Below are 230686 nucleotides of genomic sequence, written 5' to 3'. Positions count from 1 at the left end.
CTTAGCGGAGAACTGCCCGCTTTCGGCGAACTTGTAAATGATGAAGGCAAGCACGGCGGCAATCACCACAATGGTGACCACGCCGAGGATTCGATTGCGCCGAATGGCTTTGACCCCGGGGGCGTCGAAGAGCACGGAACTCATCGTGCACCACCTACTTTCCACTTCTTCTCAAGTGTTCTTTGTACAAAGCTCAGAATCAGTACCAGCAGGATGAAACCGAGTGCCACCCAGAGCAGGCTCTGCATGGCGGGGTAATTACGTTCGGAGAGGTAAGCGCGGATGGCTCCGGCCTCCAGCACGGAGAAACCGGCGGCAACCGTGGTGTTCTTCAACAGTGCTATAAAAACGCTCATCAACGGCGGGAGTACGGCTCGGAAGGCTTGGGGCAGAATCACCAGGCTCATGGTGGGTCCGAAGGGCAAGCCAATCGCCCGGGCCGCCTCCGCTTGGCCAACCGGTACCGTGTTGATGCCAGCCCTGATCGCTTCCGAAACATAGGTCGCGGTGTAGAGCGAAAGCGCCACAATTGCCAGAACCACGAAGCCCGGATTAGGGAAGCCAAGGCGAGGATAGCCGAAGACGAAGAAGACGAAGATCAGGGTGAGCGGGGTATTCCTGATGACATTCACATAGAGGGTGCCGAGGGCACGCATCGGGGTCACCGGGGAAACCCGCAGGGCAGCGACAATGGTGCCCAGGACTAGGGCGAAAATCGCCGAGAAGAAGAAAAGGATCAGGGTGTTCTTGAAACCCTCGGCGAAAATGTCGAGGTTATCGGTCAGAGTGTTCACTGAATGATTCGCTTTCGCTTAAAAGAGTGGTGGCACCCGGTGCCGGGTGCCACCACAAACCGTCAGTAGTTGTCGACGGCGGGTTGCTCCAGCTTGAGACCAGACTTGCCGAGGTTGCTGTCGTACAGCTTGGACCAGATGTCCTTGCCGTTGGTCAGCACATTGTTGAGGTACTTGCGCAGTGCGCTATCGCCCTTCTTCAAGCCGATGCCGTACTTCTCAGTGGTGAACGGCTCGCCGACCACCTTGAGGTTGTCCGGATCTTGTGCCGCGTAGCCGGCGAGGATCGGCTGATCCGTGGTAACAGCATCCACTTGGCCGTTCTTTAAGGCGTCAACGCACTTGGAGTAGACATCGAATTCGACGGTCTTGGTGTCCTTGTACTTGTCCTTGATGTTCTGGATCGGGGTGGAGCCGGTCGCGGAACATACCGTCTTCCCGGCCAGGTCCTTATCCGAGTTGATCGTGGTGTTATCCTTCTTGACCAAAAGTGCCTGACCGGTCTGCAGGTAAGGACCGGCGAAGTCAATCTGGGTCTTGCGCTTATCGGTGATCGAGTAGGTACCGACATACAGATCGATCTGACCATTGACCAGAGCCTGTTCGCGGTTCGCGGAGGCAACAGCTTGGAAGGTGATCTTATCTGTCGAGATGCCGAGCGAGGCGGCCATCCAGCGGGCGATATCGATATCGAAGCCCGAGTATTCCCCGGTTGCCGGGTCCTTGAAGCCAAGGTTTGGCTGATCTTCCTTTACGCCAATGGTGATCTTGCCGTCAGCCTTGATCTTGTCGAAGGTGGTGCTCCCGGTCAGCGAAACGTTTTCCGCGACCTTATAAGGGGCATCCGCGCTAGCGCTGGAGCCGTTGTCGGTGGAGGTTCCGCCGCCGCAGGCGCTCAATGCCAAGGCCGCGATAACTGCGGTTGCGCCAAAGACGCCAGCTTTTTTAGTGAGTCTCATTATTACCTTTCAATAGTGCGAGAGTGAGTTGATCAGTGGGTGAGAATCTTGGACAGGAAATCCTTGGCGCGATCGCTCTTCGGCTGGGTGAAGAAGGTCTCCGGATCGGCATCTTCGACAATCTGACCATCAGCCATGAAAACCACCCGATCGGCGGCTTTCCGTGCAAAGCCCATCTCGTGAGTGACCACAATCATGGTCATTCCCTCGTGTGCCAACCCAACCATGACATCGAGAACCTCATTGATCATTTCCGGATCCAAGGCAGAGGTGGGCTCATCGAAGAGCATGACCTTGGGTTTCATGGCCAAAGCACGCGCAATGGCCACGCGTTGCTGCTGACCACCGGAGAGCTGCGCGGGCAGCTTCCCGGCTTGCGCTCCCACGCCCACGCGTTCCAGCAAAGCCATGGCGTCCTTTTCGGCCTCGGCCTTCGAAACTCCTTTTACTTTGATGGGACCCAGCGTGACGTTTTCCAGAATGGTCTTATGCGCAAAAAGATTGAATGATTGGAAAACCATTCCGACTTCTGCCCGCAACTTCGCGAGTTCCTTGCCTTCTTGCGGCAATACCTTGCCATCGATCTGGATTTCTCCGTCGTCGATGGTTTCCAGACGATTGATTGTCCGGCAAAGGGTGGACTTCCCGGAACCCGAAGGTCCGATGACCACAACAACTTCGCCTTTGGCGACGCTCAAATTGATCTCCTGCAGCACGTGCAGGGCACCATAATGCTTATTGACTGCCTTCAAATCCACCAGGGGCGCAGCATTTTGACTACTCATCACAGAACCAACTCCTTACCATGTATCGAACTTACCTGTTGTTTTCCTGTAATTCAGCAAGTATTCAAAAATGAAGATGATCGTGACCAAGGTGTGACCGCGCTCATACTTTGCCGCTGGCAGCCTAACACCGAGTTGTCGCATAGCCTTGGCCTATGAGTTCTCCGACTGAGAAAAATAACCCTGCACCCTCCAGACACCGCGGCCCGGTTGAATTGCGTCGTGGCCTAGCTAAGGGTTCAACGGCGGATCAACACCTCCTGGACACTCGCTCACCGGGGGACTTCACCAGCACGGATCCCTGGCGCGTATTACGCATTCAAGCGGAGTTTGTCGAAGGCTTCGGAGCGCTGGCCAATATTGGTCCGGCAGTCAGTGTCTTCGGTTCGGCGCGGACCACGCCCGGCAGTGCCTTCTATGAGACGGGCGTTGAAGTAGGACGGCGGCTGGCTGAGGCAGGTTTCGCGGTGATCACCGGAGGCGGTCCCGGCTCGATGGAAGCGGCCAATAAGGGAGCAGTTGACGGCAAGGGGCTCTCGGTTGGTTTGGGCATTGAGCTTCCCTTTGAGCAGGGAATGAACCAATGGGTGGATCTCGGCGTGAATTTCCGCTACTTCTTTGCTCGCAAGACCATGTTCGTCAAATATGCCCAAGGATTCATCGTGCTCCCCGGCGGCTTAGGCACCCTCGATGAGCTCTTCGAGGCCATGGTCCTGGTTCAAACTCATAAGGTGACGTCCTTCCCGATTGTGCTCATCGGTACCGAGTTCTGGGGTCCGATGGTCAATTGGATTCGGGAAACCCTGGTGGCCGACGGCCTGGTCTCGGCGGGCGATCTGGACATCATCTCTGTTGTGGACAGCGCCGAGGAAGCCGTACAGAAACTGGTAGCAGGAGTCTGAAGCTGCCGCGGTGCGGGAGTGATGCAGAATCCGAAAGGATCTAGACAGATCTGGGATGATGGGGCTGTGACGTATTTTCTGGTTTTCCTTGCGGTGCTGGTGGCTGGCGGGGTAGCAATGTTTCTGGTCGGACAAAGGCGCCGGGAGACCCGCCCTCAGGCGGAACCGTCCTCGGATCCCTCGCTTTCCAGTGTGCTGCTCGACGACGGGCTGAGCGCTCCGGTGCCCAACCTGCCTCCTGTACTGCTACCCGAACAAGCCACTGCGGAGGATGTGGACCGGGTGAGATTCTCCCTGGGCTTGCGTGGTTACCGGATGGATCAGGTGGATCAGGTGCTGGACCGGCTGAGCTATGAACTGGACGCTCGAGATGAGCGGATCGCGGCTCTGGAAGCCCAGCTCATCACCGAGGCCCCTGGCTCTCGATATGCCGAGGCTTCCGACTCTCGCCAAGATGACTCTCAACAGGACCTCTCTCAACAGGACTTCCTTCCACAGCCCGGTTCCGACGATGAACAAGGTGATGTGCATCCGGAGCCGGAACAGATGCCCGAGCCGGCGGAGGAGCACCGGCCATGAGCGAAGCAATTGCAGGGTCGGATGGCAAAGTCCGTTGTAACTGGCCTGGTCTGAATGGCAGCGAGCTGTATCAGCGTTACCACGATGAAGAATGGGGCCGGGAGGTCTCCGGCGAGGCCAAGCTTTTTGAGCGATTGAGCTTGGAGGCGTTTCAATCCGGACTCAGCTGGCTGACCATCCTAAGGAAGCGGGAGTCCTTCCGTGCTGCATTCTCAAACTTTGACCCCGAAAAGGTCTCTCGGTTCGACGAGTCCGATATTGAGCGGCTGATGAACGACTCAGGGATTGTGCGCAATACCTTGAAGATCAATGCGACGATCAATAATGCGCAAGCTATTCTGGCGCTTCCGACTGGAGTGACCTTGGGATCCCTCCTAGAAGACCATCGCCCCGCCGCCCGAAAAGTGGGTGATCCGGTGCCAGCTTCCACCGTGGAATCGGCTGCACTGGCTAAGAGCCTGAAAAAACATGGCTTCCGTTTCGTCGGTCCGACCACCGCTTATGCAATGATGCAAGCCGTTGGTTTGGTGAACGATCACCAGGATGATTGCTGGGTCCGTGCCGAGCGTTGACACCAGCCGCACCGACCGAGCTCATCAGGCCAACCGGGTTGGTCGTGGAATGAACTCGCAACTGTGGCAAGGCGTGTTACGAGTGCTGAAACCGCTCCGCCATTCGCCCTGGTGGTTACGAATTACCGTGCTCTACCTGGCCACCAGATTACTGACCTTTCTGATCTTTTCGGCCACGGCTCTACATCAAGGGGCGAATCCCTGGTTCCAGGCGTCGCCCAGTTACCTAGATTTCATCAATATCTGGGATAGCGAGTGGTACCACCGTATTTTCACCGATCTTTACCCGCAGCAGTTGCCCCTGGCTGCCGATGGCTCGGTTCAAGAGAACAATTGGGCCTTCTACCCGCTTTTTCCTTTGCTGGTCAGGGGGTTAGCTGGACTAACCGGCGCCGGTTGGAGCGTACTGGCTCCCATCGTGGCAACGCTCGCGGCTTTGGCCGCAAGCTTGGTGATCTATCGGCTGTTCAGGCTCTTCGCCAGCACTGTCACCTCCACCTGGGGAATCGCTTTTTTGCTGACCTTCCCGATTTCGCCGGTACTCCAGGTGCCGTATGCCGAGTCGCTAAATCTTTTCCTGCTCTCCTCCGCGCTCTACCTGGTGATCAAGCACCGCTATTTCTTGGCCATGCCGGTGGTGGTATTGAGTGCCTTGTCCAGGCCGGTGGGCGTGGCTTTTGCGCTGTTTTTCTTCCTACATTTACTCTTCAGATTATTGCCTAATCGCAGCCAGGACTTCGGCCAGCGGCTCGCCGCATTCACGCCCGTCCAGCGTTGGGGTGCGCCTTCGCTACTTGTAGTTTCCGGCATCGCGGCCTTTGCCTGGCCGCTGATTGCCTGGGCAGTGACCGGAGACTTTGCGGCTTACACAAACACTGAGGCAGTGTGGCGAGGTGGGGGTTCGCTCGTTCTGTTCCAGCCCTGGTTCGACTCCGCCACTAGCTTGCTGGGCTGGTGGGGGATCCTGGTTCTGCTGCTCTTAATGGCGGCCTTTGTGCTCTACCTGAATTCGGCAGCCGTGCGCCGGATCGGCCTGGACTTGCGCCTCTGGTGCGTGGCTTATGCGGTTTATCTTTTCGCCGTGCTGCATCCCCAGACCAGCACCTTCCGATTACTTTTGCCGCTTTTCCCACTTGCTCTGGCAACCGCTTTTATTTCTCGTTCAAAAGCCTTTAGGACTGCCGTGCTGGTCTTCTTCGTCCTGCTGCAAATCGTCTGGGTGGTCTGGCTCTGGGCCTGGGCGTCACTGCCAGGAGGAGGAGACTACCCACCCTGATCGAGGTAACCAAGGCTTCGCGGTGGAGCCTCAATTGGCCCCGGAGTGTGATCTACGAGATAATAAACTCAGCGATCATTCGCTTGAGCAACTGTAAAGGGGTTTACCTGATGGCGGCCATGAAGCCCAGAACCGGTGACGGTCCAATGGAGGTCACAAAGGAGGGGCGTAGCCTCATCATGCGGGTTCCTCTGGAAGGTGGCGGGCGCCTCGTGGTGGAGTTGAACGCCGATGAAGCCTCCCGTTTGAAGGAATGCCTGGTAGGCGTTACCGAATAGCCCGAAGGGCTCGCCCCGATCCCGACCCGTAGCGAAGAGCTTACTCATTACTACGGGCCGGGAGTTTCTTAAGGCAGGAATCTCTTAAGGGGTGCTGAGCCGGGCCAGCAGTTTGGCCCCATCTGGCACACCTAAGCCCGTGCAGGCATCCCAACCTGGGTTGGCACTAAAGGCTCCGTTGTTGCCGGAGACAATATCTCGAAAACCTGGTGGAACCTTGCCTGCGCCGTTCTGTGCGTAAATCGCGGGTTGAATCAGGCCCAGTCCACGTCCCCGGGCTTGAGCAAGACGAGCCAGCAGCGCCGCCCACAGTGGAGCCACCGCGCTGGTTCCGCCAATCACCGTGTTCTGACCGTCTACCCTGATCAAATATCCTGTCTCCGGATCAGCGACCGCCGAGACATCCGGAACTCCACGACCTGCTTTGCCCGCTGGTACCGGTACTCCCGCGGTGCCCTGCCAGCCGGGGAGCGCGAAGGCCCGGCTCACCCCGCCTCCGGTGGCCCCATTGCCCGGGCCGTTATTCCACACGGTCTCCGCGCGGACCTTCCCGCTGCTGGGATCGGCATCCAGACGAGTCCCACCGCAAGCCAGAGCGTGCGGGCTCGAGGCGGGAAAATCGACATGGGATTTGCCGTCCGGGGCTCGGTCCGTTGAACCATCGTCCCCGGCTGCCGCCGTCACCGTCACGCCGAGCAGCGCCGCATCGGCCAAAGCCGCATCAAAGGCATTTCGAGCCTGCTCGGTCCAACCGTCTTCGTTCTGTCCCCAAGAGATACTGATGGCTGCCGGAGCCGGGGTGGCATGCGCCGCAGCACTCACCGCATCGACAAATCCGGCATCGGTATTGGGCGCAAAATACACCAGGATTTCAGCACCGGGAGCCAGAGCTCCAGCCACCTCGATGTCCAGCATCACCTCACCATCCGGACCGTGGGGGTTGCCGTCCGGTTGGTTGGCTCCGCCGTCGACTCCGATAGCTTTGACCGTGGGAGTTTTCAAGCTCAGATCGTGGAAATAGCTATCCAGATCGGCTTGGACAAAGCCACCGCCGAGTTCGATAATAGCGATCCGTTGGCCAGTGCCATCCAGTTCGCTCGGGAAATTGTAGATCGTGCCCAGCTGCACCGGGGTGTAGCTGGTGCTGCGCGCTGCGGCAGGCACGAAACGGAAAAGGGTATGAGATTGCGGGCGGTCATCGAGACCGAGCACAGCGGTAACTACACCGTCCAAAGCCGCCGGAATGCTCAGGCCGCCACTGCGGTGCCGGTAGCTGAAATCGCTCCCGGAAGCATCGAGGGCATTATGGCTCTGCAGTTCGGTGCCGAAAACCCTTGCCATTAGTGCGGCTGATCCGCTCACCCGGACTCGACGGGTGCCTGCGTCCGAGGACATTACGGTAAGCCCCAGACCGGTCAAAGTGGTGCGAGTCAGAGTCAGATCAGCGCTAGCCGCGCCATACTTTTCCGCCAGCTCTGCAGCCGAATGAATTTCTGCGAAAGAGTCTTGATCGGGATCCGCCTTACGGCGGAGGATCAGGGTGACCTCAATATTTGCTTCCGCCGCGAGCGGTTTGGCGGCTGCCGGGGCAAAGCCGGGAGCCGGAGGCTTCTCGCTTCCGGGCAGAGGCACCAGCTCTAAGCTGGAAAGCTTGTTCTGTGATTCGTCCGTTTCATCTGAGTGCTTCATGCCTCAGGTCTACCATCGGGTACCGACAACTACGAGAGCTAGGGTGATCTACTAGGAGAAAATGACGAAAACAGTCGGACTAACGCTTAACGGCGAGTAGCACTCCCGCGCCGGTGGGAAGCAGCGCCGATACCAAGCGGTCATTTTCCCGAATAGCCTTGCCTACCTGACGCAAAACCACCGTGCTGGGCTCACGAACCGCGGGCTCAGCTACCCGATCCTGGTCGAGGGCATCGTTAACGATCAGCAATCCACCGCTTTTGAGCAAGCGCACAGCTTGTTCAACATAGAGCGGATAGGAGGGCTTATCGGCGTTGATAAAGACCACATCGTAGGCCGCATCGGTGAGCCGGGGGAGTACCTCCGCAGCTCGGCCACTAATGGTCCGGGTCCGATTCGCCGGGAAGCCCGCCTCGGTGAAGGATTCGCGGGCGGCCCGGAGGTGCTCCACATCGCCATCGATACTGGTTAGCACCCCGTGACCGGAGAGGCCGCGCAACAGGTAGACACCGGATACTCCTGCTCCGGCCCCGATCTCCACCGCGGTCTGTGCCTTGGAACTGGCGGCTAGAACACTCAGCAGGGCGCCGGTGGCAGCTCCAATGGCGGAAACTCCGAGTTCATGCGAACGCTCACGGGCGCGTAGTAGGGTCTCGTCCTCAACAGGTAGTCCCTCGGTGTACGACCAGCTGATAGATTTGTCCGCATTCATGCCTTCAAGCCTACTGTGAAACGGGAGCTAAGCCGTGCTCGAGCTTATGCTCTGCGCTAAATACCCCTTTAGCACAGCAAACGCCCAGTCAAATCTGCCATGATAGATGCTTAGCTCATGGAAGGGGTGTTGGTGGTGACTACCGAGGTGGACACTGCAACGGTCGATTGGGTGATGCCCAGCTGGGAAGAAGTGGTGCGCAACCACTCGGCTAAGGTCTTCCGGCTCGCTTACCGGCTGACCGGCAATAAATACGACGCCGAGGATCTCACCCAGGAAGTCTTCGTCCGGGTTTTCCGCTCGCTGGCAACCTTTACTCCAGGAACCCTTGATGGTTGGCTGCACCGCATCACCACCAACTTGTTCCTAGATCAGGCCCGTCGTAAATCCCGGATCCGCTTCGACGCACTAGCCGAGGACGCCGAATCCAGGCTCCCCGGTCGGGATCCCGGCCCGGAACGCAGCTTCGAATTCAATAATCTGGACCTAGATATTCAGCAGGCTCTGGATGCCTTGCCACCGGACTTCCGTGCCGCCGTCGTGCTGTGCGATCTTGAGGGCTTGTCCTATGATGAGGTGGCTGAAGCGCTAGGCATCAAGCTTGGCACCGTGCGCTCGCGCATCCACCGCGGCCGGACCATGTTGCGCGAATCGCTGGCACACCGGGCACCGCGCTCCTTTGCGCAGAAACTGCCCAAACTCAAGCTTCCGCGGATTGCCGGCCTGCACTAGGCCAAGTGGATTCCGTGTCTGATTCTTCCTCGGCCGAGCGGCAAGACCTGAGCAACAGGATATTGCAGCGCACCGAAGGTCTACAGAGCGATGGCACCGAAACCCTGTGTTTGCCCCATCGACCCGGCCGGGTGCCGCGATCGGTATTGGCAGTTGCGGCTCTGCTGCTGGTTACCTGTCTGTTGAGCACCGGGGTGTATCTGGTGGGCTTGCCGGATGAGCACGCGGCCCGTGCCGAGTATTTACCCTCGGTGGCGGCGCAGCGACATGCAGTGGGGAATCCCTTGGACAATGCTGATCTAGCCGCGCATTTCTTGCGCGGATTGCACCGAATTTTCAATTTGGGCTAGTCAGCGGCAAAAGAACAGGTACCCTTTCCTTAGATATGTTTAACATCAACGGCTACGAGTTCCTGATCCTGGGCGTCCTTGCGGTGCTGGTGATCGGTCCCAAGCGGCTGCCCGAATACGCGCAGAAATTCCGCAATTTCGTCCGCGAGGCTCGCCGGATGGCTAGCGGTGCCCGGGAGCAACTCAAAGAAGAATCTGGCGTCGATCTGAGCGAGATCGACTGGCAGAAACTCGATCCCCGGCAATACGATCCACGACGGATCATCCGTGAGGCCTTGCTTGACGATGAGCCGAAGCAGATCTCCGCCGGTGCGCCGCTGCCAGTTCCAGAAACGCTGCAAACAGTTTCCCCGGCACGGGAAGTGGTACGTCTCAGCCACGGTGAAAAAGCTCCCTGGGACAACGAAGCTACCTAAGATTTCCGAGCCAGAGGTGTTAAACCGGCTCCACGCCTAGCCGGAGCCCCGCCAAGCCGCGTGGCCTTTTCAGTAGCCCATCTGCTATTGCCGAAAGCGCCAGCGCGGCCGGTGAGTCTGGATGGGAGAGCACAATCGGAGTGCCAACATCCCCACCCTCGCGCAAGGTGATGTCCAGCGGAACCTGACCCAATAGCGGTACCGGAGTGCCAACGGTTTGACTGAGCCGCGCGGCTAGACGTTCGCCCCCACCGCTGCCGAAAAGCTCTAGTCTGCTGCCATCGGGCTGCACCAGCCAGGACATGTTCTCTACCACCCCAACCACTTTCTGCTGCGTCTGCAAGGCAATCGCACCGGCGCGCTCGGCAACGTCGGCGGCGGCCGACTGCGGAGTGGTGACCACCAGGATCTCCGCCTTGGGCAGCAACTGAGCTACCGAGATGGCAATATCCCCGGTACCTGGGGGCAGATCCAGGAACAAAGCGTCCAGATCCCCGAAATAGACATCCGTAAGGAACTGCTCCAGCGCTCGGTGCAGCATGGGGCCGCGCCAAGCCACCGGCTGGTTCCCGGCCACAAACATACCAATCGAGATCACCTTCACCCCGAAAGCTACCGGCGGCAGGATCATCTCGTCCACCCGGGTGGGCTGTTGCTTAATGCCTAATAGCCCGGGCACCGAGAAGCCATAGATATCGGCGTCAATAATGCCCACTTTGAGTCCGCGGGCGGCCAAGGCGCTGGCAAGATTGACGGTAACGCTCGATTTTCCCACCCCACCCTTGCCGCTGGCCACGGCATAAATCTTGGTGAGTGAATCGGCGCGGTTAAAGGGGATCCCGGCCTGAGGGCGCAGCCGTGCCTTCAACTCGGCTCGCTGCTCCGGGCTCATCACTCCGAGTTCCACCGTGACGCCCTTCACCCCGGGCACCCGGTTCAGCGCCTCGGTGGCATCGGCAATGATGGTGTCTCGAAGCGGGCAGCCCGCTATGGTGAGCAGCACGCGCACGGTGACCTGGCCGACGTCGTCCGCTTGAATTTCCTGCACCATGCCCAGTTCGGTGATCGGCTGCCGCAATTCCGGGTCAATGACGGTGGCAAGAGCCTGGCGCAGGGTCTGGGGATCGAGGCTCATAATGACGACGACGGCGGCTGGCCGACCGGCTTGCGCACCTTCACCTTAGGAATGGCTTGGGTTTTGGGGGAGCCCTTGGAATCCCGAGACCTCCCGCGTGGCTCGGCGTCCTCGGACTCGCCGGCCACGATCAAGTCCTCCAAAAGAGACTTCAATTCGGAACGCACGAAATCGCGGGTGGCAACCTCCCGCAGGGCAATCCTCAGGGCAGCGAGTTCACGGGTCAGATACTCCGTATCGGCGAGGTTCCGGGCCGCGGTTTGCCGATCCTGCTCGATGGCCACCCGGTCTCGGTCATCCTGCCGGTTCTGCGCCAGCAGCAGCAGCGGAGCGGCGTAAGAGGCCTGCAGCGAGAGGATCAGGGTGAGCAAGGTGAAGTTGAGTGCCCGGGGGTCGAATTGCCAGGCCTCGGGAGCGAGCGTGTTCCAGCCCAGCCAGGCGGCACAGAACAGCGTCATGTACAACAGGAAGCGGGGGGTGCCCATGAAACGCGCGAAGCCTTCGGTCAGTCTGCCGAAGGAATCTGGATCCGGCGAATACCGAGGGAAGAACCGGGAGCGTAGTTCCAGTGGGGTGTCTAGCCCGCTGTTCTGATTACGTTGCCGCTCAACGAATTTCTCAGCCAACTCTGCCTCCTAGTTTTTTCAAGGGCTCACCATCTTCGTGAGCACGCCAATCGTCAGGTAACAAATGGTCAAGGAGGTCATCGACTGTCACCGCCCCGACCAGCCGGCCGGTGTCGTTGACCACCGGCAACGATACCAAGTTATAGGAGGCCATTACATGCGAAACTTCGCCAACGCCAGCCTGATCGGAAACCGGTTCGAGGTTCTTATCAACTAGTGTTCCTAGCTGTTCCGGCGGCGCGCTTCGCAACAACTGTTGAATGTGTACCACACCGAGGAACCTGCCGGTCGGAGTCTCCAGGGGTGGGCGGCAGACGAAAATCGCGGAGGCCAGGGCGGGGGAGAGCTCTTCGCTGCGGACATGAGCCAGGGCTTCCGCTACGGTAGCCTCCGGAGGCAGGATTACCGGAACCGGTGTCATCAAGCCACCAGCGGTATCCTCGTCGTACTGCAATAGCCGCCGGACGTCGTCGGCCTCCTCCGGTTCCATCAGTAGCAGCAACTCTTCGGCTTTTGCGCTGGGCAGGTCGGCGAGCAGATCGGCGGCGTCGTCCGGATCCATTTCCTCCAGCACATCGGCTGCACGCTCGTTGTCAAGAGCGGAAAGCAACTGGACCTGATCGTCCTCAGGGAGTTCCTGGAGGACATCCGCAAGCCGTTCATCCTGCAGCTCCGAGGCCACCTCGAAGCGGCGCTTATCACTCATCTCCTGTAGCGCATCGGCGAAGTCGGCGGGCTTGAGGTCCTCATAGCTGGCCACCAATTGGCTGGCGCCCTGCGGTTCGTGCTGGGAGTCATGCACTGCCTCGTCCCAGTCGATCAGCACGGTGTGGCCGCGCCGCAATCGACGCAGCCGGGAGGTAGAGTCCCCACGCCGGACGAAGAGTTTGCTGACCAGCCAGTCACCGCTGCGCTGCTGATCCAGCGCCACATCCTCGACAATCGCGGTTCCGGAACCGTCGGTCAGGCTGACCTTGCGATCGAAGAGTTCTCCGACCACTAGTTGTTCGGCACCACGCTGCTCAAAGCGGCGCAAATTGACCAGGCCGGTGGAGATGATCTGAGTCTGATCCATCGAGGTCAGCCGGGTCATCGGCACAAACACGCGACGCTTTCCGGTGACTTCGACCACTATGCCGACGGCGTGCGGAGCGTTGTTTCTGCGTGAGTGCACCACAACGTCGCGCAATCGACCGAGGCGATCGCCGAAGGGGTCGAAAACGTCTAGCCCGATCAGGCGCGCTACGAAGACGCGGGTTGGATTTGTGCTCACACCTCAAGGCTACTGTTTAGGCGGCTCTGCGTGAAACAGTGAGTCGATGGAACCTCCGTCGGGCGATGCCCTGGGCGCTCCGTGCAGGCAGCACAGCGGGCTCATGGGTTCACCCGGAGCGATACCTTGGCGCCTTTGCGCCGAGGATGCGGGAGAATGGGGGTATGTCGAACCTCTTTGGATCAGCCCGTGCTCTGGTGGACCCCCGTAGTGTCCCGGACGGTGACACGGTGGGAAGCTATATTTCCTACCTGGATGCCCAGAAAGCGGTGGACTACCTGGCGGATCAGCAATTCCCGGTCCAGCTGGTCTCCATTGTGGGTAATGATCTGAAAATGGTTGAACGGGTTACCGGGAAGCTCAGCTACCCCCGAGTTGCGCTCAACGGAGCCATGACGGGCGCCTGGTTCGGTCTTTTCGTGGGCCTCTTGCTGTCCTTCATAGGTTCGAGCCCGGGAGGAGCGTTATTGTCCATTCCGATTGCCATGTTGCTCGGTGCCGCTTTCTGGATGCTCTTCGGCATTGTGACCTATGCTGCGCAGCGGGGGAAGCGAGATTTCACCTCGACCTCCCAGGTACTCGCCTCCAATTACGATGTGATCGTGGCTCGTGAGGCTTCCGCTGATGCCCGCCGTCTGCTGCAGAATTTGCCGATGGCTCAGCAGCCCCAGGCACGGCCGGCTCAGGTGCCTTATCAGGCGCCGAACCAGAACCAGCAGCCCCCGGCACCGCCCCGGCCCGAGGGCTGGACGGATCCTTATGCTGCCCCATCCACCCCGACCAACGCGTCCGCCCCATCTGCCCCATCCGCTCCATCCAACGCGACGGGGAATCCTGCGGAACCGCAGGTTCCCAAGCTGGAAGGCGTAAGCAACACCCCGCCCGGGTCCTATTCGGATCTGCCGGATGGTCGCCCGCAATACGGTATTCGAGTGCAACCGGATGCAGCCCCAAGCCCAGACGCGACGCCGTCGGAGACTCCGACCCAGCCTCAGGCTGAGCAGGAGCCGAAGCAGAACTAAGCGCGAGTTCGTGTGCTAGTCGCGGATTCGCCCGTAAAACCAAGCGAATCCGCGACTCAAAAGCGAACTCGCGCCTAGCTGAGGCTGGACATCCAGGACTCGACGTCCTCGGGACTACGCGGCAGCGCGGCACTCAGGTTGCGGTTGCCCTCGGCGGTCACCAGCACATCGTCCTCAATCCGAACGCCGATGCCCCGGTATTCCTCCGGAACGGCCAGATCGTCAGCCTTGAAGTAGAGGCCGGGCTCAATGGTGAAAACCATGCCCTCCTCTAGCACGCCGTCTAGGTAAAGCTCGGCACGGGCCTGGGCGCAGTCATGCACATCGAGGCCCAGGTGATGGCTGGTGCCATGCGGCATCCAGCGACGATGTTGCTGCCCCTCGGGGGACAGCGCCACCTCGGCCGAAACCGGCAGCAAACCCCAGAGCACCAGTCGGTCGACCAGGACCTCCATGGCGGCACCATGCAGATCACGGAACTTCACACCCGGCTTAGCTACCTTGAAGGCAGCATCTGCGGCATCCAAAACGGCCTGATAGACCTTGCGCTGAACCTCGCTAAAGGTCCCGTTCACCGGCAAGGTGCGAGTGATGTCCGCGGTATAGAGCGAATCCGCCTCCACCCCGGCATCGAGCAGAATCAGTTCACCGCTCTTCACCTGACCGTTATTGGTGATCCAATGCAGCGTGGTGGCATGGTCGCCGGCGGCCGCAATGGTCTCATAACCGAGGCCATTGCCCTCTTCGCGAGCCCGGGCGGCAAAAGCCCCCTCGACCACGCGCTCGCCGCGGCGATGGCCAATGGCGCGAGGCAGCGCACGAACCACCTCAGAGAATCCTTCGATGGTCGCGGCCACCGCCACTTCCAATTGCTCCACTTCCCAGTCATCCTTGACCAGCCGGAGCTCGGATAGCGCCTCGACGAGCTTGCCGTCCTGAAGATCAGCCTGGCTCAGATCCGCCGTTTCCGGGTTGAGCGCGGTATTGATCCGGGCGGTATCGACCAGCGCATCGATCTGCGGATCAACATCACGGACCAGCCGGACCTGAACCCCGCCGATTTCGGCAGCACCCAGGTTCTTAGTCAGCGCCACCTCCAACTCGGCCAGATCTGCGGTCTCCAGGGCGAGCTCGGCGCGTAATTCGGCCAGGGTTGGGCGCTTGCCAATCCAGAACTCGCCGGCCCGGGCATCAGCGTAGAACTCCTTGGTGTCCCGGCCAGCCAGCGGCCGGAAGTACAGTGTGGCGCGGTGATTGCCGCCGTCGTCACCCGTTCCTTCATCCGCCGGTTCCAGCACCAGCACGGCATCCGGCTCGTGATCCACGCCCAAGCCGGTCAGATGAGCGAAAGCGGAATGCGGCCGGAACATGTAGTCGGTGTCATTGGAGCGGACCTTCAGCGGTCCGGCCGGTAGTACCAGCCGCTCACCCTTGAACTGGTCACTAATGGCACGACGGCGGCGGGCAGCATGTTCGGCGACCGCGGCTTGATCCGGGAGCTGCTGACTGGCCGGAGCCCAGCTGGAACTCATAAAGGACCGGAAAGCTTCCGAGTCGGGACGTTGCGAACGGTTGTTCACGCGATCTTCGATGGGCTGTTCTGAATTTTCTGCTGGAGTCTGGGTCACGCCCTCAATCCTGCCACTGCACTCGGCATGCCGCCAGTTCAGGACAGCTGCTGAATCTTCTTTGGGATGCTCACGGGCATAGGCTGAGTAGGTGAGGATAGACCTGCATGCCCATTCGAATGTCTCCGATGGCACGGAGCCGCCCGCCCAGCTCATCGATGCTGCCAAACTAGCAGGGCTCGATGTGGTGGCCATTACCGACCACGATTCAACCGGCGGCTGGTTGGAAGCCTCCGAGCGGGCGCGGCTATTGGGAATAGCCCTGGTGCCCGGAATGGAGATCTCCTGCCGTACTGCGGCGGGGGTGACAGTGCATTTGCTCAGCTATCTACATGATCCTGAGCACCCCGGGCTACTGGAGGAAATCAGTAAGTCACGGGATGCCCGGCTCAGCAGGGCAGAACGGATGGTTGATCGGCTCTCCGAGGATTACCCGCTGAACTGGGACGACGTCAGCCAACACGTGGCTCCCGGGGCTACCGTGGGGCGGCCACATATAGCGGATGCTTTGGTGGCCGCGGGCGTGGTGGCCGATCGTTCCGAAGCTTTCACTTCGATCTTGACCACTCGCAGCAAATACTGGGTTTCGCACTATGCTCCGGATCCGGTGCTGGCGGTCTCGCTGGTCCGGGCTGCCGGGGGAGTTCCGGTCTTCGCTCATCCGGTGGCTTCGTCCAGGGGGCGCATTGTGGGCGAGCAGACCTTCGAGGAAATGATCGAGGCAGGCCTGGCCGGAGTCGAAATAGAACATCGGGATAACCCCGAGGAGGGCAAGCTTTTCTTACGTGAATTGGCCCGTCGAAATGGTCTGATCGTGACCGGATCATCGGACTACCACGGTACCGGCAAACCCAATCGCTTGGGTGAGAACCTGACCAGCCCCGAAGCCCTACTGGAGATTGAGGCGCAAGCCAGCGGGACCGCCGTCGTCCGCTAACTCAACTGGTTTCTTGCACCAGTTCGGCTACCTCACCCAAGCGCTTGGCCATAATGCCAATGGCTTCCGGGTTCTGATCGATGCAGACAAAGCGCCGATCCAGGGCCGCCGCAACCGCCCCGAAGGTACCGGAGCCTGCAAAGAAGTCCAGCACCCAGTCGCCGGGCTTCGAGGAGGCGGCCACTACGCGGCGCAGCAAACCCTCGGGTTTCTGCGTGGGGTAGCCGGTTTTCTCCTTGCCGGTGGGGGAGACAATGGTGTGCCACCAAACATCGGTGGGGAGCTTGCCGCGAGCGGCCTTTTCGGCCGTCACCAGCCCCGGCGCCATATAGGGCTCTCGATCCACCGCGACGCTGTCGAAATGGTACTTCGAGGGGTCCTTAACGTAGACCAGAATATTGTCGTGTTTGGTTGGCCAACGGCTCTTCGCCCGAGCACCGTAGTCATAGGCCCAGATGATCTCATTCAAGAAGCATTCGCGGCCAAAAATGGAATCCAGCATCACCTTGGCGTAGTGCACCTCACGATAATCCAGGTGCAAATACAGGGTGCCATCCTCGGCGAGCAGCCGCCAGGCCTCCAGGAGCCGGGGCTCCAAGAACGCCCAGTAATCCGTGAAGGCATCGTCGTAGCTGTGCAGCGAGCCCTTGATGGTCTCGTAGCTATGCCCGGCAAAGCCCTGCCTGCTGCCGTTACTGCTGCGCACCATGACGGTGTTCTGCCGAGACTGGACCCGCCCGGTATTGAACGGCGGGTCCAGGTAAATCAAGGAGAAGGCAGCGTCCGGCAAGCTTCCTAGAAAGCTCGAGTTCTCTGCTTGCACCACCAGATTGGGGCCCTCGGGGCTCCAGAGTTTGCTGGTCATTGAGTTCGGATTAGGCGTCCGACGACGGCTGGTTGTCATTGTTGACTACCTCGCCGTTGCGCCGCCGGGTGCGAGAGCGCCGGTTCCGGCTGGGCTGTGTGGCCCCATCCTTGGCCGGGGCAGCTTCCTTCTTAGCCGAGCCAGCCTCGGCGTTCTCGGTCCTCGGCCCACGACGACGATCATTTCGGTTGCCTTGGCGCTCGTCCTTGCCGCCACGGTCATCCCGGCTGCGATCATTCCGGCCGCGCTGGCCGTCCCGGCCGCCGCGCTCGGTGTTGCCGGAACCGTGCCGCTTACCGGTCTCGCCCAGATCCTCGATCACTTCGGCGTTCAAACCAGCGTGCGTGCGCTTATTGCGCGGCAAGCGGCCCTTGGTGCCTTCCGGGATGTCCAGGTCGGTGTAGAGGTGCGGAGAGGAGGAGTAGGTTTCCACCGGCTCCGGGAAGGGCAGTCCCAGGGTCTTGTTGATCAGGCCCCAGCGAGGCATATCGTCCCAGTCCACAAAGGTCACCGCGGTGCCCTTATTTCCGGCGCGGCCGGTACGACCAACCCGGTGCAGATAGATCTTTTCGTCCTCGACGCACTGGTAGTTGATCACATGGGTTACGTCGTCCACATCGATGCCACGGGCCGCGACGTCGGTGGCCACCAGAACGTCCACCTTATTGTTCCGGAAGGCACGCAGCGCTTGCTCCCGAGCTCCCTGACCCAGATCGCCGTGAATGGCGGCGGCCGCGAAGCCGCGATCCATCAGTTCCTCAGCGACCTTGGCTGCGGTGCGCTTGGTCTTGGTGAAGATAATGGTCCGGCCGCGGCCACGAGCCTGCAGGATACGAGCCACTACCTCGGCCTTATCCAGGCTGTGTGCTCGGTAAACCAACTGGCGAATATCGCGCTTGGTCAGGCCCTCATCATCCGGATCAGCGGCCCGAATATGCGTCGGCTGAGTCATGTAGCGGCGAGCCATCGCAATGATCGGCCCCGGCATGGTGGCCGAGAACAACATGGTCTGGCGTACCGGCGGGGTCGCGGCCATGAGGGTCTCGACGTCGGGCAGGAAGCCGAGGTCTAGCATCTCGTCGGCCTCGTCGAGCACGATCATCCGGACGTTTTTCAGGTTCAGGTGACGCTGCTTGAAGAGGTCGATCAAACGACCCGGCGTGCCGACGACTACTTCGACGCCCTTGCCCAGTGATTCGATCTGCGGTTCGAAGGCGCGACCGCCGTAGATGGTGGTGATCCTAGCGCCGCGCTTGCGGGCCGCGGTTTGCAGGTCATTGGCCACCTGCACGGCGAGTTCGCGGGTTGGCACCACGATCAGAGCTTGCGGTGCGCCCGGAGCGGGCAAGGCATCGTAGCCCTCGTCCTTGGGGGCAACCACACGCTGCAAGACCGGAACGCCGAAGCCAAGGGTCTTGCCCGTTCCGGTTTTGGCTTGACCGATAATGTCGTGACCGGAGAGCGCCACCGGCAAGGTCATCGACTGGATGGGGAAGGGGTGCACAATGCCTGCATCGGCCAGCGATTCGACGATGTCTGCACGGACATTGAAGTCGGCGAAGGTCTCCTTCGCTTCGTGATGCGGATCGTCGGTGCTGGTCAGCGAGGCGTCAACGGTGATTTCGTCTCCGCCGTCTTCGGCAAGCAGGTGGTGGTTGTTATCAATGGTCAAGAGTGCGTACTCCCTTTAAGGTGCTGCCCGAGGGCTCGACGTCGGTCGCGTTCCTGAAAGGCACGGCGGACGGAGCCCGCTAAGGCGGCACAGCTGGCGGAAGCCGATCGCGTAAGTTGCGCGCGGGTCGAATAGCTCGAGACCGCTGGAGTGATCGCCGTCGTTCTCGGCAATCTGAGATAGTCGTTGCAGGTACGACCGGGCATCCAGTTCTACCTCGTCAGTCTAGCTGATCGAGCCACTATTCATCCCATTGCTAGAGATAGTGACTCAGAGATAGCCATCCACAATAGCGGCGGCGATCTCCTTGTAGGCCCGCCTAGTAGCCGGACGGAGGGTGCCCAGGGAAATCTGGTCCCCATCGGCCACGCCACGATCATGCGGCACCGTGATGAGCTGCTTGCACTGACCGGACAGCTCGGCGTCGATGGCACGCTTATCCACCCGACCGGAGACCTCGTCCTTGTCAGTGATCACCACGACGGCGTTGCGCGCCAAGTCCTGGTAGCCATGCCCGGCCAGCCACTCGAGGGTGCTGCGGGCCCGCTTAGCCCCGGAGACGGCGTAGCCCGCCGCGATCACCACATTGCTGGCGGTGGAGAGAATGCCAGACATTGCCGGATGCGAGACCCCGGTGCCGCAGTCAGTCAGCACCACAGAGTAGTACTGCGAGATAAGTGCCTGAATGCGTAGATATTCCTGCGCGGTCAGCGCATCGGAGAGCGCTGGGTCTTGTTCACCGGCAATCAGATGCAGGCGATTGGCGTGGTGCATGTAATGGGAGAGTTCGGTGAGGGTGCCGATCGAATCGATGTTCCGCAACACCTCGCTGATGGTGTGCGAACCCTCGGGTTGATACCGGTGTTCGCCCAATGCTCGCTCGGCCAGGTCGCCGGAGTCGGGGTTGGCATCGATGGCGCAGGGCGGATCACCGCGATATTCGGCCAACATCATGCCCACCCCAACCGTGGTGGAGGTTTTGCCGATGCCACCCTTGAGGGAGAGCACCGCGGTGGTGTGGCTGCCGTGCAGTTGGCGGGAAATCCGTTGCTCCAGGGCGGCTTCCTCGCGCTCGCGGGCGCTCATTCCTAGGTTTACGGTGCCGCCGCTGGCGGAGTAGACAGCCCGGCGCAGACCCTGGGTGGGCCGTTCCTTGGGTGGTCGGACGAATTGCCGATTGGCTGCCCGGCTCTCCGGTGCCGCGCCTGAGGCAGCTGGTACTGCCTGGGCCTGCGGTTGCACTGCTAGTTGCTGACTTGGTGCGTGCACAGGTGCCGGTGCTTGCGGTGCGGTTTGTGAGGGGGCCTGCGGTGCTTCCGGCCAGCCGGGGGCTTGCGCGGGGTCTGGGTAAATCGCCGCGGCTGGCGGGACCTCGCTAATGGGTGCTTGTGGCGCGGTCTCGGAAGACGGCAAGACAGAGCTCTGCGGAGCTGCGGAAGTGGGTAGATCGGGCAGATAGGGTTCAAAACTTGGGGCTGGGGTGAAATCCCGGTCCCTCGGCCGCTGCCGGGTGGCTTCCAACTCGGACTCGATATCGAGGATGCTCGGCTCTGGTTGACTTGCCTTCGGCTGAATTACCGGGGTTTGGACGGTGTCCGGCTGATCTTGTGGACCGCTCGGTTGACCGCTCGGTTGCCCCTGGGCACCAAAGGCGTCATAGGCTTCGCCTCGCTCGTTGACATAGAACCAGCTCACGTCGCCGTTGCTGTGATCGAAGCCCTTCGCTAACACCCGATTGCCGCGCTGGGCAGCATGGGTGCCTAGCAAGGAAATGGCGGCGCTATAGGCGTCCGGATGTCCTTCGACCGCAACTGGTTGCCCAGAGACCGCGAGGCGACCATCGTGGAAAACTTCGACCAGAACGAATTCGTCCATCTCAGACATGCTTTACTCCCCTTGGTGGATTGATTACCTAGTTTACCCGGCAACCGTGTCTTGACCAGCCACCATTTCGAAAAGTACCGTCCGGCTCTGGATGTCAGCCTGGGTCAGTTTGACCCGGATGGTGCTGCCAACCAGCAACTCACCATGGAAGGTGCAGGGCGCGGAGACTGCGGGCTCCTTAATCTGAATGGTGCATCGTTGCTCGGCGGTTGGCGTGGACCCTGGGTGTTCCAGCTTCTCGGTTTTCGCGGGGCGCGGCCCAGCCACCACAACGGCATCGAATTCGGTGCCCAGATGCGAGCTGAGCAGGGCCGCTTCCACGGTATCGAGGGCGGCTCGTTCGATCTGCCCGGTCAGCTGATCGGAGGCGGTCATGAGCTCGGGTAGCAGCGGCAGCGCTTCCCTGGCCCAGGAGGGAACCTCTTCACCGGCGCTCAACGCCGCGCAGATGGTCAGCACGAACCGGTCGACCAGACGACGCAAGGGTGCGGTGGTGTGCGCATAGGGTGCAGCCACCGCAGCCTGGGTGGTTTGCGCTGGCAGCTCACCGTCGAAGGGCGTGTACCCAGCCCCCCGGAAGAGGGCGGTTGCGGCGTGCATTAGGGCGAGCTGGTGAGGGTCCGCCACGTCCAGGGAACGCAAGAATTCACCGTAAGCGAGCCCCCTCGGCCAGGGTTTACCCAGAGCCGATGCGCGTTGCCGGAAGGTCTCCAAGGCGGCGGGATCCGGTGCTGGCATGGTCCGCAATAAGCCGATCTTGCCTTCCAGCATGATCTGCGCGGCAGCCATCCCGGTAAGTAGGGAAATCTGAGCGTTCCAGTCCTCCAGCGCTAAGGCGGGGCGGAAAACCAGGCGGTAGCCGCCGTCGTCGTGCTCAACTTCCTGTTGTGGGGTGTTCAGGCTTGCGCCGCCGCGCTGACGTTCCAGTTCGATCCGTTTGAGCCCGATTTCCTTGAGTAGCTGCAAGGTGGGCAAATAGGCCGAGGACGTTCCGGCGTCGAGCTCGGTTTGCGCTTGACCATAACCTAGTTTGGCGATCGACCTGACCTGAGCCCGGGAGACCTTGGCCGAGCGGAGCTCTGCCGAGGAATCCAGCGAAAACTCCCAAACGAAGGCGCTCCTGAGTTGATTGGCCAGCAAGCTTGCGGCTGCTTCGCTCATCTCCGCCGGATGTAACGGGATCCGCCCATCCGGGGCGTACACGGTCTGACCACGACGGCGAGTCTCCGCATCCAGGGCACCGCCCGGCGGCACAAAAGAGGGAACATCCGCAATGGCATAGCGGACTAGGTAACCGTCGGAGGAACGTTCAAGCTGCATGGCCTGGTCTAAGTCCATGGATTCGGGAGGATCGATGGTGATGAAGGGGAGCGAGCCTAGATCCTGCTCCGGTAGGACGTGGTGCTGCAGGGTGTCAGCGAGTTCCGCCAGCACCTCCGGGCTGAACCCATCCTGAAGTTTGAATTCCGTTCGCAGTGCGGCGAGCGCCTCGCGCAGCTGACGGTCATTATCCGGCACAACGATAAGAGAGTGGGGCATCGTCACAGCGTAACTCGCCGCTCGCCCGTTAAGCATGCGGGCGGTCGCCGAAACGTGAGTTTCCTGTGATCAGCTACCGACAAGAAAAGAAAGCCTTGTCAGAATCCTGCTGGTGGTGTCTGCTGGGAGCAGAGACGTTCATAGTAACGATGAACGCACCCCTAAACCGCAGGAGATGAGCTGATATGCAGTACCTAGTTTCCGTGATCACCGACCAAGTTGACCTTGAGGACCCGGATGAGCAGGCCGCTATTGATGTTTTTAACGACAAACTTCAGGCCGAAGGGCATTGGGTTTTCGCCGGCGGCCTAGCAGCACCTAGCTCGGCCACCGTGATCGATAACCGGGGCGAGGCACCGGTGGTCACCGATGGACCGATCGTGGAATCAAAGGAATTCGTGATTGGCTTCTGGATTGTCGAGGCCGCTGACCTCGACACGGCGCTCAAGCTGGCCACCGAGGGGTCCAAAGCCTGTAACCGGAAGATCGAGGTGCGAGCCTTCCTTTAGGCGATTGACAGCCGAGGCGAGCCCCAGCAGCCGGGATGATGCATCGACCGGTTCGTGGCGGTTAGTGGCGGGATTCCTACACGCCCTGATTTCTGTCCTGCGCACAAACGGGACGCTCCGGGTGCGATTCACCAGGGTCAGCCTACCGATGCAGTGGGTGGGACTGGGCACCGCGAAGGCTGGCCTGCATACCCCTCGTTATCTCACGACCCTGGTCACTCACGTTCTTCCCGGCCTAGTCGCTGGGATAGCGTTCCTGATCATTACGCCAGCCAATACCTCCAGCGGCGACGATGACCTGTCGATATATTAGGTGTTCCTTCTTTTTGCCCTGCTAGCCATTGCGGCCCGACTGAGCGGTCGGATCGTCTACGCTGTCACGGTCATGCCCGTGGGGATGACCGTTGGTGGCATCCTCGAACTGCGGGAGGGGCCTAAAGCTGTGACCCTAGATCAGGCAATGGGATCGGAATTCACCACGGTCTCCAAAATCGTCGGCGGGATTCTCATTCCAACCACGACTCAGCTGGTCCCGGTATGCCTCCTCTGGTGGAACTTGCAATTGAGATGGCTCGCCGTCGCCTGGTTCTTAGGCAGCGTAGCGCTGATCGCGGTGTTGGTCGTGGTCAACAAAAGATCCGTCTCCAGGGCGAGGCGAGAGTATTTCGCCGCTGAGACCAATGCTCTCGGCGAACGATAGTCTTGCAGGATGACTGATCGTTTTGTCTTCGACTTGCTGGGCGTGATGGCCTACGGCGAACTCTCCGCTTTCGAGCGGCTCTCCTCCGACGCCAGGTTCTCGCCGACTCTGCATGACCGCGCAGTACTGGGCCGGATGGCTGTGATTGAGTTCGAGCACTTCGAATTGGTCTCCGGGCGCCTGGCCGATCTGGGCGAGGATCCGGAATTGGCCATGCGGCCCTTCCAGGCATCGATCGACTCTTTCCACGATCGGACCAGGCCAGCGGACTGGTATGAATCGATTATGAAGGCGTATGTCATCGACACGATTTCCGCAGATTTCTACTCCGCGGTGAGCCAGCTACTGGACACTCCGACGCGGGATCTGGTGCGGGAGATTCAGTCCCCGGAGGACTCATCCGTATTGCAGGAACGGCTGCGTAGCATGCTCAAAAATGATCCGCGTCTGGCCTCCAGGCTGGCCCTCTGGGGTAGGCGTTTGGTGGGGGAGGCCCTTACCCAAGCACAACGAGTCAGCATTGATAGCGGGTTCCTGCCAGGCGGGGAAGCCCCGTTTCGCGAACTGGTAATGGCGGAACTGACCAGGAACCATTCGCGCCGAATGAGTCAGCTAGGCCTCACCGCTTAGTTATCGGCAGCCTTTGATGCTTCGTCCAGAACTGCTTTGAGTTCGGCGGCGGCACGCCTCGGATCCGCTGCCTCGGTAATCGCCCGAACCACGACGACGCGGCGGGCTCCTGCCGCGAGGACCTGAGGCAGATTGCCCAGATCAATACCGCCGATCGCGAACCATGGCTTCTCAGTGGCCATACTCGCGGCATACTCAACCAAGCCGAGTCCGACGGCGGCCCTGCCAGGTTTGGTCGGAGTGGCCCAGAGTGGGCCAACACAGAAGTAGTCCACAGCCGCGTGAAGAGCTGCCTGCACCTGATCGCTGTTGTGGCAGGAGAGGCCGGCCTGAACATCGGGGAGTAACTGACGCAGCCCGGGGATCTGCAGATCTCTTTGACCAACGTGGAAGACCGGAGAATCACTGAGCTGAGCGAGATCGGCGCGGTCATTGACCGCCCAGAGCTTCCCCTGCCGTTCGGCGGCGCTACGCAGGATTTCCAGCAGCTCTAGCTCCTCGGCGGCTTCTAGATTCTTGTCTCGGAGCTGGATGATGTCCACTCCGCCCGCGAAGGCCTGATCGAGGAAACTTTCGAAGTCTCCGCGATCCTTTCGAGCATCGGTGCAAAGGTAAAGGCGGGCATCAGCGAGGGTGATCACGATGACCAGCCTAGCTTCCACGGCTGAAATTCCGGCCGAGCTCTGGGTAGACGGCCGAGCTCTGGGTAGACTGGGAGAACCGCGGGAGCCCGGCGTTCATGGGCTGAGAGGGTGTGGCTAACGACCACACCGACCGTCAAATACCTGATCCGGGTTGTGCCGGCGTAGGGAAGGGCTTTTCAATGGTTCATACCGTTTCTCCCCGGGTACTGCCCGGGCACTCCGCCGATGTTGCCGTAATTGGTGCCGGGGTCATCGGTCTCAGCATCGCCTGGGAACTCCAGCGAGCCGGGCATTCGGTGCTGGTAGTGGACCCGGAACCAGCGAGCGGAGCGAGTTTCGCGGCTGCCGGAATGCTGGCACCGGTGACCGAGTTCCACTTCCAAGAAGAGGCACTACAACGCTTCATGCTGGAATCCTCGGGACTCTGGCCGGACTTTGCCGCCCGGATCGGTCAGGACCTGGGATACCGATCTCAAGGTGCCCTGCTACTCGGCGCAGATCACGCCGATCGCGCTGGCATAGACGATCTGATGACCGCGCAGTCCCGGACTGGGTTGCCGGTTAAGCCGCTCAACTCAAAAGAAATCCGAGCGCTGGAACCTTTTCTCGCCGCGAATTCCGGGGGATATCTTGTCGAAGCGGACCATCAGGTCGATCCGAGGAAACTCTGTGCAGTTCTGCTGGCCGAGCTGTCCGTGATCCGGGCTCGGGCGATTTCGGTCGAGCCGGGAGCCGTCATACTAGAGGACGGCTCGAAGCTGAGGGCGGCTCAGATAGTGGTAGCCAATGGCTTAGCAGCCTCCCAGCTAGGCGGACTACCGCTGCAAGCAAAGCTCCGACCGGTACACGGTGACATCATGCGCCTGACCGTACCGCCTCAGCTGCGGCCGTTCCTAAGTCACACCATCCGAGGCGTGGTCCGCGGTAAGCCGGTCTACCTGCTGCCGCGCCAGGACGGGACGGTAGTGCTCGGTGCCACCCAACGGGAAGACGAACAGAACGCGCCCTCCGCGGGTGCGATCTACCAATTGCTGCGCGACGCACAAACCCTTATTCCGGCGGTGAGCGAGCTGGCTCTGAGCGAAGTGCTGGCGCGGGCGCGGCCCGCAACCCCGGACAATGCTCCGCTGCTTGGACGGATTGCGGATCATCTTGTCATGGCCACCGGCTTCTTTAGGCATGGGGTGTTGCTCGCTCCTGCCGCCGCCCGGAGTTGCCTCAGACTGCTGACAGGCCAGCCAGATCCAATGGCTTCAGCTTTCGCCCCGGAACGCTTCAACCGCACACCCCTCGCCCCGCTAGGAGCAGCCAGATGGAAGTAACAGTCAATCTGATCACCACCGCGCTGGCTCCTGGTGCCACCGTTCTCGAACTGATTTCGCAGCACACCGGACGCGAAATAATGCCCTCCGGCCAGGCAGCCGACGGCGGCAGGCTGGGTCTTGCGGTGGCGCGCAATGGTGAGGTGGTAGCGCGTAGCCAATGGGCCGCCGTCGCGCTTCAAGAAGCAGATCATATCGATATCGTGACCGCGGTACAGGGAGGTTGAGCCATGAACGATCCACTCATCATTGACGGGGTTTCGCTCAGTTCGAGGCTGATTATGGGCACCGGCGGGGCACCGAGCCTGGCCGGGCTGGGAGAGGCGCTGATTGCCTCCGGCACAGAACTGACCACGGTGGCCATGCGCCGTCACCATTCCGGGGCGGACTATTCGCTCTTTCAGTTATTGACGGATCACTCGATCCGAATTCTGCCCAATACCGCTGGCTGTTTCACCGCTCGGGAAGCTGTCCATACCGCCGAACTGGCCCGCGAGGCCGTGGAGACCAACTGGCTGAAACTCGAGGTGGTAGCGGATGAAGACACCTTGCTCCCGGATGCCCCAGAGCTGCTGGACGCTACCGAAGAATTAGTGCGCCGTGGCTTTGTCGTCTTCGCCTATAGCAATGACGATCCGGTTCTGGCGAAGCGACTAGAGGATCTGGGGGCAGCCGTGGTGATGCCGCTCGGTGCGCCTATTGGCACCGGTCTGGGCATTCTCAATCCACACAATATTGAGCTCATTGCCTCGCGGGCTGCCGTGCCTGTGGTGTTGGATGCAGGCATCGGTACAGCCTCGGATGCAGCGCTAGCCATGGAATTAGGCTGTGATGGCGTGCTGCTGGCAAGCGCCGTGACCCGGGCACAGCACCCGACTCAAATGGCTTCTGCATTCCGCCATGCCGTGACAGCCGGACGCTTAGCCTCCCAAGCCGGGCGGATTCCACGCCGGATGCACGCTCAGGCGTCCTCGGCGATGGACGGCAGGGTCGGTTACTAGTGCTTGAGGATCGCGGTTAGACGAGCGGTATCGAAGGTGCTACGGCTGCGACCCAGAACAATCGAAACCACGGTGGCAAACACCACACCCACCACCAGGGAAGCGACCCAAGGAACCCAGGTCCAGCCCGGGTTATAGCTCAGCCCGGCGGCCACGGTGATAATCCAGGTCAGCATGGCCGCCACCACGGCAACGGCCGAAGGAAGCAGCACACCATACTTATGGTGCTTCTTATCTGCGGCCCAGACAATGGCTCCCAGACCCGCTGCAATCAGCGCGATAACCACCAGATCAATCATCAGAGGGTTCCAAAACCGACCCGACGGGTCTCTTCAGCGCCGAGCTCCACATAGCCAATCGAAGCGCCGGGCACGATTACCGTGCGGCCCTTCTCATCGCTGAGCCGCAATTCGCTGCCGGAGCTGATCGCGGTGGAAACAAGCTGCGAAACAGTTTCGGCGTCCTGAGTGGACTCCAAGACGATTTCCCGGACGACATTCTGAATACCGATCTTTACTTCCACCGCGGATGCTCCTTTTGAGATTCTTGGGTCAAACTTATCTGCTCTGGCTTCAGCTTAGGACTCTTCGGCCGTCGACTGCATCGGGAAATTGCTAATTCCGCGCCAAGCTAAACGATAGATTACTTCTTCGGCCACTTCGCGTTCGATCTCCCCACCGCTTTCCAGCCAATACCGGGCGCTGACCTGGGACATTCCCGCCAGAGCCCGACCCAAGAGGGTCGATTCACCCTCACTGAGCGTGGTGTTTCGGGTGATGGTACCCGCGATGGCATTGGCGTAGGTGGCGTTGAAGGCTTCGATTTTGGCAGCCACTTCGGGATCGTTGACCAGATCGTTTTCGAAGATCAGCCGATGCGCCTGGTCCTCTTTGGAGATGAACTCGAAATAGGCGCTGATGGTGGCTTGGACCCGTTCCCGGTTGTCATCGGTCGAGGCCAGGGCGGCGAGCATCCGTTCGGTCAGCTCAACGAGTTGTAAGTCCAACAGGGCGATGTACAGCTCGCGTTTGGACGGAAAGTGCTGATAGAGCACCGGCTTGGATACCGAGGCCGCCTCCGCGATTTCGTCCATCGCGGCGGCATGATAGCCATTGGCGACGAACACCTCAGTTGCCGCTGCAAGTAATTGCGTGCGGCGTTCGTCTCGTGGCAGCCGGACGGGCCGGGTGCGGGTGTCCTCAGTCATTGCGTCTCCAAGTTGGGCTTTCTAGCTGTGTTTATCTTACGGGTTTTAGCTCCTCGGGCCGTGCTCATCACTTAGATTGGAGTATGAGTTCGTTACGTGATCCGCTTGTTGAAATAGGGCCAGAGCTCAGCGCCGAGGAGCTACAAAGATACTCAAGGCACCTGCTACTGCCCGAAGTAGGGGTGCCTGGGCAGCGCAGGCTAAAGAATGCCCGGGTGCTGGTGATCGGCGCGGGCGGGCTGGGTTCTCCGGTAATCTCCTATCTCGCCGCGGCCGGAGTGGGCAGCCTGGCCGTGATTGACGACGACGTAGTGGATGTTTCGAACCTGCAACGTCAGGTGCTGCACGGGGTCGCTTCGGTGGGTGCTGCCAAGGTCGATTCGGCAGCCGGGGCGGTGCGAGACCTCAACCCGCTGGTTTCCTTCGAGGCGATTGAGGATCGGCTGACCTCCTCGAACGCCCTGGAATTGTTCTCCCGCTTTGATCTGGTGATCGATGGCTCGGATAATTTTGCCACCCGTTATTTGGTTTCGGATGCCTGCGAGATCCTCCGGAAACCGCTGGTCTGGGGCTCAATTCTGCGCTTCGACGGGCAGGTTTCCTTGTTCTGGGCTGGGCACGGCCCGAGCTATCGTGATGTCTTCCCAGAGCCGCCGCCCGCGGACGCCGTGCCGTCTTGCTCGGAAGCAGGAGTCTTTGGCATGCTCTGCGGGGTGATTGGTTCGGCGATGGCAGGGGAGGCGATCAAACTGATTACCGGTGTCGGTTCGCTGCTGCTCGGACGCCTACAGGTTTACGATGCGCTGGAGAGTTCTTGGCGAACAGTGCGGGTCTCTCCGGATCCGGAACGCCAGCCGGTGACGTCACTGATCGATTATCAAGAATTCTGCGGGATTCAGCCGCCCGCCTCGGTAGCCATCGATGCCTCGTCTCTGGCACCTGGTTTCCAGTGGATCGATGTGCGCTCGCCTTCGGAAACTGCGCTGGGGACTATGCCCAGGGCGATTCTGCTGCCCAAGGCACAGATTGACGCGGGGGAGTATTCCTCGTTGCCTCGCGACGTTGATTTGCTGCTGTTCTGCCGTACCGGGATGCGCTCCGCTGCCGCGGTGCTGGCGCTCCGGGCGGCCGGGTTCGAACGGGTCTGGAGTGTTGCGGGCGGGGTCGATCCAGAGGATTGGGCTTGAACCGTTCGCGATAGCCCAATGACTTCGGGATAGTTCACTGACCGGCCATTGGGCTATCCCGAGTGCAGAGAGCTATCCCGAGGGCCGAACCGACGAGGCTCGGTGGTAAAGCAAGTGGCAGTGAAGCGGGTGTTAGGCGCTGCGTTCGCGATCCACGGGGCAGGAGGCCGGATCTTTGGCAGCTTCCGGGGCGGCGGCTTCGATTCCATAAAGTGCCTGTAGTCCGGCGAAGTATTGATCCTGTTGACCGGCCGCGGCCAGCTCCCGGGCCCGAACCGTAGGTATATGCAGCAACTGCTTGACCATCCGGCGCAGCGCGAACTCGACTTCCTCGGCGGCCGCAGTACAACCGTGCTGTGCACGCACCCGCTCCATTTCGGCGTCCAGTACGGAGAGGGTGTGCTTGCGCAGCGCAACAATGGCTGAATCAACGCCGCGGGCTGCGGATTCGGCCGCGAAATCGGCTGCCGCGGCGTCTACAATCTGCCGAGCCTGAGCCAAAGCGGAACCCTGTTCCTCGGGGGCGGCTAACCGAACCGATTCCAGACTGAGCAGTTCAACTTGGTCCAGTTCCACCACGGCCGGGTCAAAGTCTCGGGTCAGTGCCAAGTCAATAATGGTGAGCTGCTTCGCCTCACTGCCGGGCCGCCGTCGTACCTCAGCGAGGAAATCCGCGGAGACCCGATGATCCGAACCGCTACAGGCAATCACCAAATCGGCCTGAGCTAGCGCGGAATCCAGCGCAGTTACTGCGGTGCCGCCGCGACTGGCGACGAACTCCGCAGCCCGACCGGAGGAGGAGTAGACCGAGACATTATGTGCGCCGCGCTCGCGCAGTAGCGCCATGGTGACGCCCGCATAGGCGCCGGTGCCGAAGACCAGCACGGAAGATTCCTGCCAAGACAGTGCCGAAGAGTCAGCCGCCAGGTCCAGAGCTACCGAGACAACGGAACGGCCTTGGCTGCCCAGCGCGGTCTGCGATCCAACGTTCTTGGCGGTTTTAGAAGCTTTCTGGAAAAGCCTGACCAGGGCTCCGGATACCGAGAAACTGGCCTGGGCATCGATCAACGCGCGGCGCACCTGACCGGCGATTTCGCGCTCGCCGACGACGGCCGAATCCAGTCCGGAGGCCACTGCGAAGAGATGTTCGGCTACTTCGGGTCCGGTGAGTTGTTTGAAAGCCGAGGAGATGAGTGTGGCGGAAAGTTCGGAAGCTGCCTGCACCCGGGATTCGAGTTCGGCGCGCACTGCGGGGATTTCGGCTTCGGAGGGAGCTGCCGAGTAGATTTCGAAGCGATTGCAAGTGGCCAGCACGATGGCGGAATTGGAAACGGCGGAAGCGCCGACGCTCAGCCGGGCGACGGTTTCCAGATCAAGATCTGTATGAGTTGCAATCAAGGAAAAGAGAATCACAGCGACCTCATCTTATGACTTCTATGCTCTGTAGAATAGGAAGGCATACCTCAGTAAAAAATTGACAGGGTGTCGCTATCCGAAGCCCTGATTCCCCGGCAGAATCGACTATATGACGCTGCAATCCAGCCATCCGCTGATCGATGGACGCACCTCGGACTCCCCGCTCATCACTGCCTACCGGGGTGGCAAGCCGAGTCGCAAGCCAATCTGGTTTATGCGCCAAGCGGGCCGCTCCTTGCCGGAATACCGCAAGCTGCGGGAGGGGATTTCCATGTTGGACTCCTGCCTGCAGCCCGAGTTAGCCAGTGAGATCACCTTGCAGCCGGTTCGGCGGCATGATGTGGATGCCGCGATCTTCTTCTCCGATATTGTCATCCCGCTCAAACTGGCCGGAGTTGGCGTGGATATTGTGCCCGGCGTTGGTCCGGTGCTGGAGAAGCCAATTCGCAGCCTGGAAGATGTCAAGGCTTTGCCGGTGCTCACCGAGGAAGCGCTGCAGCCGATTAGGGATGCGGTGGGGCTCACCGTTGCCGAGCTCGGTAATACCCCGCTGATTGGGTTTGCCGGGGCGCCCTTCACTCTGGCCGCTTATATGGTCGAGGGCAAGCCCTCCCGGGACCACCTCGGCCCGCGCTCAATGATGCATGGTGATCCGGAGACTTGGCAGGCCTTGGCCAATTGGGCCGCAGATGCCTCGGGTAAGTTCCTGAAAGCGCAGCTTGAGGCAGGTGCCAGCGCCGGACAGCTCTTCGATTCTTGGGCGGGCTCGCTCGGCCTGGCAGATTATCAGCAACATGTTGCACCGGCGTCCCGGCGTGCTCTGGATCAGGTTCGCGGCCTAGGTGCGCCGCTGGTGCACTTCGGTACCGGGACCTCCGAGCTATTACTGGCGATGCGCGAGGTGGGTGTCGATGTGATCGGAGTGGATTACCGGCTACCCCTGGATGAGGCCAATCGGCGGCTTGGCGGAACAACGCCTTTGCAAGGAAACATTGATCCAGCCCTGTTAACCGCGCCCTGGCCGATCCTGGAAGCGCATGTCCTGGACGTGATTGAACGAGGCGCCAGCGCCCCCGGTCACGTGTTGAACTTGGGCCACGGCGTGCCGCCGGAGACCGATCCGTCGGTGCTGAGCCGTATCGTTGAATTGGTACACAGCGAGCAGCCCGACGGAGATTTTGGCGCTGAAGTTTCGGGCCACCGGGTTTCAGAGGAGTAGCGATGACTGAAGAACAAGGTTCGACGGCGGTAGTAATCGGAGCCGGCATGGCTGGCCTGGTTGCCGCCCGGGAGCTGGCGCATGCCGGTGTCTCGGTCACCGTGCTGGAAGCTACCACTCAGGTGGGCGGCTCGGTGGCTGCTCACGAGGTTGGCGGTCTGGTACTAGATGCGGGTGCGGACAGCTACGCCAAGCGAAGCAAAGCCTTCGAAGAACTGGCCAGGCAATTGGGCTTGGCCGAGCAGCTGGTAGAGCCGAACGAGGTTGGCGCCTGGTTGGAGTACGCGGATAGCCGTGGACATGCCAAGCACGCCCCGCTGCCGAAGGGTGTGTTGGGGATCCCGCTCGATCTGGACGCGCCGGAGCTGCGGGAAATCTTGGGCCGCAGCGGACTGCTCCGAGCCAAATTAGATGTCAATCTGCCCAAGGGCGTCGGGGTGAAGTCCCGCAGCCTGGCGGATATGGTGCGCGCCCGGATGGGACAGCGGGTGGTGGACCGGCTGCTAGCCCCGGTGGTGGGTGGGGTCTATTCGGTCACCCCGGAAGAGCTTGATCCGGACCTCGCCATTCCCGGTTTGCGTGCGGCTCTGCAAGAGCACGGTTCACTTTCGGCCGCGGTAACCGCGATCAAAGCCAAGAACTCCGGTAAGAAATCCAAAAAACCGGGATCGGCCGTTGGCGGTCTGCGCGGTGGGGTCTATCAAATCGCTCAGGCGCTGCGGACCGAACTCGATGAGCTGGGCGTCGTCCTCAAACTGGAGACCCCGGTAGAGAGTCTCAAACGCACCGGCACGGCCTGGCATGTCAGCGCAGCCGGTGAACTCTTCGAAGTAGACAAGGTGGTGCTGGCCACCGAGGCGAGTGCCGCCGTCGAGCTTCTGCGGGAGCTTTTTGTGGAGGCCGGGGAGTTCGCTACCGAGGATGCAAGCAGCGTGCAGGGCCGCCAGATCGCCCTGTTGACCATTGTGGTGGATTTGCCCGAGCTTGACGCCGTGCCGCGGGGCACCGGCGTTTTAGTAGCTCCTCAAGTCCCGGGTATTAAGGCCAAGGCGCTCACCCACGCCACCGCGAAGTGGCCGTGGCTGGCGGATGAAGAGGGGCCGGGAACGCATGTGCTCAGGCTTTCTTATCCGGAGCAGGTGCTTGCGGAAGGTGATCCCGAGCTGCAGGATGCGCTGCGCGATGCGAGTGCGCTCCTCGGAATGGAAATTCGTGAGGACGATGTGCTGGATTGGGATCTGGTCCGCTGGCGCAGCGCTGTTTCCAATGCCAGTCTTGGCCAGCAGGAGCGGATCGATGCGCTGCGCGAGGCTGCCGCGAAGATCGATGGGCTGGCTGTTACCGGCGCCTGGTTGGCCGGGAATGGGCTGGTCTCGGTCATTTCTGATGCGCAAACCCAGGCGCAGAGTATTTTGTGATTTCAGTAACTTCTACGTCCCGTAGAAGTATTATATTTTGGCAATAATGTCTCGAAGGAGCAGACTGTTAGCTATGAGCGACACTTTGGCTGAATCTGTCAGTAAAACTGCGGAGCTTGAGCCTTCGCAAACCCCCTTTACCCTCTGGACCGTGGTCAAGCGCGTCGGTCTGCCTACCGTGGGAAGCAGTAAGGTCGCAGCCTTCGATGAGCTCATCGGACGCTTGGCGGCTCAGGGCGTGACTCTGCGCGGTGCATACGATGTTTCCGCGATGCGCAACGACGCCGACGTGATGCTCTGGCTGGTTGGTGCCAAGGCAGAGGAACTGCAACAGGCCATTCGCGATATTCGCCGCAGCGAACTCTTCGCCAATACCGAAATCGCTTGGTCCGGGATGGGGGTGCACCGAGAGGCCGAATTCGCCAAAAGCCACATCCCTACTTATATGCGAGCCGGTATTGAGCCAAAGCAATGGCTCTGCGTCTACCCCTTCGTGCGCTCCTACGAGTGGTACATCCTGCCGGACGAAGAGCGCGGTCGGATGCTGCGCGAGCACGGTCTGATGGGCCGCGAATTCCCCGGTGTGCTGGCCAACACGGTCTCCTCCTTCGCGCTGGGGGACTGGGAATGGCTGCTCGGGCTGGAAGCCGACGATGTTCTGGAACTGGTGGATTTGATGCGCCATTTGCGAGCCACCGATGCCCGGATGCACGTTCGTGAAGAAGTGCCCTTTTACACCGGGCGGCGGATCAACGCTGCCGAGATCGCCGAGGTGCTGCGATGAGTCCTTTTACCGGGGGAACCACCGAAAGCAACCTGATCACTGAACGCGGGCGGATGGCACCGAAAGAATACGATGCCATCCTGCTGGCTTCCTTCGGCGGTCCGGAGGGGCAGGACGATGTCATTCCCTTCCTGCGCAATGTCACCCGCGGCCGAGGGATTCCGGATGAGCGCCTCGAAGAGGTTTCGCACCACTACCGAGCCTTTGGCGGGATTAGCCCGATCAACGAGCAGAATCGTGCCCTGAAGGCTGCGCTGGAAGCCGAACTCGCTTCTCGAAATATTGAGTTGCCGGTGCTCTGGGGCAATCGGAACTGGGCCCCCTATCTCCCAGAGGTGCTCCAGGGAGCTTACGACGCCGGTCACCGCCGGATTCTGACCGTCACCACGAGTGCCTACTCCTGCTACTCCTCCTGCCGCCAGTACCGAGAGGATCTAGGCATGGCGCTAGTCGAGTCCGGGCTGGACGGCAAGCTTGAAGTGGACAAGATTCGGCAGTACTTCGATCACCCAGGCTTCGTGGAGCCCTTTATCGAAGGCACCACTGCCGGCCTGGCCAAGGTCCGCAGCCAATTGCAGCCCGAAGACAAGGTGCACATCCTCTTCGCCACCCACTCCATTCCCACCCGGGATGCCGAGGCCGCCGGAGCCTCGGCGGAAGAACCTCGCGAATTTGCCGAGGGCTCGGCCTATGTGGCGCAGCATCTGGCCGCAGCTTCCGCCGTGATGGAGCGGGTTGACCCCGCCGCCGAATGGTCTTTGGTCTACCAATCGCGTTCCGGCGCGCCGCATATCCCTTGGCTTGAGCCGGATATTAGCGATGCCATGGAAGAGCTCGCCGCTCAGGGCGTGCGCGGCGTGGTGGTGGTGCCGCTCGGTTTTGTCAGCGACCATATGGAAGTGGTTTGGGATCTGGACACCGAAGCCAAGGAAACCGCCGAGCGGCTATCGATGGCTTTTGATCGGGTGCCGACGCCGGGGACCCATCATAAGTTTGTCGAGGGTCTGGTCGATCTGATCTCTGAGCGGACCGTTGCGAACAACATTGCGGACCGACCAGCCATGACCCCGCTGGGTCCCTGGTACGACATTTGCCGTCCGGGCTGCTGCGCCAATTTCCGTGGCGAAAAGCCCACCATCGCCGGAGCGGATACCACGGTTGGTACGGTGGCCGCCGGTGCCTGAGATTTTCAAACTCGGCACCCGGGGTTCAACCCTGGCCCGTACGCAGTCTCAGCAGGTGGCCGATCAGCTTGCAGCAATAGGTGGATTCGCCGTCGAACTGGTGGAAATCCGCACCGACGGGGACGTGCTGACCGGGCCGCTATCCCAGATGGGAGGCACCGGGGTCTTCGTCACGGCGCTGCGCGAAGCCTTGCTGAACGGCAGCATTGACCTGGCCGTGCATTCGCTCAAGGACCTGCCCACCGCGCCGGCTCCTGGACTGACGACGGCGGCCATCCCGCTCCGTGCGGAGGCTCGGGACGCGCTGTGCTCGCGCTCGAACCGGACCCTGTCCGAGCTACCGCCCGGTGCAAAGGTCGGGACCGGCTCGCCGCGTCGGGCCGCACAACTGAGAGCGGCCCGTGGTGATCTTGAGGTGGTGGATATTCGGGGCAATGTGGATACCCGCTTGGGTCGTTTGGAAAAGGACCTGGACGCCGTGGTGCTGGCAGCCGCCGGTTTGGGCCGGATTGGTCGTTCGGCCGCAATCTCCGAACTCTTTGATGACACGGTGATGTTACCGGCGCCCGGACAGGGGGCGCTCGCGGTGGAAACCGCGCAGGGGGCTCCCGAATCCTTGCGAGCGGCTTTGGTGGCTTTGGATGAGGCCGATAGCAGACTTGCGGTTACCGCCGAGCGTGCGTTGCTAGCTCGGTTGGAAGCCGGTTGCAGTGCGCCCGTCGGTGCGCTGGCGCAGCGGCGGGGCAGCATGCTCCGTTTAGAAGCTTGGGTTGGCGCCGTTGATGGTAGCCGGGTAATTCGGCAGGCCAGGGCTACCGATGGCTTGACCGAGGTAGCGGCTACTCTCTTGGGTATCGAATTGGCGGAAGCCTTGCTCGCCGATGGTGCCGCCGAGCTGATCTAGATGGCTACCGAGGAAGCTGCGGAGCGCGGAGCATTGGCCGGGAAGTCGGTGCTGATCACTCGAAGTCCCGACCGCGCCGGGGCTTTTCTGAGCGCTCTGCAGGAGGCGGGGGCAGTGCCCTACTTGCTCCCGCTGATCGATTTCGAGACCGTTGAATTCTCGGTGGAAGCCTTGGGAGCAGGGGAGTACGGCTGGCTTGTCGTCTCCTCGATCACCACGGTGCGAGCCTTGAAGTATCAGGCCTCAAAGTCGGGAATCTCGCTCTCCGAGTTGATTCCCTCGGGTACTAAGATCGCGACCATCGGTCCGTCCTCGCGGAGGGTGCTGGAGCGTGAAGGACTTCGGGTGGACTTGGCTCCGGAGGATATCCAATCGGCGGAAGGACTGATCGCGGTGCTACCGGACCTTTCCGGCTTAAGGGCTTGGCTACCGCAGTCCGACCTGGCCACGCCTCGACTAGCCGAAGGCCTGCTGGCAGCGGGGGCAAGCGTCGATGCCGTAGTGGTGTATCGAACCGTGGATTATCCAGCCGCCGAGGGGTCCAGGCTAACCACTCCGCTGGAAATCGGGGTTGAGCCGCAGGAGCATTTTGAGGCGCAACTGCTTGAGCCGGAACAAGCTCGAAGGCTGATCGCCGAAGGAGCGCTGGATGCGGTGGTGGCAGCCTCACCCAGTGCCGCCAGCAGAATCAAAGCAACCCTAGCTCCTTTGGGCGGCATGAAATTTATCGCGATCGGCAAACCCACCGCCCAGCAGGCCTCGGTTGAAGGCCTCAAGGTCGCGGCGGTAGCAGCAACTCCAAGTCCTGAGGGCATCGTCGAGGCCCTGTGCAGCAGCTTTAACCCCGATATTCCCACTGTTCCACTTGGTCCCTCCGGGGGCTCTTCTGGGGCCCTTCTGGAAGGACCGAATCATGAGCTTTTCTAGCTTTCCGCAGCGCAGACCGCGTCGCTTGCGGACCACTCCGGCGATGCGCAGGCTCGTCGCCGAGACACGTTTGCACCGCTCCGATCTGATTCTGCCGGTCTTCGTCAAGGAGTCGCTTGACGAGCCGCAGCCAATTCTGTCCATGCCAGGAGTGGTGCAGCACAGCTCCGATTCACTGCGCCGGGCTGCCGCGCAGGCCGCCGAACTGGGGCTGGGCGGCATTATGCTCTTCGGTATCCCGGCGGTGCGAGATGCCCAGGGCTCTGCTTCGCTTGATCCGGAAGGCATCCTGAATCGCTCAATCCGCGAGGTCCGTGCCGAAGTGGGTGATGAACTCGTGGTGATGAGCGATCTCTGCCTGGACGAATTCACCGACCACGGCCATTGCGGGGTGCTGGACGAACAGGGCCGGGTGGATAACGACGCGAGCCTGGAAATCTACGCCCAAATGGCGGTGGCACAGGCGGAAGCCGGAGCACATTTGCTCGGCCCCTCCGGCATGATGGACGGCCAGGTGGCGGTGATCCGGCAAGCGTTGGACGGGGCAGGATTCACCGAGACCGGGGTGCTGGCCTATGCGGCTAAGTACGCCTCAGCCTTCTACGGCCCCTTCCGTGATGCCGTGGATTCGCAGCTCAAAGGCGATCGCCGAACCTACCAGATGGACGGTGCCAATCGGCGGGAAGCCTTGATCGAGGTAGAGCTGGACCTTGAAGAGGGCGCGGATATGGTGATGGTCAAACCCGCCATGAGTTACCTGGATATCCTGGCCGATGTGGCCGCGATGTCCCCGGTGCCGGTGGCCGCCTACCAAATCTCCGGCGAATACGCGATGATCGAAGCCGCCGCAGCGAATGGCTGGATAGATCGCCGAGCAGCCATCCAAGAATCGGTACTCAGCATTAAGCGAGCGGGGGCAGACAATATCTTGACGTACTGGGCTGTTGAACTGGCTGAATGGTTGGCCGAATGAGTGCCTTGACTGATCCCATCAGCGGGCCCGCCGATCCGGTGGGCCTCCCCGATTCGGTAGGCCCCACCGCCCCGGTGGGCCCGGAGCGGATTCTGCTGGGCCTAAACAGCTTCGGCGACATTGGCTTGGGCGAAAACGGCGAGCCGCTCGCTCCCGCCGTGGTGCTCCGCCAGTTGCTGGAACAAGCCGAGCTGGCGGATCAAAGTGGCCTGCACGCCTTTGGCGTAGGGGAGCATCACCGAGCAGATTTCGCGGTTTCCGCCCCGGAGGTGTTCCTGGCTGCCGCGGCCGCGAGGACCGAAAACATCCGGCTGGGATCGGCTGTCACGGTACTCAGTTCGGATGATCCGATTCGGGTCTTCCAGCGCTTCGCCACCGTCGACGCGCTTTCCCAGGGTAGGGCCGAAGTGATGCTGGGCCGTGGTTCCTTTATCGAGTCCTTCCCGCTTTTCGGTCTTGATCTGGCTGATTACGAGCTGCTTTTCGAAGAGAAGCTTGAGCTTTTCGATCAAGCCCGATCGCAAAAACCAATGCACTGGGAGGGCCAGAGCAGGCCGAACATTAGTGGGCTGCGTGCTTTCCCCACCCTGGAGAATCATCTGCTGCCCGCCTGGATCGGGGTTGGCGGCACCGCGCAATCGGTGATCCGTTGCGCGCACTATGGCTATCCGATCATCTTCGCGATCATTGGCGGCGAGCCACGCGCCTTCGCACCGCTGCTGAAGCTCTATCGCGAGGCGATGAGCAAATACGGGCACCCGATGCAACAGATCGCCACCCACTCGCCCGGCCACATTGCCGAGACCGACCAGCAGGCGCGGGACGAGCTCTTCCCACACTGGATCGTGAGCCGGAACAAGATCGGTGCCGAACGAGGCTGGGGACCGGGTAGCCGTGAGGATTTCGATCAGATGTGCGAGCCCGAAGGAGCGCTCTACGTCGGCTCCCCGGAGACCGTGGCACAAAAGGTTGCGCTGCTCAAAAAGAACCTGGGCGTGGACCGTTTTGATTTGAAGTACAGCAATGGCACCTTGCCGCACGCCGCGATGATGCGGTCCATTGAACTTTTCGGCACCGCAGTCGCCCCAAGGGTCGCAGAACTACTGAAGGAACAAGCATGAGCAGCTCAGAAGAACTTTTCGCCCGCGCCCAGACCCTGATGCCGGGAGGGGTGAACTCCCCGGTCCGGGCTTTTGGCTCGGTCGGCGGCACTCCGCGTTACATCACCTCTGCTCAGGGCGCTTATTTGCATGATGCCGATGGCCGAGATTACGTTGATTTGGTCTGTTCCTGGGGCCCGGCGTTACTCGGCCATGCTCATCCGGAGGTGCTCAAGGCGGTGCACGCCGCCGTTGATCGTGGCCTGTCCTTTGGGGCTTCGACCCCGGATGAGGCGGAACTTGCCGCTCTGGTGCAGGGCCGGGTGCCCGCCGTCGAACGTTTGCGGATGGTCTCTACCGGCACCGAGGCGACTATGACGGCGGTCCGGCTGGCTCGCGGGTTCACCGGTCGCGAGCTGGTGGTGAAATTTGCTGGCTGCTATCACGGGCATGTGGACGGCTTGCTGGCTGCGGCTGGCTCCGGACTGGCCACCCTGGCAATGCCCGGTTCGGCCGGGGTGACCGAGGCCACGGCAGCCGAGACCTTGGTACTGCCGTACAACGATCTGGACGCGGTCCGCGAGGTGTTCGCCGTGCATGGCGCGCGGATTGCCGCCGTGATCACCGAAGCCGCACCCGCCAATATGGGTGTGGTGACCCCGGCTGAAGGATTCAATGAGGGCCTCTCCGCGATCACTCGCGAGCACGGTGCCTTGCTGATCCTGGACGAGGTACTGACCGGCTTTCGGGTTGGTCCGGCGGGTTACTGGGGTCTGACAGGTGCTCGCGCCGAAGCAGGCTGGGCGCCGGATCTATTCACTTTCGGCAAGGTGATTGGCGGCGGACTTCCGACGGCGGCACTCGGCGGGCGCGCCGAGGTGATGGAGTATTTGGCCCCCCTAGGCCCGGTCTATCAGGCAGGCACTTTGAGCGGTAACCCGGTGGCGATGGCTGCCGGGCTGGCCACCTTGCGGGCGGCTACCGAGCAGGTTTACGCTACCGTGGACGCCAGGTCAGTAGAGCTCTCCACTGCGCTTTCCGAGGCGTTAGCAGCCGAAGGGGTGCAACACTCGATCCAGCGGGCCGGGAACCTCTTCTCGGTGGCTTTCGGGGTCTCCGAGGTGCACAATTATGAGCAGGCGCAGGCTCAAGAAGTGTTCCGCTACGCTCCGTTCTTCCACTCCATGCTAGATTCCGGAGTGTATTTGCCGCCCTCGGTCTTTGAGGCCTGGTTCCTCTCGGCGGCTCATGACGACGCTGCTATGAACCGGATCTTCCAGGCGCTCCCGGTGGCGGCTAAGGCAGCCGCTGCGGCAGCCGTTTCCTGAGCTTTTAGACCGGCACTTCGTAGATGATTTCCAGACCGTCTTCCTCGTCCCACTGCTCGCCAACTTTGACCAGGCCGTATTGCCGGACCAGGTTGTAGGAAGCCTCGTTCTGCGGTGAGATGGTGGCGCGCAGAACCCGCACCTCGGGTTCCGCGGCGGCGCGTTGCAAAAGAGTTTCGAAGGCGGCCCGGGCGTAGCCCTGACGACGCAGGCTGGGATCTATCTCGTAGCCGACCTCCACCATGCCTCGTTCGTCCGGGGCACCGTGGTAACCCGCTCGGCCCGCCGGAAGCTGGCGCCTCTCGTCCCACACCACCCCGGTGATCCAGGCGGCGGATTCCGGTTCCTCAACGACCTGCACGCTACGTCGCCGCCAGACCGCATCCTGACGAGCGGAGACGAAGAATTCCGTGAGTGGTACGGGGGAGTGCCGATTGGCTTCCTCAAGATCACCGGCTGCTAAAGCGGCGAGAGTTTCTGCGTTCAACTGGATGATTCGGACGTTCTTCGGCTCAGAAGACATCTGAAGATCCTTTCTGTCTCTCGGCAAACAGCTTTAGCATAAGGCCCAGGGAGACCTTACCGAGATTACAAGGAGCGATAAGTGCTGATTGCGGTGGAGAAGCCCGGTCGAAGTGATGTCCGGGAGTTGTTGAAGCAGCATTTGGAGGATATGCACGCCATCTCCCCTGCCGAGAGCGTGCACGCCTTGGATCTAGAAGCTTTAGCAGGCCCGGAAGTGACCTTCTGGACGGCACGCGAGGGCGGGACATTACTCGGTTGTGGCGCGCTCAAGGAGCTTCCCGGACTGGTTGATGAGATCGGTTCGGATGGCGAGATCAAGTCGATGCGAACCTCAGCAGCCGCTCGGCGAAGGGGAGTGGCGGTCGCGCTTTTGGGTGAGCTAATAGCGGAGGCCAGACGGCGTGGTTACCGAAGGCTGTATCTGGAGACCGGGTCCCAGGAATTCTTCGCACCGGCGCGGCAGCTCTACCGCAGGCACGGGTTCGAGGTCACGGAGCCCTTCGGTTCCTATCGCCTTGATCCGAATAGCGTTTTTATGATGCTCCTGCTTAACGAAGTCGCACCGGATCAGCCCTCCGTGGGCTGATCCGGTGCGACTCTTCGTGCTGAGGCCGAGAAAACGGCGTTTAGAACGCCGGGGTGACGTCTCCATTGGGCCAGGTGTCCTCGATGAACTTCTTCACCTCGGGGGAGTGCAGCAGTTCTTCCAGCTTCGCGATCCGAGGATCACCGTCGGAATCACTGCGCCAGGCCAGGAAGTTGGCATAAGGGTTGTCCTTGACCGACTCCACGGCTAGCGCATTCTTGGTGGACAGGCCCGCAGCCAGGATGAAGTTGCCATTGATCAGCGCTAGATCCACGGAGGGATCCTTGAGGTCATTGACCAGCAGCTCCGGCTGATTCTCCGAAAAGGTCAGTTTCTTCGGGTTTTGCGCGTCGGTAAGGGTTAACGCCGTCGACTTATCATCGATGTTCTTCAACAGACCGGCTACCTCGAGCACCTTCAAGGCGCGTACCTGGTTGGAGGGGTCCGAGGTGATGGCGATCTTGCCGCCGTCGGGAATCTCCGAAATAGACTTGTGCTTATTGGAGAAAGCCGCATAGGGCTCAATGTGCACTCCCGCACCGTGATCGAACTTATAGCCCTTGGTCTGCACCTGATCGTTGAACCAGGGCAGGTGCTGATAGAAGTTCGCGTCTAATGAGCCGTCATTGAGCGCGGTATTGGGAGTCTGGTAGTCCTCGATTTCGGTGATTTCGAGCTTCAGGCCCGCCGCCGGAGCGAGCTTTTGGTTCACGAACTCCAGAATTTTGGCGTGCGGAGTCGGGCTGGCGCCCACCTTCAGGGTGGCCGGATTGCTCGGGTCGAGGCTGCTGGGGCTGGAGGCCGAAGAGCCACCGCCACAGGCTGAGAGCGCCAGGACCGCAACGAGGCCGGTGACGGCCAGGGTGAATTTCTTACGCATGAGATGCGTCCTTTCTTTTGCGTCTTTAGCGGTGGTCTACTCGGCGAGCAAGATAATCGCCGATGAGTTGAATGGCTTGAACCAGAACGATGATGAGAACGAGGACCACGATCATCACATTCGGCATAAATCGTTGGAAGCCGTAGTTGTAGGCAAGCTTGCCGAGACCGCCACCGCCAACCAGACCGGCCATCGCCGAATAGCCAACCAGGGTGACGGTTGTGGTGGTGATTGCCGCGACGATGCCAGGCAAAGCCTCACGAACCAGCACCTTGGAGATCACCTGGAAATTGGTGGAACCCATCACCAGAGCGGCATCGACCTTGCCCGTGCTGATATCGCGTAATGAGCTCTCCACCAACCGGGCGAAAAACGGAATGGTTGCGATGGAAAGTGAAACCGAGGCTGCTACCGGGCCCAAGGAAGTACCGGTCAGTGCGCGGGCTAACGGGATCAGGGTGACCATCAGAATGGCAAAGGGAATGGATCGAGTGATATTGACGATCACATCCGAGACAATCCGATGGAAGAGCGGTTTCGGCGTCAAGCCGCCCGGTGCGGTGGAATGCAGCAGAATGCCCAGCGGCAGTCCGATCAGCACCGTGACCAGGGCGGAGATGCCAACCATGGTGAGGGTTTCGACGATCGCTTCGGGCAGAGCCTTCTGCAGAATCGGGTCGTTGAAGAAATCGTTCACGCCTGCGCACCCTTTTCACTGGAGTCCTGTTCGGAGTTCGGCACGGGACGGTTCACCGAGACGCCGGATTCCTCCAGGTAACGCACGACGGCGGCACGATCGGTCCCGGGACCCAGGGCTACCCGAAGTCTGCCGAACTGCTCGGAACCGAGGGATTCGACGCTTCCGGAAATCACGTTTACATCGATATCGAAGTGTCTAGCCAGGCCTGAGAGCACCGGCCGATTGGCATTGCCCGGACCAAAGGTGAGATCAAGTACGGTCTCTTCTTGTCCGTCCTCGAACCCCTGATTCTCGGCGGACAATTGGGGGAGCGGAAGCAGTGCCTGAGCTAGCCTTGAATCAGCGTGTTCGGCGATTTCGGCAAGCGAGCCATGCTCCACAATCCGGCCGCTTTCCAAAAGGGACACCGCGTCACAGACCCGCTTCACCACATTCATCTCGTGCGTGATGATCAATACGGTGAGCTGCAACCGCACGGTGAGGTCCTTGATGAGATCTAGGATTTCATCGGTGGTAGCGGGGTCCAGGGCAGAGGTCGGCTCATCGCAGAGCAATACATCGGGATCACCGGCCAGCGCTCGGGCGATGCCCACTCGCTGGCGCTGACCACCGGAAAGCTGGGAAGGGTAGGCCGTGCCAAGCTCCGCTAAGCCAACCAATCCGAGAAGCCGGTTAACGGTTTCCTCGATCTGTGCTTTGGGGGTGCCGACAATCTCCAAGGGGTGCGCGATGTTTCCGGCTGCCGTGCGGGAATCAAGCAGATTGGCGTGCTGGAAAACCATCCCGATGTGGCGCCGGGCCTGACGAATCTCTCGCTGCCCCACCGAGCTGAGTTCGACGTCGTTCACGGCAACCGAACCCGAGGTGGGGCGGTCCAGCAAGCTCAGGCAGCGAACTAGGGTGGATTTCCCGGCCCCTGAGTGACCGATGATGCCGTGAATGGACCCCTTGGGTACCTGGAGGGAAACGCCGTCCAGCGCGATAATCTCGCGCTGGCCTTGGTGATAGACCTTGCGCAAGTCTTTGATGGTGATCATGGAACCCCTGGTGGTGAGTGAAAAGCGAACTTAAGTATTCCATGTCAAAGAACTGTGACGTTCCAGTGAACTTAGAGCGTCATATTTCTGAAATAGCAGAATATTATTCGATCACCAAGCGGTTTCCGTGGCTGAGTGGAGAGGACTTATGCTTTGTTCGGAATATTTAGTCGATATTGTCCCTCTCGGTAGCGAATGTGATCTTCGGCTAGTTCCCGGCGGCCGGCCAGCTGCCATTCACCACAGCATCAGGTCGGGAACGCCGCAAATACTCTTGAAAGCTTGCGGCTTGATCGGCGGCCCAGCGGATTTGAGCCTGATGTAACTCGGCCGCCGGGATCTGCAACTCCGGATAGCTAGCTGCCATCGATACCGCCAGCTGGAGGGTAGCCATGGCATCCGCAGCAGAAGTGTGGGCATCTAGCAGGGTGATTCCATAGTGTTCACACATCGCTACCAGGGTGCGTTTACCCTTGCGGAAGCGATCCACCTGCTTATCCAATATGAGGGGGTCAATCACCGGACGTTCTCGCAAGGCTGGAACGCCATGACGACGAGATTCGCTGCGCAGTACGGTGAAATCATAGGGCGCGTTGAAGGCCATCACCGGGATGCCTCGAGCAAAATAACCTCTCAGTACCGCCGCCGTTGCCGCCACTACCTGCTCCACCGGAGCACCTTCGGACCGAGCCCGTTCGGTGCTGATGCCGTGAATTTGTGCGGCCTCGGCCGGAATATCCACTCCTGGATCGGCCAACCACTCATGCTCCTCAAGGAAATTCCCGGAAGCGTCGAGCAGCACAATGGAGGCGGTGACCAGTCGTGCCTGCTGCGGATCGCGGCCGGTGGTCTCGACGTCGAAAGCTGCGCGCGGCCCATCCAGCCAATTGCTGATCGGGGTAGCGCTACCGTTTGCGCTGTGATCATTTACCTCGCGACCGAGTATTTCCGAGCTGTCCATAGTGCAACGCTATCGTCTTGCGCTGACAGTCTCACTGATCTCAATGATTTACCGACTAGTCTGATCGGCAGCTTGGACCGCGCTCGGAACGGAGCAGGACTTTAGTAGATTGGAACTATGCGGACGGACTACATCGATGCGGTACGGGACCTGGTGACGCTGATCCCACCGGGGCGGGTGCTTGCCTATGGCGATGTGGCTGAACTGCTAGGGCTGGGCGGCCCACGACAGGTGGGAAGCGTGATGTCTCACCACGGCGATAACCTTCCCTGGTGGCGAGTGCTGCGGGCCAGTGGGCAGCCGCCGGAAGGTCATGATGAGCGAGCCCTGGCCGAATATCGTAAGGAACAGACTCCGCTACGAGGCAAGACCTCGGGGCAGGACGCTTCCTGGAAGGTCGATATGCGCCGAGCACGTTGGCAACCGGCGGAGCAGGAATGGCTGAGTTTGGATGCTCTAGCGGAGAGGTTCGAGCCCCGGGACCGTATTTTGTCGGAGCCCGATGATGAGATGGTCCCATGAGTGATCAGGCCCCCGTGCTTCGCCTGGTACCTCCGGCGATCAGCAGCCCGGAGGCGCCGGAGCTCAGTAGCGATCAGGCCGCGGTGGTCGATCTTCCCCAGGGCAGCGGACCGCAGCTCATCTGGGGGGCTCCGGGAACGGGCAAGACCATGGTCTTAGTCGAGGCAGCTGTACGTAGAGTGCAGCGCGACGGCGTGGATCCGGCCAGGGTGCTATTGCTGACGCCTAGTAGGCTCGCGGCGAGCAGAATCCGCGATGCGCTCAGTGCCCGACTGCAGATGACCATGAGCACTTCCCCCGCCCGCACCTGGGCTTCCTATGCCTTCGATTTGCTGCGCCGAGTCAGGCTGGAGGGTGCTGCGATGGCATTTACCGCCACCGCAGCACCGCGGCTGATCAGTGGACCGGAACAGGACTTGTTCATTAGGGAGTTACTGGAAGGGCATCGGCTCGGCCTGGTACCTGGCCCTCGGTGGCCGACCGACCTAGCCGAAGCCCTCAATACCCGAGGATTCCGTCAAGAGGTCAGGCAGCTCTTCGATCGAGTGATCGATAGCGGTCTTTCCCCGGAACAGCTGACCGAACTTGGCGAACGCGCTGCCCGCCCCGATTGGCAAGCCGCGGCTCAGCTTTTCGGTGAATACCGGGATTTGATTGAGTTACAGGATCAAGGAAGTTTTGATCCAGCAGGCATCATTAGGGCGGCCGGTGAGTCCTTAGCCGTTTCACCGCAGTGGCTAGACCGGGAGCGGGAACGCTATCAGCTCATCCTGATCGATGATCTGCAGGAAGTGGGCAGGGCCGCGCATGACTTGCTGGCTCAATTGGGTGGCGGTAAGGACGTGCTGATGACCGCATGCCCCGATGTGGTGGTACAGGGCTTTCGCGGGGCCCGGCCCGATCTAGTCGGCACAGTTCGTGAGTCGTTAGCAGCACAGGAGTTGGTTCTCAGCACCTCGCACCGGCTAGGCGGAACGCTAACGAATGCTTGGCAGCGGGTAGCCGAGCGGATCGCACAGCGCGAGGGTGGGCATAAGGCGCGTTCCCTGGTGCCCGCTGTGTCTCCGATATCCCCCGTGTCGGGGACCGAAGCGGATGAAGTTTCGGTAAGCAGCGCCCTGCTCGGTTCAGAGGTTCAGCAACGCCGGTATATCGCGGAGCGAATCCTGCACCTCTTTATCGATGAGGAACGGCCTTTGACGGATATCGCCGTCATCGTTCGTACCGGCGCTCAGGTGGCCGCGGTGCAACGGTATCTGTCCGCACATGGCATCCCGGTCCGAGTGCCAGCTGCGGAGACCCCGGTGCGGGAGGAGCCCGCCGTGCGGCCGCTTTTGGAGGCTTACGAGCTGGCGCTAGAACCGGAGAAACTCGATGCCGAAAGGGCTGTCCAGCTACTCAGTTCGCGGATAGGAGGTCTCTCTGCGGTGCAGATCCGGCGGCTTCGGCAGGCTCTGCGTGGCGAGGAAATTGCCTCCGGCGGTGGGCGGGGCAGCGATGAACTACTGATTGAGGCAATGAACCGCCCCGCCCAGTTGACGGCTTTAGGCATCGACGGACGAGCCGCGGCGCGCACCGCGCGGGTGTTGCAAGCGGGACGGGAAGCGCTTGCCGAGCCCGGCGCGAACCCACAGACAGTTTTGTGGGCGCTATGGAGTGCTACCGGGCTGAGCGAGGAGTGGGCCGCCGCCGCGCTCCGTGAGGACACCGCCGGGCCCCGCGCGGACCGAGACCTGGACGCCATGATGGCGTTGTTCCAGGCAGCCGAGCGCTATGTGGAACGAGCTCCCGCCGCGGGCCCTCAGGTTTTTCTGGAATATTTGCTCAATCAGGAACTGCCGATGGATACCCTGGCAGCCCGAGCCCAGACCGGGGACGCCGTAGAGGTCTTGACTCCGGCCAGCGCCGCAGGCAGGGAATGGCCGGTGGTGATCGTCGCGGGCCTTCAGGAAGGCGTCTGGCCCAATAATCGGTTGCGTGGAGAACTGCTAGGCAGCCAGTACCTGGTTGAGGTGCTTGAGCTCGGCGTGGAGCAGGCTCAGCAACTTACCGCGACGCATCGGATGCGGGACATTCGGTACGACGAACTGCGCAGCTTCTCTGCCGCCATTTCCCGGGCCTCGCAACGATTGATCTGCCTTGGCGTCTCCTCCGAGGATGAGCAGCCCTCCAGCTTTCTCGAGCTGATAGATCCTTGGCAGCCTTCGGACGGGCAGCAGTCCAGACCACTTACCGAAGTGCGGAGACCGAAGAACCTGCGCTCCTTAGTCGCCGAGATCAGGCAATTTAACGAAAGCAATCGGGACCAGGAGGAAGCCGCCCAGGTGCTAGCCGCCTTGGCTCGGCAGGGAGTCCAAGGAGCCGCACCGGAATCCTGGTGGGGGTTAGCACCGCTCAGCTCAACGGCCCCTATTCTGCCGGCGGACGCGGTGGTACCAGTCTCTCCGTCCAAGATCGAGGCCGTGATGAATTCGCCATTGAACTGGTTCATCCAAGCCGCCGGAGGTGAGGCAGAGCAGGACTTCGCCAGGAATTTGGGTACCTTGATCCACGCGATTGCCCAGGACCTACCGGCGGCAAACCAACAAGAGTATCTGGCTGAATTGCAAAGACGCTGGCCCAGCCTGGGATTGCGGAACAACTGGCAGGAGAAGCTGGACCGGAAAAAGGCCGAGAAGATGCTTGGCAAGCTCACCGGGTACCTCTCGGTAATGAGCTCAGAAGGCCGCCGGCTGCTGGCAGTCGAAGAGGGATTCGGCGTCGAGATCCCTGGCCCGCGCACCGCTGCGTTGAAGGGCATTGTGGACCGCTTGGAAATCGATGCCAGGGGCCGCTTGGTGATTATTGACCTGAAAACTGGCAGCCGAAAGCCCCGCGCGCAGGACTTGGCTGAGCATCCGCAATTGGGCGCTTATCAAGTGGCTGCCGCGGCGGGTGCCTTCAGCTCGCAGGCGGAGGATGCCGAGCCCGGCGGAGCCGCGCTGGTGCAGCTAGGTGGCAGCACGGTGAGTGTATCGGTACAGGAGCAGGAGGCACTGAACTCCGAGCAGGACTGGGCCACTCCGTTGGTGCAAGGAGCTGCCGAATTGATGTCGGCAGCAGAATTCGCCGCGGTGCACGATCCGCAGCGTGACGGTGGTCGTTCCTGTCCATTTCCCGAAGTCTGCCCGCTATGCCGAGGAAAGCAGGTGACCGAGTGACGGATTCAGCTACTCGCCAACCCACCGAAGAGCAGCGAAGGATTATCGAAGCGCCGCTGGAGCCCATGCTGGTGATTGCCGGTGCAGGTTCCGGGAAGACCACCACCATGGCAGACCGGGTGGTCCATCTGGTGGCGCAGGGATCGGCCCGTCCGGAGGAGATCCTGGGGGTCACCTTTACGCGGAAAGCCGCGGGCGAGCTCGCCGCCAAGGTGCGGCTGCAATTGGGCGCCCTGGCCCGAACTGAGAAGCTCGACCTCGACCTGGAACCGCAGATCTCTACCTATCATTCCTACGCAAATGGCATTGTTGGTGATTACGGGCTGCGCCTAGGCGTGGAAAAGGATGCAGTGGTGCTGGGGCAGGCCCAGTGCTGGCAGTTGGCTAGCCAGGTAGTGGAGGCTTACGACGGCGATCTGGCCAGTTTCGATGGAGCGTCCTCCACCCTGGTCCAAGCTGTGATGGCACTAGCCGGGGAGTGTTCCGAGCATTTACGGGAACCCGCCGAGGCGGAAGCCCTGCTAGCAGGGCTGGCAGACCGTTTCGCGGCCTTGCCGTACCTGGAAGGCAGCGCGAAACAGAGCTCTCAGGAAGCGCGCAAGCTGGAAGCGATGTTCCGCACTCGTGGCAGGGTGGCCGAGCTAGTGGAGCATTACCAAGCCGCAAAAAAGCGTCGGAACGCCCTGGACTACGGAGACCTGGTGGCTCTGGCGGCGAGAGTTGCGCAGGAAATGCCCAGTGCCGTGGAGCAGGAACGGCAGAAACACACCGTGGTGTTACTCGATGAATTCCAGGACACCTCGCATGCCCAGTTGAGTCTTTTCGCGGCCCTCTATGGCGAAGGGCATCCAGTGACCGCTGTAGGCGACCCACATCAATCGATCTACGGGTTCCGCGGTGCTTCCGCGGGGCAGCTCTTCAGATTCCCGCAGGTATTCCGCCGCGCTGATGGCAGACCAGCCCATGCTGCGGCCCTTACGGTGGCTTGGCGCAACTCGCTTGCCGTCTTGGAAACAGCGAATGTCATGTCGGCCGAACTGAACCGGCGAGCTGCTCAGCAGCATGCTCTCTCGAGTGTTCCGTTATCCCCGCTGCGGCCTCGACCTGCCGCGCCACAGGGGGAAGTCGAACTTGCGGGCTTCGGTACCGAAGCCGAAGAGGCGGAGGCGATCGCCGAACATATTCTGGAACGTCGAACAGCCGCCACCTCCGAATCGAGCGTCGCGGTGTTGTGCCGGCGTCGCGCGCAATTCCTTGACCTACAGGCCGCACTGGAAGCTCGCGGCATCGACGTGGAAATCGTTGGCTTGGGCGGGCTGTTGGCCACCCCAGAGGTCATTGACGTGGTGGCAACCTTGCATGTTCTGGTCGATCCAGGACGTTCGGACGCGCTCATGCGTTTGCTCACCGGGGCTCGCTGGCGGATTGGGCCGAGCGATCTGATGGCGCTCGCAGATTGGTCTAAGTACTTAGCCCAGCGGCACCGCCGCGGCGGGCAAACCGATCAAGTGATCACCCAGGACAGCGCCGATTCCGCCAGCTTAGTGGAAGCCCTTGATGCGCTGGAGCCAAGCTTTTGGCCGGAATCTGCCCGTGAGCTCAGTGAGACAGGTCGCAGCAGGATGCTGGCGCTAAGGGATGAGTTGCGGGTACTGAGGGCGCTGGTGGGGGAGGATCTGCTGAGCCTAATCGGCGAAGTGGAGCGGGCCATGTTGCTCGATATCGAATTGGCGGCTCGGCCGGGGACCGGTTATCACCGGGCGAGGCACCATCTGGACGCTTTTGCGGATGCCGCCGCCAGCTTTGTGCAGAGCGCGGAGGACGTCGATGTGCTGGCTTTCCTTTCCTGGCTCAAAACGGCTGAAGAAGAAGAGCGTGGCTTGGATGTGCAGCCGCTTGACCTTGATCCCGGAGCGGTGCAATTGCTCACCGTACATGCGGCTAAGGGCTTGGAATGGGACGAGGTCTATGTTCCCGGCCTCGCTCAAGGAATCTTCCCCAGTGCCCGAGTGGATCGTTGGAGTAAGCGCACACATTCACTGCCCTGGCCACTGCGCGGGGATGTCGCGGATCTACCGGAATGGAATCTGGACGGCTCGGATCAGAAGTCCTGGCTGGAAGCCGAGGAAATCTTCGGTGACGAGGTCCGAGTGCATAGCGAGGACGAGGAACGGCGGCTGGCTTACGTGGCTTTCACTCGGGCTCGTAACTTTCTGATGCTGAGTACCTCCCGCTGGACGGGGACCGCAAGCAAGCCAAGGGAAGCCTCACCGTTCATTAGGGAAGTGCTCGAAGCGGAATTCTTCGGTGAGCGGGCTGGGAAGTTGCTGAGTTGGCCAAGCGCGGAGGAACTGCCAGAGGAAAATCCGGGGCTGGCCGCAAAAACCGTAGCGCAATGGCCTTATGACCCCTTGGAAGGTCCGCAGATCAGCATGGGTGAGGAGCTTCAGAGGTCAATGACCGGCCGTAGAGCCGCTGCGGAAGCTGCCGCCGAGCGGGTGCGGCATGCACTCGCCGAGCCGGTTCCGGACATTTGGGATCGCAGCACGCGATGGGGCGCTGAAGCCCGGAGACTGCTGGAACGGCGCAAGGCTGTTAAAGACCTACTTGAAGTGCAATTACCCGAGCACCTTTCGGCTTCCACCCTGGTTGACCTGCGGGCCGATCCCGAGGCAGTCATCCGGCAAATCCGCCGCCCGGTTCCGCGCAAGCCGGGATCTGCGGCTCGCAAGGGCACAGCCTTTCACACCTGGATTGAACAGTTCTATGGTCGGGCCGGACAACTCGACCTCGGCGAATTCTCAGGTGCGGCCGATGATTTTGTCGAGGACAGCTACCAACTGGCCGAGCTTAAGCAGAATTTTGAGGCTTCTGAGTGGGCCGGGCGACTACCGGCTTTTGTTGAGGTGCCGATCGAAACTAGGGTGGCCGACGTCGTCGTGCGTGGCCGGATTGACGCGGTCTTCCGGCGCGGCGCGGATTCCGAAGAAGATGCTGAGTGGGATTTGGTGGATTGGAAGACCGGCCGGGTGCCAACCGCCAAGGAGCTAGAAGTGCGAGCGGTTCAGTTGGCGGTCTATCGGCTGGCCTGGTCGAGGCTGAAACAACTGCCGCTAGAGCGGGTGCATGCGGCCTTCTACTACGTTGGCGCAGATCGAACCGTCCGGCTCAATGAACTGGCCGGGGAAAAGGAATTAGAGAGTATCGTCACCCAGGCTTACCAACTGTAGAGAAGAAGACTCCTCGCTCGGGCGACGCTAAGACCGTTCCGAGACCTCCTGGCAAAGCCGATTCTCGCTTGAGAACACATTTCAGCGATAATTCACTAAAGTAGATAATTCGACTGGAATAGATGAGTTGTTGAACTAGATCGGTTCTTGGGTCAGGAGTGGAATGCGTACGCAGTTGACCGTGGTGAACGGACACCACATGCAGGACGTCGTGGTGGATGCGAGCGATGATGCCTCGGTGGCAGAGGTGCTTGGTTCGATCAACGCCGCCCTGGGTGCTAATCCCTCGGGGGCGGATCCGGCGGCAGTAGGCTCCGGGACAAAGCCGGATACGACAAAGCCGGATACGACAAAGCTGGATACGACAAAGCCGGAGCCGCTCCCCGCTGACTCCAGCTGGGATACGGTCGGAGTGCTCGAAGGAAGCGTGTTGCAGCTGGACGGTCAAGCCGCTCTGGTCCCGCCTGCCAGGCTCAACGATGGCTCGAACAGCGCCGGTATCGTGCAGCTCCGGGCGACCGGTGGTCCGCTCTCCGGCCAGGTGTACCGAGTGGGCTCGGGCAAGGTCAGCATTGGCGCCGATCCGGCCTGCGCACTGCGTCTCGACGAGACCGACATCCCCGCCGTGGCCATGGTGATTACCGTGGCCGAGGATGGCTTGGTGAGTATCACCAGAGCCGACGGAGAGGTTGAGCTGACGCTCAATGAGGAGTCGGTGCTGGGCACGAGATCCTGGTTTAGCGGTGATGTGGTCCGATTGGGTAAGTCCCGGTTTGAGCTCGTTGCTCAGGATGAGGTGGTGGCCTCGCTGACACCCTCTGAGGAATTGGGGCGGCTGGATTACAACCGCCCACCACGACTACTGCCGCCGCTGCGTACCACCGGCTTTAAGCTGCCCACTCCGCCCGGTGAGGAACAGCGGCGCTCGCTGCCGATCCTGGCCGCGTTGGCACCCCTGGCGCTCTCGGTGGGCGCGGCCCTGATCATGCAACGTCCCGCCTATCTGTTGTTCGGCTTGCTGTCGCCGGTGATGATGATTGCCGGGTTCTATAGCAATAAGAAGTCCGGGAAACTCAGCCATTCGGATCGGATGCGGAAGTACAAACAGGCCAAGAAGGTCATCGAGTCGGAGGCGAGAGCTGCGGTTTCGGCCTTCGAGCTCGAACGTCAATTCTTCAATCCGGACCCCGCTACCGCCGGCATCATCGCCACCACACCCTTGCCCAGGCTTTGGGAACGCCGTCGTAAGGACCCGGATCATCTTTCCCTTCGTTTAGGCACCTGTACGATGCCCTCCGATGTGGTGTTGGAGGACCCGGAGCAACTGGAGCACAAGCGCAAGGTGAGCTGGCCTGCTAATGGCATTCCGGTCCGGGTCTCACTGCCCGAACGTGGTGTGCTGGGCATCTGTGGCGACGGTGAGCAGGTGGCGAATCTTGCGGCCTGGGTGGTCGGTCAGCTCGCGGTGGCACAGAGTCCCCGCGATGTGCAGTTCTATGTTCTGACCTCCCAGGATCGGCAGCAGACCTGGGAATGGTTGCGCTGGCTTCCACACGCGCGTTCAGAACATGCCTCGGGACCGGCAGCGCTCCTGGGGACGGATACGGCCAGCCTTTCGGCACGGGTGAGCGAACTTTCGGCCACTATTAATAGGCGCATCCAAGCCAAAGAGAACAATCGCGAGGCAGTTATTGATGAGCCGGATATCGTGGTGGTTTTGGACGGTGCTCGACGGCTGCGAGCCTTGCCCGGCATCGCTCAGATCTTGGCAGCGGGCGCCGCGGTGGGAATTTACGCTGTCTGCTTGGATGCTGAGGAGCGGCTGCTGCCCGAGGAATGCAATGCGGTGTTCAGTCAGTCCCGCCTGCCGGGAAAGGAAGGCAGCGAATGGACCCTCGCTCAGCAGCGGGAGCAGCCAATTCAGGGCATCAGACGGGATACTGCACCCGCGGAATGGTTTGCCTGGGTGGGTAGGGCGCTGGCTCCGGTGCGGGATGCTTCCGACGACGGCGACTCCGTGCTGCCGAACTCGGCCCGCCTTCTGGAGGTGCTCGGTTTAGAGCCGCCGAGTGCTGATGCCCTGGTGCCGCGCTGGCTAGCTTCGGGCCGGACCACGGAGGCAATTATCGGCGTCTCCTTGGACGGCCCCTTCGGCATCGACCTGCGGAAGGACGGACCGCACGGTTTGATTGCCGGTACCACTGGCTCGGGAAAATCCGAGTTACTGCAAACCTTGGTTGCTTCGCTGGCGGCCGCCAATCGGCCCGATGAAATGACCTTCGTGCTCATCGACTATAAGGGTGGTGCGGCCTTCAAGGACTGCGCCAATCTGCCACATACGGTCGGCATGGTGACCGATCTTGACACCCACCTAGTGGAACGGGCAATGGCTTCGCTCTCCGCCGAGTTGCGCCGTCGCGAGCACCAACTCTCCGCTGTGGGAGCCAAGGACATTGAGGACTACACGGTATTGGCGGATCGGGATCGCGGGATGCCCCGGATGCCACGGCTAATGATCGTGATCGATGAGTTCGCCGCGATGAAGGCCGAGCTCCCCGACTTCATCGAAGGCCTGGTGAATATCGCTCAGCGTGGGCGTTCCCTAGGCATCCATTTGATTCTGGCCACCCAGCGGCCCAGCGGTGCCGTCTCCGCAGATATTAGGGCTAACTCGAATCTGCGGATTGCACTCCGGGTGACCGATGCGGGGGATAGCTCTGATGTGCTGAACTCGCCGGAGGCAGCCAAGATCTCCCCGAACGCGCCCGGTCGAGGATATGTGCGTTCCGGCGCGGCCTCGCTGGTGCCATTCCAAGCGGCCAGGGTGGGCGGCCGGAGGCCGGGTGTAGGAGAGACCGAGCGGCAGGTTCCGAAAGCTTCCCTCATGCCCTGGGAGAAGTTGGGTAGCCCGGCTGATGGTCCGCTGAGTCAAACGAGCTCAACCGAGGAAGAACTGACCGATCTGGCAGTGCTGGTCTCCGCTATTAATGAGGCTTCCACCCAGTTGAGGATGGGTAAACAACACAGTCCATGGCTCCCCGCCCTGCCAACTCAGCTCGTGCTGGAAGATCTTCCCCTTCCGGAGGCTTCGGCAGGAACCATTCCGCCGGTGGCCTTCGGATTGGAGGACTTGCCTGCCCTGCAAGATCAGCGGGCGAATTGCCTAGACTTCCAGACCTTCAACCATCTCTACATTGTTGGCTCCGCCCGATCCGGGCGCTCGCAGGCTTTGCGCACCATCGCAGGTTCGATTGCCGCCAGCACTTCGGTCAACGATATTCACCTCTATGGCTTGGATTTTGGGAACGGTGCACTGCTGCCGGTCTCAAAATTGCCGCATACTGGCGCGGTGGCGACCAGATTGCAGACAGAACGGGTGGAGCGTCTGGTGGAATGGCTGGGTGAGGAGCTGGCTCGACGCCAGCAGGTCATGTCTCAGCACGGCTTTGCCGGGATCGTCGAACAGCGGGCCAATAGTTTTGCCGGTGAGCGTTTGCCACATCTGGTGGTACTTTTCGATCAATGGGAAGGCTTCATGTCCACCCTCGGTGATTCTGGGGCGGGGGTGTTGGTGGATCGATTGATCAACCTGCTCCGCGAAGGCGCACAGGCCGGTATTCACTTCGTGATCACGGGTGATAAGCAACTGCTTAACACCAGAATGTCCTCCCTCGTGGAGAGCAAGCTGGTGCTGCGCTTCTCCGATAAGGCCGATTACTCCTTGGCGGGACTCCAGCCGAGGAAGATGCCCGATAACATTCCGGCCGGTCGCGCCTATGCGGTGGAGGGAATCGTGGAAACCCAGATCGCGCTGCTCAGCGACGAGCCCTCCGGCCAAGCCCAAGCCGAGGCCCTGCGTAGCATCGGGCAGCGAGTAGAGGCCGCGCAGTTGGGATCGGGGCAAGAAATCTGGCATCGACCGTTTCGGCTTGAGGCGCTTCCTCAGAGCATTGGTTTCGATGAGGCGTGGGCCACTCGCACCCCCAACGCGTCGCCACTCTGGGCAATGCTCGGGGTGGGTGGCGACAATACGGCTGCCATCGGAGTGGATTTGGCCGATGGGGCACCGACCTTCCTGGTGGCTGGTCCACCGCGCAGCGGGCGGAGTACCGCCTTGGTGTCCCTCGCGTGCTCTCTGCTGAGGCAAGGGTCGGAACTGGTGATCCTCACCCCGCGGTCCTCTCCTTTGCGCGCTCTCGCGGAGCGGCCGGGGGTTCGGGCGGTGCTGGAGTCCGCCGACGTCGCGCCTTCACAACTCGAAGAGCTTACGGCTAATCAGGGTCGCCCTGTGGTGCTGGTGCTGGACGATGCCGAGTTGGTGGGAGAGCCGGGTCTGAAGGAGTGGCTCCGACAGTACGTCCGGAGCTGTTCAGCGACGAGTCGGGCACTACTCGTGGCCGGTCATATCGATGACTTCGGCAGTGGGTTCAGCGGCTGGCAGGTTGATGTTCGCAATAATCGCAATGGTGCCTTATTGGCACCGTCCTCCACCCTCAGTGGCGCGCTGATCGGCGCTTCGCTGAGTAAGTCGATGGTCGGCCAGAACAACGCGGTAATGGGGCGGGCACTGCTCAATAGTGGCAGCGGTCAGTTGCTGACCGTGCAGGTAGCGCAAGCCTGAGCCCGGGCCTGGCCTGCTGAGTGGGGCCTTTGGTAGACAGAATCCAAGGACACAAAAGTGGGGCTGGCGAACCGAATCATTCGGTTCGCCAGCCCTCTTTTGTGGAGTGTGAAGGACTGAGCGCCTAGTGCGCCGCCTGCCTGTTCCTACGGGTTCCGGCTAGGGCGATGATATAGCCCAGGATAAGACCGATCAGGATAAAGATCAGGCCCACCCAGATCAGCGGCCAAATGTCCTGACTGGACTGGACGATCTGGGTTCCGCTGAGCGGTGCGCCCTGAGCAGTGCTGCTGCCGCCACTCTGCTCTGGGGAGGGTTTCTGGGGGGTGGGGTCGGCTGAGACGCTGCCTGCGCCCGGTTTGACCGTGGGGCTGCTGCTGTTGAGGTTCGGCAGTTGTTTGGCCGCAGCATCCGCCTTCAGGCCGAAGGGGTCATCGCTGAGCGTGGTTGTAGCCTGATGGATCAAGGCAGGCAGCGGAGCCGGAGCTGCTGCCTGGACCTTGATAACCGGAGCAATCGGCAGCGGTGCAGGAGCCGGAGCGGCTGGCACCGTCACGTAGACCGGTTTCTCAATGATTTGCGGGGGAGCAGCCACGGTCTTCGTTTTCGGGAAGACCGCTAGCCAAGTAGCGGCCAATCGGATGACTTGGCCGCTATCCGGATCGGTGGTGGTTGCCGAGACTTGGTAAAGGCCCTCAGCGGCCGTTGCTGGGACGCTGACCGGAGTCGCCGAGAAGGCATTATTGGAGATCTGAACGCCGCTGGCAAGATCGGCAACGACTGTTGCGCCGTCCGAAGAATAAAGCTTCAGATCGACCTGGTAGCTACCGTCGGAGAAGCTATCTCCAGTCACATTGGTCGAATAGCCCCCTTCAACACCGGTATTGACGCTGAGCTGAAGATTTCCACTGGCTCGCAGAACATAGATGGTGGCTTCTCGCGTAACCCCCGTGGTCTGGTCAACTACCGTTACCGTGTGCGCGCCCTCCTGAGTGAAGGGGCCGGGCTGGAGGGTGAAGCTGAAGTTTCCGCTGGCGTCGATGGTTGCGGTGCCGCCCGGAATCCGGACCGCGTCCGTGCTGATTTTGACCTGGCTACCCGGGCTGTAGCCGGTGCCGGTCAAGGTGCCGGTGGAACCAGGGACAATCGGCAAACTGGGAGCAGCGATTTGCGGATTGTAAGTATCCACATTCAGCACATAGAGATCCTCGGAGCTGCCGCTCTGGGGGACTCCCAGGGCATCGGGCTGAGTGACCACCACGTGGTAGGTGCCCTCGGGCTGATCGACCGGTAGGACGCAATTGATGTTCGGTGCGGCACCGGCTGGGATCGGATCGCAGACAAAATCGCTGGGCTGCGGTCCCGCTGTTTGCTGAGCCACTAAGGTCACGGTGGCCGGATCCGTTGCGGTCAGTCCACCGACGGTTCCTACCACGGTTTGGCCGGGCTTGGTGGTGTTCTTGCTGAGCGTGACCGTGATAGTTGAAGAGGTCAAGGCTTGAGGCGTAGCACTCTGCTGTGGAGCCTTAGCCGCAAGGGGTGCTTTCGCTGTGGGGGTGGCCGCAAGGGGTGCTGCCGGCGTCTGCTGAGAAATGGTGGGCGACGGCGTGGCGGCCACTTGTTGAACCGCTGACGGCTGAGTGGTCGCAGGCTGCGGAACACTGGAATCCGGGGTAGTAGAAGCCTGAGCACCAGAAGCCTGAGCACCAGAGCCAGGGGTAGTAGAAGCCGGCGGCACGGACGGACTATTGGCGTTGCTGACCGGGGCACCCGCAGCTGCAGCGGTTTCCGGGGCAGCGGCCTGGCTGGGCCGGGCCGGATTATTTGCCTGGGCCACTACCGCAGGGGTTAGCAGCAGAGCTCCGGCAATCAATCCGGACAAAGTAGCCCTGATGATCTTTGTTTCCTTATTCATTCTCGCTCCGGTGTCTCGATGATGCGCTTCGAGACTGCTGCGACTAGCCGGTGCTGGTAAATCGCTGCAGCTCATTGTCCTTAGTGCGGACAATGACACCGCCCCCGGTGATGGCCAGAGGAGTCACTGCCGCGTAGATCCAAGAATTGTCTTGCTGTAGGAACACCGGCCCTTGCTCTTTTTCGCCCGCGATGCCGTCGGCGAAAATACCTGAAAGGTCGATTCCCTGCGCTTTCACATCTAATATAGGCCATCCAGTAGATAAATCATAAATATAATTTGCATAACTTGCCCAGGCGAAACCCTGCCCCCTCAACCAAGTGGGACTTTCATCGATCCTGGCTCGGGTGGTTGGCAGAGTGGAGAGTAGTTCTCCGGTGGCCTCGCGGTAGACAGCCACGGTGATCGGGTTCGCTGGTTCCTTGCTCTCCGGCAGCTCTGACCAGGTCAGGATGGCGAGTCCATGCCCCACGGTGACCCAGTCAACGATCTGCTGCCCCTCCTGAGGGGCTTTCAGGGTTACCGTGGCATGTTCCTTGCCATTCGGGCTACTGATGGCCAGCGGGCCGGAGAACTTGGCGCTGAGCAATTTGTTGCCGTCCACGCCGATGGCTTCCTCGTCGGCAGGAACCGTTAGCTGTAGGAGGCCCGTTTTGGTCAGGGTGTAGATTTTTCCATTCGGGAATTGGATCATCAGATTTGAACCGGCTGCGCTGATTTTTGACTCGGCAGGGATGGACACCTTTAGCGCGGGCTTGGTTCCCATCTTCGGAGTCCAGGCGCGCAGCGTGTTGCCAATCTTCCACATCAGCCCGCGTTCGCCGTCGAACTCGGTTTCTTGAGCCACATCGACTTTGCCATCGAGTACCTGGGTGGAGAGTTTCTTGCCGGTGGCATTGTTCAAGATGCTCAGGGTTCGGTTATCGAAAATGAAGGTGCCGGCTTGCACCGAGATGGTGACGGCATTTGGCGAGACCTTCTGGTGCCAGGCTGGTCCTTGGGCGTAACCGGGGAAGCCTGGACCGGAATAATTCGAGAGCGGGACGACCTTTTGAGCCAATACAGCAGCACTAAACTCGGTTGAATCTCCCTGCACCGGAGGGCGGGGTTGAAGCGCAGATGCTCCCCAAGCCACGCCGGAAGAGAGCAGGCCGAGAACAGCGATCATCGCTACCGCTTGTCCCAGCGGCACAGCCCAGCGAGCGGCCCCAGCCTTCTTAGGCTGCGAGGCCGCGTTCTCGGTTTGACCACGATCCGGCACCGCTGGCGCTGCCAAATGGGTGGAGGCATAGGGGGCGGCGGGAGGGAAGACGGCGATGGGAGCCAATTCGGCAGGGCTCGCCCACTGCTCCGGATAAGGAGGGTAATACGCCGGTTCCTGATTCAGTGGGTCAACTCCGGCGCGGATATCGAGCACCCGGCTTCCGGCCAGGCGGTGATAGCTCAACTCGGCGTCGGGCCGCTTTTTGATCAGCGCAATCGCAGTAATGATGGGCAGAATGCCTAGGGCTAAGATGCCGGCGAAGAACACCGCCCCCCGCAACACCGTGGAGCCCAGATCCGCGGCTTGCCCGGTGCTGCTCGAAAGGACTCTGAGCCCGGTGAGGCGCTTGCCAACGGACTGGCCTTCGCGGCTCAGCATCGAGGCGAGGAAGAGACCGTAGAGAGCGGCCAGAAAAATCAAGGCTCCCAGACCTACTAGCCCCAATTCTAAGGATGGGGCGAAGCCCGTTGAGGCGAGTAGCCAGACTCCGGCGAGTAGGGGAATGAGCAGGATCGCCAGGTCGATCAGATACGCGGACGAACGGCGCAATAGCGACGCTTGGACAACTCCTTCAGGCACCTTTAGGAACTTTCTCTCGACGGATCCCCGCTAAGTTAAACGGATTTTCTGCTCGATATGCCGTCGAAGAGGGGCTAGGCCGTCTCAACGGAGGGGGATATTTAAAGAGCAGATGGCCTTATTTTAGTCTATTCAGACGGCTAATGTTGCGCGTCTTAAGCCGGGCGGCTGAGTAGGAGTTCTGGGACTTAAAGAGCAATATCGGCACTGTTGAGGTCAACATGCCTACTGGGGCTCACGAAAATGTCGCCGTCCGGAAGCGAGTCTCGGGGTTCGCTAGCGAGGGAGGGGTAAACCTAGGCGCTTTGCCTGGGAACCACCTTGAGCGCGGTGGTGTCGGTGTCCTCGCCAGCGGCTGAAGTTTCGCCCTCCGCCGAAGCATCGTCGGAGGCGGACACTGGCTCAGACTCAGCGCCGGATTCGGAGGAAGCCGGAATGGACTCAACCGTTACCCGAGCCTCTTCGGACGTTTCCGAGGCAGTTACAGGCGGTTCTTCCGCGCTGATCGGCTGGCCACCGTAGGCGGCGATATCCGCTTCCAGGGTGCTCAGCATCTCCTCAGCCTCGGCAATCATCTGCGCATCCTCGGCGGCGACGCCGCGGACCAGCCACTGGGCTAGGGCAAATTCGGCGGAAAGGGCCGCCCGGCGATTGAGATGCGGGTCCGGAGTTTCGCCCCGAGCTTCCGCATAGCTCTCCTGCACTGCGTTGACGAAGTTTTGATCTTCCACCGCGGTCAGCCAGGCGAAATCATCCGCCGGATCGCCCACCCGTAGATCGGTCCAACCGGTGACAGCGATCAAACGCTGGCCTTGCATCAGAATGTTGTCCTCATGCAGATCCCCGTGCACCACACTGGGGTTGAAGCGCCACAGCGTCACGTCTTCCAGGGCATGCTCCCAACGGCGCAGGAGCGAGGCCGGAATTTTCCCGGTAGTCGCGGCTTGATCAAGCTCATTCAGCCGGCGCTGCCGGAATTCATTGGCGGTGTACACCGGGAGATCCGCGGAACCCACCAGTTCGATCGGCAGATCATGGATAGCGGCCATGGTGGCACCGATTTCCTTCGCCACCGCAGCGCCACCAGCAGCCAAGGTCTCAACGGCTTCGGTTCGACCGGCCAAATGTGAGTAGACGAAAGTGGTCAGTTCACCAATCCGTACCGTTCCAGCCACGGTGGGGAGCAGGAAAGGCAACTCCGCGCGCACGGCGGGGCTGAAGGCGCGCAGCACCTGCAGCTCAGTCTCCAACCGAGTGCTGGCCTCTAAATGTCGTGGCGCACGGACCCGCCAGCGCTTCCGCTCGGCGTCGAGCAGCACCGCCGAATCGAAGTCGGCAGCGTCATCAGGCTCGTAGGCGGCAGCCGTCGGAGTCAGGCCAGGCACAGCAGCGCTGGCGACGGCGGCAAGTTCCATCGGTGTACGTCTCACCTTTCTACCGTAAGGCGATGCATCCCAATCACCGAGTGCCCCAGCGGCGAGTCGCCCGAACTGGGCCGATTCATAGTTCCGGCCGAAATCGTTGTGGCTGCTTCGCGAATGTGATTTGTCGGTGCGAATCAGTACGGTAGGACTATGACCCTCACCGAGGCTTTGTCCTGGCAACAATCTCTGATCGACCGGGGCAATGAGCGTCGCCAGCAAGCCGACTTCCTTGCTTCGCTCAGCGCCGACCCGGCCAGCAAGGTTCTGCCTATCTCTCATGGCAAAACCTTGATGTACCAGGGCAAGCCCTATTATCTCGACGCCGCAACGAGCCACGGTCGGCTGACCGTCTATTTGGGCCTGACGACCCAAGAGGCAACGCTGCCCGCCGGAACCGAACTGCTCGCCGTCGAACTTGAGGAAGAGGTTGCCCCAGAAAAGTTGGGCGCTCCTGCGGAGGCTCGCTGGCTTGGCTTCCGGCAGATTGCGGCCGAGTTGAGCCCGGCGGATTCGCAGTACCTGATCGAGGCGAACGCCATTGTGAACTGGCATCGGGTGCATACCCATTGCCCGCGTTGCGGTGCGGCCACCAAGATCGAGGCTTCTGGCTGGGTTCGCCGTTGCCCGGAAGACAATTCCGAGCACTTCCCGCGTACCGATCCCGCAATCATTGTCGCCGTGGTGGGGCAGGACGACAGACTGCTGTTAGGCGGTGGCGCGGGCTGGGAGGAGCATCGTTACTCCACTCTGGCAGGTTTCGTGGAGCCCGGTGAATCCCTTGAACAGGCGGTTGTCCGGGAAATCTCCGAGGAGGTGGGGGTACATATCCATCGGGTGAACTATCTCGGTTCGCAGTCCTGGCCGTTCCCGGCTTCGCTGATGCTCGGTTTTATCGCTTATACCGACGATCGGGAAGCTAAGCCCGACGGCGTCGAAGTCACCAGGGCCCGTTGGTTCGACAGGGCCGAGTTGCTCAGCGCCGTCACCACCGGCGAGGTGGCAATCTCGCCCCGGATATCGATCGCCCGATCCCTTATCGAGCATTGGTACGGCGAACGAATTGAGGATGTTCCCTGAGTACCATGATCCCTGAAGAAGCAACGCTCGAAGAGCGGATACTGGCTGGCCTGGATGATGAACAGCGCTTAGTGGCCACCACCTTGAATGGACCGGTCTGCGTGCTGGCCGGTGCCGGTACCGGTAAGACGCGAGCCATTACCCACCGCATCGCTTACGGCGTGCACAGTGGGGTTTACAACCCGCAACGTCTACTTGCGGTCACGTTTACAGCCCGGGCTGCCGCCGAAATGCGAACCCGACTGCGAGATCTGGGCGTCGGCTCGGTGCAGGCTCGGACCTTTCACGCCGCCGCCCTGCGTCAGCTTCAGTTCTTTTGGCCGCAGGCCGTGGGCGGAGAGCTGCCCAATCTCCTGGAGCACAAAGCCGCAACCATTACCGAGGCCGCCCGTAGGCTCCGGCTGAACACCGACCGAGCCACGGTTCGGGATTTGGCGGCCGAGATTGAGTGGGCCAAGGTCTCCATGCTCACTCCGGAGAACTACGCCCAGCAGGCACAACATCGTGGCAGTCCTGCGGGCTTCGATTTGGTGACCATGGCCAGGGTTTTTCAATCCTACGAAGACCTCAAAACCGATCGAAACTTCATCGATTTTGAGGACGTCCTGTTGATCACGGTGGGCATCCTGCAAGAAGATCCGCGGGTGGCCGCCGCCGTCCGTGAGCAGTACCGGCACTTTGTGGTGGACGAATACCAGGATGTTTCACCCTTGCAGCAGCGCTTGCTCGATCTCTGGCTGGGCGGCCGGGATGAACTCTGCGTGGTGGGCGATGCCAGCCAGACGATTTACTCCTTCACCGGTGCCAGTTCCCGGCATCTGCTCGATTTTGGTCGCCGCTATCCGCAGGCCGAACTGATCAAGCTGGTCCGCGATTATCGGTCCACGCCACAGGTGGTGCAACTGGCTAATAAGCTGCTGGCTGCCCGTCGGCCAGCAGGGGCGGGAGCAGATGCTGCCTGGTCGCAACCGCTGCAATTGATCGCTCAGCGCAGCGAAGGGCCGGCGCCGTCGTTCGTGGAATGCGCTGATGACGAGGCTGAGGCCGCCACGGTAGCTGCTCGAATCCGAGAGTTGATCGATTCCGGTGTGCAGCCCGCCGAAATGGCCGTGCTGTTCCGCACCAATGGCCAATCCGAAGCCTACGAGCAAGCGCTCAGCGCTGCGGGTATTGGCTATCAGCTTCGCGGTGGTGAGCGGTTCTTTGCCCGCAAGGAAGTGCGCGACGCGATCCTCTCGCTGCGGGCAGCGTCCCGCGTGGACAATACTTACCACGAGGGCCAGTCGCCAACGCTGCCCCAGCAGGTTCGCGATGTGCTGGCTAGCCTGGGTTATTCGGAGCAAGCGCCGAACGGCGGGGGAGCGGTGCGGGAGCGATGGGAATCGCTCGCAGCCTTGGTCGCCCTGGCCGATGAGTTGAGCGGTTCCCGCGGAGCGGCCTTTGCGCTTCCGGACTTTGTCTCCGAACTGCAGGAGCGCGCGGCTGCTCAACATGCGCCCACCGTTCAAGGCGTCACCTTGGCTTCGCTGCATTCGGCCAAGGGCTTGGAGTGGGATGCGGTGTTCCTGGTCGGGCTGAGCGAGGGGCTAATGCCGATCAGCTTCGCGGACGATGCCGAGGGCGTGGATGAGGAACGCCGACTGCTCTACGTCGGCATTACCCGGGCTCGCGAGTATCTTTCCTTGAGCTGGTCGCTATCCCGGACTCCCGGGGGCAGGGCAAACCGGAAACCCTCACGATTCCTGGATGGCTTACGTCCGGGTTCCACCGAAACCGGCAGATCTTCCGCGACGCGTTCCGCCGCGGCCAGGGCTACCCGCAAACCACCCGCAGTTTGCCGGGTGTGCGGCAGCGCGTTGAGCACCGGTGCGGAACGGAAAATTGGCCGTTGCTCAAACTGCCCGGCGAGCTATGAAGAAGCCACCTTTGAGGCGTTGCGGGAATGGCGGCTCGAGGAAGCCCGTTCCGCTCAATTGCCGGCTTTTATGATCTTTACCGACGCCACTCTGATTGCGGTGGCCGAAACCAAGCCGGCTTCTCTTGAGGAGTTGGCCTCTGTGGCAGGGGTTGGCCCTTCCAAATTGGAGCGCTACGGCGAGGCCGTGCTCCAGGTTCTCCAGGAGGATTGAGGATGCCCCGCGATGTACTCACGGAGTTGACCACTTTGGAAGGCCTGCCGGTAGTGGTCCGCCGTTCGGCCCGGCGCAGGCGCACGGTGAGCGCATTTTGGGAGGACGGCCGTGCCGTGGTGGCGGTTCCCGCACATTTTTCGGCGCGCGAGGAGCGCGATTGGGTGACCAAAATGCTGGGGCGCCTGCAAAAGAGCAGCACCAAGGACAGAAGGTCCTCGGGCGATGCTGAATTGATGGCGCATGCTCGCCAGCTTTCCAAAAACTATTTAGCCGGCCGGGCTCAGCCTTCCTCTGTCCGTTGGGTGAGTAATCAGCGCAGCCGTTGGGGGTCCGCCACCCCGGCAGAACGAACCATCAGGCTCTCCGACAAACTCCGCGGAATGCCTTCCTGGGTGGTTGATTATGTGCTGTTGCACGAACTCACGCACCTTTTAGTGGCCTCGCACGGACCCGATTTCTGGCGACACCTGGAGAGCTACCCCCACACCGAACGGGCCAAGGCCTTTTTAGAAGGCGTCAGCTTCGCGGTGACCAGGGGGCTCGACGGCGGAGACTACTTACCGTCCGAAGGCCCTGAAGGATTGTCACCAGAAGGATTTTCGTCCGAGGGTGTGTCGTAGCCGCCATCCAGCAACCGTTCCAGGGCTTCATCGACTTCGGAATCGGAAGCCTCGGCCAGCTCGCGCCGTGCGCTGAAACCGGTCGGATCATCCAGGTCCTCGGCCGTCGGCAGCAGGTCCGGATGCTGCCAGATGGCATCTCGCCCGGCAATCCCGCGTTGTTCCTTTAGCGCCGCCCAAAGCGCCGCGGCCTCGCGCAATCTACGAGGGCGCAGTTCCAAGCCAACCAAGGAACCGAAGGCGTGCTCTGCCGGTCCGCCGGTGGCCCGCCGTCGTCGAACAGTCTCTCGTAGCGCCGCGGCGGAGGGTAGCTGGGCGGCCGCTTCGAAGGTCAATTCGTCAACCCAGCCTTCGACCAAAGCCAACGCGGTCTCCAGCTTGGTCAGAGCCGCATCCTGCGCAGGAGTGCGCTGTGGCATGAAAACACCCTGCGAAAGGGCCTCACGGATCCGCTCCGAATCGGAAGGGTCCAGGTCCCGGGCCAGCTCCTCCATCCGGGACAGATCGATATGGATGCCTCGGGCATAGGCTTCGATGGCGCCGAGTAGGTGCCCACGCAGCCACGGTACCTGGACAAAGAGTCGGGCATGGGCGGCTTCACGCAAAGCTAGGAACAGCCGTACTTCGCCTTCAGGGAGGTCAAGTCCTGCGCCGAAGGCGGTCACATTTGCGGGCAGCAGAGCCATTTGCAGATCGGCCAGCGGTACCCCGATGTCGGTTGAGGACACCACCTCGCGAGCCAGCGCGCCCACCGCTTGGCCGAGCTGCATGCCGAAGAGCGCTCCACCCATATTCTGCAGGGCGGTGCCCGCTCCGCCCATCATCGATTTCATCTCTTCGGGGAGCTGCTCTTGCAAGGTGGTGGAGAGTGCCTGGGCGATGCTATTGGCCACCGGTTCGGTGAGTCGCTTCCAGGTGCCAAGGGTCTCCTCGACCCATTCCGCCCGGGACCAGGCTTTGCCGATCAACCCGGTGCTGGGTAGCTCGGTCACCGGGTCCAGCCAAAGCTCGGCGAGCCGTAGGGCTTCATCCACTTCGCGGCTCTGCAAGGGCGTGACCGAAGGATCGTCACCGGCGGCCGCTTGCCGTGCGTTGTCATGGGCCAGTTGCCAATTCACCGGGCCTTCGGCGGAGGAGGAGTTCATCATGGTCTGGAATTGGGCAAACATCTGCTGCAAAAGCTGCGGATCATTGGGCAGCCCGGCAGCCTTGGCTAGGGCGGCGGCATCAATGCCCTCAATGCCTTTGCCGCCCATCAGTTGAGCCAAGATCTCCTGCAGCGGATCTTGTTCGTCGTCGTTATTGGCTGGCTCGTTGGTCATCGCGCATCCTCGGCTGGGCTCACTGGTGAAACTCCTTTACTTCAAGCTACCGCCGTCGGCTGCGCTTGTCTGCGAAAAACTCGCATCGTTCGCTCTAGGCCAATCCGGAGAGGCTGGGCGACACAGCCAAACCGCGTAGGCTAAGGGAGAAGTGCTGTCCATGCTGAGGAGCCGAATTGAGCCAGGCGGATACCGGAATTCCGGCACCCGAGAATCCCTTGCCGAACTATCTGCCGGGGGAGGGGCGTTCGCAAGCTCCTCAGCGGCCTCGCGATGGCAGGTTCACCGCGATGGCGGTGTCCGGTTTGCTGGCGCTCGCCCTCGGTTTACTGGCCGTGGTGCTGCCCGCGCCTTATGTTATTGAATCTGCTGGGCCTACCTTGAATACCTTGGGCAGCGAGGATGGCAAACAGATCATCTCGGTGAGCGGTCATGAAAGCTATCCAGCCAAGGGACAGCTCGACCTGGTCACCGTTTATCTCAATGGCGGTCCGCAAAATCAGGTGAGTCTTTTCGATGTTTATCGTTCCTGGCTGGACCCGAAACAAGCGGTCTATCCGGTCGAACTGATCTACCCGCCGAGTGTCACGAAAGACCAGATCAGCAGCCAGAATGCAGCGGATATGTCGAGCTCACAAGATTTGGCGACGGCGGCCGCGCTGAGTCAGTTAGGCATTAAGTACCAGCAACAGCTCTTTGTGGATTCGACTATGGCGGATTCAGCTTCCACCGGGAAGCTACAGGCCGGTGACGAACTCCAGACGATCAACGGCAAGCCGATTGTTGACCAGGCCACCTTGCAGCAGGAACTTGCCGCCGGAAAAGGTACTGCCGTGACGATCGGAGTGCTCCGCAAGGGCGCTACGGTAAAAGCCACCATCACCCCGCAGAAAAGCAGCGATGGCCGTTACCTGCTGGGGATCCTGCTGAACTATAAATACACCTTCCCCTTCCAAGTGAAGATAGCCCTGGAGAACGTCGGTGGCCCGAGCGCCGGAATGATGTTTGCGCTGGGCATTATCGACACCCTGACCCCCGGCGATCTGACCGATGGTCAGCATTTCGCGGGTACCGGCACCATCGACGCGGCCGGAAATGTTGGGGCCATCGGTGGGATTCCGCAGAAGATGATTGGTGCCAAGTCCGCCGGAGCCACCGTGTTTCTGGCCCCGAGTTCCAATTGCGACGAGGTTGTCGGTCATGTTCCGGACGGCTTGCGGGTGGTCAAGGTAGATACCCTCAAACAGGCTTACGATGCTGTTTCACTGATCGCCAGCGGCAAGGATAGCTCGGCATTACCCACCTGCACAAAGGGCTGAGCGATGGAACCAGTTAGCACCGCCACTCGTCAGCATTACAGGTTTAGCTTTGATTTACCCATCAAAAACGACAGAGGTTCACTGTGACATCCGGCCAAAGTACAACCGCAGCGCGGCGGCGACGTGGCGCTCTTCTCCCCACCTTGGTCATTTTGGTGGTGGCGATTATCGTTTTCGTCTTCTTCGCCAATGTGTATACCGACATCCTCTGGTTCAATCAGTTGGGCTTCCAGGAGGTGTTCTGGAAGGAGAATCTGTCCAGAATACTGATCTTCATTTCTGCCTTCGCGCTGATGTTCGTCGGGGTGTACCTCTCGATTCGGATTGCCTACCGGAATCGGCCGGTGTACGCGCCGGATAACGAGGCACAGGACAATCTGAACCGGTATCAGACCCAGCTTGAGCCGGTGCGCAAGGTGGTGATGATCGGCGTTCCGCTGGTTTTCGGGCTCTTTGCCGGCGTCGCGGGCATTGGTCAGTGGCAGAAGGTTTTGCTTTTCCTGTACCAGCAGCCTTTTGGTCAGACCGATCCGCAGTTCGGGATGGATATCTCCTTCTTCACCAACACCTTGCCGTTCCTCGGCTTCCTCTCCGGGTTCCTGATTTCGGTGGTGTTGATCTCCGGCATCGTCGGATTGCTCACGCATTACCTCTACGGCGCAATCCGGGTCCAGGAGCGCGGTCTTTTCGCTTCTCGCGGCGCGCAAGTACAGCTGGCAGTGACGGCGGGTGTTTTCCTGATTTTGCTGGGGCTGAACTTCTGGTTGGATCGTTACACCACTCTGCAGGACAACGGCGGGCTCCGTTCCGGCGCCATGTACACGGATGTGAACGCGGTGATCCCCACCAAATCGATCCTTGCCATTGCTGCCGGAATCGTTGCGGTGCTGTTCATCCTGAGCGCGGTCATCGGGCGCTGGCGGCTGCCACTGATCGGTACTGCCATGTTGGTTATCACCGCCATTGTGGCCGGTGGCATCTATCCCTGGGCCATTCAGCAGTTCCAGGTAGGGCCTTCCGAGGCGAATCTGGAGACCCCGTATATCCAGCGCAATATTGATATGACCCGCTCGGCTTATGGTTTGAGTGATGTCCAGGTGATCCCTTATGCGGCCACGACGACGGCCACGCAGGGTGCCCTGCGTAAGGATGCGACGACGGCGGCCAATATCCGCTTGCTCGATCCCAACCTGGTTTCGGCTACTTTCCAGCAACTTGAGCAGTACCGGGCCTATTACGGGTTCCCGAAGACCCTCAACGTGGACCGGTACACCATCGATGGCAAGGTTCAGGACACCGTGATCGCGCTACGGGAGTTGAACCCGAGCGGCATCCCGGCGGCTCAGCAGACCTGGTACAACAAGCACCTGGTCTACACCCACGGCTACGGTGTGGTGGCGGCTTACGGTAATACCGTCACGGCGGATGGTAAGCCGGTCTTCCTGCAATCCGGGGTTCCCTCAAATGGCAAGCTCGGTACGGACACCAGCTATCAGCCGCGCGTCTACTTCGGTCAGAACACCACCGATTACGCTTTGGTAGGCGCACCGCAAGGCACTGCCTCCATTGAACTCGATCGGCCGCAGGGCGGGGACGACAACTCCAACTCGCTCAACACCTTCAGCGGCAATGGCGGGCCGGATGTTGGCAACTGGTTCAACCGCTTGCTGTACTCGATCAAATTCCAGTCCACCGATTTGCTGCTCAGCAATGGTGTGAACGATAAGTCTCAGATCCTTTATGATCGGACTCCGGTGGAGCGCGTACAGAAGGTTGCGCCCTACTTGACCATTGACGGCAACCCTTATCCCGCCGTCGTAGATGGCAAGGTCAAGTGGATTGTGGATGGCTACACAACCTCTAGTGCTTACCCGTATTCGCAGCAGCAGGCCCTGGATTCGGCTACCACGGACTCCTTGACCACGCGCACCGGTTCTGGTGCTTTGAACTCCGGTTCAATCAACTACATCCGAAATTCGGTCAAGGCCACGGTTGATGCCTACGACGGCTCGGTGACGCTGTACGCCTGGGACGATAAGGATCCCATCCTGAAGACCTGGCAGAACGTTTTCCCGAGCACCGTGAAGCCAATCTCCGAGATGTCTGGCGACCTGATCAGCCACGTGCGTTACCCGGAGGACTTGTTCAAGGTGCAGCGCGAGTTGCTTAGCCGGTACCACGTGACAAATGCGAGCGAGTTCTACAGCAATAACGATGCGTGGAGCGTGCCGAATGATCCGGTTGAATCCAATAACTCGGTTAAGCAGCCGCCGTACTATCTTTCCTTGCAGATGCCAGGGCAGGATAAGCCTGCGTTCTCGCTGACCTCGAACTTCATTCCGCAGACCGCTCCTGGAGCGGATGCCCGGAACGTGCTCTACGGATATCTGGCGGCTGATGCCGATGCCGGGAACAAAGACGGGGTGAAGTCCGACTCCTATGGCAAGCTGAGGTTACTTTCCTTGCCGACCGATACCTTGGTGCCAGCGCCGGGTCAGGTCTTCAATAAGTATGTCTCCGACCCCGCCATTTCCACCCAGCTCAATATCCTCAAGCTCGGCCAGTCTCAGCTGAAGAACGGCAATCTGTTGACGCTGCCGGTAGGAGGTGGTCTGCTCTATGTGCAACCGGTCTATGTGCAGTCCACGGGTGAGGGTAGCTATCCAACCTTGCAAAGGGTGATGGCGGCCTTCGGCGACAAGATTGCCTTCGAGCCAACCTTGGACGCCGCCCTGGACAAGCTCTTTGGTGGTGATTCCGGTGCGAAGGCGGGGGATAGCGGTAATACCGGCAGTACCACGACGCCGAGTACCGGCACTGGTTCAACCAAGGAGAACCCAACCGCTCGAGCCGCGCTGACCAAGGCGCTGCAGGACGCTAACCAGGCCATCAAGGACGGTCAGGCAGCCTTGGCGAAGGGTGACTTCACCGGCTATGGCACCTCGCAGAAGAAGCTCAGCGCCGCGATTGCGGCCGCAGTTGCCGCTGAAGCGAAGTTGGGCACGGATACCGCCGCGACCCCGGGCAGTACGTCGAGCCCCAGCTCGTCTGGTTCGTCCGGTTCTTCTTCGAGTCCGAGCGCCACCTCCAGTCCTAGCGGCTAGGATCTGCCGCGAGTGCACACTTAACGCCCATCCGATGCCTATAACATCGGCGTTAAGTGTGCACTCGCAGGGCCCGATTTGGTTCTGAGGCACCTGGCCGGTAATGTTGATCTAGCGCCGCGGGGTGGAGCAGTTCGGTAGCTCGCCGGGCTCATAACCCGGAGGTCACAGGTTCAAATCCTGTCCCCGCAACGAAAGTTGCACTGTGAATGTGCGCAGAAAGTGGTCCTGACCAGCAGAAATGCAGGTCGGGACCACTTTGTTTTAAGCGTTATCACTTCCTAGGCTGCTCCCCGTGGGACACTTGCCCTATGTTGAACAACGTCGTTGTCACCTACACGGTGAACCCGCAGTCCAAGGCCGAGCACATTCGTCTGATCGAGGCTGTCTTCGCCCAGCTCCAAACCGAACAGCCCGACAACATCGATTATCAGGTGATGTGTCTTGAGGACGGCGTCACCTTCGTGCACATGTCATCCGCGGAAACCCCCGATGGTTCCAATCCCATTCCGAAACTTTCCTCTTTCCAAGACTTCGGCCGCGATATCGCTAGCCGGGTGACCACGATGCCAGCTCCGGCGGCTGCTGAGGTCGTCGGAAATTACCACGGCCGAGGTTAAGCGATCCGCCTTGACGGGTTTGCTGAGTTGCGTGGTTCAGCCACGTTGGGCGATGAATTGGCTAACCGGGCCCAGGATGTCGCTGTCGTAATCCGTATTGACCTGGCTGGCTAGGTCGGCAATTGAGCTGGCGCGAAGCGCCTCGCGCCAGGCTTGTTCGGCGGTAGCCATGGCACGGGTAATCGCGCATGGCTTATTGCATTGATCGGCTGTCGCCGCCAATGGACCGCGCTGGCGGATCTCGGTGCAGATGAAGGTTGGGCCTGGTCCATCGATGGCTTCGACAATATCGAGCACGGTGATCTGCTCGGCGGGGCGGTCTAGCAGATAGCCGCCGCTGCCGCCCTGTGCGGGCCGGATGATCTTGGCGCCGGAGAGAGCTTGTAGTTGCTTTGCCAGGTAGCTGGTCGAAACGTCGTGCAGTTGTGCCAGTCGGGCGGTGGGCACCGGATGCTCGGCCAAGGACAGCACTACGCAGCAATGTACTGCCCACTCAACGCCGCTGGACATCCGCATTTCTCCACCCTAGTTGACACGGATGGTGATGTCCGAATAGTGTCTCGGACACAATGTATCCGAGTTAAATTATTCGAGTTGAATTGAAGGAAAAGTTATGAAGATCGTGATCATCGGCGGGACTGGTCGGCTGGGAAGCTTGCTGCAGCAAAGGTTTTCTGGACACGAGGTGATTGCGGCCGCACCCAGCACGGGCGTCAACGCGGTCACCGGCGAAGGTCTTGACTCTGCGTTGGCTGGTGCCAACCTCGTCATTGACGTTTCAAACTCCCCGGCCTTCGATGCTGAGGCTGTCATGACCTACTTCACGACGGCGACCAGGAACCTGATTGCGGCCGCCAAGGTAGCCGGGGCTGCTCATTTCGTCATTGTCTCGATTGTCGGTGCGGACGAATTGCCCGATAGCGGCTATCTACGCGCCAAGATCGCGCAGGAGCAGTTGGTCGAGTCCGCCGGGCTGTCCTACAGCATCGTCAAGGCAACCCAATTCGCAGAGTTCGCCGACACCATCATTGATTCGGTGACCCAGGACGGGACAATTCGAGTACCGGATGCCAATCTCGAACTGCTCGCGGCCGCAGACCTGGCTGACTATGTCGCGGCTGTCGCGCTTTCCGAGCCCCTCAATGGTGCCAGCGAAATCGGTGGCCCGGAGGTGCGTAGCTTCGCCGAGGTCGCCCGCGAGATTCGCGGTGAAGGTGCCACTATTACGGTGGACTCGGAAGCTACCTACTTTGGCACGGCACTTGCGGAGAATTCGCTGGTGAGCCGCGAAGGGGCGCAGCATGGAACAACCACGCTCGCGCAGGTGCGCGCCGCCCAGAACTAAGCTTCAGCTGACCCTGGTTTCGCCGAGGCTGTTGGATCATGCAGCCGCCTATTAGATCTAATAGGCGGCTGCAGTGGCAAGGTGATAAATCCGCCAGTCCGAAAGATTTTTTGCGATGCTTCTGCAAGTCCTGCCCTACTTGCTTAGCTTGATCACCACCGCCTTGCCTCATCTACCCCCTGCGGTCCTATGTGCTGGTGGTTCTGTGTGAGCCCTCCCGGTTTCTACTTATGCCGGTAGGTCAGTTGAGAAGCCAACACTAATGCTCAGGCGAGGTCATTGTTGAGCTGCTGGGTTTCCTTGAATTGTCAGAGATGTTGTGATAATCCAGGCATTTAATATATGTTGTTGACTAACAAGATGCTGTTGATGATTTTTGTGTTGGGGGTGTGGTTGGTGTCGGGTTTGCGGGTTGATTCTGTTGCTTTGCGTGGGTTCTCTGGAACTCTTGCTGAGCATGCAGCCGAGTTGGAGCGTCGTGTGGTTGCCGCGCAGCGGCGGGCGGGGCAGGTTTTGGGTGGTTCGTGGACTGGTGTTGCTTCTGAGGAGGTTTCTGGCATTTTTGATCAGTGGTTTCGGGGTGCTCAGGGTGTGTGGGAAGCGTTGAATGGTTTAGCGTCTTTTGCGGGGGTGAGTGCCGGGGCGTATGAGGTCAGCGAGAAAGAACTCACCGCTGCTGCGCAGAACACGTCTGCCCTGGCGGGGTTACCGCCCGCACCCACTACATCTTCACCATCAGCGTCTTCTGCTACCTCGCGTGGTGGGAATGTTCCGGTGGCTTGGTAATGGGCGCCACGTTTGAAGCTGACGATGTCCAGATAGCTGCTTTGTTGGAGGAGTTGGCTGCGATTACGGTGTATGCGATGGATCTTCATGAGCAGGTCAGTAATCGTGCTACTGGGGTGGCTGCTGGTTGGGATGGTCAGGCTTCTACGGCTTTTACTGCCCAGATCAATAGGTGGCAGGTGGAGGAGCAGGCGATGGCGGCTGAGGTGGAGCATTTCACGAATTGGGTCGCTAACGCCAAACATCAATACGCTGCGGCCTCTGATGCGATCAAACAGGGCTGGGTCTAGTCATGCGCCTGCTCGTCAGGACAGCGTCCTATGTGGAGGCTGCTGAAGGTTTGGTGTTGGCTCAGCACGGCGTTGATCAGGTTCACTCTGCGTTACTTGCCGGGTTGGCGGGTACGGAGACGATGGCCGGGAATGACGACGGCGGGATCAGGTTCGCGGGTGAGTACAACCCCGCAGCTCAAGACGTTGTGATGGGTATCAGCGCTGCTAGGACAGGGTGTGGTGTTCTGGCTAAGAGGCTGGCGGATACGGCGAATGTGTGGGCTGACGCGGAGCATTATGCTTCCGGTGGTAGGTCGCCGATGGGGATGGCAGCTGTTAGTGCGGATATTTCTGATGCTTCTATGGGGTGTTCTGCCATGGTGCCTTCTGCTGTGGGGCAGTCGATGGGGTTACCGGAAGGGTGGGAATGGATCCAGTCGGTCTGCGGGGCTGTTTGGCCTAATGGTGACCCGGACAGGTTACGTAAGGCTGCTGGTGCTTGGAAGCAGGCAGGTAATGATCTGAACTCTGTGGCTGATCGTCTTGGTAACGCTCAAACCCCTTTGCTGTCTTTGGTTACACCGGATCTGAACCTGATTTTGACCAAACTGGGTGAGTTCAAAGCCTTCGTGCAAGAGACTGCGCAGCACTGCACGGATATTGGTGATGCGTGTGATTCTTATGCTGCTGGTTTGGATGAGGCTCATAACTCTATCCGGACTGAACTTGCTGAGTTGTTGGCGTTTACGGTCGCGTTTGAGGCTGGGGCGGCCCTGTTAGCGGTGTTCACGGTGGGTGCTTCTGAGGTTGTGGGTAATGTTGCGGTGGTGGGGCGGATCGCCCTGGCTGGTACCAGGGTGGCTGGGATCATTACCCGGGTGGGTGCCACCGCGGCTTCTATCGCAGGGCGGATTAGTTCCGCCGCGGCGGCTATTGGCAGGACCACGGCGTTAGTCAGGGAACTCGCTGTCATCAAAAACATTACTTACCTCGGGTCGAAAGCGCCGGCGTGGGTGAAGCTCACCACGAGCATGACCGTGAACACTGGCGTCAGTGTAGGTATCGACGCCGCGGCTAACGGGGGTAAAGTCAATCATTTTGGTGCCGACCTCGCAGCAGGCTTCCTCCCCTTCGGACTAGGCAAAATCACCACCGGGTTGAAAGGCGCCGAAGCGGCGGCGGCCGCGAACGCCGCCGGAGACTTAGGTAAAGTCACTATCAGCAGTCCAGCCTTCGGCGGACCCTTCCGCGTTGATTACCGAAAAACCTTCTTCGAAGCCAACCCGACCGTGCCGGCAAGTTCCTGGGTACACCACGCCATCGAACAACAGGTCCTGAAGAAATACCCAGGCCTCTTCACGAAGGAGCAACTTAACTCGCTGTTCAACCTTCGAGGCATCCCGATTGAGGTGAACTCGGCAGTCCACCTCAAAGCCATTCGTGACGAATGGGATGACTTCTATGAAGCACATCCGCCAAGCGTCATCACGCCGGAAGCTGTGATTGACTTTAAGGTCTATTTGGATAAGAAGTACGGCGACCAGTTCAACCCGAAAGTAAAGTGAAGCCATGAGTCTCTATCTAGTTCGTCCCGTCGTTGACGCGAGTCAAGGAGACATGACGGAATACGTTGAGGGGTCCGATAATCGCAAGCTTGAGACCTTGCATATGGTGCTCGAGGACTGGAGCGGAAACGATATCGTCACCACGACTCCAGGATTCGCCGTCACTCGTCGACTGGCCGACAGCCTCTCCAACAGCGGATTGACTGGATTTGAACTCAAAGACATGTACCTCAGCATCTCCGAGAACGGTACGCGAGCGATGCGAGAAAAAAATGTGGAGATTCCGGAGCTCGTCTGGCTAGACATAAAAGGAACATTCGCTCAGGATGACTTTTTCTTTGAACCCGGTCGGGCGCGATTGATCATTAGCGAGCGCGCCTTGGTATTCCTCCAAGAGTTTGACCTGACCGACGCGCGTATCGAAGAGTTTCAGGTTCCATAAGCAAGTAATCGATGTGAAGGATGTGTTGTTGGACGACGTTTTGAATGTTTCTTATGGTGAGCTGGAAGCGGCCGGTACTCAGTTGGATAACGGCGTACTGATTGGGGGAGAAGCTTTCTGAGTTGCGACGTTAGATTCAGTCCTCGGCCGCTTCCGACTATGTGACCGATAGCTCTTCGAAGGCGCTTGAGGTCGAGTATGTTCAGTTTACTCAGGGTGCACAGCAAGCCGTGAGTGGTTTGGAAGGCCTAGCGGCTTACCTGCGTCATGCTGCTCAGACCTTGGGGTCCGTCGATCAGCAGTTGGCTTCCAAACTAGGGAAGTAATTCAGTTCGTTGTGCCTGAGGTGGCAACCACGCGATGGTTGTCGCCGTGGCTCTGAGCTGTCATTTCGACTGAGTTTGATGCCCAGGTGCCGCTGGATGTAAACCTCCAGGTATCTGGGAAGCCGGTGTCTGCGAGCCATTTCCTCGAAGGGCACGATCCGGAGGGGCTCTGGTTTCTCGGTCTCGTGCACAATGAACCATTGATTGCGTAGTTGCTTTTCGGAGCCGGCAACCGAGTGCACTATATGGAAGATCGGCTGTCCTTCGCCTCGGTGGTGTATCTTGCCGTTCCGGTCGGGGTACTGGCCCGCCTCTATCGAGGTAGCTACCTGCCGAAGGTGATCCAGGTGAATCTGCTCGATCACCAGGCCGTACTCCTTAGCAAGAACCCTGTTGAGGTCTACGCCGGGGATTTCGTATCGGGTGAAATGTGGGTTGTTCCAGGCGTCCGCAAAGAGTTGCACATGGTGATGGTCTGCGTGGTCATGGCCTGTTCCTTTCAGCTGATGTGTCTGTTCAGATGCTTTAGCTCAAGCTTCGAACCTAAATTTCAGTGGAGGTCAACGAACCGTCATGGAGGGAACGACGACGGCGGGCGGCTAAGGCGCGAAAGTTAGCTCGCCGTCGCGAGACTATCGGACCGCAGAGAATAAGGTCCGAGCCCTACCGGTCGATGCAAGGTCAGCTTCGCCCAGCGGAAGGTCCAGATAATGCTCTGCCTGCCAGCGCTGCGTCCGCTGTGCTTGCCGGTTTAGGTCTGTGTCCCAAGGGGAGTAGAGCCGGAAAGCACGTTTCCCTTCCCGCCCCGCGACGCTGAGAACCCCGGCTCCCTCCAATGCTTCGGCTGAGAAAATGAAAAGCCCTCTGCGCTCGTCGTGGCGCGCGGCCACCAGGAACAGGCCGTAGCGTCCAGCCTCCCCGAAGGGGCGGATCGGTCCATTGACGGATCGTTGCCAAAGGGTGACGAATTGACCCGCTTTGGTCGGGGTCGTTTTCGCGACGCGAAAAACCACCTGCTTGGTCCCTAGCCGCAAGGTGTGACCCGCATATTCGCGTGCTTCAGGGTCGGGAACTACCTCTGAACAATCCAGGCCCAGCGGCAGAAATACCTCCCGAGAGCAGAACTCCAGTTCGGGATGAAGAGCTAAATGAGTCGTAACAGGATTTAGATTCTTCATCTGAGAAGTCTAGTCGGGTGCTGAGACTAAGAAACCCTGGCTGTTTACCCCGAGGACACTTGCCGGTAGGCTCCGCTGAGTAACTTACTGATTGAAAGCAGCAGTCAATTCAACGAGGAATGGACCGAACTTCAATGAGAAAACCAATTATTCTGCGTGCCCTGGCTTTGTTCGCGGCAGCGACAACTGCCTCCCTGACCCTCTCGATAGGCCTAGCCCTACCGGCTCAGGCTGCTCCGCCGTCGGGAGCTAACTGGGTGGTCAGCGTTGGCGACTCTTATATCTCCGGGGAAGGCGGACGCTGGGCTGGGAATTCCAGTCAGGCCAGCCAAGTGGATGCGCTGGGCAGCGGTGCCTATCTGGATGCGGGGAGCTCGGAATCGATCGAACGTTGTCACCGTTCAGGTTCGGCGGAGATCAAGTTCTCAGCCAATGCGGCGAACCTGGCTTGTTCGGGTGCCACCACTTCAACCCACACCAGTTCTAGCGGCTATTTCAAGCCGGGGCTGGACTTCTACGACGACGGTAAAGGCAATATTGGGCAGGCGCTTGCCCTGCAGAACTTCGCCAAAAGCCACAAAGTCAGTATGGTCGCTGTGTCCATCGGGGGTAATGACCTGAACTTTGCCGATGTGGTGACCACCTGCGTGACAAAATTCCTGACTTCCTTTTCCTGGGCGCCAAGCTATTGCAAGGACGACAGCACCGTGCTGAGCAACTTCAGCACTGCGAACCTTGCTGCGGTGGTAGCCAAGATTGCTGCCGGGTTGAAGAACATCAATACCGCGATGAGTTCGGCGGGGTACGCGCCTTCGGATTACCGGATTGTGCTGCAAAATTACCCGCAACCGCTACCCACCAGTGCGAATATTGCCTATTCCGAATCCGGCTACAGTAGGCAGAGCACCTACGGTTGCGGATTTTGGAACAAGGATCTGGACTGGGCCGCGCAGAGCGCGCTGCCCACCATCAACGCGACCGTGAAAAACGGAATGACCGCCTCCGGTCTGAGCAATGTGCAGTTATTGGACGTCTCAAAACTTTTCGCCGGGCACACCCTGTGTGGGGCTGGGACCAAGAAGCTCAATAACTCCGGACTGAGCAGTTGGCAGAGCCCGGGTGCCGTGGACGTCAGCGAGTGGATCAATGAGATTCGCACGGTCAGCACCGCCGTGAGCGACTACTACATTCAGGAATCACTGCACCCGAACTATTGGGGCCAGTTAGCGCTGCGCAATTGCCTACGCCAGGCCTACAACGCCGGGACCGGCGGCAGTTGTAGCTACGGGGGAGCGGGGCTGACCGGGCTAGGGGAGCCGAAGGTCACGCTGGGGTAGTAACTGTTGAGTGAGTGAGCCGGTCTTTAGGGTTTTGGACGAATCTCGCGATTGGTGTTGTCCCAAAACCGCCAGCAATATCCAGACACTCGAAATAACTTGAGAGTCATGGAATCGACCCTCAACTCCACACACCCCGAAACCGCACACCCCGAAACCGCACACCCCAGACTAAGCAGCCTAGTAATAGCGCTGCTGGCGATCTCAGCGGCCGTGGCAACGTCAACGAGCTACCTGTTGCAGCCCGAATTGGCGCAGCTTGCGCAGGAACTACATTCCTCGCTTCCGACGCTCAGTGCGGCGACGGGTTCAGCCATTGTCGGCTACCTTACCGGGCTTGCCCTGCTGGTTCCGTTGATCGATCAAGTACCGGCAAAGTACCTCATCTCTGGCCAGCTCGCCACGCTCGGTCTCACCTTGCTGCTGGCCTCGATAGCAGCAAACGTACTGCTCTTCGGCTTCGCGCTCTTCTGTGTGGGAGCCTGCGCCAGCGCCGGAGCGCAAATGAGTACGCTGGCCGGGAAACTTGCCGCACCGGAGAGCCGGGGAAAGGCCCTGGGTACCGTGACCGCCGGGATATCGGCCGGGATACTGATCGGACGGATGGTGGGTGGCGCGCTGGCCGACTGGCTGGGTTGGCGGAACATGCTGCTCACCTTCGGGCTAGCCTGCTTGCTGGTCGGAGTCCTGACCTACTTCGGCTTGCCGAAGAATACCCCCATCACCCCGGGCAGCTATCGAGAGAGCCTTCACTCGCTTCCGAAACTGCTCAAGAAGCATCGGCTGCTCCGGGTGGCTACTATTTCCGGCGCGCTTTGGTTCTTTGCCTTCAGCCTGATCTGGGTCAGTGTTTCCATCGCGCTAGCGCTTCCTCCGCTCAATTTCCCACCCTCGGTAATCGGGCTCTACGCACTCGCCGGGCTGCTGGGTATTTTGGCAACTCGTGTCGCCGGTTCACTGGCAGACCGTTTCGGTTCGGTCCCGGTCATTCTCAGCGGACTGGGTCTTGCCGGGCTCTGCGCCCTGGTCCTGGCGTGGACGTTAGAACTGCCTCCGGTGACCTTGGGCTTGCTGGCGATTTTCGACGTCGGCCTCTTCTCCGCGCAGGTAGCGAACCAAAGTCGGGTACTAGCCATAGACCCAGGCCGAGCAGCCCGCTTCAACAGTGCCTACCTGGTGATCTACTTCATTGGCGGCAGCCTGGGAACCGGAATCGGGGGCGCCGTGGTGAGCTACTGGGGCTGGTCCGCTGCCGCCTGGCTGGCGACCGCCGCGATTGGGCTGGCAGCACTCATCACCTGGTATTTCCGAAACATCGCCCCGGGAAACCAAACCGGGCAGCAACAGCACCATTAAAAACTGAGGGTGGTTCTCCCAAAAAGGAAAACCACCCTCAGGCTTAGAACTTAGGTGAAAACTCAGAGGCTCTTGAAATCGTCCTCGTTGACCACCGGGGTAGCAGCGGCCGCGGGGGCTGCTGCCGGGGTAGCCGGAGCGGCATTGATGGCAGCGGCGGGGGAGCCACCAGCCTTCAAAGCAGCCAGGCGGGCTTCCACTTCGGTCTGCTCACCCAGATCTTCCAGGCTGTTGAACTGTGCATCCAGGCTGGAGGATGCAAGCTCCTGCTGACCGCGAACCTTGGCTTCCTCGCGACGAATCTTGTCCTCGAAGCGGCCAACCTCGCTGGTCGGGTCCATGATGTTGATGCTGCCCAGTGCGTCATTGACCTGAGTCTGAGCCTCCGCGGTCTTGGAACGGGCCACCAGCTCATTGCGCTTGGAGGACAGCTCGGTGAGCTTGCCCTTCATCTGGTTCAGGCCGGTCTTGAGCTGCTCAACAACGGCTTCCTGGGACTGAATGTTCGGCTCGGCGCTCTTAGCCTCGTTCTCGGAAGAGATCTGGCGCTGCAGGGCGACCTTGGCCAGATCGTCGAACTTCTGCGCATCGGCAGCGTTGCCGGAGCCACGGAATTCGTCGGCCTTACGGCTTGCAGCCAGGGCCTTATTACCCCAGTCCTGAGCGTTCTTGACGTCTTCGTTGTAGTCGTCCTGCAACATCCGCAGGTTGCCGATGGTCTGCGCCACCGCAGACTCCGCCTCGGCGATGTTGTTGGTGTAGTCACGAACCATTTGATCGAGCATCTTCTGCGGATCTTCGGCCTGATCAAGCAGCGCGTTGATATTGGCCCTTGCTAGCTGCCCGATGCGGCCAAAGATAGACTGCTTTACCATCGTGATACCTTTCGTCCTGCTTTGTGTTTGGTAGATCTGGCCCATCCCGGGTGAGATGGGTTGTTCTGTAGGTAGATTGTCAAAGTTCTGGTCACTTGGCTAGACCTGCGAACAGGATTGCTTAAACCAAGATCAGGGAACGAGGCTAGAAGCTTCCGTCGCCGCCGGAATCGCCGCCGCCGAAGCCACCGCCATCTCCGCCGCCACCGAAATCGAAGCCGCCACCGCCACCTCCGCCGCCATCGCTCCAGCCGCCGAAGCCGCCACCGCCCCAGTTGGAGTTATTGTGGCCACCACCGGAGAGCATGCCGCCCAGGATTCCGCCGAGAATCGCTCCGCCGAAACCACCGCTGAAGCCGCCACCGCCTCCGCCGCCACCATAACCGCCCCGACCATAGCCGGAATCGGCGTAGCCGAAGCCACTGACATCGGACTGTGCATATTGTGCGGCCTGCTGCGCCAGCGCGATCGCCTGATTGGCGTAGCTCAACGCACTCACGGGATCGCTGCTCTGAATGGACAGCGCGTAATCCAGGTTTCGCTGAGCCTCAGCGATCCGGGTTCGGGCTTCGGCACCAACGCCGCCACGACGAGCCGCGATGTAGTCCTGGGCAGAGGAAATCTGAGCCTGCGCACTGGAGATCGCCTGCTGCAAGGCAGACTGAGCCCGCTGCGCTTGCTGCTGCTGATCCCGAATGCCGGTGAGCAGCTGGTCCAGATTGCTGTGCGCCGTCTCAACCTGTTGCAATAGGGCGCCGGGGTCGGTCTTCGGAGCGTTCAGCTGACCCTGTACCTGGCTGAGCACCGCCTCAACTGCGGCAACCTGGCCGCTAGCCGCCGGGTTCTGCTGACCAGCGGCCACCATGGCCTTAGCCTGAGCTAAGTCATTCTGTGCTTCGCTCAGTGCTGCCGGGAGTTTAGCCGCGGCAGCCTGTAGATCGGTGGCTACCTTCGCAATGGCATCCTCTAAAAGCTTCGCTTGATGCAGTGACTCTTCGGCGGCACGCACCGCTACCGCAGCGCCTGCTGTGTCCTGGCTGCTGAGCTTCTGAGACGCCGTCTGAGTGGCGGTGTCTACAAAGGCCAGCCGCTGTTGAGCCTGGGCGATATTGTCCTGGATGGTTGAGGTAGCCGAATCGGCGTAGCGATTCTGCAACTCGGCCAGGGTGGTCTGGGCACCGGCGAGGGCGGCATGAGCTTCCTGAGCTCCGGAGCTGATAGTTGCTAGCGCCTGCGGAGCGTTCTTCTCCAACTCACGCAACGAATCGAAGCTCTGCTTCTGCTCAGCCAGGGCCTTATTTGCGTCCTCGGAGCGACGGATGATCTCCCCGTACCAGGAGCGCTGTTGCTCAACGGTGTCCGGGATCTCATCGTCAAGCTGCTGCTGTAGCTTGAAAGACTCGTTCAGGTGATTTTTCGCTTCGGCCAGTGCGGCCTGGAAGGGCTTGACCGCTTCATCGCCGTAGGCTGCCTGAGCGAAACTGATCTCCTGCTCGCTCGACTTAATGGCGTCGTCGGCCGCTATCAACAGCGAACCTGCACGGGATTTGAGCTCCGCAACACTGGTCCCGGCCATCGGATCCAGCTGCTCGCCGCCCGGGCCAATGCCGCTAGCGGTATCTTGCAGCGCCTTCTGCTTCTTACGGCGGCGGAAGATCAAGAGAGCTGTAACTGCCGCTACGATCAGGACGATGAAAATCACGGTGCCCACTATTCCTCCGGTGGGGTTGGGGACGGTACCACTGCCTCCGCCGGCCGCATCGCCAATGGCTGCTGCGGCATCAATGGCGGCTTGGGCGTAGTCCTTCTTGCCATTAGCAAGATTGGGAGTGATGGCGTTCTGGACAATGCTGTCTCGTTGAGCATTGGTGATCTTGCTATTGATCGCCTTCTGCAGGCTGAAGCGACCTTGATCGGTGGCGATTGCCAGCACCAGATCGAAGTTGCCCATGCCCTTGTTCTTAGCGACTTGGACGGCCCAATCGGTGGCTGCCGTCGGATTCTCGAAAGTCTTTACCGTCACAACGTAGAAGTTGTACTTCTTATCGTTGAGCAATTTGGTGATGGCGGTCTGTACATCGGATTTTCTGCTGCCCAGCACACCGGCATCGTCCACGATGTTCTGTCCGGCTGGAATGGTCACCGGTGATTCCACCGGGACGGTGGCAGCTTGAGCCGTAGCCGTAGCCGCGGGCAGGACAAGCATGGCGCTAAGGCCCACGGCGGTGAGAATCTTGCCGAAAAGGGCGAAACGTGAACGCATGGACATCCTTCTTCAGTGCGGGGTTGCTCTGCCGAAAAGCCTGCGTACCCCACTGTCAACGCTTTTTTCCATCCTATGGGTGTACCTGGGGGCAGTCCAACGTCAGAGCTATGCTGTTGGCGAAACCTGGCTTCCCGATGTGACTGGCTATGAGAATGCTATGCAAAAAGGCCAGAATGGAGTGCGAACCTGTGTTTTGGACGGACGGTCAGTTTTCTCACAGGCATCCTCCAGCGAACACACCAAAATGGCTTAACTGCTTTGCCCATAGTGGTAGTCAAGATCAACAAGGAAGAAGCAGGAAACCATGTCAGAGCAACCTCAGGGCGTAACACCCGAACCTCAGAACTCTCAGAACCCCACTACTGATCCTGCTCCCAGCACTCGGCAGCAGGATTGGTGGAAGCAGGACGACGGCGGTCAGGCAACGGCGCAAGAAGCGGTCACCGAGCAAGTCCAGGCCGAAGCAACGCAGCCGATCCAGCAGGCTTCGACCTCGCCGGTCCCCACTACCCCCACCCCGGTTACGGAGGCAGCTACTGCTCAGCCCGCTACTACTGCCGAGCAGCCGGCTCAGCCGCGCTATGGACAGTACGCCAGCGCTCCGGCTCCGCACTACGGGCAGCCCAATACCTTTGAGAACAGTGCCTTCGGCACCCCGACCCCGCTACCCGGCCAAGCAGCCCCCGCTAAGGCGGGCAAACGACGGTTCGGTACGGGCGTCGTCGTCGCTGGTATGGTGGTGGCCGCGCTCATCGGAGCCGGTGCCTCGCTCGGCACCACAGGCCTGCTGAACAACAGCTCTAACTCTTCCTCGGTACAGCAGAGCCAGAATTCGCCGGTGATCGTGAACAACACCGATTCGGTGAATGCGATCACCGCCGCTGCGGCCAAGGCTTCGCCCTCGGTGGTGACCATTGGGGTAACCTCGGGGAGTTCAGCGGGCACCGGCTCGGGCATCATCCTGGACACCAATGGCAACATTCTGACCAATACCCACGTGGTCACCTTGGACGGTCAGGCAGCGAACCCAACTATTCAGGTCAAACTCAATGACGGACGGGTCTTCAGCGCCAAGGTGGTGGGAACCGATCCGCTCAACGACCTGGCCGTGATCAAAATCGATGCGCCAAATCTACAAGCCGCCGATCTGGGGGATTCCTCGAAGGTCAACGTCGGTGATACCGCTATCGCAATCGGCGCACCGCTCGGCTTGAGCGGCACGGTGACGGACGGCATTGTCTCCACCGCTAACCGGACCATCTCGGTGGCCTCTTCCGCGGCGCCGCAGCAGCAAAGCGACTCCTCTCAGGGAGATACCGGGAGTAACGGTGGCTTCAACTTCGCTCCGCCGGACGGCTCGACGCCGACCACCACCGCCCAAGGAACCGTCAACCTGAACGTGATCCAGACCGACGCCGCCATTAACCCCGGTAACTCCGGCGGAGCTCTGGTGAACTCCTCCGGTCAGGTGATTGGCGTCAACGTGGCCATTGCGGGTACTAGCTCCAGTTCGAGTGACTCCAGCGCCAGCGGCAACATCGGGGTTGGCTTCTCCATCCCGATCAATACCGCCAAACGAATTGCTCAAGAACTGATCTCCACCGGCAAGGCTTCACACGGCCAGCTCGGAGTCAGTGTGCAGCCGCAGGCAGCCGGAAGTTCCTCTTCTTCCCAGCAGTCCAGTTCCTTCTCGGTCGGCGCGGCTGTGGCTCAGGTGACCGATGGTTCACCGGCACAGAAGGCTGGCCTCAAGGTGGGCGATGTGATCACCAATCTCGGCAGCCGAGTCATTGACGATGGGTCTTCACTCACCGCCGCGGTCCGCGAGCAAGCCGCCGGCGCTACCGTCAAGGTGACCTTCCTGCGGGGCGGTAAATCACAGTCCGTCGATGTCACCCTCGGGACGGCATCGGAGTAAGTCTTTCGTCGGGGGACGACGGCACCCAGGCCTCAGCCTGGGGTGCCGTCGTTTAACTCTTATAACTCTTAGAATCTCTCCGGATTAGCCAGCACCGTGGAAACGATGGGCGTGGTGGCTTTCAAACTCAGCCAAACCAACAGGACGCCGCCTAAAAGAGTGGCCAGCACGGTAACTAGGGTGAGCGGATTCATGAGCAGCGAAAGCGCGGTCAACGGGAACACCACAATGCCCGCCAGTAATGCCGAACCAAAGGAAATGATCCGCAGCGGGGACATCACGGCGCGGCTACGAGCAGCCTCCAGTACCTGGCGCGGAGCTCCGAGTCGATCCAAGCTGACCAGCAATTCGGCGCGGTCCAGAATGTTTGAAGCCTGATTGACGCCCACCGAACAGGCCACCATGAGGAAGGAAATCACTAGGGTGATCATTACCCCGGTGCGCATATCCGCGTATAGGTGAGCATCCGATCCGCTGACTCCGGCACTGCTTCCGCCTGCCGTATCCACCAAAGCCAGACCGAGTCCACCAAAAACAGCCATAAAACTCGTCATAGCCACCCCGGAGACCTGACGCCAAGCTGCCTTTGGCGACTCAAGAATGTTACGGCTGGCCAATAGTGCCACCGGAGTGCGCGCCCGCTTCCACTGACCACGGGCCAGCAGCCGGATCACCGCCGGGCCCATCAGGTTGAGCACCGCAATCGTGCCACCGAAACCGATCAGAAACACCGCCGCAATGCCCATTGCGCTACCGGCCGCGGGCAGCGCAGACATCGCCAGATACACCGCCACCACCACAACAATGCCGATCACGATCCGAATCACCGCCACCTTCGGAGGGTTCTGCCGGGTCCGCACGCCCAAAGGCGAGATATTCACCCGGCGCAGGCCGATCGCGGCGCTGCAAACGGAGAGTAAACCCACTCCAAGCACGACGGCGGCAATCACCACGGGATGAAGCCATAACGCCCCAGCCCCGAGAGCTTCGCCGCGGAAAGGAATCAAGCCGACCAAGGGAATCAGCACCAGGTAACCCAGCACCCCGATGATCGCCCCGGCAACCGCGAGCACGCTCGATTCCAGCACCGTCATCGCCCCCACAGTGGCCGGGGTGGCACCCAAAAGCCGTAGCGTAGAGAGCTTATCGTCCCGGCGGCGGGCCGATAGCCGGGCCGCCGAACCGCCAAGGGCGAGCAAAGGCACCGCGAGCAGTGCCACCGCAATAGCGGCCAGACACTGATAGATCCCGGCCATGCTGTCCTGCCAGCGGAAGAACGAAAGGGCACCCGCCAGCACAATCAGCAGCAAAGCCGTGGTCAAGGCGAAGGCGACCACGGGCAGCACCAGGGTGCTCCGGCTGGCCCCGCCGCGAGCGGTGAGCAGACTAAGCCGGATCACGGTGCGGACGGCACCGCTTCGGCGGCTCAGCTCCGGATTTGCCGTGCCGCTCATCGAACTTGACTCGGCGCTCATCGGACTTGCCGTGCCGGTCATCGGCTCAGCTGGACGGAATCCAGCGGCTGGGCCGGCAATAACTGGGCTGGCAATAACTGGGCAGCCAGCGGTGCGCTATCCCGAACGATCCGGCCATCACGCAGCTCAACTAACCTGGCACACCGACCCGCCACCGCGGCGTCGTGGGTGACCAGGACCAGGGTCTTGCCCCGGCCCACTGTGCTGTCCAGCAGCGCATCCATTACCTCTGCCGAGGTTTTGGAATCCAGTGCCCCCGTTGGTTCGTCGGCGAAGATCACTCCGGCCCCGGTGACCTGCGCGCGGGCAATCGCCACTCGTTGCGCCTGACCGCCGGAAAGCTCGCCGATCCGCCGCTGCTCCAGGCCAGCCAAGCCCAGACTGGACAGCCATTGAGCAGCGTAGATTTCGGCCTGAGTTCGGGAGGTTCCGCCCAGCATAAGGGCAAGTGCAACGTTCTCTAGCGCGGTCAGTTCGGGCAGCAAGAGGCCTTGCTGAAAGACAAAGCCAAAGCATTCGCGGCGCAGCCGGGAGCGCTCGCTTTCATTCATTGCGGAGATGGTCTGCGGTCCGGACGGCCCGGCGAAGCCGACGGTCCCGGCGTCTGGGGTGATGATCCCGGCCAGGCAGTGCAGCAAAGTGGTCTTGCCCGAGCCAGATGCGCCCATAATGGCGACCGACTCACCGGCGCGCAGATCGAGGTCAACTCCGGCCAGTGCCGGGCTATTGCCATAGCTCTTATGCAGATTGCGAGTGCTGAGGATGTTTGTCATGACTCCAGCTTGGCCTGGCGGGCGTCCTCCGGGCATCGGTCGAGAGCAGGATTATGAGCTTCGGTGACTCATACTGCGGGTGGATCAACTAAGCTCCAATGCAGAGGAAGTAGCCAACGAAGGGGTTTGAGAATGAGCGATGCGCAATTGTCTGCGTCAATGTCTCCATTGACGATTGCGGTGTTGGTCAAATATGTGCCGGACGCGCAATTCGACCGGCATCTGAAGGAAACGAACGAAGGAGGCTACGCCCTGGAAAGGGCCGAGAGTATCCTCTCCGAGTTGGACGAATACCCGCTTGAAGCAGCCTTGCAGCTCGCCGAAGCCAGGGGAGGCGAGGCCGCCGGTAACCGGGTGATCGCGGTGACCATGGGATCCGACGCGGCTATTGGTGCGGTCAAGAAGGCCCTGCAAATCGGCGCTTACGAGGGTGTTCAGTTGAGCGATCCTGCGCTCGCGGGCTCCGATGTTTCAGCTACCTCGCTAGCCCTGGCCGCCCTGATCCGCAGCCTTGGCCCGGTGGATCTGGTGCTCACCGGGATGGCGTCCACCGATGGTGAAACCTCCTTGGTGCCAGCTCAGTTGGCTGCCCGGCTTGGAATGCCGCAGCTGACTTTCGCCTCGTCCCTGGAGTTGAACGACGGCGTGCTGACCGCCCGGCGTGACGGTGACGCCTATGCCGAGGTGCTTGAGGCGGCACTGCCCGCAGTGGTTTCGGTGACCGATCAGATCAATCAGCCGCGCTACCCCAATTTCAAGGGCATTATGGCTGCAAAGAAACGCCAAGTCTCCGTGCTCTCGCTAGCCGATATCGGCGTCGAACCGGCTCAGGTAGGGGCGGCTGGGGCGCTCACCGTGGTGGCAGAAGCCAGCCCGCGGCCGCCGCGCAGCGCCGGAGTGATCATTACCGATGAGGGCGATGCCGGTGTGAAACTGGTCGATTTCCTCGCCGAACAGAAGCTGCTCTAGGAAAGGGCCCTCAGATGAGTTCAGTAGTTGTCTTTGTCGATCTTGCTCACCCCGCGCCCGCTGCAAACCCCGGTGTGCTGAGTAAGGCCAGCCGTGAGTTGCTGACCTTGGCGCGCTCGGCCGGGGAGCCAGTGGCCGCCGTCGCCGGTCCGGTTGCGGAATCCTTACTGACCGAATTGGCCAGCTACGGGGCGTCCCGGGTGCTGCACAGCGAGCAATCCGAGCTATCCGAGTATTCCGTGGTGCCAAAAGCTGAGTTTCTGGCCACTGTGGCCCGCGAGGTTTCGGCTCGGGCGGTACTGACCGAGAACGGCGCCGAAGCCAAGGAAATTGCGGCTCGTGCGGCCCTCTTGCTGGAAGCTGGGGTGATTTCCGATGCCGTGGGCTTGGACCCGGAGCTGGGTGCGCAAAAGTCGGTTTTGGCCGGTTCCTACCTGGTTTCTGCCACGGTCTCTTCACCGGTCGCGGTGATCGCGGTGAAGGGTAATAGCGTCGAAGCGAGTCCGGCGTCAGCCCCCGCCGATGCGCAATTGCAGCCGGTAACCGTGGAGTTTTCTGCGGCTGCCCGGGGGACCAAGGTGGTGCAGCGCGCCGAGCGTACCGTCAGCATCCGCCCCGAGCTGACCGAGGCGCGCATTGTGGTCTCCGGTGGTCGCGGCGTGGACGGGGACTTCGGCCCGGTCGAGGCGCTCGCCGATGCCTTGGGTGCTGCGGTCGGAGCCTCCCGGGCGGCCACAGATGCGGGCTGGATCGACCATGCCTTCCAGGTGGGGCAGACCGGCAAGACCGTCTCGCCGCAGCTGTATATTTCGGTGGGCATCTCCGGAGCCATTCAGCAAAAGGCCGGGATGCAGACTTCCAAGCTGATCGTGGCGGTCAATAAGGACCCGGAATCGCCGATCTTTGAGATTGCTGATCTGGGCATCGTGGGTGATTTGTTCAAGGTGCTGCCGCAGGCCGTCGAGGAAATCAACCGCCGTCGCGGCTGATTTCCTCGTAATTTAGCGGCTTAGAGGTTCTTGGCCGCATAGACCTTGATCGCCTCCAGCAGGTACTCCGGGCTAGCTCCAGCCTTCTCGTAGTTGGCCCGGAAACGGTCGTCATCCACATAGAGCTGGCCCAGCCCGAGGTAGCTTTCGGCGTTCGGGGTCCAGCTCAGGGTGATCCAGCGGTAGTGCCGGGCGACGGCGGCCTGAACCCGTTCGTCGTCGGCCGGTAGACCGGCTTGCTGACAGGCTGCCAACTCGATGTTAATGGCGGTGGATTCGGCCAGGGCGGCCTGGCGTTCCTCCGGGCTCGTTGAGGACCAGGAGGCATTGGCTCTCGCCACCGCCTCCTTGCCCCAGCGTTGCACGGCTTCTTTTTCGTAGGGATTCTTCTCGAATCCGCTGAACATTGCCTCGGCGTTCATGATCTTTCCCTTCCCATAGTCTTGGCCTTCCACGAGGGAGGCCATGGTGGCTTCCACGGTGTTCGCGAGCCGGGACATTCGGTCCCGCTCGGCAAGCAGCCAGCGGTGATGTACCTCCAGAGCCTGTAATTCATCGCGCTGTCCCAGCAACACCTGAGCAATGATTTCCAGGCTCAGCCCGAGCTCCCGCAGCAGCAAAATTCGCTGTAGCCGGAGCAACTCGGGCTGCTGGTAATAGCGGTAGCCGTTATGCGCGGCCCAAGCCGGTTTGAGTAAGTCGATCTGGTCATAGTGCCGCAGCGTCCGGGAGGACACCCCGGTCATCTTGGCGACCTCGGAGATCGACCAAGCGGTGGCTGACATCCTGACTTCCTTCGTGGTTCCTTGAGTGACGGTTTTCCGTTTCAAGAACACTCTAGAAGTTGACGTTACGTCAAGGTCAAGCGGTTCCATTTGAGGGTTCCGACGGCGAGCAAGGCGTCGGCGTGTAAGTTCAGGCCGGTCGTAATGGCCGCGCCGACCCGCTCCCGGACTCTTTGCACGGCGGCAGGGTCTCCGGGGAGTGCTTCGATCAGCAGACTGCCCTGTACAAAACTCCAAGCGGATTCCGCGGTCAAGGGCACTCGATGCTCAATTAGCTCTACCTCGATCCCGTCCAGGCCGCCCGCTTCGAGGAAACTGGATAGCTTCGATGCGGAATTGAGCCGCCCAATATTGCGCACCTCAGCGGAGGCTTCCCGAACTCCTCCGCCCTCCGCGGCGGCCACCTCCAGCACCAACTCGGCTAGGGGTCCGAAAGGGCGGCCACACCAACTGCTTACGGCGAGCCGACCGCCCGGACGCAAGAGGTCGGTGAGCAGTTTTAGCGCGGCTGGTGGTTCGCCCAGAAAGAACAGGCCGAATCCGCACAGCACCAGGTCATAGGGTTCTGGTGCTTGCCAGTGCTCCACCTCTCCAACGCTGAAGTGCGCTTGTGCCAGTCCTCGTGCATTCTTCTGGGCTTGGCTAATCAGCTCGGCGGAGATGTCCACGGCATCGACCCATCCGCTCGATCCCACCGCTCGAGCCGCCGGGATCGCCGAGGTTCCGGTGCCACAGCAGGCATCGAAGACCCGCTCTCCGGGAGCTGGCTGCGCCTTGCGAACCAGGTGATCGGCCAGAGGCTGCCACAACTCGGCGGACCAGGAGGTAATGCCCGGAGCCGCCTGATCCCAGAGCGAGGACACGGAACTTAGGCCTTGATGGCTCTGGCCACTAGGGTGTCCGAATTGAAGGCCACCGGCTCGCCTAGCTCCAGCACCGAGCCGATGAACTCCTTGCGGACGCGGCTAATGGCTTCCGGATCTCGCGGCAGCAGGGTGCGCCAGCCGCTACCCATTACCAGCGCCCAGGCCATTTCGGCGCTGACGCTCAGGTTGAGCGGGTGAACACTGACTTCGACCTCGCTCAGCCCGCGAGCCCGCAGCCAATCGCCAAGTAACTCGGGGCTGGAGATCAATTCCATATTTTGGTTGGCCAGCGGAACCACCTTGGCCAGCCGGGGGCGTTCGGTCACGGCTGCTTGCAGAATCAGTTCGGCCAAGGGGGAGAGCGCACCGTGTACCCAGGTATTGACTACCAGCCGCCCGCCGGGACGCAGCATGGAGCTCAGGTGAGTCACGCCGTCGTCCATCTGATTGAAGAAGAACATCGAATAGGAGCAGAGCACGGCATCGAACGTCCGGTGGCCGCGCCATTGGGTCACATCGGCGTGGGTCAGGGTGGTGTTCAGGATGCGCTCGGCGGCAAGTTTCTTTCCGGCCAGCGCCAGCAGCCCGGAGGAGAGATCCACCCCGTCAACGCTGCCCTCGGGGCCGACTATTCGAGCCGCGGGCAGGGTGGCAGCGCCCGTTCCGCAGCAGGCATCGAGCACCCGTTCGCCCGGCTGCAACCGGGCGGCCTCTACCACCGCGAGCGCGGCAGGATCCCAGAGCACTTCCGACCAGGCCTCGAATTGCAGGGCGCCGTCGGTAAACGCCAAACCTGGATCACGTACGGACATCATCGGTCCTCCTGCTGGTTTCAACGTTGTGCCCCGGCGAAGTCGTGTTGCCGCCAGGCTTCGTAGATCGCGATTGACGCCGAATTGGCCAGGTTGAGCGAGCGAAGTCCGGGGAGCATGGGGAGCCGCACGCGCGCGGTGATCTGCGGATCGGCTTTGACCTCGGTGGGCAAGCCCACCGACTCGGGGCCGAACATCAGCACATCGCCGGCTTGGTAGGCCACCTCGGTATAGGAGGTTTCGCCGTCGGAGGTGAAGGCAAAGACGCGTTCCGGTTTCAGCGCCTGCCAGGCCGCTTCCAGGTTCGGGTGCACATGCAATACCGCCAGATCGTGGTAATCCAGTCCAGCGCGGCGCAGTTTGGAATCCTCCAAGTCGAAGCCCAAGGGTTCTACCAAGTGCAATTCGGCTCCGGTGATCGCGGCGAGCCGAATGGCATTGCCGGTATTTCCCGGGATTTCTGGGGTGTAAAACAAGATGCGAAACACCAAATCAGTCTACGGCCCTTCCCAGTTGTCCCAGTGAATGTGACCAGAGTGGCAGGTGTGGCTCTGGGGACGATACTGCTGCCCCACCAGTAACACCCAATGGGACAGGTGGGTAAGGAACAGGGTATGGAACGGAGGTGGTGGGTGGTGACGGCGGGTGGTGGGGTTAGTACATGCCGCCTAGCAGGCGGGAGAGGACTTGTAGGTCCACCACATTCGGGGTTTCGCCGGATGCCAGGAAGGAGCCCAGCTCACGGCCCAGGCGGGCTGCGCCGACCAGATTCAAACCCTGACCACCATCGGGTTCGCTGCCACGGGTGTAATCGATGACGGGCTCATAGGGATTTCCGCCGGGACTCTGCACCACCACCCAGCCGGAGACCGTGCATTCCGGGAAGAGCCGGCCCATAGCGTGCACGGCAGAGAGCAGCTTCGGTGGTTCGATGCCGCGGCTGCCGTGCACCAAGGTGCTGCCATTCCAGCGATAGGCACCCTCCGGCACCATCATTGAGCCCACAAGAGCCAGCCGATAACCCATGAGCACGGCATGATCCAGGTAGCTGTTGTCCACCGGGGAAACCAGGCCATTCAGCAGCCTAGCGGCAGGGAAGCGGTTCAATATCTGCTGCTGGATCAGCTCGATGCTGCGGGCTTCGCGAACCAATTTAGCCTGCGCACCGAACAAGCTGCGCCGATGCTTGCGGGGCGCGCCGTGGATCTGACGGCTGGCTTGTTCAAGCGAGAGTAAGGCAGGGCTGGTGGCACCGAAAGGCGGTACAAAGATCGGTAAATCCCGGGCACTGTTGTTCGCGGCTCCTGGCTGTGGGGCACGGCTGCTTGAGCCGGCGCTCGCCGAGGCCGAGGCCGGGGCATAGGCACGATCGTAGGCCTTGCGCAGATCAGGATCGCTCAGCGTCTGATACGCCTCGCTAACCCGGCGGAATTCCTCCGAGCTACCACCATGATCAGGGTGAGCGGTGCGAACGGCACGACGATAAGCAATCTTGATCTCTTGCTGATCTGCCGTGACCGCGATGCGCAGCACTTCGTAGTGCGTGCGGTTTTCACGGCTCACGAGGGGCCTTTCAAAGCGTTAGGAGCATTAGTTGAGGGGCGGTTCTGCCCGTAATATGGTGCGTCACCGGATTGCGCTTTGGCAATCCGGCGAGACCGAAGGAGTTCTGAATGCAGGCTGGCAAGGCCTTGGAAATAGTCGTGGCAGTCAACCCGCAAGCCGCTTTTGGCAGTCGTCGGGGCGCGGGCGAGCAAGTGGCTGAGTTGCTGCGCGCCGCCGGACACCAACCGAGGCTGCTGCGTGAAGCCAGCTATCAAGCGCTCGCCACCCAGGTCCATCAGGCCCTCGCAACCGGCGTCGACGCGCTGCTCATGGTTGGTGGTGACGGAATGGTTCATCTAGGCGTCAACGCTTTGGCCGCCCCAGGGGTTCCGCCCACGCCGATGGGAGTGATTCCAGTGGGTACCGGAAACGACGCGGCCCGCTCCTTGTCTCTGCCGTTACGGGACGTGCCAGCCGCCGTCGAACGCTTCCTGCTGGGCGCGGAAAACCCTCAGCTGATCGACTTGGGCCGGATTTCCAGTGCCACGGGGGAGCGGTACTTCGCGGTTTCCTGCTCGGCGGGCTTTGACGCGAAGGTCAATGAGCGGGCGAATAGCTGGCGATGGCCGAAGGGTCGAAATCGGTACAACCTGGCCATTGCCCGCGAGCTGGCGACCTTCCGACCGATTTCCTATCGGCTTGAGGTGGATGGCGTTCCGGAGGAGATCGAGGCCATGTTGATCGCTACCGCCAACGGTCAATCCCTGGGTGGCGGGATGAAGATTACCCCCGAAGCAGTGATGAACGACGGCGAACTGGACCTTTTCGTGGTGGCCCCGATGTCCCGGCTCAGGCTCATGAACCTGCTTCCCAAGGTGTTCTCCGGCACCCATGTGGGTGCTCCAGAGGTCAGCATTCGGCGGGTTCGCTCGGTGCGGATTGAAGCCAGCAATGTGGTGGCTTATGCCGACGGCGAGCGGATCGGCCCGCTGCCGACGCAAATTGATATTGTGCCCGGCGCTCTGACAATGTGGACCTAGTGATTGTTTTCCGCCTCGCCCAGCCTGCCGATTATGACGAAGTAGCCCGGATTACCCGGGATTCCTACCTAGCGGCGGGGCATTTCGACTCCGCCGAGCATCCCTATATGCAGCAGATTCAGCAGGTGGCCGAGCGGGCGGAAGCCGCACAAATTTGGGTGGCGGAGCGAGCCGGAGAGGTTGTCGGCGCGGTGACCCTGGCTCAAAAGGGCGAGCCCTACGCGGATATCGCCCTGGCCGATGAGCTGGAAATGCGGATGCTGGTGGTTGATCCGGCCGTACAGCGCGGCGGAATTGGCAAAGCCTTGGTTGCCGCCGTGATCAAACAGGCTCGTTCTCTTGATGGTGTGCAAGCGGTGAGTCTGACTACGGGAGACAGCTGGGTTTCCGCTCATGCGCTTTACCAGTCGATGGGATTTGGCCGGGTGTCAGAACGGGATTGGCCGGTGCCCGGGACCGAGGTTTGGCTGCGGGTCTATCGACTGGAGCTCTGAGCAGCTAATCCGAGCGGTGTGAACGGCTAGTCATGGCTAGACTAGTGAGGAACCACCGACGTTTTCTGCAGGGAGACCCATGACTGAAATCAATCGTGACGACGTTGCGCACCTCGCGCACCTCGCTCACATTGACATGTCCGAGGCCGAATTGGACCGGATGGCAGGCGAACTCGCCGTCATCGTCGATTCGGTGAAGTCCGTGAGCGAGATTGCTGGGCCTGAGGTGCCCGCCACCTCGCACCCGATTCCGCTCAGCAATGTGCTGCGCGAGGACGTGGTGGGTCAGTTACTGACCCAGGAACAGGCGCTTTCCGGCGCTCCCGATGCGCAAGATGGCCGCTTCAAGGTGCCCGCGATTCTGGAGGAGAACTGATGAGCGAGCTCAATAAACTTTCCGCTGATGCGCTGGCCGGCAAACTTGCCAGCGGTGAGGTTTCCAGTGTCGAAGCCACCCAGGCACACCTGGATAGGATCGCCGAGGTAGACGGCGGAATTCATGCCTTCCTGCACATCAACACCTCCGAAGCGCTCACGGTAGCGCGCGAGGTGGATCAGAAGCGTGCCGCCGGTGAAGAACTGCATCACCTGGCCGGGGTGCCGATTGCGGTCAAGGACATGATTGTCACGGTGGGCCAGCCCACCACCGCGGGTTCCAAGATCCTTGAAGGCTGGCATAGCCCCTACGATGCCACCGTGGTGCAGAAGCTGCGTGCCGCCGGGATGCCGATTCTGGGCAAGACCAATCTGGACGAATTCGCGATGGGTTCCTCCACCGAGCACTCCGCCTACGGCCCAACCCGTAATCCCTGGGATCTGGAACGCATTCCCGGTGGTTCCGGTGGTGGCTCCGCCGCGGCGGTTGCGGCCTTCGAAGCCCCGCTTGCGCTGGGCACCGATACCGGTGGTTCGATTCGGCAGCCCGGTGCGGTGACCGGAACCGTGGGCGTGAAGCCGACCTATGGCGGCGTTTCGCGTTACGGTGCCATCGCCTTGGCTTCTTCGCTAGATCAGATCGGGCCGGTGTCCCGGACCGTGCTGGACGCCGCGCTGCTGCACGAGGTAATTGGCGGGCACGACCCCAAGGATTCCACCTCGCTCACCGACCCCTGCACTGGTTTGGTGGATGCCGCCCGGCAGGGCGCGCTGGGTGACCTAACCGGGGTCAAACTCGGTGTCATCAAGGAACTTGGCGGCGAAGGTTACCAAGCGGGCGTCGAGGCGCGTTTCCAGGAATCCCTGGAGCTGTTCCGCAGCGCAGGTGCCGAAATCGTTGAGGTTTCTTGCCCCAGTTTCAGCTACGCGCTGGCCGCGTACTACCTGATTCTGCCCTCGGAGGCTTCAAGTAACCTGGCCAAGTTCGACGGCGTCCGGTTCGGCTTGCGGGCGTTGCCAGAGGACGGCCCACTCACCATCGAACGTGTAATGGGAGCCACCCGAGCAGCCGGTTTCGGCCCCGAGGTGAAGCGCCGGATCATCCTCGGTGTCTACGCCCTCTCGGCCGGTTACTACGATGCCTACTATGGCTCGGCACAGAAGGTCCGTACCCTGATCCAGCGCGATTTTGACGCGGCCTTCAGCCAAGCCGATGTGCTGGTTTCACCGACCGCACCGACCACGGCCTTCAAGTTCGGCGAGAAGACTGCCGATCCGCTGGCGATGTATTTGAACGACGTCGCCACCATCCCGGCCAACCTGGCCGGAGTCCCCGGTATGTCGCTGCCCAACGGCCTGGCCGATGAAGACGGTCTGCCTTCCGGCATCCAACTGTTGGCACCAGCTCGGCAGGATGTCAGGCTGTACCGTGTGGGTGCAGCCTTAGAGGCCCTGCATGAGGCCGGTTGGGGCGGTCCGATCCTGGACAAGGCACCAGTCCTGAAAAGCTCGCAGCTAGGAGGCGTCAAATAATGACCGAAACTCTGGTTCCCTTCGATGAAGTTCTGGAACGCTACGATCCGGCGCTCGGCTTCGAGGTCCACGTTGAGCTGAACACCGTGACCAAGATGTTCTCCTCCGCACCCAACGCCTTTGGCGATGAGCCGAATACAAATGTCAACGAGGTTGATCTGGGCTTGCCCGGCGTGCTGCCGGTGGTGAACCGGGCCGCCGTCGAAAGCTCCATTAAGATCGGCCTGGCGCTGAACTGCAAGATCGCCGAGTTCTGCCGCTTTGCCCGGAAGAACTACTTCTACCCGGATACTCCAAAGAACTTCCAGACCTCCCAATTTGACGAGCCGATCGCCTATGACGGCTACCTCGATATTGAGCTGGCCGATGGCACCGTTTTCCGGGTGGAGATCGAGCGCGCCCATATGGAGGAGGACGCCGGGAAGCTCACCCATATGGGTGGCGCAACCGGCCGGATCCAGGGTGCCGATTACTCGCTGGTGGACTACAACCGTGCGGGTGTGCCGCTGGTGGAAATCGTCACGAGGCCGATTCTCGGCGCCGGTTCGCGGGCACCGGAACTGGCCAAGGCCTATGTGGCTGCGGTGCGTGAGATCGTGAAGAACCTCGGAGTTTCGGATGCCCGGATGGAACGCGGCAATGTGCGTTGCGATGCCAACGTCTCCCTAATGCCCAAGGGCAGCACGACCTTGGGCACTCGTACCGAGACCAAGAACGTCAACTCGCTGCGCGCCGTTGAATTCGCCGTGCGCTTTGAAATGGAGCGCCATGCCGCGGTGCTGGACGCTGGGCAAGCCATTGTCCAGGAGACCCGGCACTGGCATGAGGACACTCGCAGCACCACCTCGGGGCGGCCCAAGTCCGATGCCGATGATTACCGTTACTTCCCGGAACCAGATTTGGTACCCGTGGTGACCTCCGCGGAATGGGTTGAAGAACTGCGGGCGCAATTGCCCGAGCCGCCCGCCGAGCGTCGTAAGCGCCTGCAGGCCGATTGGGGTTACACGGACCTGGAGTTCCGTGACGTGGTCAACGCCGGCATCTTGGACGAGATCGAGGCGACCATTGCCGCCGGAGCTTCTGCCGCCGTCGCCCGTAAGTGGTGGATGGGCGAGATCGCTCGCCGTGCCAAGCTGGCCGAGGTGGACCCGGTGGAGCTCGGTGTGACGCCGGCTCAGGTGGTTGAACTGCAAGGCCTGATTGACAGCGGCAAGATCAACGACAAACTGGCGCGTGATGTGCTCGACGGCGTGCTGGCCGGAGAAGGCACCCCCACCGACGTGGTGGCTTCCCGTGGCTTGGCAGTGGTCTCCGACGACGGTGCGCTGCGGGCCGCTATCGACGAGGCTTTGGCGGCCCAGCCGGACGTTGCGGACAAGATTCGTGGCGGTAAGGTTCAGGCTGTGGGCGCAATCGTGGGTGGCGTGATGAAGGTGACCCGCGGCCAGGCCGATGCCGGACGAGTGCGTGAACTGATTCTCAAGACCCTGGGAGTCGAGGGCTAAGCAGTCGCGGAAACGCGGTGGTGGAATCCATGGAATGGCAGTTTGCGGCTCGGGTGCAATCCGAGGGCGACAACCATTCGATGGAGGACGCCTGCGGGTTCGCAGGTGGTACTGCCTGGATGATCGATGGTGCCACCTCGGTGCTCGAACCCCTGGGGCTACCGGCCTCGAGTGATCCTGCTTGGCTTGCCTCGGCTTTGAACGCCGAGTTGGCTGTGAATACAGGGCCGGCTGTGACTGCTGAGCTGGCTGGAGCCGATGGGCTTTTCGGCGCCCGCGCCGTGCTTGCCCGGGCGCTGCATCGGATCGATCAGCTAGCGCTTCCTTTGGTAGGGGAGGAGCGAATTCGCTTCCCCTCCGCCGCGCTGTCTTTGGCGCAATTGAGCCCCGAAGGCGTTGAGGTGCTTTCGCTCGCCGATTGTCACGTCGTGGTTCGTGAGCAGGATGGCAGGCTGCGTCATATCATTTCCTCACTTGCCGACCCCGGCGCTTCCTGGACCCGGGAGCAGTTGATTGCCTCGCGCCGCCGTCGTAATACCCCGGAGGGGTTGTGGGTGGCTCGCCGCGAACCGGAGGCGGCCGAACACGCCTTACTTGTGAAGTGCGCTTTCCCGGAGACCGTGGTGTTGGCGAGCGACGGAGCCTGGCGGGCCGTGGACCTCGGTCTGGTTACCGGACCAGCGGAATTTCTAGAGCGGGTCTCCAATACCCTCGATGCGCTGGAGCTGATGACCGAGCTACGGCGACATCAGGACCAGATCGGTGAAAAAGCCGACGATGCCAGCGTCCTTACGCTAACCGCCACCCGCTAATTCCTCGCGCCCCATATCGCGCCTTGCGCCGAGCCCCATATCGAGTCCCACCCCGCGCCTCACATCCCGCCCCACATCGAGTGTGGAGATCTGCACGCTATCACCCGCTTTTAGCGTGCAGAGCTCCACACTCGATGGCAATCGATGATGAAACATGATCATAATCATCATTTTCAATCAACTTCTTGCAATTCTTGGAAAAGTTCCTTATGGTTTGTTAAACGATTAACAACTGTGAGGTGAGTCACTGCTGACTCACAATCCAAGAGAGGGGCTGGGATGACTTCTACCGCCTTGAACCGGCGCTCCCGCCAGCTGGTCGAGAACCAGGAGGTCAAGAACCAGCCCGCCAAAAATCAGCCGGTCAAGAAAATGTCGCTGCGGAGCAGATTCAAACGCGATTGGCGAATGCTACTGCTGATGCTGCCCGGCCTGCTTTTCCTGCTGCTGTTCTTCTATGTACCCATTCTGGGAAACGTGATCGCCTTCCAGGACTATCAACCGTTCCTCGGCATTGGAAACAGCGACTGGGTGGGCTGGCAGAACTTCATCGACTTGTTCGACAACCCGGACTTTTGGACGGCGCTGCGGAACACCTTGGTGCTGGCCATCTGGCAGCTCGTGCTCTTCTTCCCACTGCCCTTAGGGCTAGCGATTATTGTCGATTCGTTGATGAACTCGAAGATTCGGCGCTGGTTCCAGAGCGTGGTTTATCTTCCACACTTCCTTTCCTGGGTGTTGGTGATTGCGCTTTTCCAGCAGATGCTCGGTGGCGCGGGCCTGGTCAATAACCTGCTGCGGCAATGGGGTCTGGACGTCATTCCCTTTATGACCAACCCGGATACCTTCCCGTTACTTTCCACGATTCAGCTGATCTGGAAGGATGCCGGCTGGGCAATGATTATCTTCTTGGCCGCACTGGCTCAGATTGATACCTCACTCTATGAAGCGGCTGCAGCCGACGGTGCCGGTCGTTGGCGTCGGCTGTGGCATGTCACCTTGCCCGGACTACGTTCGGTGATCGTGCTTTTGCTGATCCTGCGCATCGGGGACATTCTCAGCGTCGGCTTCGAACAATTCCTGCTGCAACGGGACGCGGTAGGCCCCGGGGCCGCCGAGGTGCTGGATACCTTCACCTACTTCTCCGGAGTGATCGGCGGAGGCTGGAGTTCCGGCGCGGCAGCAGGGCTGGCCAAGGGGGTAGTCGGGGCGATTCTCATTTATGTCGCTAATAAAGTGGCTCATCGTTTCGGCGAATCCGGGATTTTTCAGGCTGGTCCGAGTGAATCGAAGCCCAACTCACGCAAAGCAAAGGCGAAAGTACGATGACCACGATGTTGGAAGCCCGCCGGGCACGCAAAGCCGGATTGACCTTTGCCGCCAAGCGACCAGCTTGGAAGGAAAAGCCCTCCCTCGGCTATCAAATCCTCAAGTCCGTGATCATCGGACTCATCTCGCTATCCATTCTGGTGCCGCTGTTACTGGTCGTCTCGACCTCCTTGGCCGACGATAAGCAGTTAGTTGCCTCCGGCGGATATGTGCTCTGGCCGGAGCACCCCACCCTCCAGGCCTATCAGACCATCTTCAGCAGCGCCTTTATGATCCGGGCGCTCGGGGTGAGCACCTTCGTGACCGTGATTGGTACCGTGCTCGCTCTGTTCGTCACCATCACCATGGCTTACGCCACTAGCCGTCCCGTTCTGTTCTCCCGGCCGGCTCTGCTGCTGGTGCTTTTCACTTTGCTCTTCGCACCGGGGCTGATCCCGATGTTCCTGATGATCAAACAACTCGGACTGCTCAATACGATTTGGTCGCTCATCCTGCCCGGAATCTTCGCCGCCTTCAACTTCGTGGTGATGCGTTCCTTCTTCATGGGGCTGCCGCAGGAGTTGATCGAAAGCGCCAAGGTTGATGGCGCAAGCGACTTCACCATCCTCTGGCGGATCGTGCTGCCGCTCTCCAAAGCCGTGATCGCCGTCGTAGGACTGTTCTATGCGGTGGGCTTCTGGAATGCCTTCTTCAACGCCATGCTCTATATCAACGATAAAACCCTCTATCCGGTCCAGTTGGTGCTGCGGAATTTCGTGGTGCAGGGCGGTTCGCTGGCCGATCAACTCGGAGTGAGTACCTCGCCGCCGCCGCAATCCATGCAAATGGCCGTGGTCGTGGTGGCTCTGGTGCCGATCCTGCTGATTTATCCCTTCATCCAGAAACACTTCAACAAGGGCGTCATCACCGGCGCCGTCAAGGGCTAGCCCAAGCTATCCCCAAAACGCAATATCCACTCTAAGGAAGGGGTTGCCGTGGCGACCGATAATTCAGTCCAGAAAGGTTTCAACCGGCGGGGATTTCTCGGCCTAGCCGGACTATCCGTTACCGCTCTGACCTTGGGCGGCTCACTGACTGCCTGTGGCAGCGGTGGTAACGGTGGTGGCGGGGCGGATGCCTCAGCTAAGGTCACGTTGCCCACCTACAAGGAATTCACCAAGGTGGTCCCGGACCTGCCGGGTAACGCCCAAGGCTTGCAGGCTGCATTCTTGAAGTCGCCTTCGGAACTCGTCGCCTCGGTGTCTCAGCCGCCGTTGAAAGGGAAGGTTACCGGCCTGACCGAGACGTTCGAGACGATGTCCCCAGCAATGGTGGACAATCCCTTCTGGGGCCGGCTCAACACCGCTTTAGGCGGCACTCTTGACTTGCAGATTGCCGAAGATGTTGGCGACGGTTACCCGGCTAAATTCGCTACTATCCTCGCCAGTGACACACTGCCCGATATGATGTGGATTCCGCCGAACCAGGGGATTCCCAACGTTGGGCCGATGCTGGAGGCAAAATTCCAGGACCTCACGAAGTATCTCTCCGGGGACGCCGTGCTTGAATACTCCAATTTGGCCGCACTCAAGCCCGATTCCTGGAAGACTTCGGTGATCAATGGCAAGATCTGGGGCGCTCCTATTCCCAGCACACCCTTCGGACAGGTTATGGCCGGCAGCAAGACCATGTGGGCAGAAGTTGGCGGATTCAATGCCACCGATGCCGATGACTTCTTCGCCAAGGTCAAGGAACTCACCCGGCCCAAAGAGGGCAAATACGCACTCGAACCCGCCTATATCAACATGTTGCACATGTTCACCGAATGGTATGGTGCGCCGAATACCTGGGCGGTGAACAAGGACAGAACCCTTACCCACCTCTACGAGACCCCGGAGTACCAAGCCGGTCTGGAATATGCCGCCAAGCTCTTCGCCGCCGGAGTGTTCTATCCGAACGTCAATGCCACCGATATCTCCAACCGGATCGTCAGCGGTTCGGTGGCCGCACAGGTGATTGTCGGCCCCCACGACATCCGCCGTTACCGCACCCTGAGCGCGACCGCCCAGACCGAGATCCTGATCCCGTTCGCGGCCACCAAGGGTGGTAAGCCGACCTACGATATGGGCTACGGAACCGTGGGATTCACCGCCTTCAAGACCGCCGATGAATCAAAGATCAGGGAACTGCTCTCACTGATCAACTACCTCTCCGCGCCCTTTGGCACGGTGGAGTACATGCAGAAGAACTACGGCGAGAAAGGCAAGGACTACACCCTGGATGGCACCGGTAACCCGGTCTTCAGCAGCAGCGGACAGACCGACATCCCAGGCCTGGCCAGTGCGCTGAACATTATGTCCAGCCCGGAGAACGTGATCTTTAACCCGGCTTTCCCGGATGACACGAAGTACATTTACGAGCAGGAGAAGAAGCTGCTCGAATTCGCACAACGGCGACCAACTAACGGAACTTACTCGGATACCGATGCCAAGGTTGGAGCCAAGATTCAGACCACTTTCCGAGACAAGATTGTCGATATCATCACCGGCCGAGCTCCAGTGTCTGATCTGGCCGATGCGGTGAAGCGCTGGAAGTCCGACGGCGGCGACAAGATCCGCGAGGAGTACCAGAAGGCGCTCCCCGCAGACGTTCCGGTCACCGGGAAATAGCGTCAGATAGCGGAGAATGCCAGGAACCAGGCCGGAGAGGAGAGAGTCGATGCCGAAGGAATCCACCAGCCCGATGAGCACCAACCCGGTGCAGGGCGGCAAAGTGACCATCAAGCAGGTGGCTCAGCAGGCTGGGGTCTCAACGGCTTCGGTTTCCTATGTCCTCTCCGGTCGTTCCGGCGCTACTGGACGGAACGGCGGGGTGGCCCAAGAAACCGCTCAGCGAATCCGTCGGGTGGCTGAGCGTATGGGCTATGCCCCGGACTTGGCTGCCCGGAAAATCCGCACTGGCCGCAGCGATACCATTCTGCTCTCCCTCACCATGCTCTCCGACCCTTGGTCGCTCGCGGTGATTGAGGCGGTGCAGCGGAGGGCAATGCCGCTGGGTATCACCCCGATGATCCTGGCCGACGCCGACTGGAGCCGAGTGCTGAAAAGTCACGACGCGGATGCGATGTTTGTCGACGCCGTGTCCCCGGGCCAGGAGGAGCTGCTAACGGCTCTGTCCAGTCAGGGCAAAAGACTCGTGGTGTTTCACGAGGAAATGCAGCCAAAGGGTTTCGACGTGATTCGATCCTTAGCCGGTCCCGGATGTGTCTTGGCAATGGATCACTTGCTCCGGAATCACCATAAAATCGCCATCTTGACGACAGAAAGGGCCAGGGAAAGACATGACTCGGCTCGGTTTATGCCCTACCTTGACGGCTTGGTCAAGGCCGGAATCCCGGTGCGGGAGGACTATATCGACTTTTTCGACCGCTCACCGGCCAGCGCCTATGCCGCGGCGATGCGACTGCTTGACCGGCCGGACCGGCCAACGGCCATCTACGCCACCACCGACTTCGCCGCGATGAGCGCGATCAACGCGGCGCAGCGGCTAGGTCTTCGAGTAGGTGTGGACGTGGACGTGGTGGGCGTTGGCAACACCTCAGAGGGCGAGAGCATGGTGCCCAGCTTGACCTCGGTGGGTCCGGAAGGGTTCTTCGATGAACTCGCCCGGATCCTGGTGGCGCGTGCCCAAGGCGATGAGCAAGACCCGCGGGCCGTTGATTTCCACTGGAAGCTTTTCAGCCGAGAAAGCGCTCGCTGAAAGCAGTTTTGAAAAAATTTTAGACCAAAAGTCAAGGAAAGAGGATTGAGCACCGCAATGACTGAAACTGATCTGCGGATAGGGATTGTCGGCTTCGGGCTACGGGCTGGGCTGTGGCGCTATCTGGAACAACCGGGTGCTGGCTCCCGCGTGAGTATCGTTTGCGATCTGAGCGAACGGGGCCGCGCGGACGCCGCTGCTAAGCTACCAGCCGCCCAGGTGACCGCCGAGCTAACCGAGCTGATCGACTCTGGGGTGGATGCCGCCGTCGTACTGGTTCCTGATTTCGCCCATGCCGCCGTGGTGATCCCGCTGCTGGAGGCCGGTATTCCGGTGTTTTGCGAGAAGCCCTTAGATATTTCGCTGCCCGCCGCGGATGCGATCCTGGAGACCGCTTACCGGACCGGTACCAGGCTCTATGTGGGCCACAATATGCGGCATATGCCGGTGGTGCGGCAGATGCGAGAGGTTATTGAATCGGGCCGGATCGGCGAGGTGAAAGCCATTTGGTGCAGGCATTTTGTCGGTAATGGCGGGGACTATTACTTCAAGGATTGGCATGCCGAGCGAGCCAAGGTTAACTCCTTGCTGCTGCAAAAGGGTGCGCACGATATCGATGTGATTCACTGGTTGGCCGGGGGATTTACCCGTTCGGTTTCCGCTATCGGAGCGCTCAGCGTCTACGGTGAAGTGACCTCGCGGCGGGACAACACCGATCGCCGAATGGGGGATTGGTTCTCGGTGAATAATTGGCCGCCCACCGCGCAGACCGATTTGAACCCCGTGATCGATGTGGAGGACATCTCGATGATGCAGATGGTCCTCGATAACGGCGTGCTGGCCTCCTACCAGCAATGCATGTTCACCCCGGATTACTGGCGAAACTACACCGTGATTGGCACCGCAGGGCGAATCGAGAACTATGGGGATGGGCCGGGAGAGCAGATTAAGGTTTGGACTAGCAGGCACACTCATAGCCTGCCCGAGCCCGATGAAGTCATTGAGATTGCCGGTGATGACGATGCCGGGCACGGTGGAGCCGACCCGGGACTGATCGCTGAATTCCTTCGCTTCGCGGTCTCCGGCGGGCTAACCGATACCAACCCGGTGGCGGCCCGGGAAGCGGTGGCGGCCGGAGTGCTGGCGGCAGAATCCCTACGGTCCGACGGCGGTGCGCGGCAAGTCCCGGCACTCCCGAGGGAGCTGCTGGACTACTTCAATGCAGGTCAGCCGCGGCGGGAAGTTTTAGCGGGCTGAGGTTAGGGCCGGTGTCTAAGGGCCTGTTATTAGCGGACCGGTGTCTAAGGGCCTGCCGGCCGAGTACCGTTCTGGGTCAACTCGGTCAGCAGGTCCTGAAGGACCTCGGCCACCATCCGAACCGAGCGTCTGGCCAGGTTCTCCGGGCGACTGAGCAGGTCGATCTTTCGCCGGGTGGTGATGCCTTCCAGCGGACGCAGCACGACCCCGCTCGGCAGCGCCGAGGTTGCCAGGTGGCGTGGCAGCAGGCCCAGCACGCCGCCACCGGCAACGATCGCCGCCACCGTGGTGTAGTCATTGACCCGGTGCGCCACCCGCGGTGAGGTTCCGGCCAGCATGGAAATGCCGCCCAGTACATCATCGGGGGAGTAACCGGCCCGGGAGGTGGCCCAGGGTTCGTCGATTACGTCTTTGGGCTGCAAGGAGAGCTTGGCAGCCAAGGGGTGCCCGGCGGGTAGCGCGACGTCGAAAGGCTCCTCGGCGAGCGTGGTTGCGGTGATATTGGAGGACTGCCACTGCCCGCTGTGTGACATCCGGTGTGCCAATACCAGGTCATAGCGGCCGGTCAGTGCCGGGAAATCATGCTCCGCCACATCCTCATCGGTGAGTAGCAACTCAGGGCCACCGGCTGCCCGGACCGCTGCAATTAGTGGTCCGTAAAGAGTTTGGCCTGCGCTGTGGAAGGCGCAGACGGTGACTGTGCCGTTCGGTGCTTCCAGGTGCTCGCTGATGGCGGCCTCAGCTTGGGCCATGGCCTGAACCACCCGACCGCCTGCCTCGGCGAGTGCTCTCCCCGCATTGGTCAGCACCAGGGTGCGCCCTTGTTTACGGGTTAAGGGCACCCCAACGCTGCGTTGTAACTGACTCAATTGCTGCGAAACTGCGGAGGGGGTAACGAACAAGGTATCGGCAACGGCGGTCACGCTGCCAAGTTCGCCAAGCTCGCGGAGCAGTTGCAATTGGTGGATTTCCATAAGATCAAGCTTAAGTGATCTCTAAAGGGAAGTTTCATATATCTGAGATTGTGCTAATAGGAATGGCGGCATCTAATGGAGGGGACAGCCCGTTCAAAGTCCCCAGCGAAGGCGCCAACCATGAAAGCCTTGTACAAATCCGGAGCCCATCCCGGTTTCGAGCTCGTTGACCGTCCCGAGCCGGAAGCCGGTGAGCTCGACGTCAAAATCCGAGTGATGACCACCGGTATCTGTGGTACCGATCTGCATATCCATGCTTGGGATGCTTGGGCGCAGTCAAATATCAACGCCCCGCTGATTCCCGGTCACGAGTTCTATGGCGAAGTGGTGCAGATCGGTTCCGAGGTGCGTGATGTCAAGGTGGGTGACCGGGTTTCCGGCGAAGGGCATATTGTCTGCGGCACCTGTCGCAACTGCCGGGCTGGTCGCCGTCAGATGTGCATCCGGACGCAGAGCGTTGGGGTGCAGCGTGATGGTGCTTTCGCCGAATACGTGGTGATCCCGGAGACTAATGTCTGGGTACACCAGGATCCCTCAATCACGCCCGAGCTTGGTGCGATCTTCGATCCCTTTGGCAATGCCACCCACACCGCGCTGGCTTTCCCCTTGGTGGGTGAAGATGTGCTGATCACCGGAGCCGGTCCGATTGGGCTAATGGCCATTGCGGTGGCTCGTCACGCCGGTGCACGCAAGATCGCGATTACCGATATTTCGGCTCCGCGCCTGGAGCTGGCCCGGAAGCTCGGCGTCGATCTGGCCATTGATGTTTCTGCGATGCGGATCAAGGATGCGCAAGCCGAGTTGGGGATGCGGGAAGGCTTCGATATCGGCCTGGAAATGTCCGGGCACCCGACCGCGCTGCCCGAGATGATCGAAAACATGAATCACGGTGGCCGAATCGCTATGCTGGGCCTGCCCGCGGCTCCGATCACGATCGATTGGGCCAAGGTCGTCTCGCACATGCTCACTCTGAAGGGCATCTACGGCCGCGAGATGTACGAGACCTGGTACGCGATGAGTGCAATGCTGCTCTCGAATCCCGTGCTACATGCGGGAATCTCCTCGATTGTCACCGACAAGCTCCCGGCCACCGAGTGGGAAGCCGGATTTGCTGAGGCGAAGTCCGGGGTTGGCGGCAAAGTGGTGCTTGACTGGACCGTTTTCTAAGCTTTTCTAAAGCGCTGTTTCCAAATCGGCATCCGTTTCCCTTCCGGGCGCCCGTAATACGGGGCGCATATGCTGGAAACGGGTGCCGATTCCGAACGAATAAACAAATTCCTGAACGAATTACCGAACAACCTGAACGAAGGACTCGATATGTACACCGCCATGAAGAACCAACTAGATTCCGAACTGGCCGAGATCCGGCAGGCCGGTTTGTTCAAGACCGAGCGAAAGATCGCCTCGGCACAGAGCGCGCATATCTCCGCAGGACCCCTAGAGGGCGGCTCCAAGGATGTGCTGAACTTCTGCGCCAATAACTACCTCGGCTTGGCCGACCACCCGGAGCTAATCTCCGCAGCCAAGCAGGCCCTGGACGAGCGCGGCTTCGGCATGGCCAGCGTCCGCTTCATCTGCGGCACCCAAGATCTCCATTTGGAGCTTGAACAGGCGGTATCTCGGTTCCTTGGTACCGAGGACACCATCTTGTTTTCCTCTTGCTTCGACGCCAATGGCGGCGTCTTTGAATCGCTCTTCGGAGCAGAGGATGCGATCATCTCCGATGCGCTGAATCACGCCTCGATTATCGACGGCATCCGGCTTTCCAAGGCGGCCCGCTACCGTTACGCGAATCAGGACATGGCGGATCTGGAAGCCAAGTTGATGGAGGCCTCAGGGGCTCGCCGGAAGATTATTGTGACCGATGGCGTGTTCTCGATGGATGGCTACCTGGCGCCGCTGGAAGCGATCTGCGACCTTGCGGAGAAGCACGATGCGCTGGTGATGGTGGATGATTCTCATGCCGTTGGCTTCATGGGCCAGACCGGTGCGGGAACACCTGAGCACGCAGGCGTTAGTGAGCGGGTGGATATCTACACCGGAACATTTGGCAAGGCTTTGGGCGGCGCTTCGGGTGGCTATGTTTCTGGTCGAGGGGAAATCGTTGCCATGCTGCGGCAGAAGGCGCGGCCCTACCTGTTCTCCAACTCGCTCGCCCCGGCTATCGTTGCCGCCACCCTCAAGGCCCTTGACTTGGTGCAGAATTCGGCCGAGTTGCGGCAGCAGCTCTTCGCTAACGCAGCACTATTTCGGCGTCGAATGAGTGAAGAAGGCTTTGAGCTGCTCGACGGCGAGCACGCCATTGTGCCGGTGATGTTCGGTGACGCTGTGCTCGCCGCGAAGATCGCCGATGCGATGCTTGAGCACGGCGTCTACGTGACCGCTTTCAGCTTCCCCGTGGTTCCCCGCGGTGCGGCCAGGATTCGGGTGCAGCTTTCCGCCTCACACTCAGCGGAGGACGTCGAAGCTTGCGTTCAGGCTTTTGTGGCCAGCAGGGATTCGGTCGGCTAGGCCGCCAAGCGATATTGATGGGAGGGCTGGGTCTCGGTGCGAGACCCAGCCCTCCCATGTTCGGCCCTCCCATGTTCGGCCCGAAAAGTCGATACCGAAAAGACGACTTAGACGAGCGGCGCTCCCAGGGCGGCCTCGACGGCGACCAGTAGCGAGCCGTCGTCGACGAGCTTTCGCACTTCCTCGATTTCCGGGGCCAGATAGCGATCTGTACCTGGACCCTCGACGTGCTCGCGTACTAAGGCGCGGGCCGCCGTCGTCGCCGTGGCTCCCTTGCTGGAGGCTACCCCGCCATCGCGGAAGTCCAGGGCCCTTGCGGAGGTGAGGATTTCGATGGCCAGCACTCGGGTCAGTCCGTCCAGGGCTCGGCGCAATTTCAAGCCCGCCGCCCAACCCATCGAGACGTGATCCTCCTGCATGGCGGAGGAAGGAATCGAATCCACCGAAGCCGGTGCGGCGAGGCGCTTAAGTTCGGAAACGATGCCCGCCTGGGTGTACTGGGCGATCATATGCCCGGAGTCCACGCCCGGATCGTCGGCCAGGAAGGCGTTGAGCCCATGGCTGCGGGATTTGTCTAGGAACCGGTCGGTGCGCCGCTCGCTCATGGACGCCACATCGGCCACCGCAATCGCCAGGAAGTCCAGGGCGTAGCCCACCGGAGCGCCATGGAAATTGCCATTGGACTCCACCCTTCCATCAACTGTGACCACCGGATTGTCTACCGCGGAGGCTAGTTCGTAGCCCGCCACGGACTCAACATGGGTCAGGGTGGCTCGCGCTGCGCCGTGCACCTGAGGCGCGCAACGCAGTGAATAGGCATCCTGCACCCGGGTGAAGGAGCCTTCCGCCCGGTGCTCGGCAATCAAGGCGGAGCCAGCCAGGATGCGGCGAATATTGGCGGCAGAGTCCTGCTGGCCGGGATGCGGACGTAGCGCGTGCAAATCCTCGGCGAAGACCGTGTCGGTGCCCAAAAGTCCTTCTACGCTCATCGCCGCGGCAACGTCCGCGAGAGCGAAGAGCCGGTGCAGATCGTGTGAAGCCAGGATCAGCATGCCGAGCATACCGTCGGTGCCATTGATCAGCGCCAGGCCTTCCTTCTCACGCAGTTCGACAGGTTCCAGGCAGGCGGCCTTGAGCGCCTCGGCAGCCGGCACTTTCTCGCCCTGCTGATTGCGGACCTCACCCTCACCCATCAGAGCCAGTGCGCAGTGTGAGAGTGGGGCCAAATCGCCCGAGCAACCTAGCGAACCGTATTCACCGATCACCGGGGTGATTCCGGCGTTCAGCAGGCCCGCATAGGCCAGCGCGGTGCTCGGCCGGACCCCGGTGCGACCGGTAGCCAGGGTGGAGAGTCGGTTCAGCATCAGGCCACGGACCACTTCGCGATCCACCTCAGCGCCTGAAGAGGCTGCATGTGACCGGATCAGGGAACGCTGCAACTGGCTGCGTAACTCGACCGGAATGTGTTTGGTGGCGAGTGCGCCGAATCCGGTGGAGACGCCGTAATGCGGCTTGCTGTCGTTGACCAGGTCTTCGATGACCCGACGGGAGGCGTCGATTGCGGCAAGGGAATCCTCGCTCAGCGAGACTTGGGCACCATGCCGGGCAACTGCAACAACCTGCTCAGGAAGCAGTGCTCCGACGCCGATTTCTACGGTGGTTTCCATTTTCTGTCCTCTACACTCTTGCCAATTGATGAAATACACGTTTCAATAAGTGAAATACATTGTTGTTCGGATTGCAAGGGGTAGGAGGCAAGAATCGTGACCGAAGTTTCTAATGCACCGGCAACGAAAACGGTAGAACGTGCGCTGAGCTTGCTTGGCGTGGTCTGCGATCGCGGCAGTGTTTCCCTGGCCGAGGCCGCCCGTGATGCCGAACTTTCCGCCTCCACCGCGCTTCGCTTGTTGCGCACCTTAGAGAGTTCCGGCTTTGTCCGGAAGGACGACGACGGCTACCGGCCCGGGATGCGGATCGTTCAGTTGGGTGCTCAAGCGCTCGCCAACGAATCCTTGGTCTCGATGGCCGAGGAGTCGATGAAACGTTTGGTTGCGGCGACCGGCGAAACCGCGTACCTCAATGTTCGATCCTCCGCGGATGCCGATGGCATCTATATTGCGGTTCAGGAGGGTACGCATTCGGTGCGGCACTCTAGCTGGGTTGGCCGCAGTATCCCTCTCGAAGGCACTGCCGCCGGGGCAGTGCTCACGGGGGCCGCTGTGGACGACTACGTGGTGGTAACCGATGGCTTGGAGTCGGATGTCACCGCAATTGCCGCTCCCGTGGTGGTGGGAGGCCGCACTGTCGCCGCACTGAGTGTGGTGGCCCCGAGTTACCGGATCAGCTCCGAGCAGGCTCAGCGCATTGGCGCGCTGGTGTCTGCTGAGGCGAAATCCATCCTGCATTCCTGAATTACTGATCTTCAATTCCGTCAAGCAAGAGTCCGTCAAGCCAGAAAGACTGAGAGCCATGACCATTCCACAGACCGAAAACCCCCAGGCTGCAAACGCTCAGGGCGCAAAGGCTAGCTTCACTCAACACGATCCGTCTCGCTACTCCAATGGGAATACCATTCGGGCAGCCCGCGGCACCGAGCTGACCGCCAAATCCTGGCAGACCGAAGCCCCCTTGCGGATGCTGATGAACAACCTCGATCCGGAGGTTGCCGAGCGCCCCGAGGACCTGGTGGTCTATGGTGGCACCGGCCGGGCGGCGCGCAGCTGGGAAGCCTATGACGCCATCGTCCGCACCCTGGAAACCCTGGAGAAGGACGAGACCTTGCTGGTGCAGTCCGGCAAGCCGGTCGGCGTCTTCCGCACCCATGAATGGGCGCCCCGGGTGCTGCTGGCAAACTCCAATCTGGTCGGAGACTGGGCCAATTGGCCGGAATTCCGGCGGCTAGAAGCCGAAGGCTTGATGATGTACGGCCAGATGACTGCTGGCTCCTGGATCTACATCGGCACTCAGGGCATCCTACAAGGCACCTTCGAAACCTTCGCAGCGCTCGCCACTAAGCTCTTCGACCAGGGCCGGATTCCGACGCCCACTTTGGCGGGTACGCTGACCTTGACCGGCGGCTGCGGTGGAATGGGCGGCGCGCAACCACTCGCCGTCACCCTCAACGGAGGCGCCTGCCTGATCATCGATGTGAGCGAGGAGCGCTTGCGGCGCAGGCTGGGCAAACGCTACCTGGACGACGTCGAAACCGACTTAGAAGCGGCCCTCACCAAGGTGCTGGCAGCCAAAGCGGAAAACCGTGTGCTCTCGGTGGGCTATGTAGGCAATGCTGCCGAGGTTTTCTCGGCGCTGCTGGAACGGCACAAAGCGGGGGAGTTCACGATCGATGTGGTCACCGATCAGACCAGTGCGCACGATCCGCTGAGCTACCTGCCGGAAGGCATCGCGATCGATGAATGGCAGCGCGAGGCAGCCGGCGATCCCGAGGGATTCACCAAGAAAGCTCAAGCCTCGATGGCCCGTCAGGTGGAGGCCATGGTCGGATTCCAGGATGCCGGGGCAGAGGTCTTCGACTACGGTAATTCGATCCGGGACGAGGCGCGCAAGGGCGGTTACGAGCGGGCCTTCGCCTTCCCCGGCTTCGTTCCGGCCTATATCCGCCCGCTTTTCTGCGAAGGACTGGGCCCGTTCCGCTGGGTAGCACTCTCCGGCGATCCGAAGGACATCGAAGTCACCGATGCCGCGCTGAAGGAACTCTTCCCGGAGAACGAGCACCTGCACCGCTGGCTGGATGCCGCGGCCGAGCACGTTGAGTTCGAAGGTCTGCCGGCGCGAATTTGCTGGCTGGGTTACGGCGATCGAGCCAAGGCTGGCCTGCTGTTCAACCGCATGGTAGCCGAGGGCAAGGTTTCCGCTCCCATTGTGATCGGTCGCGATCACCTGGATTCCGGTTCAGTGGCTTCGCCTTACCGGGAGACCGAGGCGATGGCAGATGGCTCGGACGCGATTGCCGACTGGCCGCTGCTCAATGCACTGATCAACACCTCCTCGGGTGCCACCTGGGTCTCCATTCACCACGGCGGTGGGGTGGGAATCGGCCGCTCCATCCACGCCGGCCAGGTTTCTGTAGCCGATGGCACCGATTTGGCCGCCGAGAAACTTGAACGCTTGCTGACTAATGATCCCGGCATGGGCGTCATCCGGCACGTTGATGCCGGTTATGACCGGGCTACGGAGGTCGCCGAGCAGCGCGGGGTACGCATTCCGATGTCCTCTCATCAGGAGCAGTAATGACTTCGGAGCCAGCCAACACGGTCACCACCTTGCTCGGTGAGATCGCCGACGTCGGGCGGGATGCGCAACGCGGTGGGTACAGCCGTCCGGTCTACTCCACAGCCGAGCTGGATTTGCGGTCTTGGTTCATTGCCGCAGCGGAGCGTCGCGGACTAGAGGTACTCACCGATCCCAATGGCATCATCTGGGCCTGGTGCGGTCCCGAGCGGGATGATTCCCTGGTCACCGGGAGCCACCTGGATTCGGTTCCCGGCGGTGGCGCGTTTGACGGTCCGCTCGGAGTGGCCGCCGCACTCGCCGCCGTGGATGAATTGCGTGCTCGCGGCGTTCAACCGGGGCAGGACGGCAAACGCTCGCTCGCGCTCACGGTTTTCCCGGAGGAGGAAGGCTCGCGTTTCGGCATTGCCTGCCTGGGCTCACGCCTGCTGACCGGAGCGATAGATGCGGACAAGGCGCGGAATCTGCGCGATGCTGAGGGAAATACCTTTGCCGAGCTCTCCGCTCGCAATGGCGTGGACCCGGCTTACCTTGGCGCCGATGCCGATTCGCTGGCCCATATTGGTCAGTTCATCGAACTCCATGTGGAGCAGGGCAGAGGGCTGATCGACATGGGCTCTCCGATTGCCGTCGCCGGTTCCATTCTGGGACACGGGCGCTGGAAGTTCACCATTAGTGGGCAAGGCAACCACGCCGGCACCACGTTAATGGTTGATCGGGCCGATCCCATGGTGGTGGCTGCGCAGATCGTCCTTTCCGTGCGTAAGGTGGCTGCCGCCCAAGAAGATGCGCGGGCCACCGTTGGCCGGATTCAGCCGACTCCGGGCGGTACCAACGTGATCGCCTCCAAGGTGGAGCTTTGGCTGGATGTGCGGCATCCGGATGACGCGGTGACCGCGGCCGTGGTGGAGAAAATTCACGGCCAGGCTCAGATCGCCGCCGCGAACGAGGGCTGCACCGTGACTCTCACCGAGGAATCGCTCAGCCCCACCACCGGCTTCGACGCCGGCCTGCAGGCGGAATTGCGCAGGTTGCTGCCCGGTGCCCCGGTGTTGGACAGCGGCGCGGGACACGACGCCGGGGTGCTGGCTCCCTATCTGCCCACTGGAATGCTGTTCATCCGTAATCCCACCGGGGTTTCGCACTCGCCCGAGGAGGCCGTGGAGAACAGCGATGCCGACTATGCGGCCGGAGCGCTCGCGGACGTGCTGGAGGGGCTGCTATGAGTGCCATGTTCCCGGCCGCGGTCAATGCGCACTCGCACGCCTTTCACCGGGTGTTGCGGGGCAGAACCCACGCAAAGACCGGGGATTTTTGGTCCTGGCGCACGCAGATGTACGCGGCCGCCCAGGCGCTCACGCCGGAGCTTTACGAGAAGCTGGCCACCGCCGTCTACGCCGAGATGGTCACCGCCGGTTACAGCGCGGTGGGTGAGTTTCACTACCTGCATCACCGCCCGGACGGCAGCCACTATCCGCACCACGAGATGGAATTTGCCTTGGCTCGGGCGGCAAGGAACGCAGGTATCCGGCTGACACTTCTAGATACTTGTTATCTGGATGGAGGTTTCGGTGCCGGTACTGGTTTCGGGACTGGGGGGCGGATTCCGCCCAATCCCACTCAGCTACGCTTTAGCGACGGGGACGCCCAGAGCTGGTTATCTCGGCTCGTCGGGTTGCGAGCGGCGATCGCCGAGGAGTTCGATCCGGATTTTGTTCAGGTCGGCGCGGCAGTCCATTCGGTGCGTGCGGTGGCCCCGGAACAACTGCGGATCATTGCGGCGGAGCTGGACCCGGCGCTGCCGCTGCACGTCCATCTGTCGGAGCAGCCTCAGGAGAATTCTGATTGCTTAGCCGCAACCGGATTGACTCCCACCGGATTGCTTGCCCAGGCGGGTCTGCTCTCCGCTCGGTTATCCGCGGTGCATGCCACGCACCTGACCGAGCAGGATATTGCCCTGCTGGGCGAGGCTCAGGCAACCATCGTGATGTGTCCGACCACGGAAGCCGATCTGGCTGATGGCATCGGCCCCGCCTTGGAACTTGGCCAGGCTGGGGCTGGGCTGGCGATTGGCAGTGACCAGCACGCCGTCGTCGATCCTTGGCAGGAAATGCGGGCGCTGGAATACGGTGAACGCTTGCGTAGCGGAGTGCGGGGCAGGTTTAGCTCGGCGCAACTACTGGAGATAGCGCACGACGGCGGGCTGCGCAGTCTGGGGCGGAACGCGAGTGGTGATCTGGTGGAGATTGCGAGCGATTCGGTGCGTACCGTGGGTTCACGTGTGGAGCAACTTCCGATGAGCGCGACGGCCGAGGACGTTCGTAGCGTGCAGATTGGTGGCCGGGAAGTGGCACGGGATGGGGTCCACCTGAAACTCGGAGCACCGGCTGGCTTGCTGGCTGCGGCGATAGCAGAACTAGATCAGGTTTCGGGATAATTTCTGAAGAGGAGACTTCATGACGATGCGGAGCCAGTTGCTGAGCAACATTGGCGAACTGATGACCCAGGATGCGGAGCATAGGGTGCTGCGGAATGCGGCGGTGCTCTTCGAAGGCGAGCGGATCAGCTGGGTTGGAGCCGCCGATCGAGCGCCGGCCGCAGATGAACTGATCGACGCCGGAGGTCGGGCTGTTTTGCCAGGTTGGGTGGATTCGCATAATCATTTGATCTTCGCCGGGGATCGGACGGCCGAGTTCGAAGCCCGGATGGCAGGGGAGACTTACGCGGCCGGGGGGATCGCCGTCACTACTGAAGCCACTCGTGCTGCTAGTGATCAGGAGTTAGAAGAGCTGGCCTCCGCTCGGGTTGCCGAAGCAATCAGTCAGGGAACAACCTTTTTAGAGACCAAGACCGGGTATGGCCTGGACGTGGAGAACGAGCGGCGCAGCGCTCAGATCGCCGCGAAAGTGGCCGATCAGGTGACCTACCTGGGCGCACATTTGGTGCCCGCCGGAGCGGATGCCGAGGAGTACACCGATCTGGTTTGCGGTCCGATGTTGGCGGCAGTGCTGCCCTGGGTCCAGTGGGCTGATGTGTTCTGCGAACGAGGTGCTTTTACCGAGGAGCAATCCAGGCGTGTGTTGGAGGCTTGCCGGAAGGCCGGCCTAGGGCTGCGGGTACATGGCAACCAACTGGGGCCGGGCGCGGGAGTGCGGCTCGCCGTCGAATTCGGGGCCGCGAGCGTGGACCATGTGAACTATCTTGACGACCAGGACGTGGATGCCCTGGCTGGAACTTGGTCTGCTTGGGACGGTTCCGCTACTTCTGCGGGCACGGTGGCCACCTGCCTTCCGGCCTGCGACCTTTCCACTCGGCAGCCACTGGCTCCGGGGCGGAGACTGCTCGACGCCGGGGTGCAGATCGCGCTGGCTTCGAACTGCAATCCGGGGACTTCCTTCACTACGTCGATGCCTTACTGCGTGACCACGGCGGCGCTGCAGATGGGGCTGAGTGTCCATGAGGCGGTGCGCGCCGCGACCTGGGGCGGGGCGCTGGCTCTGCGTAGGCATACTGGGGAGGACCTAGACGGGAAGCGGGCTGTGGGTTCCATTGCTGTTGGACATCGTGCAGATCTACAGCTCTTGGAGGCGCCATCTGCTACTCATCTGGCCTATCGGCCGGGAGTCCCGCTGACCCGCGCGGTGTGGCGAGCAGGGGAGTTGGTTTGGTTACCGGGAGCCTAGCGCACGCCGGAGAAACCGATTCCTAGCAGCACCGCGATGGCTATGGTTCCTGCTACTGGGAGTAGGGCGAGGAAAGCGATGAAGAGGCTGAGAGCCGTCCAACTGTGCCGCTGGCGACTGATCAGCGGTCCTATTATTGCGAGAGCGCTGCCTATCATTCCCGCTATGAGGGTGGGCGCACCATGAATTGAAGTCAGCAACAAAGCGTTCAGGATAAGACCCATTACGCCGAGGAGAATTGATGCAGCTGCTAGCCCTGGGGCGCGAACGGATACCGGGGACTGCGGGACAGTCTTTTGGGGGTCCACTGTCTCGTTCATAACGAGCTCCCTTCAGAGGATCAGAGGTGATTGAAGTCGGTTATTTCGTGGCTAGGGCCTGATCGGTCTTCTGATATTCACTTGCGGCTTGGTCAGTGTGGGCTGCGGTCTTTTGCAGTGAGTCGTGGAGATGCCCGCGGACTTCTAGACTTTTGTCGACGAAACGATTGATTGCTTGGTCAAGCTCGCCGCTACCGCTGATTGAGCCGGGAATTTCGGCGCCGTCCGATAGCTGGTATCCGGCGCCACCGAGTTCTTGCGCTAGGTTTTGCAGCAGGCTGTAGCTAACAAGCAACTTTCCGCTCGCCCCGCCTGTCGATACCGGGGTCGATGGCGAATCGTCTAGGGGTATTGGTTTTCTTGGCAGGGTCATTTGGCTGCTCCTTTCTGGATTGCTTATCTATGGCGTTTTTGTGCTGCTTGGGGTGGTTTTAGGTCCGATTCCTGTGGGCCAGAGGGGTTCGGTGGGTTTCCATTCCGGTTCGTCCTTGTGCCAATCGGGCCATTCGCTCATGGGCGGGTTCGGATAGTCTGCCGTGACAATTTTTAGGGAGATTTGGGAGTCTTTATTGGTGCCGGGAACTCCCATTTCGATGAAGGGAACAGCATTGTCTTTCCTTCGAAATGTCGCCACATCGGTGACTCCCTTTTCTGGGGTGCCCTGACGGTCGTCACGGTCGAGGGTGAAGCCTTGGGATTCGAGGTAGGTGCGGATTTGGTTGAAGACAGCGGTGATGTCCATGTTCTTGGTACCGCTGAGCGTGGTGATTTGCCAGTAGCTGTACCCGTTTTTCATGGGCGGGGTCTCGGACGAATGCCGTTCGTTTGAGAGATCGGTGAAGGAGCCGATGAAGTATTTTTTGTCGATCTGGGTGAGGATGTCCCGGTTGAGTTTGACGGCCTCGATGGTAGCGTTTTTGAGTTCTTGGCTGACTCCGACCTTATCGGCGTTGATGGGTTCGTGCGGGTTGCCGTTGCCGCTGGTGCAGGCGCTCATGAGGATTCCTAGAGCGATGGACAGTGCCAGGGTTATTGCCTTCCGGTGTGATCGAGGTCTGCTGCCTAGTGCTGGGTTCGTGTTCATGGGGTAGGTGGGGTGGTTGGTGCTGGGGTTTTCGGTCCGAGTCCTGCGGGCCAGAGGGGTTCGGCGGGGTCCCAGGTGGTGCCTGTTCGCAGGTCGGGCCATTCACCGACCGGCGGATTCGGAAAGTTCGCGGTAACGATGTCTAGGTAGATTTGGGAATCTGTGTTGGTGCCGGGGACTCCCATGTCGATGAAGGGGACCGCGCTGTCTTTTCTGCGGAAGGTTGCCCCGCCAGTGACACCCTTTTCTGGGGTACCTTGACGATCATCACTGTCGAGGGTGAAGCCTTGTGATTCGAGGTAGGCGCGGATTTGGTTGAAGACAGCGGTGATGTCCATGTTCTTGGTAGCACTGAGGGTGGAGACGTTCCAGTAGCTGTAGCCGTTTTTCATGGGTGGGGTCTCAGCAGAGTGTCGGTCGTTAGAGAAGGTACCAAAAGCACCGATGAAGTATTTTTTGTCGATCTGGGTGAGGATGTCCCGGTTGAGTTTGACGGCCTCGATGGCGGCGTTCTTTAAGTCTTGGCTGACTCCGACCTTATCGGCGTTGATGGGTTCGTGCGGGTTGCCGTTGCCGCTGGTGCAGGCGCTCATGAGGATTCCTAGTATGACAATGATGAACAGAGCGGTACAGGGCCGGGCCTTGGAGTGACGGGCAGTCTGAGTTTTATTCGCACCCGTGAGCGGTTTCGTGGGGTGTTTACCGGGTGTTTTGCGCATTTTGAGTGATCTGCCATTCCTGCTCGGTGTGGGTGGCTGCGTAGGGTTGATCGGTTCCAACATCAATCAGGGGTGGTTGATAGCCCGGGCTGGTGAGTTGGAAGCTATACGCTGCCTTGGCTTCGATTTGTTGGTTGGTGTAGAAACCGTACATGTTCTTCCACGCGGTTGATCCTTTAGTGAAGACGCCGCCGTGCGCGTCAACCCCTTGAACTAGGCCGCTGCCTGGACGGTTGGTGTCATCGAGGAACCCGGTTTCTAACGGGGTGATTCCGGGGTCAAAGGTTGGACCTTCGCCGTGAACCCCGGATAGTTGGGAGTAGAAGATTGGGTCGCCGGGTGCTGTCATTTGGTAGTACTTCGTGGTGTTGGCGTGGGGGTAGTCGTAGATTCCGTGCACTCCGGGGCCGGTGCCGGCGGATTCAATGAACAGCACCCGGTCTGCTTCCATCCCGAGTTGTTCAGCTTCACCGACCACGGAGCCACCATAGCTGTGCCCGCCAACAGCGATCTTCGCTCCGGGTGCTTGAGCAGCCAGAGCATCATTGAACCGGTACAACCGCTGTCCGAGGTCATTAGCGTAGGACGGATCACCGGCACTCTTCGGTGGGGTGGGTCCCGCACCTTCTACGAAGGGTATTTTTTGCGGGAATTCACCCCCCGCCCACGAAATCATCGACTGATCAAAACGCTTATCTTTGAACGCTTTATCCATGAAGGTTTTGGCTTGATCATTCGACGCTCCGGGAAAGGTGCTCATGGTGGTCGTGGTTCCGGGGACGGCGACGCCGATTTGTTTGGCGGTGTTCACGTTTCCCCAGACCTCGGCCACGGCACCGGGTCCTTCATCGGAGAAAACCAGGATCTGATGCCCCACCTGCTGCTGGTAATTACCGTCCGGACCAAGCGCAGGTTTCCCATCGGCGCCGATCGCATATGTCGGGGTGAGTTCGTTCAGATACTTCCAATAAGTACCCCAGTTCTTCGGGTCGCCGCTCATGTTAGATAATTTGAAATTTTCACTCGCCGCATTCTGGGCTTCAGTAAGGGCTTCCTTTGCTTGCTGGAGTAGGACGAGATAGGGATTCACGTTACTTGCTGGACCATAGGGATTATTGTCGACTTTTATGGGGGTTGTTAGCCCGCTCTCGTAGTTCTTCTGCGCCTGATTGAGCTTCGCCTGCGCATTCTTCACGATCTGATCCAGCACACCCTGGTTGTCCTGTCGGCTCTTCAGCGCAGCAGCCACGTTGATGCGATTCGCGTCGTAACGCGCGGTGAAGGGCACGCCATCAATATTGCCCAGTCCCGGGAAGAGCAGGGCGAGTCGGGATGCATCTTCCGGGCTTATCGCAGCAAAGAGAACGGTGAGTTTCTCTCTCCGATCTAAGGTTGCGGGCGCATTCACCAAGGCAGCGAGAGCGGCGACGACTGCCGGGCCAAGACCGGGAACAGAATCACCGGGGGCAGGCAGTTTTCCGGCGAAGATCTTTGCTAAGTCCCCGCCCGCACCGGGTTTACCGAAGAGATCCCTCAGCTGCTGATTGCTCAGGCCAGCCAAGGTTTTGCGAATCAGGGACAGCCCGAAACTTACAGGAATCACTCCGGAGCCATCGCCGATTCCAGCCGGAAGTGTCTTTGGCATTGCAGCCTGCGCGGCAGCCAAAGCGGCAGAAGCATCCGAATCGAGGGTGCGTCGTTTCCGCACGCCCTCTTCCCGTTCAGCCTGTGCTTCCGCCAAGACCTTCTCGGCGGTCGTCACCATATCGCGGGCAGCGAGCAAGTCGATCCTCGCGCGCTGAATATCCGGGGTGTCGTCTGGATAACAACCTATCGTGGGCACAGTCTCCAGACTGTGCCCACGAGACGCCGGATCATTGACGATCAGCCACGATGCACGCTGCTCGGCAATGCCCTGGTGTTCTTGGAGAGTGAACCCCCATGCCATCTCGACCTGACGCACTCCGTCCATGCTGGAACGCAAACTGCTCAGCCCCGAGTGCAAGGGTCCGAGAGCAGCTTCCAGGGATTGGTACTCATATTTACACTGAGAGAGCACTTCGATGATCTCGCTGACCCCGGATTTCCAGGCCGCAGCAGCTTCGCCAACCCAAGCGGAACCAATGCCGTCAACGGTGTTCTGGACGATTCGGCCTACCTGATCGATTTCATCTACCCGGTCCTTGGCCCAATCTTTATGAGCCAAGAGGTTGGGCAAATCTGCTGCATCCGGTTCTTCGTCAGTCCACTGCATTGAGCCTCCAATATCTCTGGGTTGCCGCGGAGGTCTTATTTGCCGAGTTTGGAGGCGAGTTGCTGGTCTGTGGACTCCAGAGTGTGCGATGCATGACGGAGGTAGGCGGCTAGGCCTTCCAAGCCACTGACGGCTTGTTGAGCACCCTGGGTGAACTGAGCGTACTCGGACTCAAATGCCTTCGAGGAAGAATCCGTCACATAACCGGAAGCGACTAAGGACTGGATCTGACGCTGCAACTCAGAAAGTTTGCCCTCCAGATCAGCCCGCCCGTTATCCAACTGCGTACCGGCAGCATCCAACTCACCATAAGAAACATTCAAATTCGCCATTGCAAAGCCTCGATTCCAATAAGGATGTTATGCAGATAGCTATCCACATAAATAACTCTCCAGACGTTATACACTCGAAATGATTAAGTCAAGAGGTTATTAAATCCCAAGGGGAAATTACTTGAAACTTAAGCGCTCGTTCCGCCGTCTATGACCAGATCGGCACCTACCGTGTAGCCAGAAGCGGGGGAGGCTAAGAAGAGGGTGGCCGCCGATATTTCGTCCAAGCTGGCTAAGCGGCCGGAAGGATTGGTCCTTGCCACTCTGGCGGCTCGCTGTGTCTCGTCCTCGCCGGCACGGAAGGACATCTCGGTGTCCGAGGAACCGGGACTAATGACGGCGATCCGGATTCCTTCGGCGATATGGTCCAGGGCTGCCGCTCGGCTCATCGCACTGACCGCAGCTTTGCTCGCCCCATAGGCAGCGAATCCCGGCATAGTTCGGTGTGCCCCAATGGTGGAGGAGAAGTTAATAATCACACCGGCCCCGGCAGGACGCATCTGCTGAAGCTCGGCACTCATCACGTTCCAGGTTCCCAATACATTGGTGGTGAAGAGTTGAGCCGCTCGAAGCGGGTCGATATCGCCGAACTTGCTGGGCTGCAGAAGCGCCCCCGCGGTGTTGATGGCGATATCAAGGCCAGACAATCGAGTTGTAAGCTCTGCCACCGCAGAACTTATCCCCGAGGCGTCGGTGATATCCGCCGTCTGAATCACGTGCCCTTCACCGGGTAGAGCCTCTAGGGTCTGCTGAAGCGTGCGTTCGGTTCGGCCCAGCAACGCTAGGCGGGCACCCTCGGTAGCAAAAGCAAGGGCAATGGCGCGTCCGAGGCCACTGCCAGCTCCAGCTACCAGGACTTTTTGTTTAGTAAATCGGGGATTCATGGATGGCACCTTCCGTGCTGGGGATAGGAGTAGCTGATTTCAACGGGCGCTTCTCTACTTGGCGAGAAATGAGGGCAACCACGACGGCGAGCACGGCCAGGGTGATAGAGATCCAGATTGGAGCGCGGAGACCGAGGCCAAGCCCAATGACCAGGCCGCCCAGCCAAGGGCCCAAGGCGTTGCCGATGTTGAAGGCTGAAGTGCTGACCGAAGCCGCCAGCGTGGGAGCATTGCCCGCGAAGCCAAAGACTCGGGAGTTCAGCGCCGCCGCAATCGAGAAACCGGTAACCCCGAAGAAAAAGGTGGAGATGATCAGGCCCCAAGGGTTTCCGGCGGTCAGTAATAAGGCAAGTAAGGCTAGCGCCATGGTGCTCAGGCTGAGCAGCACATTGAGCATCGGATTGCGATCAGCGTAACGTCCACCGATGGTGACGCCCAGCAGCGAGCCCAGCCCGAAAATCAATAGCACTCCCGCAACGGCGGACTCGGGAATGCCGGCCACTTGGATCATCAGCGGGGCCAAATAGGAGAAGGTGCAGAAGACTGCCGCCTGAAAGAGCATGGTGGTCAATAAAGCGAGCCAGATCCGTCCCTGACGAAAGGCGGAGAGTTCTGCCCTTACCAGGCTAGACATAGAGGTGTTGGTATTACCTCCGGAGGGCCTGGCTGTGTGCGGCACCAGCAAAATCATTGCCAGCACGCTCAGGGCGGTAAGCGCTGCCACCGCCCAGAAAGCCGACTGCCAACCAAATTGTGCGCCGAGCCAGGTTCCCGCCGGAACTCCGATGATATTGGCCACCGTCAATCCGCCTACCGTGACGGCTAAGGCCTGAGCGGTTCGACCGGCCCCGGCAAGAGTCACCGAAACTACGGCTCCCACCGACCAGAAGGTCGCGCAAGCCAGCGCTGCCACCGCTCGGGTAGCCATCAACACCGTGAAATTGTCAGTTGTGGCGCTCAGTACATGAGCCACGATGAAGAGCAAGCCAGCCCCGAGCAGGGTGGTCTTTCGTGGTAGTTTCAGCGTCAGCAGGGTCATGATCGGCGCGCCAAGCAACATGCCGATTGCGAAAATAGTGATCAGCCAACCCGCTTGAGGAATATCCACCCCAAATGCCTGAGTGATATCCGGTAATAGTCCGGCGATCATGAATTCGGAGGTGCCGAGGCAGAAGATACCCAAGCCAATGACAAAGACGGCTAGAGGTAGTCGGGGCCTAGTGCTCGCGGTCATGGTAAGTCGCTTTCTGGGTGCTGGGTGCTGGGTGCTGGAGGACGCTGATGCCGGGAGACTGCCTAGAATAGGCTCATCGCGGCTTGAATAATGCGGCGGGCATGGGCATCTGTCGAGGAAACGCGCTCCCGGACCTGTAAACCATTAATGACGGCGTGAAGAGTGCCAGCCAGATCGCGGGCGGAGCAATCTGTGTTGATGGAACCATCGTCCTGGCCACGCTGAACTAGGGTGGCAATGAGATCCTCGAAGCCATTCAGACTCTTCTCGGCTAGCGCAGCGACCTCTGGATCGCTTTTGCCGATTTCCACGCAGGCGTGCACTACCAAACAGATTCGTCGGTCTTCTTCCGCGAGTTGCCCGCTAATCACATCGTTCATCAGCTGCTCCACCAACTCGCGACCGGTGCCGGGCAAATCAGCGTACCGCGAGCGTTCGGTTTCCTTGAGTCGGTAATACCGTTCTAGTGCCTGTTGGTAGGCATCGGCCTTACTGCGGAAGGTGTTGTAGAGGCTGCTGCGCGATAGTCCGGTCCGGGTGCAGAGGTCCTCGGTGGAAGTTCCGGCAAAAGAGTTGCTCCAGAACTCCTCAAGGATGCTATCGGTGACGGTCTCGACATCGAACTTTCGTGGACGGGCCATATGCCGAGGTTACTATTTATGGACTGATCTGTCCAATACTCGCAACCTTGATCTAAGGTGCAAAAGCCTTCCTTGCGTAAGCTGCTGACAGGGCAGCGTTGCTGATCGATAGGCAGTCTCATATATAGTTTAAAATGATCGATAATAGGCTTATTTGATCACTTTGAATCAAGAATGTTAGATTTGAGTGCAATGATCTTCCAGACTCAGGAGAATGTCGTCATGACGGAACAACTCGCCCGCGGAGGCGTTTTCATGGAAGCCGAACTGCGCAGTCAGCCGGAGGTGTGGCAGCGAGCGATCGCTCAGTCTCGTGCCGAACAGGTCGGCGAGCGAAAGCCGCTGCCTCCGCATGGGGCGCGAGTCGCCGTCGTAGGCTGCGGTACTTCCTGGTTCATGGCGCAAAGCTACGCGGTAGCACGTGAGTCGGCCGGGCTGGGGGAGACCGATGCCTTTACCGCTACCGAAGCTTTTTTGGACCGCGGTTACGACGCCGTGGTGGCCCTTACGCGCTCCGGTACCACCACCGAGGTGCTGGAGGTATTGGAACGGTTGAAGGGGAAGATTCCGACCACCCTGATCGTCGGAGATATTGATTCCCCCGCAGTTGACCTAGCCGATTTCGTCATCGGCCTGCCCTATGCGGATGAGCGCTCCGTGGTGCAGACCAGATTTGCCACCACCGCCCTGTGCTACCTATTGAGCAGCCTGGACCTGGATCTGAGTGAAGCGATCGTGGACGCCGAGCAAGCCTTGACCGAAGAGGTGCCGCAAGAGCTGATCGATGCAGAACAATTCACCTTCCTCGGCCAGAGCTGGACCGTGGGCCTGGCTCAGGAAGCAGCCTTGAAAATGCGTGAGGCAGTTCAGGGCTGGACCGAGTCCTACCCGGCCATGGAGTACCGCCACGGACCGATTTCCATCGCGGCTCCCGGCCGGGTCACTTGGATGTTCGGTACCGCACCGGAGGGCTTGGCAGCAGAGGTTGAACGCACCGGGGCCAGCTTCATTGCCCGTCAACAGCACCCGCTGGCCGAACTGGTTCGAGTGCACCAAGTGGCGCTAGCGCGCGCCCGCGCGCGGGGTTTGGATCCCGATGCACCGCGGAACCTGAGTCGCTCCGTGATCCTAGACCAGTAGTAGCCGTAGGCTCTTGCCATGCCCAGTGTGCCTCTTCACTCCTCAGCCACTCCGATAGTTTCGGCCGTCCTGGCTTTCGACGTCGGAGGTACCGACACTAAGGCCGGTCTGGTGCTGTCGGCTGCCCCTGGAGAAGTCCCTGAAATCGTAGATATCCAGCGCTTTCGTACCGCCCTGGACGCCCAACGCCCGGGTCCGGTTCTCGTTGATTTCCTCGATGGTCTTTTGCGTCGCTATGCCACCGAACATCCACAGCTGCGCATCGCGGCGGTAGGAGTGACCGTACCCGGGCTGGTGGACGAACAGCGGGGAATCGGAATTTACGCCGCGAACCTGGGCTGGCGAGATTATCCCTTCCGCGCCGAGCTGGAAAGCCGGATGCAGCTTCCGGTCTCTTTTGGGCACGACGTCGGCGCAGCGGGTGACGCCGAAGTGGCCTTGGGTGCCGGGCAGGGCGCGGAGAACGCGATGATCCTGGTGGTTGGTACCGGCATAGCCGCGGCACTCTACATCGATGGGCGCCGACTGCGCGCGGGTGGTTACGCCGGCGAGGTCGGCCATGCGATGGCTCCCGCCCCGGACGGAGGGCTACAGATCATGGAAGCCACCGGCTCGGCGGGCGCGATCGGCAGACGCTACCTTCTAGCACATCCAGATTTTTCCGGCGGTGCCCGGGAAGTGCTCACCCTCGCGAAGGCAGGGGACACCGTGGCGCAACGAATCTGGGCGGAAGCGATAGCCGCGCTCGCTTTCTCGATCGCCCAGGCGGTGGCGATGATAGGGATTAGCAAGGTGGTGATTGGAGGCGGGCTTGCGGAAGCTGGCGATGAACTCTTTGAACCGCTCGCCAAACAGATCGATCAGTTGCTTAGCTTCCAACCACGCCCGGTTTTAGTCAAGGCGATGCTGGGACAGAATGCCGGGCTGATCGGATCTGCGCTCAAGGCTCAGGAGCTTTTGTCGGCAGCCTCCTCGGAACCCTCGACAGGAGCCTTGCCATGATCCTGACAATCACTCCCAACCCAGCGATTGATCTGACCTATCGAGTTGCAGGCTTGCAGCCCGGCGGCTCACATCGAGTGGATGCGCCGTTGAGTAGAGCCGGTGGCAAAGGTATCAATGTCGCGCGGGTCTTAGCTGCCCAGGGAGTCGAATCCAGGATTATCGCAACCGTGGGTGGCGAAAGCGGGCGTGAGCTTGAGCAAGAGCTTGCCGCAGCCGAATTGCCTCGGCGGTTGATTCGAGTGCAGGCTGCGACCCGGCGCAGCATCGCGCTTGTCGATGAGCTTGGTGGCCAGACCAGTATTTTCAATGAACGTGGCTTGGCGCTGGAAATCGCTGAATGGCAGGCTCTGGCCGAGGCCATTGCCGATGAGTTGCAGGATGCCGAGCTGGTGGTGGCCTCCGGGTCGCTGCCGACGGGAGCGCCCGCCGATTTCTACCCGGGAGTGGTAGCACTAGCTAAGCAGGCGGGCGTGCCAGCGATCATCGACACCTCCGGAGCCGGATTGCTCTCGGCCGCAAGCGCCGGGGCAGCGCTGCTCAAACCCAATCGCGAAGAACTCCTAGAAGCCACCGGCGAGCACGAACTCGCTGCCGGAGCACGAGTTCTTTTGCGCCTCGGTGCTCGGCGGGTGCTGGTCAGCGACGGAGAGCGGGGGATGCTAGCTTTCGCGGCCGGTACCGAAGGACACCTGAGTGCACGTTTGCCCGAAGCGCTCGCCGGGAACCCCACCGGAGCCGGGGATGCCGCAGTGGCGGGAGCCGCCGTCGTTCTCGCTTCCGGGGAGCAGTCCCTGGAGCCATTACTGCGCCGCGCCGCTGCCTGGGGATCGGCCGCAGTGCTGATGCCTGCCGCTGGCGAGATTTCCGAACGCTGGAGAGAGCTCGAATCCACCCTGATCCTGGAGGAACATTTCTCATGCCACTAGTACCGACCCGCGAATTAATGGATGCGGCAGTGACCGCCGGAACCGGGCAAGGGGCTTTTAATGTCTTGCATCTGGAGACGGTGGAGGGTCTGATCGGAGGAGCCGAACAGGCCGGACTTCCGCTGATCTTACAGATCTCGCAGAATTGCGTGGCTTATCACGGTGGCCTGGAACCCCTGGCGATGGCTTCCCTTGAGGCTGCTAAAAAAGCTACCGTACCGATTGCCGTGCATCTAGATCATGCGGAATCCGAGGAGCTGGCTCTTGCCGCCGTGGATCTTGGCTTCGGATCGATTATGTACGACGGCGCCCACTTGCCTTATGCGGAGAATGTTGCCGCCACTCGTCGGCTGGCGGATTATGCGCATGCCCGCGGCGTTTATATTGAAGCCGAGCTTGGTGAGGTGGGCGGTAAGGACGGTGCGCACGCCCCAGGGGTGTTGACCGATCCGCAAGAAGCCGTCCAATTCGTTGCAGATACTGCGGTGGACGCCCTGGCCGTTGCGGTGGGATCCTCTCACGCCATGACTGAGCGCAGCGCTTCACTCAACCTTGAGCGGATTGGTCAGCTGGCTGCCGCCCTGGATGTTCCCCTGGTTTTGCACGGCTCTTCCGGCGTGCCGGATCAGGCTCTTGTGCAAGGTATTGCGGCAGGCATGCGTAAGATCAATGTTTCGACCCATTTGAACGGATTCTTCACCCGGGCGGTGCGTGATTACCTGGCACAGTATCCGGACCTGGTAGATTCTCGAAAGTACCTGGCGGCGGGTAGAGCAGCCCTGCAACCAGAGGTTGCGCGACTGCTGACGCTGTTTCAGAAGAGAGGGCTTTGATGACTCGAAGCGAACGACTAACCGCGATTTTGGATCTGCTGGCACAAACTGGCCGGATCGAAGTTGAGGATCTGGTCAACAAGCTACAGATCTCACCGGCTACCGCCAGGCGGGACTTGGACTCCTTGGCGGCCGAGCGCTTGCTGAGTAGAACCCGCGGTGGTGCGGTGGCCGGATCGGTGGCCTACGACCTGCCGGTGAGGTATAACCGAGATGATCACGCCCAGCAAAAGCATCAGATTGCCCTCGCGGCGAGTGCGCTGATTCCCTTGGGCGCCGTCATTGGCCTATGTGGTGGCACCACCTCGACCGCCCTGGCTCAGGTGCTCTCTACCCGGGAAGATCTGGCCGAGCCATCGAATAAGCCAACGCTCACCGTGGTGACCAATGCCATCAATATTGCTGCTCAGCTGGCGGTGCGGCCTAACTTCAAGATCATGGTCAGTGGTGGCATTGTGAACCCGCGCTCCTATGAGTTGGTGGGACCGTATACCGACATCATCCTGCAGAAGGTAGCCCTAGACTTCGCATTTATCGGCGTCAATGGCATCGATCCGGAGGTGGGGCCGACGGTGACGGACGAGGGCGAGGCCACGGTTAATTCGTTAATGGCTCGCCGGGCTGCGGATGCTTATATGTTGGCGGACTCCTCGAAGATTGGCCAACGTGCCTTTGCCACCATGGAGGGCTATCACTTTCGCCGACTGATCACCGATTCGGGAGTTACCCAGGAGCAGATTTCGGCCTTCGCAGCCAATGACATCGATGTTCTAGTGGCCCCGGAGGCTTAGCCGTCGACAGTGGCTTGACGTCGTTGCAGATAGCGGCCGATCAGCCAAGCTGCGCTGCCAAGCAAGGGGAGTGCTAGTACAACGAGAGCCCAGAGAAGCTTGCCGGCTGAGGATTCGGTTGAACGGAAGATGCTCACGAGCGCCCAGATCACGAGCGCTAGGAACAGTATCCCTAGAACAACGAGTCCCAGATCGAAGAATCCGGGCACTATCGGATTGGCCTCTTCCATGGACCGATGCTCCCATAATTGACTTGCTCACGCCAGGGACTAATTAGCCGAAGAACTCCTGGCCGAAGTATTTTCCGGCTTCCGGGAGGCCTGGAGGAACCGCAAAAAGCGCCGATCCAACATGCCTGATGTATTCGTTCAGGCGATCCGAAGCACCTAGCTTGGACTGCAACTTAATGAACTGCTCAGGGTCTTTCTGGAAGCTAAGGAAGAATAGTCCAGCGTCCAACCTGCCGACGTCGTCAATCCCATCGGTGAAGTTGTAGCCGCGGCGCAACAGCTTCACCCCGCCGTTATTCTCATGCGCGGCCAGCGCCACATGAGAGTCGGCTGCGATTATCGTTGCTCCGTCACTGCCCTTTGCCGCGAAGTCCGGCACATCGTGCTCGGCTTTGCCGGTCAGCGGAGCACCTTCCTCCTTGCTGCGGCCAAAGACGGTGTGCTGATCACCGATCTGGTCCGCATCCCAGGTCTCGATCAACATATGGATCTTCCGGGCCACCAGGTAGCTTCCGCCGACCATCCAGTCCTGATCCGAGTCGGCAATCCAGACGTGCTGGTCCATATCCTCGGCTTGGGTGATGTTCCTGGTGCCGTCCTTGAAGCCCATCAGATTGCGCGGCGTGGACTGATTGGCGCCCGCGGAAGCACGGCCGAAGCCCAGTACCGTCCAACGGGTCTTCACCTGGGTGCGGGCCATTCTGGCCAGGTTGCGGACCGCATGGTAAGCCACCTGCGGATCGTAAGCGCAGGCCTGGATGCACAAATCACCCCCGGTATAGCCGGCTTGGAGGGACTCGCCGGCCATCGCTGGCAGGTCTTTGAGCAGCGCGGGCTTGAACTTCGCCAAGCCGAATCGTTCGTCGAAGAGCGAGGGGCCGAACCCCAGCGTCAAGGTCAGGCCCTGTGGTCCCATCCCCACTGCCTCCCCGGTGTCCACCGGAACGGCTTGCTCCCGCGCGGGCTCGGCACTGCCTACCGTTTGACCGGCGCACATCTGTGCCATCGCGGCGCTCCATTTGGCTAGCACCAATTGCAGATCGGTCGCGCTCTTTGACGTCATATCGAAGGACATGAAGACCAGGTGATCCTGCGGCGGGGTGGAGATTCCCGCCTGATGATCGCCGTAGAAGGGGTAGCTGAGCTCGGAGACTGGGGTGGGGGTATCCTGCGCCGGGCGCAGTGCAGTGGCCGCAATCGCGCCACCGGCCGCACCTACCGCGAGGGCTCCGGCGGCGGAGACAGCGGCCCCGGCGCCAAAAAACCTTCGGCGGGAGACGCCGTCGGAGGCCCCCGCGCTCTCTTCTGAACTCATCTAGGCAGTGGCGACTTTCTCAGCGATCTTGGACAACGGTGCCTGCAAGGCTTGGATCAAGGCGGTCAGCTTCTTGGCATCGGAAGCCTTCAGCGTCGCATCATAGATCTTATAACCACCGATAGCCGAGGCGTCCTTATAGCCTTCTAGGGCTTTAGTCACGGTGTCGAACTCGGCGCTCACCGTGGTGGTCAGGTCGCCGTCGATCTGGGTCAAGGCGGGCTTCAGGTATTCAAAAGCCTGCTGTGAACCTTCGACATTGGCCACGAAATCCACCAGGTCGATGTGGCTATAGGCTTCCTCTTCACCGGTGATCTTGGAGGACTGGACTTCCTCCAGCAGACCGGAGGCCCCATTAGCCAGCTCTTCGGCCTTGTATTCAAGCCCCGTGGTGAGGGTTTTGAGCTTGCCGATATTTTGCACCAAACCGGCAGCTAGCTTCTTGGTATCTGCGCTGATCGCCTTGCTCTGGAAAAGGTCCTTCTCGATCGGGTGGAAGCCGGTCCAGGTGGTGCCCGGCTGCACATCCGCCACCCGTAGATCGAGAGCGGGATCAAGATCGGGGAAGCTTTCTGCCACCGGCTCGATCCGCTCGTAGAAGGGCCTGGCCTTGGCGTAAGCCTGCTGCGCCGCCTGCACATCGCCACTATCGACCGCGGTCTTCAGATCGGCAACTGCGCCGACCAGGCTCTCCACCTGGCCACTGACGTATTTGGCGTAACCCTCGGTGCCCGTCTTGAGCTGCTCGGAGAGTGAGTTTCCGGTGCTCGCCGCGGTTCCAGTGACGGTGAAGGAGGTGTTCTCCGGATCGGCGCCGGGGCAGTAGAGCTGGTAGCTGCCACCGCTGAGCGTGACGGTGAAATTGGAGGGCTTCAGGCCCGGGATGACATTCTCTCGCTCGCCGAGAATACGCTTATCACTGAGCAGCTCTACTTCGCTCACCCCGGAGGCGTTCTGATTGGAGACCTCAAAGGAAATCGGACCGGCTGCTGCGCTGTTGTGGTCCAGCACGCAAACGTCCTTGCCATCAACGTTCTGAATGGTCACCTTCACCTGGGCGGCGCCACCGGTCACCGGTGCCACGCTATCGCTGCCGTTGCTAGCGCTACTGCCGGTTGCTGAACCACCACAGGCGGTCAGTGCGAGCAACGCAACGGCGGCTAGGCCAGTCCCGCGCAGTCCGAGGATAAGGCTGGAGTTCGGACGGGTGAAACTTGGCTTAGACACGTACAGGTCCCTTCGCAGGTGAGTCGGTGGTGGATTTGTTGATGTTTTGAGCGGATATCTGAGCGGTGGTCGGCGCAGCAGCTCGGACAGCAGAATCGTGGACCGCGGGCTCACGCCGGAAGGAGCGGAAGCCGAAGACCAGGGCAGCTAACCCCAGTACCACGGGCAGCCAGATGCCCCAGAGCGAGCGTTCCTCTTGCCATTGCGTTGCTGCTTGGACCGAACTTGCAGCGGTAGCGGAGTTAGCCGGATTGACCTGCCACGTTTGTGCGTCATTATTGAGCACCAAAGTTCTGGGGGTGGATAGGCCACCGCCGGATAGGGTGAGTGCGCTGATGGAACTGCTATCCGCGTCGATGAGCACTCCGTCGGCAAGCCATACCTCAAGGCTGCCCTTGCTCGTCCAACTCGCCTCGAACGGCCCGGGATTGTTCTGCGCACTCACGCCGACCGGCAAGCGTCCGCCGTTCAGCGCGGTCAGTTCGGAAAGACTCAGGCTGGAGGGTCGGTCACCAGCGGCGGGCTGCGCCAAGCTGTAGTGTCGGCTGTCCACACCGAGATGCTCGTCCTGAGCCGAACCCTGCCCGGCAAGCGAGAAGGTGCTCGTTTCACCGCCGCGACTTACGCTCAGTTCCTGACCGGCCAGGCTGATGCTGCCGGAGCCAGCCAGTGACAGCGGCGCATTGCTGACCGAAGGGGCTGGGAGCAATAGGGTGACGACGGCGAGCAGGGCTCCCGCGCCGAGCAAGCTCACTGCCACGATACGGCGAAAACGGGGCAGGGCTGCGGCCTTAATTCGGTGTTTGGCTGGCCAGAGCACGAAGAGTAGCATCGGCACCAGATAGAGTGCCCAGCCGAGTACCTCGATCATCCGGGGATCTGCCGGAATGCCGAGTACGCCGGTGAGTAAGGCTGCCTGCGGAGAGCCATTCGGGGCCAGCCAGGACAGATCGAGGGTACGAGCCTGACCGATATTGATCCAACCGGCCTCGTGCGCGGTACGCAGCGATTTGAGGACCAGTCCGGCGGCTACTAAGACGAGGAAGGCTCCGGTAATGGTGAAGAAACGCCCCATATTGAGCCGCACTCCACCGCGATAAATGCCATAGCCCACAATCACGGAGATCAGGACGCCTATCAGCGAGCCAGCACCGGCTATTAACGGGTCAACCGAGGACTGGAAGGCTGCTAACAGGAAGACCGCGGTTTCGACGCCCTCACGCAGAACGGCGAGGAAGGCCATCGCGACCAGGGCCGCCGTCGAACCCGTTTTGAGTGCGCTTGCCGCTTGGCTTTCCAGCTCACCCTTGAGGCTGCGAGCATTCTTCGCCATCCAAAAGATCATCCCGCTGACCATCACGACGGCGATTGCCCCGATGATGGTCTCCATGCCTTCTTGTTGGGCTTGGGGGAGTGAGGCCGAGATTAGTTCTAGGGTGACGCCAACGCCTAAGCTAATCGCTACGGCGGCGCCGATGCCGAGCCACATGGCGCCCAGCCCTTTGCCATTGCGGCGCAGGAAGGCGGCGATGATGCCGACGATGAGGGCAGCTTCGAGGCCTTCACGTAGGCCGATCACGAGGGTGGCAAGCACGGCGGAACTCCGGGGCAGAGAAATGATGAGGTAAAGCAGTCAAAACCAAGGTAAGGCTACCCTCAAAAGTGATTTCGCCCTAATTAAGTCAGGCCAGCATGATGTATTTTCAGCGACTCTGAAGTGTCTGCAATACGGTCTGCCCCGGAGCGGTGGGTTTCCACTGCTGAAAACCGGGCTCCAGCCGGTAGTGGCCGCCGTCCCGAAGTAGCGAGCGGATCTCGGCGTTTTCCGGGTTGTTGAGCGATTCGAAGTACTCTACGGACCAGTGGAACCAGCGCATGCAGAACAACCTCATGGTTAGCCCATGAGTAACCAGCAGAGAATTCGGGGCATAGTCGGGGCGGGTCCAGTGCCGGTAAAGGGTTTCGAGGAAGGAGGAGATCCGGTCGTAAACGTCGGAGCCAGATTCACCATCCCGGAATCGGTAGAAAAAGTGGCCATAGGCGTTGCGCAGTTCCTTCTGCTCGGCGATATCCGCCGGGTTCTGGAAGTTTGCCCAATCCTGTTCCCGCAGCCGGGGTTCCTCAAAGACTCGATCCACCAAATCTCCTAGCCCAAGGGCTTCTAGGGTTTGGTAGGCGCGCAAATAGGGCGAGACGTAGACGCAGACCTTCTGCCCGTCCAGCTGTCTCCGGATGGTTTCTCCGGCTTCCTTGGCTTCGCTGATCCCCAATTCGGTCAGCGGGATTCGATAATCGGGGATCCGGTCGTAGATGCTTTGATCGATGTTCGCCTCCGACTGGCCGTGACGCAGCAGGATGATCTGGCGGGGCGCACTCATGGTGTCGAGTGTAGTGCTCAGTCGATCTCCCTGTTTAATGTGAGCCATGAGAAGTGTTCCCGCGCTGCGGCGCCGCTGGCGAGTGGAAATCCTAATCGTGCTGGCGCTTTCCCTCGGGCAGGCCGGGGTGCGTGCCCTGGTCAATCTGATCGACGTGCTCAGCCAGGGGCCGCTTTCGCAGGCAACTGCCCAACTGAATGTGCCGAAAGGCAATCGGGAATACTTCGATCTGACCTATCAGTTATTGGATAACTTCTTTGCACTCATGCCGGTGGTGCTAGTGCTTTATCTACTGTGGAAACCAACGCGCAGTGGTTTCCAAGCGGTAGGGCTGACTCTTGTGCGTCCCTGGCGGGACCTGCTGTGGGGGCTAGGGCTTATGGTGCTGGTCGGGGCGCCAACTCTGGGGCTTTACGCCGTGGGTCGAAGCTTGGGGGTCACGGCGCAAATCGTCACCAGTTCGCTGCACGATTATTGGTGGACCATTCCCATTCTGGTGATCTCTGCGGTTAGGAATGCCCTGGTTGAAGAGGTCATTGTGGTGGGCTACCTGCTCAACCGCCTCAATCAGCTCGGCTGGCGACCTTGGATGAGCATTGTTGTCAGTGCCCTGATCCGCGGCAGCTACCACCTTTACCAGGGATTCGGGCCATTCGTCGGGAATTTCGTGATGGGGCTGCTCTTCGGCTGGCTGTACACCCGGACTAAACGAGTAATGCCCCTGGTGATTGCGCACAGCCTGCTGGATATCGCGGCCTTTAGCTTCGGCTCGCAGCTGGGGTTCGGCTAAGCACCCGTTTCTCTTCCGGCACCCCGTGCGAGTTCGCGTGCGGGTCTCGGATTCGCCTGTTTTTACCCGCGAATCCGAGCGTTACCCGCGAACTCGCGGATAAGAAGCGGTTTAGACCGTGACCGCGCCGTTGGGCGTTTCGAAGGTCACGCTCATAATGCCGGGGGTGCCGTGTGGGGCTATCCACTCCACGGTGACGTCCTCCAGCGGCTTGTCTACGCATTCGCCCAGCCACTCGGTGACTCGTTCGGCGGAGCCCGCAATGGTCAGCTTGGACAGCTTGACCGTGCTGGGCTTGGCCAGCGAGGGGTGCAGCGAAGGATCGCCCTCCCATTTGAGTAGATAGGGGACCTGAGGATCGGCGATCAAGCCCTTGATGCCGATTTGCTGCCAGATGAGCTCCTGGCCGTCCGGGAACTTGCGATTCCCGGGAACCGCGCTGCGACCCAGCCGCTCCTCAAAGGGGAGCAAGTCATCGACTTCAACGCACCAACCCATCCAGCCGCCACCGGCGCTGGAACGGGCCCGCACGGCCTGGCCGAAGGGTGCTTTATCCGAGGCGGGATGATCGAGCACCTCGACTACCTCGAGGTAGTGGTGATCGGTCAGTGGAATGATCATGTTCCGGGTGCCGAAGCGGGGGTGTACCCCGCCGCGCACAGCTTTTACCCCCAAAGCTGCTGAGATTCGCTCCGTGGTGGCAGCCAATCCGTCCGGTTCACAAGCGTAAGAAACGTGGTCCATGCGCATGTCAGTATCCTCGCACTTTGTGACTCACGTCTCGACTAAGGGTTACCTAAGTCACTCTCCCTCATCTCCGTGTCGCCGAGTGTGGAGATCTACATCTTTTGAGCGGGGTTTAAGGTGCAGAACTCCACACTCGGCGGAAAGGACCGTCATAATCTCGTCACTTTTCGCCTTACTGTTGCCTGTGGCTGGCGCCCCCGGCACACTGGAAGCAGGTCATGAGTGCCAGCAAAGTTCCGTGATCTGCCTGAGGAAGCTCAGGGACGCTCGGAACGCCTGCCCCGGCTTGCTGGACGGCAACCCTCCTCCGCGGTGGGGTGCCCCGGGTGACGACCGGGCCCTGGCCACCAGGTCAGGCGCAAGTGCGGGTACCTTCTGATCGATGGTTGCCGGGGTTTTACCCTACCCACCGTAGAAGGCCCTTGACTCAAGGAGACTCAAATGAGCAATGGCTGGTCCTTCGAAACACGTCAGATCCACGCAGGCCAGGAACCGGACCCCGGAACCGGAGCACGGGCACTGCCGATCTTCCAAACCACTTCCTATGTCTTTCCCAGTGCGGAGAGCGCGGCCAACCGTTTCGCCCTTGCCGAGCTGGCTCCCATCTACACCCGGATCGGAAATCCCACCCAGGATGTGGTGGAGCAACGGATTGCCAGCCTAGAAGGCGGTGCCGCCGCGTTGCTGCTCGCCTCCGGTCAAGCCGCCGAGACCTTCGCCATTTTGAATATTGCGGAGGCCGGCGATCACCTGGTCGCCAGCCCCAGCCTCTATGGCGGAACCTATAACCTGCTGGCGCACACCTTGAAGAAGTTTGGCATTGAGGTCACCTTCGTCGAGGATCCGGATAATTTGGAGCAGTGGCGTGCAGCGGTCCGGCCCAACACCAAGCTCTTCTTTGGCGAGGTGGTTTCCAATCCGCGCCAGGACATCCTGGACCTGGAGGGCGTCAGCGCGGTAGCCCATGAGGCTGGTGTGCCGCTCATCGTGGATAACACTCTGGCCACTCCTTATTTGATTCGACCGCTGGAGTGGGGTGCCGACGTCGTGGTCCACTCGGCCACCAAATACCTTGGCGGGCACGGCACCGCAGTGGCCGGAGTGATTGTCGATGGCGGAACATTCGATTACGGGCAGAATCCGGAGAAATTCCCTGGCTTCAACACCCCGGATGAGAGCTATAACGGCCTGGTGTATGCCCGGGACCTGGGAGTCGGCAGCGCCTTGGGTGCCAATCTGGCTTATATCCTCAAGGCTAGGGTTCAGTTGCTGCGTGATCTGGGCTCTTCGGTATCACCCTTCAATGCCTTCTTGATCGCCCAAGGACTGGAAACTCTCAGCCTGCGGATTGAACGACACGTCTCCAATGCCGTGCAGGTAGCCCAATGGCTCACCGAACAGGAAAGCGTGGAGTCGGTGGCTTATGCGGGGCTGCCCTCCAGCCCGTGGTACGAGCGCGGACGTAAGTACGGCCCGCTGGGTACCGGTGCGGTGATCGGTTTCAATATCAAGGGCGGTGTAGAAGCCGGTAAGCGCTTCGTAGATGCTCTCGAACTGCACTCACATGTGGCCAATATTGGCGATGTTCGTTCGCTGGTCATCCACCCGGCCTCTACCACGCACTCGCAACTGACCGAGGCTCAGCAACTGGTCGCCGGCGTCAATCCTGGCCTGGTCCGATTGTCGGTGGGACTGGAGAACATCACCGATATTCTGGCTGATCTGGAGGCTGGCTTCAGGGCGGCGAAGTCCGAACTGCGATGACTGTTTCTGAGGTGCGCGTCGATCCCTCAGCCCACCAGGAAGTTCGGCAGGGCGCCGCCGCTGGGTTGCGCCATCAGCCGATTGGCGAACTGGTGCTGGAGACCGGGGTTGCTATCCCGGAGGTGGTGCTTGGTTATGAGAGCTGGGGGCAGCTCAATGCCGATGCCTCCAACGCCGTGCTGGTCCAGCACGCTCTGACCGGCAGTTCCCACGCCGTGCAAGCGGACTCCGCGGAACCCGGCTGGTGGGACGGTTTAGTGGGGCCGGGGAAGGCCATCGATACCGATGAGCTGTTCGTGGTCTGCATCAATATGGTGGGTGGCTGCTATGGCAGCACCGGGCCGTCCTCTTTGGCTCCCGACGGCGAGCCCTGGGGCTCGCGGTTTCCTTACCTAACGCTGCGGGACTCGGTGCGGGCGGAAGCGAGATTGGCCGATGCCCTGGGTATTAGCCAATGGCGCGCGGTGATTGGTGGCTCGATGGGCGGTGCTCGTGCTCTGGAGTGGGCGGTGACTTTCCCCGATCGGGTAGGTACCGCGGTGGTGATCGCAGCCTGTGCGGCGAGTTCAGCCGAGCAGATCGCTTTAGCTCAGGCTCAAGTGCTCGCCATTCGTCAAGATCCGGATTACCGCGGCGGGGATTACTACAGCGAAGCCGCGCCGATCTCCGGGCTCGGCCTGGCACGCAGAATCGCTCACATCTCCTATCGCTCCGAGACCGAACTTGCCGATCGCTTCGGCAGGACCGCTCAGCCGGGGGAGCACCCGGTCTCCGCCGAGCGCTCCACCGAAGCCTGGCGGCAGCGGTATCAGGTGGAGAGCTATCTCGATCACAAAGCGGCTAAATTGGCGCAGATTTTCGACGCTAATAGCTATGTGACCCTGACCGAGGCATTAATGAGTCACGATGTGGGGCGGGGCAGGGGCGGCTTGGCCGAGGCGCTAGCAGCGGCTGCGGGGGTGCGTTTCGTGCTGGCGGCGGTGACTACGGACCGGCTCTATCTGCCCGCCCAGACGCTGGAGTTGGCCGAGGCGATGCCCCAGAGCACGGAGGTGCACTGGATTGAATCGGACATTGGACACGACGGTTTCCTCACCGAAACCGCGCAGATCGGTGCCTTGCTTGAAGCAGAAGGACTCTAGTGATCCCTGAAGATGGCGTCGCGTTCAACTTGATACTGCTCGGCATTGATCTGCCCGGCACGTCGGCGTTGATCTAGTTCGTTGAGCCGTTGCTTCAAATCCTGTTCGGACGCCCAACGGGAGGAAGCAAAACCGGACAATGGCTGGGCTGGCGTAGCTTGCTGCCAGCCCAGGGGGTTGCCCGGGGCTGGTGGATAGCTCTGCGGAGGGGTGGTTTGCGGTGCGGCCGGAGGCTGATTTCCCTGCTGGTAGGGCGCGGGCGCTTGGAAGTTTGCTGGCGGCGGTTGGTAACCGGCGTCGAAAGCCGAAACATTCGGGGGCTGTTGCTGGAACTGTTGTGGGTTTTGCTGGCGCGCTCTGGTGCGCCTACGGGCACGGCTGATCTGCCCCACCACCGCGAGGATCACAAAGATTACGAAGAACCAAGGGAACGCCGAGAAACTGTAGCTGCTGGAGGCCGGCAGCATCGAAACCATCATGCCCTCAGATTACTCTTTTCCCTGGGCCATCGAGGGCAAAAGCCTTCTATGACGGGGGAGTTTCAGCCGCGGTGCGCCGATCCTGGACCAAAGACCGGGCCGGGGGTGGGGCGCTTGGCGCTCACGCCGTCGCCCGAAGACTGATGCCTAATCCGCCGCAGCACCCAGGGCACAAAGAACTCCCGTGCCCAGACCAGATCCTCCGTTCGGGCTTCACGCCAGGTGCGCACCGGCAGCGGTGGTGGTTCCAAAGGTTCCAGACGGTGCGGCACGTTGAGTGCTTCTAGCGTCATCATGGCGATTCGGTGATGGCCCAGGGGCGAGAAATGCAGCCTGTCGTCGTCCCACATGGCCGGGCCGGAAAGCTCACGCAGCGACCACATATCGGCGATCACCGCGTCATGGCGTGCGGCCACGGTGCGTAAGTTCTCGTTATAGATGGCAACCCGGCCTCTCACCAGACCTAGGACGGGGGTATCGCGGATATCCGGTCCGTTGAAGAGCAAGACGGTAGCGCCGGAAGCAGCCATTTTGCCCACTGCAGCGTCGAGGGATTCCGCCAGCGCATCCGGATCGGAGCCCGGGCGGATCAGGTCGTTACCGCCGGCCGAAATGGAAATCAGGTCCGGATTGAGCGCCAAAGCGGGTGCTAACTGTTCATCGAGGATCTGCTGCAACAATCTGCCACGGATGGCCAGGTTTGCGTAGGCGAAGTCCTGATGGCCCTTGCTGAGTTCCTCGGCCAGACGGTCCGCCCAACCGCGGTGCCCGCCCGGGCTGGTCGGTTCGGGATCACCAATGCCCTCGGTGAAAGAGTCTCCCATCGCGACGTAGCGGCTCCAGGGATGTTGTTCGGATTCGTTGTTCGTCACCTTCCTATCCTGCTCCTGTGGGGTATGGTTTTGCCAACTTGATACGGTAAGGCGAGAGATTGAGCACGAAAACAGAAGGGGGAGAGTCAGCATGCGAACGACGTCGGCGCGCGCCTTTGCTGCCACCCTTGCCGGTATCTCCGCCCTCCTTTTATTGGCTGGGCTGACAGCCTGCACCATCACGGTGCCCTCACCGCAGGACACCTCGACACTTTCGCCCAGCCCAAGCCCCACTTACTCCGCCCCCACGGTGCTGCCAGGACACAATGCGGATGCGGTGGCCGCGAAGGAACTGAGCTGGGCGGCCGGGAACACTCTTTCCGTCGGGGTCCCGGTGGCGTGGACGGATCAGCTGACCGAACCGGATACCTCGGGGGATAAAACAGTCCCCTCGAAATGGAAGTCGGTGAAACTAAATCAAGCCGGTTGGACCGAGTATCAGCATGCTAATGGCTGCGTACTGAGTTTGTGGCAGACCGTGAATCAGCAGTCGCTTATGGTGGCTAATGACGATAAGGCCTCTACCGTCGCGCTCTTCAAATACCTGATTCCTTCGATTCTGCCGGAGACCTTGAAAGCGACAACCATGCGCTGGGCCAAGGAACTAGACAAGCCCTCACCAAAGATTCAGTTGCTGACCTTGCGTACTCCCGCGAAAAACAAGAATCCGGCCAGGATCTATAGCGCCCGGATGTTCAATCGTGCGGGTACCGGCATCGTTTTCAGCCTGAGTTGTTCCTCGGATGCGCTACTCAATTCAACCTTCAACTCGATACAGCCCAAACTTGCGGTATCGCCACCACAGCAGTAACGCCTTCGCGCCTCATGAGCCTATTAGCCAGCGGCTTCGGAGGCTTGTCGTTCGGCTTCCCGTCCGGGAACCAGAGGTGCGGCGATCAGCGGGGCCAGGCCAGTCAGTGCGAAAGCCAAGGGATAGCCGAAGAGCCCGATCAGCGCACCGATCGTCGGTGGCACGATGGCCGAGACCAGATATTGGCCAGTGTTTTGGGTTCCCAGCGCCCGTCCGGACCAATACGGGCCTGCGGCCTCGGCTACCGAGGTGAAAGCTAGTCCATTATCGGCCACTGTGATCACCGAGGCGATCAGAAGCAGTGCAATAGAGATCGGGGAGCCAAGATAGTCGGTTAGTGCAAGCAACAACATGCCTGCGGCGGCGGCCAGCGCCACCGAACGCAGCGGCGCCACCCGGCTACCCGAACGGTCTGACCAGACGCCGACAGCGATTCGTCCCAGTGCGCCGGCCACCTGAGCAATCGCGACAATCACCCCGGCCACAACCGGGTCGAGGCGGCGTTCACCTAGCAACCAGACTAAGGAAAAGGTCCAGACCGTGAATTGCGGGATCACCAGGATTGCTGAGACCAGATGGATACGAGCTAGGTAACTGCTGCGCAAATAAGGATTTTCGGTTCCCGGATCGGTGCGGCGGGCTCGGCGTGGAGGATTAGAGATGCCCAGCCAACAAGCCACGGTCACCACAGCCGCAATGCCAGCCACGACGGCGAGCGAGGTCTGCAAGGCATGGCCATGAGCCACGGCGGGCAGCAGCAAGGAGGCGATGCCAACTCCCAGCGGTTGTGCCATTTGTCTGATGCCCATGGCTAGCCCGCGTCGCTCGGCGGGAAACCAGCCAACCACCACGCGGCCGCCGGCCGAATTAGTACAGCCGGTCGCTGCCCCAGCCAGGAAGAGAAACAGGCCTAGCTGCCAGGGAGAGTTGCTGAGAGCGGAGGCGATAAGAGCGGCAGTGGTTCCGGTCAAGGCGATGCCTAAGGACCGTTTCTCGCCAATTCGGTCGATCACCGCGCCCCAGAGGATCAGTGTGGACATGGTGCCCAGCAACGGCATCGCGATCAGGAAACCGGCGCCGGTCAGATCCAATCCCCATTGACTGTTCAGCTGTGGGATCAGGAAAGCCATCCCATTGACCACGATTGAGCTGACTGCTTGCGCCAAAACGGCCAAGCCCAGCATGAGCCAGTGACGACCACCAATTTCCTGCAACACTCTCACCTGTCTCATATATTGAGATGTGAATCTCAAATAATGGAATATGTAAGAGCCTAGATTCAGGCGATCTCGAATTTCCACCCCGTCCGCTCCGTGGACCCCACCACCTCCCAGCCCGTCCTTTACCCCTCCACGCGCGAGTGCACAGTTAACGCCCATCAGCGGGGTGAAACATGGGCGTTAACTGTGCACTCGCGCGACGGCGACGGTGACGAGGCAGTGGGGGCGGTGCGACGGCGACGAGGTAGTGGGGGTGGTGCGGGTGGAGCAGGTAGGCGGAGGGGGCTGGGGTGCTTAGGTGAGATCGTCGTGGGCTCCGGTGATCCAGTCGATATACCGCTCCGCCGATCGCTGGATGACTTCCCAGCCATTTGCGCCGAGCTTATTGCCGAAATTTCCATAGACGCGATCAAACTCAAGGGCGGCGACCCGGGTGGCGATTCGCTTAACCGCTCCGGGGGAGAGCGGAATGTAGTTGGGGTAGCTGCGCATGAAGCTGGCCCAGCCAGAGGGTACCGGGAAGATGCTGTCTCCGGTCAGAAGAACCCCTCCCCGCGCCGTGCTCCAGTGCGCCACGGCGCTGCCCGGGAAATGCCCGCCGATCTGAATCAGGTTCACGCCTGGCAGTACTTGTTCGTGATCCGACCAGAAGCGCACTGCGGCACCTTCTCGGCGCAACCACGCCCGGTCGGCCTCGGCAACATAGACCGGAGCATGATCGAAAGCCGCCGACCATTCGAGTTGGATGCCGAACATATGTGGGTGACTAGAAGCGATCGCTGCCACGCCTCCCAGCTCGGAGATTTGAGCTATTGAAGCCGCGTCAATAAAGGCTGGCGGGTCCCAGAGCAGATTCCCCTCTGCGGTCTGGACCAGTAGTGAATGCTGACCGATGCCAAACTTGGGAGAGCCCTGGATTTTCCACAACCCCTTCTCGGCGAGTTCTACTATGAGGCCCTGCCCTTGCTCCTGTAATTGCCCCAGAGTGACCCAGGACTGCCCCTGTTCGGGGACGTACTGCCGGTCATCTTGGCAGATCAAACAAACCCCACTCGCCAAGGACTCTGCGGAGTGTTCGACTCCGCAGGTTGAACAAATCATCAGTGAAAGATCCATGCCAGCATCATCCAATCTCAAGGGCACTAGAGGTCAAACGCTTTCGTCGGATATCCCGAGAGGAGGTAGAATCGGTGGGTGCCCGTGTACTTCGATCATGCGGCAACCACGCCTTTGTCCGCACCGGCGTTGGCCGCACTCACCCAAGAACTTAGCCGTAGCGGCAATCCATCCTCGCTGCACGGTTCGGGTCGTCGTGCCCGCGCAGTGGTAGAGCAGTCCCGGGAAATCTTAGCCAGAGCCGCGGGAGCCCACTCATCCGAGGTGATCTTCGTCTCCGGCGGCACCGAGGCAGATAACCTGGCCGTAAAGGGTCTGTATTGGTCCCGCCGCGCTGCGGACCCGAGGCGGAAGCGCATTCTGGTTTCCGCCGTCGAGCACCCTGCCGTGCAGGACACTGTGGAATGGCTCCAGCAGCACCAGGGAGCCGAAGCGGTCTGGCTGCCGGTTGACCCTGACGGCAGGCTGAATTTGGATGCTTATCGAGAAGCGCTCGACGACGATCCGGAGTCGGTCGCGCTGGTCACCGTGATGTGGGCCAATAACGAAGTGGGCACCGTGCAGCCGATTGCCGAGGTGGTTGCGCTCGCGGCTAGTTACGGTATTCCCGTGCATTCCGACGCCGTCCAAGCCTTCGGTTCAGTTCCTGTGAACTTCGCGGATTCAGGTCTAGCCGCCATGTCGATCAGCGGGCACAAGATCGGTGGTCCGGTAGGGATCGGCGCGCTCTTGCTGGGACGAGCGATCAAGCTCACCCCGGTACAGCACGGCGGCGGGCAGGAACGCGACGTTCGTTCCGGAACTCTTGATACGCCCTCCATTGCCGCTTTCGCGGCCGCCGCGGCAGACGCCGTCGAACATTTAGCGGAAGAATCGGCCCGACTCGCCGCGCTCCGGGACCAGCTCATCGAGAGGATTAGGCAGGCCATTCCCGAGGCCGTGCTGCGAGGCTCCGCAACGGAGAGACTGCCCGGCAATGTACATTTCACCTTTCCGGGTTGTGAGGGTGATTCGCTGCTTTTCCTGCTGGATATGGCGGGTATTGAGACCTCCACCGGATCGGCCTGTACGGCCGGAGTGCCACGGCCCTCTCAGGTTCTGCTCGCAATGGGCTTGGACGAGGAAGAAGCCCGAGGCGCGCAACGCTTTAGCCTGGGGCATACCACGGAGCAAAGCGACGTTGATGTATTGATGGCTGCGCTACCGCAAGCCCACGCCCAGGCAAAACAGGCTGGAATGGCCGGGCACCAATCCACTATCCAAACCGCCGCGACTCAGGCGCTCGCCGCCAAAGCTACGCCTCTAGGAGCAAGATGAAAGTTTTAGCCGCTATGAGCGGTGGAGTGGACTCCGCCGTCGCCGCCGCCCGAGCCGTTGAGGCGGGGCACGAAGTGGTCGGAGTGCATCTGGCGCTCTCCCGGATGCCCGGAACCCTGCGCACCGGGAGCCGGGGCTGCTGCACCATCGAAGATTCCACGGATGCTTGGAAAGCCTGCGAGAAGCTGGGTATTCCTTACTACGTCTGGGATTTCTCCGAGCGGTTCAAGGAAGAGGTGGTGGACGATTTCATCGCGGAATATGCCGCCGGACGCACCCCAAACCCCTGTATGCGTTGTAATGAGCGGATCAAATTTGCCGCCTTGCTAGAGAAGGCCTTGGCTCTGGGCTTTGACGCCGTCTGCACCGGCCACTATGCCCGGGTGGATCAGGACGAGGCCGGGAACTACGAGTTGCACCGGGCTAATGACTGGGCCAAGGATCAGTCCTATGTGCTGGGGGTACTGACGCACGAGCAATTGGCGCATTCGATGTTCCCGCTGGCCGATGTGGCCAGCAAAGCCGAGGTCCGCGCGGAGGCTGAACGGCGGGGACTCTCCGTAGCCAAGAAGCCGGACAGCCACGATATTTGCTTTATCTCCGACGGCGATACCCGAGGTTGGCTGGCCGAGAAGATTGAGATGACTCCCGGCCAGGTGATCGACGAGACCGGGGCCACGGTTGGCAGCCACGAGGGTGCGAATGCCTTCACCGTTGGCCAGCGCCGCGGCCTCAAACTCGGAACCCCGGCGGCCGACGGTAAGCCGCGCTTCGTTTTGGAGATCAGGCCTAAAGAGAACACCGTGGTGGTCGGGCCAGAGGCCCTGCTCGCTATTCAAGAAATCCGTGGCATTAAGATTTCCTGGGCGGGCGAACCCATTGCAGAAGTGGGGCGAGGTGAAGATTTCCCCTGCATGGCTCAGGTCCGCGCGCATGGCGATCCGGTGCCAGCCCGAGCCCGGGTGGAACCGGATCAGGATGGTATCCCGGCACTCACCGTCACCTTGGATGAGCCGATGCGTGGGGTAGCTCCGGGACAAACTGTGGTGCTCTATCAGGGCACCCGGGTGCTGGGGCAGGCCACCATCGATACGGCGCGAGCGCTCGAGCGCATCGGCTGAGCAAGCCGCGGAACAAAGGCAGCTCATGAGCTACGTTATCGATCCAATGGTGGATGCCTATATCGCTTCCTTGCCTGCTTGGCAGCAAGCGATCTGCCGTGAGGTTCGGGAACTGGTGCACGCCGCCGATCCAGAGGTTACCGAGACCATTAAGCGCACGGTCCAGCCCTATTTCGTGTTGCAGGGAAATATCTGTGCCCTGTTAGCCGCAAAGGACCATGTGAACGTGTTCATCTACGACGGCGGCATGGTGCCTGATCCGGAGGGCATCATCACCGCAGGACATCAGAATAAGACGGCTCGCACAGTCTCCTTCCGCGAAGGAGACTTAATTAACCGTGACGCGCTCAGTACGATGTTCCAACAGATCATCGCGAACAACCGGGCTGGTGGCTGGCGAAAACTCAAGGCTCAACAGGACTGAACTTCTAGCCCTCCTGAATGCCGGTGAGACGGCCGCGGGCTAAGACATGTCCGCGAACCAGTTCAAGCAGGGCGGCCACATTCTTCGGCTCCTCGCCCAGCGGCCGGTCCAAAGCGAAGAGCTGGAAGCCATAGCGGTGCACACCGTGCCCGGGAAGCGGGCGAGGCCCGGCATAGCCATGACTGCCGAAGGATGCCGGCAGAAAACGAATATTTTCATCCTCTTGATTCAAAGAACCTTCCGGAAGTCCAAGGAGGCTCGGTGAAAGCGCTGCGATGGTGTGAATAATCGGTCGCGGCAAAGGCACATCGATATCCTCGATGATCAGTAACAGCTGCTTAGTGCCCGCCGGAGCTTGGGACCAGGAGAGCGCAGGGGAGAGGTTGTCTCCCCGGCCCTTACCCGAATGAGTCAGCGGGATGGCCTGCCCGTCCTGGAAAGCCGTGCTTTGTACCTGAAGAGTTTCCTCCGCAGCGAGTTCTGGAGCGTACCAACTGCTTCTATTTTCGTCAGGACGCACTTTTCGCAACAACTTTCCGAGCAAGCTGACAGCCATAAGGAGTCCCTTCGTGAACCGCCGGACCGTTCAGCCCAACAGTGCCAAACGCTAGCAGATACCGGCTGCCGGGCTCCCCTCTTCGCGGAGCAGGGCAATAGAGTTGGTGCTGTGAAATATGTGTTGATTCTGCAGCATGTTGCCGTCGAAGGCCCCGGCCTGATCGCCTCCGCCCTGGACGCGAAGAGTGTGCCTTGGCGGCTGCGCAATCTGCTCACCGAGGCGCAACCTGAGTTGCCTCCGCTGAGTGAGCTGGCCGGCGTCGTACTCATGGGTGGACCGATGGATGCCGGGGATACCCAAAACTATCCGGCCCTCGGGCAGGAGCGGGCGCTAGTTCGATCAGCGATCCAGATGGGGCTTCCCGTGCTGGGCGTCTGTTTGGGGCACCAGATCATTGCACTCGCGCTCGACGCCGGTATTGACTATGCGGCGAGCCGGGAGATCGGCCTCGGGCCGGTTCAAGCCACCGGTGAGTTGGCAATCCTGGCCGGGCTCGACGTCGTGCACTGGCACACCGACAACGCGAGGCTTCCGGAAGGAGCTGAACTATTGGCCAGCACCGAGGGCTGCGCCAATCAGGCTTTTAGATTCGGCAGCGCACTGGGCCTGCAATTCCATCTTGAACTCGATGAGCCACTGCTCAAAGCCTGGTTGGATAGCGGAATGGATCAGGACCTGGGCGCGGAATCGACCGAGGACCTGCTCGCCGAGTTCGCACGTGGAGCAGTTCCCAGAGAGCGGGCTGCGGCTCGGATCTTCGGTGATTTCGCGGCTTGTAGCCGGGTTGCGCTTGGTAACTAACTGGTTGCAAAATCACCGCCAAGGGGACAACTTCTGGTATCTCTGGTAAAAACAGAGGATCATGATTGTGCGCTGGTTCACATCTGCGGGGGCAGAGGCGGCGTAGATCACTCATCGAAAGAAAGTTCTCAGATGTCTAAGAACACTTCCAGGTTGCGGTATATCGCAGCCTTCGCTGGCGTATCCGCGTTGGCACTCACGGCCTGCACCGGCCCGGCTGGAAACACCGGGAACACCACGGGCGGGACCTCCGGCGGCTCACTGACCATTGGCACCACCGATAAAGTGGTGGCCCTTGACCCGGCCGGATCCTATGACAATGGCTCGCTGTTCATGGAGACTCAGGTCTACCCCTTCCTGGTCAATATCAAACCGCAGGGGAACGAGGTGGAGCCGGATCTCGCGGAGTCCGCATCCTTCACCAAGCCGACCGAGTACACGGTCAAGCTCCGACCGAACCTCAAGTTCGCCAATGGGCACACCCTTGATTCCAAGGACGTGAAGTTCAGCTTCGACCGGATCATCAAGATCAATGATGAGAACGGCCCGGCCTCGCTGCTCACCAACTTGGCCAGCATCGCCACCCCCGATGCCAACACCGTGGTCTTCACGCTCAAGCAGCCCAATGACCAGACCTTCCCGGGTGTGCTGACCTCCTCGGCCGGACCGATCGTCGATGACGAGGTCTTCCCGGCCGATAAGTTGATGACCGACGAGGACATCGCCAAGGCGCATCCTTTTGCGGGCGCCTACGACGTGACCAGCTACACCAAGAACCAACTGGTCAGCTTGAAAGCCAATCCGGGCTATGTCGGCTTGGTAGAAAAGGCTAAGACCGATGTGGTCAATGTTCAGTACTACGCCAATTCCAATAACCTCAAGCTCGATATTCAGACCAATAAGATCGACGTGGCCTGGCGCAGCCTGAGCGCAACAGATATTGGCGACCTGAAGACCAAGGACAACGTCACGGTGCACACCGGCCCCGGCGGCGAGTTGCGCTATATGGTCTTCAACTTCGACACCATGCCCTTCGGGACGAAGACCCCCGAGGCTGATCCAAAGAAGGCCCTCGCGGTGCGTCAGGCGATTGCCGATCTGGTTGATCGTAAGGCGATTTCTGAGGATGTTTACAAGGGCACCTACACTCCGGCCTATTCCCCCGTGGTCTCCGGACTGCCCGGTGCTACCGAGCCGCTCAAGTCGCTCTATGGCGATGGCAGCGGCGCACCGAGCCTGGACAAGGCCAAGCAGCGTCTTTCCGATGCCGGGATTAGCGGCCCGGTAACGGTCAACCTGCAGTACAACCCGGACCACTATGGACCGAGCTCGGGCGACGAATACGCCAAGGTTAAGGATCAGCTGGAGAAGTCCGGGCTGTTCAAGGTGAACCTGCAGTCCACCGAATGGACCCAGTACTCCAAGGACCGCACCAAGGATCTCTACCCGGTGTACCAGCTGGGCTGGTTCCCGGATTACTCCGATGCGGATAACTACCTGACCCCGTTCTTCGTCAAGGACAACTTCCTGCACAACCACTATGACAACGCAGAGGTGCAGAAGCTGATCTCCGAGCAGCAGGGCACCAGTGACAAGGCGAAGCGCGCCGAGCTGATCGGTCAGATCCAGGAGCTAGAAGCCAAGGATCTTTCCACTCTGCCGCTTTTGCAGGGTAACCAGATTGCGGTTGCCGGGAAAAATGTCGACGGCGTGGACACCACGTTGGACGCAGCCTTCAAGTTCCGTCTGGCTGTAATTTCCAAGAAGTAATGACTCGTTTGGGGCAGGGTGCAGCGCACCCTGCCCCAAACCATGCCCATCGGCTTGAGCTCTCTGCCTCAATCCTGGGCACCAACTAAAAGGCACAAATGACTGCACTCATAGAATCTCCCGCGGAGCTAGAACCTGCCGCGCTCAAAAAAGCCAAAGGTTCCGGCGGCGGCTTGGGACGATACATCCTGGTCCGATTCCTCTTGATCATCCCGACCATTTTTATTTTGGTCACCCTGGTCTTCTTCCTGATGCGGGTCACCGGTGACCCGATCACGGCTGCCCTGGGCGGCAAATTACCGCCCGAGCAACTGGCAGTCAAAATCCACGATGCGGGCTATGACCGTCCAATCTTCGTCCAGTACTTCGAATACCTCGGCCATATTCTGACCGGAAACTTCGGCAGCACCCTGGATAACCAGCCGATCACCCAGGTGCTGCTGACCTACGGCTCGGCAACTCTCGAATTGGCTTTCTTCGCGCTGATCGTGGCGTTACTAATTGGCATTCCGCTCGGCATGCTGGCCGCGAAATTCCGGGATAAGTGGCCCGACGCTGGGCTGCGAATTTTCGCCATCCTGGGCTATGCAACTCCGGTGTTCTTCGCCGGTTTGCTGTTGAAACTTATTTTTTCCGTCTGGCTCGGTTGGTTCCCGGTGGCCGGGCGCGCCGATACCGAGAACGCATTGGCCTTACAGCAGCTCAGTTCACCCACCGGCATCTATTTCCTTGATGCCATCCGCAGCGGCAATATGGCCGCGCTCGGTGATGTATTGCAACATGCCGTGCTGCCCGCCGTCGCCCTTGGCCTGCTTACCGGTGGCGTCTTCCTACGCCTGGTCCGCACCAATGTGATTGGCACCCTGGGCCGGGACTATGTTGAGGCCGGACGTTCCCGCGGGGTGAGCGAATTCCGCTTAGTCACCAAGCACGCCTATAAGCCTGCGCTGATCCCGATCATTACGGTGATGGGCCTGCAGATCGCCATGCTGCTGGGCGGTGCGGTGCTAACCGAAACCACCTTCGAATGGAAGGGGCTGGGCTTCCAGCTGGCACAGTACCTAGGAAGTCGCGACTTCGTCGCCGTGCAGGGCATCGTCGCTCTGCTCGCTGTGTTGGTGGCAGTGACCAACTTCCTGGTAGACGTGATCGCTGCGCTCATCGACCCGCGAGTGAGGTACTGATATGACTGCTCTTCCTTCGGTGCGCAAGCCATCGTTCCTCTCCCGCTTGCCAATCGTTTCGCACTTGCGAATCAGCGTCGGGCTGCAACGCGGCATGCTGATTGTCGGCACCGTGCTGACCGGCTTGTTCGTGCTGGCGGCAATCTTCGCACCGCTGATCGCCCCCTATGGCTTTAGCCAGCTGAGCAATGCCGCTGGCGAGTTCCCCACCCAGGCGGCTCCTTCAGCGGAACACATCTGGGGCACCACAGTGGGCGGTTACGACGTTTTCTCTCGGACGATGTGGGGTGCGCAGACCGCGATCTCGGTGATTGTCATCGCGGTGCTGCTCTCGATCTTCTTAGGTGTGATCCTCGGCCTGCTCTCCGGCTATATCGGCGGCTGGCTGGACCGGGTGCTGGTGGTAATAGCGGACGCTATCTTTGCCTTCCCCTCCCTGCTCTTGGCCATCGTGATGTCGATCATCATTAGCGGCGGGCGCTCCGACCTCTGGGGCGGCATCTTCGCGGCAGCTATCTCCATCACAGTGGTCTTTGTGCCACAGTACTTCCGGGTAATTCGGGCGGAGACCATTCGACTTAAGGCGGAACCCTTCGTGGAATCCGCCAAGGTGGTCGGCGCTTCTACCTGGCGGATCGTGGGCAGGCATATCTTTAAAAATGCCACTCGAAGCCTGCCGTTGATCTTTACGCTGAACTCCTCGGAGGCAATCCTGACCCTGGCCGGACTGGGCTTCCTGGGCTTCGGCATCGAGCCGACCGCCGCCGCCGAATGGGGCTTCGACCTCAACAAGGCGCTCGCGGACGCCACCAGCGGAATCTGGTGGACGGGTGTCTTCCCGGGTGCGGCCATTGTGCTGACCGTGCTGGGGCTGACCCTAGTGGGCGAGAGCATGAACGATCTGAACGACCCCCGGCTGCGCGGTCGCCGCCGGGCCGGCAAGAAGAAAACGAGCCAAGTGGCTCAGGACCCGCAGGGAGCAGCAGCATGAGCGAAAAGGTCCTCGAGATTGAGCACTTGAAGGTCACCTTCGCCACCGACGGCGGAGACGTCAAAGCGGTTGACGACGTCGGCCTGAGCGTTGCGCCCGGCGAAGTGGTTGCCATTGTGGGTGAATCCGGCTCGGGAAAGACGGTCACGGCCAAAACCATCCTCGGTCTCTTGCCGGAGACAGCGGTGAGTTCCGGGGTGGTTTTGGTGAACGGCCACGATGTGGTCTCGATTTCTAATCGGGAACTACGTTCGGTGCGCGGTCGGGACGTCTCGATGGTCTTCCAGGAGCCCTCCACGGCGCTCAACCCGGTCTACACTGTGGGCTGGCAGATCGCCGAAGGGCTCCGAGCACACCGAGCCAAGGACGGCAGCAAGATCTCCCGTAAGGAAGCCAAGGCAGCAGCCATTGAGGCGCTGCGCAAGGTAGGCATGCCGGAACCGGAAAAGCGGGTGGATTACTATCCGCATCAGTTCTCCGGCGGGCAGAAACAGCGAGTGGTGATTGCCGCGGCTCTAGCGCTGAACCCGGCACTGATCGTGGCCGATGAACCAACCACGGCGCTCGATGTCACGGTGCAAGCCGAGATCCTTGAATTGCTCCGCGATGTCCGGGATAAGTTTGGCACCGCCATTGTGCTGATCACTCACAATATGGGGGTGGTGGCCGATCTGGCCGACCGGGTAGTGGTGATGTACAAGGGCGATGTGGTTGAGGAAGCTAGCGCCGAAGAGCTTTTCTCCGCGCCACAGCAGGAGTACACCAAGGCTTTGCTGGCTGCGGTGCCCCATTTGGGCCGCCATTCTGCCTCTGCGGGGCTGACCGAGCGGGCACATCAGGACGCCGAGGTGTTGGTATCTGCGAAGGACCTGGTGATCGAGTATCCGGGTAGGTTTGGCCGGGCGGGTTTCCGGGCCGTGGACCAGGTGAGTTTCACCATCTCCGCCGGCGAGGTCTTTGGCCTGGTGGGGGAGTCCGGCTCGGGCAAGACCACGATTGGCAGAGCCATCGCAGGGCTGAATAAGACCACCGGCGGCTCGCTCAAGGTGCTGGGCTACGAGATGCTCGACTTCCGGGAGCGGACCTTCAAGCCGCTGCGGAAGGACATTGGGTTTGTCTTCCAGGATCCGGCAGCCTCCTTCAACCCACAGCTCAAAATCGGTGAGTGCGTGGCCGAGCCACTGCTGATTCATACCCCGGATTCGCCCGCTCAGGTGCGCAAAAAGGTTGGTGAGCTGCTTGAGGCAGTCCAGTTGCCGGCGTCGTACGCTGATCGCTATCCGCATGAGCTCTCCGGTGGCCAGCGGCAACGCGCCTCGCTCGCCCGGGCGCTGGCGCTCAACCCGAAGCTACTGATCGCCGATGAGCCGACCTCCGCGCTGGATGTTTCGGTGCAGGCCAAGGTGCTGGAACTGTTCAAGGAAATTCAGCGGGAGTTCGGCTTCGCCGCCTTGTTCATTAGCCACGACCTGGCCGTGGTGGACATGCTTTCGGAATGGGTCGGTGTGCTCTACAAGGGCCGGCTGGTGGAAGAAGGCATTGGCTCGCAGGTGATGGGGGCGCCGCGGGACGATTACACCAAGCGACTGATCGCTTCCTTGCCGGTACCCGATCCGGTTCAGCAAGCCGCCCGTCGGGAAGCGCACCGAGGTCTGCTCGGCTAAATCACTTCCACACACCGCGCGAGTGCACACTTAACGCCTATCCTGGGCACCAAACATGGGCGTTAAGTGTGCACTCGCGCGTTGGGGTTGGGGTTGGTGGAGGTTTGCAGGCGCCAGGCCAGCACGCCGAAGACGGCGCTGGTGAGTAACTGGATGCCTAGGCAGATTGTGAAGGCCAGTGCGAATCCCACGGCTGGCAGTTGGAAGAGGACCACAAAGGCACCTCCGAGAACTGCGACGCCGAGGGATAAGCCAAGTTGCTGCGCGGTGCTGAAGAGACCGCTGCCCAAACCGGCTGCCCAGTTGGGAATTTGAGCCAGCACGGTCTCGATCAGCGGCCCGAACATCATCGCCTGACCCACGCCAAGCACAATCAGGGTGAGTTGTTCCAGCCATTGTTGAACATCGAGGCCTTCGGTTAGGAACTCGATGGCCAGGGCCAGAATTGCCAGTGCTTGGAACAGCGAGCCGATCAGCATGGTCCACTTTCCAAGCAGCTGATTGATCTTCCGGATCAGGATGGAGGCGATGGCAAAGGAGAGCACGAACAAGGTCAGGGCTAGTCCAGAGGCCAGTCCGCTGTAGTGCATGCCGCGCTGAGTGAGCAGCGAGAACTGGTAAAGGAAACCCCCGTAACCGCCGAAGAACAGCACAGTCATCAGCAGTCCGGTACGCAACGCCGGGACTTTGAGTAGTGACGGTGGCGCGAGCGGGATCTTTCCGGAGGATTCCATCCGGGACTCCCAGCGAAGGAAGAGAAATCCGCAGAGCAGCGCGACGACGAGTAGCAGTACCGCGACCCAGAGCACCCCACCGGAGGTGAATAAGGTCAAAGAGATAACGAAGCAGGCCAGTGCGAGGCCGAGTAGCACCGAGCCGGTGCGGTCCATCGCTAGTGGAGCTTCCGAATGGCTCGGTCGCACCCGGTAGCTCAGCGCCGCCAGCACGAGGGCTATCAGCGCGCTGACCCACATCACCGGTCGCCAGCCGAGCCCGAACAGATTCACGGTTTCCAAGGCGCCGGCCAGAATCTGGCCCACCCCGGTTCCCAGCCCGACGGCGGCGGCATAGAGCGACATTGCCTTGGCTCGTAGCGGACCGGTGAAACTGGTTTGGATGGTGGCAAGCACCTGCGGCCAGAGCAGACCAACAGCCAGTCCCTGCACGGCGCGGCCGATAATGACTGGGACGAGTGAACTGCCCAGGCTGGTGAAAACGGAAGTTGCCGCAAAGAGCACTAGACCAGTAATGAAAAGCCTGCGGCGGCCGAAGCGATCGCCGAGCCGTCCCGAGAGGATCAGTACGGCGGCAAAGAGCACGTTATAGGAACTCAGCACAAGGCTCTGCCCGGCACCATCGGCATGTAAATCGCTACCCAGGGACGGAATGATCACATTCGAGGCCCCAATGGTGAAGGTGCCCAGGAAGGAGCCCGCGATCATCACCAGATAACCGGAGGATTTGGGCCTGCCCGCTAGCTCTCCGGTTGTTCCTGGCGGTGTGGTTTGTTGTGGAGCGGAGGTCATGAAACTAGTCTAGGCTGAGGCTTATCCTGTTACTAGGAGCCTGTTTATCCTAGTACTTAAGCTGCCTGTATGGCGGCTAAAGCTTGTTCACTCGGGAGAGGACATCGATGAGTAGCAATTCACGGCTCGAATTGGGGCAGTTTCTGCGTGACCGGCGCAATCGGCTGCGACCCTTCGACGTTGGCCTGCCGAGCTTTGGCCGCCGTCGCACTCCGGGCCTCCGCCGGGAGGAAGTTGCCCAGCTCGCCGGGGTGGGGGTTACCTGGTATACCTGGCTGGAACAGGGCAGGGATATCAATGCCTCCGCCCAGGTGCTCAACGCGGTGGCAACGGCCTTGCACTTGGATAGCAGCGAGCATAGGCACCTGCTGACCCTGGCGGGCGTCGATGCCAGAGTAGTGGTACCCGAGTGCGAAGACGTCAATGAATATCACCTGACGGTGATGCAAAAGATGCTGCCCTACCCCTGTGCCATTCAAAACGGGAGATACGATCTGCTCGCTTGGAACCGGGTCTATCGTTTCCTGATCGGAGATGTCGAGGAGCACGCTGATGGGCAACCACATAATTGCCTGTCCATGATCTTCAATGATCCGGCCTGGAAAACGGCTTATGGTGAGCGTTATCAGGAGGTCTGCCACAGCATGGTCGCCAGGTTCCGGGCAAATATGGCTTCCCATCTGGACGAGGCCGATTGGATCGATTTGGTGAACCAGCTCAAGGCTGACTCCGCCTATTTCACCGAAGTATGGGAGGCGCAGCAGGTACAGCGCAGCACCAGCTACGCCAAGATCTTCAACAGTCCTCGAGTGGGCGCCCTGCGACTGCAGTTCACCACCCTGTGGCTTGATCAGCAGCGGGATACCCGGCTGATGACGGTGACTCCGCTGGATGAGCTTTCCGCCAATCGCTTGGCCAAGCTTGATGCCATGGTCGATTCCGAACCCGCCGTCTCGCGCCGAAATGTTAGCCCAGCGGCTTGAGTTCCTGCTTGCTGCAACGTTGGCGATGCTTTCGGCGCGGGCCTGCGGCATCGTGAGAGACTGACAGCATGAGTTTGCCCCACGACAATTTTGATCCGGCCGCTAGCTCGCTTTCGGGGCAGATCGCCCCCGAGGTGATGGCTGAACTGCTCTCGGTACGGTCCAGTATCGACAATTTTGATGCCGCCCTGGTGCACCTGCTCGCCGAACGGTTTAAAGCCACTCAACGGGTCGGTGTGCTCAAGGCTAGGTATCAGCTTCCGGCAGGAGACCCGGCGCGGGAGGCCGCGCAGATTGACCGATTGAGAGCGTTGGCCGAGGATGCTCAGTTGGACCCAGCTTTCGCCGAAAAATTCCTGACCTTCATTATTTCCGAGGTGATCCGTAACCACCGAGCGATTTCGGAGAATCACGGCATCGATGACTGAGGTCACCGCAACCTCACTGGGGTCATGGCCGGGTAGCGATTTACCGGAGGCTATCCGGGTCTTACTGGGGGAGCTGGGACATCCACAGCTTCCTTCATTGCCTTATCTGCCTGCTCGGGGCGCGGGTTCGGAACTATTGGGACGGACCGCGGCCATGCTCACCGAGCTTCCGGTCGACCTGCAATCATATGGTTGGCGGTTGGTGCAACGCCCGGGGGCGGATCAACGCAGAGCTAGCAGCCTGCTCGCCTCGGATATTAATATCCTGGCGGACACGGTGGGAGCCCTGGAGTCACCGCTGCCGGAGCTGAAAACCCAATTACTTGGCCCACTCAGCCTGGCAGCCGGGCTACATTTACCTCTCGGGGAGCGGACGCTTATCGACGTCGGCGCGCGGCGGGATATTGCCCAGTCACTGGCGGCCGGGGTGCTGGAGCATCTGCGCGCCCTGCAGCCTGCCGTACCCGGGGCGCGAATGGTGGTTCAGCTCGACGAACCGGAAATCGTCCGGGTGCTGGGTGGGGCTATCCCCACGGTGAGCGGCTATCGCAGTCTTCGGGCGGTGAACAGTAATGAGGTGCGGATGCTATGGAACACCGTGATCGAAGCAGCGCACGCCGCAGGAGCTGACGAGGTGATTCTTTCGGTACCTGCCCAGGCGCTTGATCAGGCACTGGGCACCGAAGTCGAAGCAGTGGCCGTGACGGACACCGCCCTGAAACCGAAAGAATGGGAACTGCTGGCCGGTGCCATTGAATCGGGCCGGAAGCTCTGGCTCGGCATTGATTCGATCCTGGATCCCACTGTGCCCACGAGTTCGCGAGCCCAAAAGCTTTGGCGGGCATGGCGGGAGATTGGCCTGGAATCGAGCAGGCTTGCCGGGCTTCGGCTCACCGAGGCTCCAGCGTTGGCCATTGCTGCACCCACGCAAGCACGCGCGGCGCTGGGGCGGCTAACCGATTTGGCCGATGCGCTTGGTGAGTTCGCCGAAGCAAGCTGAACATCGGGAGTAGCACCGCGCGCGTGTGACGTTCAGGAACGAACTTCCCACCGGCTGGGCTGCACCGAGGAGGGCAAGGAACTTGGTACCCCATGGGCGGCAGCTTCGGCGGAAGGGTAGCGGTGCAATTCATAATCGAAGCCACCGGCGTAGAGCAGAATGACTCCAAGCTGTGGGTGAATCACCTTGACCTGAATCCGATGCTGCCCGGAGTCCCGGTCCCACCACTGCCGGGCATAGGCCTTGGCATCGAGGGCAACCGGCAGTCGTAGTCGCCAGCGGCCAAGGAAGAGCCTACTGTGTTGTGAAATGGCGCGGAGGGTGCCGTCGGCTTCTACACTGGGCGCCAGGTCCGTGACGATTCTGCGGTGCCTGCCCAGATAATCGACCAGTCCCGCCGGGAGCAAGCTCGTGGTGTTCTCGAAGACCCGCCGCTGGCCGGGGAAGTCCAGTTCTCGCCGAGTGGTTAGGCTGGGCCGTCCGAAAGGGTCGAGGTGGGCGTGGTTCTCCACCCGAAAGGGGATCTGGGTGCCGTACTCCGGGAAGAAGGCCCGTTCTTCGGTGCTGAGTCGCAGCAGTGGGCGCAGCCAGGGTTGCGGACAGCCAGCGATGTCGAAGATACCCTGCCCCACGCCGTAGTGCCCGGAACCTGGCTCCAGCGAGAAGTATTCTTTCAGCTCGGGTTGTAAGCGCTCGAAGTCGCTACCGAGCCCCTGGGCGTAGATTCCCGCGCTCACCTCCAGTGCCGCCGTTCGATTAGCCAGTCTAGGAGCATCCGCGCACTGAACTGACCATGCTCGCGCAGCCGAGGACTGTTGGCCACTATCGGCTTGGCTCCGGCATCCAGAAAGTAGGCTGCCAGCGTTGCGAGCCAGGAATCGATCTGTTCCGGATCGGCGTTCGAGCTCAGTGCTGATCGACGTAGCCAGGACTCGGCATCCAGTCCGCCGATCCGGGCATAGGCCAGCATCACCACCCAGTCCGCCCACAGCGGCCCAAAGCAGAGGAAATTCCAATCGCAAAACAGTGCCCGATCGCCTTGCATCAGGATATTGTCCGGTCGCAGATCATTGTGTTGCAGGCTGGTTCCTGCCAGCGCCTGCGGGGCCAGGTCCATCAGAGCGTCAAGTTCTAGCAACGCCTGCGCGGATAACGCGGGGGAGAAACTGGGAAGCGGGCGGTGATAGACCTCCCGCAGGCTCGAATCGGAAACGAACTCCGCACTGAGCGAGCCGAATTTGAGCGTTGGTGGCTGAGCGGAGAGAGCCTCTTCGGTGGCCAGCAAGGAGCTTTCGACGGCGGCGAGTTGGCTTTCGGTCCAAGGACGGCCGGGCATGCCACCCCGCACCGCTTCGAAGAAGAGGAGCTGCCAGTCGTCGTCTCCGGCGGAGAGCAACTGCGCGTTCAATAAGGCAGGAGCCGGTACCCCCGCTGGCAATGCTGCGTGTACCTCAGCCTCACGGGCATAGGAGCGAAACATCCATTCCTCGGCGGCGGGGGCTGCCTTGACGAACACCTCAGCCGTATCAGTGCGGACGATGCCGGCGAAGCCGGGGGTGAATCCGCCACCGGCGAGGTCCACCGATCGCACCAGGCCGCCGAGTTGGGCTTCCACCGAGCGATGTAGCTGCTGGGGCAAGGCAGACCACGGCGTGCGGCGGGCCGTAGAGGTGTAGTCGAACATCCTCTGAGGCTATCAACTCGGAAGAAATCAACCCAGAGCAGATCAACCCAGAGCAGATCTGCCGCTGGCAGAGCAGCAGTGCTCTTTCGCACTGTGCGGCCGAGGATGGGGAGATGACCACTCAAACAGTTCCGCCGCCGTCCCCCTTCGACGAACAGCTTGCACTCCGGCTACTGCACCAGAGGATTGTGGTGCTGGGCACCGAGGTGGATGACGCCGTCGCCACTCGCATCGTTTCCCAGCTTCTGCTGCTCTCCGCCGAGGATGCACGCGCCGATATTAGCCTCTACATTAATTCTCCTGGCGGTTCGGTGACCGCGGGGATGGCGATTTACGACACCATGCAAATGATCCCCAACGAGGTTGGCACCCTGGCCATGGGCTTGGCCGCAAGTATGGGGCAGATCCTGCTATGTGCTGGCGCTCCAGGCAAACGATTCGCCTTGCCACACAGCCGGATCCTGATGCATCAAGGTTCCGCCGGTGTGCAAGGAACCACCGCTGATGTGGAGATTCAGGAACGTAATCTGCGCCAGATAGAGGATATGGTCAACGGGTTATTGGCTCGACATATCGGCAAGAACATTGAGCAGATCGAAGCGGATAGCGATCGAGATCACTGGTTCTCCGCCGAGCAGGCCCGGGAATACGGCATGGTGGACCGGGTACTGGACTCCGCAGAGCAGTTGGTGCCGGTGTCTAATCGCAGGGCGGGATTGTGATGGCTCAGTACACAATTCCCACGGTTGTTGAACGCACCCCACTAGGCGAGCGCAGTTTCGATGTCTTCTCCCGCTTAGTCAGGGACCGAATTATCTTCGTCGGCACCGAAATAGACGATGACGTGGCGAATGTGATTATGGCTCAATTGCTGTTCTTGGAGTCCGATAATCCGGACGAGGACATCAACCTTTACATCAATTCACCGGGTGGTTCGCACACCGCTTTGATGGCGATCTACGACACCATGAGTTTTGTTCGTCCCGATGTCACCACCACCTGCATGGGGCAGGCGGCTTCCGCTGCCGCGGTGCTGCTGGCCGCCGGGGCGGCAGGAAAGCGCGCCGTGTTGGCGCATTCCAGAATCCTATTGCATCAACCCTCGGGTCAGGGACAGGGAACCATCACCGACCTCTCCCTGCATGCCAAAGAGCTGGGCCGGGTGCGCTCGCAGGTGGAGCAGGTACTCAGCGAGCACACCGGACAATCGGTAGAGACCTTGCGTTCGGACACCTCACGGGACAAGATCTTTACCGCCCAGGAGGCCGTTGCCTATGGCTTGGCGGATGCTGTGGTCAGCTCCAGGAAGTTACGCAGCCAGTAGCTCGACGGCGGTCCCGCCCCGGTAGTTCTGCACTGCCAAGTCGGGGGTTGACAGACCGGGGGCTGACAGACCGGGTGCCGTGGAGAAATCCTGCTCGGGAACAATCCGCAACTCCAGGTATTGCCGATGAGTCGCCCTGGTCAGCATCGCTACGGTGGTGCCTAAGCCGCCGCACACAGCGGCCAGCACCTCCGAGGACGGCTCTTTGCGACCTCGCTCAATTTCCGAAAGGTACTGCATGGAAATGCCCGCGGCAGCGGCCACCTCCTCAAGTTTGCGACCTTGCCGCAAGCGGGCTCGGCGAAGCAGCAGTCCGTGCACCTCGCGCAGCAGCGGTTCAGCCATGAGTTCCTCCTGAGTTAGCTTCCAGCCTAGTTTTTGGCGGTTCGCCGGAACAGTGCTGTTCACCCTCAGCGCAGCCCGGTGGAGCGTGGCTCAGAGTCGTCCGGCAGCCTTGAGGCGGATATACATATCGGCTAGTTTAGGCGGCAGCTCGGAGGGTTCAGCATCCACCACTTCGGCTCCGGCTTGCTTGAGTTGGGCGCTCAGGGTGGCCCGGTCCAGAATGGCACGCTCGGCGGCAGCCGCTCGAAAGGCCTCGGTGCTAGTGCTGCGCTCGGCGCGCATCTGGGCCAGCACCGGATCGAGCACTGCGGCAACCACCACGACGTGGTTCTGCGCGAGCTGATTCACCATTGGCAGCAAGCCTTCTTCCGCGGCACCCGAATCCAGGGAGGTCAGTAGCACTACGAGCGAACGGTGAGCGGAAATGCTGCGCACCTGAGCCGGGATCTGGGTCCAATCCATCTCGATCAATTCGGAGTCCAGGGGAGCCATCGCCTGCACTAGAGAGGAGAGTAAATTGCCCTTATGACTGGAAGCGACCCGGGCTCTGGCTCGTCGATCAAAGGCGAGGAAATCCACCCGATCGCCGCCGCGCTCGGCTAGCACGGCAAGCAGTAGCGCCGCTTCGATCTCGGTGTCTAGCCGGGGCTCATCATTGATTCGGGCGGCTGAGGTGCGTGAGGTATCCATCACGATGACCACCCGGCGATCCCGTTCCGGCCGCCAGGTGCGTACCACCACCGCTTGACGTCGCGCGGTGGCCCGCCAGTCAATGGAGCGAACGTCGTCTCCGCGGACATAGTCACGGAGCGAATCGAACTCGGTGCCCGCGCCGCGGATCTGCACGGCGGCGCGGCCGTCGAGCTCGCGAAGGCGCCGCAGTTTGGAAGGTAAATGCCGTTTCGAACGGAAGGGCGGTAGCACCCGGAGCAGCCCGGGAACCTCCACAGTGAGTTGGCGGGCCGCCATTCCAAGTGGCCCGAAGGAACGTACGGTTACCTGCTTGCTGGCGAGGTCACCACGGCGGGAGGGTCGCAGCGTAAGCATTAGCCGACGTCGTTCCCGGGCTGGAATGGAGACCTTCTGCCGGGCGTTCTGGGCACCTGCAGAGGGCTGCCAACCGTCCCGAATCAGGGCTCGCAATTGACGGCGCCCGGTATTGGCGATGGTCAAACTGGTCGGGCAGGATTCGTCTAGTCGCACCGAAGCCGGGACTTGCCGGGCAAAGCGAAGTGCTCGCGGCGAGGCTGCCAAGATCAGGTCCAGGACCAATACCAACACCAACAGAACGCACCACAGCACCATGGTAAGTGGCTGTGGGAAGAGGAAGAGCGGTATCACCCCGGCCAGAGCCAGCAGGACGAACCGCCCGGTAATCGCCATCTGCTCTTCCTAGCGGGGGACCGGAACAGTGGCCAGGATGCTGGCCAACACATCGTCTACCTTGACCCCGTCCATTTCGGCCTCCGCTCGCAACCCAACCCGGTGCCGCAAAGCGGGGAGAGTGAGTGCCTTGACATCGTCCGGGGTGACGAAATTCCGGCCGGAGAGCCAAGCCCAGGCGCGGGAGGTGTTCAGCAGGGCGGTGGCACCGCGGGGCGAGACTCCCAACTGGAAGGATGGCGCGGAGCGGGTAGCGCGGACTAGGTCCACGATATAGGCCAGCACCTCGGGAGAAATTTCGACGGCGGCAACGGCTTGACGGGCTAGCTCCAGCTCGGTGCTGCCCGCCACCGCTCGCACTCCCGCCGCCTGCAGATCGCGTGGATCGAAGCCCTGGCTGTGCCTGCGGATGACCTCGATTTCCTCGTTCCGTTCCGGTAACGGCATGGTGAGCTTGAGCAGGAAACGGTCCAGCTGAGCTTCCGGCAGCGGATAGGTGCCTTCGTATTCCACCGGGTTCTGGGTGGCCGCGACAATAAAGGGAATGGGCAGTGGCCAGGTAACTCCGTCGGCAGAAACCTGGCGTTCCTCCATTGCTTCAAGCAGCGAAGCTTGGGTTTTGGGTGGTGTCCGATTGATTTCATCCGCCAGCAGAATATTGGTGAAAACCGGGCCCTCCCGGAAGGTAAATTCCGAGCTATGAGCATCGTAGATCAGCGATCCGGTGATATCGCCGGGCATCAGGTCAGGGGTGAACTGGACTCTTTTTGTGTCCAGACTCAAGGCAGTGGAGAGCGCCCTAACCAACAGGGTTTTCGCGACGCCCGGCACACCTTCGAGCAGCACATGTCCCCGAGAAAGCAGTGCGATCAGCAGACCGGTCACGGTGGAGTCTTGCCCGACCACGGCTTTGGCCACTTCGGCCCGTACCGCGAGTAGCGCCGAACGTGCTGGATCTGGGGTTGGTACCGGAGCCGCTGACTGAGCGGGCTGAGTAAATTCAGCGTGTTGTGGTGCAGGCTGCTGGCTGGGCTGCGCTGTCCAGGGTTGGCCGGAGGCAGGATAGGGCTGTTCGCTCATCGTTTCATTGATCCTTCTCTAGTTCCCGTTCCAAATTTTCTACTTCCTGAGACCAGCGCAGGAATTCTTTATCCGTGCCCGGCTGGGTCTTCAGCAAGATCCGAGCTACTTCGGTTTCCGGCAAGTGGCTGTGTTGAATGGCTGCCGCAACGATTGCCTCTTTGCTGGCCGCCGGTCCCAATCGGAGTCTCTTGGCGAGCCGATACAACGTCGCCGATCTGAGACTGGCGGCGGCTCGATCCAGGGCTCGGCCGTCCTGGTAGAGCCGGGCGCGACCAATTGCTGTTTCAGAAGCCTTGACGGCCACCGGTAAGGGCTCCTCAACTAGGGGGCCATCCCGACGTCCCTTCCAGAACATCGCCAGCAATGCGACCAAAAAGGCCCAGATGCTGATCGGAACCAGCCAACCCGGTTGCAAACTGGCCAGGTCCGGGTGTTGTTCGCTAACCGGGAGGTCCTTGGTCGAGGGTAAATACCAGATCAGTTGCTCGGTATGGCCCAGCAGACGGAAGGCCAGAGCGGCGTTACCGCTGTGTGCTAGGCGGTCATTGCTGAAAACAGCGGTATTGCCGATCACCGTGAGTTGGCCGTCCGTGGACTGTGCCAGCTGACCGATCTTGCCACCCTCGCCAGAATCGGTGGGGAAGCAGACCACCGGCCCGCGGTACAGAGCCGAGCGTCCGCCATCAATTTGCTGTGCCGCGACCGCGTCCGGGTTATTGCAACTGGCCGGCACCGTCTGATCTTGATGGTCGCTGCCCGCATTGTAAAAACCCGCCGAGCTGATCTCGCTGCTGATCGCCTTGAGGTCCAGTGGTCCCGGGTTAATGACCACCAAGCGGGCACCACTCTCCGATAACTTCTTTAGCTGCTCTGCAGAGAGGAAGCGCTGCTGATCATAGAGCAGCACTGTGACGTGCCCGGCTCCGGCTGCGGAGATCGCGGTCAGTGTGCCACCCAGCTCATCGCTTTGGGAGACCTTGACTCCCTGCTGTTTGAGTACCTCGGCGGTGGCCATCGCACCGTTCGGCGCGGGGTTGGTAGGGGATAGCTTGGCCGAAGAACTCCCTATCGAATTCAACATGCTCGCCAACGCGATCATCACAACAAGGAGGAAAATTCCACCAATAATTAACCAGAAGCGGTTCCGCCGCAGCCAAGCGGTCAATCGGCTGATCGTGCTTTGCCGAGGTGCTCCTTCAACCGACCGATCTTGTTCCCTTGGATTGGTAGGATCCGCAGTGAGTTGACTCATCGTGGACCAACCCACTCAAGCTGGGCCACGCCGTCGTCGGCTGCTTTGAGATCCAGCAGAGCCTGATCGAGGCGGAGAGCTCGCTGGTACTCGGCTGATCCGATCCGTAGCTGACCGGAAAGTTGAGGGGAATACCGAACCCGGTTAAACCCTCGTGCCGTCTCCCAGAGCGCTGCCTGCTCGGAGGGGAAGGCGGCAACTAAAAGCACCGTCACCTCATCGGCGGTGCGTCCAGGCTGGGGATCGATCACCACTCGCTCTTCGGCACTTCGCACCATAGCGCGGAAGAGCTCCGTTAGGGCGAGTGCGAAATCGCCTCCGGCGGCGGCCTGCTGGGCGTTCCTTCGATGTTCTGCCGCGCTGAGCTCACTTTCGGCTTCGAAAATCTCGGCATCTTGATGCTGGTGGCGCAGCAACCGGGGCCGCACCAGGAAGATGATGATCCCGATCACTAGCACCGGGACAAGCACCAGAATCACCGTGGCGATACTGGGGTCGACGTGCAGGGCGCTCGAGAGCTGGGTCAGAAGCCAATTGAAGAAATCCGAGATGGCTTGTAAAAATTGCTGTCCCACACCGGGTTTTGCATCCTGGTATTGGCGTTTGGCGAGCTCATCGATCGCCCATTGCCTGGCCTGATCGGCATCCGGATCTACCGGGATATCGAAGTTCCTCACTGCGGAGCCCAAGCAGCCGCCGGAAGGGGTGCACCAGGAATGCCATCGGGGTTTACCTCAGTGGCATTCTCCAGGTCTTTGAGCAGCAACAGATCGAAGCCTTCCTTACGGATCCTCAGATCGACGTAAATAAGCGCCAGCACGCCCGATTGGAAGGCATAAGACACGGCAGCGATCAGACTGGAGAGCAGATAAGACAGGACCTGGGTGATCATCAGCACGCCAAAAGTCTCACTGGGCGTGGGGTTCGGGATCAATAACGGGGTCAGCATTCCCATCAGCATCGAGACAGGAAAGGAAATTAGCCCGGAAATTGTTCCGACAATCAGTTGAGCTAGAAAAAAGCTGCCGAAGGTGCGCCACCATTGGCGATTGGTCAAGGTCCAGGACCGCTTGACCCCCTCAAAAAGCCGCAGATTTTCCACCACAATCGCGGCTGGTGCCAGCAGCAGCTTGGTGGTGATCCAAAGCGATAGCACCACTAGGCCCATTCCCAAAAGGATGGCGATTGGAATGCTGACTAAGCCAATCGACATGGCTAGCAAGATGGTTACGCCGATTAACAAAGCGATCAGCACCACGGCAGCTACGGCGTAGATCACGGCCAGCAGGATCAACGTCCAAATCCGCGGCTTAGCCAGCCGCCACATCTGTTTGAAACCGGTACTCCGATTGACCGTGGAACGCATCACTGGGATCACCAGAACGCCTTGTAAGACCATCAGGGCAATGACACTTATGAAGCCACTGATAGCAATGGCCACGAAGACCCCGATCAGGAAAATACCCAAGTTGTTAGCATCCGTGGAGCTCAACGAAGATCCCGAATTGAGACTGTCCATCAGGTTCAGGAAGTTACCGGAGGCGACTCCTACGCTGAGCAAGATGGCCAGCAGCGACAATACGGTGGAGCCGGCCTGGACCAGCAAAGCCGTTCCGAACATTGCCTTGCCATTGCGCCGAGCAGCTTGGAAGGCGCCATCCAGAATTTCGCCGAGGCCAAGAGGTCGCAGCGGAATGACTCCGGGTTTGGGCGGCGCTACATAGTGTTGCCCGGGTTGCTGACCGGGGAAGGGCCCGTTGGGTGCCTGCCCCCATTGGTTCTGTTGGCCCCATTGCGGTTGCTGTCCCCAGGGCGCCTGCGGGGCGGGCTGCCCCCACTGATTCTGCTGTCCCCAACTGGGCTGCTGCCCCCACTGTGGGGGTTGCCCCCACGGGGGTTGCGGGGGTTGCTGAGGGGGCATCGCCGGAGGGTAGCTCTCATTGGACATTGCGAACCCTTTCCGATTCATCAGATCAGCACATCTCACGGCACTCCGGCGAAAAACCTGCCTTGATCTAGCCTACCCAGTTTCTCCACCGATTCGGCTGCTTGAGTGGAATTCGTCCTCTCTATTAGGCGCTCCTTGGGCAGGTTGCAAGCAGAACTCTGCCGGATAAGCGAATATAGAGGTATGAAGGCACGTATTTTGGTGATCGACGACGACGAAGCTCTTTCAGAGATGATCGGTATCGTCCTGCGCAACGACGGGTTCGAACCGTTCTTCTGCGCTGATGGTGCACAGGCGCTGGAGGTGTTTCGGAACGGGAAACCTGATTTGGTGCTGCTGGACCTGATGCTCCCCGGGCTGGATGGCATCGAAGTCTGCAGGCTGATCCGGGCCGAATCCGATGTACCGATCGTGATGCTGACCGCTAAAGCCGATACCTCCGACGTCGTGCGCGGCCTGGAATCCGGGGCGGACGACTATGTGCCCAAGCCCTTTAAACCCGCCGAGCTGGTAGCTCGGGTCCGGGCTAGATTACGCCCGGGGGACATAAAAGCCCCGGAAACTCTGACTATCGCCGACGTGACCATCGACGTTGCCGGGCACCTGGTGACTCGGGGGGAGGAGCGGATTTCACTTACTCCCTTGGAATTTGATCTGTTGGTTGCGCTGGCTCGTAAGCCTTGGCAGGTTTTCACTCGTGAGCTTCTGTTGGAACAGGTTTGGGGCTATCGGCACGCCGCAGATACCCGCTTAGTGAACGTGCACGTACAGCGCCTTCGGTCCAAGATCGAGCGGGACCCGGAAGCTCCCGAGGTTGTACAGACGGTGCGCGGAGTGGGATATAAGGCTGGCCAATAGCTCCGTGGGTAACGAAGGATTCCTCAGTCGGCTGACGGCGACGCTTCAGCGGGGCTGGCAGTTGGCCCAGGGCCTGTTCAAGCGTGAATACGGCTGGGCGCTTGGACGGTGGCGGCGCTCGCTGCAATTCCGGACCATTATGGTGACCTTGCTGGTCACCTTCCTGGCCGTGGGCGGGGTGGGGATCTTCCTGTCCAATCAGATTGCCAATGGACTATTTCAGGAGCGGCTGGAGCAAGCCAGCTCGGAGTCCATGCGGAGCATCGGTCAGGTGCAGAATGCCTTCACCGGCACCGGGGCACAGATCCACGATAAAGCTGCCTTGGTCTCATTGGCCCGGGGCGTGCTCCTCGGCCTGGAAAGCGGTACTTCGGACGGGAACAGGGGCTATTTACTTGTGCTGGCACCCGGCCAGACGAATCCGCTGACTCTCACCAGCCCGATTGCCAGTGCCGCAAATACCGGAGCGACAACCTCGATCGTGCCCGATGAACTGCGCCACATGGTGCAGAACAACTCTGGTCAATTCTGGAAGTCGATTGCCCTGCCGGTGAACAATTCTGGTACTCACCCGGCTTTGGTGATGGGTTCCAAGGTGACCCTTGTGAACACTGAATATGAGCTCTACCTGGTGTATGACCTCGGCAAGACCCAGGACACCCTGAACTACATCCAATCGGTGCTGTGGAGCTCAGGAGCCGCACTTTTGCTGCTGATTGGGGGCATCACTTGGTATGTCACCCGCAATGTCGTGCAACCAGTCGGCCAGGCGGCGCTGGTGGCGGAGAAGCTGGCCGCGGGTCAACTGCAGGAACGAATGAATACCCGTGGCGAGGACGAGGTGGCCAGGCTGGGGGATTCTTTCAATAAGATGGCCACCGCGCTGCAGGAGCAGATTACTCAGTTGGCCACGCTTTCCCAGATGCAACGCAATTTTGTTTCTGACGTCTCGCACGAGCTACGGACGCCGCTGACCACGGTGCGGATGGCGGCGGAAGTGCTTTACGAGTCCCGCGATTCCTTCGATCCGGTCAACCGTCGATCCGCTGAACTGATGTATCACCAGGTGGAACGTTTCCAAGCGTTGCTCGCCGATCTACTGGAGATCTCCCGGTTCGACGCCGGTGCAGCCGTACTTGATTGGGAATCCCAGGAGCTGTTCGCGGTGATCAACCGGGTGCTGGAGAGCACCCAGCTGCTCGCCGAACGGATTGGTTCTACCATTACCGTGATTTCGACGGTCCCCGAGAATCACTACGTGTTGGAGATGGACCCGCGCAGGATCGAGAGAATCCTGCGCAACCTGATTGTTAACGCCCTGGAACACGGCGAGAAACGTCCCATCGAGATATTCGTCGCCGCAGATCAAGAGGTGGTCGCCGTCGCAGTGCGAGATCACGGCATCGGCATGAACCAAGAAGCGTTGAGTAGGGTCTTCGATCGGTTCTGGCGCGCTGACCCGGCACGGGCTCGTACCACCGGCGGCAGTGGGCTCGGGCTGGCGATCGCCACCGAGGACACTCATCTGCACCATGGCAAACTGGAGGTCTGGGGCAGCCCTGCGGAAGGATCGTGTTTCCGATTAACGCTTCCCCGGCAGCGCCAGATCGTGGTTGATCATTCGCCGCTAGAGCTTCCTCCTGGGGGCTCCGTTGAACAGGTTGTGCCGTCGTCGCTTGAATCCGGAACTCCTCAGGAGAGGGAAGAAGCATGATGAGATCATCGGCCTCAAAAATCTTTGGCTTGCTGACTATTTTGCTGCTCATTCTGACCGGCTGTGCCAGCATCCCCACGGGTGGCGGTGTGGGCAAGGTGGATACGAACCCCAGTGCTGACGCAGGAAGCATCAATTTCAAATACACCCAACAGCCTCCGGTTCCGAATGCGGACCAGAAGACCATTGTGCTGGGTTTCCTGGATGCGGCTAACGGCATTGCCGATAATTTCCAGGTGGCCCGCGAATATCTCACTCCAGCGGCCGCTCTGTCCTGGAAGAGTGCCCAACGAACCCTGGTTTATCAAGGTGAGCCAAGCATTGTGGCAGCTAGTAGCAGTGGGGAGTTCAATGCTCAAGTCAAGGCACAATCCAGCGTGGATGTGGATGGAGTGCTCACCCCATTTCGCTCCGGTACGGTCGAATCGCTCAAATTCGGTTTAGTCAAGGTCAATGGTCAATGGCGGATCAATAGTTTGCCCGATGGCATTGCCCTAGCCTCGGAATTCTTCGCGGACCTTTTCAAGTCCTACTCGCTCTACTTTTACGATCCGGGATTCAACTATGTGGTGCCGGATGTTCGCTGGCTGTCCGGAAAAGGTGATTCGGCTGCCATCGGGATCGTTAAGGCCCTGCTGAAGGGTCCGGCCAATTATCTTAAAGGGGCGGTGGCCAGCGCTTTCCCCGATAGCACCCAACTACAAGCCGATACCGTGCCGATTGAAAATTCTGTGGCCACCGTGGACCTTACCGCCAAATCGCTGCTGGATGCTTCTCCGACCGCCCGTTTGCAAATGCAGGCGCAATTACTGACCACTTTGCAGGGTGGGCTGAATAGCGTCACCAGCCTCCGAATGCGGGCAGGCCAGGATCCGATTGATCTTGGCAGTGATCCGCAGAGCGGCAATAAGTTGAAACCTCCTTCGGTCGCCAGCCGGCAGATCGGGGTTTCAAATAACGATCTGGTGTATTTGGAGAATAGTCAGGCAGGCCCGATCGCAGGTCTGGAATCGGTGGCGGCACTGCATCCTAGCTATCCGGCGCAGAGCTATAAACACTTTGCCGAGGGCGGCTCGGTAGCCTTTCTGGATGCCACTCAGAGCAGCCTCTACACGGTGGCTCAGGGGCAGCAGATTGCCCAGCCAATAGTCAATCAGAAGCTCACGCCACCCTCCTTCGCGCCGAGCAACTGGGTTTGGACAGCGGCCGAGGACGGCAGCGGAAATGTCTACGCCGTGTACCCGGGTGCCCAGGGCGGCAAACCGAACCCGGTAGTGACCCTGAATGTGGATTGGCTCAAAGGCCGCACGGTGACCTCATTCCGGGTTTCCAGGGACGGCACCAGGGCATTGGTGGTCTCCGTGGTGAACAAACAAGTGCAGGTTCAGATTGCCGGGATCCTCCGTCAGGACGTTGCCGCGGAGAGTGCGCCACGGGATCTGGCTTCGCCGAGCACGGTCTACGTGGACGGCTCTTTGGTGAATCAGGGGTACTGGGCGGGGGAGAGCAGCGTGGTGTTATTTGCTTCCGGGAAGGCAGATGTCACCCCGATTGATGTTGAACTCTCCGGTGATTCGGTTGAACTGCCAGCACTACCGGCCCTACAGCGGCTCAGCGTGGGAAACACCCCCAGCGAGCTGTTTGCGCAGAACAGTAAGGGAGTTCTTTTCCAGGCCTCGGCCAACGGCTGGACGGAGTTACCCGTCAAGGGCATCCGGGATCCGGCCTTCGCGGGCTGAGCCTGCTTGGACGGCTTTACCCGGGGCTGCTTTATCTTTATCCACATTGCGGCACTATCTCAGGGGTAAGCCCCCACAGCTACCTTGAAAGTTGCACACTGGGCAGATGAAAGCGTTGAATGCCCTGCATCGGAGTCCTCCATCATCGCTCTGGCTTCGCTGTGCTCTTGGGCTGGCTGAGGTGCTGAGCGAGTTTCTCGCCTTGCTCTTGCCAGTGGAATGCATCGCATGCGGCCGATTTGATGCACTGCTCTGCTCAGACTGTCACCGAGCGATGCGGAAGCTCAGCTCGGCACCCTTCCGCGCCGAGCAGCAAGCACCGGTCCTGGTGGAGTCCGATGGTGAGGTTCTGCTTCCGGTGGTGGCAGCCGGCCCCTATCGTGAGCAGCTGGCGCAAGCCATCGTGGCTTTTAAGAACCATTCGGCGATGCCTTTGTCCCGGCCGCTCAGTAGCGCACTCAGCAGGGCTCTGGAGCTTGCGCTGAAGGGCTCGCAGCCGCTGCTGCCCATCCTGAGTTCCTCGGATACTGGGCTAGGTAGGCACCCGCCGTCGCTGGTTCCGGTGCCGACTACGGCAGCCAGTTTCCGGCGTCGCGGTTACGATCCTTTGGCGGTACTGCTAGCCCGGGCAATGCACGACGGCGGCTGTCAACTGCCGGTAGTGAGTGTTCTTCGACCGCGGTGGCGAGCGCCCTGGCGACGCTTCTCCCAGAAGAGCCTCTCGGGGGCTGCACGCCGGATCAATATGCGGCAGAGCCTGCGAGTGCCAGCTAGGTTCCAGAAACGAGTCCTGGGACGTGAATGCATTGTGGTGGACGATGTGCTGACCACCGGGGCTACCTTGGCAGAATCAGCGCGTGCCCTGACCGAGGCCGGTGCTTTGGTTCGTGGGGCAGTGGTGCTGGCGGTAGCCGGCAGACCGGATGCAGCAGAAATACAGTGGATTCCCAGAAAATAATTCTCCGTAGAGGGTGAATAACGACTTGCTTTGAACTAACGTGAGTAAACGGGTACCTCAGTCAAGGACCAAGACCCGTCGGCGGTCTGCTAGCTTTACCCAGAAGCCGACCGCTGCGTCACTTTCGTCACGTGGAGGGCACTATGGAATTCATGATCAGCGGCCGCAACCTCACCGTCTCAGACCGGTTCCGCGAATACGCTTCGGAAAAGATTTCCAAGCTCGAACATCTCACCGAAAAAGTTCAGCGTATTGATGCGAAGGTCTCGAAACAGACTAATGCGCGGACCGCCGACCCACAGCTCACCGTGGAACTGACCGTGCAGGGGCGCGGCTCCGTAATTCGGGCCGAGGCGCACGCTGCCGATAAGTTTGCTGCTTTCGATGTGGCCTATGGGAAGTTAATGGAGAGATTACGCAGGGTCAAGGATCGGAAAAAGATCCATCACGGCAGGCATACGCCGGTGGCGGTGAGCGCGGCGACGGCGACCTTGGAGCCAGTAGGCACCGGCCCGCTCGCGGTGGTGGCCGCTGCACAGGCTTCGAGCCAGCAGGAAACGAAATCCGAGCGTTCTCGCTATGAGATTGAAAATGACATCCCGGCAGGGGATTCACCCGTATTGATTAGACGTAAGGTTTTCCCTGCGGCAACGATGGCGGTGGACGATGCGGTGGACAATATGGAACTCGTTGGCCACGATTTCTATCTTTTTGTCGATTCGGAAACCAATGCGCCTTCCGTGGTCTATCGTCGTCGAGGCTGGACCTATGGTGTGATCACGCTGGATGCGGATTGCACCGAGGAATCCGTACCGGCCGAGCAGATCCTGGCCTATCGTTCGGATGACCGGACGGTAGCTTCCTAAACTCAGTTCTACACAGCATAGGGGCTATTGCGGACGATCAATGTCCGCAATAGCCCCTATGCTGTGTCCATGAGTGCACGCAAGACCCCGGCCGTGATGACCCTGGCTCAAGCCCGTAGAATCGCCATCGCGGCTCAGGGGCTCAGCAAGGGTAAGCCGGCGACCCCGGTGAGTAGCAGGACGATCAGCAAGACCTTCGAGCGACTCCAGTTGGTGCAGATTGACTCGGTCAATGTGCTTTCGCGGAGCCACTACCTGCCGTTTTTCGCCAGGTTGGGAAACTATGACCGGGAAGCTTTGAATCGGATGTCCAGCACCCACCCGCGCAAGATGGTGGAGTATTGGGCGCATGAAGCTAGTTTTGTCCGGCCGGAGCACTTCGCAGATCTGCAGCCTTGGCAGCGGCGCAATTGGTTTGGTAACCACCCGCTGCCCAGCGAACTAGAAGAAGAGCTCACTCCCCAGATCCTGGCCGTCCTGGAGTCAGGACGGGCCATGACGGCCCGGCAAGTTAGTCGCCGCCTGGGCCACGATGCCCAGGCTCCTAAGGAGAACTGGGGCTGGAACTGGAATGCGGTTAAACGGGTTCTGGAAAACCTCTTTGAACGCGGGGAGATTAGTGCGGCCGGAAGAACCGAACAGTTCGAACGTCGCTACACCCTGACCGAACGAATCTACCGGGATGTCGAATTCACCCCGAGCGAGCCCGAAGAGGGCATGTATCGGTTGATCGATGCTTCTGCCCGAGCTCACGGTATTGGCACCATTCGTTGCTTCGCAGATTATTTTCGACTGCCAACTAAAGCCGCAACCGGTGCGGTTGCCGCCCTGGAAGCAGAGGGGGCGTTGCAAAAGGTACAGGTGCGAGGCTGGGATGCACCCCTGTATCTGCATCAAGAAGCCGCGCTGCCGAGAGTCTCCAGAGCCAGGGCCCTACTCAGTCCCTTCGACTCTCTCGTTTTTGAGCGGCGCCGACTGCTCGAACTCTTCAATTTTCACTATCGGATCGGTATCTACACCCCGGCAGAAAAACGCACTCACGGCTACTATGTGTTGCCCTTCCTGCTCGCTGACAGGCTGGTAGCGCGGGTCGATCTGAAAGCCGACCGTGCCGCTGGACGACTCTTGGTGCGCACCGCCTTTGCCGAGCCGGAAGCCCCGCCAGAGACCGCCGTCGAACTTGCCGCCGAATTAGCTTTAATGGCCGAGTGGCTGGGCCTGGCGGAGGTTGTGGTGGAGCCGGTAGGGGATCTTGCTCCGGCTTTGACCGCTGAAGTATCGCGCCTCCACTAAGCGGCTTGGCGTTGCCGAAAGCGAACGGAATCAGCTCTGCGGGAACCCAGGTGCTTCCCGAGACGTGACTCACGTAGACTAAACACGCTGGAAACCGTTCAGGTTTCCAGAAAGCTGCCAAAAGCAAACAGGAGTATGGAACGTGCCATCACTGCTTGAACGAGTTCTCCGTACGGGCGACCGCAAGACGTTGAAGCGTCTGCATATCTATGCCGATGCGATCAATGCGCTGGAAGAGTCTTTCCAGACCTTCACGGATGCTGAGCTGCGTGAGGAGACCGACAAGCTCAAAGCTCGGCACGCTGATGGCGAATCGCTGGACGATTTGCTTCCCGAAGCTTTCGCTGCGGTGCGCGAGGGTTCCTTCCGGACCTTGGGTATGCGTCAGTTCGACGTCCAGTTGATGGGTGGAGCGGCGCTGCACCTGGGCAATATCGCGGAAATGAAAACCGGTGAGGGTAAGACCCTGGTGGCTACCGCGCCCGCTTACCTCAATGCCTTGAGCGGCAAGGGTGTTCACGTTGTCACGGTGAACGACTATCTGGCCAGCTACCAGTCCGAGCTAATGGGTCGAGTGCACCGTTTTATGGGGCTGAGCAGTGGTTGCATTCTCTCCCAACAGGATCCGGCGGAGCGTAAGGAGCAGTACGCCGCGGATGTCACCTATGGCACCAACAACGAGTTCGGCTTCGATTACCTCCGCGACAATATGGCTTGGAGCGCCGAGGAACTCGTGCAGCGCGGCCATCATTTTGCCATCGTGGACGAGGTCGACTCCATCCTGATCGATGAGGCTCGTACCCCCTTGATCATCTCCGGTCCGGCCAGCGGTGACGCTAACCGTTGGTACGGCGAATTCGCCAAGGTCGTGTTGCGCCTCGACGTTGAAGAGGACTACGAGGTCGATGAGAAGAAGCGCACCGTTGGTGTGCTGGAGCCCGGCATCGAAAAGGTCGAGGATTACCTGGGCATTAGCAATCTCTACGAGTCGGCAAACACCCCGTTGATCGGTTTCCTGAATAACGCGATCAAGGCCAAGGAACTGTTCAAGCGGGATAAGGACTATGTGATCCTGGACGGCGAAGTGCTTATTGTCGATGAGCACACCGGTCGTATTCTGGCTGGCCGTCGCTACAACGAGGGCATGCACCAGGCCATCGAAGCCAAAGAAGGCGTAGAAATCAAGGCCGAGAATCAGACTCTCGCCACGGTGACCTTGCAGAACTACTTCAGGCTCTACGAGAAGCTCGCGGGGATGACCGGTACGGCCGAGACCGAGGCCTCCGAGTTTGTCGGAACCTATGAGCTCGGTGTGGTTCCGATCCCCACCAATAAGCCGATGATCCGTATCGATCAGCCAGATCTGGTTTACAAGAACGAGGTAGTCAAGTTCGACGCCGTGGTGGAGGACATCGCCGAGCGTCACGAGCTAGGGCAACCGATTCTAGTGGGCACCACAAGCGTTGAGAAGAGCGAATATCTCTCCAAGCAGCTTGCCAAAAAGGGCATTAAGCACGAAGTGCTAAACGCAAAGAACCACGCGCGCGAGGCGGCCATTGTGGCGCAAGCCGGTCGAAAGGGTGCCGTTACGGTGGCCACCAATATGGCTGGCCGTGGTACCGACATCATGCTCGGTGGTAACGCCGAGTTCAATGCCGTCACCGAACTGGCCAAGCGTGGACTAAGCCCGGAGGAAACCCCGGAGGAGTACGAGGCGGCCTGGGCCGAGGCTTATAAGGCTGCCCAAAAAGATGCCGAAGCCGAGCACGACGAAATCGTTGAACTTGGTGGCTTGTACGTGCTGGGTACCGAGCGCCACGAATCCCGTCGTATCGACAACCAGCTAAGAGGCCGTTCCGGACGTCAGGGCGATCCCGGTGAATCCCGGTTCTACCTCTCACTCACCGACGATCTAATGCGTCTTTTCAACTCCGGTGCTGCCGAGCGGCTGATGGGTCGCTCGGTGATGCCCGACGATGCGGCACTGGAATCAAAATTGGTCTCCAAGGCCATCGCCTCGGCGCAAGGACAGGTCGAAGGGCGCAACGCCGAGCAGCGGAAGAACGTGCTCAAATACGATGATGTCCTCAACCGGCAGCGTGAAGCGATTTACGGTGATCGGCGCCACATTCTGGAAGGCGATGACCTGCACGAAAAGGTCCAACACTTCCTTGAGGACACGATCAACGAGACGATCGAGAGCGCCACTGCCGAAGGCCACGCCGACGATTGGGATTACAAGGCGCTTTGGAGTGCCTTGGGGACCCTGTACCCAATCAATCTGAGCGTTGATGACATCGCAGAGGAAGTTGGCGGAAAGCACGAGATCACCGACGAAACTTTGAAGACCGAGATCCTCTCGGACGCCCGACTCGCCTATCAGAGCCGGGAGGAGTCGCTCGGCTCTGACACCATGCGCGAGTTGGAACGCCGGGTGGTCTTGTCTGTTATCGGTCGCAAGTGGCAAGAACACCTCTACGAGATGGATTACCTCAAGGAGGGCATTGGCCTGCGGGCGATGGCGCAACGCGATCCCCTGGTGGAATACCAGCGTGAGGGCTTCGCACTGTTCCAGACCATGATGGGTGCTATTCGTGAAGAGAGCGTCGGGTTCTTGTTCAATCTGGAAGTCCAAGTAGAGCAGGCTCCAGCCGCTTCGGTGGGCATCCAAGCCGATCAGCCTTCTGCCCTTCTTGATCGGCTCGGCACCGATGCTGACACCGCCGAGGAAAGTCCGGAACCGAGCAGAACCATTCTGACGGCTCCTGGGCTGGAAGCTCCGGAGAAGCCAAGTCAGCTGCAATTCACCGCACCGGATGCCTCCGGTGAGGCGGAAACCCATGTAGAGCGACGTAGCAACGGCAGTAACCCGCCGCCTTCGGCGCGTAAGACCAACAAGCCGAACAACAGTAAGCGCAAGAAGCGGCGCTGAGCCAAAGGGCTAACCGATCTGCAAGACCGTGACTAGCCAGCTTCCGGCATCCTGTTCGATGCGGACCGCTATCGCGCGGTATCTGCATCGATCGGCTGCCACCACACTGAGCTCATAGATGCCAGGGGAGACCCGGCAGCCGCGCACTGAACGGATTTGTGGGCTCTGGTGCAGGCTTCGTAGTTTCTTCTGCTGGGCGGCTACTGGGCTTTCGCGGGCTTCTAAGGTCAGAGCCGTCCGGCGCTCTAAGATCTGGAAAGCCTCCGCGCCAAGTAACCGACTGAGTTGCTGGACCTGCCGGGTGCCGCCGAGCACTTCGAGGGCGGCCTTGCTGACGGTTGCGGCCAGCTGACGGACCTTACGAACTTCTTCCGAACTTGGTAAGGCGAGGGCACTGATCGGCGAGGTCATTGGTTCCGAATCTCGAGCGCCAGATTTTTCTGCTCTTTTGGCGTGTCCGTTCGGCGGAGTCTCGGGAGCGGAAAGGTCGGTGTGGTCCGGAGGATCCGGCTCGGGCGGCGTAGAGGCAGCTATGATCATTTTCTCTTCCTGGGAGTTTGGTGGATTTTGTACAAGGTTTAAAACTTTTCGATGGCTTTTTATAGCTATGGAATGGTTTTAGCACACGAGGCTTCCGCTGTCTACGTTTTTTCTCATCGCGGGTCGCCGTATGTCGTGGGCTCCAGGAATAGTGGCCCCGCAGGCGTTATGATCTTCGAGTGACTGAACAGCCCCGACGCAGCCTGCTTTATGAGGTCTGGTTGCTGTCGACCAGCATCCAGATGATCCTCGATCGATTAGGTGCTCCGCTTCAAATCTCGGCCGATGAAACAGCAGTTCTGGCCACTCTGCGCTTCAATGGTGGTTTGTCTCAGAAGAAGATCTCGGAGCTCACCAGCCTGCGCCGCAGCACGCTGTCGATGATGCTCGGTAGATTAGAAAAGTCCGGGCTGGCCAGCAAGGCAAAGAATCCAGCGGATGCCAGGTCTCGAATATTCTCGATCACCGAAGAGGGCGGTCGATCTCTCGAACGGCTAGTGGAGGGGATCTTCCGGATCGAAGACGCCTATGCGGAACAGAGCGGAATTGCTGCACTGACCAGTATCGAGGAAGTGCAGAGAATGCGCGAGCGTATTCTGCGTATCGGTGAAGAGCAGGTCGGGAAGGCTTGAACTGACGCTTTCGACTTTCCTTCCAGGGTGAGCGAAGCATCTCGATTGCTCCGTGAGAATACTAGATTCCCTTCGTGCAGGTGCACAGCGAAATAATCGATCCGCTGTGTCATCAACCACAGCGCGCAGGCCCCATTCAGGCTAAGGTCGGTAGGGGCCGCAATGAAGCGGTTCGTAACTGCTACGGAGGCGCATTTTCCATGTCGAACGGGTTCGAAGAGGCCGGGACTCCCGGTGCCGAGGCCACGAAACTTCCCACCGCGAAACTGACAGCTGCGAAACTGACAGAGAGCGCCGTCGAAGGCTTTATCGCTGACTACTACGAGCAAATCGCCGAAGAGGATCGCACCAAATACGAGCCCAGCACGCTTCGGCAGCGGGCCTTATTCCATCGTGAACTCGCCCAATCACGCCCCAGCGGAACCGCCAAGGTCGCAGTGGTCAATGAAAGCGACCAGGCCAGGCACTATCAAGAGACTGTCGTCTACATCGTCACCGACGATATGCCATTTCTTGTCGATTCGGTCACTGCGGAAGTAGCCAAACAAGGCGCTGCCATCACTTTGGTGGTGCACCCCATGTTCGTGGTCACCCGAGACAATAACGACGACGAACTGGTCAAAGTAGCCAAGGTTCCGACCTACCTGGGCGTCGCCAGCGGGGACACCGCGGCAATGCCGGATATCTCCCACCTGATCGCAAACGGCAATCAATCTTCCTATATGGAATCCTGGATTGCCATTGAGATCAGTCAGCTTGATGAGGAAGGCCGGAACAAACTCGCCGAAGGCTTAGAGCGGGTTCTCGACGACGTCCGGGTCGCCGTTCAGGACTGGCAAGCCATGCGGCATAAGGCGGTCGCCTGCGCCGCCGATCTGGCTAAGGTGACAGGAAGCGATCAGCTTGCGGATTTACGCGAAGCCGAAGAGCTGCTGAGCTGGATGGACGCCGGAAACTTCACGTTCCTGGGCTATCGGGAATACGATCTGCTGAACGAAGACGGCGAGGACGTACTGGTCAACAGGGAGGGCAGCGGTCTGGGGCTGCTGAGGGAATCCCGAGTGCCCACTCAAGTCCAGCACCTGACCACCGAGGGCCGGAAAAAGGCGCGGGAGAAGCGCGCGCTGGTCATCACCAAGGCAAATTCGCGTTCCACCGTGCATCGTTCTGGCTACTTGGATTACATCGGGGTTAAGTCCTTCGATGCGGCGGGCAATGTCAATGGCGAGCAGCGCTTCATTGGGCTCTTTGCTTCCGGGGTCTACACCGGTTCGGTACGCACGATTCCGGTGGTTCGGGAGAAGGTCAACGCGGTGCTGCGGCACTTCGGGTTCCCGCCGGACTCGCACTCCGGGAAGGACCTCTTCGCGGTTCTGGAGACTTATCCGCGCGACGAACTCTTTCAGATCGATGTGGCTGACCTGACCGCCATTGCTGAGGGTATTCTGCGCTTGCAGGAACGCCGTCGAACCAGGCTCTTCCTGCGCCCGGACATCTACGGGCGGTTCATGTCGGCCCTGGTCTTTATCCCTCGTGATCGCTACACCACGGCTGTGCGTCGTCGGATCGAGGGGGAGCTGACCCGAACCTTCGATGCCGTGAGCATCGACTTCGAGGCTCGAATGAGCGAATCCACCCTGGCTCGATTGTTCTTCCGGATCAGGCTTCCCCGGGGAGCGGATATTAGCAAGGTGGATACCGCTGACCTGGAAGCGAGACTCGTCACGGCGGCACGCTCCTGGTCTGAGGGACTCATCGAGGTGCTGGCCAAGGTGCTGCCGGTGGATCAAGCCTCGGAACTGGCCGGTCAATGGGCCGAGGCCTTCCCGGCGAGCTACCGGGTTGATTTTGAGGTTGAGGATGCCATTGAAGACATCCGCCGCTTCGAGGAATACGATGCCAGCTATCTGGCTGCAAAGCAGCTCGACGCCGAAGCCTCCTGCCGCCCAGGCCTGCACGTTTACGTGCCTCTCGGCGCGCAGGAAGAGCTGGAGGAGGATGCCAGGATCAAGCTTTATATGGCTCACCCGAAGAGCCTGAGCCAGATCCTGCCCTTTTTCCATAACCTGGGTATCGAGGTTCTGGACGAGCGGCCCTTCGAGATCCAGACCTCGGATAAGCGAGACTTCTTCCTCTACGATCTTGGGCTGAAGTATCCGGCCGGAGTCGATCCGCTGCAGACCGGCCAACTGCTAGCCGATTCCTTCGGTGCCGCGATTACCGGCGCCAGCGAGTCGGACGCTTTCGACCGACTCGTTCTCCGGGAGGGGATGGCCTGGCGGCAGGTGGTGATTCTGCGCAGTTACGCGAAGTACCTGCGGCAGATGGGTAATGCCAATTCCTACGGCTTTGTCGCTGACACGCTGATGGGTAACCCGGCCGTTGCTAAGGCGCTGGTGGAACTGTTTGAGACGAGTTTTAATCCTGCGCTCGCGGAAGCGGAGCGACCGGCCTCGCTGGAACGAGTCCGTGAGCAACTCAGCGAAGGCTTGGAGAAGGTACCTACTCTGGACGCCGACCGGGTACTACGGACTCTTGCCCAGTTGATCGAAGCCACGCTGCGCACCAACTACTTCCAGTTGAAGCCTTATTTGAGCGTCAAACTTAATCCGACGGCGATTGACGGCTTGCCCTTCCCCAGGCCTATGTTTGAGATCTGGGTCTATTCGCCACGCGTTGAAGGCGTGCATCTGCGCTTCGGCAAGGTTGCCCGAGGTGGTTTGCGCTGGTCGGACCGACGCGAGGATTTCCGCACCGAGATTCTGGGTCTAGTCAAGGCGCAGACCGTCAAGAATGCGGTGATTGTACCCACCGGCGCCAAGGGCGGCTTTTTCGCCAAAGCCTTGCCAGATCCGGCGGTTGATCGTGGAGCCTGGATGGCGGAGGGGATTGAAAGCTACAAAACCTTCATCCGTGGCCTGCTCGACGTGACCGATAACCTGGTCACTACCGAGGCGGGGGAGACTTTGGTTCCCCCTGCCGATGTGGTGCGCTATGACGGGGATGATTCCTATCTAGTGGTGGCCGCGGATAAGGGAACTGCATCCTTCTCCGATATCGCTAACTCAATTTCTGCTGACTACGGATTCTGGCTGGGTGATGCCTTTGCCTCGGGCGGCTCGGTTGGCTACGACCACAAGGCGATGGGAATTACCGCCCGGGGTGCCTGGGAATCGGTAAAACGGCATTTCAGCGAACTGGACCTGGATACCCAGACCGAAGACTTCACGATGGTGGGCGTGGGGGATATGTCCGGCGATGTGTTCGGTAATGGAGCCCTGCTCTCCGAGCACATTAAACTGCTGGCCGCTTTCGATCACCGGCATATCTTCCTAGATCCCAACCCCGATCCGGCTATTTCCTACGCCGAGCGGCGCCGGCTCTTCGAATTGCCCCGTTCCTCCTGGGACGATTACGACAAATCCTTGATCAGCGCGGGCGGTGGGGTTTTCGCCCGCCAGGTCAAGACGGTGCCGATTTCGGAACAAGTCCGGTTAGCCCTCGGCCTGCCGGAAGGCACCGTGACGATGACCCCGCCGGATCTTCTTCGGGCCATCCTGCTGGCTCCCGCCGATCTGCTCTACAACGGAGGCATCGGAACTTACGTCAAGGCGAGCACTGAGACGCAGGCCGAAGTCGGTGACAAAGCCAACGACGCCATCCGGGTGGACGGCAAGGATCTACGGGTCAAGGTCATCGGCGAGGGCGGCAATCTCGGGATGACTCAGCGTGGTCGAATCGAAGCTGCCCTGCACGGGGTGATCCTGAATACCGATGCGATCGACAACTCGGCTGGCGTGGACTGTTCCGATCACGAGGTCAACATTAAGATCTTTGTGGACCGGATGGTTGCCGCCGGACGTCTGCGCGCCGAAGAGCGCGCGGAGTTCTTGGCGGAGATGACGAGCGAAGTTGGCCGGCTGGTACTGGAAGACAATGTCGATCAGAACGTGCTGCTGCTCAATGACCGGATGCGGGTGGTGGAGTGGAGCCCCAGTTATGAGCGTCTGATGGACTGGCTGGAGAGCAGCGCGGATCTGGATCGCAATATCGAAGCACTGCCGAGTACTGAGGAACTCAGGGTCAGGCTCGACGGCGGTCAAGGACTGACCTCGCCGGAACTTTCCGTGTTGGCAGCCTACGCCAAAATCGAGCTGACTAAGGCTTTGCGGGACAGCGATTTCGCGGACGATCCCTGGTTCCGAAGCACACTGCGGGATTACTTCCCGAAGCACTTCGCCGAGCGATTCGATGCCGAGCTCGATTCGCATCCGTTGCGCCGAGAAATCATCGCCACGGTTGTTGCCAACGACATGATCAATATCGGTGGCATCACCTTCGCCTTCCGGGCGATCGAGGAAACCAGCGCCAGCGAAGCCGTTTTGGCCAGGGCCTTCGTAGCGATGCGGGAAATTTTCCAGCTCGATCAGCTAACCGAGGCACTCGCTGCCCTGCCGCCGTCGTTCCCCACCGAGCACTGGTGCAATATCCATCTGGATATGCGCCGTTTGCTGGACCGGGCAGTGCGCTGGTTGATCGGACACTCCGGGGTTTCCGAACCGATCTCCGAGATCGTAGCGAAGTACCAACCCGTGGTCAGTTCGCTGCGCTCCAAGCTGAACAGCTACTTGGACGGCGTTGATCAGCAACGAGTCCAGGCATGGCATGAACGCGCTATTTCCTGGGGAGTGCCCAGCGAACTGGGTAATCGCTGGTCCGAGATGTTCGAAAGCTATGCCTTGCTGGACGTAGCGCGGGTGAGTGACCAGATCGAGGAACCTGTGGAGGAAGTCGCGAAGGTTTACTACGCGGTCTTTGCCCAGTTCGGCGTGGATAGCCTGCTGGAACGGATTTCGGCGCTGCCGAGGGAAGATCGTTGGCAGGCACTGGCTCGGGGCGCTCTGCGTGACGACCTCTACTCCACGGTGGTTGATATCACCCTCGCGGTGATGCGTGCAACGCCTGCCATTCCAGGAGCCCCCACGGCGGGAGCACACGAACGGATCGAAGCCTGGGCGCAGCAGAACGCCGAGCAATTGGGCCGGGCCAAGGCAATGTTCGATGAGGTGAATCAGCTGGAAAAGGACGATATGGCCTCGCTATCGGTTGCTCTTCGCTTGCTCCGGTCCATCGTGCGGAGATAGTACTGTGAAGTAATGGCGATTTTCACCGATCCGATCAGGGAACACGCGGATTTTGGCCCGGGTGATGCGGAATGGCTGCACCTATTGGTGGGGGATTGGCAGCTGATCGCGGATCTGGCTTTTGCCGATCTGGCGCTCTGGTTCCCCGACCCGGACGGTGACTATCTGGCGTTGGCGCACGTTCGGCCCTCTACCACGCATACGGTTTTCCATAAAGACTTCGTGGGGGAGAAGCTGCGGGCTGATCTGCTTCCCCTGGTTCAGCGCGCCTGGCACAGCCAGACCATTGAACGTGCTGGGGAAGCCACCTGGAATTCCGATATGGCGGTCCGGGTGGATGCAATCCCGATGGTTCGCAATGGGCGAAGCTTGGCCGTGGTGACCTCACATATGGATGTCTCTTCTTCCCGGTTACCCTCTCGGCTGGAATTGACCTACCGGCAGAGCGCTTACGATCTGTTGCGGATGGGCACGCTAGGGCTGTGGCCGGACTTCGCTTCACCGACGGGTTCTCGTCGAGGTGCCCCTCGGGTGGGCGATGGCTTTATCCGTCTCGACGCAGAGGGACTGGTCCAATACGCCAGCCCCAATGGAGTCTCGGCCTTTCGCAGGCTGGGTGCAGCCGATGCCCTGGAAGGGCGGTCACTGGCCGAGGTTACGGCGGGATTGCTGCATGATCGCAAGATGATCGATGAAACCCTGCCCCTGGTGGTAACCGGCAGAATGCCCTGGCGAACCGAGGTGGAATCCAGGGGAGTTAGCTTGTCCTTGCGGGCCATTCCACTGCGCGATTCCGAGCGTCGATTCGGGGCGATTGTGCTCTGCCGCGATGTCACCGAGTTGCGTCGCCGGGAACTGGAATTGGTCACCAAGGATGCCACCATTCGGGAGATCCATCACCGAGTGAAGAACAATCTTCAAACCGTGGCGGCATTGCTGAGGATGCAATCCCGTCGGATGCAATCTGCCGAAGCCAAAAATGGTTTAGAACAGGCGATGCGACGGGTGGCAACCATCGCCCTAGTGCATGAGACGCTCTCTCAAGGGCTGACCCAGAACGTCGATTTCGACGACTTAATCGGCCGTAATTTCCGGCTTGCCGCCGAAGTGGCTTCACCAGCTCAGGCGGTGCGCACCGAGCGAGAAGGGGAGTTCGGCGAGTTGCCAAGCGATCTGGCCACTCCCTTGGCGCTGGTGATCAATGAACTGGTGACCAACGCCGTCGAACATGGTTTGGCGGAGCGCGACGGTACCGTACAACTGATTGCCGAGCGGTACAGCAGGGAAGACGGTACCGAAATACTACGCGTCACGGTAGCGGACGACGGCGTGGGCTTACCTCAGACTCCGCTGGCGGAAGGTCTGGGCTTGCAGATCGTGAGAACCCTGGTGACCAGCGAACTCGATGGGTCGATCCGCTGGGAGCCCCGCCCAAGCGGCGGAACCGCGGTGATTATTGAGCTCCCGCTCTAATAATGATCCTCAGCGAGCCTGGGTGAACGCTAGCTAGCGCGGCGAGCGCGAGCTGCGCGGCGCTTGAGAGCACGGCGCTCGTCCTCGCTCATGCCGCCCCAGACCCCCGCATCCTGCCCGGACTCGATGGCCCACTGCAGGCAGGTGTCAACAACTTGGCAACGACGACAAACGCTTTTAGCTTCCTCGATCTGGAGCAGAGCGGGACCGGTGTTTCCCACCGGGAAGAAAAGCTCCGGGTCCTTATCGAGACAGGCAGCGCGACTACGCCAATCCATGCTGATCACTTACTCCTTAAAAATTTACCGATTGCTTTGTGAAAAGATTCACGAGCAATCTCACAAAAGAGGGGCCTCTGTCCGTCAGGCGGGCCCCTTGGTCTCTACGTTAAAGCGTTTCACGTTAACTGTATGTAAACAAGGGGTAAAGCCCGTCAACTTGCTGAGAAGCGTGAGCGGTTCGTCACATTTTTCCCGGCGCTTTCGATCTGTGATGAATATCTCCGGTATGGTGCCAGTGTGTCAATAGATCAACCTGAATCAAGCGGGGGAAGCTCCGTGCTTCGGCCTTGGGGAGTCTGGCTGATCTCCATCGTGGTGGGCCTTGAGGCGCTCGCTTTGTTGGTGGTAGCCGGCTCCTTTCTACTTGGTCTTTTCAGCACCCAAGCCAATTCGCTCAGCGGCGCGGTTTTCCTCACCGTCATGCTTTTCGCTCTAGGCGTGGGGCTGGCCGCGGTCGCGATTCAGCACTTCAAGGGTTTTCGCTGGACCCGGGCGGCGAGCCTGGTTTGGCAATTACTGATGCTAGCCATCGCTATTCCGGCGCTATTAGGCGGTCAGCTCCTACTGGGGCTGGTTCTGTTGTTGCCGCCACTGGCCGTGCTGGTATTGCTGTTTACTCCACGGGTGGTGGCTTTCACCTTGCGCCAGAACGGCTCAGCAGCGCTCTAGCTTGTTGGCGTTAGCTACTTCAGCGCGGGATAACGGCTTCGACAGCCGGATCGGGTAATCTTGAGGCAACTATGGGCACCTGAGGTGTGCCCAAAAATGCCGAACCAGGAGTTTGAGTGAACGCTGATCTTGTCATTGTCGGGTCGGGCTTTTTCGGGTTGACGATCGCCGAGCGAGCCGCAAAGGAACTCAACCTGAAGGTGGCGGTCTTAGATCGCCGGCATCACATTGGTGGAAACGCCTACAGCGAGAACGAGGCACAGACCGGAATCGAGGTACACCGCTACGGTGCGCATCTGTTCCACACCTCTAATGAGAAGGTCTGGGAATACGTCAATCGCTTCACCCAGTTCACCAACTATCAGCACAAGGTGTACACCAGCCACGGCGGCGAGGTGTATTCGATGCCGATTAACCTTGGCACCATTAACCAGTTCTTCCGTTCCGCCTACGGGCCGGCGGAGGCGCGCGCGCTGATCCAGGAGCAGGCCGGTGAGCTGGCGGGAACCGACCCGAAGAACCTGAACGACAAGGGCATCCAGCTCATTGGACGCCCGCTCTATGAGGCTTTCATCAAGCACTACACCGGCAAGCAATGGCAGACCGATCCCAAGGATCTGCCGGCCGAAATCATTTCCCGGCTACCGGTGCGCTATAACTACGACAATAGGTACTTCAACGACACCCATGAGGGCTTGCCGGTGGACGGCTACACCGCGTGGATTGAGCGGATGGCGGACCACCCGAATATTGAGGTGGTACTGAATACCGATTTCTTCGACGAGGGCGAGTTCTCGCGTTCTTCGGTCCTGGGACAGGTGCCGGTGGTCTACACCGGCCCGGTGGACAAGTACTTCGACTACACGGAGGGTGATCTTTCCTGGCGCACCATCGACCTTGAGGAAGAGGTACTGCCGGTCGAGGATTTCCAGGGTTGTGCGGTGATGAACTACCCGGATGAGGATGCTCCCTATACCCGGATCCACGAATTCCGGCACTTCCACCCGGAGCGCGATTACACCAAGGACGCTACCGTGATCATGCGCGAGTTCTCCCGCTTTGCCCAGAAGGGTGATGAGCCCTACTACCCGGTGAACACCGCCGAGGACCGCAGGAAGCTGCTGGCTTACCGTGATTTGGCCAAGGCCGAGCCGTCCGTGCTCTTTGGCGGACGATTGGGAACCTATAAGTACCTGGACATGCATATGGCTATTGGCTCGGCGCTGAGTATGTTCGAGAACAAGATCAAGCCGCATTTTTCCGGCGGCAGCAAACTGGAAAGTGGTGGAGTGGACGCATGAGCGTTTTTGTTGAGGAGATCAATACTGAGCTCGTGGCTGCAGGCTATCTGACCCTGCAGCGAGTAGTACTTCCTGAGCAAACTCAGGTCGATACAGCCCAACTGTATGTTGATAGCGGGATTGCAACATCGGCCCCGCTGAGCACGATGAACGGTTCGCGTGACAACGACAGGTCGACTGTCGCTTCCGGATCCAGCGCTGAGGTCCATGTTGAGGACTTCCTATCCCGTACTTCTGCAAGGGTTCGACCAGGTGCGCGATTGTCGTTCGGAACCTACTTCAACGCATTCCCTGCCAGCTATTGGCGCCGTTGGACGGTAGTGGACCAAGTACGACTCAGCGTCAAGACTTCGGGTTCCGGCGCAGTTGTGGTGTACAAATCTAACGCCCGCGGTTCGCTTCAACGAGTGGCGTCGACCCGAGTTGCTGGCGATCAGATCTCTACTTTCGACCTCACTCTGGCACCGTTTGGTGACGGGGGCTGGTACTGGTTTGATCTGGTTGCTGGTGTAGAAGCAATGGTTCTCCAAGAAGCCCAGTGGCAGACCGCCACTGATCGTCAAATCAATGGCAAGGTGACCCTAGAAATCACCACCCTGAATAAAACGGATTTCTGTCTCAATAATTTGCGCATCCTAGGTTCCAGACCTGAAGCCTTGGAACATGTTTCAGAGGTGCTCATCGTCGATCAAGGCACCCAAAAGGTCGCTGAAGCCGAGGGATTTGAGGAAGCCGCAGCTGGGGTTGGGGATAAGCTCCGGATCATCGACCAAGACAATTTGGGCGGATCCGGTGGATTCTCTCGCGGAATGCTTGAGGCCGTGGACAATGGCAGCGATTACGTGCTGCTTCTGGATGATGATGTAACTGTCGAGCCAGAAAGCATTAACCGCTTACTCACCTTCGCAGAGCTGTGCAAACGACCAACGATTGTTGGCGGCCATATGTTTGATCTTTACAATCGCACCGTTCTTCATACCTTTGGTGAGGTAGTGAACCCTTATCGGATTCAGCCAGATCTGCCGAGCGAGGATGCAAGCCTGGGGCACGATTTTGCTGCTGGAAACCTGCGGCAAAGTTCCTGGCTGCATCGCCGGACCGATGTCGATTACAACGGCTGGTGGATGTGTCTTATCCCCACCACCGTGATTAGAGAGATTGGCTTGGCGCTGCCAATCTTCATCAAGTGGGACGATGCTGAGTACGGTCTGCGAGCTAAGGAACATGGTTATTCCACGGTTTCGCTTCCGGGCGCAGCGGTCTGGCATGTTTCCTGGATCGACAAGGATGATTTAGTTGGTTGGCAGGCGTACTTCCACACCCGAAACCGATTGATCACGGCGCTGTTGCACAGTCCTTACGAACTGGGTGGACGGGTTATCCGGGAATCGTTCCAGCTAGATATCAAGCATTTGGTATCTATGCAGTATTACACCGCTCGCGGCCGGGTGATGGCGCTGCGAGATTTGGTTGACGGCCCAGCTAAACTACACGATTTGCTCGCCACTAAGCTCCCCGAAATTAGGTCAATGACCGGAGAGTTCTCCGATTCTCAGTTCAAACCGGAAGTGGATTTGTTTCCAGCTCCAAAATTGGATAAGCCGCCGAAAAAGGGACAGGGATTCCGATCGCCTGGATATCTCAATTTGCTACCTTGGACGATGCGCACCGTTGCTCGGCAGCTCGTTGAGCCGGTGAAGAATTCCAGCCAAGAACGTCCTCAAGCATTGATTCCCCACCAGGACAATAAGTGGTGGAGGATGTCTCAGTACGACAGCGCTTTGGTATCGAACGCGGACGGGACAGCCGTTTCCTGGTACAAGCGTGATCCACGCCAACTGCGTAAGCTCCTCGCCGAGGCGGGGCGGCTGCACTTACAGATCGTGCGAGACTGGAGCCGTTTGCGCAAGGAATACCGAGAGAACCTGGTTGAAATCACATCGATTGACACTTGGCGAAAGACCTTCGAGGCGCATAGCGAGAACGCGGGTAAATGAGCGCCGCGAGTCCCAATAGTTCGGCCCTGCTCCGCCCCGGAGTAGGGCGGGGCTTGTTGGATGTTCTTCGGTCTCGTTTTCTACTTAAGCTGCTGGTCCGTAAGGAGCTAAAAGTCAGGTATCGAGGTTCGGTACTCGGGCTTTTGTGGTCCTACGTCAAGCCAGGCGTACAGTTCCTGGTTTTCTATATTGCTTTGGGCGTTTTCCTAGGGCAAGAAAAAAGCGCTAGAAATCCGAATGGCCTGGAAAACTACGCGATCTACCTGTTCTCTGGAATCGTTCTGATTAACTTCTTCAGCGAAGCTCTTGGGAATGCTGCCCGCTCGATTGTGGGCAATGGTGGGTTGATCAAAAAGATTTATTTGCCCAGAGAGCTCTTTCCGGTTGCTTCAGTATGGGTTTCGGCAGTTCACTTTCTGCCACAACTTATTATCCTGGTGGGCGCATGCTTTGTCGCGGGTTGGCATCCTAACGCCTTTCAGATACTCGCCGCTGTTGCCGGTTTCCTAGTTGTTGCCCTCTTAGCTACTGGTTTGGGATTGTTGTTTGGCGCAATTAATGTCTACTTCCGGGACTCCGAAAACTTCGTAGATATGTTGCTCATGGTCGCCACCTGGGCTTCGCCGGTGATGTACTCCTGGAATCTGGTCCGAGATAAGGCCGGGGATACGATCTTTGCCATTTATCAGGCAAACCCGATTACGACTGGCGTCGAGCTGTTCCATTACGCGTTCTGGCTGCCCACCACACCGGGAGGAGCCGAGATGCCTCCGAATCTACTTTCCCTGTGGTTACCGGTTGGCTTGGGTACATCGATTCTGATTCTGTTGCTCGGACAATGGACCTTCCATCGGCTTGAAGGCCGATTCGCGCAGGAGCTCTGAGATGACGACAGCTATTGAAGTCAAAACCGTTAATAAGGAGTTCGTACTCCGGCACACCCGCTCTATCAAAGAGGCATTGGTCTGGTTGATTCGAGGACGTAAGGGTGACCTCTCCGAGAAGTTCCATGCACTCAAGGATGTCTCTTTGGATGTGCAACAGGGGGAGACAGTTGCTCTGCTCGGGTTCAATGGTTCGGGCAAATCCACCTTGCTTAAGCACATCTCTGGAGTGATGATTCCGGATAGCGGAACAGTCCAGACTCGGGGCCGGGTAGCTGGTCTAATTGAAGTTGGTGCAGGGTTCCATCACGATCTCTCCGGGCGGGACAATGTTTACCTCAACGGTGCGATTCTTGGCATGACCGAAACTGAGATCGACGAGCGCTTTGACTCCATTATCGAATTCGCGGAGATCGGTCAGTTCATTGACACTGAAGTGAAGTTTTACTCTTCCGGTATGTACTTGCGCCTGGCCTTTTCGGTTGCGGTGCACACCGATCCGGAGGTGTTTCTTGTCGATGAGATCCTGGCGGTAGGTGATGAGCCCTTCCAACGCAAGTGCATCGCTAAAATCAAAGAACTTGCAGCGGATGGCAAAACCCTTGTGGTCGTCAGTCATGACCTCGATCTAGTAGCTAAGATCTGCGAACGCGGCGTTTTGATGGACCATGGACAGGTTATTTTTGACGGCCCTATTGACGACGCTGTGGATCAGTTCCGGCAGAATTCCTGAGAACAGATAGTCTTGAGCAAGCTAAGTAGTGAGAAAACTAAGAGTGAGGCAGAGCGGCAGTGAAAATCGCAGTAGTGGCATTGGGAAAAATCGGGCTACCGCTCGCCGTCCAGTTTGCCGACAAGGGACATGAAGTCATTGGCGTAGATGTCAACCAGCAAGTGGTTGACCTGGTCAACGCTGGTACAGAACCTTTCCCTGGTGAGGCTCATCTGCAAGAGAAACTCTCGGAACTTGTTCCTGCTGGTCGTTTGAAGGCCACCACAGAGTACGCGGAGGCCATCCCGAACGCCGATGCGGTGGTCCTTGTGGTTCCGCTCTTCGTCGATAAAGATGCTCGGCCAGATTTTGGCTGGATGGATGCAGCAACGGCTGACCTGGCTAAGCACCTGACCCCCGGCACCCTGGTTTCCTACGAGACAACCCTTCCGGTCGGTACCACGCGGACCCGCTGGAAGCCGGCTCTGGAAGCCGGCTCGGGGCTGACTGAAGGCAAGGACTTCCACCTGGTGTTTTCGCCGGAACGCGTACTCACCGGTCGGGTTTTCGAGGACCTTAGGAAGTACCCAAAGCTCATCGGCGGCCTTTCGGAAGCGGGTGCCCAGCGGGCGACTGAATTCTACGAAGCGGTTCTGGACTTTGACGAGCGTCCCGATCTGAAGCGCCCGAATGGGGTCTGGGACCTCGGGTCCGCGGAAGCCTCGGAGCTGGCAAAGCTGGCGGAAACCACTTATCGGGATGTCAACATTGGCTTGGCGAATCAATTTGCTCGATTCGCGACCACTTCCGGAATCGACATTTACCAGGTGATCGAAGCCTCCAACTCTCAGCCGTATAGCCATATCCATCAGCCGGGTATCGCCGTCGGAGGTCACTGCATTCCGGTGTACCCCAGGCTGTACCTGTGGAATGATCCGGAGGCCACCGTAGTTCGAGCGGCGCGGGAGGCTAACGCTCAGATGCCGGAATATACCGTGGGTTTGCTGGAAGGTGCCTATGGTGATTTAGCCGGAGCCAAAGTCGTAGTGCTTGGTGCTGCGTACCGTGGCGGCGTGAAGGAAACCGCTTTCTCAGGCGTTTTCGACGCAGTCGAGTCGCTCAAACGCCGCGGCGCTGTGGTGAAGGTCCATGACCCGCTCTACAGTGACGAGGAACTCTCTAAACTTGGTTTTGAGGCCCACCACTTGGGTGAACCCGTTGATGCTGCGGTGGTCCAAGCTGATCACACAGAGTACCGTTCCCTGGGGCCGGCAGACCTTCCCGGAATCAAGGTCTTCATCGATGGCCGCCGGGTGAGCTCGGCGGACGCCTGGGATGGGGTGCTGTACCGGGTTATTGGCAAGTCCTAATGTCTCGAGTCTTAGTTCTCACGCTCTGGTTCCCATCAGTCGAGCATCCAGCCTCAGCGCCCTTCAACTTATTGCACACCGCGGCGATTGCGCGTAAACATCAGGTCCGAGTGCTTCATATACAACTTGGTTCCCGTGCACCGATGATTCGGGAGAACTATCAAGGCATTGACGTGACTCGAGTGGGGCTGCCGGGGCGGGACTTCAGGAAATACCTAGGGATACTCAAGCTCATACTCCCGTTTTTGCGAGATGCTGACATTTTGCACACCATGGCGTTTCCGATACTGCCCTTGGCCACGCCTTTACGCTTGCTGGGGCGAACACCTTGGGTTCATAGCGAGCACTGGAGCGGATTGGCACAAGCGGTACAGCCTATCGGTGCACGGAGAGCATGGTTCCGATACGTTCTCCGGCGGCCAAACTGGATTACTGCAGTGAGTACCGCTCAGCGTGAGCAACTCGCCGCTTTCACCGGGAGGAGAAACCTCAGCGTCGTGCCTAATGTTGTCTCGCCTGTGAAAGCTCTGGCTGCTCGCGAAGGTGGGAGGACAGGCGTGTTGAACCTCGTTTCGATAGGCGGGCTGGTGGCGGGCAAGCGACCGGAACTGGCTATCGAAGTATTGAGCTTGCTGAGAGCCGAGGGCGTTGAAGCGTATTTGACCTGGGTGGGCGAAGGGCCGCTTCGCGGAGAGATCGAGGGCCTTGCCCGGGAACGTGGTGTCACTAACTATTTGCGGCTTACTGGCAGTCTTGAGCACGACAAAGCATTGGCTGAATTGGCCGAGGCGGACATATTTTTTCTCCCTACTGCGCACGAGACATTCTGTGTTGCCGCTGCCGAAGCTGTTTCGGCTGGGCTCCCTGTGGTGCTTACCGATCTGCCGGCGGTGCATGATTTCTTGGACGAATCTAATAGCGTTCTGGTCCAGGACTCCGCTCCGGGTTCGTATGTCGCCGGAATCCGGTTGGCGATGTCCAAATTCTGTGAGGTTTCAGCTGAACAGATCTCTCAGACCATCAGCGACAAGCTAAGCCCGGAGGTGGTAGCCGAGCTGTTCGACGACATTTACCGTGAGCTTAGAAAAGTCAGCGGTTCGCCCCCCCCGAACAGAGACGATGATGATTTGATTCAGTACGAGCCACCAAGCGGTCGATAGAACATAAAAAACTCCTCGTCCCATTTCTCTGAGACGAACCGATAAGCAGGAAGTGAACATGACATCAATAGCCCAAAGTGCGGATGTTGCAGAAGGCGTGCAGCTCGGCGCTGGAACAAAAATTTGGCATCTTGCTCAGGTTCGTGAAGGAGCAGTGCTGGGGGAGAACTGCATTGTAGGTCGTGGTGCCTACGTCGGTAGCGGCGTGCAGATCGGCGAGAACACTAAGATTCAGAACTACGCCTTGGTATATGAGCCAGCCAAGCTAGGAAAGGGTGTTTTCATTGGCCCAGCCGTTGTACTCACAAATGACACCTATCCTCGTTCGGTCAGCCCGGATGGAAGCCTGAAGAGCGCCCACGATTGGGAGCCTGTGGGAGTCACCATTGAAGACGGGGCATCCATCGGGGCGAGAGCTGTTTGCATTGCCCCGGTGACTATCGGCAGATGGGCCACCGTGGCGGCGGGTGCCGTGGTCGCGAAGGATGTGCCAGCCTTCGCGCTGGTGGCCGGAGTGCCAGCCAAACGACTCGGATGGGTTGGTAAAGCTGGAGTGCCACTTCGTGCCGAGGACGGTTTTTGGGTGTGTCCGCAGACCGGCGCCAAGTATATTGAAGATGGAAATTCCCTGAAAGAAGCAGAGGACGACGCATGAGCCAGGACTTTATCCCCGCAGCCAAGCCGATTATCGGCGCAGAGGAAAGGGCAGCCGTTGACGCCGTGTTGAGTTCTGGCATGCTCGCCCAAGGCAAACAAGTGGCCGACTTTGAGACCGAGTTCTCATCGGTTCTTTCCGATGGGCGCGCCGCAGTGGCTGTGAATTCGGGTACTTCTGGCTTGCACCTCGGGTTACTTGCCGCCGGAGTGGGTGCGGGAGACGAGGTTATTGTCCCCTCCTTCACCTTTGCTGCGACAGCTAACTCGGTGGCCTTGACTGGTGCTACTCCGGTATTCGCCGATATTGAGCTGGATTATTACGGCCTCGACGCTGGACATGTGGCTTCACTGATCACAGAGAAGACCAAGGGCATTATGCCGGTGCACCTCTACGGGCATCCCTTCGATGTCAATGGCCTTGGCAAGCTTGCCGATGAACGAGGACTCGAACTTTATGAAGATGCCGCACAAGCGCACGGCGCCAGCGTTAACGGCAAGAAGGTTGGTACCTTCGGGGCTTTTGCCATGTTCAGCCTCTACCCGACCAAGAACATGACTTCGGGTGAAGGTGGCATGGTTACGACGTCGAACCCCGAGATTGAGCGCAAGCTGCGGCTTTTGCGCAACCAGGGTATGGAGAAGCAGTATGAGAACGAATTGGTTGGGTTCAACGCCCGGATGACCGATCTTCATGCGGCCATAGGTCGGGTACAGCTAACGAAGGTGTTGGGCTGGACCGAGCAACGACAGCAGAATGCCGCTTTCCTGGACGCTAATCTGTCCGGAGTTCAGACGCCCAAGGTGGCTCCGGGAGCCTCGCATGTGTATCACCAATACACGATTCGAGTATCTGAGGATCGGGACGGACTCGCCAAGGCTTTGCGCGAAGAGTACAACATCGGCTCGGGTGTCTACTACCCGGTTCCCAACCACAGGCTACTGCCCTTTATGCGTACTGAGGATCTGCCGAATACCGAGATCGCAGCCAAGGAAGTGTTGTCGCTACCGGTGCACCCTTCGCTCAGCCAAGGAGACCTGGAGCGAATAGTCAATGCGGTCAACACTCTGGCCAAGGCTGGCTCCTAAGATGACTGACAACAGAACCCTGAGGGTGGGTTTGATTGGCTTGGGCATGATGGGACGTCACCACGCCCGGGTTATTCGTGAAGTGGAAGGCTTGGAACTGGTTGCTGTGGCGGATGCGTTCGGCGATCCGCACGGAGTAGCCGGGGGGCTTCCGGTGCTTGGCTCTGTGGACGAATTGATTGAAGTGGGCTTGGATATGGCCGTGGCTGCGGTACCCACAGGGATGCATGAAGAAGTTGGCTTGGCTCTGGCAGCGGCTGGGGTTCATACCTTGGTGGAGAAGCCCATAGCTGCCAGCACAGCGGCTGGGCAGCGGCTGGTCGATGCTTTTGATGCTCGTGGCATCGTCGGCGCAGTGGGGCATATCGAACGGTTCAACCCGGCCTTGCAATCCTTACGGAAACGCCTGCAAGCTGGCGAACTTGGTGAGGTCTACCAGATCGCGACTCGACGGCAAGGCCCATTCCCAGCCAGGATCGCCGATGTCGGCGTGGTGAAGGATCTGGGTACGCATGACATCGACCTGACCGCCTGGTTGGCGCAAAGCGAGTTCGAAACGATTTTTGCACGTACCACCACCCGCAGCGGACGTCCACATGAGGACATGGTGGCTGCCACCGGGCAACTTGCCAACGGCACAATCACTAACCATTTGGTGAATTGGCTTTCCCCCATGAAGGAACGACTAACTGTGGTTACCGGTGAGAAGGGCGCATTCGTGGCAGATACGATTACCGCAGACCTAACCTTCTTCGAGAACGGCACAGTTGCTACCCAATGGGAGTCGATGGCTGCTTTCCGAGGCGTTTCCGAAGGTAACGTGACTCGCCTGGCTATCCCGAAGGCAGAGCCGCTTCGTACCGAGCACGAAGCCTTCAGGGACGCTGTTCTGGGGGTGCGCAACGACGTTGTCACCATGCGGGAGGGGCTGAACACCCTAAGGGTCGCCGAGGCAGTACTGGAGTCAGCAGGTGCCGGACAGATGGTGAGGGTTTCCGGTTCGTGAGTGACGGACGAAAAGTCACCATCGTTTCCAGACTGTTTGCCCCCGAGGTGGGAGCCGCGGCATTTCGATTGCGTGTCCTGGCTGAAAGCTTGGTCGCGAAAGGGGCTGAAGTTCAGGTATTAACTTCGAAGCCGCCGACTCAATCAGCGAGTGAATTTCATGCCGATTACCGCATCTCAAGGTGGCCAGTATTGAGAGATCAAGGCGGGAACGTTCGCGGATATATTCAATATTTGAGTTTTGATTTACCCGTGTTTTTTAGATTGCTGTTTTCCGCAAAGACCGACGTCTACGTGGTTGAGCCACCCCCTACCACCGGACTGATGGTTGCCATGGTGTCCATGCTAAGACGCACCCCGTTCGTGTATTACTCCGCAGACGTCTCGTCTAGCGCGGCAAAAGGAATCGGTGTGGGGGCGCTTCCACTCAAGATTCTGACCTGGCTTGAGCGTCTGGTGTTGAGACGTTCTGCGGGCATACTTACAGTTTCTGCCGCAGTCAAAGCTGAGATCGAAGAGCTTATCGGAACTCGAAAGGATATTTGGGTTGTCGGTACGGGCGTCGATACCGATACTTTTTCTTTCGAGGGGATTGCCGAAGACCCGGGATTTCCCTATTTCCTCTATGCCGGAACCATGTCGGAAATACAGGGAACAACGGTCTTCGTTGAGGGGTTCAAGCTGATCGCTGATGAGTTCCCAGAGCTCAAGCTATTGTTGTTCGGTCAAGGAACCGAGGTGGCAGAGCTTCAAGCCCTAACTAGCGGGTTTGAAGAACGTATTGCTATTCGACCACCGATTTCTGGCCAGGAGATAGCCCGTTGGTTCAGGGGAGCAAAAGCAAATTTAGCTTCTGTCCGTCCGAGTAGAGGGTACGACTTTGCTTTCGCGACTAAGGCTTTGGCCGGTATGTCCGCGGGAGTTCCTTGCATTTATGCAGGGGTTGGGCCAATGCGCGCACTCATTGATGACAACGGGCTAGGTTGGACGGCGGATTGGACACCTGCGTCGGTAGCAGAAGCATTTAGGAAGGCCCTTAGAGAACCATTTTCTACGGAGGGGCGCAACCAACTAGCGGGGTGGACAGAAGAACATCATTCCTTGAAAGCTGTCGGAACTGAGGCTGCAAGCCGGGTTCTAGCCGCCAGGCGTTAGGTTCAGATGACCGCGATCAATGCTCTGCCCCGACATCTAGCCAGTAAAAAAACCTTCATCCACCTTCCGGGTGGATATTCAGGCGCTTAGAGCCGTTGCCATCGGCCTAGTGCTGGCTAACCATCTTTTTCCAGGTAGGCTCACTGGTGGTTATGTGGGAGTCGACGTCTTCTTCGTCATCTCCGGTTATCTTATCACCGCACATCTTTGGAAGGAGATCTCCGGAACTGGAAAACTGAGGATTGGGCGGTTCTATGCACGTCGGATTCTACGGCTATTACCAGCGGCTTTTCTGGTATTGGTAGTCGCCCTTCTCACTGTTGCCATTTGGCTGCCTTTTTCGCGTTGGTCCGAAACCTCGCAGCAGGTCCTGGGATCTGCTTTATACCTAGAGAACTGGCTACTGGCCGCAAATTCTATAGATTATTCTGCCCTAACGGCGGACGCCACCGTTGCTCAGCATTATTGGTCGCTTTCGGTCGAAGAGCAGTTCTATCTGATCTGGCCTTGGTTGCTTTTTGGCCTGTACCTGCTGGGCCGGAGATTTTGGCGGGCACGTATCTTGCCAGTTGTGGTTGCTCTGATCGCCGTGCTACTCGGGAGTTTGTTGTGCTCAATTTTGATCACCGAATTCAGTAAACCGCAAGCTTATTTCGTCACGCCGGTGCGGGCATGGGAGTTTGCTACCGGAGCTTTGGTCTTCTTCCTTGCTCGGCGTCTGCGATGCTCCTTCACGGTGTGTACATCGATGGCGATTGCAGGTTTTGCCGCCATCGCACTGAGTGCTTTTTGGTTTAGTCCGACAACCGCATTTCCCGGTTATGCGGCTTTGGTACCAGTGCTAGGCACAGCACTGGTAATACTTTCGGGAAGCCTAGCCAAGGACCTTCCGACCGATCGCCTGCTCGCTTGGGCACCTGTCCAATATCTGGGGAATATCTCCTATTCGCTGTACCTTTGGCATTGGCCGCTCATCGTAGTGGCGCCTTTTGTGGTTGGCGCTCCCCTGAGCGGTATCGGGAAGCTCGTTTTGGCCGTAATAGCTGTTCTCCTTGCTGCACTGAGTAAGGGGCTGATCGAGGACCCTGGACGGCATGCTCTTTGGCTTTCGGCCAAGCCATGGAGAAGTTTCCTAGCCATGCTCTGCGCCATGGCCCTGATAGCAGGTCTTGCGTCCTGGCAAACAGCGAGTGCTAACCAGCGGGCTGATCAGGCTGCTCAGCTCATCCAACAGCAGGAAACACTCCCATGTTACGGACCCAGAGCACTGGCGCCCGGAGCTAATTGTTCTGATCCCTTTGGTCCTGCGAAGGTATCTACAATGTCAAAAGTCAATCAATACTGGAATCTTCCCTCGGAATGTGGGTCAGCTCTAGATGATCTCAATGCTGGCTCAACCAAAACACATGTTGTCTGCGATTTCTCTCGCGGTAACCCGGAGTCTGAAAACATTTGGGTGGTTGGTGACTCGCATGCTGAACAGTGGAAGGCTGCCCTGTTTGAAGTTGCAAGGCAACAGGGTTGGAAAGTTGACATGGCAATGCTTGGGGGCTGTGCCATTGCCGATGTGAAGTTTCTCGGCTTTGAAGGAGCGAGAGATCCAGGATTGGCCGCACGATGTTCCACTTGGCAGAAATCGGTGACTAGCGCGGTTACGAAAGCAAAACCAGCCGCGGTATTTACGTCTATGTTCGCTCGTAGAATGGGCGTGGACGGTGTGGGAGAGGAACCGAATCGGGCATTTGAGGAGGGTCTGGTTCGGACTTGGAAGACTTGGTCGGAGTCTGGAATCCGGGTATTGGTGCTAGCTGATCCGCCGCTCAATAAGGACGTCAGACCCGGCGATTGCTTGAACCTCAAAGCGAGCAAACCGGTCGACTGTGCAGTTCCTCGTACTACCGCGCAGCCGCCTGATCCGATGAGCCAAGCCGTTGGTTTGGCTTCCGATCCGGGCATTCGACTGATTGACCTCACTAATTATTTTTGTGACAAGACTCTCTGCTACGTAGTAATCGGTGGAGTCTCGGTGTATTTCGATGCTAATCACCTAAATGCCGAGTACAGCAAGCTGTTGGCACCCTACCTGAATGAAAAGATTGGCGTTCTTGGTCATTGATGAGAAATGCAGACCGAGCAGTTGGCTTCCTCGGACTCTGAACGATAGTCTTTCCAACGACGTAACGAACCTGGGAGAAGGTGAATAAGCTGGCAAGAAGTTGGAGCCCCAAGTGGCTGAGAAACGACTTTCTTCGCCACGTTGCAACGTTGCTAGTAGGAACCACGGCAGCACAAGCCCTGTTGCTCCTGCTGACCCCGGTTCTCTCCCGACTGTACAGTCCACAGGACTACGGCCTTTTTTCCATCTACAGTTCCATCGTTAGCACTCTCGCTGTCGTGGCGGCTTTGAGATACGACATGGCGATCATGCTTCCGGACCAGGACGCCGATGCCAAAGTCCTCAAGCGAGGGGCCACCCGGTTAATTCTGTTGGTCTGTCTGATTGCCACTGTGGTTTGCGGAATAGCGGCTCCGATGATAGCCAGTGCGGTCGGAGATCCGTCATTGGCGCCCTGGCTTTTTCTGATTGGATTGAGTACTTTCACTCTGGCTGAAATCTCCGCCTTGACCTACTGGTTGAACAGGAAGAGCGAGTATCGAGCCATTGGAGTGAACCGCGTACTGCAAAGCGGAGGGACCGCCGTCGCCCAGCTCGGTTTGGCTTTGGCTAAACTGGGCGGCATCACCGGGCTGATCATCGGGGCACTACTAGGACAGACCGCAGCTTGGCTAACCTTGCGGCATAAAGCCAGAGAAGTTCGCTCAGGTTTGGAAGAATCCAACACATCGTTGCGGAAGTTACTGAGACGATATCGTCGGATGCCACTGCTCAACGGGCCGAATGTTCTGGTTGATGCTGTGCGGGTCAACGGGATCAATATCATGATCGGAATCGTGTATTCCGGGTCTTTGCTAGGGCAGTTCTACATGGCTTGGCGGGTACTTCAGGTTCCGCTGGGGCTAATTAATGGTGCATTAGCCCAGGTCTTCTTTCAGAAGCTTTCGGTGACTGAACGAGGTTCGATGTTTCGATTCGCTAAAGCCTCGATCCTTCGTTCAGCTGCCCTGGGTGTCGTCCCATTCCTCATTATCTACTTCCTCTCTCCCTGGATCTTTCCTGTCGTTCTAGGAGCTCAATGGGGGGACGCTGGTTATATCGCCCAGGCCTTAGTTCCTTGGCTCTATATGAGCCTGATTACTTCACCGATCTCAACAGTGTTCGTGGTGACGGAAACACAGCACTACATGCTGATTCATTCCATCTTTTATGCCGGGGTGCCGCTGGCCTTGCTGTATTTCTTGAAGGGCGACATCGTGAGCAATTTGAGCATCGTCGCTTGGGCGATGGCGCTGATACTGGTTATTTTCGCGGCGTTGGCATTATGGGTCAGCACACGCTACGACAAAGAGCTTCAGCCTAAACCTGAAGCACCATCTAACTGAACGAAGTTCCTAATGCTATGCAGTCCTCATCACGCTATCGATGGAAAGCACAACACATGAGCCAAATGATCTACCACGTTCCCTATGCGCTGGATACGGGCGCAAAGACCGGTAGCGGAATCCGCCCGGTTCGAATGCTTGAGGCGTTCCGTTCCCTGGGGTATCAGGTCGAATTGGTGGCCGGACATTCAAAGGAGCGGGCTCGGATCATCAAGGCGCTGCGCGCCCGAATCAAGTCCGGCGAGAAGTTCGCGTTTGTCTATTCGGAGAGCAGTACTATGCCGACTCCTCTGACGGATCCACGACATATACCGGTACGCCCGCTGATGGATTTCAGATTCTTGAGATTGTGCCGGGTGCGGGGTATCCGGACTGGCCTGTTCTATCGGGACATCTATTGGCGTTTCCCTCAGTACAATGAGCAGGTCAATGTTCTCCTGGGCCTGGGCACCCGGTTCTTCTACAACCTCGATCTACTCGGGTATAAACGCTCCATCGACAAGCTCTACTTGCCTTCCTTGGGCATGGGGAAATTTGTTCCGCATATGCCTTCGGAACGGTTCGCAGCGCTTCCGCCAGGCGGACAGATTGTAGATTTACCAACCAAGGAAAAATCGGAGTTTTTGGAACTTTTCTACGTTGGAGGCTTAGGTGGTTATTACGACATGCGCGCTTGTGTGCGCGCGGTGAATGCCTCATCATCGGCCCATCTAACGATCTGTACGACTAAGCAGGAGTGGGAAGCCTATAAAGAGGACTACTCGGAGATCTTGACCGATAAGATCTCAATCGTCCATAAGAGCGGTGCCGAGCTAGTCGAGCATTATGCGAAGGCGGATGCCTGCATGCTCTTTATCGAACCAAGCGTCTACCGTTCCTTTGCTGCTCCGATTAAATTTGCCGAATACCTTGGTTTCGGAAAGCCGGTGATTGTCAACGATGGGACTAATGTCGCCGAATTTGTTCGCAATCATGGAAATGGCTGGGTCTTGCCGTTTGAGACATCCGTACTGACTGACCTGATCGAGACTCTCACCCGAGACCCCGAACAACTCCGCGAAGCTACTAAGACTACGCTCGCAGTTCGTGAACAGAACACTTGGGAGGCTCGAGCTCGCCAGGTAGAACGAGACCTAGCGGGCTCTTAGTGCGATTAGCCTGCAAAAGTCCGGAGAATGGCGTCTACTGCGTATTGGGCGGCCTTGCCATCGCCGTAGGGAGTCGCATCTGTTGGGCTCGGCGCAGGACGTTGCACCGTTTCGGTCAGAGTGCGTAGATCGTTCCCTACCAAGCGATTCCAACCGAGTTCTACCGTCTCCACCCATTCCGTTTCCGTTCGTACTGTGGTGCAGGGGACGCGGAGCAGGAATGCTTCCTTTTGCAATCCGCCTGAGTCGGTGACGACACCGGCACTGTTCATTACTGCGTGAATCAGATCGGGATATGCAAGCGGGTTCGTCACTCGAATAGAGCCTTGTTCTAAGGACAGATTGTGAGTTTGCGCGAGACTAACTAGACGCGGATGTGCCAGCAGAACAACGGGCTTATCCAGTTCGGCCAGAGCCGAGACAATGGCGCTCAAACGCTCTGCTGAATCAGTGTTATCAGGGCGATGGATGGTGCAAACATAGTAGTCCTTACTAGGTAGAGCGAGAGGTAAGGGGCGTTCCGTAGCTGCAAGCCTGTCTCGAACCTGGAAAAGTACGTCCGTCATCACATCGCCCACTAGAGCGGTTTTGTCAGCTAACCCTTCGGTTCTAAGGTGGTCCACCGCGACCTGAGTAGGGGCGAGAAGTAGATCGGCGCTGTGATCTGTTAGGACGCGATTATGCTCCTCTGGCATTCGACGGTTAAAGGAGCGTAATCCAGCCTCAAGATGGACCAATGGAATATGAAGCTTGACGGACGCAATGGCGGCGGCCAGCGTCGAGTTGGTGTCGCCATAGACTAGGACGCAATCGGGGGATGCCTGCTCAAAGATCTCTTCCAAGCCAGTGAGCATCGCTCCAGTTTGAGCACCGTGCTTTCCGGACCCCACTCCGAGGTTGTATTGCGGTGCGGGAATCTGCAGATCACGGAAAAAAACGTCGCTCATCAGCTGGTCGTAATGCTGCCCGGTGTGAGCAATTAGATGCTCTGCCCGTCCCTTCATCGCAGCGGCGATGGGGGCAAGCTTAACAAACTGAGGGCGTGCGCCAACGACGCTGAGGATTCGCATAGAACCAAGTTTAGAGGAAGAGAGGGACGTCCGGAGTATCTTCTGTGGCATGGCGATACGTGATAAGCAGAGGAGTCGCGCTAAGGCACCGTGGGTTAGCGATGAACTAAACAGGTAGCTCGCGGTAGAGGTCTTCGAGACGTTCTTCTAGTACAACGGCAGAGTGGAAACGTTGCGCCCACTCGCGACCCGCTACCGCGGTCTTTGCTGCCGTAGCGGGATCTTCGAGGATGCGGGACACTAATCTCAACGGCTTCTCTTCGGCAGTGTTGTACAGCGGTGCCTTCTGGCCGTAGACCTCGTCCTGAGTGAATTTGGCTATTAGAGGTTTGGCCTGACACATTGCTTCTAGATCACTGAGCCCGAGTGCTCCGAAACAGATCTGTCCAATAACAATATCCGAGTCAGCAAGTTGCTGACGGAACCCTTCCGAGCTCATAAGAGGCAGTAGCTTAATGCCGGCTTCCGCGGCGGCGACTGCATGGGTTCCCCAGTCCAAACCCAAGAGTTCTAGCTTAGGATGTGCAACCTTGAGCTGTTTAGCCAAATCGATGAGTTCTGGGGCACCCTTAGAGTCATCCCAACGGCTCGCAAAAAAAACTCGGGTCCCATTTAGCTCTCGTTGTGGAGGTAGCGGCGTAGCAGTGGCTAGCGGTAGGGGAGCCGGAAACCACTGGGCATCCGGTCTTAGCGCCAAAACGGCCCCGGCGAGATCAGGGGTAGAATACAGCACTTTGTCTGCGGTTCGAATTGAATATTTCACCACTGGACCGAGAACCTTTGAATTCAAGTCTTGGCGCACGTCTGTGCCGTGCAGGTGAAGAACAACGCCGTGGCGTCCCCAGCCATAGTAGCCAGATACCCCGTAGTTAATGTGCAAAATGTCAGGACGAGGACGAATGCACCGTGTCTTGAGTAAGTGTCGGAGACGTTTCAGTACCATATTCCAAGGTGCGACTCCTCGTCCAGCTGGGACATCGCTCAGCGACCAATCCAAGCCTTTTTCGCGGGCGACTTCGATGAGGCTGCGTGAAGTCCCGGAAATATCGCCAAGGTGTAATACTCTCATCATGCTCTGAACTCCTTCGCTTTGAAAGATTCTCGGTACTCCCGCCGGACGACTGACCTAATTGCATGCGGTGACTTGATAAAGTTTTGCCTCTCCATCGGAGGCAAGGAGCTTCAGTCCCGAGGCAGCGGCTAAGTTATCAAGTCCGGCAAAGCCCTCGGTTCCTTGGTTGATTTCTTGAGGTCCAAAGTCTAGAACATAGTAACTATTCAGAGCTTTGAGGGCTGGACAGACGGCGGGGTCGCTCGCTACCTTATTCAGCTTGTTGATAACGGTGAGGCTGGCACCGACAGCTGGGCTCCCGATAGCCGGGATCAAAGCGTTCCTGTCACTGATGGCGTAGACCAGAGAAGCTCCTGTCCAAGGATTATCTATCACAACCGAATCCTCTGGGACGAAATTATCGAGCCTCGATAGAAGCGTCAATTCATCAGTTGAAAGTAGTTCCGAACTCGCTGTCAGTTCATAGGCTTTTGCCGCGTTGACCTGTGCAGTTTTGACTGATTCTCCTTGGCAGAAATAAGCCACAGACCCGATCAATACGGCGGTAGCTACAACTGAGACAATGGGAAGCCGCAACCAGTTGGATGAAACTCTCTTGAGCTTCGCCAAGGTCTCTGCAATCCAGAGACCCCCCGAAGAGGCCACCACGATGGCGACGACCGGCAGAATAGCGGCTAGCCGGTTGCTGTCGTTGTACCAAACCCCGGTGTAGAACGATCTAGTCTGATCGGCTGGGAAGCCCGCTACTACGATGTACAACGCGCAGCTCAAAAGAAAACAACCAAGCAACCAAAACGCACGACGGCGAGCTATTAGATACACGATGCCCAGAGCTGTGAGTAACAGGACAGTCCAGGAGATGAAGCCGCCCTGTGGCGCGCTCGACAATGCTTCCCCCAGAGCTCGTGGAACCGTCGTTATCGGGGGCCAGAAGGAAGCTTTCTCAGTAGGACGGATGGTCACCCAGATGTAATAAGCGACGCCGATATACGCAGCGAAGATAATTAAGGGAAAAGCTATAAAGCCAACGGGTCGCTTAGAACGGTAGACCGTGGAGATACTTCGAAACACCCAAGCAATCAAAGGGGGGATCGCGAAGACCATCAAAGTCATTGCCGTGCTTGGGTGGGACAGAGCCAAGCCAGCTCCTGAGATGGCTAGTAGAAGGAAGGCCAGCAGACGTTCTGGACGTGGAGTTTTCGCAAGCCCCAAGAATCCGATGACCATCCCGAGAGCGAAGGGTAAAAGAGCGATTGAGAGCAAATTGGGGTATAGGACACCAAACTCAAGCATGAGATAGGGAAACGAGGCGAAGGCTCCGGCCAGCGCCCCTGTAATCATGATCGGGATGAGCCGGTTACCGTGAACTTGTTTCACCAGCATCATGGCACCGAGCGGCCAAACCAGGGCAGCGATGAGTAAATTCATGATGTTGACGGAGACTGGGATCGAAATTCCGGTAGAGCCTGCTAAAAGGGCGACTATGTCGTGCCAAGCCCCTGGGTAGAAGGAAATCCCGCCATTCGGATCAAGCGCGCCGAGAGTGAGCGAAGAACCACGACCGCTATCGATGATAAAACGGATAGCGTTCAAGTGGAAGACATTGTCATAGGTCTGGGAGATATGCTCTGGGCTTCCGGTGATCTTGATGAATCTCACCGTGAGAATGAAAGCTGCAATGCCCAGAGACACGGCGAATGCTGCAATTGACCTGAGCCTGGGTAAGGGGCGCCACCGGAGTCGGAGCGGCTCCTTATGCTTTCTGGAGTGGTAAATGTAGCGAACTACGATTACTACAACAGAGCTGATCACGGTGAAGCCTATAAGCGGAAGTAGCGACCAGCGAACGTGGATCAGTTGCGCGGCCACAGCTCCAACTGAAGACAACGAGACTGTTAAGGGCGCGGCTGCACTCCACCAAATCAAGCCACGTGCTCCGAGAGCTTTTGCCAGGACGAGGCCGGGGACAAAAAGAATGAGTAACGCTGCTATCACATTGGGTGCTGTTTGCAGCCAACTCATTTGGTCTCCTAGCTCTCTGCCGACATTCCAGGATACAAGCTGTCATCAAGATTCCGCCAAGCCACGAACCCAGCCCACGCCTGAAGCTGACATTCAGTATGGAATACTTGATAGGTGAGTCGTACCTGGGTAGTCATTCCGATGTTCAATGAAGCCTCAGTTGTCGGCGCTGTCATTGAGGGAGTGCGCGAAGTCTTCCCCCATGTGGTCTGTGTCGATGACGGTAGTCGCGACAACTCTCAAGGGGTTGCCCGTGAGGCCGGGGCCATCGTTGTACAGCACCCCATAAATCTTGGCCAGGGCGCAGCGCTGCAAACCGGCTTTGAGTATTGTCTACAGGATCCTGAACTGGATTGTGTCATTACTTTTGATGCAGACGGGCAACATCGAGTCTCAGACGCCAAGGCAATGGCGGACCGAATAACCTCAGGTGAGGCGGACGTGGTCCTCGGATCACGATTCCTGGATGATCGAACCCAATTGTCGCCGATGAAGCGCCTCGTGCTTCGGACTGCGGCCATTCAGTCTCGTTGGTCAACCGGGCTGTCCCTCACTGACGCTCACAACGGCCTTCGAGCCTTCAATCCTCAAGTAGTGGGCTCGATCCATTTGCAGCAAAATCGGATGGCTCACGCTTCAGAACTTATCCATCAACTTGCTGAGCTTAACCCTCGGTGGGTGGAACAGCCGGTGGAGATCATCTATACCGAATATTCCAAATCCAAAGGTCAGTCCTTACTGAATTCTGTAAACATCCTCGCTGACCTCTTCCTTAGGTGACCCCGTGCAAATTGTTGTTCAGATCGTTCTGGTAATAGCGGTTCTCCTGGGATCACTGGTGTTGATGCGTGGGGGAGCGAACGCCCGGCACCTGGCAATTCGGCGCATTTTGTTGCTGCTCTTTGCTTTCGTGGCTGTGCTTTCCGTGTTTTTTCCAGAATTGTCGACCCAGGTCGCCCGGTTTTTCGGAATCGGTCGTGGAACCGATCTGGTCCTCTACGGCCTGCTGGTCAGCTTTCTGGTATTTATGGCCACGACCTATCAGCGTTTTCGCCACATGGAGACCACCCTTACCAAGCTGTCTCGACGGATCGCCTTGGACGAGGCGCCGCGTCCTGACTCTGATCATGACAGCCCGGAACCGGATGGTTCAAAACCTGTTTTCTCTTCTGGCGATGAACAGCCTCGCAGCTAGGGCGACCGTTCAATCTGAATTGGCTGAGTTGAGCACGCTGTCGATATAAGGTGCCAGCGCTCGTGAATAGTCGAAGCTGAGGTGTGAGAGGTCACGATAGACAATTACCGACCCAATCTGAGGGTAGCAAAGTTTCTTGTCACAAAATTGGTCTCGCAGGGGAACACGTATTATTCCGCTAGTACTCATTTTGGTCGCGGCATGAGTGATTGCCGCGCCGGCGGGATAAGCCTTGTCAACGGGTAAGGCACAAGCCAACACATCTTTGGGATGGGAAGCTAGACAGGTAGGGATGTTCTGACCGTTAGTGCGTGGGACATCGTCGAATACAACCACTTTCTTACCGGCCGCAATAAACTCTTTCCAGACAGCTTCATAGCCCTCCGTCGCTGGGTCTGCCAGTTTTGAACCGTTTGGAGATTCGTAGGTATATGCGGTTGAAAAGGCCGCGGTGAACACTGTACTGATGGTTTTGTCTTTGGCTAGGGCGTCGATGAGATTCTGTCCCCAGCCTGTGCAGTTCTCTTGATTGTTATGGCTAGTCTCTGAAGCAAGTACTCTTTTGGCTGTAGTCAACGGGCAAGACGTTTTAGTATAGGCCTTGATATGCCATCCATGTTTTTCTGCTAAAACTTCTAGAGCTGGTAGCCACGCAGTGGCGTGCGAATCTCCGACCATAGCGATCGTGAGCGTGGCTTTGCTCTGCTCGACTCCCAGATCGCAAGAGGATAGGTCTGTTCCGTCGAAACTTGCTTGGCAAGCCTGGTAACGCAAATCCGAGTTCTGCTTCATCACGGACGCTGGTCCAGGATTTGGGGTGCCAACGCCAGTAGGTGGGATGCACTGGTTGGGATGAGCGAGCGAACCGGGACCGTAACAGGTGCCCTGCGGGTCAAGTTGTTGAGCGCTATCTCCTGTGTTTGCCAGGGAAGTCAACCCCATCGATAGAACGATCATTACTGCCATGCTGGCAGCCGCGAATCCGTATGTCCGAGGCAAGGACGCTAGTAGACGTCCTTTTCTGAGGGGATCTTCGATCAGCAACTTGGTCAGCCAAGACAGGAAGATTGTGAGGATTAGGACCAAGATTTTACCGAGTGTGCCGACATCGTGGCCTAATAAGTAGGGAGCCACGATCAGTAGTGGCCAATGCCACAAATAAATAGCATAGGAAAGGTCACCGATAAAGGTCATCGGCTTCAGGGAGAGCCACCATCCGGCGTCCATCCGAGACCGTCCAGTTGCACATAACAGCACCGCGACTGTCCCCAATACCGGGATTGCCGCCGTCCAACCCGGGAACGGGGTTTGAGAGTTAAACATGAAAGCGGCAGTCAGAATGGCTGCTACGCCAAACCAACTGACGAACTTTCCGGACAGACCGCGCAGTGGTGATTGATTCCCCAGGAGCGCTACGAGTGCTCCAGCCACGAACTCCCAGACTCTGGCGGGAGTTACGAAATAGGCCTGAGGCGGGGAAGCTATTGTTATATAGATCGAATAACTGAGTGAAAGTACTCCAAGCACCGATAGTCCCACAAACAAAGTCCTTTTGAAGGCTCGTTGGTGAAGCTGACGGATATCTTTGATCTTGGACGAGGTAAACAGGATCATGATGACAATGAGTATCGGCCACAGTACGTAGAACTGTTCTTCAACGGAAAGCGACCAGTAGTGCTGGACGACGGTAGCGTCATCGTGCTGCGTCGAATAATCTACTGAATCGAGGGCTAGAATCCAGTTCTGAACATAGAGGGCGCTTGCCGCAGTTTGTTTAGCAGTGTTCTCCCACAAAGTGGAGGGGACCCACAGGAGCACGGCTCCAAGCGAAGCCAGAATGACTAGAAAAGAGGCCGGAAGTAGCCTGCGGATCCGACGAGCCCAAAATTTGGCTAATGAAAGTGTGGACTTCTGAGCCACCTCTCGAACCATATGACTAGTAATGAGATAGCCAGAGATCACAAAGAAGACATCGACACCCACAAAGCCACCGCTTAAATGATTTGGCCAGAGGTGGTAGAGCACCACCGTGAGAACCGCGATCGTGCGTAGTCCCTGGATCTCTGAACGAAAGCCACCTCCAGCTTGAACTTGCTTCGCTCGGCGAGGCCTGAGAGCGGAGGAGGGGAAGGCGTTCGTTGTCGACACAGAGGTAAATCCTACCCGAAGCCTTTTGGAGGGAGGCTCCCAACCGTTCCGCCGGGCGAGCAACCACCTGGGGCTGGGGTCGGAGAAACCTCCGAACCCAGCCCCAGGTCTTGTCTAGCAATTAGACAGTGTCCAATTATGGAGTAGGTGTTGCCCAAGCAGCTCCAATTGACCATGAGGTCATCTCGTCAAACTGCGTTGCCGAGTCAGCTCCGCTGATCGGACCGCCGCTGGTGCCAGCGTACAAGTTTCCGGAGTTATGACGGAGAATACGAGTTGGATTGGCATACCACTGCAGGTTAATACCGGTACCGCTTCTGGCGATTCGGCCACACCAGGTTGCCAGGTCCGCTCTAGGAGCCGAGACTATTCCTGTCCTTGCGGTACTGCTATCTGCGTACAGATACTTGCCGGGCAAGCTGACTGACTCAAAGCTATAGCACTTGGGGTCAGCAAGTCCGGGAACAACCTTCCACGATGCGTCTTTACGCTGCAACTCTGTAGAGGATGCTGTTACCAGGTTGTTCACGTAGCCTAGGCCATTCTCGTGCCTAACTGACTTACCCTTGGAGACATCCGGAGCTACCGCCTGAATCGAGATATAGCTGTGTGTGATGTCATATTTCGCCTGGCCAACGACGGATGCTGTCCATTGCTGCTTTGCCTGGCCCGCATACTTCTGCTGAGTGACCTTTTCATCAGTGTTCACAACTACGCCGGCGGCACCAGCGACGAATCCAGTCGCTACGTTGGAAAGTTGGAATTTTCCACCGCCCGCAGGGAGGGTTTTCCACTGTTGGAATGTGCTCTGGGCTGAGCAGGTGGTTTGTGCTAGGGCCGCGTTCTCGCCTGTGCTTTCACCCAGAACAGACAAACAGAGCTTTCCAAAGTCGGCTTCTAATGTGTAAATTCCTGCTGAGACTTCGGTGACTTCCCAACGAGTTCTAGTGCTATCCGCACACTTCACAGACTGCATTGTGGTGTTCTCTACCTTGGTAAAAGCAGGGAGCCCCAAACAGGAGTCCGTGATACCAGCGTTTTTGATCAAGACAATCGAGCCGGATGCGACCCCAGGGAGCTTGTTTCCATTAGCGATAGTCTGTTGAATCCAGGGATTCACATCATCGATACGGGTGGCGAAAGCGCCGTCTTGGGTTTGAGTGGAGCCGATACAGTTTTTCTGCCAGGAGCGGGAGTTAAGGGCAACGAGTTCCTGACCTGCGGCCGTGGTACGTAGGCCGGGCGCTCCGGAGTCACCGAGGCAGAGGCTAGCATCGACCGGGTTGAATCCGTTGATAGTAATTTCTTTAGCATTCACGTCACTGACCGTGAAGGATGCTTTATGGGAGACCTTGGGTACCCACTCAGTTTTGGTACGTCCCCAGCCAACGAAGTCTAGTTTCTCATCAGCCACAGGTGCGGCGGTCGCAAGCTTGATCGGGGTAGTGTTCAAGGCCGGAGTTGCGAGCTTTACCAACACCAGGTCACGCCCATCGGCCTCTTTATATGGCTGGATCTGCTCTACCGCGGTACCCGCATTGTCGCGCGAGGCGGCATCGAGACCGAAGAGCACCTTAGCCGGGAGTGCTGGTTTACCTGCAGGAACACTCGCGTAGTTAGCTGGATTCTGACTGAAACAGCTGGCCACGGTGGCAACCCAGGACTGATCGATCAACGCTCCCGTGCAGGTCCCGTAGCCGGTAGCTACTTTAACGACGTTGAGGTTTTCATTGTTGGGCACGTCAGTACCGTTAGAGAGCGCGGACGCTGGTAAAGCGCTTAGTCCGGCAATGCTGACGGCAGCGATCGCGATGATCCCAGCTGTTCGGGATTTGGCCCCTTTAAATGTTTTGAACATACGAAATCTTTCTCTAGCTCGATGAGGAGTTGGGTTATTTGACGCGGAGCTCGACGAGGGTGACCTCGCCGCTGTCGATGGGGTCAATGCCCATATTGGTGTTAGCGGGAACAGTTTGCTGTTCCGGCGCAGCTCCGGACTCAGTGGTAGTGATCGTCAGTTCCTTCGCTCCGGATCTGACTCCGAACGAACCTGGGATCTCCATCTTTAGCCAACCAGTCGGGCCAGTGACATCGAAACAGATCTTCGCCCCGGGACGAATAGAACTCTCCACCTTGATTTGAGTTGGCTTTGAGCTATCACAGGTGGCGTAAATAATCTGTCCGTCACCTTCCTTGAGCAAGATATTCGTGGTTGCAGCGATTTGCTCAGCATTGGGGTGAATATAGTTCTCCACCGTGTACCCAGGCTCTAACGGGGTGCCTACAGGCTCCACCGTGTAGCCAGGCTGATCCGTGGTGGCGGCAATCGCGCTAGGCGCTATAACCAGCGAGCCCGCGAGAGCACTGAGGAGGCCAAGGCTCAGCGCGCCAAGCTGGAGTGGTCTTGAACCACCCTTCATGAATCTCTTCATATTTCCTCTTTCAGATGACAAGCGTCATCAAGGTGAGTTGAGTGCGAATAGAACAGATGCCCCGGCGAATCGGGGTCATGGTGGATCAAGCTAACAGCTCCCACCGACAGCACGAGCAGGTGAAATCGAAGATCAGTTCCGCGCGTCCCTCTTGCTCGTCACTAACTTCAAACCTTCCCGTACTCATCAAATCTACCTGGCTAACTCACAGCATTTGCAAAGATTGATTGGAAGTTTTGTTGGAAGTGACTGGAAGTTTTCGCCGCGAACGGCTTGAGCCCTCCGGCCCACCCCAAGAAAATACGAACATCACCTCCATTACCAACACCCTCCCCAAACCACTGAAGAGGAAACCCCTCCAAACACCACCAACCCGACTCTGTGTCGCACCTCCGACGCTGCTCTCGTCGAGTATGTCGTGTATGAAGTTGCGGCTGAGAAAGCCAGCTACGTTCGGAGGACGTCTTGAGCTAGGTGTCGATGGCCGTCTAGGAAGGAATCCGGAATGTTTGTCGTTCATTCTGATAGCTCTGTCGAAGAGCTGGCGACTGGTTAGGACCTGGCGAAGCCTAGCGAAGGGAAGCTCTAACCCGCTGCGGTCTTGGATGTATTGAATCTAGAGTTGCCTCTAGCATCGATAGCTCGATGATGGAATCTTTCTGATCCACAGTGCAACGCGAACTTCTTGACTAGTACCTTTAGCCGAGTCGCCACTAACTCGGCCGAACGATCTTCGTACGGATCGAAGCTTAGTTAGCCCGTCCCAACCCCGATGAACCCTCCTAAGAGCACAAGGAAGAAAAAATTCTAATCGGAAGTGAGCCTTTGTTCTCTTCGGGAGTTTCAGATTTATGAATAAGAGATTACTGTAGCGATATTTTTTTAAATCCGCTTTCCATGAATTTAAATAAATATTTCGCCCGTTTAAGACAGCTAAAAGATTGCTGTTTAGGAATTATGGAGTCGATCATCCAGTCAAAATCTTTGCAATAAGATAGTGGACTAGTTGATCTTTTCCCCGCCGGCGATCACGTATGGACCCCACCCGCTACCGAACAGTGTACGAGGGCCCCAACGATAGCTGCCGAGTACCGGATAATAGTAGAGCTTGCCATCTCTTGCTCGGGCGATAAGCCCGAGGCTGCCTTTGCCCGCAAAATCCGAGGAAACGCTTATGCTGGTCATGCTGTTCCAGCCAGAGCCGACGATTTTCCTGGTCTCTGAGATGAAGTTGCCGGCACCGTTTGAACGATATAGCCGCAGGGTGCCATTCGAACTTTGAGCCAGCAGATCCTGATTGCCGTCGCTGTCGAAATCAACCATGGTGGTATTCAGTCCGGTCCAGCCCTGCCCAACTTGGCTAGAGGAAGCAAACCCCTTTCCTGACGCACGCCAAAGTCGCAGTGTTCCGGACGGTTCTCTGCTTAGAACCTGAGGGTAGTTGCTTGCGGTCAGCCAATAGCCGATTGTGAGTTGATTCCTTGACCATCCGGAACTCGCGAGCACCGGACCAGCGCTGAAGCCTCCAACGGAGGCGCCCAGGTAAACATTGACCTTCCCACTAGTCCATTGGGCCACGATGTCGAGTGTCCCATCGGCATTCCAATCGATGACATTCAACGAACGAACCCCGAGCCAGCCAGTACCAATCTTCTTACGCGATCCCACGCTCGTGGTTCCCGTCGCGGGATAGTCCCAAAGAACGCCGCTCGAATCGGCTGCGACTACATCTCCTGGCGACTTAATCGAAGGACCGGTAGGCGTCGTAGGCACCGCATTGGCCGCGGCGGCAAATTTCTTCAGATTGTCGTAGCTGCCGTTCCAAGCGTTGGAATCGCCGTCGAAGGGACCCGTTGCGCTGTACTGCCACACGCTATAGGTAGACCAGCCATTGGGCAACGGGGCTGGACCGACATTGTTATAGGCGGCAATGTGTAGTGGCTGATTGGAGAAAGCTCCCGAGTTTCCGGTACAGGTCTTCCACCAATCAGTAGTGGTATAGATCATCGGCAGCCGACCGGTCCGGACCTGGACACGACTAGAGAAGTCGCGGATCCAGCTCACCAGGGCTGAGGCACTCATGTTGTAACAGCTATTACCCAGAGAAGTGTAGGGGTTGTACTCAATATCCAGCAGCGGTGGCATCGTTCGGCCATCGGAACTCCAGCCGCCACCGTTGTTAACGAAGTAGTCGGCTTGAGCCACTGCCGTGGAAGCAGAGGGGAGGGCGAAATGGTAGGCGCCCCGAATCATTCCGGCGTTATAAGAACCTGTGTACTGGGAACTGAAACTTGAACTAGTGAAGTTGATTCCCTCGGTTGCCTTGACGTAGGCAAATCGAGCTCCCATGCTGTATTGAGTCGCCCAGTTGACGTTCGGCTGGTACCCACTGACGTCTAAACCTTGGACTCCTGGGGCTGTCCAGGTGCTCGTGGCCGTAGCAGCTTGCGGCGCTGCAAGTCTCGATGAGATTTGCGAGCTGGGCTGAGCGGGAATACTTTGGCCCATATGGGCACCGTTGGTGCCGATCTCCTTTGCCAGAGCAGTCAAATCGACTGGCGGAGCCTGGGTATCGGCCTGCGCGGTAGGAATATTGAGGAGGAGCGATCCGAGGAGGCAGCCGACGGCGAGCACCCCGCCGTAGCTTATTGATCGGCTGAGCCGGGTGGCAGTTACTTGCTTGTCTGAATTCATAAGTCACTCCGGTGGCTTGAGCCGTTCCCTTAGAAACGGCTCATGATGGCGACCTCAAGGGTAACATCTCTGTTGCAGACGTGGCCAGAGTTAACAGTGTTACTAATGAGGTAGAAGTCCGGAGGTACTCATTCGCATCAGCTGGATTCGAGACTCGTGGCAGGAGACCTCCAAGCATAGATAGCGAAGGGATGCTTCACCGATGCCCTAAGCTAGAAGATCATGGCTGATATCGATTTTCCGGCAGAGATCCGCACCCTGCGTGCTACCTACGAATCCATCGAGCGGGTGGTTGACGCAGCTTCGCTGCGCCGGGAAATCGAGGAACTCTCTGCCGAAGCAGGCGTCCCTGATCTTTGGGATGATCCGGCCAAGGCGCAGAAAGTCACCTCCAGGCTTTCCCACGCCCAATCTAAATTGGAGCGTCTAGAAACCCTCGAATCACGAATTGACGATCTGGAAGTCTTGGTCGAGCTGGCTGAATCGGAGCACGACGGCGATGCGCTGGCCGATGCGGTCAGTGAACTGGGCAAACTGCAGAAGTCCCTGCAAGAACTTGAGGTCACCACTCTGCTGGCGGGGGAGTACGACGAACGTGAAGCCGTGGTGACTATCCGCTCCGGTGCGGGTGGCGTGGATGCCGCTGATTTTGCCGAGATGCTGCTCCGGATGTATCTGCGCTGGGCTGAGCGCCACGGCTATTCAACCCAGATCCTGGACACCTCCTATGCCGAAGAAGCCGGTCTTAAATCCGCAACGTTCGAAGTCAAGGCGCCTTATGCCTTCGGCACCTTGAGCGTTGAGGCCGGAACCCATCGCCTGGTCCGAATCAGCCCCTTCGATAACCAGGGCCGCAGGCAGACCTCCTTTGCCGCCGTCGAAGTTATCCCGCTGATCGAACAGACCGACAGCATTGAAATCCCGGAGAACGATATTCGGGTAGATGTTTTCCGTTCCTCGGGCCCAGGTGGGCAATCCGTCAACACCACGGACTCCGCGGTGCGTCTCACCCACTTGCCTACCGGCACCGTGGTCTCGATGCAGAACGAAAAATCCCAGTTGCAGAACCGGGCCGCCGCGTTGCGAGTGCTGCAATCACGGCTGCTCTTGCTCAAAAAGCAAGAGGAAGACGCGGAGAAGAAGGCGCTTGCGGGGGACGTCAAAGCCTCCTGGGGCGATCAAATGCGCTCTTATGTCTTGAATCCGTATCAGATGGTGAAGGACCTGCGTACCGAGCATGAAGTGGGCAACACCTCGGGGGTCTTAGACGGTGAGATCGATGACTTCATTGACGCGGGTATCCGCTGGCGAGCCAACCAGCGCAACGCTGCGCAGTAGTTCAACGGCTTAGGCGCCGATAGGGCTTCAAACGCGGGAATTAGCTGTGTTTGAGGGGCTAATTCGCCGACACACCGAGCCGAGTCCGGTGAATAGTCACCCAGGGATGCCTATAGTCGAAAAGCCGGTGGACTCTTCCCCGATCCCTGCCCAGCTACCGGCGTACCACTGGGTGAAAAAAGAGCCATGATTCGTTTTGACACTGTCACCAAGGTCTATGACCGGAAAAGCCGTCCAGCTTTGGACAAAGTTTCTCTGGAGATCGACCGCGGTGAATTCGCCTTCCTGGTCGGTGCTTCCGGCTCGGGTAAATCAACCTTCCTCCGCCTGGTCCTCAAGGAGGATCGGGCTTCCAGCGGCACCGTATACGTGGCCGGCCAGAACGTGGCACATATTTCCTCCTGGCGAGTGCCTAAGCTAAGGCGCGGAATCGGAGTGGTTTTCCAAGACTTCCGCTTGCTCCCGCAGAAGACCGTGTTCGCCAATGTGGCCTTTGCCATGCAGGTGATCGGAAGCAACCGTAGCGTGATCCGGGAAACCGTTCCCGAGGTGCTCAAAACCGTCGGGCTGCAGGGCAAAGAGAATCGGATGCCGCACGAACTCTCCGGCGGTGAGCAGCAGCGAGTGGCCATTGCCCGCGCCGTGGTGAACAAGCCGGGGATCTTGCTGGCCGATGAGCCCACCGGAAACCTGGACCCGGAAACCTCGCTAGGCATTATGAAAGTCCTAGACAAAATTAATCAGAATGGCACCACCGTGGTGATGGCCACGCACGATGACGATATCGTCAACCAATACCGCAAGCGGGTGATCGAATTGCGCAATGGCGTGATTGTCCGCGACGAAGCGAAAGCGCTGTACACCTCGATGATCCCCAAGGTCGAAACCGTCGATGCCACCGAAGAAGCAGGAGATCAGAAATGAGACTCGGCTTCATCCTTGGCGAAATCGGCTCCGGCTTACGCCGCAATATGTCGATGGTTATCTCCGTCATTTTGGTTACCCTGGTCTCGCTCACCTTCGTTGGCGCTGCCTTCATGCTGCAGAAGCAGATCGATGTGATGAAGGGTTACTGGTACGACCGCATTCAGGTCTCGATCTTCCTCTGCAATAAGGATTCGGCCAGCCCGTCTTGCGCGGCCGGCGCGGTAACCGATGAGCAGAAGAAGAACATTCAAACGCTGCTGGACGCTCCGGACATCAAGCAGTACGTGAAGAACTCGCAATTTGAAACTCAAGACGAAGCCCTTCAGCACTTCCACGAGCAGTACAAGGATTCGCCGCTGGATGGCTCCATCACCGTCGATCAGCTACAGGCCTCGTTCCGGATTGGGCTGACGGATCCGGAGAAATACTCGATTTTCCAGGAGCGGTTCTCCTCCGTGCCGGGTGTGGATCAGGTGGTGGATCAGCGGAAGGTCCTGGAGCCGCTTTTCAAGGTGATGAACGGTGCCACCTGGTTCGCGGTGTCCATCGCGACCTTGATGACCGTGGCAGCCGCTCTGCTGGTGGCCACCACCATTCGGCTTTCGGCCTTTAGCCGAAGGCGTGAAACCGGCATTATGCGATTGGTCGGCGCTTCTAAGTCGGTGGTCCAATTGCCCTTCATTCTTGAGGGCGTAATCGCGGCCGTGATCGGTGCGGGGTTGGCTTGCGTGGCGCTATGGGCCTTTACTAAGTTCGCCATCCAGGACGTTTTTGTTCCGGCGAACCCGGGGGTTGCCTTTATTTCGGTGGCTCAGGTGTGGTGGGTAGGCCCCATCCTGATCGGTCTGAGCATTGTGATTGCGGGATTGTCCTCCTGGCTAAGTCTCAGGAAGCACTTGAAGGTCTAATATGTCTAGTACAACGATTGCTCGGAGAGACTGACCATGCGAACAATGGAACCAAAGAAGCGGGCGACGTCGGTACTTCAGCGCGCGCTTAGCCTCAGCGGTACTGCAGGCTTGGTTTTCGGACTGGTGATTCCGGTGTTCTTATCGGCGGCACCAGCGCAGGCAGATAACCTGGACGATCAGGCCAGCACACTGCAGCAGCAAGCCGATGAGGTTCAGTCATCCCTGGAATTCGTTGACGCTGGTATCGCGAAATCGGCCGCTAATCTCACCCTTTACACCGGGATGCTTCCCGGTGCCCAGCAGGCGCTAGCCGCTGCACAGAACAGGGTTGCAGCCGCCACCGGTGAGGTGGAATCCCTGGCTGCCAGGGTGGATCTAGCCCAGCAGAACAAGGATAAGATCACTGCGCAGATCGCCTCTGATCAGCAGAAAGCCAAGGATTCGCAGAAGATTATTGGCCAAATCGCCGCGCAATCCTATAAGTCGGGTGGGCTGCCTACCGGCCTGAGTTTGTTCCTGGGCTCCGACAGCGCGGACCTGGTTGATGGGCTCAGTCTGGCAGACCAAGCGATGCGCAGCCAGACCACCACGCTCAGCAACCTGAATCAACAAAATGCGGTGAACGTGAACTCGCAGGCCCGGCTGACAGCCGTGGAAGCCGAGATCAAGGACCTCAAAGCAAAAGCCGATGCTGCCCTGATCGCCGAGAAGGCAGCCCAGGACGAAGCCGCCGCACAGAAGGCCAAGCTCGATAAATTGGTCGCGGATACCGCCGCCTTGAGCAAAGAGCTGAATGCTAAGAAGCCGCAGATTCAAGCGAAGCTCGCCGCGGTGAAGACTCAGCAGGACAATGTTGCTGCCCAGATCGCCGAGCGCGCACGAAAGGCTCGCGAGGCCGCCGCTGCAGCAGCAGCGGCCGCAGCCAAAGCAGCGGGCAATAACAATTACCAAGCGCCGCCACTCGGAAACCCTTCGGCCTTCGGCCTGGTTTCGCCCTTCGCGGGGTTCCCGATCACCTCGGGCTGGGGCTGGCGATTGGTACCCCCGGGCACCATCGACTTCAATGGCACCGGCTCCTACCTGCACACCGGCATTGACTACGGGGTACCGTGCGGCACGGCGGTGCGTGCCCCCGCGGCGGGCACCATTGCAGTTGCCGGCTGGCTCAATAATGGTGGTGGCTTCACGGTACACATCGATCATGGCGTGGTGCAGGGAAATGCGCTGACCACGGTTTACTACCACAACTCCTCGGTAGCAGTTTCGGTGGGCCAACACGTCAACCGCGGCGACATCATCGCCTATAGCGGCGGCACAGGTAACTCCACGGGTTGCCACGCGCACTTCGAGACCTGGGTCAACGGGCAGCCAGTCGATCCTTCCGGGCTGCTTTAAGCAGGGAGTAGACTAGAGTTTCCCGCGAAGAAGAAGGAGTTCTGCTGTGCCAAAGGAAAGTGGCCGGAAGGTAGTGGCCACCAATCGTAAGGCGCGACACGACTACCACGTCGGAGACACCTACGAAGCTGGTCTGGCCTTGATGGGTACTGAGGTCAAGTCGCTGCGTGAGGGTAAGGCCAATCTGACCGATGGCTTCGCGACCTTCTACGGTGATGAATTATGGCTTGAGGCCGTGTACATTCCCGAGTATCTCAACGGTTCCTGGACTAATCACAGTGCGCGCCGCCGTCGTAAATTACTCCTGCACCGGGCGGAACTGATCAAGATCTCGCACAAGACGCGCGAGGCTGGATTCACCATCATTCCGCTCCAGCTGTACTTCCTTGACGGCAGAGTCAAGGTGGAAATCGGCTTAGCCAAGGGCAAACGCGAATACGATAAGCGCCAGGCCTTGCGTGAGGCTCAGGACAGTCGAGAAGCGCAACGGGCCATGCGTGAGAAGAACCACGGCTAAATGCCAGGGTTCGGCGAATTCCTCAGCAGTGCGACGTTAGATCCCTGGGCTCTGGGGACCGCGTTAGTGCTTGCCGTACTTTACGGCTGGGGCGTGCTGCGACAGCGGGGAAACTGGCCGTGGAGCCGGACCGCGATGTTCTTTGTCCTTGGACTGGGCAGCTATCTTTGGGTCAGCTGCGGTTTTCTGGGCAGCTATTCGGGCGCACTGCGCTGGGCCTTCGCCATTAAGCTCGCGCTTCTACTTTTCGTGGTTCCGCTCTTGTTGGCTCTGGGCAAGCCCTTGTCGCTGCTTAGAGCGTCAATTCCAGCCGGTGGCTTCCGGGACGGATTAGCCCGGATTGGCCGCAGGCCGCTCGCCTTCTTTGCCAATGCCTTTGTGGCACCCTTGCTGGCCTTGCTGCTGTTCTCCGCAATGCTCACTCCGATGGCGGGGGTGGCGCGACTGAACTGGCCCCTGGATGAGGCGCTTACGGTCGCGATTCCGCTGCTCGGGCTATTGCTAGTGCTACCAATTACCGAGGCTGGCGCTCGCGCGGTCAACGCCTTGATTGTGCTTGAGTTGCTCTTTGCCTTTATCGAGCTGCTGCTCGATGCGGTTCCCGGCGTGTTCCTGAGGCTTTCCGGGAGCGTTCTGGACGGGGCCGGGACGGTTGCTGGAGCACATCCGGGGTGGTTCCCCAATCCGCTTAGGGACCAGCAGTTGGCGGGGGACTGGCTGTGGTTCATCGCCGAAGCCGCGGACCTTCCACTACTGATCCTGATGTTCATGCGCTTCTCTAAAATGGACAAACGTGAACGAGCGGACCTGGATGAACTGAGCGATGAGGAAATGGAAGCCTTGAGCGCCGAGCATCTGCGACGTTTCGACGGCTCACGACAGGCCGGACGATGAAGAGACGATTCTGGTTGATTGCCGGTGGCTGTGTGGTAGCCCTGCTGGTGCTGTTGGTGGTCGTTTTAGGCGTGAATTCCTCCGGGCTACTAGGAGCAGGTTCGACGACGGCGGCCTCCGCGGGTTCCAGCGCTAGCTCAGCTTCCGGCCAGGACGGGACGGCTCAGAGCTCACCGGCATCATCATCGACGTCCTCACCGGTGGGGACCGACGCGACGTCCTCCAGCCCCGCCCAGTCTGTGCCGCCGTCGACCGCTGCTGCTACCCTTTCTGCCGCGCAGAAAACGCTGAACTCGCTGACCCTGGAGCAGAAAGTCGGTCAGCTGCTGATGGTCTCCTCTCCAGTATCCGGTCCAGATGCCAATACCCTGGCGGCCCTCAACTCCATGCACGTGGGCAATGTTTTCCTTTCCGGTCGCGGCTACGACGGTGTGCAAGCCGTGGCCGGGGTGGTTGAGCAATTGAAATCGACGGTCGGGCCGAAGACGACCGGGGGAGTCAAACAATTCATCGCCACCGACCAGGAGGGTGGCCTGGTACAGATTATGAACGGTCCCGGCTTCTCAGCGATGCCCTCCGCGCTGGAACAAGGAACCCTGACTCCGGCTCAATTACAGACGAATGCCACTCTTTGGGGGCAGCAGCTCGCGGCAGCCGGGGTGAACGTCAACTTCGCTCCCGTGCTAGATACCGTCCCCTCGGCGGGGTTTGCGCCGCAGAACGCGCCGATCGGTTACTTCAATCGGCAGTACGGTTACACCCCGCAGACCGTTTCTGCGCATGGGGTGGCTGTTGCCCTGGGCTTTGAGGCCGGTGGAGTGGCTCCTACCGTGAAGCATTTTCCGGGTTTGGGTAGGGTGACGGCCAATACGGATGTGGCGAGCGGGGTGACCGACTCGGTGACCAGCCGCAATGATCCCTATTTGCTGCCCTTTCAAGATGCCATTAAGCAGGGCGTTCGCTGGGTGATGGTTTCGAATGCCTTCTACCCGAAGATCGACTCGGTCAATATCGCGCCGTTTTCCCCCACCGTGATCACCCAGATGTTGCGCGGTGACCTTGGATTCACCGGGATGGTGGTTTCCGATGACATCTGCGATGCCGTTCAGCTTTCACCCTTCTCGGTGGCGAGCAGGGGAGCTAATTTCATCGCGGCCGGTGGCACGATGGCGTTGTGTACCAACCAAGCCTTACTACCTCAGATGTATCAGGGGATGCTGCAACGGGCTAAGACGGATCCGGGCTTCGCCCAGAAGGTGGATGCGGCAGCGCTCAAGGTGCTGGAAATAAAAGCGGAGTCCGGCTTGCTATAGTAGGTGTGTGTTCCACTATGGGGCGCAGTACCTTTGATAAGTACATATGGGGATGACAGGTTTCGACGATGTTAGTCGCGACAGGTGAAGCGGGCCGAGGATACAGGGTTATCTCGTAAACGCTCTCTGTAAACCAATAAGTGCCAATTCTAAGCGCACTGACTTCGCTCTCGCTGCCTAAAGCAGCCTGACGGTCCGTCAAACCGGGAATGCTCTCTACCCGGATCTTGGCGTCATTTAGAGAGCCACTGCTTTGTGTTGTTGTCGTTGCAACGCGAGGGACTTTTAGACGACTGGGCCTGGCAGCAACTCGTTTGCAAGATTGCTGGGGCCGAGAAAAACCGACGCAAACTGCGCCCGGAGAAGCCCTGACAACACGACATCGGACGGGGGTTCAATTCCCCCCATCTCCACTAGAAAAGCCTCTAGATCCCTGTGATCTAGGGGTTTTCTTTTTACTTATTACCATTTACCCCGATTTTGTTACCAATTCCTGAATGTTGGGTCTCTAGTGGTGTTGCCACAGGTGTGGATCTTTTAGGACTTCCTTGATTCGAGTTGAGCCGAAAGGCGAGCGACCTCACTTGCCAGCCTTGAGATTTCGATCCTTAGGGACTCGTCCTCCTGCTCGGTCTCGTAGACTGTTTCGTTTTTCACTCGTTCTATTAGCCAGGATGCAAATGACGCCGTTACTACGCCCAGGACCGTAATCCCACCGATCATCAATCCGATGGCAACTAGCCGGCCCAGCACCGTAACAGGATAATGGTCTCCGTATCCCACGGTGGTTATCGTCGTCATGGACCACCAAAGCGCATCCCAGAAGTTGGTAATGTTCGAGCCTGCTGCATTTTCTTCGGCGTCAAGAACGGCTAAACTGCCCGCGTAAATGAGAAGCCCTGCCGAGACGATGACATAGGTAATAATCCGCCCTCGGAGTGCGTTTCCACTCGCCCGATGAAGGATTTTCAGAAGTGTCAGAAGCCGCAATAGTCTAAGCGGCCTCAGTACAGGTAAAACTAGAATCACGAGTTCATGGAGGTTTCGCAGGAACCAACGGACCTTCTTTGGAGCCAGGAGCAGGCTAATAAGATAGTCGGCTCCGAATGCGAGCCAGGTGATCGTAATAATCAAGTCAATAGCCCGTGATTGGTCCGGCCCGAGATCGGCGATGACTTGGATCGAGTACGCGACTAAGAAAATTAAAGAGGCGGCCACCATTGGCCACTGAGAGTGCTTCTGCCAAGCTTCCTGGGTCATTCCCCAAGGATAGGACAGCACTCCTGAACACAATGAAAGCTCCCAGCGGCTTACTGAGGGACGCTGGTCCTCTGCACTGTCATCTTGCGGCCGTTCTGCCCCGGGCGGACTAAGCCCAGACTGTCCAGCACCTCAAGCCCGAAATGAAGTAATCTGAGCCAAGTCAGCAACTGCGGCATGTAGCGATCATTACGGTCGGAGGGGGATATCTCGTGGATGACATTGAAGCTTTGATTGATACTGAACGAGCTCATCTGCTTGAGGTATTGGAAAAGCTGACGGACGACCAGTGGAACGCTGACAGCTTGTGCGCTGGCTGGCGTGTGCGAGATGTGGTGGTGCATTTGCTCATGTCTTACCAGCTATCAATGCCGCGTTTCTTGAGCAAGATGATTGCCGCAGGCTTCAACTTCGACAAAATGGCTGACCGGTGGGCAACCGGAGATCCCCGTTCCAAAAGCCAAATATTGGAGGCCCTTCGCCTGACGAGGGGAGCCAGGTTCCGTGTTCCTGGTGCTCCACCCGAAGCGCCACTGAGCCATTTAGTCATCCATGCCGAAGATATCTACCGACCTCTGGGGATTAACCATGCCATTACCCCTGAGAGTGCCCGTATTGTTCTCGATCAGCTAGTCACTCCGCAGGCGCAGCGTTCGCTCAAGCCGGGGCTGCTGGACGGACTTGCTTTCTCCTCACTTGACTGTGATTGGAGCTACGGCAAGGGCGCCGAAGTGGTGGGGACTTCATCGGCACTCATCGCGACGTTAGCTGGAAGAGCGTCAGCGATTGACGAGCTCACCGGCGACGGCGTAGCTCAACTCCGACCGTGAGCCCGGTTCCGCCCCAAGCCAGGGAGCTCTAACCCCCGGCCTCCTCAGTCGTTGTGAGCACCTTTGACATTGTCGAGGGCGACTGTCTTTATGCTCGGTCGTACAAGGTGATCTGATAGCCGTCGAGGTCCGCGAAGGCGAAAGTGCGGCCGAATGGTCCATCAACGGGGGGCGCTAGTGATGGCAATGCCGTCGGAGACCAGGAGGTCATGGACTTCCTGAGCGTTCGAGGAATGCATCCAAATTCCTATCCTCAGACCTAGCTGAGCAGTCGAGTCCAGATCGACGCCAGGGAGAGGGGTATCTACTCTCACGCTGCGTGGAGTCCCTGAATCAGGACAATAAGGGGTTCTAGCCGAAGAATTGGGCTCCCGGACCTGGGAGTTACCTGGCAGTTCGGGAATTTCTCTTGACCCGATTTCACAGCCAAGACAAACTTCACTAACGGCCATCTCACAGCTTGGCTGAAGTGCTTTAAAGAGATATTGGAAAAGGTGCTATGAAAAAAATCTACGCCACCACTGGCATGGTGCTCACCCTGGGCCTGCTCTGCGCAACCCAGTTCGCAACCACTGCACAAGCCGCAAACCCGGCAGCAGACAAGGTTCATGCCGCTGACGTCAATGTTCATCACGCCAAAAACGGCTCCGTTGAGCAAATCGTCCTCAAAACCCCCTTCCAACAGGGGAGCCTCAACACGCGTTCAGTGCCGAGCGCGTCGCTTGCCCCCGGAATTGAAGAAGTCTTTGCCAGCGCGGCCGGCAGCGATTTCGTACTCGATCAAAGCTCCACCAACTACCTGAAGCGATTCACTCAGACAATCGCGGGCGTGCCCGTTCTGGGCTCATCAGTTACCCAGGTCCTGGACGGCCAGGGGGCAGTGACCTCGGCTATCGGTTCAGTCACACAGAACACCCAGGGTACGTTCCCCGCTGATTCGGCTGCGGGCCAGAACAAGGCACTCAAGGTCGCGAGCAAGCTAGCTTTCAAGAACAGCGCCGCTGCTTCGGGCTCCGTAGTTAGCCAACGTCCGGTCTGGTTTGATCAGGCTCTGACCAGCGTGCCTTCTGCCGCTTCGGTAGCCGTACCAGCCTATGAGTTCGTGCTCAATGCAGGGATCGGCGAATACCGGACCATTGTTGTGGCAGCGGATGCCAAGGGCTCGATCCTTCAGGATCGCTCGGACCGTAAGGACATCAATCGCGTCATCTGCGATCGCAACTCCAAAAAGGCCAGCACCTATGCTGATCTGAAGTGCGGCGTGAACCTGGCAAATACCCCTAAACGGACCGAAGGCCAGGGTGCTTACAGCGTGGCGGATGTTAACTCCGTCTACAACTTCCTGGGGGATACCTCGAGCTTCTACGCAAGCAACACAAAAGCCGCCGATCTCACCACCATGATTGGCCTCAATGAGAACGATGGCTTGGGCCAGGCTCTTCGTGCCACCGTGCGAGTTTGCCTCACCGGCGATACTTGCCCCTACGCTAACGCCTTCTGGGGCGCCGGGCAGATGACCTACGGCCAGGGCGTCACCACGGACGACGTGACGGCGCACGAACTCACCCACGGGGTCACCGAGAAGGTCAATAACTTGGCCTACGAGAACGAGTCGGGTGCTATTAACGAGTCGATGTCCGATGTTTTCGGCGAATTTGTCGACTTGAGCAATAACAGTGCGGACGACACCGCAGGCGTTCGCTGGTCCATTGGTGAAGGCAGCAGCCTCGGAGTGATCCGCAGCATGAAGGATCCGGGTGCCTACGGTGACCCAGCGATCTACAAGGGAACCAACTGGAAGCCGACGACGACCACGCCGAGCGATGCGAACGACCAGGGCGGGGTGCACTCCAACAGCGGGGTGGGAAACAAGCTCGCTTTCCTCATCACCGACGGTCAGGTGTTCAACGGACAGACCGTCCAGGGAATCGGCATTGCCAAGGCTAGCCAGCTTTACTGGGCGGCTCAGTTGCAGCTGACCTCGAATGCCACTTACTCAACGCTAGCGAACGCGCTTACCAGCGCCTGCAGTGCGAACGTCGCGAATAACGTGGCGGGAACCACCAGTGCAGACTGCACCCAGGTGAACAACGCGCTCAAAGCGGTAGCTTTGCGCTAGGCCGCTAGATGGGCAGTTAGAAAACCGTTAGAAACAAAGAGCTGAATATCCGAAGGGGTGGGACCGATCGCTATTGGTCCCGCCCCTTCGCCTTGTGCAAATAACTTGCCGAAACGGGAGCGTCCGGGTCAGCGTTAGACTGCTCGTTATGGGATTTCAGCTCCGCCAAGCCACTCCAGAAGATGCCGAAGCTCTGGTTCTGATGCACACCCAGGCTCATGAAGAGTGTTATGCGCATCTGCTCCCACCAGAGTTCTTCGCAGCCAGGCGCGCGAGTCTGCCGGAACGCATTGAAAAGCGGCGACCGTACCTGGACACCACAGAGCCGCGGATCATCGCCCTCGACGAAGAGGGCCAGATTGTCGGGCTGGCGGATTCGGGCTCTGGCCGGGACCCGGATAAGGCTGACGAGCTAGAGCTCTATTCCATCTATACCTTGAGCTCTACGTACGGCTCCGGCCTGGGGCGATCCCTCCTTGAAGCAGCGATTGGTGACGATCCGGCCTGCTTATGGGTATTTGAAAACAACCCCAGGGCAAGAGCTTTCTACGAAAAGAATGGCTTTCGGCCCGATGGAGTGAGCAAAGTTACCGGTCCGGGCTGGGGAAATCAGCCTGAACTTCGAATGGTCCGCGACTAGAACGCAATAGTTGGGCCCCTCTGCGCTGAGGATCATCTGGGATAAGATCTGGCGATATGGCGCTGCGACTTGTTCAAGTGAATTTCAAGGCTCGGGACGACTCCGCACTTGGCCGATTTTGGGCAGAAGCGCTCGGCTGGGGTCTTTCCAGTGAGGGTCCCGGCGTGACCAATATTGAACCCCTGGGGTTCAACTGGCCAGACCCAGCGGCCGTCTGCATCGACGTCGTCACCGTCCCAGACCCCGAGACCGTCAGGTACCGTGCTCACCTCGATCTTGCCACCCGCTCAGTAGCTCATCAGGCGGAGCTGGTTGCCCGCCTGCTAGAACTCGGTGCCTCACTCGCCGACGTCGGGCAAGGTGATGTGCCCTGGACGGTGTTAGCCGATCCTGAAGGCAACGTGTTCTGCGTACTGGAGCCGCGAGAGATCTACCAAGACACCGGGCCGATTGCCGCTGTGGTCGTCAATTGCGCCGATCCGCGGGCGATGGCTCGGTTCTGGAGCGAGGCGATGGATTGGGACTTGCTTGAGGTGAATGACGATCAAGCCAGGCTACGTTCGGCTAAGGGTGTTGGGCCGTACTTGGAGTTCCTTCGGGTACCCGTGGAGACAGTGTGGAACCGGGTTCATCTCGACCTGATGCCTTACTCCAATCATGATCAAGCGGCAGAGGCGGCGCGGCTGCGAGCCTTGGGCGCCAAGGACATCGACCTCGGCCAAGGCGACGTGCCTTGGCTGTGTCTTGCCGATCCGGAGGGCAACGAGTTCTGTGTCCTTGCCTCGGGCGGTAGCTAGCCACCCCGGCCTCCGGCAGTGCGTCGCAAAGCTGTCGGTGTGAGCGAGTAACTTTGAGTCATGTCCGCAACCATGCTGCCGCTCACCGGCTATCAGCGCAAGATCCTCTTCATAGCCATCCTGGCCTCCTTTGTCTCCATTCTCGATGGCAGTGTGGTGAACCTGGCCTTGCCCGCGATCAATCGGGAATTGGGCGGTGGATTGAGCTCTCAGCAATGGATTGTGGACGCCTATATGCTCACCCTGGGCGCCTTGATTCTGGTGGCAGGCAGCCTCTCGGACCTCTTTGGACGGGTCCGGGTGCTGATGGTTGGGCTGATTGGGTTTGGCGCTACCTCTGTGCTCTGCGGCATTGCCACGAGCGATGTGATGTTGATCCTGGCCCGCGGTCTGCAAGGTGTAGCCGGAGCCCTGTTGGTGCCCAGTTCGCTGGCTCTTATTATTGCGGCTTTCTCCGGTCCGGCGCAGAGCAAAGCCATTGGCCAATGGACAGCATGGACCGGCGCTTCGACCCTGGTGGCGCCCCTTGTCGGTGGGGTGGCTGTGGACTTCCTTTCCTGGCGTTTCGTCTTCTTTATCAACCTGCTGCCGATTCTGATTTGCCTGCCCCTGCTTTGGAGCCTGCGTAGTACCGATGCCTCCCGTGACCCGGCTATCAAGGTGGATTGGCTGGGTGCCGTGCTCGCCGTCGTCGGCCTGGGAGGGGTTGTCTATGCCATGATCGAACAGGGCAGTTTCGGCTGGGGCAGTCCCTTTGTGCTGATTCCCTTGGTATTGGGTGTGCTGGCGCTGATTGGGTTCGTATTGCACGAACGCAGGGCCGCGCAGCCCATGATGCCGCTGACCCTGTTCTCGATTCGAAATTTCTGGGTGGGCAATATCTCCACGCTGTTCATCTACGGCGCGCTTTCGCTCGGCTTCTTCACCCTCGGCCTTTATTTGCAACAAGTAGCGCACTTGAGCGCCACCATTGCGGGCATTGCCTTGCTGCCCGCTACCGTCTTGATGTTGTTGTTCTCCTCCTGGTTCGGTTCTTTGTCCGGAAAGTTCGGTCCGCGGCTCTTCATGGGTGCGGGGCCGGTACTTGCCGGTCTGGGGTTCCTCTGGCTACTCAACCTCTCCACAGATTTCAATTACTGGTGGCAGGTGCTGCCCGGGATCCTACTCTTCGGCCTAGGACTGGCCATTACCGTAGCACCGCTCACCTCCGCCATTTTGAGTTCGGTCAGCGCCGATCGCGCAGGCATCGGCTCGGCCGTCAACAATGCGGTGGCGAGAATCGCTGGTCTGGTCACGGTGGCTTTGGCGGGCGCCCTTCTAGGTGGGGTGTTGGACACCGCCGGAGCTCGGCAGGTCAGTGTGATCACCGCTCTTTTACTAATCATTGGTGGGCTGATTTCGGCCTTCGGGATTCAGAATCAGCGAAAGTCTCTCGCCGAGTAGGTGAGCCGAGCGGGTTGACGGTGCCATCCGGGGGCTCCAAGCATTGCTAGGATGCTGATTATGCAGCAGCCGATAAAGCAGACCCCGGCACTTCCTGCCCTCGTCGCAGCTAATGGTGCCGTGGCTTTCGTCTTGGAGGTAGCCATGTTGGTGGCTGCCTTCTTCTGGGGCTTCCGGAGTTTCCCTGCGCCCTGGGGCATCATCATCGGTATTGTGCTGGCGCTGGTTCTGGTGGTGTTCTGGGCCTACTTCATGGCTCCGAAAGCTAAGCGGCGTCTCGGCTGGCCGGTTCAGCCGTTACTGGCACTTCTTTTATTCGTAGTAGCGGCCGTGGCCTTGATCGTGGTGGGCTGGACGATCCTCGGAGTGATCATGATGGTCATCGCGGTGTTGAACACCGCGCTGACCATCTACCTCGGGCGGCAGGGGAGAGGGCAGGAATCAACTGGCCAGCAAGAACCCCAGCCAGGCGAAACCGAGCCCGAGAAGTAAATTCAGCGCCACATTCAGTACCGCGCTCATACGTCGTCGTTCTTTCCAGAGCAGCACGGTGGAGACCGCAAAAGAACTGAAGGTAGTCAGCCCGCCCGCCAGCCCGGTGGCAAAGACCAGATGCCACTGCTCGGACAGCTGAGCGCTCAGAGCCAAGGCTCCAACTAACCCGATAATGAAACTCCCGACGGCGTTCACCAACAAGGTGGCGAAGGGCCAGTGATGTGGTTTGCCGGGTGCAAAACGGCCGCCCTGGGCGAAAAGCGCGTCAACGCCGAAGCGCAGTAACGCCCCGAACATTCCGGCTAATCCCACCAATAGAGCGGTCATCCTTGGCTCCCAGGCTGGCGGACTCGGTTATCTACTTGCTCGGCTGCTTGTTGGCTCCCGCGTTGCCCGCGTAGCCCGCGTTGCCCGCGTAGCTCACCCAGGCGTAAGCCGAGGAGAGCGGCAAAAAGGCCGGCCAAGAGGGTAATGACAAGGTAGGGAATCCATAGCCCGGCTAGCGCGTGCCTGGCTAATTGCTCCACCGCATAGACCACCGCGGAGAAGGTAGTAAAGGAGCCCAATAGGCCCGGTCCCAAGGCGGCTCGCAGCCACCAGCGGACTGGATGCTTGGCCCAATAGCCAGTCAGCCATCCCAAGGCGAAGGAGCCGCAGATATTAATGAGCAAGGTAGTGAGAGGAAAGCCCGTGCTGCTCTCCGGGAAAAGTAGACCTATGCCGTAGCGTAGCTCGGTTCCGAGAATTCCGGCTACCGCGACGCTGAACCAGGCCAGCGCAGGCGGCCAGCGATGCGAACCGCTCATCGAGTGGGGACCGTGCAGTCTTTATGAGTCACCGTGTCTCGCACCCATAATGCGGCACCAATCTCATCGCTGAGATCCAGTTCGCGGCTGTGTTCCGAATCGCCAAGACGGATCACCAGGGAGCCGCCAAAGGGCTTGCGCCCCAAGACCTCGATGG

At 59.6% G+C, this 230686-nt stretch carries 211 protein-coding genes, 1 tRNA gene, 1 other RNA gene, 1 pseudogene and 2 riboswitches (2 of these 216 only partly in view); of the genes and pseudogenes, 130 read left to right on the top strand and 84 right to left on the bottom strand.

The features are described from left to right. From FHU41_RS06460 to FHU41_RS06445, 4 genes are all read right to left on the bottom strand, one after another. Nucleotides 1-144: the start of an amino acid ABC transporter permease gene (locus FHU41_RS06460; protein ID WP_179388760.1), read on the bottom strand. It extends 747 nt beyond the left edge of the window; 144 of the gene's 891 nt are visible here — the first part of the coding sequence; the start codon lies at nt 142-144; its stop codon lies beyond the left edge, outside the window. Continuing rightward, nucleotides 141-794, bottom strand: a complete 654-nt coding sequence (locus FHU41_RS06455; RefSeq protein ID WP_179388759.1) for an ABC transporter permease subunit — start codon at nt 792-794, stop codon at nt 141-143. Before FHU41_RS06455 ends, FHU41_RS06460 begins: the two co-directional genes overlap by 4 nt. 62 nt (nt 795-856) lie before the next feature. After that, on the bottom strand, nt 857-1753 hold the full coding sequence (locus tag FHU41_RS06450; protein ID WP_179388758.1) for a glutamate ABC transporter substrate-binding protein: 897 nt from the start codon (nt 1751-1753) through the stop codon (nt 857-859). A gap of 32 nt (nt 1754-1785) precedes the next feature. Beyond that, nucleotides 1786-2538 carry an amino acid ABC transporter ATP-binding protein gene (locus tag FHU41_RS06445; RefSeq protein WP_425503260.1) on the bottom strand — a complete coding sequence of 251 codons (753 nt, stop codon included), beginning with the start codon at nt 2536-2538 and terminating at the stop codon, nt 1786-1788. 155 nt (nt 2539-2693) lie between these two features. Here FHU41_RS06445 and FHU41_RS06440 point away from each other — a divergent pair, with 155 nt between their 5' ends. The 5 genes from FHU41_RS06440 (at nt 2694) to FHU41_RS06420 (ending at nt 6145) form a co-directional block, all read left to right on the top strand. Further along, nucleotides 2694-3440 carry an LOG family protein gene (locus FHU41_RS06440; RefSeq protein WP_179388757.1) on the top strand — a complete coding sequence of 249 codons (747 nt, stop codon included), beginning with the start codon at nt 2694-2696 and terminating at the stop codon, nt 3438-3440. A gap of 66 nt (nt 3441-3506) precedes the next feature. After that, a complete protein-coding gene (locus FHU41_RS06435; protein WP_343046260.1) occupies nt 3507-4019 on the top strand; it encodes a DivIVA domain-containing protein in 513 nt (170 codons plus the stop codon). Beyond that, complete coding sequence (locus FHU41_RS06430; protein WP_179388756.1) at nt 4016-4591, top strand: DNA-3-methyladenine glycosylase I; 576 nt, start codon at nt 4016-4018, stop codon at nt 4589-4591. The genes FHU41_RS06435 and FHU41_RS06430 overlap by 4 nt, the downstream gene beginning before the upstream one ends. An 82-nt stretch (nt 4592-4673) precedes the next feature. Beyond that, nucleotides 4674-5867, top strand: a complete 1194-nt coding sequence (locus FHU41_RS06425; protein ID WP_343046259.1) for a hypothetical protein — start codon at nt 4674-4676, stop codon at nt 5865-5867. A 110-nt stretch (nt 5868-5977) separates the two neighbouring features. Then, nucleotides 5978-6145 (top strand): DUF3117 domain-containing protein, encoded by a 168-nt coding sequence (locus FHU41_RS06420; RefSeq protein ID WP_179388755.1) that lies wholly within the window; start codon nt 5978-5980, stop codon nt 6143-6145. 84 nt (nt 6146-6229) lie between these two features. Here the strand turns inward: FHU41_RS06420 and FHU41_RS06415 are convergent, their stop codons facing one another. Both FHU41_RS06415 and FHU41_RS06410 read right to left on the bottom strand, forming a co-directional pair. Further along, nucleotides 6230-7834 carry a S53 family peptidase gene (locus FHU41_RS06415; protein WP_179388754.1) on the bottom strand — a complete coding sequence of 535 codons (1605 nt, stop codon included), beginning with the start codon at nt 7832-7834 and terminating at the stop codon, nt 6230-6232. A gap of 79 nt (nt 7835-7913) precedes the next feature. After that, entirely contained in the window at nt 7914-8546 is a 633-nt protein-coding gene (locus FHU41_RS06410; protein WP_179388753.1) for an O-methyltransferase, read from the bottom strand. A 117-nt stretch (nt 8547-8663) separates the two neighbouring features. Between FHU41_RS06410 and sigE the strand changes: the two genes are divergently transcribed. Genes sigE through FHU41_RS06395 form a run of 3 tightly spaced genes read left to right on the top strand, consistent with a single transcriptional unit; the run spans nt 8664 to nt 10044 of the window. Continuing rightward, a complete protein-coding gene (gene sigE / locus FHU41_RS06405; protein WP_179388752.1) occupies nt 8664-9278 on the top strand; it encodes an RNA polymerase sigma factor SigE in 615 nt (204 codons plus the stop codon). A gap of 14 nt (nt 9279-9292) precedes the next feature. Next, entirely contained in the window at nt 9293-9628 is a 336-nt protein-coding gene (locus FHU41_RS06400) for a hypothetical protein (protein ID WP_179388751.1), read from the top strand. A 35-nt stretch (nt 9629-9663) separates the two neighbouring features. Next, entirely contained in the window at nt 9664-10044 is a 381-nt protein-coding gene (locus tag FHU41_RS06395; RefSeq protein ID WP_179388750.1) for a twin-arginine translocase TatA/TatE family subunit, read from the top strand. A 19-nt stretch (nt 10045-10063) separates the two neighbouring features. On the opposite strand, the gene FHU41_RS06390 is transcribed toward FHU41_RS06395, so the two are convergent. From FHU41_RS06390 to FHU41_RS06380, 3 genes are read right to left on the bottom strand one after another with little or no spacing between them, the layout of a single operon-like run. Then, nucleotides 10064-11179 carry an Mrp/NBP35 family ATP-binding protein gene (locus tag FHU41_RS06390; RefSeq protein WP_179388749.1) on the bottom strand — a complete coding sequence of 372 codons (1116 nt, stop codon included), beginning with the start codon at nt 11177-11179 and terminating at the stop codon, nt 10064-10066. Beyond that, nucleotides 11176-11805 carry a DUF1003 domain-containing protein gene (locus FHU41_RS06385; protein ID WP_179388748.1) on the bottom strand — a complete coding sequence of 210 codons (630 nt, stop codon included), beginning with the start codon at nt 11803-11805 and terminating at the stop codon, nt 11176-11178. Before FHU41_RS06385 ends, FHU41_RS06390 begins: the two co-directional genes overlap by 4 nt. Then, on the bottom strand, nt 11798-13078 hold the full coding sequence (locus FHU41_RS06380; protein WP_179388747.1) for a magnesium transporter MgtE N-terminal domain-containing protein: 1281 nt from the start codon (nt 13076-13078) through the stop codon (nt 11798-11800). The genes FHU41_RS06385 and FHU41_RS06380 overlap by 8 nt, the downstream gene beginning before the upstream one ends. Nucleotides 13079-13242: 164 nt before the next feature. On the opposite strand from FHU41_RS06380, the gene FHU41_RS06375 reads away from it, so the two are divergent. Next, complete coding sequence (locus FHU41_RS06375; protein ID WP_179388746.1) at nt 13243-14100, top strand: YflT domain-containing protein; 858 nt, start codon at nt 13243-13245, stop codon at nt 14098-14100. Nucleotides 14101-14174: 74 nt separating this feature from the next. Here the strand turns inward: FHU41_RS06375 and FHU41_RS06370 are convergent, their stop codons facing one another. After that, entirely contained in the window at nt 14175-15728 is a 1554-nt protein-coding gene (locus FHU41_RS06370) for an aminopeptidase P family protein (RefSeq protein WP_343046258.1), read from the bottom strand. 91 nt (nt 15729-15819) lie between these two features. Here FHU41_RS06370 and FHU41_RS06365 point away from each other — a divergent pair, with 91 nt between their 5' ends. Beyond that, the gene (locus FHU41_RS06365; protein WP_179388744.1) at nt 15820-16665 is read left to right on the top strand and encodes a PHP domain-containing protein; all 846 of its coding nucleotides are present in this window, start codon (nt 15820-15822) and stop codon (nt 16663-16665) included. A gap of 1 nt (nt 16666) precedes the next feature. On the opposite strand, the gene FHU41_RS06360 is transcribed toward FHU41_RS06365, so the two are convergent. From FHU41_RS06360 to FHU41_RS06345, 4 genes are all read right to left on the bottom strand, one after another. Next, nucleotides 16667-17530, bottom strand: coding sequence for a DNA-methyltransferase (locus FHU41_RS06360; protein ID WP_179389157.1), 864 nt, complete (start codon nt 17528-17530; stop codon nt 16667-16669). Nucleotides 17531-17540: 10 nt separating this feature from the next. Then, nucleotides 17541-19202 (bottom strand): DEAD/DEAH box helicase, encoded by a 1662-nt coding sequence (locus tag FHU41_RS06355; RefSeq protein WP_179388743.1) that lies wholly within the window; start codon nt 19200-19202, stop codon nt 17541-17543. 270 nt (nt 19203-19472) lie between these two features. Continuing rightward, entirely contained in the window at nt 19473-21086 is a 1614-nt protein-coding gene (locus FHU41_RS15070) for a MinD/ParA family ATP-binding protein (protein ID WP_246279441.1), read from the bottom strand. A 33-nt stretch (nt 21087-21119) separates the two neighbouring features. Further along, the gene (locus tag FHU41_RS06345) at nt 21120-22625 is read right to left on the bottom strand and encodes an RNB domain-containing ribonuclease (RefSeq protein ID WP_179388742.1); all 1506 of its coding nucleotides are present in this window, start codon (nt 22623-22625) and stop codon (nt 21120-21122) included. A 185-nt stretch (nt 22626-22810) separates the two neighbouring features. Here FHU41_RS06345 and FHU41_RS06340 point away from each other — a divergent pair, with 185 nt between their 5' ends. The 4 genes from FHU41_RS06340 to FHU41_RS06325 all read left to right on the top strand — a co-directional run bounded on the left by FHU41_RS06340 (nt 22811) and on the right by FHU41_RS06325 (nt 24464). After that, on the top strand, nt 22811-23134 hold the full coding sequence (locus FHU41_RS06340; protein WP_179388741.1) for a YciI family protein: 324 nt from the start codon (nt 22811-22813) through the stop codon (nt 23132-23134). A 148-nt stretch (nt 23135-23282) separates the two neighbouring features. Beyond that, entirely contained in the window at nt 23283-23447 is a 165-nt protein-coding gene (locus FHU41_RS06335) for a hypothetical protein (protein WP_179388740.1), read from the top strand. Continuing rightward, the gene (locus tag FHU41_RS06330) at nt 23448-23834 is read left to right on the top strand and encodes a hypothetical protein (protein ID WP_179388739.1); all 387 of its coding nucleotides are present in this window, start codon (nt 23448-23450) and stop codon (nt 23832-23834) included. Between the two features lie 9 nt (nt 23835-23843). Next, nucleotides 23844-24464, top strand: coding sequence for a ferritin-like fold-containing protein (locus FHU41_RS06325; protein WP_179388738.1), 621 nt, complete (start codon nt 23844-23846; stop codon nt 24462-24464). Here FHU41_RS06325 and thiE read toward each other — a convergent pair. Next, on the bottom strand, nt 24461-25114 hold the full coding sequence (thiE, locus tag FHU41_RS06320) for a thiamine phosphate synthase (protein ID WP_179389155.1): 654 nt from the start codon (nt 25112-25114) through the stop codon (nt 24461-24463). The genes FHU41_RS06325 and thiE overlap by 4 nt on opposite strands. Nucleotides 25115-25176: 62 nt before the next feature. Continuing rightward, nucleotides 25177-25293, top strand: a riboswitch (TPP riboswitch). On the opposite strand from thiE, the gene thiO reads away from it, so the two are divergent. From thiO to FHU41_RS06305, 3 genes are all read left to right on the top strand, one after another. Then, on the top strand, nt 25288-26430 hold the full coding sequence (gene thiO / locus FHU41_RS06315) for a glycine oxidase ThiO (protein WP_179388737.1): 1143 nt from the start codon (nt 25288-25290) through the stop codon (nt 26428-26430). Its footprint overlaps the riboswitch before it by 6 nt. Beyond that, a complete protein-coding gene (thiS, locus tag FHU41_RS06310; RefSeq protein ID WP_179388736.1) occupies nt 26421-26657 on the top strand; it encodes a sulfur carrier protein ThiS in 237 nt (78 codons plus the stop codon). Before thiO ends, thiS begins: the two co-directional genes overlap by 10 nt. A 3-nt stretch (nt 26658-26660) precedes the next feature. After that, nucleotides 26661-27431, top strand: a complete 771-nt coding sequence (locus FHU41_RS06305; RefSeq protein WP_179388735.1) for a thiazole synthase — start codon at nt 26661-26663, stop codon at nt 27429-27431. Here the strand turns inward: FHU41_RS06305 and FHU41_RS06300 are convergent. The 3 genes from FHU41_RS06300 to FHU41_RS06290 are packed head-to-tail and all read right to left on the bottom strand — an operon-like array spanning nt 27428 to nt 28638. Then, complete coding sequence (locus tag FHU41_RS06300; RefSeq protein WP_179388734.1) at nt 27428-27730, bottom strand: hypothetical protein; 303 nt, start codon at nt 27728-27730, stop codon at nt 27428-27430. The genes FHU41_RS06305 and FHU41_RS06300 overlap by 4 nt on opposite strands. Continuing rightward, nucleotides 27730-27954: a DUF3107 family protein gene (locus tag FHU41_RS06295; protein ID WP_179388733.1), complete on the bottom strand. Its 225-nt coding sequence runs from the start codon at nt 27952-27954 to the stop codon at nt 27730-27732. Before FHU41_RS06295 ends, FHU41_RS06300 begins: the two co-directional genes overlap by 1 nt. A gap of 54 nt (nt 27955-28008) precedes the next feature. Continuing rightward, nucleotides 28009-28638: a TetR/AcrR family transcriptional regulator gene (locus tag FHU41_RS06290; protein ID WP_179388732.1), complete on the bottom strand. Its 630-nt coding sequence runs from the start codon at nt 28636-28638 to the stop codon at nt 28009-28011. 83 nt (nt 28639-28721) lie between these two features. Here FHU41_RS06290 and moeB point away from each other — a divergent pair, with 83 nt between their 5' ends. Next, the gene (gene moeB, locus FHU41_RS06285) at nt 28722-29825 is read left to right on the top strand and encodes a molybdopterin-synthase adenylyltransferase MoeB (protein WP_179388731.1); all 1104 of its coding nucleotides are present in this window, start codon (nt 28722-28724) and stop codon (nt 29823-29825) included. 132 nt (nt 29826-29957) lie between these two features. Here moeB and FHU41_RS06280 read toward each other — a convergent pair whose 3' ends face one another. Beyond that, nucleotides 29958-31238, bottom strand: a complete 1281-nt coding sequence (locus FHU41_RS06280; protein WP_179388730.1) for a glutamyl-tRNA reductase — start codon at nt 31236-31238, stop codon at nt 29958-29960. A 112-nt stretch (nt 31239-31350) separates the two neighbouring features. Here FHU41_RS06280 and hemE point away from each other — a divergent pair, with 112 nt between their 5' ends. The 9 genes from hemE to hemL all read left to right on the top strand — a co-directional run bounded on the left by hemE (nt 31351) and on the right by hemL (nt 41078). Beyond that, nucleotides 31351-32460, top strand: coding sequence for a uroporphyrinogen decarboxylase (gene hemE / locus FHU41_RS06275; protein WP_179388729.1), 1110 nt, complete (start codon nt 31351-31353; stop codon nt 32458-32460). Between the two features lie 2 nt (nt 32461-32462). Next, nucleotides 32463-33878 carry a protoporphyrinogen oxidase gene (gene hemG, locus FHU41_RS06270; RefSeq protein ID WP_179388728.1) on the top strand — a complete coding sequence of 472 codons (1416 nt, stop codon included), beginning with the start codon at nt 32463-32465 and terminating at the stop codon, nt 33876-33878. 73 nt (nt 33879-33951) lie between these two features. After that, the gene (hemQ, locus tag FHU41_RS06265; protein ID WP_179388727.1) at nt 33952-34662 is read left to right on the top strand and encodes a hydrogen peroxide-dependent heme synthase; all 711 of its coding nucleotides are present in this window, start codon (nt 33952-33954) and stop codon (nt 34660-34662) included. Next, nucleotides 34659-35846 carry a ferrochelatase gene (locus FHU41_RS06260; RefSeq protein WP_179388726.1) on the top strand — a complete coding sequence of 396 codons (1188 nt, stop codon included), beginning with the start codon at nt 34659-34661 and terminating at the stop codon, nt 35844-35846. Before hemQ ends, FHU41_RS06260 begins: the two co-directional genes overlap by 4 nt. After that, on the top strand, nt 35839-36750 hold the full coding sequence (gene hemC / locus FHU41_RS06255; RefSeq protein WP_179388725.1) for a hydroxymethylbilane synthase: 912 nt from the start codon (nt 35839-35841) through the stop codon (nt 36748-36750). The genes FHU41_RS06260 and hemC overlap by 8 nt, the downstream gene beginning before the upstream one ends. Further along, a complete protein-coding gene (locus FHU41_RS06250) occupies nt 36751-37677 on the top strand; it encodes a uroporphyrinogen-III synthase (protein ID WP_179388724.1) in 927 nt (308 codons plus the stop codon). Then, nucleotides 37664-38650 (top strand): porphobilinogen synthase, encoded by a 987-nt coding sequence (hemB, locus tag FHU41_RS06245; RefSeq protein ID WP_179388723.1) that lies wholly within the window; start codon nt 37664-37666, stop codon nt 38648-38650. Before FHU41_RS06250 ends, hemB begins: the two co-directional genes overlap by 14 nt. Then, nucleotides 38647-39771 (top strand): LLM class flavin-dependent oxidoreductase, encoded by a 1125-nt coding sequence (locus tag FHU41_RS06240; protein ID WP_179388722.1) that lies wholly within the window; start codon nt 38647-38649, stop codon nt 39769-39771. The genes hemB and FHU41_RS06240 overlap by 4 nt, the downstream gene beginning before the upstream one ends. Next, nucleotides 39768-41078, top strand: a complete 1311-nt coding sequence (gene hemL, locus FHU41_RS06235; protein ID WP_179388721.1) for a glutamate-1-semialdehyde 2,1-aminomutase — start codon at nt 39768-39770, stop codon at nt 41076-41078. Before FHU41_RS06240 ends, hemL begins: the two co-directional genes overlap by 4 nt. Before the next feature lie 4 nt (nt 41079-41082). On the opposite strand, the gene FHU41_RS06230 is transcribed toward hemL, so the two are convergent. After that, nucleotides 41083-41601: a GNAT family N-acetyltransferase gene (locus tag FHU41_RS06230; RefSeq protein WP_179388720.1), complete on the bottom strand. Its 519-nt coding sequence runs from the start codon at nt 41599-41601 to the stop codon at nt 41083-41085. Nucleotides 41602-41685: 84 nt separating this feature from the next. On the opposite strand from FHU41_RS06230, the gene FHU41_RS06225 reads away from it, so the two are divergent. After that, nucleotides 41686-42189 carry a GNAT family N-acetyltransferase gene (locus FHU41_RS06225; RefSeq protein WP_246279559.1) on the top strand — a complete coding sequence of 168 codons (504 nt, stop codon included), beginning with the start codon at nt 41686-41688 and terminating at the stop codon, nt 42187-42189. Between the two features lie 40 nt (nt 42190-42229). Here FHU41_RS06225 and FHU41_RS06220 read toward each other — a convergent pair whose 3' ends face one another. From FHU41_RS06220 to FHU41_RS06205, 4 genes are all read right to left on the bottom strand, one after another. Then, complete coding sequence (locus FHU41_RS06220; protein ID WP_179388719.1) at nt 42230-43069, bottom strand: MetQ/NlpA family ABC transporter substrate-binding protein; 840 nt, start codon at nt 43067-43069, stop codon at nt 42230-42232. Nucleotides 43070-43094: 25 nt separating this feature from the next. Further along, nucleotides 43095-43766 (bottom strand): methionine ABC transporter permease, encoded by a 672-nt coding sequence (locus FHU41_RS06215; protein ID WP_343046255.1) that lies wholly within the window; start codon nt 43764-43766, stop codon nt 43095-43097. Further along, nucleotides 43763-44806: a methionine ABC transporter ATP-binding protein gene (locus tag FHU41_RS06210; RefSeq protein ID WP_179388718.1), complete on the bottom strand. Its 1044-nt coding sequence runs from the start codon at nt 44804-44806 to the stop codon at nt 43763-43765. Before FHU41_RS06210 ends, FHU41_RS06215 begins: the two co-directional genes overlap by 4 nt. A 208-nt stretch (nt 44807-45014) precedes the next feature. Continuing rightward, a complete protein-coding gene (locus FHU41_RS06205) occupies nt 45015-45701 on the bottom strand; it encodes an exonuclease domain-containing protein (RefSeq protein ID WP_179389152.1) in 687 nt (228 codons plus the stop codon). Nucleotides 45702-45884: 183 nt separating this feature from the next. On the opposite strand from FHU41_RS06205, the gene FHU41_RS06200 reads away from it, so the two are divergent. The 4 genes from FHU41_RS06200 (at nt 45885) to FHU41_RS06185 (ending at nt 57340) form a co-directional block, all read left to right on the top strand. After that, on the top strand, nt 45885-46289 hold the full coding sequence (locus tag FHU41_RS06200) for an MGMT family protein (protein WP_179388717.1): 405 nt from the start codon (nt 45885-45887) through the stop codon (nt 46287-46289). Further along, the gene (locus tag FHU41_RS06195) at nt 46286-49489 is read left to right on the top strand and encodes an ATP-dependent helicase (RefSeq protein ID WP_179388716.1); all 3204 of its coding nucleotides are present in this window, start codon (nt 46286-46288) and stop codon (nt 49487-49489) included. Before FHU41_RS06200 ends, FHU41_RS06195 begins: the two co-directional genes overlap by 4 nt. Continuing rightward, nucleotides 49486-52719, top strand: coding sequence for an ATP-dependent helicase (locus FHU41_RS06190; protein ID WP_343046254.1), 3234 nt, complete (start codon nt 49486-49488; stop codon nt 52717-52719). The genes FHU41_RS06195 and FHU41_RS06190 overlap by 4 nt, the downstream gene beginning before the upstream one ends. A gap of 163 nt (nt 52720-52882) precedes the next feature. Beyond that, nucleotides 52883-57340 (top strand): FtsK/SpoIIIE domain-containing protein, encoded by a 4458-nt coding sequence (locus FHU41_RS06185; RefSeq protein WP_179388714.1) that lies wholly within the window; start codon nt 52883-52885, stop codon nt 57338-57340. A 124-nt stretch (nt 57341-57464) separates the two neighbouring features. On the opposite strand, the gene FHU41_RS06180 is transcribed toward FHU41_RS06185, so the two are convergent. From FHU41_RS06180 to FHU41_RS06170, 3 genes are all read right to left on the bottom strand, one after another. Continuing rightward, nucleotides 57465-59255 carry a hypothetical protein gene (locus FHU41_RS06180; protein ID WP_179388713.1) on the bottom strand — a complete coding sequence of 597 codons (1791 nt, stop codon included), beginning with the start codon at nt 59253-59255 and terminating at the stop codon, nt 57465-57467. Nucleotides 59256-59298: 43 nt separating this feature from the next. Beyond that, a complete protein-coding gene (locus tag FHU41_RS06175) occupies nt 59299-61098 on the bottom strand; it encodes an RDD family protein (protein WP_179388712.1) in 1800 nt (599 codons plus the stop codon). Nucleotides 61099-61394: 296 nt separating this feature from the next. Then, on the bottom strand, nt 61395-62528 hold the full coding sequence (locus tag FHU41_RS06170) for a phosphotransferase (protein ID WP_179388711.1): 1134 nt from the start codon (nt 62526-62528) through the stop codon (nt 61395-61397). A 144-nt stretch (nt 62529-62672) separates the two neighbouring features. Between FHU41_RS06170 and nudC the strand changes: the two genes are divergently transcribed. Genes nudC through FHU41_RS06155 form a run of 3 tightly spaced genes read left to right on the top strand, consistent with a single transcriptional unit; the run spans nt 62673 to nt 66351 of the window. Next, nucleotides 62673-63599 carry an NAD(+) diphosphatase gene (nudC, locus tag FHU41_RS06165; RefSeq protein WP_179388710.1) on the top strand — a complete coding sequence of 309 codons (927 nt, stop codon included), beginning with the start codon at nt 62673-62675 and terminating at the stop codon, nt 63597-63599. A 5-nt stretch (nt 63600-63604) separates the two neighbouring features. After that, nucleotides 63605-65728 carry an ATP-dependent DNA helicase UvrD2 gene (locus tag FHU41_RS06160; RefSeq protein WP_179388709.1) on the top strand — a complete coding sequence of 708 codons (2124 nt, stop codon included), beginning with the start codon at nt 63605-63607 and terminating at the stop codon, nt 65726-65728. A gap of 2 nt (nt 65729-65730) precedes the next feature. Beyond that, on the top strand, nt 65731-66351 hold the full coding sequence (locus FHU41_RS06155; protein WP_179388708.1) for a M48 metallopeptidase family protein: 621 nt from the start codon (nt 65731-65733) through the stop codon (nt 66349-66351). Here FHU41_RS06155 and FHU41_RS06150 read toward each other — a convergent pair. Next, complete coding sequence (locus FHU41_RS06150) at nt 66285-67673, bottom strand: zinc-dependent metalloprotease (RefSeq protein ID WP_179388707.1); 1389 nt, start codon at nt 67671-67673, stop codon at nt 66285-66287. The genes FHU41_RS06155 and FHU41_RS06150 overlap by 67 nt on opposite strands. Before the next feature lie 176 nt (nt 67674-67849). Between FHU41_RS06150 and FHU41_RS06145 the strand changes: the two genes are divergently transcribed. From FHU41_RS06145 to FHU41_RS06130, 4 genes are all read left to right on the top strand, one after another. Next, nucleotides 67850-68992, top strand: coding sequence for a YlbL family protein (locus FHU41_RS06145; protein WP_246279440.1), 1143 nt, complete (start codon nt 67850-67852; stop codon nt 68990-68992). Nucleotides 68993-69075: 83 nt separating this feature from the next. Further along, the gene (locus tag FHU41_RS06140) at nt 69076-72096 is read left to right on the top strand and encodes a UPF0182 family protein (protein ID WP_179388706.1); all 3021 of its coding nucleotides are present in this window, start codon (nt 69076-69078) and stop codon (nt 72094-72096) included. 118 nt (nt 72097-72214) lie between these two features. After that, a tRNA-Met gene (locus FHU41_RS06135) sits at nt 72215-72288 on the top strand. 119 nt (nt 72289-72407) lie between these two features. Continuing rightward, on the top strand, nt 72408-72716 hold the full coding sequence (locus FHU41_RS06130) for a hypothetical protein (RefSeq protein ID WP_179388705.1): 309 nt from the start codon (nt 72408-72410) through the stop codon (nt 72714-72716). A 36-nt stretch (nt 72717-72752) separates the two neighbouring features. Here FHU41_RS06130 and FHU41_RS06125 read toward each other — a convergent pair whose 3' ends face one another. Then, nucleotides 72753-73232 (bottom strand): RrF2 family transcriptional regulator, encoded by a 480-nt coding sequence (locus tag FHU41_RS06125; RefSeq protein ID WP_179388704.1) that lies wholly within the window; start codon nt 73230-73232, stop codon nt 72753-72755. 97 nt (nt 73233-73329) lie between these two features. Here FHU41_RS06125 and FHU41_RS06120 point away from each other — a divergent pair, with 97 nt between their 5' ends. From FHU41_RS06120 to FHU41_RS06100, 5 genes are all read left to right on the top strand, one after another. Then, nucleotides 73330-74061 carry an SDR family oxidoreductase gene (locus tag FHU41_RS06120; RefSeq protein ID WP_179388703.1) on the top strand — a complete coding sequence of 244 codons (732 nt, stop codon included), beginning with the start codon at nt 73330-73332 and terminating at the stop codon, nt 74059-74061. Between the two features lie 360 nt (nt 74062-74421). Then, on the top strand, nt 74422-74847 hold the full coding sequence (locus FHU41_RS06115; protein ID WP_179388702.1) for a WXG100 family type VII secretion target: 426 nt from the start codon (nt 74422-74424) through the stop codon (nt 74845-74847). After that, the gene (locus FHU41_RS06110) at nt 74847-75137 is read left to right on the top strand and encodes a hypothetical protein (RefSeq protein ID WP_179388701.1); all 291 of its coding nucleotides are present in this window, start codon (nt 74847-74849) and stop codon (nt 75135-75137) included. Before FHU41_RS06115 ends, FHU41_RS06110 begins: the two co-directional genes overlap by 1 nt. A 2-nt stretch (nt 75138-75139) precedes the next feature. Further along, nucleotides 75140-76684 carry a WXG100-like domain-containing protein gene (locus FHU41_RS06105; protein WP_179388700.1) on the top strand — a complete coding sequence of 515 codons (1545 nt, stop codon included), beginning with the start codon at nt 75140-75142 and terminating at the stop codon, nt 76682-76684. A 4-nt stretch (nt 76685-76688) separates the two neighbouring features. Further along, nucleotides 76689-77126: a hypothetical protein gene (locus FHU41_RS06100; protein WP_179388699.1), complete on the top strand. Its 438-nt coding sequence runs from the start codon at nt 76689-76691 to the stop codon at nt 77124-77126. Between the two features lie 295 nt (nt 77127-77421). On the opposite strand, the gene FHU41_RS06095 is transcribed toward FHU41_RS06100, so the two are convergent. Then, nucleotides 77422-77916 carry a hypothetical protein gene (locus tag FHU41_RS06095; RefSeq protein ID WP_179388698.1) on the bottom strand — a complete coding sequence of 165 codons (495 nt, stop codon included), beginning with the start codon at nt 77914-77916 and terminating at the stop codon, nt 77422-77424. 168 nt (nt 77917-78084) lie between these two features. After that, complete coding sequence (locus tag FHU41_RS06090) at nt 78085-78630, bottom strand: MepB family protein (RefSeq protein WP_179388697.1); 546 nt, start codon at nt 78628-78630, stop codon at nt 78085-78087. 134 nt (nt 78631-78764) lie between these two features. Here FHU41_RS06090 and FHU41_RS06085 point away from each other — a divergent pair, with 134 nt between their 5' ends. Both FHU41_RS06085 and FHU41_RS06080 read left to right on the top strand, forming a co-directional pair. Then, nucleotides 78765-79967, top strand: a complete 1203-nt coding sequence (locus FHU41_RS06085) for an SGNH/GDSL hydrolase family protein (protein WP_179388696.1) — start codon at nt 78765-78767, stop codon at nt 79965-79967. 108 nt (nt 79968-80075) lie between these two features. Beyond that, on the top strand, nt 80076-81323 hold the full coding sequence (locus tag FHU41_RS06080; RefSeq protein ID WP_179388695.1) for an MFS transporter: 1248 nt from the start codon (nt 80076-80078) through the stop codon (nt 81321-81323). A 62-nt stretch (nt 81324-81385) separates the two neighbouring features. On the opposite strand, the gene FHU41_RS06075 is transcribed toward FHU41_RS06080, so the two are convergent. Both FHU41_RS06075 and FHU41_RS06070 read right to left on the bottom strand, forming a co-directional pair. Next, nucleotides 81386-82198: a PspA/IM30 family protein gene (locus FHU41_RS06075; RefSeq protein ID WP_179388694.1), complete on the bottom strand. Its 813-nt coding sequence runs from the start codon at nt 82196-82198 to the stop codon at nt 81386-81388. A gap of 145 nt (nt 82199-82343) precedes the next feature. After that, nucleotides 82344-84461 carry a TPM domain-containing protein gene (locus tag FHU41_RS06070; RefSeq protein ID WP_179388693.1) on the bottom strand — a complete coding sequence of 706 codons (2118 nt, stop codon included), beginning with the start codon at nt 84459-84461 and terminating at the stop codon, nt 82344-82346. Nucleotides 84462-84768: 307 nt separating this feature from the next. On the opposite strand from FHU41_RS06070, the gene FHU41_RS06065 reads away from it, so the two are divergent. After that, a complete protein-coding gene (locus FHU41_RS06065; RefSeq protein WP_179388692.1) occupies nt 84769-86382 on the top strand; it encodes a S1C family serine protease in 1614 nt (537 codons plus the stop codon). A gap of 68 nt (nt 86383-86450) precedes the next feature. On the opposite strand, the gene FHU41_RS06060 is transcribed toward FHU41_RS06065, so the two are convergent. Next, complete coding sequence (locus FHU41_RS06060) at nt 86451-87857, bottom strand: FtsX-like permease family protein (protein WP_246279439.1); 1407 nt, start codon at nt 87855-87857, stop codon at nt 86451-86453. 17 nt (nt 87858-87874) lie between these two features. Beyond that, a complete protein-coding gene (locus tag FHU41_RS06055) occupies nt 87875-88630 on the bottom strand; it encodes an ABC transporter ATP-binding protein (RefSeq protein WP_179388691.1) in 756 nt (251 codons plus the stop codon). A 168-nt stretch (nt 88631-88798) separates the two neighbouring features. Between FHU41_RS06055 and FHU41_RS06050 the strand changes: the two genes are divergently transcribed. Next, on the top strand, nt 88799-89599 hold the full coding sequence (locus tag FHU41_RS06050; RefSeq protein WP_179389149.1) for an electron transfer flavoprotein subunit beta/FixA family protein: 801 nt from the start codon (nt 88799-88801) through the stop codon (nt 89597-89599). A gap of 14 nt (nt 89600-89613) precedes the next feature. Beyond that, on the top strand, nt 89614-90588 hold the full coding sequence (locus FHU41_RS06045; protein WP_179388690.1) for an electron transfer flavoprotein subunit alpha/FixB family protein: 975 nt from the start codon (nt 89614-89616) through the stop codon (nt 90586-90588). A 20-nt stretch (nt 90589-90608) separates the two neighbouring features. Here FHU41_RS06045 and FHU41_RS06040 read toward each other — a convergent pair whose 3' ends face one another. From FHU41_RS06040 to FHU41_RS06020, 5 genes are all read right to left on the bottom strand, one after another. Then, on the bottom strand, nt 90609-91373 hold the full coding sequence (locus FHU41_RS06040; RefSeq protein WP_179388689.1) for a MerR family transcriptional regulator: 765 nt from the start codon (nt 91371-91373) through the stop codon (nt 90609-90611). 65 nt (nt 91374-91438) lie between these two features. Then, a complete protein-coding gene (locus tag FHU41_RS06035) occupies nt 91439-92236 on the bottom strand; it encodes a methyltransferase domain-containing protein (RefSeq protein ID WP_179388688.1) in 798 nt (265 codons plus the stop codon). Between the two features lie 5 nt (nt 92237-92241). Beyond that, nucleotides 92242-93054: a class I SAM-dependent methyltransferase gene (locus FHU41_RS06030; RefSeq protein ID WP_246279438.1), complete on the bottom strand. Its 813-nt coding sequence runs from the start codon at nt 93052-93054 to the stop codon at nt 92242-92244. Between the two features lie 17 nt (nt 93055-93071). Then, on the bottom strand, nt 93072-93539 hold the full coding sequence (locus FHU41_RS06025) for a TrmH family RNA methyltransferase (protein WP_179388687.1): 468 nt from the start codon (nt 93537-93539) through the stop codon (nt 93072-93074). Between the two features lie 166 nt (nt 93540-93705). Beyond that, entirely contained in the window at nt 93706-94614 is a 909-nt protein-coding gene (locus tag FHU41_RS06020) for a DnaJ domain-containing protein (RefSeq protein ID WP_179388686.1), read from the bottom strand. Between the two features lie 110 nt (nt 94615-94724). Here FHU41_RS06020 and FHU41_RS06015 point away from each other — a divergent pair, with 110 nt between their 5' ends. The 11 genes from FHU41_RS06015 (at nt 94725) to FHU41_RS05965 (ending at nt 106679) form a co-directional block, all read left to right on the top strand. After that, a complete protein-coding gene (locus FHU41_RS06015; protein ID WP_179388685.1) occupies nt 94725-95636 on the top strand; it encodes a diacylglycerol/lipid kinase family protein in 912 nt (303 codons plus the stop codon). Further along, nucleotides 95636-96130: a GNAT family N-acetyltransferase gene (locus FHU41_RS06010; RefSeq protein WP_425503255.1), complete on the top strand. Its 495-nt coding sequence runs from the start codon at nt 95636-95638 to the stop codon at nt 96128-96130. Before FHU41_RS06015 ends, FHU41_RS06010 begins: the two co-directional genes overlap by 1 nt. A 79-nt stretch (nt 96131-96209) precedes the next feature. Further along, the gene (gatC, locus tag FHU41_RS06005) at nt 96210-96506 is read left to right on the top strand and encodes an Asp-tRNA(Asn)/Glu-tRNA(Gln) amidotransferase subunit GatC (RefSeq protein WP_179388683.1); all 297 of its coding nucleotides are present in this window, start codon (nt 96210-96212) and stop codon (nt 96504-96506) included. Further along, nucleotides 96506-98038 (top strand): Asp-tRNA(Asn)/Glu-tRNA(Gln) amidotransferase subunit GatA, encoded by a 1533-nt coding sequence (gene gatA / locus FHU41_RS06000; protein ID WP_179388682.1) that lies wholly within the window; start codon nt 96506-96508, stop codon nt 98036-98038. Before gatC ends, gatA begins: the two co-directional genes overlap by 1 nt. After that, nucleotides 98038-99543 (top strand): Asp-tRNA(Asn)/Glu-tRNA(Gln) amidotransferase subunit GatB, encoded by a 1506-nt coding sequence (gatB, locus tag FHU41_RS05995; protein WP_179388681.1) that lies wholly within the window; start codon nt 98038-98040, stop codon nt 99541-99543. Before gatA ends, gatB begins: the two co-directional genes overlap by 1 nt. Before the next feature lie 29 nt (nt 99544-99572). Then, nucleotides 99573-100355 (top strand): hypothetical protein, encoded by a 783-nt coding sequence (locus tag FHU41_RS05990; RefSeq protein WP_179388680.1) that lies wholly within the window; start codon nt 99573-99575, stop codon nt 100353-100355. A gap of 279 nt (nt 100356-100634) precedes the next feature. After that, nucleotides 100635-101684 carry an ABC transporter permease gene (locus FHU41_RS05985; protein WP_246279437.1) on the top strand — a complete coding sequence of 350 codons (1050 nt, stop codon included), beginning with the start codon at nt 100635-100637 and terminating at the stop codon, nt 101682-101684. Continuing rightward, on the top strand, nt 101681-102610 hold the full coding sequence (locus FHU41_RS05980; RefSeq protein WP_179388679.1) for a carbohydrate ABC transporter permease: 930 nt from the start codon (nt 101681-101683) through the stop codon (nt 102608-102610). The genes FHU41_RS05985 and FHU41_RS05980 overlap by 4 nt, the downstream gene beginning before the upstream one ends. A gap of 48 nt (nt 102611-102658) precedes the next feature. After that, on the top strand, nt 102659-104332 hold the full coding sequence (locus tag FHU41_RS05975) for a type 2 periplasmic-binding domain-containing protein (RefSeq protein WP_179388678.1): 1674 nt from the start codon (nt 102659-102661) through the stop codon (nt 104330-104332). Nucleotides 104333-104381: 49 nt separating this feature from the next. Then, nucleotides 104382-105422, top strand: coding sequence for a LacI family DNA-binding transcriptional regulator (locus tag FHU41_RS05970; RefSeq protein WP_246279436.1), 1041 nt, complete (start codon nt 104382-104384; stop codon nt 105420-105422). A 57-nt stretch (nt 105423-105479) separates the two neighbouring features. Next, complete coding sequence (locus FHU41_RS05965; protein WP_179388677.1) at nt 105480-106679, top strand: Gfo/Idh/MocA family protein; 1200 nt, start codon at nt 105480-105482, stop codon at nt 106677-106679. Nucleotides 106680-106723: 44 nt separating this feature from the next. On the opposite strand, the gene FHU41_RS05960 is transcribed toward FHU41_RS05965, so the two are convergent. Beyond that, the gene (locus FHU41_RS05960; protein WP_179388676.1) at nt 106724-107653 is read right to left on the bottom strand and encodes a LysR family transcriptional regulator; all 930 of its coding nucleotides are present in this window, start codon (nt 107651-107653) and stop codon (nt 106724-106726) included. 120 nt (nt 107654-107773) lie between these two features. On the opposite strand from FHU41_RS05960, the gene tdh reads away from it, so the two are divergent. Together tdh and FHU41_RS05950 are read left to right on the top strand one after the other, a co-directional pair. Then, the gene (tdh, locus tag FHU41_RS05955) at nt 107774-108820 is read left to right on the top strand and encodes an L-threonine 3-dehydrogenase (protein ID WP_179388675.1); all 1047 of its coding nucleotides are present in this window, start codon (nt 107774-107776) and stop codon (nt 108818-108820) included. A gap of 150 nt (nt 108821-108970) precedes the next feature. Then, on the top strand, nt 108971-110164 hold the full coding sequence (locus tag FHU41_RS05950; protein ID WP_179389145.1) for a glycine C-acetyltransferase: 1194 nt from the start codon (nt 108971-108973) through the stop codon (nt 110162-110164). A 107-nt stretch (nt 110165-110271) separates the two neighbouring features. On the opposite strand, the gene hutH is transcribed toward FHU41_RS05950, so the two are convergent. Then, a complete protein-coding gene (hutH, locus tag FHU41_RS05945) occupies nt 110272-111831 on the bottom strand; it encodes a histidine ammonia-lyase (protein WP_179388674.1) in 1560 nt (519 codons plus the stop codon). Nucleotides 111832-111927: 96 nt separating this feature from the next. Between hutH and FHU41_RS05940 the strand changes: the two genes are divergently transcribed. From FHU41_RS05940 to hutI, 5 genes are read left to right on the top strand one after another with little or no spacing between them, the layout of a single operon-like run. Next, nucleotides 111928-112575: an IclR family transcriptional regulator domain-containing protein gene (locus FHU41_RS05940; protein WP_179388673.1), complete on the top strand. Its 648-nt coding sequence runs from the start codon at nt 111928-111930 to the stop codon at nt 112573-112575. Between the two features lie 58 nt (nt 112576-112633). Continuing rightward, nucleotides 112634-114412, top strand: coding sequence for a urocanate hydratase (hutU, locus tag FHU41_RS05935; protein WP_179388672.1), 1779 nt, complete (start codon nt 112634-112636; stop codon nt 114410-114412). Continuing rightward, nucleotides 114412-115638 carry an allantoate amidohydrolase gene (locus tag FHU41_RS05930; protein WP_179388671.1) on the top strand — a complete coding sequence of 409 codons (1227 nt, stop codon included), beginning with the start codon at nt 114412-114414 and terminating at the stop codon, nt 115636-115638. Before hutU ends, FHU41_RS05930 begins: the two co-directional genes overlap by 1 nt. Next, on the top strand, nt 115635-116849 hold the full coding sequence (locus FHU41_RS05925) for a formimidoylglutamate deiminase (protein ID WP_179388670.1): 1215 nt from the start codon (nt 115635-115637) through the stop codon (nt 116847-116849). Before FHU41_RS05930 ends, FHU41_RS05925 begins: the two co-directional genes overlap by 4 nt. Before the next feature lie 19 nt (nt 116850-116868). Continuing rightward, nucleotides 116869-118095, top strand: a complete 1227-nt coding sequence (gene hutI, locus FHU41_RS05920; protein WP_179388669.1) for an imidazolonepropionase — start codon at nt 116869-116871, stop codon at nt 118093-118095. Here hutI and FHU41_RS05915 read toward each other — a convergent pair. The 9 genes from FHU41_RS05915 to FHU41_RS05875 all read right to left on the bottom strand — a co-directional run bounded on the left by FHU41_RS05915 (nt 118092) and on the right by FHU41_RS05875 (nt 125563). Further along, a complete protein-coding gene (locus FHU41_RS05915) occupies nt 118092-118415 on the bottom strand; it encodes a hypothetical protein (protein ID WP_179388668.1) in 324 nt (107 codons plus the stop codon). The genes hutI and FHU41_RS05915 overlap by 4 nt on opposite strands. 40 nt (nt 118416-118455) lie before the next feature. Then, entirely contained in the window at nt 118456-118788 is a 333-nt protein-coding gene (locus FHU41_RS05910; RefSeq protein ID WP_179388667.1) for a hypothetical protein, read from the bottom strand. 27 nt (nt 118789-118815) lie between these two features. Further along, nucleotides 118816-119412 (bottom strand): hypothetical protein, encoded by a 597-nt coding sequence (locus FHU41_RS05905; protein ID WP_179388666.1) that lies wholly within the window; start codon nt 119410-119412, stop codon nt 118816-118818. An 83-nt stretch (nt 119413-119495) separates the two neighbouring features. Continuing rightward, the gene (locus tag FHU41_RS05900) at nt 119496-120092 is read right to left on the bottom strand and encodes a hypothetical protein (RefSeq protein ID WP_179388665.1); all 597 of its coding nucleotides are present in this window, start codon (nt 120090-120092) and stop codon (nt 119496-119498) included. 106 nt (nt 120093-120198) lie between these two features. Then, nucleotides 120199-122472, bottom strand: a complete 2274-nt coding sequence (locus FHU41_RS05895; protein ID WP_179388664.1) for an alpha/beta hydrolase — start codon at nt 122470-122472, stop codon at nt 120199-120201. Between the two features lie 35 nt (nt 122473-122507). After that, nucleotides 122508-122804 (bottom strand): WXG100 family type VII secretion target, encoded by a 297-nt coding sequence (locus tag FHU41_RS05890; RefSeq protein ID WP_179388663.1) that lies wholly within the window; start codon nt 122802-122804, stop codon nt 122508-122510. Between the two features lie 128 nt (nt 122805-122932). Continuing rightward, the gene (locus tag FHU41_RS05885; protein WP_179388662.1) at nt 122933-123688 is read right to left on the bottom strand and encodes an SDR family NAD(P)-dependent oxidoreductase; all 756 of its coding nucleotides are present in this window, start codon (nt 123686-123688) and stop codon (nt 122933-122935) included. After that, on the bottom strand, nt 123669-124922 hold the full coding sequence (locus tag FHU41_RS05880) for a Cmx/CmrA family chloramphenicol efflux MFS transporter (protein ID WP_179388661.1): 1254 nt from the start codon (nt 124920-124922) through the stop codon (nt 123669-123671). The genes FHU41_RS05885 and FHU41_RS05880 overlap by 20 nt, the downstream gene beginning before the upstream one ends. A 62-nt stretch (nt 124923-124984) precedes the next feature. After that, complete coding sequence (locus FHU41_RS05875; RefSeq protein ID WP_179388660.1) at nt 124985-125563, bottom strand: TetR/AcrR family transcriptional regulator; 579 nt, start codon at nt 125561-125563, stop codon at nt 124985-124987. Between the two features lie 222 nt (nt 125564-125785). Here FHU41_RS05875 and FHU41_RS05870 point away from each other — a divergent pair, with 222 nt between their 5' ends. Genes FHU41_RS05870 through FHU41_RS05850 form a run of 5 tightly spaced genes read left to right on the top strand, consistent with a single transcriptional unit; the run spans nt 125786 to nt 130258 of the window. Further along, complete coding sequence (locus tag FHU41_RS05870) at nt 125786-126703, top strand: SIS domain-containing protein (RefSeq protein WP_179388659.1); 918 nt, start codon at nt 125786-125788, stop codon at nt 126701-126703. Nucleotides 126704-126721: 18 nt separating this feature from the next. Further along, nucleotides 126722-127705, top strand: coding sequence for an ROK family protein (locus tag FHU41_RS05865; protein WP_179388658.1), 984 nt, complete (start codon nt 126722-126724; stop codon nt 127703-127705). Next, nucleotides 127702-128634 (top strand): 1-phosphofructokinase family hexose kinase, encoded by a 933-nt coding sequence (locus FHU41_RS05860; protein WP_179388657.1) that lies wholly within the window; start codon nt 127702-127704, stop codon nt 128632-128634. Before FHU41_RS05865 ends, FHU41_RS05860 begins: the two co-directional genes overlap by 4 nt. After that, nucleotides 128625-129467 carry a class II fructose-bisphosphate aldolase gene (locus FHU41_RS05855; protein ID WP_179388656.1) on the top strand — a complete coding sequence of 281 codons (843 nt, stop codon included), beginning with the start codon at nt 128625-128627 and terminating at the stop codon, nt 129465-129467. The genes FHU41_RS05860 and FHU41_RS05855 overlap by 10 nt, the downstream gene beginning before the upstream one ends. Next, entirely contained in the window at nt 129467-130258 is a 792-nt protein-coding gene (locus tag FHU41_RS05850; protein ID WP_179388655.1) for a DeoR/GlpR family DNA-binding transcription regulator, read from the top strand. The genes FHU41_RS05855 and FHU41_RS05850 overlap by 1 nt, the downstream gene beginning before the upstream one ends. Here the strand turns inward: FHU41_RS05850 and FHU41_RS05845 are convergent. From FHU41_RS05845 to FHU41_RS05825, 5 genes are all read right to left on the bottom strand, one after another. Next, nucleotides 130255-130488, bottom strand: a complete 234-nt coding sequence (locus FHU41_RS05845) for a PLDc N-terminal domain-containing protein (protein WP_179388654.1) — start codon at nt 130486-130488, stop codon at nt 130255-130257. The genes FHU41_RS05850 and FHU41_RS05845 overlap by 4 nt on opposite strands. Before the next feature lie 43 nt (nt 130489-130531). Next, nucleotides 130532-131803 carry an iron uptake transporter deferrochelatase/peroxidase subunit gene (gene efeB, locus FHU41_RS05840; RefSeq protein WP_179388653.1) on the bottom strand — a complete coding sequence of 424 codons (1272 nt, stop codon included), beginning with the start codon at nt 131801-131803 and terminating at the stop codon, nt 130532-130534. Beyond that, nucleotides 131804-133030: an iron uptake system protein EfeO gene (efeO, locus tag FHU41_RS05835; RefSeq protein ID WP_218846950.1), complete on the bottom strand. Its 1227-nt coding sequence runs from the start codon at nt 133028-133030 to the stop codon at nt 131804-131806. It lies immediately after the preceding gene. Further along, the gene (efeU, locus tag FHU41_RS15065; RefSeq protein WP_343046253.1) at nt 133023-134624 is read right to left on the bottom strand and encodes an iron uptake transporter permease EfeU; all 1602 of its coding nucleotides are present in this window, start codon (nt 134622-134624) and stop codon (nt 133023-133025) included. The genes efeO and efeU overlap by 8 nt, the downstream gene beginning before the upstream one ends. A 109-nt stretch (nt 134625-134733) precedes the next feature. After that, nucleotides 134734-135408, bottom strand: coding sequence for a histidine phosphatase family protein (locus FHU41_RS05825; protein ID WP_179388652.1), 675 nt, complete (start codon nt 135406-135408; stop codon nt 134734-134736). A gap of 46 nt (nt 135409-135454) precedes the next feature. On the opposite strand from FHU41_RS05825, the gene FHU41_RS05820 reads away from it, so the two are divergent. After that, nucleotides 135455-136198 (top strand): CPBP family intramembrane glutamic endopeptidase, encoded by a 744-nt coding sequence (locus FHU41_RS05820; protein WP_179388651.1) that lies wholly within the window; start codon nt 135455-135457, stop codon nt 136196-136198. A gap of 111 nt (nt 136199-136309) precedes the next feature. On the opposite strand, the gene FHU41_RS05815 is transcribed toward FHU41_RS05820, so the two are convergent. Further along, nucleotides 136310-136948: a VOC family protein gene (locus FHU41_RS05815; RefSeq protein ID WP_179388650.1), complete on the bottom strand. Its 639-nt coding sequence runs from the start codon at nt 136946-136948 to the stop codon at nt 136310-136312. A gap of 211 nt (nt 136949-137159) precedes the next feature. After that, nucleotides 137160-137316: riboswitch (SAM riboswitch) on the top strand. Between the two features lie 70 nt (nt 137317-137386). Here FHU41_RS05815 and FHU41_RS05810 point away from each other — a divergent pair. Both FHU41_RS05810 and metX read left to right on the top strand, forming a co-directional pair. Further along, a complete protein-coding gene (locus tag FHU41_RS05810) occupies nt 137387-138709 on the top strand; it encodes a bifunctional o-acetylhomoserine/o-acetylserine sulfhydrylase (protein WP_179388649.1) in 1323 nt (440 codons plus the stop codon). Further along, the gene (metX, locus tag FHU41_RS05805; protein ID WP_179388648.1) at nt 138706-139851 is read left to right on the top strand and encodes a homoserine O-acetyltransferase MetX; all 1146 of its coding nucleotides are present in this window, start codon (nt 138706-138708) and stop codon (nt 139849-139851) included. Before FHU41_RS05810 ends, metX begins: the two co-directional genes overlap by 4 nt. On the opposite strand, the gene FHU41_RS05800 is transcribed toward metX, so the two are convergent. Both FHU41_RS05800 and FHU41_RS05795 read right to left on the bottom strand, forming a co-directional pair. After that, nucleotides 139848-140330, bottom strand: a complete 483-nt coding sequence (locus tag FHU41_RS05800) for a hypothetical protein (protein WP_179388647.1) — start codon at nt 140328-140330, stop codon at nt 139848-139850. The genes metX and FHU41_RS05800 overlap by 4 nt on opposite strands. Nucleotides 140331-140392: 62 nt before the next feature. Next, nucleotides 140393-141154 (bottom strand): SGNH/GDSL hydrolase family protein, encoded by a 762-nt coding sequence (locus FHU41_RS05795; RefSeq protein ID WP_246279551.1) that lies wholly within the window; start codon nt 141152-141154, stop codon nt 140393-140395. Nucleotides 141155-141293: 139 nt separating this feature from the next. Here FHU41_RS05795 and FHU41_RS05790 point away from each other — a divergent pair, with 139 nt between their 5' ends. Continuing rightward, nucleotides 141294-142013, top strand: coding sequence for a C8orf58 family protein (locus tag FHU41_RS05790; RefSeq protein ID WP_179388645.1), 720 nt, complete (start codon nt 141294-141296; stop codon nt 142011-142013). A gap of 23 nt (nt 142014-142036) precedes the next feature. Here FHU41_RS05790 and FHU41_RS05785 read toward each other — a convergent pair whose 3' ends face one another. Together FHU41_RS05785 and FHU41_RS05780 are read right to left on the bottom strand one after the other, a co-directional pair. Continuing rightward, entirely contained in the window at nt 142037-143230 is a 1194-nt protein-coding gene (locus tag FHU41_RS05785) for an MFS transporter (protein WP_343046252.1), read from the bottom strand. Between the two features lie 297 nt (nt 143231-143527). Next, a complete protein-coding gene (locus FHU41_RS05780; RefSeq protein ID WP_179388644.1) occupies nt 143528-144349 on the bottom strand; it encodes an MBL fold metallo-hydrolase in 822 nt (273 codons plus the stop codon). 78 nt (nt 144350-144427) lie between these two features. Between FHU41_RS05780 and FHU41_RS05775 the strand changes: the two genes are divergently transcribed. Genes FHU41_RS05775 through FHU41_RS05765 form a run of 3 tightly spaced genes read left to right on the top strand, consistent with a single transcriptional unit; the run spans nt 144428 to nt 147211 of the window. Continuing rightward, nucleotides 144428-145666: an aminotransferase class V-fold PLP-dependent enzyme gene (locus tag FHU41_RS05775; protein WP_179388643.1), complete on the top strand. Its 1239-nt coding sequence runs from the start codon at nt 144428-144430 to the stop codon at nt 145664-145666. After that, the gene (gene mnmA, locus FHU41_RS05770; protein ID WP_179388642.1) at nt 145663-146787 is read left to right on the top strand and encodes a tRNA 2-thiouridine(34) synthase MnmA; all 1125 of its coding nucleotides are present in this window, start codon (nt 145663-145665) and stop codon (nt 146785-146787) included. Before FHU41_RS05775 ends, mnmA begins: the two co-directional genes overlap by 4 nt. 25 nt (nt 146788-146812) lie before the next feature. Beyond that, on the top strand, nt 146813-147211 hold the full coding sequence (locus tag FHU41_RS05765) for a DUF1801 domain-containing protein (RefSeq protein WP_179388641.1): 399 nt from the start codon (nt 146813-146815) through the stop codon (nt 147209-147211). Between the two features lie 4 nt (nt 147212-147215). Here the strand turns inward: FHU41_RS05765 and FHU41_RS05760 are convergent, their stop codons facing one another. After that, nucleotides 147216-147731 carry a YbhB/YbcL family Raf kinase inhibitor-like protein gene (locus tag FHU41_RS05760; RefSeq protein WP_179388640.1) on the bottom strand — a complete coding sequence of 172 codons (516 nt, stop codon included), beginning with the start codon at nt 147729-147731 and terminating at the stop codon, nt 147216-147218. Nucleotides 147732-147878: 147 nt separating this feature from the next. Between FHU41_RS05760 and FHU41_RS15270 the strand changes: the two genes are divergently transcribed. The 5 genes from FHU41_RS15270 (at nt 147879) to FHU41_RS05735 (ending at nt 154180) form a co-directional block, all read left to right on the top strand. Next, entirely contained in the window at nt 147879-148571 is a 693-nt protein-coding gene (locus FHU41_RS15270) for a glutamine amidotransferase-related protein (RefSeq protein WP_179388639.1), read from the top strand. A 132-nt stretch (nt 148572-148703) separates the two neighbouring features. Further along, nucleotides 148704-150341 (top strand): ABC transporter substrate-binding protein, encoded by a 1638-nt coding sequence (locus tag FHU41_RS05750; RefSeq protein ID WP_179388638.1) that lies wholly within the window; start codon nt 148704-148706, stop codon nt 150339-150341. A gap of 98 nt (nt 150342-150439) precedes the next feature. Further along, nucleotides 150440-151525 carry an ABC transporter permease gene (locus tag FHU41_RS05745; RefSeq protein WP_179388637.1) on the top strand — a complete coding sequence of 362 codons (1086 nt, stop codon included), beginning with the start codon at nt 150440-150442 and terminating at the stop codon, nt 151523-151525. A 1-nt stretch (nt 151526) separates the two neighbouring features. Beyond that, nucleotides 151527-152516 carry an ABC transporter permease gene (locus tag FHU41_RS05740; RefSeq protein WP_179388636.1) on the top strand — a complete coding sequence of 330 codons (990 nt, stop codon included), beginning with the start codon at nt 151527-151529 and terminating at the stop codon, nt 152514-152516. Continuing rightward, entirely contained in the window at nt 152513-154180 is a 1668-nt protein-coding gene (locus FHU41_RS05735) for a dipeptide ABC transporter ATP-binding protein (protein ID WP_179388635.1), read from the top strand. Before FHU41_RS05740 ends, FHU41_RS05735 begins: the two co-directional genes overlap by 4 nt. A gap of 62 nt (nt 154181-154242) precedes the next feature. Here the strand turns inward: FHU41_RS05735 and FHU41_RS05730 are convergent, their stop codons facing one another. After that, the gene (locus FHU41_RS05730) at nt 154243-155706 is read right to left on the bottom strand and encodes an MFS transporter (RefSeq protein WP_179388634.1); all 1464 of its coding nucleotides are present in this window, start codon (nt 155704-155706) and stop codon (nt 154243-154245) included. Nucleotides 155707-155813: 107 nt separating this feature from the next. Between FHU41_RS05730 and FHU41_RS05725 the strand changes: the two genes are divergently transcribed. From FHU41_RS05725 to FHU41_RS05715, 3 genes are all read left to right on the top strand, one after another. Further along, entirely contained in the window at nt 155814-156689 is an 876-nt protein-coding gene (locus FHU41_RS05725) for a helix-turn-helix transcriptional regulator (RefSeq protein WP_179388633.1), read from the top strand. A gap of 68 nt (nt 156690-156757) precedes the next feature. Further along, nucleotides 156758-157117: a chorismate mutase gene (locus FHU41_RS05720; protein ID WP_179388632.1), complete on the top strand. Its 360-nt coding sequence runs from the start codon at nt 156758-156760 to the stop codon at nt 157115-157117. Beyond that, the gene (locus FHU41_RS05715; protein ID WP_179388631.1) at nt 157110-158117 is read left to right on the top strand and encodes a uroporphyrinogen decarboxylase/cobalamine-independent methonine synthase family protein; all 1008 of its coding nucleotides are present in this window, start codon (nt 157110-157112) and stop codon (nt 158115-158117) included. Before FHU41_RS05720 ends, FHU41_RS05715 begins: the two co-directional genes overlap by 8 nt. 32 nt (nt 158118-158149) lie before the next feature. On the opposite strand, the gene FHU41_RS05710 is transcribed toward FHU41_RS05715, so the two are convergent. Both FHU41_RS05710 and FHU41_RS05705 read right to left on the bottom strand, forming a co-directional pair. Beyond that, on the bottom strand, nt 158150-158854 hold the full coding sequence (locus FHU41_RS05710; protein WP_179388630.1) for a DUF4166 domain-containing protein: 705 nt from the start codon (nt 158852-158854) through the stop codon (nt 158150-158152). Then, complete coding sequence (locus FHU41_RS05705; RefSeq protein WP_179388629.1) at nt 158851-159801, bottom strand: phosphotransferase; 951 nt, start codon at nt 159799-159801, stop codon at nt 158851-158853. Before FHU41_RS05705 ends, FHU41_RS05710 begins: the two co-directional genes overlap by 4 nt. A 113-nt stretch (nt 159802-159914) precedes the next feature. Between FHU41_RS05705 and FHU41_RS05700 the strand changes: the two genes are divergently transcribed. After that, entirely contained in the window at nt 159915-160523 is a 609-nt protein-coding gene (locus FHU41_RS05700) for a ClpP family protease (RefSeq protein WP_179388628.1), read from the top strand. Beyond that, a complete protein-coding gene (locus FHU41_RS05695) occupies nt 160523-161125 on the top strand; it encodes a ClpP family protease (RefSeq protein ID WP_179388627.1) in 603 nt (200 codons plus the stop codon). Before FHU41_RS05700 ends, FHU41_RS05695 begins: the two co-directional genes overlap by 1 nt. Here FHU41_RS05695 and FHU41_RS15265 read toward each other — a convergent pair. From FHU41_RS15265 to FHU41_RS05665, 6 genes are all read right to left on the bottom strand, one after another. Further along, nucleotides 161111-161470: a helix-turn-helix domain-containing protein gene (locus tag FHU41_RS15265; protein WP_179388626.1), complete on the bottom strand. Its 360-nt coding sequence runs from the start codon at nt 161468-161470 to the stop codon at nt 161111-161113. The genes FHU41_RS05695 and FHU41_RS15265 overlap by 15 nt on opposite strands. A 90-nt stretch (nt 161471-161560) precedes the next feature. Continuing rightward, a complete protein-coding gene (locus tag FHU41_RS05685; protein ID WP_179388625.1) occupies nt 161561-162853 on the bottom strand; it encodes a DUF58 domain-containing protein in 1293 nt (430 codons plus the stop codon). A 9-nt stretch (nt 162854-162862) separates the two neighbouring features. Continuing rightward, nucleotides 162863-163933 (bottom strand): AAA family ATPase, encoded by a 1071-nt coding sequence (locus tag FHU41_RS05680; RefSeq protein ID WP_179388624.1) that lies wholly within the window; start codon nt 163931-163933, stop codon nt 162863-162865. 4 nt (nt 163934-163937) lie between these two features. Beyond that, complete coding sequence (locus tag FHU41_RS05675) at nt 163938-165017, bottom strand: DUF4350 domain-containing protein (protein ID WP_179388623.1); 1080 nt, start codon at nt 165015-165017, stop codon at nt 163938-163940. 167 nt (nt 165018-165184) lie between these two features. Continuing rightward, on the bottom strand, nt 165185-165865 hold the full coding sequence (locus FHU41_RS15390) for a DUF4129 domain-containing protein (protein ID WP_179388622.1): 681 nt from the start codon (nt 165863-165865) through the stop codon (nt 165185-165187). Further along, on the bottom strand, nt 165862-167136 hold the full coding sequence (locus tag FHU41_RS05665) for a DUF7847 domain-containing protein (protein WP_179388621.1): 1275 nt from the start codon (nt 167134-167136) through the stop codon (nt 165862-165864). Before FHU41_RS05665 ends, FHU41_RS15390 begins: the two co-directional genes overlap by 4 nt. A 183-nt stretch (nt 167137-167319) precedes the next feature. On the opposite strand from FHU41_RS05665, the gene mtrA reads away from it, so the two are divergent. From mtrA to secA, 7 genes are all read left to right on the top strand, one after another. Next, nucleotides 167320-167994: an MtrAB system response regulator MtrA gene (mtrA, locus tag FHU41_RS05660; RefSeq protein ID WP_179388620.1), complete on the top strand. Its 675-nt coding sequence runs from the start codon at nt 167320-167322 to the stop codon at nt 167992-167994. A 4-nt stretch (nt 167995-167998) separates the two neighbouring features. Then, the gene (gene mtrB, locus FHU41_RS05655; protein ID WP_343046251.1) at nt 167999-169708 is read left to right on the top strand and encodes an MtrAB system histidine kinase MtrB; all 1710 of its coding nucleotides are present in this window, start codon (nt 167999-168001) and stop codon (nt 169706-169708) included. After that, complete coding sequence (locus FHU41_RS05650; RefSeq protein WP_179388619.1) at nt 169705-171447, top strand: LpqB family beta-propeller domain-containing protein; 1743 nt, start codon at nt 169705-169707, stop codon at nt 171445-171447. Before mtrB ends, FHU41_RS05650 begins: the two co-directional genes overlap by 4 nt. 274 nt (nt 171448-171721) lie before the next feature. After that, nucleotides 171722-172405 carry a ComF family protein gene (locus FHU41_RS05645; RefSeq protein ID WP_179388618.1) on the top strand — a complete coding sequence of 228 codons (684 nt, stop codon included), beginning with the start codon at nt 171722-171724 and terminating at the stop codon, nt 172403-172405. A 143-nt stretch (nt 172406-172548) separates the two neighbouring features. Further along, entirely contained in the window at nt 172549-173271 is a 723-nt protein-coding gene (hpf, locus tag FHU41_RS05640; protein ID WP_179388617.1) for a ribosome hibernation-promoting factor, HPF/YfiA family, read from the top strand. A 69-nt stretch (nt 173272-173340) separates the two neighbouring features. Next, nucleotides 173341-174564, top strand: a complete 1224-nt coding sequence (locus tag FHU41_RS05635; protein WP_179388616.1) for a winged helix-turn-helix domain-containing protein — start codon at nt 173341-173343, stop codon at nt 174562-174564. Nucleotides 174565-174706: 142 nt separating this feature from the next. Continuing rightward, nucleotides 174707-177496, top strand: a complete 2790-nt coding sequence (secA, locus tag FHU41_RS05630) for a preprotein translocase subunit SecA (protein ID WP_179388615.1) — start codon at nt 174707-174709, stop codon at nt 177494-177496. A 9-nt stretch (nt 177497-177505) separates the two neighbouring features. Here secA and FHU41_RS05625 read toward each other — a convergent pair whose 3' ends face one another. Continuing rightward, the gene (locus tag FHU41_RS05625; RefSeq protein ID WP_179388614.1) at nt 177506-178036 is read right to left on the bottom strand and encodes an Rv3235 family protein; all 531 of its coding nucleotides are present in this window, start codon (nt 178034-178036) and stop codon (nt 177506-177508) included. A gap of 179 nt (nt 178037-178215) precedes the next feature. On the opposite strand from FHU41_RS05625, the gene FHU41_RS05620 reads away from it, so the two are divergent. The 3 genes from FHU41_RS05620 to FHU41_RS05610 all read left to right on the top strand — a co-directional run bounded on the left by FHU41_RS05620 (nt 178216) and on the right by FHU41_RS05610 (nt 185285). After that, nucleotides 178216-178668, top strand: coding sequence for a MarR family transcriptional regulator (locus tag FHU41_RS05620; protein WP_179388613.1), 453 nt, complete (start codon nt 178216-178218; stop codon nt 178666-178668). 200 nt (nt 178669-178868) lie between these two features. Continuing rightward, a complete protein-coding gene (locus FHU41_RS05615) occupies nt 178869-183812 on the top strand; it encodes an NAD-glutamate dehydrogenase (protein WP_179388612.1) in 4944 nt (1647 codons plus the stop codon). A 12-nt stretch (nt 183813-183824) separates the two neighbouring features. Then, nucleotides 183825-185285: a sensor histidine kinase gene (locus FHU41_RS05610; protein ID WP_179388611.1), complete on the top strand. Its 1461-nt coding sequence runs from the start codon at nt 183825-183827 to the stop codon at nt 185283-185285. 29 nt (nt 185286-185314) lie between these two features. On the opposite strand, the gene FHU41_RS05605 is transcribed toward FHU41_RS05610, so the two are convergent. Then, nucleotides 185315-185563, bottom strand: a complete 249-nt coding sequence (locus FHU41_RS05605) for a WhiB family transcriptional regulator (protein ID WP_026544131.1) — start codon at nt 185561-185563, stop codon at nt 185315-185317. A gap of 279 nt (nt 185564-185842) precedes the next feature. On the opposite strand from FHU41_RS05605, the gene FHU41_RS05600 reads away from it, so the two are divergent. The 15 genes and pseudogenes from FHU41_RS05600 (at nt 185843) to FHU41_RS05535 (ending at nt 202211) form a co-directional block, all read left to right on the top strand. After that, a complete protein-coding gene (locus tag FHU41_RS05600; RefSeq protein ID WP_343046250.1) occupies nt 185843-186235 on the top strand; it encodes a hypothetical protein in 393 nt (130 codons plus the stop codon). A 116-nt stretch (nt 186236-186351) separates the two neighbouring features. After that, nucleotides 186352-187536 (top strand): UDP-galactopyranose mutase, encoded by a 1185-nt coding sequence (glf, locus tag FHU41_RS05595; protein WP_179388610.1) that lies wholly within the window; start codon nt 186352-186354, stop codon nt 187534-187536. Beyond that, the gene (locus tag FHU41_RS05590; protein WP_179388609.1) at nt 187533-189533 is read left to right on the top strand and encodes a glycosyltransferase; all 2001 of its coding nucleotides are present in this window, start codon (nt 187533-187535) and stop codon (nt 189531-189533) included. The genes glf and FHU41_RS05590 overlap by 4 nt, the downstream gene beginning before the upstream one ends. Then, nucleotides 189530-190417 carry an ABC transporter permease gene (locus FHU41_RS05585; protein ID WP_179388608.1) on the top strand — a complete coding sequence of 296 codons (888 nt, stop codon included), beginning with the start codon at nt 189530-189532 and terminating at the stop codon, nt 190415-190417. The genes FHU41_RS05590 and FHU41_RS05585 overlap by 4 nt, the downstream gene beginning before the upstream one ends. A gap of 1 nt (nt 190418) precedes the next feature. After that, complete coding sequence (locus FHU41_RS05580; protein WP_179388607.1) at nt 190419-191150, top strand: ABC transporter ATP-binding protein; 732 nt, start codon at nt 190419-190421, stop codon at nt 191148-191150. Nucleotides 191151-191209: 59 nt separating this feature from the next. After that, nucleotides 191210-192499, top strand: a complete 1290-nt coding sequence (locus FHU41_RS05575) for a nucleotide sugar dehydrogenase (protein WP_179388606.1) — start codon at nt 191210-191212, stop codon at nt 192497-192499. After that, nucleotides 192499-193002 (top strand): annotated as a pseudogene (locus FHU41_RS15485) (glycosyltransferase); the annotation flags it as partial. The gene FHU41_RS05575 and the pseudogene FHU41_RS15485, both read left to right, overlap by 1 nt. Nucleotides 193003-193056: 54 nt before the next feature. Next, entirely contained in the window at nt 193057-193659 is a 603-nt protein-coding gene (locus FHU41_RS15050) for a glycosyltransferase (RefSeq protein WP_343046249.1), read from the top strand. A 58-nt stretch (nt 193660-193717) separates the two neighbouring features. Further along, nucleotides 193718-194314: an N-acetyltransferase gene (locus FHU41_RS05565; RefSeq protein ID WP_179388604.1), complete on the top strand. Its 597-nt coding sequence runs from the start codon at nt 193718-193720 to the stop codon at nt 194312-194314. Next, the gene (locus FHU41_RS05560; protein WP_179388603.1) at nt 194311-195402 is read left to right on the top strand and encodes a DegT/DnrJ/EryC1/StrS family aminotransferase; all 1092 of its coding nucleotides are present in this window, start codon (nt 194311-194313) and stop codon (nt 195400-195402) included. The genes FHU41_RS05565 and FHU41_RS05560 overlap by 4 nt, the downstream gene beginning before the upstream one ends. Before the next feature lies 1 nt (nt 195403). Continuing rightward, on the top strand, nt 195404-196408 hold the full coding sequence (locus FHU41_RS05555; RefSeq protein ID WP_179388602.1) for a Gfo/Idh/MocA family protein: 1005 nt from the start codon (nt 195404-195406) through the stop codon (nt 196406-196408). Then, on the top strand, nt 196405-197562 hold the full coding sequence (locus FHU41_RS05550; RefSeq protein WP_179388601.1) for a glycosyltransferase: 1158 nt from the start codon (nt 196405-196407) through the stop codon (nt 197560-197562). Before FHU41_RS05555 ends, FHU41_RS05550 begins: the two co-directional genes overlap by 4 nt. 70 nt (nt 197563-197632) lie before the next feature. Then, nucleotides 197633-199678 carry an SGNH hydrolase domain-containing protein gene (locus tag FHU41_RS15385; protein WP_179388600.1) on the top strand — a complete coding sequence of 682 codons (2046 nt, stop codon included), beginning with the start codon at nt 197633-197635 and terminating at the stop codon, nt 199676-199678. Between the two features lie 80 nt (nt 199679-199758). Continuing rightward, complete coding sequence (locus FHU41_RS05540) at nt 199759-201063, top strand: oligosaccharide flippase family protein (protein WP_179388599.1); 1305 nt, start codon at nt 199759-199761, stop codon at nt 201061-201063. A 56-nt stretch (nt 201064-201119) separates the two neighbouring features. Beyond that, nucleotides 201120-202211, top strand: a complete 1092-nt coding sequence (locus FHU41_RS05535; RefSeq protein WP_179388598.1) for a glycosyltransferase — start codon at nt 201120-201122, stop codon at nt 202209-202211. Between the two features lie 5 nt (nt 202212-202216). On the opposite strand, the gene wecB is transcribed toward FHU41_RS05535, so the two are convergent. The 3 genes from wecB to FHU41_RS05520 form a co-directional block, all read right to left on the bottom strand. Next, nucleotides 202217-203281, bottom strand: a complete 1065-nt coding sequence (gene wecB, locus FHU41_RS05530; protein ID WP_179388597.1) for a non-hydrolyzing UDP-N-acetylglucosamine 2-epimerase — start codon at nt 203279-203281, stop codon at nt 202217-202219. Between the two features lie 106 nt (nt 203282-203387). Then, a complete protein-coding gene (locus FHU41_RS05525) occupies nt 203388-203720 on the bottom strand; it encodes a glycosyltransferase (protein ID WP_179388596.1) in 333 nt (110 codons plus the stop codon). Between the two features lie 687 nt (nt 203721-204407). Next, nucleotides 204408-206375 carry a DUF6541 family protein gene (locus FHU41_RS05520; protein ID WP_179388595.1) on the bottom strand — a complete coding sequence of 656 codons (1968 nt, stop codon included), beginning with the start codon at nt 206373-206375 and terminating at the stop codon, nt 204408-204410. 114 nt (nt 206376-206489) lie between these two features. Here FHU41_RS05520 and FHU41_RS05515 point away from each other — a divergent pair, with 114 nt between their 5' ends. Both FHU41_RS05515 and FHU41_RS05510 read left to right on the top strand, forming a co-directional pair. Then, nucleotides 206490-207155, top strand: a complete 666-nt coding sequence (locus FHU41_RS05515) for a glycosyltransferase family 2 protein (protein ID WP_343046248.1) — start codon at nt 206490-206492, stop codon at nt 207153-207155. A 4-nt stretch (nt 207156-207159) separates the two neighbouring features. Further along, complete coding sequence (locus tag FHU41_RS05510) at nt 207160-207570, top strand: DUF2304 family protein (protein WP_179388594.1); 411 nt, start codon at nt 207160-207162, stop codon at nt 207568-207570. A 9-nt stretch (nt 207571-207579) separates the two neighbouring features. On the opposite strand, the gene FHU41_RS05505 is transcribed toward FHU41_RS05510, so the two are convergent. From FHU41_RS05505 to FHU41_RS05490, 4 genes are all read right to left on the bottom strand, one after another. Beyond that, nucleotides 207580-209718, bottom strand: coding sequence for an SGNH hydrolase domain-containing protein (locus FHU41_RS05505; protein ID WP_179388593.1), 2139 nt, complete (start codon nt 209716-209718; stop codon nt 207580-207582). A 136-nt stretch (nt 209719-209854) separates the two neighbouring features. Further along, entirely contained in the window at nt 209855-211576 is a 1722-nt protein-coding gene (locus FHU41_RS05500; protein WP_179388592.1) for an AbfB domain-containing protein, read from the bottom strand. Nucleotides 211577-211610: 34 nt separating this feature from the next. Next, a complete protein-coding gene (locus FHU41_RS05495; RefSeq protein WP_179388591.1) occupies nt 211611-212150 on the bottom strand; it encodes a hypothetical protein in 540 nt (179 codons plus the stop codon). 1002 nt (nt 212151-213152) lie between these two features. Beyond that, complete coding sequence (locus tag FHU41_RS05490; protein ID WP_179388590.1) at nt 213153-214844, bottom strand: GH25 family lysozyme; 1692 nt, start codon at nt 214842-214844, stop codon at nt 213153-213155. A gap of 222 nt (nt 214845-215066) precedes the next feature. Between FHU41_RS05490 and prfB the strand changes: the two genes are divergently transcribed. From prfB to ssrA, 8 genes are all read left to right on the top strand, one after another. Continuing rightward, entirely contained in the window at nt 215067-216182 is a 1116-nt protein-coding gene (gene prfB / locus FHU41_RS05485; RefSeq protein ID WP_179388589.1) for a peptide chain release factor 2, read from the top strand. A gap of 186 nt (nt 216183-216368) precedes the next feature. Next, nucleotides 216369-217106, top strand: coding sequence for a cell division ATP-binding protein FtsE (ftsE, locus tag FHU41_RS05480; protein ID WP_179388588.1), 738 nt, complete (start codon nt 216369-216371; stop codon nt 217104-217106). Then, entirely contained in the window at nt 217103-218017 is a 915-nt protein-coding gene (gene ftsX, locus FHU41_RS05475) for a permease-like cell division protein FtsX (protein ID WP_179388587.1), read from the top strand. Before ftsE ends, ftsX begins: the two co-directional genes overlap by 4 nt. A 36-nt stretch (nt 218018-218053) precedes the next feature. Beyond that, complete coding sequence (locus tag FHU41_RS05470) at nt 218054-219415, top strand: M23 family metallopeptidase (protein WP_179388586.1); 1362 nt, start codon at nt 218054-218056, stop codon at nt 219413-219415. 46 nt (nt 219416-219461) lie between these two features. After that, a complete protein-coding gene (smpB, locus tag FHU41_RS05465; protein ID WP_179388585.1) occupies nt 219462-219932 on the top strand; it encodes an SsrA-binding protein SmpB in 471 nt (156 codons plus the stop codon). Beyond that, nucleotides 219933-220826, top strand: a complete 894-nt coding sequence (locus FHU41_RS05460; RefSeq protein ID WP_179388584.1) for a cytochrome c oxidase assembly protein — start codon at nt 219933-219935, stop codon at nt 220824-220826. It begins immediately after the preceding gene. Beyond that, nucleotides 220823-222139, top strand: a complete 1317-nt coding sequence (locus FHU41_RS05455) for a glycoside hydrolase family 3 protein (RefSeq protein WP_179388583.1) — start codon at nt 220823-220825, stop codon at nt 222137-222139. The genes FHU41_RS05460 and FHU41_RS05455 overlap by 4 nt, the downstream gene beginning before the upstream one ends. 48 nt (nt 222140-222187) lie before the next feature. Continuing rightward, nucleotides 222188-222555, top strand: a transfer-messenger RNA (tmRNA) gene (gene ssrA / locus FHU41_RS05450). Nucleotides 222556-222676: 121 nt separating this feature from the next. On the opposite strand, the gene FHU41_RS05445 is transcribed toward ssrA, so the two are convergent. After that, complete coding sequence (locus FHU41_RS05445) at nt 222677-223399, bottom strand: potassium channel family protein (protein WP_179388582.1); 723 nt, start codon at nt 223397-223399, stop codon at nt 222677-222679. Nucleotides 223400-223611: 212 nt separating this feature from the next. Between FHU41_RS05445 and FHU41_RS05440 the strand changes: the two genes are divergently transcribed. From FHU41_RS05440 to FHU41_RS05415, 6 genes are all read left to right on the top strand, one after another. Then, nucleotides 223612-224229, top strand: a complete 618-nt coding sequence (locus FHU41_RS05440) for a maleylpyruvate isomerase family mycothiol-dependent enzyme (protein WP_179388581.1) — start codon at nt 223612-223614, stop codon at nt 224227-224229. 499 nt (nt 224230-224728) lie between these two features. Then, nucleotides 224729-226348 (top strand): M4 family metallopeptidase, encoded by a 1620-nt coding sequence (locus FHU41_RS05435; protein ID WP_179388580.1) that lies wholly within the window; start codon nt 224729-224731, stop codon nt 226346-226348. A 148-nt stretch (nt 226349-226496) separates the two neighbouring features. Next, entirely contained in the window at nt 226497-226988 is a 492-nt protein-coding gene (locus FHU41_RS05430) for a GNAT family N-acetyltransferase (RefSeq protein ID WP_179388579.1), read from the top strand. A 56-nt stretch (nt 226989-227044) separates the two neighbouring features. Continuing rightward, nucleotides 227045-227785, top strand: a complete 741-nt coding sequence (locus tag FHU41_RS05425; RefSeq protein WP_179388578.1) for a VOC family protein — start codon at nt 227045-227047, stop codon at nt 227783-227785. Nucleotides 227786-227845: 60 nt separating this feature from the next. Beyond that, nucleotides 227846-229228 (top strand): MFS transporter, encoded by a 1383-nt coding sequence (locus FHU41_RS05420; RefSeq protein WP_179388577.1) that lies wholly within the window; start codon nt 227846-227848, stop codon nt 229226-229228. Between the two features lie 60 nt (nt 229229-229288). Continuing rightward, nucleotides 229289-229720, top strand: coding sequence for a YrdB family protein (locus FHU41_RS05415; protein ID WP_179388576.1), 432 nt, complete (start codon nt 229289-229291; stop codon nt 229718-229720). Here FHU41_RS05415 and crcB read toward each other — a convergent pair. The 3 genes in view from crcB to FHU41_RS05400 are tightly spaced (each overlapping or abutting the next) and all read right to left on the bottom strand, a layout consistent with a single transcriptional unit that may run on beyond the window. Next, a complete protein-coding gene (gene crcB / locus FHU41_RS05410; protein ID WP_179388575.1) occupies nt 229670-230050 on the bottom strand; it encodes a fluoride efflux transporter CrcB in 381 nt (126 codons plus the stop codon). The two genes, FHU41_RS05415 and crcB, sit on opposite strands and share 51 nt — an antisense overlap. Next, complete coding sequence (locus FHU41_RS05405; RefSeq protein ID WP_179388574.1) at nt 230047-230529, bottom strand: FluC/FEX family fluoride channel; 483 nt, start codon at nt 230527-230529, stop codon at nt 230047-230049. The genes crcB and FHU41_RS05405 overlap by 4 nt, the downstream gene beginning before the upstream one ends. After that, nucleotides 230526-230686, bottom strand: the end of a protein-coding gene (locus tag FHU41_RS05400; protein ID WP_179388573.1) for an iron dependent repressor, metal binding and dimerization domain protein. The gene runs 553 nt beyond the window's last position; 161 of the gene's 714 nt are visible here — the last part of the coding sequence; the start codon falls outside the window, past its right edge — the gene reads right to left on this strand; the stop codon is at nt 230526-230528. Before FHU41_RS05400 ends, FHU41_RS05405 begins: the two co-directional genes overlap by 4 nt.

Source organism: Psychromicrobium silvestre, from assembly GCF_013408295.1.
GTDB lineage: Bacteria > Actinomycetota > Actinomycetes > Actinomycetales > Micrococcaceae > Renibacterium > Renibacterium silvestre.
The sequence above is the reverse complement of the archived record's forward strand: the minus strand, read 5'-3'. Positions and strand labels throughout refer to the sequence as shown.

Coding starts and splice junctions, on each gene's coding strand:
- hutU (WP_179388672.1), top strand. CDS start 112,634: ATGACCATTCCACAGACCGAAAACCCCCAGGCTGCAAACGCTCAGGGC.
- FHU41_RS05495 (WP_179388591.1), bottom strand. CDS start 212,150: ATGAAGAGATTCATGAAGGGTGGTTCAAGACCACTCCAGCTTGGCGCG.
- FHU41_RS06120 (WP_179388703.1), top strand. CDS start 73,330: ATGAAGATCGTGATCATCGGCGGGACTGGTCGGCTGGGAAGCTTGCTG.
- FHU41_RS05735 (WP_179388635.1), top strand. CDS start 152,513: ATGAGCGAAAAGGTCCTCGAGATTGAGCACTTGAAGGTCACCTTCGCC.
- FHU41_RS06305 (WP_179388735.1), top strand. CDS start 26,661: ATGAACGATCCACTCATCATTGACGGGGTTTCGCTCAGTTCGAGGCTG.
- FHU41_RS05865 (WP_179388658.1), top strand. CDS start 126,722: ATGCCCAGTGTGCCTCTTCACTCCTCAGCCACTCCGATAGTTTCGGCC.
- FHU41_RS06390 (WP_179388749.1), bottom strand. CDS start 11,179: ATGAGCCTCGATCCCCAGACCCTGCGCCAGGCTCTTGCCACCGTCATT.
- FHU41_RS06420 (WP_179388755.1), top strand. CDS start 5,978: ATGGCGGCCATGAAGCCCAGAACCGGTGACGGTCCAATGGAGGTCACA.
- hemQ (WP_179388727.1), top strand. CDS start 33,952: ATGAGCGACACTTTGGCTGAATCTGTCAGTAAAACTGCGGAGCTTGAG.
- FHU41_RS06060 (WP_246279439.1), bottom strand. CDS start 87,857: ATGAGCGCCGAGTCAAGTTCGATGAGCGGCACGGCAAATCCGGAGCTG.
- FHU41_RS05850 (WP_179388655.1), top strand. CDS start 129,467: ATGACTCGAAGCGAACGACTAACCGCGATTTTGGATCTGCTGGCACAA.
- ftsE (WP_179388588.1), top strand. CDS start 216,369: ATGATTCGTTTTGACACTGTCACCAAGGTCTATGACCGGAAAAGCCGT.
- FHU41_RS06300 (WP_179388734.1), bottom strand. CDS start 27,730: ATGATTGATCTGGTGGTTATCGCGCTGATTGCAGCGGGTCTGGGAGCC.
- FHU41_RS06415 (WP_179388754.1), bottom strand. CDS start 7,834: ATGAAGCACTCAGATGAAACGGACGAATCACAGAACAAGCTTTCCAGC.
- sigE (WP_179388752.1), top strand. CDS start 8,664: ATGGAAGGGGTGTTGGTGGTGACTACCGAGGTGGACACTGCAACGGTC.
- hutH (WP_179388674.1), bottom strand. CDS start 111,831: ATGGAAACCACCGTAGAAATCGGCGTCGGAGCACTGCTTCCTGAGCAG.
- FHU41_RS06375 (WP_179388746.1), top strand. CDS start 13,243: ATGTCGAACCTCTTTGGATCAGCCCGTGCTCTGGTGGACCCCCGTAGT.
- FHU41_RS05520 (WP_179388595.1), bottom strand. CDS start 206,375: ATGAGTTGGCTGCAAACAGCACCCAATGTGATAGCAGCGTTACTCATT.
- moeB (WP_179388731.1), top strand. CDS start 28,722: ATGAGTTCGTTACGTGATCCGCTTGTTGAAATAGGGCCAGAGCTCAGC.
- FHU41_RS06325 (WP_179388738.1), top strand. CDS start 23,844: ATGACTGATCGTTTTGTCTTCGACTTGCTGGGCGTGATGGCCTACGGC.
- FHU41_RS05915 (WP_179388668.1), bottom strand. CDS start 118,415: ATGAACGAGACAGTGGACCCCCAAAAGACTGTCCCGCAGTCCCCGGTA.
- FHU41_RS05650 (WP_179388619.1), top strand. CDS start 169,705: ATGATGAGATCATCGGCCTCAAAAATCTTTGGCTTGCTGACTATTTTG.
- FHU41_RS05795 (WP_246279551.1), bottom strand. CDS start 141,154: ATGGGAGACTCTTTCACCGAGGGCATTGGTGATCCCGAACCGACCAGC.
- FHU41_RS05890 (WP_179388663.1), bottom strand. CDS start 122,804: ATGGCGAATTTGAATGTTTCTTATGGTGAGTTGGATGCTGCCGGTACG.
- FHU41_RS06030 (WP_246279438.1), bottom strand. CDS start 93,054: ATGATGTCCGTACGTGATCCAGGTTTGGCGTTTACCGACGGCGCCCTG.
- FHU41_RS05700 (WP_179388628.1), top strand. CDS start 159,915: ATGACCACTCAAACAGTTCCGCCGCCGTCCCCCTTCGACGAACAGCTT.
- FHU41_RS05825 (WP_179388652.1), bottom strand. CDS start 135,408: ATGAGTGCGCCCCGCCAGATCATCCTGCTGCGTCACGGCCAGTCGGAG.
- FHU41_RS05970 (WP_246279436.1), top strand. CDS start 104,382: ATGCCGAAGGAATCCACCAGCCCGATGAGCACCAACCCGGTGCAGGGC.
- FHU41_RS06155 (WP_179388708.1), top strand. CDS start 65,731: ATGCCCCGCGATGTACTCACGGAGTTGACCACTTTGGAAGGCCTGCCG.
- FHU41_RS05580 (WP_179388607.1), top strand. CDS start 190,419: ATGACGACAGCTATTGAAGTCAAAACCGTTAATAAGGAGTTCGTACTC.
- FHU41_RS05535 (WP_179388598.1), top strand. CDS start 201,120: ATGAGCCAAATGATCTACCACGTTCCCTATGCGCTGGATACGGGCGCA.
- FHU41_RS05815 (WP_179388650.1), bottom strand. CDS start 136,948: ATGCGCATGGACCACGTTTCTTACGCTTGTGAACCGGACGGATTGGCT.
- FHU41_RS05460 (WP_179388584.1), top strand. CDS start 219,933: ATGCCAGGGTTCGGCGAATTCCTCAGCAGTGCGACGTTAGATCCCTGG.
- ftsX (WP_179388587.1), top strand. CDS start 217,103: ATGAGACTCGGCTTCATCCTTGGCGAAATCGGCTCCGGCTTACGCCGC.
- FHU41_RS05675 (WP_179388623.1), bottom strand. CDS start 165,017: ATGTTGAATTCGATAGGGAGTTCTTCGGCCAAGCTATCCCCTACCAAC.
- FHU41_RS06055 (WP_179388691.1), bottom strand. CDS start 88,630: ATGACAAACATCCTCAGCACTCGCAATCTGCATAAGAGCTATGGCAAT.
- FHU41_RS05430 (WP_179388579.1), top strand. CDS start 226,497: ATGGGATTTCAGCTCCGCCAAGCCACTCCAGAAGATGCCGAAGCTCTG.
- FHU41_RS05725 (WP_179388633.1), top strand. CDS start 155,814: ATGAGTAGCAATTCACGGCTCGAATTGGGGCAGTTTCTGCGTGACCGG.
- FHU41_RS06160 (WP_179388709.1), top strand. CDS start 63,605: ATGATCCCTGAAGAAGCAACGCTCGAAGAGCGGATACTGGCTGGCCTG.
- FHU41_RS05925 (WP_179388670.1), top strand. CDS start 115,635: ATGAGTGCCATGTTCCCGGCCGCGGTCAATGCGCACTCGCACGCCTTT.
- FHU41_RS05980 (WP_179388679.1), top strand. CDS start 101,681: ATGACCACGATGTTGGAAGCCCGCCGGGCACGCAAAGCCGGATTGACC.
- FHU41_RS06085 (WP_179388696.1), top strand. CDS start 78,765: ATGAGAAAACCAATTATTCTGCGTGCCCTGGCTTTGTTCGCGGCAGCG.
- FHU41_RS05855 (WP_179388656.1), top strand. CDS start 128,625: ATGCCACTAGTACCGACCCGCGAATTAATGGATGCGGCAGTGACCGCC.
- FHU41_RS06290 (WP_179388732.1), bottom strand. CDS start 28,638: ATGACTGAGGACACCCGCACCCGGCCCGTCCGGCTGCCACGAGACGAA.
- FHU41_RS06230 (WP_179388720.1), bottom strand. CDS start 41,601: ATGTCTTCTGAGCCGAAGAACGTCCGAATCATCCAGTTGAACGCAGAA.
- FHU41_RS05680 (WP_179388624.1), bottom strand. CDS start 163,933: ATGAGCGAACAGCCCTATCCTGCCTCCGGCCAACCCTGGACAGCGCAG.
- FHU41_RS05885 (WP_179388662.1), bottom strand. CDS start 123,688: ATGAATCCCCGATTTACTAAACAAAAAGTCCTGGTAGCTGGAGCTGGC.
- FHU41_RS05765 (WP_179388641.1), top strand. CDS start 146,813: ATGAGCTACGTTATCGATCCAATGGTGGATGCCTATATCGCTTCCTTG.
- FHU41_RS06110 (WP_179388701.1), top strand. CDS start 74,847: ATGGGCGCCACGTTTGAAGCTGACGATGTCCAGATAGCTGCTTTGTTG.
- FHU41_RS06340 (WP_179388741.1), top strand. CDS start 22,811: ATGCAGTACCTAGTTTCCGTGATCACCGACCAAGTTGACCTTGAGGAC.
- FHU41_RS05780 (WP_179388644.1), bottom strand. CDS start 144,349: ATGGATCTTTCACTGATGATTTGTTCAACCTGCGGAGTCGAACACTCC.
- FHU41_RS06240 (WP_179388722.1), top strand. CDS start 38,647: ATGAGTGCCTTGACTGATCCCATCAGCGGGCCCGCCGATCCGGTGGGC.
- FHU41_RS05910 (WP_179388667.1), bottom strand. CDS start 118,788: ATGACCCTGCCAAGAAAACCAATACCCCTAGACGATTCGCCATCGACC.
- FHU41_RS06200 (WP_179388717.1), top strand. CDS start 45,885: ATGCGGACGGACTACATCGATGCGGTACGGGACCTGGTGACGCTGATC.
- FHU41_RS06195 (WP_179388716.1), top strand. CDS start 46,286: ATGAGTGATCAGGCCCCCGTGCTTCGCCTGGTACCTCCGGCGATCAGC.
- nudC (WP_179388710.1), top strand. CDS start 62,673: ATGACCCTCACCGAGGCTTTGTCCTGGCAACAATCTCTGATCGACCGG.
- FHU41_RS05425 (WP_179388578.1), top strand. CDS start 227,045: ATGGCGCTGCGACTTGTTCAAGTGAATTTCAAGGCTCGGGACGACTCC.
- FHU41_RS05860 (WP_179388657.1), top strand. CDS start 127,702: ATGATCCTGACAATCACTCCCAACCCAGCGATTGATCTGACCTATCGA.
- FHU41_RS05605 (WP_026544131.1), bottom strand. CDS start 185,563: ATGGATTGGCGTAGTCGCGCTGCCTGTCTCGATAAGGACCCGGAGCTT.
- FHU41_RS05525 (WP_179388596.1), bottom strand. CDS start 203,720: ATGAGCTCGGAAGGGTTCCGTCAGCAACTTGCTGACTCGGATATTGTT.
- FHU41_RS06395 (WP_179388750.1), top strand. CDS start 9,664: ATGTTTAACATCAACGGCTACGAGTTCCTGATCCTGGGCGTCCTTGCG.
- FHU41_RS05590 (WP_179388609.1), top strand. CDS start 187,533: ATGAGCGTTTTTGTTGAGGAGATCAATACTGAGCTCGTGGCTGCAGGC.
- FHU41_RS05615 (WP_179388612.1), top strand. CDS start 178,869: ATGTCGAACGGGTTCGAAGAGGCCGGGACTCCCGGTGCCGAGGCCACG.
- FHU41_RS05635 (WP_179388616.1), top strand. CDS start 173,341: ATGAGTGCACGCAAGACCCCGGCCGTGATGACCCTGGCTCAAGCCCGT.
- FHU41_RS06070 (WP_179388693.1), bottom strand. CDS start 84,461: ATGCGTTCACGTTTCGCCCTTTTCGGCAAGATTCTCACCGCCGTGGGC.
- FHU41_RS05695 (WP_179388627.1), top strand. CDS start 160,523: ATGGCTCAGTACACAATTCCCACGGTTGTTGAACGCACCCCACTAGGC.
- hemE (WP_179388729.1), top strand. CDS start 31,351: ATGACGCTGCAATCCAGCCATCCGCTGATCGATGGACGCACCTCGGAC.
- FHU41_RS06150 (WP_179388707.1), bottom strand. CDS start 67,673: ATGACCAACGAGCCAGCCAATAACGACGACGAACAAGATCCGCTGCAG.
- FHU41_RS05720 (WP_179388632.1), top strand. CDS start 156,758: ATGAGTTTGCCCCACGACAATTTTGATCCGGCCGCTAGCTCGCTTTCG.
- gatB (WP_179388681.1), top strand. CDS start 98,038: ATGACCGAAACTCTGGTTCCCTTCGATGAAGTTCTGGAACGCTACGAT.
- FHU41_RS05685 (WP_179388625.1), bottom strand. CDS start 162,853: ATGGCGATTACCGGGCGGTTCGTCCTGCTGGCTCTGGCCGGGGTGATA.
- FHU41_RS06260 (WP_179388726.1), top strand. CDS start 34,659: ATGAGTCCTTTTACCGGGGGAACCACCGAAAGCAACCTGATCACTGAA.
- FHU41_RS06430 (WP_179388756.1), top strand. CDS start 4,016: ATGAGCGAAGCAATTGCAGGGTCGGATGGCAAAGTCCGTTGTAACTGG.
- FHU41_RS06335 (WP_179388740.1), top strand. CDS start 23,283: ATGCAGTGGGTGGGACTGGGCACCGCGAAGGCTGGCCTGCATACCCCT.
- FHU41_RS05905 (WP_179388666.1), bottom strand. CDS start 119,412: ATGAGCGCCTGCACCAGCGGCAACGGCAACCCGCACGAACCCATCAAC.
- FHU41_RS05900 (WP_179388665.1), bottom strand. CDS start 120,092: ATGAGCGCCTGCACCAGCGGCAACGGCAACCCGCACGAACCCATCAAC.
- FHU41_RS05470 (WP_179388586.1), top strand. CDS start 218,054: ATGCGAACAATGGAACCAAAGAAGCGGGCGACGTCGGTACTTCAGCGC.
- FHU41_RS06045 (WP_179388690.1), top strand. CDS start 89,614: ATGAGTTCAGTAGTTGTCTTTGTCGATCTTGCTCACCCCGCGCCCGCT.
- FHU41_RS06105 (WP_179388700.1), top strand. CDS start 75,140: ATGCGCCTGCTCGTCAGGACAGCGTCCTATGTGGAGGCTGCTGAAGGT.
- thiO (WP_179388737.1), top strand. CDS start 25,288: ATGGTTCATACCGTTTCTCCCCGGGTACTGCCCGGGCACTCCGCCGAT.
- FHU41_RS05405 (WP_179388574.1), bottom strand. CDS start 230,529: ATGAGCGGTTCGCATCGCTGGCCGCCTGCGCTGGCCTGGTTCAGCGTC.
- FHU41_RS06450 (WP_179388758.1), bottom strand. CDS start 1,753: ATGAGACTCACTAAAAAAGCTGGCGTCTTTGGCGCAACCGCAGTTATC.
- hutI (WP_179388669.1), top strand. CDS start 116,869: ATGACGATGCGGAGCCAGTTGCTGAGCAACATTGGCGAACTGATGACC.
- FHU41_RS06210 (WP_179388718.1), bottom strand. CDS start 44,806: ATGATCACCATCAAAGACTTGCGCAAGGTCTATCACCAAGGCCAGCGC.
- FHU41_RS06220 (WP_179388719.1), bottom strand. CDS start 43,069: ATGCGTAAGAAATTCACCCTGGCCGTCACCGGCCTCGTTGCGGTCCTG.
- FHU41_RS06445 (WP_425503260.1), bottom strand. CDS start 2,538: ATGAGTAGTCAAAATGCTGCGCCCCTGGTGGATTTGAAGGCAGTCAAT.
- FHU41_RS05555 (WP_179388602.1), top strand. CDS start 195,404: ATGACTGACAACAGAACCCTGAGGGTGGGTTTGATTGGCTTGGGCATG.
- FHU41_RS05560 (WP_179388603.1), top strand. CDS start 194,311: ATGAGCCAGGACTTTATCCCCGCAGCCAAGCCGATTATCGGCGCAGAG.
- FHU41_RS05745 (WP_179388637.1), top strand. CDS start 150,440: ATGACTGCACTCATAGAATCTCCCGCGGAGCTAGAACCTGCCGCGCTC.
- FHU41_RS06440 (WP_179388757.1), top strand. CDS start 2,694: ATGAGTTCTCCGACTGAGAAAAATAACCCTGCACCCTCCAGACACCGC.
- FHU41_RS05585 (WP_179388608.1), top strand. CDS start 189,530: ATGAGCGCCGCGAGTCCCAATAGTTCGGCCCTGCTCCGCCCCGGAGTA.
- FHU41_RS05965 (WP_179388677.1), top strand. CDS start 105,480: ATGACTGAAACTGATCTGCGGATAGGGATTGTCGGCTTCGGGCTACGG.
- FHU41_RS06360 (WP_179389157.1), bottom strand. CDS start 17,530: ATGACCAGCAAACTCTGGAGCCCCGAGGGCCCCAATCTGGTGGTGCAA.
- FHU41_RS05715 (WP_179388631.1), top strand. CDS start 157,110: ATGACTGAGGTCACCGCAACCTCACTGGGGTCATGGCCGGGTAGCGAT.
- FHU41_RS05875 (WP_179388660.1), bottom strand. CDS start 125,563: ATGGCCCGTCCACGAAAGTTCGATGTCGAGACCGTCACCGATAGCATC.
- FHU41_RS06185 (WP_179388714.1), top strand. CDS start 52,883: ATGCGTACGCAGTTGACCGTGGTGAACGGACACCACATGCAGGACGTC.
- FHU41_RS05845 (WP_179388654.1), bottom strand. CDS start 130,488: ATGGAAGAGGCCAATCCGATAGTGCCCGGATTCTTCGATCTGGGACTC.
- FHU41_RS05810 (WP_179388649.1), top strand. CDS start 137,387: ATGAGCAATGGCTGGTCCTTCGAAACACGTCAGATCCACGCAGGCCAG.
- FHU41_RS05800 (WP_179388647.1), bottom strand. CDS start 140,330: ATGATGGTTTCGATGCTGCCGGCCTCCAGCAGCTACAGTTTCTCGGCG.
- efeB (WP_179388653.1), bottom strand. CDS start 131,803: ATGAGTTCAGAAGAGAGCGCGGGGGCCTCCGACGGCGTCTCCCGCCGA.
- gatC (WP_179388683.1), top strand. CDS start 96,210: ATGACTGAAATCAATCGTGACGACGTTGCGCACCTCGCGCACCTCGCT.
- FHU41_RS06180 (WP_179388713.1), bottom strand. CDS start 59,255: ATGAATAAGGAAACAAAGATCATCAGGGCTACTTTGTCCGGATTGATT.
- FHU41_RS05490 (WP_179388590.1), bottom strand. CDS start 214,844: ATGAATTCAGACAAGCAAGTAACTGCCACCCGGCTCAGCCGATCAATA.
- FHU41_RS05820 (WP_179388651.1), top strand. CDS start 135,455: ATGAGAAGTGTTCCCGCGCTGCGGCGCCGCTGGCGAGTGGAAATCCTA.
- FHU41_RS05455 (WP_179388583.1), top strand. CDS start 220,823: ATGAAGAGACGATTCTGGTTGATTGCCGGTGGCTGTGTGGTAGCCCTG.
- FHU41_RS05625 (WP_179388614.1), bottom strand. CDS start 178,036: ATGATCATAGCTGCCTCTACGCCGCCCGAGCCGGATCCTCCGGACCAC.
- FHU41_RS05990 (WP_179388680.1), top strand. CDS start 99,573: ATGGAATGGCAGTTTGCGGCTCGGGTGCAATCCGAGGGCGACAACCAT.
- hemB (WP_179388723.1), top strand. CDS start 37,664: ATGAGCTTTTCTAGCTTTCCGCAGCGCAGACCGCGTCGCTTGCGGACC.
- FHU41_RS06065 (WP_179388692.1), top strand. CDS start 84,769: ATGTCAGAGCAACCTCAGGGCGTAACACCCGAACCTCAGAACTCTCAG.
- FHU41_RS05415 (WP_179388576.1), top strand. CDS start 229,289: ATGCAGCAGCCGATAAAGCAGACCCCGGCACTTCCTGCCCTCGTCGCA.
- hpf (WP_179388617.1), top strand. CDS start 172,549: ATGGAATTCATGATCAGCGGCCGCAACCTCACCGTCTCAGACCGGTTC.
- FHU41_RS06250 (WP_179388724.1), top strand. CDS start 36,751: ATGGCTACCGAGGAAGCTGCGGAGCGCGGAGCATTGGCCGGGAAGTCG.
- FHU41_RS05435 (WP_179388580.1), top strand. CDS start 224,729: ATGAAAAAAATCTACGCCACCACTGGCATGGTGCTCACCCTGGGCCTG.
- FHU41_RS15265 (WP_179388626.1), bottom strand. CDS start 161,470: ATGGCTGAACCGCTGCTGCGCGAGGTGCACGGACTGCTGCTTCGCCGA.
- FHU41_RS05930 (WP_179388671.1), top strand. CDS start 114,412: ATGACTTCGGAGCCAGCCAACACGGTCACCACCTTGCTCGGTGAGATC.
- FHU41_RS05665 (WP_179388621.1), bottom strand. CDS start 167,136: ATGTCCAATGAGAGCTACCCTCCGGCGATGCCCCCTCAGCAACCCCCG.
- FHU41_RS05950 (WP_179389145.1), top strand. CDS start 108,971: ATGTACACCGCCATGAAGAACCAACTAGATTCCGAACTGGCCGAGATC.
- mtrA (WP_179388620.1), top strand. CDS start 167,320: ATGAAGGCACGTATTTTGGTGATCGACGACGACGAAGCTCTTTCAGAG.
- FHU41_RS05750 (WP_179388638.1), top strand. CDS start 148,704: ATGTCTAAGAACACTTCCAGGTTGCGGTATATCGCAGCCTTCGCTGGC.
- FHU41_RS06410 (WP_179388753.1), bottom strand. CDS start 8,546: ATGAATGCGGACAAATCTATCAGCTGGTCGTACACCGAGGGACTACCT.
- FHU41_RS06040 (WP_179388689.1), bottom strand. CDS start 91,373: ATGTCAGCCACCGCTTGGTCGATCTCCGAGGTCGCCAAGATGACCGGG.
- FHU41_RS06125 (WP_179388704.1), bottom strand. CDS start 73,232: ATGCGGATGTCCAGCGGCGTTGAGTGGGCAGTACATTGCTGCGTAGTG.
- FHU41_RS05960 (WP_179388676.1), bottom strand. CDS start 107,653: ATGGAAATCCACCAATTGCAACTGCTCCGCGAGCTTGGCGAACTTGGC.
- FHU41_RS06075 (WP_179388694.1), bottom strand. CDS start 82,198: ATGGTAAAGCAGTCTATCTTTGGCCGCATCGGGCAGCTAGCAAGGGCC.
- FHU41_RS05740 (WP_179388636.1), top strand. CDS start 151,527: ATGACTGCTCTTCCTTCGGTGCGCAAGCCATCGTTCCTCTCCCGCTTG.
- hemG (WP_179388728.1), top strand. CDS start 32,463: ATGACTGAAGAACAAGGTTCGACGGCGGTAGTAATCGGAGCCGGCATG.
- FHU41_RS05895 (WP_179388664.1), bottom strand. CDS start 122,472: ATGCAGTGGACTGACGAAGAACCGGATGCAGCAGATTTGCCCAACCTC.
- gatA (WP_179388682.1), top strand. CDS start 96,506: ATGAGCGAGCTCAATAAACTTTCCGCTGATGCGCTGGCCGGCAAACTT.
- FHU41_RS05985 (WP_246279437.1), top strand. CDS start 100,635: ATGACTTCTACCGCCTTGAACCGGCGCTCCCGCCAGCTGGTCGAGAAC.
- prfB (WP_179388589.1), top strand. CDS start 215,067: ATGGCTGATATCGATTTTCCGGCAGAGATCCGCACCCTGCGTGCTACC.
- FHU41_RS05610 (WP_179388611.1), top strand. CDS start 183,825: ATGGCGATTTTCACCGATCCGATCAGGGAACACGCGGATTTTGGCCCG.
- FHU41_RS06080 (WP_179388695.1), top strand. CDS start 80,076: ATGGAATCGACCCTCAACTCCACACACCCCGAAACCGCACACCCCGAA.
- mnmA (WP_179388642.1), top strand. CDS start 145,663: ATGAAAGTTTTAGCCGCTATGAGCGGTGGAGTGGACTCCGCCGTCGCC.
- hemL (WP_179388721.1), top strand. CDS start 39,768: ATGAGCAGCTCAGAAGAACTTTTCGCCCGCGCCCAGACCCTGATGCCG.
- FHU41_RS05445 (WP_179388582.1), bottom strand. CDS start 223,399: ATGACCCAGGAAGCTTGGCAGAAGCACTCTCAGTGGCCAATGGTGGCC.
- FHU41_RS06100 (WP_179388699.1), top strand. CDS start 76,689: ATGAGTCTCTATCTAGTTCGTCCCGTCGTTGACGCGAGTCAAGGAGAC.
- metX (WP_179388648.1), top strand. CDS start 138,706: ATGACTGTTTCTGAGGTGCGCGTCGATCCCTCAGCCCACCAGGAAGTT.
- FHU41_RS05500 (WP_179388592.1), bottom strand. CDS start 211,576: ATGTTCAAAACATTTAAAGGGGCCAAATCCCGAACAGCTGGGATCATC.
- FHU41_RS05705 (WP_179388629.1), bottom strand. CDS start 159,801: ATGTTCGACTACACCTCTACGGCCCGCCGCACGCCGTGGTCTGCCTTG.
- FHU41_RS06345 (WP_179388742.1), bottom strand. CDS start 22,625: ATGCCCCACTCTCTTATCGTTGTGCCGGATAATGACCGTCAGCTGCGC.
- FHU41_RS05565 (WP_179388604.1), top strand. CDS start 193,718: ATGACATCAATAGCCCAAAGTGCGGATGTTGCAGAAGGCGTGCAGCTC.
- tdh (WP_179388675.1), top strand. CDS start 107,774: ATGAAAGCCTTGTACAAATCCGGAGCCCATCCCGGTTTCGAGCTCGTT.
- crcB (WP_179388575.1), bottom strand. CDS start 230,050: ATGACCGCTCTATTGGTGGGATTAGCCGGAATGTTCGGGGCGTTACTG.
- FHU41_RS06090 (WP_179388697.1), bottom strand. CDS start 78,630: ATGAAGAATCTAAATCCTGTTACGACTCATTTAGCTCTTCATCCCGAA.
- wecB (WP_179388597.1), bottom strand. CDS start 203,281: ATGCGAATCCTCAGCGTCGTTGGCGCACGCCCTCAGTTTGTTAAGCTT.
- FHU41_RS05645 (WP_179388618.1), top strand. CDS start 171,722: ATGCGGAAGCTCAGCTCGGCACCCTTCCGCGCCGAGCAGCAAGCACCG.
- thiS (WP_179388736.1), top strand. CDS start 26,421: ATGGAAGTAACAGTCAATCTGATCACCACCGCGCTGGCTCCTGGTGCC.
- FHU41_RS05870 (WP_179388659.1), top strand. CDS start 125,786: ATGACGGAACAACTCGCCCGCGGAGGCGTTTTCATGGAAGCCGAACTG.
- FHU41_RS05420 (WP_179388577.1), top strand. CDS start 227,846: ATGTCCGCAACCATGCTGCCGCTCACCGGCTATCAGCGCAAGATCCTC.
- FHU41_RS06130 (WP_179388705.1), top strand. CDS start 72,408: ATGTTGAACAACGTCGTTGTCACCTACACGGTGAACCCGCAGTCCAAG.
- FHU41_RS06015 (WP_179388685.1), top strand. CDS start 94,725: ATGCAGGCTGGCAAGGCCTTGGAAATAGTCGTGGCAGTCAACCCGCAA.
- FHU41_RS05730 (WP_179388634.1), bottom strand. CDS start 155,706: ATGACCTCCGCTCCACAACAAACCACACCGCCAGGAACAACCGGAGAG.
- FHU41_RS15070 (WP_246279441.1), bottom strand. CDS start 21,086: ATGTCTGAGATGGACGAATTCGTTCTGGTCGAAGTTTTCCACGATGGT.
- FHU41_RS05880 (WP_179388661.1), bottom strand. CDS start 124,922: ATGACCGCGAGCACTAGGCCCCGACTACCTCTAGCCGTCTTTGTCATT.
- FHU41_RS05790 (WP_179388645.1), top strand. CDS start 141,294: ATGCGAACGACGTCGGCGCGCGCCTTTGCTGCCACCCTTGCCGGTATC.
- FHU41_RS06115 (WP_179388702.1), top strand. CDS start 74,422: ATGCTGTTGATGATTTTTGTGTTGGGGGTGTGGTTGGTGTCGGGTTTG.